Genomic DNA, 205,315 nt, shown 5'->3' with positions numbered 1-205,315 from the left:
GTGAGCACGGATGGTCGCACATCCGCTTCTATCGAGGGCTCCATGCTCTTGTCAGGCGATCGACGACACCTCCACATCCATGGTCATCCGATCGCTATCACCCGGTTTGCCTGCTGAGAAAACTTCATTGCAACGACAAGTGGCGTGAATTGCATTTACCGGCAATGCCGTTGCAACGATCCGCTGCTACCTGGCCATATCCATGCACTTTTCGTTGACTACATAAGAAACGCAACGTAGCCTTTCCTGGCCTGGAAAGGACATGTCGATGTTAGATGTAACGCGAACCCGGGCGCGGGTCTCCGAACTCCTCGCCGAATACCAGATCCCAAGCGCCGCGATCGGGATCCTCCATGACGGGGAGATCACCGACTTCGCCGTCGGCGTCAAGAACGCGGCGACCCGCGAGCCCACGACGGCCGACACCATTTACCAGTGCGGTTCCATGACCAAGACCTGGACCGCCCTCGCCTTCATGCAACTTGTCGACGAGGGAAAAGCCGGCCTGGACGAGCCGGTACGGACCTATCTTCCCGGTTTCCAAGTCGCCGACCCCGAGGTCAGTGCGAACGTCACGCCTCGCCATCTCCTGAACCACACGAACGGCATAGAGGAGGCCTACGGCGATCCCGGCCAAGGCGACGACGTGTATGAGCGCATGGTCGCGAACATCGCCGGCGCGCCTCAAGCGCATCCCATGGGCCACACCCACGGTTACAGCGCGGCCCTGGGTTATGCCATTCTCGCCCGCGTCATGGAAGTGATCGACGGCGAACGGTGGGACGCCATCATGCGGGATCGCCTCTTCGACCCGCTGGGACTGACCGGTACGAGCACGTGGCACGCCCAGGTGGACCCGCACCGCGCCGCGACGGGACACCTGAACCGCTCCCTCGACGAGGGACCCGTCATCTCACCACTGACCCATTTGCCGCGGTCTTTCGGCCCTGGCGGCAACATCAGTTCGACGGCGCGGGATGTGCTCACGATGGCGCACGTCCTCCTCGATGGCGGCAAGGCGCCGAACGGCACCAGAATCGTCTCGGCCGAGGCCGTTCGCGAGATGATGGAATCGCGCGTTCCCGTGCCCGATCCGTATTCGTTCGGGCCGGAGTGGGGTCTCGGTCTCATCGTGTGCGACTGGCACGGCGAGACCGTCTACGCGCACGACGGCAGCACCGTCGGCCAGAGCGCCCGCCTGCGAATCCTGCCGGATTCGGGCCTCGCCCTCGTGCTGCTGACCAACGCCGGGCCGCGGGACGGCTTCTACAAGAAGGTGTTCAACGAGATCCTCTCCGGCCTCGGCGCGCCCACGATCCCGGACCTGCCGGAACCCGACCCGACCCTGTCCCTCGACCCGTCGAGGTACGAGGGCGTCTACGAGCGGCCAGGCTCCCGATACACGGTGTCGGCCGAGGACGGAGAACTCCGCCTCGCCTTCACCGTGAATCCCATGGAGGCACAGCTCACCGGTAAGCCGGAACGCATCACGTACGAGCTGCTTCCGATCAGTGAGACGCATTTCCTGATGCCTTCGGCAAGCCCGCTCGAAGACCCTCAGACCGTCGCCATCTACGACTTCCACGACGGGGTCGCGCAATACCTCCACACCAATTGCCGAGTAAATCCGAGAGCAAAAGAGGAGAGCACAGGAATGCAGGTCATGGCGGTTTCCACGATTTCCGACAACGGCGGGTTCTGGGGTGCGCTGAAGGCGGCCTACGGGCAACTGCCGAAGGGCGCCGAATGGACCCTGGCCGTGGCCAGCACCGACGGGGCCAAAGCGGTGAACGTCATCGTCCACGACTCGGTCGACAGCGTCAAAACCCTCTTCGAGGAGCACGCCGGCCCCTTCGCCACGACGGAATACTTCGAGGCCGACGCGGCCAACGCGGTCGGCCTCCCGAAGAAGTAGCCGCTCCTCGCGCTGCCGTCCGCCCAAGCCGCAACCGGCTGTCGCAGGGCTAGTGTCTGATCGCGAGGTGGGCGGCGAGGGCGCCGTAAACCGCGCGGGGCGGTTCGCCGGCTGTGGAGGTGCTCTTCCCCGAGCGGAAGCCGCTCAGCAGAAACGCACTCCGGCTGCATCCGCGTGCGGGAATGCCGACGTACGAGGACAGCTCTCTCGGGGGCCGCTGAGGTGGCCGGCCGAGAGCCCTGGCCGTTGTGCGCCGAAGAACACGACGATGGCCTGGTGGCCGCCATCCGCCACGAGTCCGTGGCCTCCATGGTGCCGGTCGTGTGGCGGCCGGGTGGGGCGGCCGGTGGCCCGGTTGGAGGACAAGGCGCCGGGCCGGGTGGTCAAGGTCAGGGCGGCGTACACGAGTCAGCGGTCTTCGGCGTGCGGGATCGTGGACCGGCAGGCGCGTGAACCCCAACACGCCCTCCTCCTGGTGGGGTGAGTGTGGTTGCCGCCCCGTCCTTCGGGCGGGGAGGATGTCAAAGTGCCTGGGTGAGCGCGTCGAGGTCGGCCAGGCGTTGGGCGGGGGACAGGTGGGCGGCCGTGGAGACGAGGAGGAGTTCGGTGACGGCGATCTCGTGGGCGAGCGGGGCGATCGGGCCGGCCGCCTCGCGGGGGAGGCGGATCAGGATCTCAGCCTGGTCGGCCAGCGGCGAGGTCCAGGCGTCGGTGACGAGCAGCAGCCGCGCGCCCCGGCCACGGGCAGCGTGTACGAAGCGGGCGGTGTCGTCGGCGTAGCGCCGGAAGTCGTAGGCCACGACCACGTCGGACACCCCCAGATCGAGCACGGTACGGGCGCGAGCCGGCGCGGAGTCCGGCACCCGGTGCGCACCCGGGCGCAGGCTGGCCAGTTGCCGGATCAGGTATTCGGCGGCCAGCTCGCTCAACGGCCCGCCCAGCGCCCACAGGGTCCTGGCCTCGGCCAGCAGCACCGCCCCGGCCTCCAGCAGCGGCTCGGCGACGGCCGCCAGGGTGCTGTCCAGCCCCGCCCGCAACTCATCGGCGGCCCGCCACAACACCGAACCGCCGCCCCCACCAGCGCCGGCCGCGCCGACGTCGCGTCCTGCCGATCCGGCCGCGCCAGCCTTGCGACCTGCCGATCCAGCCCCGTCGGCGCCGCCCTCTGGCAAGCGAGCCGCGACGCCGCCGGTTTCCGGCGGGGCGGAACCGGAGGTGGATGAGACCGAGGGGCGGGTGACGAACTCGTGCAGCCGTGACCGTGCCCGCGCCCCGTCCCTGACCGCCGCCTGGAACTCGGCGAACCCGTCGAACCCCAGCCGGTCGAACAGCCGCGAGGCCGTGGGCGGGCTCACCCCCGCACGTTCGGCCAGGGCACGCAGCGAGCCGAGCGCCGCGAACGGATAGTCGTCGAGCAGCACCCGCACGATCGCCCGCTCACCAGGCGGCAACTCGGGATAGACGGCCGCCAGCCGGGCCTCCATGGGCTCGTTCTCCATGATGACAAATGTTACACCAGTGCCAATGCACAGACTTAGACCGAACAGATGTTACGGTGCAGGATATGAACACCTGGCATGGTCTGATCAACAGCGACTACCGGCGCTGGCTCCCCGTCACCCCCGACACCCCCGCGATCTCCCTCAACGAGGGCAACACCCCGCTCCTGCGCTCGGACCATCTGTCCGCGACCACGGGATGCGACGTCTGGCTCAAGGTCGAGGGCGCCAACCCGACGGGCTCGTTCAAGGACCGCGGGATGACGGTGGCGCTCAGCCTGGCCGTCGAATCCGGCGCAGAGACGGTCATCTGCGCCTCCACCGGCAACACCAGCGCCTCGGCCGCCGCCTATGCCGCCCGCGCCGGGGTGAGCGCCGCCGTGCTGGTCCCCAAGGGCCGGATCGCGCTGGGCAAGCTGAGCCAGGCCGTACGCCACGGCGCCCGCATCGTCGAGATCGACGGCACCTTCGACGACTGCATGCGGGTGGCCCGCGAGCTGGCCGCCGACCACCCGGTCGCCCTGGTCAACTCCGTCGGCAACGAGCTGCGCCTGGCGGGCCAGCGGACCGTCGCCTACGAGATCGTGGACGCCCTGGGCGAGGCGCCCGACGTGCACTGCCTGCCGGTGGGCAACGGCGGCAACATCACCGCCACCTGGGGCGGCTACCGTACCTATCTGGAGGCGGGCCGGGCCACCCGGCTGCCGCGCATGTGGGGGTTCCAGGCCGCGGGGGCGGCTCCGCTCGTACATGGCAGGCCCGTCGCCGAGCCGTGCACGGCGGCCAGCGCGATCAACGTCGGCAACCCCGCCACCTGGGACGGCGCCGTCGCCGCCGGGGAGGAGTCCGGCGGGCTGATGGCGGCGGTGAGTGACGAGCAGATCTTCGCGGCGTACCGGATGCTGGCCGGTCGCGACGGCGTCTTCGCCGAGCCGGCGTCGGCGGCCGGGGTGGCGGGGTTGCTGGACCGGCACGCGCGGGGCGCGCTGGAGCCCGGCCTGCGGATCGTGATCACGCTCAGCGGCAACGGGCTGAAGGACCTGGACGCCTCCCTGCGCGACGGCTACACCTCGGCCGAGACCTCCGCGGCCACCGCCGACGTGGCCCGCGCCCTGGGCCTGGCCGCCTGACGTGGAGTGGCCCGCAAGAAGGCCGAGCGCAGGAATGAGCGGTTGAGAGCCGATCTTCCTTTCGGTTCGTCAGCGCGTAGGAGAGCGCCGAGAAGCGTCATGGGTTTCCCTTTTATACAAAAATTATTGTGCTACAACATTCATCACGGGCGGACCCTCCGCGTTGACGTACCGGCTCAGCGTCGACACCGTGCGCAGGGCTTCCTGCTTGGTTCGGATGTGCCAGTAGAGTGCGGGTGACTTGACACCGAGCCATCGGAGGAGATCACTTGGCGGGGTCCGGCGGGAGGATGCGGCACAGCACTTCCAGCGCGGGCCCGTCTTCACGGAACGGTTCGACGGCCCCGCCCGACTCGGGGCGCTCGCGGGTTCCGGCCGGGGCGGCGGTTGCATCACTTCGACAAAGAGCTGGTCGTGTCCCGTGAGGGGGTCCCGGCTTCGGAAGTGGCCGATCCCGCTCGCCTCGCTCGGCACGGCCATCCCCGCTGAACAGCGGAAATCCCGACGGAATAGGATCGCGGAGGGGTTCTTGGCGGCCCGTTGAGACAGCGGCGGCCGCCGGCGGCGGTATCCGTCGCCGCAGATGATCGCGCTGAATGTTGTGGAATCCCTACATGTCGGCGCACGGCGGTTCTGGTGTGAGATCAAGCCCATGAAGGATGAAGGCAAGCGACGCAGGTTCCCCACGGGTGACCTGGCAAGGGTGGCGGTGTTCGCCGCGCTCATCGCGGTGCTCGGACTGCCGGGCTCGCTGAACGTGCTCGGCAACGCGGTCCCGATCACGCTGCAGACGCTGGGCGTGATGCTGGCGGGCGCGATCCTCGGCACGTGGCGGGCCGCGCTGGCCGTCGCGGTGCTGCTCGTGCTGGTGGCCGCCGGCCTGCCGTTGCTGTCGGGTGGGCGCGGCGGGCTGGGGGTGCTGGTGGGGCCGTCGGCGGGGTTCCTGCTCGGCTGGGTTCCCGGCGCGGCGGTGACCGGCTGGCTGGTCGAGCGGGCGGGCCGCGATCCGGGGCTCGTCCGGCTCGTGGTGGCGTGCGTGGTGGGCGGCATCGGGGTGATCTATCTGGTCGGCATCCCCGTACAGGCCGCGGTGACCGGGGTGTCCCTGGGCAAGACGGCGCTGCTCAGCATGGTCTTCCTGCCCGGTGACGCGATCAAGGCGGTGCTGGCGTCCCTCGTGGCCCGGGGTACGCAGCGGGCCTACCCGGACGCGGTGCCCGCCGTGCACCAGGAGCGGTTGCGCGCCGGCGGGGAGCGTTGAGCGCGCGATGCCGATAGCGGAACACGTGATGCGGCACGCCGCCGAACGGCCCCGGCGGGTGGCGGTGCGCGGCCCGGCGGGCGATCTGACCTATGCCGGGCTCGCCGCGAACATCCACGGCGCCGCCCGCCACCTGCTCGGCCTGGGTGCCGGACCCGGCGCGCTGGTCGGGGCGGGCCTGGCGGACCCGGTCGCGCTGCTCACCGCCGTGCTCGCCGCCGATCTGGCCGGGGCGACGCCGCTGGTGGGCGAGCCCGCCTGGGACCGCGCCCGCTGGACCGCGGCGGCGGGCCCGGTGGACGTGCTCGTGAACACGCCCCTGCCCTCCGCGTCGGCGGGCCCGGCGGTGCGGTACGAGCCGCGGCCGGACGACCGGGCATGGGCCTGCTTCAGCTCCGGCAGCACCGGCAGACCCCGCGCCGTGGTCCGAAGCCGGGCCTCCTGGACGGCCTCCTTCCCGCACCTCAGCGGCCTGACCGGGATCGGCCCCGACGACACCGTCCTGATCCCGGGCCCGCTGGTCTCCTCCCTGTACGCCTTCGCCGCCGTACACACGCTGGCCGTCGGCGCGACCGCGCTGCTGCCCGGCCGCTGGCCCGCCGGCTCCCTGGCGGCCCACCTCGGCCAGGCCACCGTCGTGCACCTGGTCCCGCACCGGCTGCCCGACGTGCTCGACCGGCCGGGGAGGCTGCGCACGGCCGTCGTCGGCGGCGCGGCGCTGGCCCCGGACGCGCGGGCGACGGCGGCGCGGGCGGGGGTGGACGTCGTGGCGTACTACGGCGCCACCGAGCTGTCGTTCGTGGCCGTGGACGTGGACGGGAGCGGCCTGCGGCCGTTCCCCGGTGTGGAGGTCGAGGTCAGGGAGTGCGGCGGGCCGGCCGGCCTCGGCGAGGTGTGGGCGCGCTCGCCGTGGCTGTCCGAGGGCTACCTGGGGGAGGCGGCCGGGCCGCTGCGGCGGGACGACGCCGGCTGGATGACGGTGGGGGACGTGGCCGAGCCGTACCGGGCGGGGGAGGTGCTGCGGTTGCGCGGCCGGGGCGGCGGCGCGATCCAGACCGGCGGTTCCACCGTCGTGCCCGAGGACGTCGAGGAGGTGCTCAGGAAGGTGCCCGGCGTCGGGGACATCGTGGTCGTGGGCTCGCCGCATCCGCGGCTCGGCTCGGTGGTGACGGCGATCGTCGAGTCCACCTCGCCACCGCCGCGCTCCTTGCTGGAGGCGGTCGCCCGCGGCGGGCTGGACGTGGCACAGCGCCCGCGCCGCTGGTACGCGGTGCCGAACCTGCCGCGTACCCAGACGGGCAAACCCGCGCGCGCCCTGGTGGCGGCCCTGCTGGCGGACGGCGCCCCGGACATCCGGCGGCTGGCCTGACATGACAGGACTGGAACCGGTCGTCGTGGCGGCCCGGCGGACGCCCATCGGGACGGCCGGGCACGCGTTCAAGGACGTGAGCGTCGATCGGCTGGCCGCGCGGGTGATCCAGGCGGTGGCCCGCGACGTGGCCGGACGGCCGGTCGAGGACGTGGTGCTGGGCAACTGCATGGGCCCCGGCGGGAACGTGGCCAGGGTGTCCGCGCTGGCGGCGGGCCTGGGGCACGAGGTGCCGGGCCTCACCGTGGACCGGCAGTGCGGCAGCGGGCTGGCCGCGATCCTGCTGGCCGGGCAGGCGGTGCGCGCGGGGGAGATGGACCTGGTGATCGCCGGAGGGGCGGAGAGCGCCTCGACGGCGCCGCTGCGTACGCACCGGCGGGCGGCGGAGCCGTACGGGAGGGCGGCCTTCGCGCCGGACGGGCATCCCGACCCGGACATGGGGCCCGCCGCCGAGGCGCTGGCGGCGGCGCGCGGCATCAGCCGGGAGCGGCAGGACGCCTACGCCTGCCGCAGCCACGCCGGAGCGCTGGCGGCCCGTGACGGCGGCCGGTTCGCGGCGGAGATCGTGGCGGTCGGCGGGCGGGCCCAGGACCAGCGGCCGCGGCCGCTGCGGGCCGCGTCGCTGGCCCGGCTGCCCGCGGCGTTCGTGCCCGGCGGTACGGTGACGGCCGCCAACTCCTCCCCGGTGAGCGACGGCGCGGCGGCGGTGGCCCTCGTGCCGGAACGGCTGCGCGCCGGGCTCCCGGGAATGCGGCTGGTGGCCGGGGCGGTCGTCGGGTGCGACCCGGCGCTGCCCGGGTGGGGGCCGGTGCCGGCCGTGCGGCGGGTGCTCGCGCGGGCGGGGGTGGACCTGGGGCGGGTCGCGGCCGTGGAGATCGTGGAGGCGTTCGCGGCGCAGGTGCTGGCGGTGACCGACGCACTCGGGCTCGACCCGCTGGGCGCCGACGGGGAGCGGGTGTCCCCGGACGGCGGCGCGCTGGCGCTGGGCCATCCGTGGGGCGCCACCGGCGCGGTCGTGGTCACCAGGCTGTTCACCAGGCTGGTACGGGCGGGCGCGCCGCCGGGAACGCTCGGCCTGGCAGCGGCCGCGGTGGGCGGCGGCCTGGGTGTGGCGGCACTGTTCGAGGTGGTGAAGTGATCGAGTTCGCCGGCGTGCACGTGACGCTCGGGCAGCGTGACGTGCTGCGCGGCATCACCGTCTCGCTGCCCGAGCGCCGCATCGGCGTGGTCGGCGCCAACGGCTCGGGAAAGAGCACGCTCGCCCGCCTGGTCAACGGGCTGGCGTTGCCCACCGCGGGCAGCGTGACCGTGCTGGGCCTGGACACCCGCCGGCACGCGGCCAGGGTCAGGCGCGGGGTCGGTTTCCTGTTCACCGACCCGGACGCGCAGATCGTGATGCCGACGGTGGCCGAGGACGTGGCCTTCTCGCTGCGCCGCAGGGGGCTGGCGCGGGAGGAGGTCGAGCGGCGCGTGGGCGAGGTGCTGGACCGGTACGGCCTGGGCGGCCACGCCGACCACCCCGCCCACCACCTGTCGGGCGGCCAGAAGCAGTTGCTGGCCCTGTGCTCGGTGATGGTGCTGGAGCCGGACATCCTGGTCATGGACGAGCCGACCACGCTGCTGGACCTGCGCCATTCCCGCCAGGTCGCCGCCCTGCTGCGGGAGATGCCGCAGCAGGTCCTGGTGGTCACCCACGACCTGCCGCTGCTGGCGGACTTCGACCGGGTCCTGGTGCTGGACGAGGGCCGGATCGTGGCCGACGCGGCCCCGGCCGAGGCCATCGGGCACTACCGGAGGCTGATGGCGTGAACGGCCTCAACGGCGTCTACGTCCCCGGCACCTCGCCGCTGCACCGGCTGCCGGCCGGCGCCAAGCTGGCCGGGCTGGCCGTGGCGTGCACGGTGCTGGTGCTGGTGGGCTCGCCGGTGGCGCTGGCCGGGGCGGCGGTCGTGGTGGCCGCGCTGTACGCGCTGTCGCGGGTGGGGATGGCGGCGGCCTGGGCACAGGTCAGGCCGGTGCGCTGGCTGGCGGTGGCGCTGTTCGCGATGCAGTGGGCGTTCGTGGATCTGCCGGGGGCGGCGGCCACGACGTTGCGCGTGGTGCTGGCCGTGGCGCTGGCCGGGCTGGTGACGCTCACCACCCGTACCTCGGCCATGATGGCGACGCTGGAGCGTTGTCTTGGGCCGGCCAGGTTCGTCGGGCTGGACCCGTTCCGGCTGTCGCTGCTGCTGTCGCTGACCGTGCGCAGCGTGCCGGTGATGGCGGCGCTGGCCGGCCGGGTCAGGGAGGCGCAGCGGGCCAGGGGCGTCGAGCGCAGCCTGCGCGCCTTCGCGGTTCCGCTGGTGGTGGCCGCGCTCCGGCACGCTGACGCGCTGGGCGAGGCGCTCAGCGCCCGCGGCGTCGACGACTGACTATCCCAGGATTGACTTATATAAGCGTTACCTGAAAGAGTGTGATACGTGCACGCATTCGACGTTCTCGGCGACCCGGTCCGGCGGCGGATCCTGGAGCTGCTGGCCGGTGGCGAGCAGAGCTCCGGCGAGGTCACCGCCGTCATCCAGCGCGAGTTCGGGATCTCCCAACCGGCCGTCTCGCAACACCTGCGGGTGCTGCGAGACAACGGGTTCGCCAGCGTGCGGGCCCAGGGCACCCGCCGGCTCTACGCGGTGGAGGCGGCGCCGTTGCGGGAGGTCGACGAGTGGCTGGAGCGCTTCCGCGGCTTCTGGACCCAGCGGCTGGACGCGCTGGCCACCGAGCTGGCCCGGGGCAGGCGCGAGCGCCGTGCGCAGGACGACCCGACAGACGACCCGAAGGGCACTTGATGGACATACTCGACGAGATCGCGCGGGCGCGGCGTGAGCTGTCCGGCGACAGGCGCAAGCACCTGGTGCTGAGCCGCCGCTACGACGCCGAGATCGAGGACGTGTGGCAGGCCTGCACCGACGCCGAGCGGCTGGCCCGCTGGTTCCTGCCGGTCAGCGGCGACCTCAAGGTCGGCGGGAAATACCAGCTTGAGGGCAACGCCGGCGGCGAGATCCTGCAGTGCGAGCCGCCGGAGCTGCTCCGCGTCACGTGGCTGTTCGGCGCGGACCCCGGCTTCTCCGAGGTGGAGGTGCGCCTGTCCGCCGACGGCGATGGCACCCTGCTCGAGCTGAGCCACACCGCCGACGTCCCGGAGGAGATGTGGTCGCAGTTCGGCCCCGGCGCGACCGGGGTGGGCTGGGACCTGGCCCTGCTGGGCCTGGGCGTGCACCTGTCGGGCAGCGCGCCGATCGACGAGAACACCTTCCACGAGACCGAGGAGGGCCGGGCGTTCATCACGGCCAGCAGCCGCGCCTGGGGCGAGGCGCACCAGGCCGCGGGCGGCGCGCCGGACGAGGTCGCCGCCGCCGTCGCCCGGACCACCGCCTTCTACGCCCCCGAATAGGAGCCCGCCATGGCCCAGAAAGTCTCGACGTTCCTCATGTTCCAGAACGGCGACGCCGAGGAGGCGATGACGTTCTACGTGTCGCTGCTCGACGAGGCCAAGATCGTGAGCCTGACCCGCTTCGGCCCGGGGGAGGACGGAGTGGAGGGCAAGGTCAAGCAGGCCGTGTTCCTGCTGGCGGGCCAGGAGTACATGTGCTTCGACAGCGACCCCCGCCACTCCTTCACGTTCACCCCGTCGATGTCGCTGTTCGTCACGTGCGACACGGAGGCCGACATCGACCGCCTGTACGCGGCCCTGTCCGAGGGCGGCGGGGAGCTGATGCCGCTCGGCTCGTACGGGTTCAGCACGAAGTTCGGCTGGGTCACCGACCGGTTCGGCGTGTCCTGGCAGCTCAACCTGCCTTGAGCGGTGCGGCCCCGCAGAGCACAACGATGGGCGCCGGCCTGGCGTGGCCGGCGCCCATCACCGTATCCGGCCAAGACGCCGTCTTCGCCGGCAGACCCTAATGGTCCAAGCATCACGCCTTGGTGCTGCTGACCTTGGTCAGGCACTCGGAGGCGCCGGGCGACAGGATCGGGACGTTGGCCGAGACCACGTCCGTCAGAACGTTGGCGTTGCAGCCGGCCATGACAGCCGTCTGGGCGCTGGCGGCGGGGCCCGCCAGCACCAGCCCGGCGGAGGCGGCCAGGACGAGGGCCTTGAGGGTGTTGTTCATGGAGTCCTTTTTCCTTTCGGTGGATGGCTACCGGGCTCCATTATTACTTTGAGTAGTCATTCGATTACAGTGCGTACTTAACTGATGATCCAGACAGGGTATTGGACCCCTCCGGATCGGTTAGGGCCGCGGGGTCGCGTTCGGGCGGGCCGGCCGGCCACCAGCGACCGTCGCGCTTGGTGAAGGGATACCAGCGGCCGTCCCTGCCGTAGCGGAGCTGGAGGGCGCCGAGGGTCCAGCGGTTGCGCCAGGCTTCCACCGTGAGCGGCGCCTCGCCCTCCCAACCGGCTTCGAGCAGGGCGCGCGCCCTGGCCAGGTCCTGGCGGGGCGGGGTCCAGGCGGCCTCCAGGACGTCCAGACCGGCGGCGCCGCCGTACCGCCAGGCCTGGACGGCGGCGTCGAGGCCCGGCTCGCCGCCGGCATCGAGGTCGTGGTCGGCGGCCAGCCGCACCCGGTCCTGGTGCTCGGTCAGCTCCGGCAGCCGCCCGCGCAGCAGCAGCTCGCGGGCGCGCCAGGCGGCGGAGGCCGCCAGCACGCCCAGGGCGGCAACGTTCACCAGGCCCGCCTCGGGGTCCGGGCCCAGGGCCGGCGGGGTGAAGGGCACATCGAACGGCGGCGGCTGGGGCAGCGGCGGCACCCCGGCCGCGAACGCCTCCCTGGCGGGCACCCCCGCGGCGACGACGGTGGAGGCGGCGGTGGAGGCGGCGGGACCGTCGCGGAGCTGCAGCGCCTCGATCAGCTCCCGCTCGCCGCGCCCGCGCATCAGCAGCAGCACGAACGGGTCGGCGTCCAGCAGCCACGAGACCTGGTAGCACAGGGCGGCGGCGTGCTTGCAGGGGTGGCCCCAGTCGGGGCAGGAGCATTCCGGCTCCAGGTCGCCGACGGCGGGCAACAGCGGCACGGCCGCGTCCTCGGCGGCCTCGACCAGGTCGTGCGGCATGTCGCCCTCCAGCAGCGCGGCGATGTGCCCGGCCTTGGCGGCGACCTGGTCGAGGAAGCGTTCCCAGGCGTCGTCGGTGAGCTGCTCGACCCGGACGACGGTGTCGTACTCGCTCTCGGCGACGGCGGCGATCCGGCCGGGGCTGACGGTGATCGGCCCGACCTGGCCGGTCTTGGCGTACGCGCGGCCCTTGCGCAGCAGGCCGTGGTCCAGCGAGGTGTCCTCCATGGCCTTGACCCAGGCGCCACCCCACCAGGAGGTGGCGAAGCGGGCGCCGGCGCGTTGCGGGGGGAAGGCGGGGAAGCCGCGGGCGGCGGTCATCGGAGCTCCACGAGGGCGGCGAGTTCGGCGTCGGTCAGCTCGGTGAGTGCGGCCTCGCCGCCGGCGAGCACGGCGTCGGCGAGCGTGCGCTTGGCGGCCAGCATGCCGGCGATGCGGTCCTCGATCGTGCCCTCGGTGATCAGGCGGTGCACCTGGACGGGCCTGGTCTGGCCGATGCGGTAGGCGCGGTCGGTGGCCTGGTCCTCGACGGCGGGGTTCCACCAGCGGTCGTAGTGGATGACGTGGTCGGCCCGGGTGAGGTTCAGGCCGGTGCCGGCGGCCTTGAGCGAGAGCAGGAACACCGGCGCCCGCCCGTCCTGGAAGCGCCGGACCATCTCCTCGCGGCGGGCGACCGGCGTGCCTCCGTGCAACAACTGGGCGGCCACGCCCCGGGCGGACAGGTGGCGTTCCAGCAGCCGGGCCATGGCGACGTACTGGGTGAAGACCAGCACCGCGCCGTCCTCGGCGAGGATCGTGTCGACGAGCTCGTCGAGCAGCTCCAGCTTGCCCGAGCGGCCGGGCAGGCGGGGGATGCTCTCGTGCAGGTACTGGGCGGGGTGGTTGCAGATCTGCTTGAGCCCGGTGAGCAGCTTGACGATGAGGCCACGCCTGGCCATGCCGTGGGCGCCGGCGATCTGGGCCATGATCTCGCGCACGACGGCCTCGTACAGTCCGGCCTGCTCGGTGGTGAGCGCGACCGGCCGGTCGGTCTCGGTCTTGGGCGGCAGCTCGGGCGCGATGCCGGGGTCGCTCTTACGGCGGCGCAGCAGGAACGGCCCCACCAGCCGGGCCAGCCGCTCGGCCGCCTGGCTGTCGCCGGATTCGACGGGTTTGGCCCAGCGTGCCCTGAACCTGGGGAGCGGGCCCAGCAGACCGGGCGTGGTCCAGTCGAGGATGGCCCACAGCTCTGACAGGTTGTTCTCCACGGGGGTGCCGGTCAGGGCGACCCGGGCGGCGGCGGGGATGTCGCGCAGGGCCTTGGCGGTGCCGGAGGCGGGGTTCTTGACGTGCTGGGCCTCGTCGGCCACCAGCAGGCCCCACGGGTGGCCGGCCAGCCGGGCCGCGTCCAGCCGCATGGTGCCGTACGTGGTGAGCACGAACCCCTCCTCCCCGTCGGGCAGGGCGCGGCCGGTCCCGTGGTAGCGGCTCACGGGTACGCCGGGCGCGAACCGGGTGATCTCGCGCTCCCAGTTGCCCAGCAGCGAGGCCGGGCACACCACCAGCGTCGGGCCCGTGCCGGTGCGGTGCAGGTGCAGCGCGATGAGCGTGATCGTCTTGCCCAGGCCCATGTCGTCGGCCAGGCAGCCGCCGAGTCCGAGCGAGGTCATCCGGGCCAGCCAGCGCAGCCCGGCCAGCTGGTAGTCGCGCAGCGTGGCGGCCAGGCCCGGCGGCGGGGCGACGTCCTCGGGGTCGGTCAGGCGCTCGCGCAGGTCGCGCAGCCAGTCGGTGGGCTCGGCGGCGATCTGCTCGCCGTCGACCTCGACCGTGCCGGTCAGGGCGGCGCCCAGGGCTTCGAGCCCGGTCAGGGGCTTGAGGTCCCGCTGGCGGGCCTTGCGGGCCAGGTCGGGGTCGATGAGCACCCACTGGTCGCGCAGCCGGACGACGGGGCGGTGGGCCTCGGCGAGCCGGTCCATCTCGGCGGCGGTCAGGCGCTCGCCGCCGAGGGCGAGCTGCCAGTCGAAGCTGGTCAGGTGGTGGCCGCCGAGGAATCTGGGCAGGTCGGAGGGGGCGCTGTCGCGCTCGCCGATGACGGCCCGGGCAGTAAGGCCGCGGACCAGCGCCTTGGGCCAGTGCACCTCGACGCCGGCGGCCGCCAGACGCTCGGCGGCGCCGGCGAGGAGGTCTTCGACGTCGCCGTCGGTGAGGGCGAGCTCGTCCGGCACGGCACTGTCGAGCAGCCGCTCCAGGCCGGGCCAGGCGCGGGCGGCGCGGCGCACGGCCAGCGTCGCCTCGATCCTGGCGCGGGCGCCGAAACCGGGGTCGTGCCCGCGCCACAGATCGGCGGCGTCGACCACGAGGGAGGGGTCGGCCAGGCTGTGGAGCTGGACGATCGCCCGGAAGTCGGCGGCGGCCAGGTCGTCGGCCTCCAGGCGGAGCGACAGCCGTACGCCGGAGTCGAGGCCGGCCGACACCTCCTCGGCCCAGCGGCGCAGGTGCGGCACCTTGACGGGCCTGGCGGCGGCGTAGGCGGTGCTGCCGGTGGCGCGCACGGCGCCGGGGGAGCGCGGCATGGCGTCGGCGACGGCGTCGAGGAAGGCCCGCACGAGCGGCTCGGCGTCGGGCAGCCGCACCTGCCCGTCCGGCGCCGCCCCGGAGGGGTTGAGCGGGACGGCGCCGGCCGTGGCGGGGTCGAGCGGGACGGCACGGGCCGTGGCGGGCATGGCGTCGGCCAGGTCGCGTACGCGCTGGACGTCGGCGGCGTCCAGCGGCCCGGCCCGCCACGCGTCGTGCTCACCCGCCGTCACCCCGGGCAGCACCCGCCCCCGGGTGACGAGCTGCAGCGCCACGAGGGCCACCGCGCCCCAGAAACGCGCCGCCGGATGGGCGGCGGCGTCGGTGCGCGCCCGGGCCAGCGCCGCCACCGCCTCGCCCACCGGGACAAGGGTGGCCGCGGCCTCGCGGGTGCCCTCGTCCTCGGTGGCCACCGTCACGACGGCCTCGCCCTCGGGGTCGAGGAAGGCCACGCGCCCGGACCGGGGCGGGTCGCCGGGTTGGAAGACTGCCGGGTGCCGGGCCAGATCCGTGGTGAGCCTCACGGCCGTACAGTGTACGGTACGCGGAGGGTGTGGTTTACCTCAGCACCGATCGGGCAGCCGCCTCATTCACGCGTACTGCCGATCTTCCATAGCCTGGGACCCATGACTGACTGGCTCATCGGACTGATGGAGACCCTCGGGGCCCTCGGGGCGGGTCTCGCGATCGCGTTAGAAAACCTGTTCCCGCCCCTGCCGAGCGAGGTGATCCTGCCCCTGGCCGGCTTCACGGCCAGCCAGGGCGAGATGGACCTGCTGGATGTGCTGGTCTGCACGACGCTCGGCTCGGTCGTCGGCGCGCTGGCGCTGTACTGGGTGGGCGCGCTGCTCGGCCGGGAGCGCACCCTGGCCATCGCGGCCAAGCTCCCCCTGGTCAAGGTCGCCGACATCGAGAAGACCGAGGCCTGGTTCCAGCGCCACGGCCGTAAGACCGTCTTCTTCGGCCGGATGATCCCCATCTTCCGCAGCCTCATCTCCGTCCCGGCAGGCGTGGAACGCATGCCGCTGCTCTCGTTCACGCTCCTGACCACGGCCGGCAGTCTGGTCTGGAACACCCTTTTCGTGATGGCCGGGTACTTTCTCGGGGAGAACTACAAGCTGGTGGAGGGCTACGTCGGCATCGGCACCAACGTCGTGATCGGCCTGGTGGTGCTGGCGGTCCTGGTGTTCGTCGGCGTCCGGCTGGCGGAAAAGCGCAAGGGGAGGCATGCGGCTCGCCGCTGAGGGGTTGCGCCTGCTGGGCGCGGTGGCGTTCGGCGCGCTCACGGCGCTCGCCGAGCTGGCGTTCCTGCTGCTGACGCTGCCGTTCCTCGGCAATCCGAACGTCGGCGCGACCGCCCGGCGGCTGGCCCGGCTGGAGGCCCGCCGCCTGCGCCTGGACCGCGCCGCCCTCGATGCCCTGGACGGTGCGGGCAACCGGCCGCTCGGCTATCTGGCCGCACGCGCCGGCCTGGGCGTGCTCGGCGGGCTGGTGATCGTGCTGCTCGTGTTCGGAGTGGGCGCCGGGGTGCTGCTGGTCGCGGCGTGGGTGCGGGGCGAGCCGTTCGACGGGATGGTGCCGACGGTCCCCTTGGTGGCCTACGCCCTCCTCTCGGGAATCGTCCTGCTTTTTCTTGATTTGTCGGGCGTGGCGGGGGTGCATGCCCTGGAACGCCGCCTCGCCGCGCACATGCTCGGCCCCGACCCGACCGAGGCGCTGCGACGCCGGATCACCGAACTGGCCGAGAGCCGGGCCGGCGTCGTGACCGCGGTGGACGCCGAACGCCGCAGGATCGAACGCGACCTGCACGACGGGCTGCAGCAACGCCTGGTGGCGCTCTCGATGCTGGTCGGCCGGGCCAGGCGGGGCCGGCCCGAGCTGCTGGAGCAGGCCCACCAGGAGGCGCAGCAGGCGCTGGCCGAGCTGCGCGAGGTGGCCTGGCGCGTCTACCCGAGCGGGCTGGACTCCCTCGGTCTCGGCGAGGCCCTGGCCGGGGTGGCCGAGCGCGCCGGCGTGCCGGTCAAGGTGACCTGCGACCTGCCGCGCCGGCCGCCGATGGCGGTGGAGACGGCGGCGTACTTCGTGGTGTGCGAGGCGGTCACCAACGCCGCCAAGCACGCCGGCGCCGGCCTCGTCACCGTCGACGTGCGCGAGCGGGACGGCGCGGTGGCCGTCCGGGTGCGCGACGACGGCACCGGCGGCGCCGACGCCACCGGTGGCGGCCTGTCCGGGCTGGCCAGGAGGGTGGCCGCACTGGACGGCCGGTTCGAGATGGACAGCCCGGCGGGCGGGCCGACGACGATCACGGCGGTGCTGCCGTGCGGGTGATTCTGGCCGAGGACTCCACGCTGCTGCGCGAGGGCCTGGTGCGGCTGCTGCTGGAGGAGGGCCACGAGGTGCCGGCCGCGGTCGGCGACGCCGAGGCGCTGGTGTCGGCGGTGGCCGCGCACGAGCCGGACATCGTCGTGGTCGACGTACGCATGCCGCCGACCCACACCGACGAAGGGCTGCGCGCCGCGCTGGAGATCCGGCGGCACCGGCCCGCGGTCAAGGTGCTGGTGCTGTCGCAGTACGTGGAGAAGCGCTACGCCGCCGAGCTGATGAGCGCCGACATCGAAGGCGTCGGCTACCTGCTGAAGGACCGGGTGGCGCAGGTCGGCGACTTCCTGGACGCGCTGGAGCGGGTGGGCGCCGGGGGCGCGGCGTTCGACCCCGAGGTGGTGCGCCAGCTCCTGGACCGTACCAGCCAGGTGGACCCGCTGGCCCGGCTGACCGTACGCGAGCGGGAGGTGCTGGAGCGGATGGCGCAGGGCCTGACCAACGCCTCGATCGCGCAGGATCTGCACGTGTCGCAGAGCGCCGTGGAGAAACACGTCAACTCGCTGTTCGACAAACTGGGCCTGTCCCACGCCACCGGCTACAGCCGCCGCGTCCTGGCCGTCCTGCGCTTCCTGGAGACCTGACGTCCGGGGTATCACCAGTCCGTAGCCGGCAGATCGGAGGTCATCTGGTGAAACCCGTCTACGCGGCCGCGGCCGTGCACGTCCCGGCACCACCGGAGCAGGTGTTCGCGCTCATCACCGACTGGCCCCGGCACCGGGAGTGGATGTTCCTGACCACCGCCCGGCAGGTGGGGCCTGACGGCGTCGAGGCCTACACCGGCGTGGGGCCGCTCGGCTTCCTGGACACCATGAAGATCACCCGCTGGGAGCCGCCGGCCCTCGTGTGCGTCACCCACACCGGCCGCGTCGTGCGCGGCCGTGGCGCCATCCGGGTGAGCCCGCAGCACGGCGGCAGCCGGGTCGTGTGGGCGGAGGAGCTGTTCCTGCCGTTCGGGCCGCTGGGCCGGGCGGCGTGGACGCTCGCCCGCCCGGCGGGCCTGGCCCTGCTGCGCCACTCGCTGCGCAGGCTGGCCGCCCTCGCGCGCACGCCGGATCGCCCGGGAGGACGCACGCCAGGCGGCTGGGCGGGTCAGCCCGGTGCCTGCCGGCTGAGGCTCTCCCAAGGCCTGGTACTCCTGCGTGCGGACCTGGTCCATCTGCTGGACCAGGTCGTAGGCGGCGCTGGGCCCTGGCCGCCGCCGTGACGGGATTCGCGGCCCGCGGCGGCCGAGGCCCTGCGAGGCCCTACTGCAGCACGCCGGTCAGCCGGTCGTAGCGGTAGACGCGCGTGCTGGACTCGGCGCGGTCGCGCAGCCCCCTGGTCCGGACGACGAGCACACCATGGCGTACGCGGTCCTCGGTCGTGATCCGGAGCCACGGTTCGCCGTCACGCAGCGCCGTGACCTCCTCGACGAGATCGCCGTTCCGCCCGGCCGCGATCGCGTACCCGGGACCCTGCGGCGGCTGGATGTCGATGCCGCCGTCCTCGCGCAGGGTGAAGGTGACGACGAGGTTCCCGCGGCCGCCGTTCGCGTCGCCCACGAAGTCGTAGAGCGGTGCCGGGTCACCCACGTAGTACTTCAGGCGGTCCATGCCGGTGACGTCCATGCCGTTGTAGAAGTTGCGGCCCGCCGAGTCGAGCCAGAAGTGCGGGTTGTGGGTCTTCGCATTGAAGTCGGGACCCGAGTTGTAGGAAATGTGCCAGTGCGGCGGGTTGTCGGCGTGCAGGGTGTTGTTGGTCTCGAAGCCCATCAGCACGAACCGGTGGCCCTTCGCCGCGGCCACCTCGACCATGCCGGAGTCGCGCAGGATCGCGTGCGCGGCGACGAGCTGGTGGACCACCGACTTGACCGGCCCGGCCGGCCACGGCACCGTCGTCCACGGCCCGGCGACGCGGTCGGGGTCGTTGTGCTCGATCCGCCAGTTCATTCCCGGTGAGACGTCGGGGAAGCTCCAGACCTGGAGCGTCGGCTGGTTCGCGTCGGCCGTGGCCTGCGTCATCGGCAGCGTGAAGGTGAAGCCGTGCCGCTCGCGGGGGATGTCGCGCAGCGCCAGCCGCGTTTCCTGGTGGATGACGGTCTCTACGCGGGTGTCCGGCCAGCGGACGGTGATCTCGATGCCCTCGGGGTTCCGCGGGCCCCGGACGAAGGTGTAGTACTCCGCGCGGGAGGCCACGGAGTAGTTCGCGCCCGGCAGGATCTCATAGCCGGTGGGCAGCACGATCTCGGGCCGGCCCGGCTCGCCGGGCCGGCGGCGTACGACGCGGAACGCCGCGTGGACCGGAGTGTCGGCGCTTGCGACGCCGGGCAGCGCGGCCGCCAGGCCGAGTGCGGGCACGCCGGCGAGCAGGGCTCGCCGGGATAAGGATCCGGACATAGGCGTTTCCTCTCGAAAGTGCTTCTGCAGGGTTCCTGCCGGGTGAACAGGGGCTCGTGCGCCTTCCATGATCCGTCCCGGGTTTACCGCTGAACATCCCATCTCGAAACGCGGGGTAAAGACGAACCGTCCTTTCCACACTCCTGACGTCAGGTCGTCCACGCGGTGAGCGATCACCTGCGGGTCGGCCCCCATATGACCGGCGTTCTCCCGCGCAGGGGCCGGGGTCCGCTCTGCCGGGGCCTGCTGCTGCACGCCGACCATGAACCACAGAGCCCAACCGCGCTGCGCTCCTTCACCCTGGACGGCACCGACCACGCCAGCCATAAGCAGCAGGGCAGCATGATCCGCCGGTACATCAGCTGCCGGAACAGGCACGCCGCCGACGAACGGCTCCGCGAGATCGTGAACAGGGCGAACGTCGCCTGATGCGGCACAACTAGCGCCAAGGATCGAGGGCGTGCTTGCCGCAGGTCTGGCCCGCTTCAAGTTGCCGCAGCACCCTCGCCCCCGCGGCCAGGGGGTGAACCTGGGGGGTACCGGGCGTGTACACGCCGTGGGCGATGAGAGCCTCGATCTCGACGAACAACGACCGATAGATCGACGGAGCCGCGGTCGCCAGTGCACCGATGTGCAGGCCCTTGACTTGAACCTGGTGGCTGAAGACCAGGTCGTGCGTGGTCAGGGTGGCATCGCCGGAAGCGGCGCCGAACACGACGATGCGCCCGATGAAGGGTTTGGTGACCGACAGGCTGGTCTTGAACGTGGCCTGCCCCACTGATTCCAGGACCAGGTCGACCCCGCCGGTCAGGCGGATGATCGTCTCAGCCAGATCGGGACGTCGGCTGTCGAGGATCTCGTCGGCGCCGAGCGCTTCGACGGTGTTGTGCTTCGCAGGTGACGCCGTGGCGATCACGCGCGCACCATAGTGGCGGGCGAGACGAACGGCGGCCTGTCCCACGCCTCCGGCCGCGGCATGAACGAGCACCACGTCACCCGTCTTGATCTCTCCCAGCGGCTTCAGTGCCGCCAAGGCGGTAGCCCAGTTCAGCACCAGGCCGAGAGCTTCAGCATCGTTCCAGCCGGAAGGCACGGGAAGCACACCCGCAGCCGGCATCGTCATGTACTGCGAGAATGCGCCGGGGCCGGCTCCGACGACGTGGGTGCCGAGCTGCAGTGGCCTCTCGACGTTCGGGCCAACACCCACGATCTCCCCGGCGGCCTCGAAACCCGCCACATAGGGCGCCTGTGGACCTCCTCCGTAAGTTCCACGGGTCTGCATGACGTCGGCGAAGTTGACCCCGGCGGCGCCCACGCGGATCAGGTACTCGCCGGACCCTGGGGTGGGGCGGCGATGATCGGCCGTGAGGGTCAGATCCTTCGGTCCCCGGTGCGACCGCTGGACCAGCGCTCGTACCCACTGCTCAGCGGTGTGCTGCTCGTTGATCTCCATGCGCCGAACGTAGGAGCCTTACACTTACGTCAGGGTCAAGTAGCTGTCAGAGATCAGTGCGGCAGGCTTCTCGGAGGTAGGCGTCGAGTGCCGCCTGCTGATCGCTGAGAATCGCGATGCGTGCGGCGAGCCGATCGCGATAGCCCTGCACCTCGTGCAGGAACTCCGCGCACGCCACGTCGGCACCGGCATCGGATCCGTCGGTGAGGCGGGGCAGGACTTCCCTGATCAACCGCACGGGCAGCCCGGACTCCAGCAGCGAGCGGATGATGAGCACCCGGTCGATCGTGGACTGGCAGTAGTCGCGGAACCCATTGCTGAATCGGCCAGGGACGATCAAGCCCTCATCCTCGTAGTGCCGCAGCGATCTCACACTCACACCGCTGACCCTGGAAGCTTCGCCGATCTTCATACCCGGAGGCAACGCCTAGAAGCACCGCGATCTTCCGGCACTCATCACTACGACGCAGTGAACCACGCCGGGATCAGTGGACGTGCAGTAGTGGCGCCACCACGGCGGAATCCGCCGTGTCGCCCTCCATCATCCGCCGGGTTGCCAGATAACAAGTGTTATCCCGCAATCGGATCAGAGCCGGATCGTGGCGGGGTGGTGCGGCGTTTGCGGGGTGCGGCGGAGCGGGGCGGCAGGGTGCGCATGTGGTCGCGGACGCGGGTCATGATGTCGCCGAGGTGGTGGACGTCCTGGTCGGCGAGGGGGTCGAACAGGAGGGTGCGGGAGAGCTGGACGTGGCCGGGCAGGACGCGGTGGAATAGGTCGCTGCCGGCCTGAGTGAGGGTGACGAGGGTGGCGCGGTCGTCGTCGGGGCAGGGGCCGCGGGTGATGAGGCCGGCCTTCTCCAGCAGGCCGGCCTGGTAGGTGAGGCCGCTGCGGCTGTAGACGACGCCGTCGGCGAGCTGGGTCATGGTGAGCGGACCAGGGGCGTGGACGAGGCGTGCCAGGAGCTGGAACTGCACGTAGCTGATGTCGCCTTCGGCGCGTAGATGCTGTTCGACCTGGTGCTGGAGCAGGCTGACGGCTTCCAGGAGCGCGAAGTAGGCCTCCATCTGTTCGGGGTCGAGCGGCTGGACGTCGCCGGTGTCGGCGTTCACGGGCGGGGGGTGCGGTGGTCGTTCATTCCCCTATCGTACATGTTTCGAATTCAAATCACTGTGTCGATCGTCACAGACCTCAGGGGTATTGCTTCGAGCTCGAAGCAGGGTATGGTCTCCACGTGCTTCAACTTCGAAGCAAGTGAGTGGAGGAGAGAGCGATGAAGGCAGTGCGGTACCACGCCCACGGCGACAGCGACGTCCTGGCCTACGAGGACGCCGAGCGTCCCGTCGCGGGGCCGGGGCAGGTGGTGGTGAAGGTCGCCGGGACCTCGTTCAACCCGGTCGACGTGGCGATCCGGGCCGGTTACCTGCAGCAGGTGTTCCCCCTGTCCTTCCCGCACATCCCGGGAGTCGACGTGGCCGGGACGGTCACGGAGATCGGAGAGGGCGTCACCGGCCAGCGGACAGGTGAGCCGGTCGTGGCGTTCCTGCCGATGAACGCCCCCGGTGCGGCGGCGGAGTACGTGGCCGTTCCGGCCGGGGTGCTGGCCGCCGCACCCCGGGCGGTGGACCTGGCCGACGCCGCCGCTCTGCCGGCGGCGGGGTTGACGGCATGGCAGGCGCTGGTCGAGCACGCGGGCCTGCAGCCCGGGCAGAGCGTCCTGGTGAACGGGGCGGGCGGTGCGGTCGGCGGGTACGCCGTCCAGCTCGCCGCCCGGACGGGCGCCGCAGTGACCGCGACCGCGAGCCCCCGTAGCGTCGAACGGGTCCGTTCCTACGGCGCCCAGACGATCATCGATTACACGCTTACGCCGGTCACCGAGACCGGTGAGCGGTTCGACGTCGTCCTCAACCTGGTGACCACCTCTGCGGAGGAGACCGAGGCGCTGGTCGGCCTCGCCGCCGACGGCGGGGTGTTCGTCAGCACCACCACACCCGGCCGCGACGACGCCGCCCGGGGCGTGCGGGCGGTGCGGATGTTCGCCCGCAGCGACGCCGCCCAGCTCGCCGAGCTCGTCAACCGGATGGACGCCGGCGCGCTGGCGATCGACGTCGCCGCCCGCCGCCCCCTGGCCGATCTGGCCGCCGTCCACGACGAGGCCGTCACCGGACGCCTGCCCGGCAAGACCGTCCTCATCCCCTGACCGGCCCGCCTCGCCGCCTCCGCACCCCCCTTTTATTGATCACGAACGTCTTCAGGAGCACGCCATGTCCCTCACGCTCGACCCCGAAGTCGCCCAGGCCCTCGCGCCGATGGTCGCCGCCCTCGCCGACTCCACCCCGCCGCCGGTCGGCGACGTGGCCACCCGCCGCGCCGTCCTGGAGGGCGTCATCGCCCACGCCGGCGCCGCCCAGCCGATGCCCGCCGACGTCACCGTCACCGACCACCACGCCACCGCCGCCGACGGCACGCAGATCCTGCTGCGCTGGTACGCCAAGGACGGCTCGGCTCCCGGCTCGGCCGCAGTGTTCCTGCACGGCGGCGGCATGATCCTCGGCACCATCGACCTGTTCGACGGACCCGTCGCCCGGTACGTGTCGGCCAGCGGCACGCCGATCCTGTCGGTCGGCTACCGGCGCGCCCCCGAACACCCCCACCCCATCCCGGTCGAGGACGCCTACACCGGCCTGGCCTGGCTACACGAGCACGCCGCCGAGCTGGACGTCGACCCCGCCCGGATCGCGGTCATGGGCGACAGCGCCGGCGGCGGCCTGGCCGCAGCCCTGGCGATCCTGTCCCGCGACCGCGGCGGCCCCGCCATCGCCCGGCAGATCCTCATCATGCCGATGCTCGACGACCGCACCACCACCCCCGACCCGCACATCACCCCGTACGCGCTGTGGACCTACGACGACAACGCCACCGGCTGGGGCGCGCTCCTGGGCGATGCAGCCGGCGGACCGGGCGTGCCCGCCACCGCCGCGCCCGCCCGCGTCACCGACCCGGCAGGACTGCCGCCCGCCTACATCGAGGTCGGCCAGCTCGACATCTTCCGCGACGAGGACCTCACCTACGCGCTGCGGCTCGCCCGAGCGGGAGTCGAGGTCGAGTTCCACCTGCACCCGGGCGTCCCGCACGAGTTCGAGTCCATCGCCCACACCTCCGGCATCGCCCGCCGCGCCACCGCCGACCGCATCCGCGTCCTGGCCTCACTGTGACCAGGCCGGCCGCCACCAGACCACCTTCAACAGACCCAAGAGCCGCTGACATGACCACCGCCTTCGACATCACCGACCTGGCCGGCACCCCGCTGGACAACCGGATCGCCATGCCCCCGATGACCCGCAGCCGCGCCTGCGCTCCCGCGGCCACCCGCCCCGGGAGCGGGCTTCGGCTTTTCCGCCTCACTGTCTCGGGCGGCCGACCAGCAGCTGCACGCCGTCGAGGATGCAGCGCAGGCCGAAGTCGAACGCGTTGTCCTCGCCGCCCTTGTCGGCCATGGCGGCGGTCAGGGTGGGGAACCGGTCCTCGCGGCCGGCCAGCAGTCCGCCGACGGTCTCGCCCAGCACCTGCTCGGGGGCGCCGCTCGGGGCGGCCGCCACCTGCTGCGCGATCAACCGGACGTGCCCGGTGAGGGTGGCGGCCGTGTCGAGGATCTCTGGTCCGGCCAGCCCGGTGCCGGTCAGTGCGGCGGTGGCCGCTTCCATCCAGCCGAGCTCGTTGGGCCCGATCGCGCGGTGGCCGACGGTGGTCTCCAGCGCCCACGGATGCGCCAGGAACCGGTCGAACATCTGCCGCGCCCAGGCGTCGAGTTTCGGCCGCCAGCCGGTGGTGGTCGCGTCCGGGCGCGGCGGTTCGCCGATGGCGAGGTCGGTCATCAGCGCGACCAGCTCGACCTTGCCCGGCACGTAGCGGTAGAGGGCCATCTTCGTGACGTCGAGCCGCTCGGCGACCTGCTGCATCGTCACGGCCGCGAGCCCGCCGGCGTCGGCGATCTCGACGCCGGCGGCCGCGATCGCGTCCAGGCTCAGCGTCGGTTTGGGCCCGCGCTTCGGTGCGGTGCGCTGCTCCCACAGCAGTGTGATCGCCGTCTTCGCCGCCATCGGCGCTCCCTTGTGTTCATCCAAATCTGTGTCTATCGTACACTGTGTCCTACGGAAACAGTTTTGGAACAGGGGAGTGACATGGACCATTCCGAGCCGAGCGGCCCGCGGGTGCTGATCTCAGGGGCGAGCATCGCGGGCCCGTCGCTGGCCTACTGGCTGGACCGGCACGGGTTCGACGTGACCGTCGTCGAGCGGGCGCCGGGGATCAGGCCCGGCGGGCACGCGATCGACGTGCGCGGCCCGGCCCTGGAGGTGGCCGAGCGGATGGGCATCCTGCACGAGCTGCGGGCCCAGACCGTCGGGATGCGTGGCATGTCCGTGGTGGACGGTGACGGCGCCGAGCTCTACCGCAGCACCGAACGCACGGTGAGCGGCGGCGACCTGGCCAGCGCCGATGTCGAGATCCTCCGCGACGACCTGGCGCGGATCATCGTCGCGGCCGGCGGCAAGGCGATCGAATATCTCTTCGACGACTCCATCGCCGCGCTGGAGCAGGACGAGGACGAGGTCAGGGTCACCTTCGAGAGCGGCCTGCGCCGCTCCTTCGACCTCGTGGTCGGGGCGGACGGGCTGCACTCCCACACCCGGCGTCTGGTCTTCGGCCCGCCCGAGGCGTTCATCCGGCGCCTGGGGACCTGCATGGCGGTCTACACGGTCCCCAACTTCCTGGGCCTGGACCGCTGGCAGGTCATGTACGGGATACCGGGCGACGGGATGCGCGGCGGCATGGTCATGAGCGCGCGTGACAACACCGAGGCCCGCGCCTACCTGATGTTCGACCCCGCCGAGCCGATCGCCGGCGACTACCGCGACATCGACGGGCAGAAGGAGCTCGTGGCCCGGGAGCTGGCGGGAGGCGGCTGGCACATGCCGCGCCTGCTGGAGCTGATGCGCGCGGCCGCCGACTTCCACTTCGACTCGGCCTCCCAGATCCACCTGGACTCCTGGTCCAAGGGCCGGGTGGCGCTGCTGGGCGACGCCGGTTACTGCGGCTCGCCACTGTCGGGCCAGGGCACCACCATGGCCATGGTCGGCGCGTACGTGCTGGCCGGCGAGCTCAAGGCGGCCGGCGGCGACCACGCCGCGGCCTTCACCGCCTACGAGCGGGAGCTGCGCACCTACGTCCGCGCCAACCAGGAGGTCGCGATCACCAATCTGCGGCAGCGCCGCGCCCAGGTCGAGCGGGAGATGAGCGGTTCCGGCCCCGAGGCCGCCGACGCCCTGGCCGAGGCGGACGCCGCGTCGTTCGCCGAGGTCGTCGGCTCCTACGCGGTCAAGGACTACTGATCACCGGCCCGTCGCGCGGGAAGGCGGGAGATCGCCCAGGTGACCGCCAGCGCGGCGGCGCACATGCCGGACAGGGCCCACAGGCCGGCGTCGAAGGAACCGGTGGCGTCCTTCACGGCGCCCAGCCCGTAGGAGAAGGTCACGCCTCCCAGGTTGGCGCAGAAGTTGCCGAATCCCGTGACCAGGCCGGTGTTGGCGGTGCCGACGTACCGCAGGGGAACCGCGAACAGCGGGCCGAAGTAGAGCTGCAGGAAGATCGAGTTGACCGCGATCACCGCGATCAGCGCCGGCAGCGCGTCCATGAACGGGATGAGGAAGATCGTGACGGCCAGCACGGCCAGCGAGGTCCCGACGACGACCAGCGGCCGTCCGAGGCGGTCGGACACCCAGCCGCCCAGGAAGTTCGACGGGGCGGTGACCGCCGCGCCGATGGCCACGACCGCCCCCGCCACGCCGAGTGGGAACCCCTTGTCCTCGACGATGAGGCTGGGCAGCCAGAACGCCATCCCGGTCACCACGGCGAGCCGGACGAACTGGACGAACCCGGCCAGCCACACGGCCCGGTGGGACAGGATCTCGCGGGCGTCGGCCCAGGTCGGCGGCCTGGTGTCGGCCGCACGCGGGGCCGGGTCGCCCAGCCGGGCGAAGGCCAGCAGGACGATCACCCCGCTGGCGGCGAACAGGATCATCAGCCAGCGCCAGCCCAGGGGGCCGACCAGCAGCGGGCCGATCGCGTTCAGCAGGATGTTGGAGGAGAAGCCGCCGGCCACGTACAGGCCCATGGCGGTGGCCCGGCGGTCCGCCCGGAACTGCCGGCTGATCAGCAGCAGGCCCGGCGCGAACACCAGCGCCCGGAAGACGCCGGAGACCGCCTGGTTGGCGACGAGCCAGCCGTAGGAGTCCAGCACGGCGAAGCTGAGCGAGAGCGCGTTGGTGCCGAGCAGCCCGATCACGAACAGGCGCTTGGGGTCGAAGCGGTCCGACAGGTAGCCCGAGGGGATCTGCATGAGCGCGTAGGTGAACGTGCCGCCGGCCGCCAGCAGGCCGGCCTGTGACGGGCTGATCCCGAGGTCCTGCCGGATGAGCGGTAGGAACAACGCGATGCCGCCGAAGGCCAGCGCCTGCATGCTCTGGCACACGACGATCAGCGTGGTGTTGAGCGCCCGCCGGCGGCCGCGTACGGGTGAGGGGAGGGTCTCGGCGGCCATCAGGCGCGCATCGAATGAGAACGCATGATCGACATCGTACGACCGCCGCCTCCGGACGAACCTCGGGGGTGTGACCCGTCCGGCGGCTCACGTCCCGGTGGTGCGGCCCGGAATGACGATCTGGTCGGGGTGACCGCGGTCCGGACCGCGGGCCGCGGCGAGGTCGGCGGCGAGGTCGGCGGCCACCGCGCGCAGATGGTCGATCATGACCGGTACGGCCGGCAGCCGGTACGGGGCGGCCGGTGTCGCGGTCATGACGGTCCTGGTGAGCGAGGGCTCGGCGAGCGGCCGGACGACCAGGCCGGAGGGGGTGGCGGGCAGGGTGAGCCAGGGGGCGAGCGCGACTCCCAGCCCGGCGGCCACCAGGCCGCGCACGGTCATCTGGTCGTCGGTGCGGAAGGCGATGCGCGGCTCGAAGCCCGCCTGGCGGCAGGCCCGGGGCAGCACGTCCAGCGTGGAGCCATGGTGCACCCCCTGGGCCGTGCGCGATCGCCGCCACGGCGGCCTCGGCCGCGCGCAGCTCGGACATGATGGCGGCGGTGTGCCGGACCAGCGCCCGGCCGGCCTCGGTGAGCCGCACGCCGCGGGCATGCCGTTCGAGCAGCCGGGTGCCCGCCTCCCGCTCCAGCACGGTGATCTGCTGCGAGACGGCGGAGGTGGTGTAGGAGAGGGCTTCGGCGGCGCGGGTGAGCGACCCCTGCCGGGCGACCTCGTCGAGCACGCGGAGCCGCGCGATGTCAAGCATACGGAAATGCTAAACGGTGACTTAAGAAGCTTCCGATTGTGCTTAAACGAAGGGCTTGCTTACCGTCTCCGTGCGGGCGAAATCGGAGAAGGTCGAGGTCGACTCATGAGCCAACAGGTGGCGACCGCCACACCCGGTGACCTGTCGTTCGGCGAGCCGTACCGATGGGTCTTCGTCGACGGTGACTTCGTGCCGTCGGAGGAGGCGCGGCTGAGCGTCCTGGCGAACGTGGTCTCATACGGGACCGGGACATTCGAGGGCATCAGGGCCACCTGGCACGAGGCCCGGCAGCAGCTCTACCTGCTCGAAGCCGAGGCGCACTACGAGCGGCTGGGGCGTTCGGCCCGGATCCTGGGGCTGGACCTGCCTCATTCCACCGCGGACCTGGTGGCCCTGACCGGCGAGCTGCTGCGCAGGAACCAGGTGCGCGCCAACGCCTACGTCCGCCCGCTGCTGCTGCTCGCCGGCGAGCAGCTCGCGGTGCGCATGCACGACTCGGGGAGCCGGTTGTGCGTCGCGGCGACGCCGATGCCCGGTGACTACATCAACCCGGACGGCGTCCGCTGCATGGTGAGCGCCTGGCGGCGCAGCCGTGACACCGCCGTGCCCAACCGGGCCAAGGTGATCGGGAGTTACGTCGGCCCCGCCCTGGCCAAGACGGAGGCGGTCAGGAACGGGTTCGACGAGGCGTTGCTGCTGACCGACGACGGTTACGTGGCCGAGGCCACCACGTCGAACATCCTCGTACGCGCCGGTGCGCAGTGGGCCACGCCGCCGGCCACCGAGGACATCCTTGAGGGCATCACCCGCCGCCAGATCATGGGCCTGCTGGCCGAGGACTTCGGCGTCACCGTCACGCAGCGCCGCATCCACCGCTCCGAGCTGTACGCCTGCGACGAGGCGCTGCTGTGCGGCACGGCCGCGATCGCCGCCCCGGTCACCGAGGTGGACTTCCGCCCGGTCGGGGACGGCCGCCCCGGCGGGACGACCCTCGCCGTGCGACGCGCCCTGAAGGCCATCGCCCGGCGCGACGACGGACGACATCACGAATGGACCACACCCGTCTACGACGAGAAGGAGATGCCATGAGCGAGCCAGGGCGGCGTCTGGAGAGCACGGCGAGCGCGTTCGGCGACCTGGGTTCCCTCCGGCCGCTGCGGATCTGGAAGGACGTGACCGCCAGGGTCGTCCAGAGCGAGTTGATCACGATGTCGGTGGTGGAGCTGCCGCCCGGCGGCCACGTGCCGGAGCACCGGCACGTGAACGAGCAGCTCGGGCTCTGCCTCATGGGCTCGCTGACCTTCCGGGTGGGGGCCGAGACGGGCGAGGTCGGTCCCGGCGGCACGTGGCGGATCCTCGCCGACGTCCCGCACGAGGTCCGCGCGGGAGCCGGGGGAGCGGTCGTCGTGGAGGTCTTCTCACCCGTCCGCGACGACTGGGCCGGCCTTGAGGAGGCGCCGGACGTGCCGCCGCGCTGGCCGGCCGCCACATGAGAGCTCTGGCGGGTCAGTCGTGCCAGCCGGTCACCCCGCCCGGGACGGGGGTGCCCGGCTCGTACGGCTCGCGGGTGAAGATGAACGTGTTGAGGTCCAGATGGTCGGCGGCCGGCTTCAGCGTCTCCCCGGCGTAGTAGCCGTCGAGCCCCAGCCACGTCCCATCCTCCTGGGGCACGAACCGGGAGGACCGCCCGGGGCCGCCGACCGGCTCCAGCGACAACTGCCGCCCGGGCAGCAGCCGCAGCGCGTACGGCTTGGGCCCCCAGTGCCACAACCCGGTCAGCGCCAGCAGGTCGGGGTCGGCCGGGGCGGGCTGCCACTCCTCGGGCAGGCGCGGCTCGTGCTCCTCCAGGATGTCGAGCAGGTCGGTCAGCAGGGCGCCGCCGAGCCCGGTCGTGGTGTTGGCCATGAACAGCACCCCGACGCCCTCGCCGGGATCGGTCCACACGGTGGCCAGGAAGCCGGGCATCGATCCGGTGTGCCCGGCCAGGCGGCGCCCGCCGGTCCGCGCCAGTTGCAGGCCGAGCCCGAACCCGCTGGTCCAGGCGTCGCCGTCGTCGACCCCCGCCGGTTCGCGCATCTCGGCCAGCGTGTCGGGGCTCAGCACGCCGCCGGTGTCGCCGCCGAGGAAGGCGGCCCAGCGGGCCAGGTCGGCCGGCGAGGACCAGAGCTGGCCGGCGGGGCCCATGGCGTCGGCGTCGTGTTCTGGCTCTTCGAGCACGACGTCGGCCCACGGGTGCACGGCGTAGCCGGTGGCGTGCGGCGGGCGGGGGCGTGGGGTGGTGGCGTTCATGCCGAGCGGGTCGAGCACCTCGGCGGTGAGCGCTTTGAGCCAGGTGGTGCCGCGCAACCGGCCGACGAGCTCGCCGAGCAGCGCGAACCCGACGTTGGAGTAGTGGAAGCGCCGGCCCGGCCGGTGTTTCAGCTCGGCCGGGCCGAGCCGCTCCAGCAGGTCGGCGGCGGGAATGCCGGCAGTGCGCTCCCACCAGGCGGTGGGCGGCTCCGCGGTCAGCCCGGCCGTGTGCGAGAGCAACTGGGCGATGGTGAGGTGCCCGAGCGGCGCTTCGGGCAGGTGTTCGCGCAGCGGGTCGGCCAGGTCGAGCGCGCCCTCGTCGCGCAGCCGCATGACGACGACGGCGACCATGCTCTTGGTGATCGACCCGATGCGATACTGGGTGGCGGCGGTCGGCGGCGCGCCGTCCACGCGGCCGCGGCCGCCGAACCACGCCATGCGCCCGTCGCGCACGATCGCCGCCGTCAGCGACGGCACCCTGCATTCGGCTTGTTCGACGGCCAGCCGGCGCAGCAGTGCGCGGGCCGTCGCGTGTCCCACCTGGCTCATGAGCGACAAGACTAGCCGCTGGATCGGTGCGAGCCGTGGCCCGATCAGCCCTGCCCGGGGTGGCTGCGGATGGGCCGGGGCGTGGCCGTGGTGGCCGGCCGCCGGTTCCCCTCCTCGAAGACGTGCCCGGGGGCGCGGGGCGGTGAAAGCCCAAGCTGTCCCTGCGGGTGCGTACGTTCGCCCGCCCCTCGTGCGGGCCGGTCATGGATCGCCAGCGTCAACTCCGGGACGCCGGGCAAGACGGGGACCTTCGTCCAGTGGTGGGCCCATCACTGGGAACACGTGAACCTCAGGGAACGGTGTGGTCGAAGGCGTCGAGGATGAGGTCGGTGGCGTCCAGGTCGCGGACGGTGGTGCCGAGCCGGGGCACCTCGATGGGGCCCGGCCAGGTGTGGCCGCCGCCGGTGATCGTGTACAGGCGCAGTGTGATCCCGCCGGCGCAGGATTTCCAGCCGCGCACTCGTACCTGCTGGGTGGGGCGGGTGGTGGCCGGGCCGGTGCAGCCGAGCACGCGGGCCCAGCCGTCGGCGATGCCCGGCACGGCCGGCAGCACCACCAGGTCGGCGAGCTTGCGCAGGTCGCCGGTGGCGTCGCGGAAGGGGTGGCCGCCGCCGTAGGGGACGATCCGGTCGGCGGTGCCGTGGAAGGCGACGATCGTGGTGGGGGCGGGGTCGGCGCAGGGGCGGGTGATGTTGAGCCCGGCCACGGCCGCGACGCCGGCCAGGCGGCCGTGCATGGCGCACACGAGCGCGGCGGCCATGCCGGCGCCGTAGGACAGGCCGGCGGCGAACTCGCGGTGGGTGTCGAGGCACAGGCCGCGTTCGAGGTGGTCGAGCAGCGCGGTCAGGAAGGCGGTGTCGTCGGGGCCGGCGGTGTGCGGCAGCGTCCACCCTATGCGTCCGTCGGCGGCCTGCGGGGTGGCCACGACGTAGCCGCGGCGGGTGCCGAGCTCGGGCAGGCGGCTGTAGGCGGCCTGCTCGGTGGCGTTGGAGCCGAGGCCGTGCAGGTTGAGCACGACGGGGTGGGGGCCGCGCCCGCGGGGGAGCGCCAGCAGGAACTGGCGGCGCAGTCCGCCGGACTCCAGTGTGTGCCGGCCGGGCTGGAGTTGCCGCGGGGTCGCGCAGCCGCTGGTGGGGGTGGCCTGGGCGGGCGGCTTCGGCGGGGACGGAGGCGCGGCACCGCAGCGGACGGCCAGCAGCGCCGCCGCCATCAAGGTGATCACGACTCTGGTCATGGTGCCTCCCCGCAGGACGCCGGTACATCACAGTCTGCTGGATGCGGGCGCGCCGGGCGGCCGGCGGCGGCAGCCCGGCCGGCTCCCGGCTGCGGGCGGGCCTGCCGTAGGCGAGCAGTGACGGCGGGGATCTCGGGGCGGCGCGGCCGCCGTGCCGGCCGCGCTGAGCGACCCCGTACGGCCGGCCATCGTCACCCGCCGCGCCGAAGTCGAGGCCAGGGCCAGGGCCACCGCCTCGGGCGGCGAGCCGGCGTGCGCGAGGCGGGGCTCAGCCCAGCATGCGCTCGATGAGGTCGGCGGCCCGCCCGGTGCCGCCTTCGGCCCGGGCCTCGGTCTGGAGCCGCGCCGAGCGGCGGGCCACCTCCGGGTCGGCGACCAGTTCGTTCAGGGCGGTCCGCAGGGCCGCGGCGGTGGCGTCGGCGGTGTCGATGCGGCGGGCGACGCCCAGCTCCACGAGGCGGTCGGCGTTGACGAACTGCTCGGCCGCCTGCGGAACGGCGATCATCGGGACTCCGGCCTGCAGCCCCTCGCCGCAGCCGCCCATCCCGGCATGGGTGACGAAGGCGTCGGCCTGTTCCAGGATCGCCCGCTGGGGGACCCAGGAATGCACTTCGACGTTGGCCGGGATGTCGCCCAGCTCCCGCGCGTCGGTGTACTTGCCGATCTGCAGGACGACGTGCCAGCCGGGCAGGTCGCCGAAGGCCGCCAGGCACTGGCGGTAGAACTCCGGCCGGCGGGTGTAGGCCGAGCCCAGGGAGATCAGCAGCACGTTCTCGGCTCCGGCGGGACGGGTCCAGCGGTCCTGGATCGCGGGCGGGCCGTAGCAGGGGCCGACGAAGGTGACGGTGCCGGTGTCGACCTCGTCGGCGTGTGGTTGCATCGCGCGCGGGATCAGGGCCAGGGCGCGTGGCGGCAGGCCGGAGAAGGTGTCCACGTCGGTGGTGGTGGCCCCGGAGTCGGTGAGCCACCGCGCGAACTTCGCCCGGTAGGCCTCGGCGCCCGGCAGTTGCCACAGGTGGGCCGCCACGTCGTGCTCGTAGCTCTTCCAGGCCACGTACGTGGGGGACAACTGCAGGAGGGGGCGGTCCTGCGTCTCGGCGAGGGCGCGGGCGGCGTAGGCGCCGATGTCGTACAGGTAGAGGTCGGCGCGGTCGTGGTCGTAGGCGGCGCGCAACTTTGGGAGGGCCTGGACGGCGTTGTCGAGGAAGAGGCCCATGGCGGCGATGGGGTCGTCGGGCCAGTTGTTGTCGGCGACCGGCAGCACGGAGGCGCAGGGGACGAGCTCGGCGCCGGTGGCGGTGATCAGGTCGGTGACCGCCGGGTCGTTGGCGTAGGTCACCCGGTGGCCGCGCGTCACCAGCTCGCGGATGACCTCAAGGCTGGGCAGGACGTGGCTGACGGCGGGGATGCCGACCATGGCGATGTGGGCACGGCGCTGGGACAAGAAGGATCACTCATTTCGGGTTCCATGGTGAAAGGGACGCGTCACATGCGGCGGGCGTGCTTGGCGGCGGCCTCCAGGCCGGCGACGCTGCCCGGCATGATCGTCCGTCGGACGCTCCGCTCGTTGGCCGCCACTAACGCGACAGTTTTCTACATTAAGATGCTGTCATGACGCTGCCCCCTGAGCAAACGGATTCGGTGCCGCGGCCGGAGGGCATGCCGCCGACCCGGCGCCGCCCGGGTGGGCGTACCAGCCGCATCCGTACGCAGGTGCTCGACGCGATCCGCGCAGAGCTGGGGGAGCGCGGCTACGACGAGCTCACGCTGGATGGTGTCGCGGCCCGTGCGGGCGTCCATCGCGCAACGGTGTACCGGCGCTGGCGGAATGTCGGTGGCCTGCTCGCCGACCTCTTCGAGGCGACCAGCGACGATGACTGGCAGCCCCAGGACACCGGCTCCCTGCAGGGCGACCTGGCGGCGCTGAACCACGAGAACCAGGCGGTCCTGACCGCGCGGCCGTCGATCGCCGCGGCCCTGATCGCCGCCTCCTTCCGCTCCGAGGAGGCCGCCCGCGGGCTGCGGCGGCTCTGGGAGGACCGTTACGCCCGCTGCGAGGTCATCGTCGGCCGGGCCGTGCGGCGCGGCGAGCTCCCGCCGCACACCGACGCGCGGCGGCTGCTCATCGCCGCCACCGCGCCGCTGTACCACCAGTTGATGATCCTCCGCCTGCCACCCGACCCGGACCTGCCCGGCGAGGCGGCCAGAACCACCGTCCTCGCCGCATCCGCGGGCGCCTTCCTCCGGCCCCCACCGGCCGGCGCCACCTGAACCGGCGCCGAGCCGGTCGGCCTGCGGGCCGCCGGGGCGGGAGCGCCCGCGGGCGAGTGCGGCGGCTGGCTCGATTCGGCCGGCGTCACCGGCGGCGGTCGATCGCCGGGGTCGCGAGCCGCGGGCTGACGTCGGGGAAGGAGCCGTCGCCGAACAGGACGCGTGCCGCCAGGGCTCGACCGGCGCCGCTCCGGAGGAGGGTCACGGCCGCCTCCGCGGCGGCGGGGGATCGCAGGCCGGCGAACACGCGGCGCAGCAGCAGCCGGCCCCGGAACCGGGTCCGCAGCGCGCTCCCGTCATAGCGGCTCAGGACCCGCTGGTCGCCGGTACGCAGGTAGTCGGCGGTGACCGCGGCGGCCAGTTCGGACATGCGCAGGCAGGGGTCCAGCCCGCCGGCCGTCAGTGGTGACACCGCGCCCGCCGCGTCCCCGACGAGCAGCCCGCCGGGGCAGGCCAGCCGTCGCAGGACGCCGCCCACCGGGATCGGGCCGCCCCGGCGCTCGACCGGACCGGCGGGCACCGCGCGGCCGGGCGCGTCGGCGGCGAAGGCGTCCAGCAGGTGGCGGATGCCGGTGCGCATCGCGTGCGGATATCCGGCGACGCCGATGTGCGCATGCCGGCCGTCGTCGATGACCCACCCCAGGTAGCCCGGCGCGACCCGGGGGTCCAGCACGCAGTGGAACGCCGGGCTGGCCGTGCCCGGCGCGATCGGATGAACGATCTCGGCACCGACCAGCAGGTGCCGGTTGACGTCCAGGCCGAGGTCACGGGCCACCCGGGACCGGGCACCGTCGGCACCGACGACGAACCGGGCGATCACCGGTCCCGCCCCCGCGAACCGGGCGATCACCGGTCCCGCCCCCGGGAGCCGGCCGGTCGCCGGTTCCGCGCCCACGGAGCGGCTGGTGTTCTTCGACGTCCCGAGATACCGCGCGCCGAGCAGGACCCGCGCCCCGGCGGACTCCGCCGCGCGGTGCGCGTCCTGGTAGAGGGCCGCCATGTCGGCCACGCGATACTCGTCCCGGTCGCTGGTGAGCCGGATCGGTGCCCGCCGCGACGGCGGGTACAGCAGCACGTCCCGGATGCCGGGCCCGAGCAGGTGGTCGGGCAGGTCGAAGTCGTCCAGCGTGCGCCGTACGAAGATCCCGGTGGTGCGGATGCCCGCCGACAGCGACCTGCGGCGGTCGGCCACCATCACGTTCAGTCCCCGCCGCGCGAGCAGGCGGGCGGTGTGCAGGCCGGCCAGCCCCGCGCCCACGACCAGTACGTCCACGGTCCGCATATCCCACGACGGTAGGTTGGGTTTCGCCGCAATACGCCCGTCTGCACGTTACCCATCCCATATCTCTACACGGCCGCCACACCTGGCCCCTCGTCGGGGCGCACCGGTCATTCCTCGGCCAGGGGGCCCTCCCCGACCAGCGCGCGGAGGGTGTCGTTGGCCTGTTCGAGGGCGTCCAGCACGATCGCCCGCCGCTCCTCGCCCACCTGGCCCATCGCCTGGCCGGCGAGCTCCGCCCAGGCCTGCTCGATCCGCGGGACCAGCCGGTGGCCGGCGTCGGTGACCACGATGCGCACCTGGCGGCGGTCGGTGGGGACCGGCTCGCGCCGGAACCAGCCGCCGTCCCCCAGCCGGGCCAGGCTGCGGGTGGCGGTCGGCTGCTCGACGCCGAGCCGGGCGGCGAGCTGGGAGACCGTCATGCCGTCACGCTCCTGGGCCAGCACCCACAGCAGCACGTCCTGGCCGGGATGCAGGCCGAGCGCCGCGAGCTTGCGCGCCTTGGCGGCGCGGTAGAGCTTGCTCATCTTGTTCAGCGCCCGGTTGACGCGCATCGCCTCACTTGCATCCACGGCCTCAGCCTACTATATCTATAGTCGGCTATTAGATAGTCGGCTATAGATAGGAGAGACGATGGACCTCGGACTGAGCGGACGAGCCGCCCTGGTCACCGGCGCCTCCGGCGACATCGGCGGCGCGATCGCCACGGCACTGGCGCACGAGGGAGCGCTGGTCGCCGCGGCCTGGCACAGCAACGAAGGGCAGGCCCGCGACCTCGTCGACACGATCACCCGGACGGGCGGGAAGGCCATCGCGGTCCGGATCGACCAGCGTGAGGAGGAGTCGATCCGGTCGGCCGTCCGCCAGGTGGAGAGCGAACTCGGCGACATCGCGGTCCTGGTCGCCAACGCGGTGTCCTGGCCGGCCCGGACGCCCGAGACGCGGGAGACCCTGACCGACACCTTCACCGCCAACGTGATCGGGACACTGGCCGTGATCGACGCCGCCCTGCCCGGCATGAGAACGGCGGGATGGGGGCGGGTGGTCGTGATCTCGTCGGGCGTGGTCAGCCAGCCGATGCCGGCGGGGGTGGCCTACCCCGCCGCCAAGGGCGCGCTGGAGACGGCCGTCAACGTGCTGGCATCCCGGGAGGCCCGGCACGGCATCCTCACGAACGTCGTCAGGCCGGGCTTCACCCTGACGGAACGGGCCCTGACCTACCCGGGGTTCGGACAGGAGGTCGTCGACGCCGAGGCCGCCAGGACGCCCACGCGCCGCATCTGCACTCCCGAGGACGTGGCCTCCGCCGTCGCCTACCTCGGCTCGGCGGCCAACGGGCACGTCAACGGAGAGATCGTCTCCGTCACGGGTGGACGCCACCTCACTCTTTGAGGCCCGGGCGGGCGGGACCCGATCGCGACGCCAGGGATATCCCCAGGCAAATCCCTGCGGCTCCCCAAGGTGGCGGCGTCGACGTTGAAGAGCGGGAATCCCTCCTTGCGCCGGTCGGAGGAGAAGCGGCCGTCGGCGAGAACGGCACGACCCTCCTCATGCCCGGACACCCACCACACCTGGGGACCATGATGAGGCCGTGGTCACCAGGCAACGGGACCAAGCCGATCGGTGAAGGTCCCGGTCGGTCCGCCGGCGTCGCTCAGCGCGAGTTCGACGATCGGATCGGTGCCCTCGGTGACCGTCAGCTGGCCGGTGTGGTTGTTCATGTCGGTGGCGGTGAATTTGTGGTTGGCGACTTCTCCGGGAGTGATGCAGTTGAACCTGACCTGCGGGATCGCCTGGGCGTACCGGATGGTGATCATGTTCAGCGCCGCTTTGGACGAGGTGTAGGCGAGCTCGTGCATCTTCGAGACGGCCTGCCGTGGATCGGTCACGACCGCGAAGGAACCGGCCGCGCTGGACACCATCACCACCCGCGGATGGTCCGCCGCCTGCAGCAGGGGAAGGAACGCGTGCGTGACCCTGACCGGTCCGTACACGTTGGTGTCGTAGACGGAATGAATTTCGTCAACCGTCGTGTCAACGGGCGCGGTGACCTTTCCCGGCGCACCGGCGTTGTTGATCAACACATCCAGCCGATCGGTGTGCTCCCGGACGAGCCGGACGGCGTCGGTCACGGACTCGTCCGAGGTCACGTCCAGCGGGACCATGACCACGTTCGCGCCGCCGTCGGCCAGCTTGTCGGCAGCCGCCCGTCCTCGCCCTTCGTCGCGCGAGCCGAGAAAGATCGTCCAGCCCTGTTCGCCGAGCCGCCGGGCCGTTTCCAGGCCGAGTCCTTTGTTGCCGCCGGTGATCAACACCGAGGTCTGTTCCGAGTTCGTCATGCCCTCTAAGACGAGATGCCCCGATCGGCTGTGACACGGTGTGAGCGGCCTCACAGCCGAGAGCGGCAGCTGCTGGCCCTGCTGAACGTGATCTCCCTCGCGGTTGCGGCGTTCATCGCGTGGGACCGCGATGTCCGGTATCAACAAGACAGGCGCATGCCGGTCCCCGACCATCGACTCATGGCGCCCCATCCGGAGGGCGCCGTCGTGAGCACGAGAAGGGATCTCGCACGTGGCCTCCGAACATCGCACCCCGGACACCGGCTCGGACCTGACCGAGCTGGTCAACGTCGGCGCCGCCGTCGCGCGCTACTTCGCCCGCGTCGGCATCACCCACGTCAGCCGGCTCGCCGGGAAGGACCCTGTCGACCTCTACGACGAGATGTGCGCGGTCGACGGCCGGCGCCATGACCCGTGCCTGCTCGACACCGTGATGTCCGCCGTGGACCAGGCGGAGGGGCATCCCGCCCGCCCCTGGTGGCACTACACCGCCCAACGCAAGCGGCTCCTTCGGAGGCCGGCCCCGCCGTCACAGGCCCGGTGAAAGACCGGGATCGCCCCCCAGGCGCCGTACAGTGGCCGGAGGCTCTCGCTGTTGGGTGAGCATTCGGCGTACAGTGGCGAGCTTGTCCGGGTCGCGGAAAACCAGCTTCACGGACCACACCACCCAGATCCCCTGAAGCCGCACCCGACCGCCCTGGAGAACCCTCCGATGACCATGGCCGAGAGCCTCACGACCTGGCGCGACGCCCGCTTCGACATGCCCGTCGGCCGGCAACTGCAGCGATACGACGAGCTGGCCGCCAAGCAGGCGTCGGCTCGCGCTCGGACCGAGCTGGTGGAGCGGGGCCTCTACGACCCCGCCCGGCATGGGACCGACGACCGCCCGGCGCTCACCCGGGCCGAGCACATCGAGCTGCTGGCGCTGGCGGAGTGCATCGCGCGCACCGTACGGCATCCGTCCAACATCCACCACGCGCTGCAGGCCGGGGTCACCTGGGCCGAGATCGCCCACGTCATCGACTCCGACGAGCGCACCGTCCGGCGGGAATACCAGCAGTGGGCCGACGACCAGTACGACCTCCACCGGCGCTATCGCGACCGCGGCATGACCGCCGACGAGCACGCCGCCGCGACCGCCGAGGCCGCCGAGGCCGCCGAGGCCGCGCCGCCCGCGCAGGCAGCCGATCGCGGGTAGCGCCCTCGGGCGGGTCCGTGGCTTGCGGTTCCAGCGGGTGGAAGGTGCAGATTTCGTGTCATGAGCCATCAAGGGACAACCAGGCCGACTCTGCTCCACATCGATTGCAGCATCCGCCAGAACGGTTCGGTGACCAGGGAGATCACCGCGATCTTCGCCGCGGAATGGCGCCGGGCCCATCCCGGGGGCACCTATGTCTACCGGGATCTGGGCAGCTCGCCGATCCCGCACGTCGACGAGGCGGCGGTGGCCGCGGGGCTGCACGCTCGGGAGGCGCTGGAGGAGAATCAGCGCGCGGCCTGGGCCGTGTCCGAGCCGCTGATCAACGAAGTACGCCAGGCGGGCACGATCCTGCTCGGGGTCCCCATGTACAACTATTCGATCCCCTCGGCGTTGAAGGCGTGGTTCGACCGCGTCACCGTCAAGGAGCACATGGTCGGGGATCCCGGGGGTGAGGGCCTGCTGACCGGCAAGCGGACGATCGTCGTGACCGCCCAGGGCGGCTCCTACGGTCCCGGCACTCCTCGCGAGCGTTACGACTTCCAGCAGCCCTACCTGCGGGCGCTGCTGGAGCAGATCGGGCTGGGCCGCGACGTGGAGTTCGTGCGCTCGGAGATGACGCTCGCCCACTCCGTCCCCGCGCTGGAGCCGTTCAGGCCGATGGCCGAGGCCTCCCGCGAGGAGGCCGTCCAGGCTGTGCGCAGGCTGGCCGTCACCTCGTGAATCCCGCGGCGTGACGATCGCGGACGCCCGTGGCGGCCGGTGTCCGGCGCGGCCGGGTGCCGGCCCGCCCGCCACGGGTGGGAGCATCCGGCTCATGGCCGGGACCTCCAAGGCGTCCTTGGTCGCGGGATCGGAATCCCTGAGCCGGCGGCAGCCCCCGAAGAGGCGAGGATCCTCGCGCGGCCCGCCGTGGTCACAGGTGCTTGCCGAGGTCGTCCACATCGAGCAGCGGCAGGCCCCAGCGCAGCGCGGCCACCTCCAGGTCGGCGGCCTTGGCCATGGTCCCGCACGCTGCGACGGCACCATCGAGGTCCCCCTCCATTGGGCGGACCCCTCCTCCGAACGCTCGGCCGCGGCCGCCGGCTGTTCGACGTCCTGCCGGCCGAGGTCGAGCTGGACATCGTCCGGGTGATCGACACGCCGATGGCGACCCACCTCCGCTACCGCGTCCGCCGTTGAGGGTCCGCCGTTGAGGGTGCCGGGGCCGCCCGTGGCCCCGGCCGTCAGGCGGAAGCCGGCGGCGGAGCGGACCGCCTGTCATCCGCGATCCGCTGGTACCGCTGCAGGAGTTGCTCCGTGGTCCGCCCGATCTGGCCGAGGTCGGCTTCGAGCTTGACCAGCGCCTGGGCGGCCACACTCTCGTGATCGCGAAGGAGCCCGAACAGGATGTGCTCGGTGCCGACGTAGGTGAGGCCGCGCTGCGAGGACTCCTGGTTCGCCGCCTGGAGGACCTGGGCGCCCGACGGGGTGAACGGAAGGTGTCCCGACGTGGCCGTCCGGCCCTGGCCGACGAGTTCCGTCACCTGCCGGCGCAGGTCCTCAAGGCTCAGGCCCACGCTCCTGAGAGCCGTGGCGGCCACGGCCTCACCCTCACGGATCAACGCGAGGAGAATGTGCTCAGGGCCGATGTGGTCGTGATTGAGCATTCTGGCCTCCTCCTGGGACAGGATGACAACACGCCGCGCTCGGTCGGTGAACTTCTCATACATCTCGCCGCTCCTCACCACACGTCAACCGGGTTCGGCCATGCTAGTGGGCCGGGGCCCGCACCCTTGATCCGCGCGTCACAGGGCGCCCGCCGGGCTGCAACAAGGGAAAACACGCACATGCTGATTCGCCAGGCGCTCGCCGCTGTGACCATCGCCGGGGCCGCGTCCCTGGCCGTGCTCGTGCCGCCGGCGGCGCAGGCGGCCGCGCCGCCGCACGTCCTGTGGACCAAACCGTGGGGCTATTACCCCTATTCGCCGCTTTGCGAGCAGGCGGGTGCCACCTTGATGCGCCAGGGACGCGTCAACGACTGGTCCTGCATCGACGAGGGCAGCAAGGGCTGGGGTCTGCACGACACCTGACCTCGGCCCGTCCCTCCTACGCCCGATGGCCACGACGTCCCGTCACCTGGCGGGACGTCGTGGCCCAGGTGGCTGGGCACCCCCTCCCACAGCCGCAACCACCCGGCACATTTATATGGGTAAACAATTGATTACTGAGCGTTAATCATCATCGGTGGTTCCAACCTGTGCGGCAAGCGCCCTACCCGCCGCCGGCCGGCGTGACCCCATGAGGAGGAACGGGTGGCGATCGACGTCCCCGCAGGCGTACGCCCCGACCTCCCGCCTGTCGGGATCGCCGGCCCGCGGGGGAAGGTGGCGCCCGAGTGTGGAAGGCCGGCTGCAGGGCGGCCGAGGTCAACGGCCGGGCGTTGACCGGACATTCCACGCTTGGCGGCCCGTCCTCCGGTCACGGCCGGGTGTCCTCACACCCAGGTGTAGTTCGCGTCGGTGACCGGGAGGAGCAGACGATCGCCGGGTGGCGCGCCCGGAGCCGGCAGCGCGCTGATGGCGGACCCGATGAGGGGGAACAGCGGCAGGTCCTCGGCGTCGCGGTAGTGCACCCACTCGATGACGCCCGGCTCGCTCGTGCCGTCCGGGTTGCCGCCGGGCGGCGTGTCGTGCGAGCCGGCCGGCCGGTCACGGCGGATCAGCGCGACGTCGGCGCCGCAGAACACCAGGGCCCCGGTGCGGATCTTCACCCGGGCGAAGGGCGTGGTGGGGTCCGTCATGCGGGTGGTGGTACCCCGCGCGGGCCCGGTCATCGGCGAACGGCCGGACCCGCGCCGGGGCGAGCGGTTCAGGCCACCGCGAGCAGGCCCGGCATGGCCAGGCCGGAGCGGCCCTCATCGAGGGTGAGGTGTTCCAGATCGACCCCGGTCACCGTGTACCGGCGCAGCCGGGTGCGGGTGCCGCGCACGATGGGGCGCAGGTGGCACGGGTCGAGTTCCTCGACGACGAGCGTGGGCCGGTCGGCGGTGCCGTTCTTGCCGCCCGCGACGGCCGGGGGCAGGTGCCCGCCCGGGGTGAACGGGACGGGGGCGATGCGCCAGATGGGCCCGCGCACGGTGGACAGGCCGGCCTGGCCGAACCCCCGCTCCTCCCGGGGCGTCATCGGTTCGTCGAGGGAGACCAGGCCGCGGAACAGGCTCATGGCCCGGCCCTGGTTGACGATCTGCCCGGTGTCGACGGTGAAGTCCCGGGAGAAGAACGCCGACGGCGGGTAGCCGGCGAGTTCCAGCGCCTCGGCGTAGCCGCGGACCAGCGGGATCACGGTGTCGGTCAGGTGGGCGGCGGCGCGCCGGTCGATACCCCGGCCCAGTTCGGCCGCGGTGGCGTCCATGCGCGCCAGGACGGCGGTGATGTTGGCGCGCCTGGCTTCGGGGAACGGGTCGCGGCGGCCGATCCCGCGGGCCGCCTTGTAGGCCAGCAGCGTGTTCAGGAAGTAACGGGTGGCGTCGTTGTAGCCGGAACTGCGGCGGGTCCCGGTGGCCGGGTAGAGGTGCAGCGCGGTGAAGGTGCCGTCGCCGCGGAAGGTCGGGCCGGCGGCGTAGTAGTCGCCGTCGGCGTTGGCGAACCGGTACAGCCGCACCGTGCGTGAGCGGTGCGGCGCCTTGACGTCGCCGGCCAGGATCGCGCGCACCGTGGCCTCGTCGGCGGTGAGCCGGTCGCTGGTCAGCTCCAGGTAGCGGCGGCCGGGGGTGGAGAAGACCGGCTGCGTGTGCTCGTCGAGCCGCTCGACCACCGTCAGCGGCAGGGCGTCGTCGTGCTCGTCCATGGAGATGAGCAGGTGCGGGCCGCAGGCGAGCACGTGGCGGCCGTCGACCACCGTGTCGGTCAGGTCGCTGATGCCGAGCAGCGGCGACAGGCGCATCTCGACCGCGGCGGTGGCCGGGCCGTGGCCGAGCCGGTCGAAGACGGGCCGGTAGGTGGCCAGGGCGTGGGCGAAGTCGCGGACGTACTGGGCGCGGCTGGTCGCCGGATCGGCTCCGGTCCAGCCGATCGTGTACGGGGTGAGCGACAGGCGGATGCCGTCGAACACCTCGCCGTGGCGGGCGGCGATGCGCTGGTGCATCGCGGCCAGACGCGGATTGAGGCTGGAGTAGCCGACGGTGGACACCCGCAGCCGCACGCCCAGAACATCGCGCGCCAGTTCGCACAGAATGTCCAGGTACGGGTAGGAGAACACGTCGTTGTCCAAGTACGGGAACAGCACGTGCGGCCGGTAAACGCGGCCACCGGCGATCCGCAGATCGCGTTCGGCGGCGACCCGCGCGAAGGCGCGGACGAACCCGTCGAGGCCGGCCGGGGTGAACTGCCATACGTCGAGGCCGGCCTGCTGGCTGCAGAAGGCGCACCGGTTGAAGCATCCGGTGGCGGGGCTGAGGTATTGCAGGCGGGTGAACGCCTCGTCCGGCAGAGCGCGGAGCTGGTCGAGCAGGGAGGCGGAGGTGGTCAGGACGGACATCAGTGATCCTCTTCGGCCGGAGAACAGGGGCGGAACAGGCGGTGCAGAGCGGTGTGGACCCGCACGGTGAAGCCCGAGGCGCTGCGGGGGCCGTCGAAGGGGGAGTGGCCGCCGCCGGTGAGGCCCTCGATGGTGGCGATCTCGGCGCCCGGGCGGCACACCACGTCCGGGCCGGGAAGGTCGGCGAGCAGGATCTCGCCGCGGTCGCTGTCGGCCTCGGCCGGATGCGCGCCGGGGCGGACATGGCGGAGACGGCCGTCACGGTCGAGCCGGTAGATGCCCGGCGGGTGGCCGGGGTCGATGCGGGAGGGAGCCCGGTGGGTGAGGCGGGCCTTGACGGAGAACGGGCCGCCCGTCCTGCCGGACCGGGCGATGGTGCCCTGGTTGAACTCGTCCGGATCGCCCAGCCAGGTCACCTGCCCGCCGAGCATCACGGCCAGGTGGGCCAGGATGAAGGGCGGCAGGCCGCGCAGCTGCTGGTTGACGGCGGACACTTCGGTCGTGTCCTGGGCGCGCCAGTTGATCGCGTTCAGGTAGACCCGCTCGTCGGGGGTCACGATGGCCTCCAGGCCGAACATCCCGGCGATGCGGTAGCGCCGCCAGGCCCAGTCGGCGATGCGCTCGGCGCACGCGATGATCAGCGCGGACACGCCGGCGGGCCATGGCCGCGACCAGTCCTCGCCCGCGCTCCTGGCCGGGCCGATGCCGAGCTCGGCGACGCCGGCCGACGTGTGGGAGGGCCGGTCCACGTACACGCGGACGCCGTTGTCGGCCGGGACGCTGAGCACGGTGACGCTGGAGGACCAGCCGTCGACGAACGCGGCCACCCGGTAGGGGCCGAGCAACCGGGCGGCGCGGGGGAGGTCGTCCTCGCCGGCGACGATCACGGTTCCGGGGCCGGGCGAGGTCACTCCGGCCTGGACGACCACCGTGGTGGTGCCGACGGCGCCGCGGAGTTCGGCCAGGCCGGGCAGGCGCTCGGCGTGCACGCAGGGGATGCGCACGGAGGCGGGGACGCCCGCGGCGCGCAGGAGGTCGTCGAAGACGTGCTTGGCCTCGATCGCGTCCCGCAGGCCGCCGTCGATGGCCGTGATGGTGCTGTGGGCGCCGGCGAGTTCCCGCAGGTGCGTGGTCGTGTGCCAGGCCGTGATGACGGGCGGCTGATCCAGCGCCAGAAGGTGGCGTGCCGCGTCGTGGCGTACCCTGGCCAGCCATCCGTGCCGCTCGGGCGTGGACCTCACGCGGGTGCGGTCCTCGGCGGCGAGGACGACGCCCGGCCTGGCCGGGGTCCAGGCCGGGTAGCAGCCGATGCTCAGCGCGGGGCGCAGCGACTCGAGGGCGGCCGGGCCGGTGTAGCAGGTCCGCAGCGCGGTGGTGAACCGCCCGGCGGTGACCAGTGGCCGGCCGGCCAGCACCTGTTGCAGCTCCTTGGCGGCCGCGTCCAGGCGTCCGGTGTCCAGGCAGGGGAAGGTCATCACGCGGCCCGCCGGAAAGGCACCCGGACGGCGGGCGCGGCCGGGCCGGCGACCCGCGGAGCGACCAGGTGGCGGTGCGCCCGTGTCCCCGGGTGGCATCGGGTGGGCAGGTCCCGCGCGTCGGGGACGCGGGTGAGCTCCCCGGCCGGCGTGGCCGTGCCGGTGAGGTCGAGTCCGCCGGCCAGGATGCGCATGGTTCCTCCCACATGCTTTGCGATCTGCTCCATATGGTTACGGTTTGCGCTATTGACGGTGCGCTGAGTGCGGCGCATCGTCGAGGGGAACGCGATGTGAAGCGATGTGAAGATGGCCCCCCGACGCACGCGCCCCATCGCCAACCGGGCCCTGGCCGCGGTGATCGAGCAGGCCGGTTGGACACACGCCGCTACCGCGGAGCACGTCAACGCGGTCGCCGCCGAGACGCCCCAACCCGTGCGCTACGACCGTTCGGCGATCGGGCATTGGCTGAACGGGACCATCCCGCGCGCGGAGGGTATGGATGCGGCTGTCGAGGCGTTTCGCCGTCGCTTCAACCGACCGGACCTGACTCCAGGAGACCTGGGATGGCCCGATACCTCCATCGCCTGTCCCGCCGATGACCCCTGGCAGGGCGATCCGGTCGCTCGGCTGGCCGCGCTGGGGGAGGATGACATGCTCAATCGCCGGGCAGTGCTGACCGCGAGCGCTTTCACACTCGCGGCACTGACCGGCCTGGCGGCCAGAGGCGACGAGCCGCCGCCGCGGACCCGGCGGGCGGGCGCCGCCGACGTCGACCGCATCCGCTGCACCACGCGCGCCTTCGCCGACCTGGACGATCAGTACGGCGGGGGACACGCGCGTCCCGCCGTCGCCGCCTACCTGGCCCGCGACGTCACCTCGCTGTTACACGGCACCAACGGCCGAGCCCGCCCCGACCTGTTCCGCGCCGCCGCCGAACTGTCCTACCTCGCCGCGTACATGGCGATGGACGCCGGCCAGAACGCGCTGGCCCAGCGCTACTACATCAGCTCCGTACGCCTGGCCGACGAGGCGGGCGACCTCGCGTTACGCGCCACCGGGCTGCGCAGCATGGCCGTGCAGGCGACAGAGCTCGGCCACGACAGCGAGGCGCTGGCGCTCGCCGAAGCCGCCGCCTCCTCGCTGCGCGGGCACGGCCCCCTCCGCACGCTGGCCTGGGTCACCGGGATGCAGGCCGAAGCGCAGGCGGCGAACGGCAGCCGGTGGGACGCCTTCACCCTGCTCCGCCGTACCGAGAAGCATCTCCAACGCGCCGACTCCCTCCCCGAATCGGAGTGGACCGGCAACTACCGGCAGGAAAGCTTCGAACACCAGACCGGGCTGGCCCTCACCCAGCTCGGCGACCATGCCACCGCCGCCCGTCACTATGCCGCCTCCATGGAGGCACGACGCCCCGTCGAGCGCCGTTCACGCGCGTTGATCGGCCTGCGCGCGGCCCACGCCTATGTCCTCGCCAAGGACATCGAGCAGGCCGCCGTCACCGTCTTGAACCTCGGCGCCGACATCGCCGCCATCTCCTCGGCGCGCGTGCGCAACCAGCTCCGTCAGCTGCGAGCCGACTGGCAGCCCTACCGCGCGAACAAGCTGATCGCCAAAGCCGATCGCCTGCTCGTCGCCGGCTGGTCCCGCCCCGGCCGGCGAGCCGGACCGCTCCGCGAGCCACGCACACGGGCGTGAACCGGGTCCGAGCCGCGTCCCGGATTCGGGGCCGGGCATGCCCGCAGACCGGGGGAGGGCGCGGGTCAGCGCGTGGACAGGCGGTGGGTGAGGCCGGTGTGCCGCCGTCCGGCGCCCTTGGTCCGTACGGCCTGGGCCAGCGCCCGCCGCGACCCGACGATCACCACGAGTCTCTTGGCCCGGGTGATGGCGGTGTAGAGGAGGTTGCGCTGCAGCATCATCCAGGCGCTGGTGGCCAGCGGGACGACGACGGCGGGATATTCGCTGCCCTGGGAGCGGTGAATGGACACGGCGTAGGCGTGGGCGAGCTCGTCGAGCTCGTCGAAGGCGTAGTCGACCGATTCGTCCTCGTCGGTCAGGACGGTGAGCTTGTGCTCGTCGGGCCGGATGTCGGTGACGATCCCGACGGTGCCGTTGAACACCCCGGCGGCGCCTTTGTCATAGTTATTGCGTAGTTGGGTGACTTTGTCGCCGACGCGGAAGACACGCCCGCCGTAGCGGCGTTCGGGCATGCCCTCGCGGGCGGGCGTGAGGGCCTCCTGCAGGGCGGTGTTGAGGGCGCCGGCACCGGCGGCGCCGCGGTGCATGGGGGCCAGCACCTGGATGTCGCGGCGCGGATCGAGCCGGAACCTGCCGGGGATGCGGCGGGCCACGACATCGACGGTCAGGGAGGCGATCTCCTCGGGCTCCTCGCAGGGGAACAGGAAGAAATCCTTCATGCCCTCCAGGACGGGATGGCGGCCGGTGTTGACGCGGTGGGCGTTGACGACGACACCGGACTCCTGCGCCTGGCGGAAGATCTGCGTCAGCCGGACCCGGGGGATGTCCTCGGCGGCCAGCAGGTCCTTGAGCACCTCGCCGGCGCCGACGGAGGGGAGCTGGTCGACGTCCCCGACGAACAGCAGGTGCGCGCCGGGGGCGACGGCCTTGACGAGCTTGTTGGCCAGCAGCAGGTCGAGCATGGAGGCCTCGTCGACCACGACCAGGTCGGCGTCCAGGGGGTTGTCGCGGTCGAAGGTGGCCTCCCCGCCGGGCCGCAGCTGCAGCAGCCGGTGGACGGTGGTGGCCTCGTGGCCGGTCAGCTCGGCCAGGCGTTTGGCGGCGCGGCCGGTGGGGGCCGCCAGGATGACACGGGCGCGTTTGGCGCGGGCCAGGGTCACGATCGACCGCACGGTGAAGCTCTTGCCGCAGCCGGGGCCGCCGGTGAGGACCGCGACCTTCTCCGTCAGCGCCAGCCGGACCGCCTGGCGCTGCTCGGCGGCGAGTTCGGCGCCGGTCTGGCCGCGCAGCCAGGTCTCGGCCCTGGCCCAGTCGACGTCGGCGAAGGTCTTCAGCCGGTCGTGCGGGGAACGCAGCAGCGACAGCAGGCCGGAGGCGAGCGACCGCTCGGCACGATGGAAGGGCGGCAGGTAGACCGCCGGCAGGAGGGTGTCGCCGGCGGGGACCTGCTCGCGTACGACGCCCTCCTCGGCGACGAGCTCCTCCAGGCAGGTGGTGACGAGCTCGGCCGGCACCTGAAGGATCTTGACGGCGTCGCCGGCCAGGTTGGGCGCGGGCAGGTAGCAGTGACCGTCGTCGGCGGCCTGGGACAGGGTGTAGCGCAGGCCGGCTTTGACGCGTTCGGGGCTGTCGTACGGGATGCCGACGGCCTGGGCGATGGTATCGGCCGTTTTGAACCCGATCCCCCACACGTCGTCGGCCAGCCGGTACGGGGTGGTCCGGACGACGTCGACGGAGGACTCGCCGTACTGCTTGAAGATGCGTACCGCGATGGAGGTGGACACCCCGACCCCCTGCAGGAAGATCATCACCTCTTTGATGATCTTCTGTTCCTCCCAGGCGGCGGCGATCATCTTGGTCCGCTTGGGGCCCAGCCCCGGCACCTCGACGAGCCGTTCGGGCCGCTGCTCGATCACGTCGAGGGTGTCGGTGCCGAAGTGGTCGACGATGCGCTCGGCCATCTTGGGCCCGATGCCCTTGATGAGGCCGGAGCCGAGGTAGCGGCGGATGCCCTGCACGGTGGCGGGCAGCACCGTGGTGTAGGACCACACCTCGAACTGGCGGCCGTAACGGGGGTGGGAGGTCCACCGGCCCCGCAGCCGCAGCGACTCGCCGACCTGCGCGCCGAGCAGCGGCCCGACGACGGTCAGCAGATCGGAGCCGGTACGTTCGGTGGCCACCCGGGCGATCGTGTAGCCGGTCTCCTCATTGGCATAGGTGACGCGTTCCAGCACACCGTCGATCTGCGCACCGGGTGCACCGTCCGGGCCAGGCTTCACGCATACCTCTTTTCCGACCGCCTCGGGCAAGAGTAAAGCAGCCGGGACCGGCCCCCGGGCGATCAGCCGCCCCCCGGCGCGCGCGGCGCCGGACGGACAGCCGTTCACCGGCGTGCGCGACCGGCGACGCACCCCCGGCCGCGACGCGCGAGGGCGGCGATCCGCCGGCCGTCGGAGGGCTGCCGCGCCCGTTGACGATGGGCACCGCCGGGCGGCGTCCGACCCGCACGGCAGGCAGGCTCCCGGACACCCGCCCGGGTGCTGGCGCGGTCCAGCCCCGGATCGGTGTTGTCCCTGGCCCGCTTGATCCGCGGGAACCGGCCGAATGCGGGCTCCCTTTCCCAGCCACAAGTGATTGAAATGTGACCGAACAAGCGCAAAGGATCCCTCGTCTTACATGCAGGAGCATTAAGGTTTTTGGGGTGTGTTCTGGTGCCCTGGGGGAAAGGACAGCTTTGAACGTTGTGCCCGCTTGGCGAAAGCCCGCCACCGCAGCCGCACTCCTCGCCGCTGCCTCCCTGACGGCCTCCTGCTCCAGCGGCCCCACCACCGATGAAGCGGGCGCGCCCACCACTACCACCAGCGCCACCCCGGCGGCCCCCACGGTCGACATCACCCCCGCCGAAGGCACCACCAAAGTCAGCCCCGAGAAAAAGGTCGTCGTCACGGCCGCCGGCGGCACCCTCGACGAGGTGAACGTCACCGCCGACGACGAACAACTCGACGGCACCTTCAACACCGACCGCACCCGCTGGGTGTCCAAAACCCCGCTCAAACCCTCCACCAGCTACGACGTCAGCGCCAAGGCCGGTGCCACCGCCGTCACGGCCACCTTCACCACCGCCAAACCGCAACGCGCCCTCCAGGTCGCCGACGTGACCCCCAACGCCAAAGGCGAAACGCTCGGCGTCGGCGCCCCCATCATCGTCACCTTCAACCAGCCGGTCACCAACAAGGCCACCATCGAACGCGCGTTAGACGTCGAAGCCGAAAAACCCGTCGACGGCGCCTGGCGCTGGATCAGCGACACCGTCGTCATCTACCGCACCGCCACATACTGGCCCGCCCACCAGAAGGTCACCTTCAACGCCAACATCACCGGCATCAAGGGCGGCAAAGGCCTGTACGGCGTCAAGGACTACACCGCCACCCTCGACATCGGCGCCAAACAGATCAGCAAGGTCAACGCCGCCAAACACATGATGTACGTCTACCGCGACGGCAAACGCGTCCAGACCATGCGCATCAGCGCCGGCATGGCCACCACCCGCGAATACACCACCACCTCCGGCGTCCACCTGACCATGGAACGCGGCAACCCGGTCCGCATGATCTCCCCCGGCCGGAAAAAAGGCGACCCCGGCTACTACGACGTCATGATCGACCACGCGGTCCGCATCTCCAGCAGCGGCGAATACGTCCACGCCAAGGACAACGTCTGGGCCCAAGGCGTCCGCAACGTCAGCCACGGCTGCATCAACGCCCGCCCCGACCAGGCCAAATGGTTCTACGACCACTTCCAGCGCGGCGACATCGTCGACGTCACCGGCACCGACCGCGAACTGGAATGGAACAACGGCTGGGGCTTTTGGCAATTGTCATTCTCCCAATGGAAGAAAGGCAGCGCCCTGAAGACGAAAGCCTGACCGCCACGGCGGCGGCCGCACCCACCACCGGCCGCACCCACCACCGGCCGCACCCACCACCGGCCGCCGCCCCACCGATCAGCGCGGAAACGACGGCACGGCCACGCCCAGCGCCGCCGCCACGTCCATCGTCCGGCGCGGGGTCGAACACCGCCGCGCCAGACCGGCCTCGCCGAGCCGGCCCTCACGCGCCTGGAACAACAGCCCCGCGGCCGGATGCGCCCGCAACCCGGCCGTGGTGAGCTCCCCGGCCAGCCGCTCCGCCGCCGCCGCCACGGCGGGCAGCAGCGCCCGCACCCGCGCGGCCCACGCGCCGACCTGCTCCAGCCACTCCCGCGTGCCGGCGCCGGACCTCGCCGACAGCCGCTCGACCGCCGCCTCGAGCTCCGGCCAGGTCAGGTCGGGCCAGGGCCTGGCCTTGGCGACCGGCAACTGCCATCGCCGCCTGGTGACCGACCAGTGGTCGGCGCGCGCCCGCACCGCGTGAACCGTGAAGCCCGGCACGCACAACGCGGTCAGGTTCCCGCCGTGGCAGGCACCGGTGTCCAGCCCGAACACCCGCCCGCCTCGGATCATCGGCTCCGGCCCGGTCACATGATGGCCGAACACCACCGGCTTGTCCTCGCTGTAGCGGTCATGCCAGAAACCATCCGGGAACAGCCTGGCGAGCTCCCGCTCACCGCTGGTCGAACCGCACAGGACGTCCTGCCGCTGCTCGGCCAGCGCCACCCCCGGCACCATCGCGGCGTGCACAACCCGGACCTGCTCGTTCTCGAAGAAGTACGGCAGCGTCCCCATCCACGCGACCGCCTCGGCATACCCCTCACCCAGCTGCAGGCGCGTGATCTCCTGGGCGTAGGAGAAGATCCCGCGTACGTGCTTGCGTTCGTGATTGCCCATCACCACGACCGAGTTCGGCCGCTCGCGGAAGAACCTGACCACCTCACCGGGCGCCGGACCGCGATCGACCAGATCACCGACGCTGACCAGCACGTCCCCGGGACACAGGCCGACGCGCTCCAGCAGATCGAGCAACTCCTCGAAACACCCGTGAACGTCCCCGACGATGATCGTACGCTGCACCCCGCAGAGCCTAGACACCCACCACCCCGGCGGACAAAGCAATTTCCCGGCCCTCCGCCAGAAGACCGGTCCGCGTCACCCGAACCGTCCCCAGCAGCCGCGGAAAGGGTCACACCCCTGGGGGCCTCACACCAGCGCGAGCTGCGCGGCAGCCGGTTCACGCCGCTCGACCGGCGCCGGCCCGAACCCCATCCCGTACACCTCGCACAACTGGGCGATCTGCCCGGTGATGCGCTGCTCGTAACCGGCCGAGGGCAGCCCCGCCCGGTCATACAGCTCCTCATAACGCTCCACCAGATGCGGATGCGCCTGCGCCAGCCACTCCTCATACCACTGCCGGGTCCCCGGCGGCAGCCGCAACACCACCGGCTCGACCGCCTGCGCCCCCGCCGCCGCCACCCGCCGCACGGTCGCGGCCAACTGGTCGGCGGCGTCGCTGAGCAGCGGCAGCACCGGCGCCATCAGCACCCGGCACTCCACACCCGCCTCCACCAGCGCCGACACCAGCTCCAGCCGCGCCTGCGCGCCCGGCGCCCCGGGCTCCACAGCGCGCCGGATCCGCTCGTCCACGAACGCGATCGACACCGCCACCCGCGCCCCCGCCCGCGCCAGCACCCCGGCATCACGCAGCACCAGCGCGCTCTTGGTATAGACCGTGAACGGCACCGCCGCCTCACCCAGCGCCGCGATCACCCCCGGCATCAGCCGGTAGGTCCCCTCCGCCGCCTGATAACAGTCGCCGCCGACCCCCACGGCCAGCTCCCGGCCGTCCCAGCGCGCCAGCTCCGCCCGCAACCGCTCCACCACGTTGGGCCTGACCACGATCCGCGTGTCGAAATCACGCCCCGCGTCCAGCCCCAGCCGCCGATGACCCGCACGGGCGCCACACCCACGGCAGGCATGAGCACAGCCACGGTAGGGGGACACCGCCCACTGCTGGGCGATGCCCGCGACCTGCGGCACCCGCTCGATCACCGTGCGGGCCTGCAGCTCGTAGAAACCGTCACGCACCACCGCACGCCGCTCGATCAGCGGTCGATCGTCGGCGGCGTCGACGAGCGAAAGCGCGTCCCAACCCACACCACCCAATGGAACACGCATTCGACACCCTTTTCAAGCCGTTCCCACCACCCCGGCCAAACATCACCCACCGTACGGGATCGGCACCCGGCACGAGGCCCCCACTCGGCGTCCGGATCACCTCCGCACGGCTGAACGCTCCAGAAACCACAGCAGACGGCCCCCAGGGAAGAACACCCGTGGGGGAGCGGCCCCCCAGCTAAAATGGCACGACCGTACCACTTTGCCCTGGGGGACCCATGCCCTGGCTCCTGCTCACCCTCGCCATCACCACCGAAATCCTCGCCACCTCCGCCCTCAAACTCAGCAACGGCCTCACCCACCCCGGCTGGACCATCGCCGTCGCCACCGGCTACCTCACCAGCTTCGCCCTCCTCGCCCAAGCCCTCAAACTCCACCTCGACATGGGCACCGCCTACGCCATCTGGTCCGGCGCCGGCACCGCCGCCATCGCCCTCATCGGCGCCGCCTTCATGGGGGAGACCCTCACCCCCCTCAAGATCGGCGGTATCCTGCTCATCATCGGCGGCGTCGTCGTCCTCAACCTCGCAGGTGGCCATTGAACCCGCACCCGGACCCCACCCACCCAGCCCCCGAACGACAACACCCCACCCTCACCCCGCCACCCGCCCAAGCACGCGGCCGCCGCCGCCGCGCCACCCTCCTCAACGCCGCCGTCGACCTGCTCACCGACGGCGGATTCGCCGCCGTCACCCACCGCGCCGTCGCCCAGCGAGCCCACCTGCCCCTGGCCGCCACCACCTACTACTTCACCTCACGCGACCAGCTCCTCGCCGAAGCCTTCGCCCAGCTCGTCGAAACCGAACTCGCCACCACCCGCACCTGGATCACCCAGCACGGCCTCGCCGCCCTGCCCGACCAGCTCGCCACCACCGACCGCACCCGCCAACTCGGCCTGTGGGAGCTCTACGTCCACGCCGGCCGCGACCCCGTCCTCCAGCACATCGCCCGCCGCTGGACCGACGGCTGCACCCGCATCATCGCCGACACCCTCCACCTGCCCGAAACCGACACCCGCACCCGCCTCCTCTACACCACCATCTCCACCCTCTGGCTCGAACAGATCGTCGAACAACGCCCCACCAGCGAAGCCCGCACCCTCCTCACCACCGCCATCGACCACACACTCAACCCCCCCCATGACCACCCCCAACACCGCCCCCGCGCCCAAACCCCGCCACCCGGCCACCCGGCCACCCGGCCAGCGCCCCCACCCGCACCACCGGCCACCTCGACGACACCGAACGGACACCATGACCGTCCACCACCTCGCCCTACGCACCGACTGGGAAGCCGCCCAGCCCACCGGCGAATACCGCATCTCCACCCTCGGCCGCACCCTCGACGAGGAAGGCTTCATCCACCTCAGCCGCGACCTCACCCAACTCCACCGCGTCCACACCGCCTACTACCAGGCCGTCACCCAACCCCTGCTCATCCTCGACATCGACCCCACCGGCCTGGACATCCGCCTCGAAAACGACTACCCCCACCTGTACGGGCCCCTGCCCACCAACGCCGTCACCGCCGTACACCCCTACACCCGATAACCGACGCACAACCCTCACGAACAGGGGAGCGGGGGAGCGGGGGAGAACCCACCACCAGCCACCCACCCGGCCGACACCCAACAGCGCGAACCCCGCGCAACCCCCACCCGCACACCACCACAATGGTCCCCATGGACACCCGAACAGCCGCCCAACGCTTCGCCGACACCTGGCAACACGGCTGGACCCACCACGACACCGCCGCCATCACCGCCCTCTACCGCGACGACGCCGTCCACACCAGCATGCCGTTCCGCCCCCCGCACCACGGCAAACAAGCCATCACCGACTACATCACCTGGTCATTCGCCGGCGAAACCCAGCCCCGCGTCACCTTCGCCACCCCGATCGTCGACGGCGACCAGGCCGCCATCGAATTCCGGGTCCACGCCCTCGACAACGGCCGGCCCATCACCCTCGCAGGCTGCGTCTTCGCCCGCTTCGACACCGACGGCCTCGCCGTACAAACCCGCGACTACTGGCACACCGCCGACGGCCACCAATAACCCACCCGAACACCCAACCCCGAACCCCACCCGCCGGACCCCGGCGGACAGATCAGCGCACCACCCGCAACGGCGCCGGCCCACGACCAGGAGGCCCCACCGGTACCGGAGCCGGCTGCGGCACCGACCCGGGACGCGCCGTCTGCTGCGTCACCTGCTGCTGCGCCGGCCGCTGCACCTGCTGAGTCCGCTCAGCCTGATCCACAACCTCCGCACCCCGCTCGGCGCACCCACCCGCGCAGTAACCGTTCGTCACGATCAGCCGCCCACGCGACTGCGTGTACGCCTCCCTACCGGAAGCGGGCAGAACACCCTGACACACCGGGCATAACACCGACTGGGTCCCCACGTGCTGCTCCTCTCGCGGCGCGAATGGCAGGAGCTCCACCCTAAAACCACAGATCCCGCCAAGGACAGCGAATCAACATAACGTCAAGCAGCCCGTCAAGCCCGCCGGGGGAGCCGCCCGCCATCACGCTCAGCGACGAAACCCCCGCTCAACACCCCCGAACCGGCCCCGCCGGACCCGCGATCAAAGCCACCCGGCCCGCCAAAAAATCTTCCCGCACACCCCAGCGGCCACACCCGCGCAGGGGAGCCCCGCCCCGCTCCGGAAGCGGTCTACTTGACATAATGTTCATTATCAAGCAAACAAGGATGTACCGCATAAGGCACCCGCTCCAGGGCAGACGCGAACGCATGCCCACCCTGGAGATCGCCAATCCCAGCATCATCGCGCTCACCGCCGTCGTCACCGCCGCCGCCATCTGGACGATCATCCTGGCCGCCAGGCTGACCCGGCGCCCACGCAACCGGCTCGCCCCGAGCGTCGACCTCGTGGACCAGGCCCGGGAGCTCAAAGCCCACGGGCAGATCCAGGAAGCCGTCTTCCTCGTACGCGGCGAGACCGGCATGAGTCAGCGCGCGGCCGCCCGCTTCGTCAACCGGCTCTGACCCCCTCTCGACCCAAAACCGACATTCCATCTCATACCAGACAGAATGTGGGTTCTGTTGGGTATGAGATCTCGCCGGCACGCCGGACCGCTCCGCGCAGGCGTGCCGCCCGGTCCCACCCGGGCTCGTTCGACGGTTCGCGCCGATCGGAGTCGCGGCGGCGGACGAGGCGGCGCTCGCCGGTACTCCCCCGGCCGTGCCGCTCCCTTATTCGTACAGTCGCCCGAGAAACGGCATAAAGCGGGCGTAACGGGCAGTTATGAGGACCCGCGCCAGGTGAGGCGTGGCGCGAGGGGCCTTTCCCTTTCGGGGCCGCCTCTCCCCTGCCCCGGGTGGTGGGTTTCGGTTCGACGTGCGCAGTGGGATGTTTTCGGGCAAATCGGGTCAATTTGGGCTGGTCAGAGTGGGTTTTTGCTCGAAATCGTCAGCATGGGTGGAAGATTCATGTCAGCATCAACGGCATGTTTAGGTCATATGGGACCGCCTTAAATGCCGGTGGCCGGTGGGATCGCCCGTCCGCCTGAGCTGTCCCGTTCCTGACCACCCGTTCCCCCTGCCCGGAAAGAAGTGTCCGCGTGCGTATCTTGCTGCTCTGTTCCGCGTTCAACGGCCTGACCCAGCGTTGCTGGCTGGAGTTGCGGCGGGCCGGTCATGACGTGACGGTCGAGCTGGCCGTGTCGGAGCAGGTGATGGTGGAGGCGGCCGAGCTGGCCAAGCCGGATCTGGTGATCTGCCCGTTCCTGAAGGATCGGGTGCCGGAGGGGTTGTGGCGGGCGCACCGTACGGTGATCATCCATCCGGGTCCGCCCGGGGACCGGGGGCCGTCGTCGCTGGACTGGGCGATCGTGGAGGCGGAGCCGGAGTGGGGGGTGACGGCGTTGCAGGCGGTGGAGGAGATGGACGCGGGCCCGATCTGGGGGTTCCGGAGGTTCGTGATGCCGGCGGAGGCGCCGCGTAAGTCGGCGTTGTACAACGGGCCGGTGGCCGATGCGGCGGTGGAGCTGGTGGCGGAGGTGGTGGCCAGGGCGGGTGACGCGTCGTTCGTGCCGGAGCCGCTGGATTACCGTTCGCCGGAGGTGCGGGGGCGGTTGCGGCGGGCGATGCGGCACGCTGACCGGGAGTTCTCCTGGGAGGAGCCGACGGAGGACATCGTGCGGCGGGTCCGGGCGGCTGATGGGTCGCCGGGTGGGCGGGCGCGGTTGTGTGAGGTGCCGGTGCGGGTGTTCGACGTGTATCGGGGGCCGCAGGCGTCGGGGGCGCCGGGGCAGGTGGTGGCGCGGCGTGAGGGTGCGGTGCTGGTGGGCACGGGGGACGGCTCGGTGTGGGTGGGGCATCTGCGGGTGGAGCAGGAGGGTGCGGTCAAGTTGCCGGCGGCGCTGGCGCTGGGTGAGCGGGTGGCGGGCGTGGCGCAGCGGAGCGGGTACAGCGAGATCACCTATGACCGTAGTGACGCGGTGGGGGTGGTGAGTTTCGATTTCTACAACGGGGCGATGTCGACGGAGCAGTGCCGGCGGCTGGCGGCGGCGTTGAAGTACGCGGTGGCGCAGGATACGCGGGTGCTGGTGCTGCGGGGCGGTGAGGTGTTCTCCAACGGGATTCATCTGAACGTGATCGAGGCTTCGCGTCATGCGGAGCTGGAGGCGTGGATGAACATCAATGCGATCAACGCGGTGTGCCGTGAGGTGATCGGGTGTGGGTCGCAGCTGGTGGTGACGTCGATGGGCGGGAACGCCGGTGCGGGCGGGGTGATGATGGGGCTGGGTGCGGATCAGGTGATCGTGCGGGATGGGGTGGTGCTGAATCCGCATTACCGGACGATGGGGTTGTTCGGGAGTGAGTATTGGACGTATGTGCTGCCGCGGCGGGTGGGGGCCGAGCAGGCGCGCCGGTTGACGCAGGAGGCGTTGCCGATCGGTGCGGTGCAGGCGGTGGAGTTGGGGCTGGCCGACAAGGTGCTGGGCGGGGTGCGGCTGGATTTCGAGCGGCGGGTGCTGGAGTATGCGGAGCGGCTGGCGGTGGATCCCGGTTATGATCGGATGTTGTCGGGCCGTCGGCAGGTGCGTGAGGTGGATGAGCGGCGTAAGCCGTTGGACGCTTTTCGTGCTGAGGAGCTGGCGGAGATGAGCCGGGACATGTTCGAGGATCGTCATGAGTTCCGGGCGGCGCGGCGGGCGTTCGTGCGGAAGGCGAAGGCGGGGGCGACTCCGGAGCATCTGGCGCGTCATCGGGAGTTGTCCGGCGCGTCGGCCCCTGCTGGCGCGGGAGCATCTCATATGTGAGATATGGTCTCGTGTTGTGGCAGACGATTACCTAGTGCGGATCGGTCGGCTGATCCGGGACGCGCGACAGCATCGTGGTTGGACGCAGCTGCAACTGGCGGATGCGTTGGCGACGAGTCAGAGCGCGGTCAACCGGATCGAGCGCGGCAACCAGAACATCAGTCTTGAGATGATCGCCCGGATCGGTGAGGCGCTCGACAGTGAGATCGTGTCGCTGGGGTATGCCGGGCCGATGCATCTGCGGGTGGTCGGCGGGCGGCGGTTGTCGGGCAGCATCGATGTGAAGACCTCGAAGAACGCGTGCGTGGCGCTGCTGTGCGCGGCGTTGCTGAATTCGGGCCGCACGATCTTGCGCAAGGTGGCGCGGATCGAGGAGGTGTACCGGATCCTGGAGGTGCTCGCGTCGATCGGGGTGCGGGCGCGGTGGATCAACGAGGGCAGCGATCTGGAGATCGTGCCTCCGGCTCGGCTGGAGCTGGAGGCGATGGACACCGAGGCGGCCCGCCGTACCAGGAGTGTGATCATGTTCCTGGGGCCGTTGATGCATCGGACGGAGCAGTTTCAGATTCCGTACGCGGGCGGGTGTGACCTGGGGACGCGTACGGTGCAGCCGCACATGTCGGCGCTGAAGCACTTCGGGCTGGACATCACCGCGACGGGTGGTTTCTATCACGCGCGGGTGGATCGGGGGGTGGCGCCGTCCCGGCCGATCGTGCTGACCGAGCGGGGCGACACCGTCACGGAGAACGCGTTGCTGGCGGCGGCGCGGCATGACGGGGTGTCGGTGATCCGCAACGCGTCGTCGAACTACATGGTGCAGGACCTGTGCTTCTTCCTGGAGCAGCTCGGGGTGCGGGTGGAGGGGGTGGGGACGACGACGCTGACGGTGCATGGGGTGCCGTTCATCGAGCGGGATGTGGACTACTCCCCCTCCGAGGATCCGGTGGAGGCGATGAGCCTGCTGGCGGCGGCGGTGGTGACGTCGTCGGAGCTGACGATCTGCCGGGTGCCGGTGGAGTTCCTGGAGATCGAGCTGGCGGTGCTGGAGGAGATGGGCCTCGATCATGATCGGGGGCGGGAGTACGCGGCGGCGAACGGGCGTACGCGGCTGGTGGATCTGACGGTCCGGCCTTCGAAGCTGGTCTCCCCCATCGACAAGATCCATCCGATGCCGTTCCCGGGGCTGAACATCGACAATGTGCCGTTCTTCGCGGCGATCGCGGCCTCGGCGCAGGGGTCGACGCTGATCCACGACTGGGTGTACGACAACCGGGCGATCTATCTGACGGAGCTGACGCGGCTGGGGGCGTCGGTGAAGCTGCTGGACCCGCATCGGGTGCTGGTGGAGGGGCCGACGCGGTGGCGCAGTGCGGAGATGATGTGCCCGCCGGCGTTGCGGCCGGCGGTGGTGGTGTTGCTGGCGATGATGGCGGCCGAGGGTACGTCGGTGCTGCGGAACGTGTATGTGATCAACCGGGGGTATGAGGATCTGGCCGAGCGGCTGAACGCGCTGGGAGCGCGCATCGAGACCTTCCGCGACATCTGACTTTCTGTCGGTGCGGGCCGCTACCGTCGTGCTTGCCGGTGATCGTATGCGTGGCGGAGGAGGTGGCGCGGGTGCGGCCTGCGGAGCTCGAGCGGTTGACGGTGGCCGAGGCGGCTGACCGTTATGTGGAGCTGGTGCGGGCCAGGACGTCGACGGGGGCGTTGTCGTCCTCGACGGCGGAGGTCTATGCGCGGGATGTGGCGACGCTGGTGGCGCTGGCGGGTGAGCGGGCGGTGCTGGACGATCTGACGGGTGAGGACGTCGATGCGATCCTGCTGGCGTTCGCCCGCAAGCCGGATGGCCGCCGGGCGGGGGGTGCGGACGGGGGCGGGCAGTCGGCGTCGTCGCAGGCGCGGTTCCGCCGGTCGATCTCGGCGTTGTTCAAGCATGCGACGCTGGCGGGGTGGGTGCAGGTCAACCCGATGACGGCTTCGACGGTGACGGCCAAGCAGCGGGGTGGGCTGCGGCCGGAGCGGCGGGCGTTGACGCGGGAGCAGGCGCAGGGGCTGATCGGGGCGGCGCGGGCGTTGCAGGAGGTGCCGGAGGAGGGCAAGCGGCGTGATCAGCGTATGGAGTTGCGTGACGCGGTGATCGTGTTGCTGCTGGCGACGGTGGGGCCGCGGGTGTCGGAGCTGGTGCGCGCCAATGTGGAGGATTTCTTCACCAACGACGGGGTGCGTTACTGGCGGATCTTCGGTAAGGGCGGGCGGACGCGGGATGTGCCGTTGCCGGATGACGTGGCGGCGGTGTTGCAGGCGTATCTGGCGCGGGGGCGGGCGGCAGTGCAGGACAAGGCGTTGCTGTTGTCATGGCGGGGGCGCCGGTTGGCGCGGGGTGATGTGCAGGGGGTGATCGACCGGGTGTTGCGGCGGGTGGATCCGGAGCGGCGGCGGTCGGTGACGCCGCATGGGTTGCGGCACACGACGGCGACGCATCTGCTGGCGGACGCGGTGGACATGGATGCGGTGCGGCGGGTGCTGGGGCACAGTGATCTGTCGACGCTGGGGCGTTACCGGGATGATCTGCCGGGTGAGCTGGAGGTGGCGATGCGGGCGCATCCGTTGTTGCGGGGCAAGCCGGATGCGTGAGCGGTTGGTGCTCCGGCGGGCCTGGGGTGTGCGGGGTTGGCCCTGACGCGGGGTCGATGCGGCAGCATGGGGGCATGGCCACGAGGAGCACGGCGGTCGAGGTCGCGGCGCTGTGCGGCGCGTATGGCGGCCCAGGGGGTCTGTGTCCGGCGCCTGGAGGAGGTCGGTCAGCCGGGGCCGTGCCGGGTGCCAGGAGACTGGGTCGATGTTGACCATCGGTGAGCTGGCGTCGTACGCCGGGGTGACGGTACGTGCGGTGCGGCACTATCACGCCAAGGGGCTGCTGCCGGAGCCGGAGCGGGACCGCTCCGGTTACCGCCGGTATGGCGCCGGTGCCGTGGTGGAGCTGATCAGGATCCGGACCCTCGCCGAGGCCGGGGTGCCGCTGGCGCGGGTGCGGGAGCTGCTGCAGGCCGGGGAGGAGGCGTTCGCCGCGGCGGTCGCGGACATCGACCGGCGGCTGCGGGCGGAGATCCGGGAGCGGCGGCGGCACCGGGCGCGGATCGCCCGGCTGGTCTCCGGGGACGGCGTGGCGTTGCCTCCGGAGGTGGCCGGGTTTCTCGACCGGTTGCGGGCGCTGGGGGTGGAGGACCGGGTCGTCCAGGCTGAACGCGACGGCTGGATCCTGCTGGCCGCGCATTCGCCCGAGCGGGTTCCGGAGTGGATGGCGCGTAAGTGGGAGCAGCTCGCCGATCCGCGGTTCGTCGACTTCTATCTCGTTCTGGGCCAGGCCCTGGATCGGGCCGGTGGGGATCGGCGGCTGGTGGGGCTGGCCGATGAGCTGGCCGCCTACATCACGCAGATGGCCGAGGAGCGGGGCGAGGACTACATCGACGATGCCGGCATCGAGCCGTCGCTGGTCGCGCTGATGGACGCGCTGGCGTTCGACACGGCGCCGCCGGCTCGTCGCCTGGTCGAGTTGCTGAAGCAGCGGGGCTGGACCGGCTGGACCAAGCTTGAGCGTGTGGGGCGGTCAGCAGGCGCTGGTGTTGCGGGGTTGGGGCGTCCAGGGGGTCAGGCCGATATCGCCGCCTCGTGGAGGCGGTGATTGCCGTACCTGGGGCCCGTGGGTGTTGTCCTGCGGCCCCCCGGAGGTGTTGGGGCCGGGTAAGGCCCGGGTGCGGGGCGGTCGGTGGGGTCAGGTGGGGGCGGGGGTGGAGCGGACGGCGAGGTGGTCCAGGGAGATGTCCAGGACGTCGGCCAGGGCGGCGATGGTGAAGAACGCCGGGGTGGCGATGCGGCCTGTCTCGATCTTGCGGAGTGTTTCGGCGGACATGCCGGCGGCTGCGGCGACCTCGACGATGCTGCGCTCGCCGCGGGCTTGGCGCAGGGTGTGGCCGAGTTGTTCGCCGCGGAGGCGTTCTTCGGGGGTCAGTGGAGGTCGCACCATGGCCACAACTCTATACCCGGATACAAATACCGTTATAGTTATGCGGGCCGCCCGTCCGGGAGACAGGCTGTCTTGGCGGGAGCGGCTGCGGGCCGCCCTGCTGGCCCGCTGCCTGCTGCGGTTCACTCCTGGCCCGTGCCGGTGGCGGGTGGATCGGCCCGGATCTGCGGTGCGGGGTGCGGGGCCGGTGGGGTGAAGCGGCGCAGCCGGTTGGCGTTGCCGACGACCGACAGCGAGGAGGCGGCCATCGCGGCGGCCGCGATGATGGGTGACAGCCGTAGTCCCAGGAGCGGATACAGGACGCCGGCCGCGATGGGAATGCCGATCATGTTGTAGACGAAGGCCAGGAACAGGTTCTGCCGGATGTTGCGCATGGTGGCCCGTGACAGCTGTACCGCGGTCACCACCCCGGACAGCGCTCCGGAGATGAGCGTGATGTCGGAGGCCTCGATGGCCACGTCGGTGCCGGTGCCGATGGCGAAGCCGATGTCGGCCTGCGCCAGCGCCGGGGCGTCGTTGACGCCGTCGCCGACCATGCCCACCTTCCCGCCCTGGTCCTGGAGGCGGGCGATCTCGGCGGCCTTTCGGTCGGGTAGCACCTCGGCGAGCACGGTGGTGATGCCGACCTGGCGGGCGATGGCCTCGGCGGTGCGCCGGTTGTCACCGGTGATCATCACGAGGTTCAGGCCGAGCTGCTGGAGCGCGGCGACGGCGGCGGCCGAGTCGTCCTTGACGGTGTCGGCCACGCCCAGCACGCCGGCGGGCCGGCCGTCCACGGCGATCAGGATCGGCGTGCGGCCGGTGCGGGCCAGCCGGTCGGCCGCGGGTGCGAGCACGCTTGCGTCGACGCCCTGGCCGGTCAGCAGGCGGGCGCCGCCTACCAGCACGCGATGGCCGTTCACGGTGGCCTGGATGCCCTGTCCGGTGACCGATTGGAAGTCGGCGGGGTCACCGAGTGGCAGGCCGTGTCCGGTGGCCCCGTCCACAATCGCGCGTGCGAGGGGATGTTCCGAGACGCGCTCGGCCGTTGCGGTCAGGTGCAGTATCTCCTGCGCCGTCCAAGCACCGTCCAAGCACCGTGCGGGCCGGCGTGCGGCTCGACGTCGGTGAGGGCGGGCCGGCCGCGGGTGATGGTGCCGGTCTTGTCCAGCACGATCGTGTCCAGCTTGCAGGCGGTCTCCAGGGCTTGCGCGTCACGGATGAGGATGCCGGCCTGGGCGCCCTTGCCGGTGCCCACCATGATGGACAGCGGGGTGGCCAGGCCGAGCGCGCACGGGCAGGCGATGATCAGCACGGCGACCGCCGCCACCAGCGCCAGCGTCAGCGCAGGCTGGGGTCCGGCCACGAACCATGCGGCGAACGTCACGACGGCGATGGCGATGACCGCCGGGACGAAGTATCCCGACACCAGATCGGCCAGGCGCTGGATGGGCGCGCGGGAGGCTTGGGCGGCCTGGACCAGCCGGATGATCTGCGCCAGCATCGTGGCGGCGCCGACCTTGTCGGCGCGGAAGGTGAAGGCGCCGGTCTGGTTGACGGTGGCGCCCACCACTTCGTCCCCGGGCCCCTTGTCGATGGGGATGGACTCGCCGGTGACCATGGACTCGTCCAGTGTCGAGCGGCCGGTCAGGATCACCCCGTCGGCTGGGACCTTCTCACCCGGCCGTACGATGACCACGTCGCCGGGCAGCACCTGGTCGAGGCCGATCTCGGCTTCGCCGCCGTCGCGGCGGACCCGGGCGGTGCGTGCCTGCAGGCCGATCAGCTTGCGGATGGCTTCGCCGGTGCCCGCCTTGGCCCGTGTTTCCAGCAGCCGGCCGAGCAGGATCAGCGTGAGGATGACGCCGACCGCCTCGAAGTAGACCTCGCGTGCCTGCTCGGGCAGCGCGTCCGGGACGAGGGTGACCAGCAGGCTGTAGCCGTAGGCGGCGCTCGTGCCGAGCGTGATCAGGCTGTTCATCTCCGCCGAGCGATGGCGCAGGGCCAGCCAGCCGACCGTGTGGATCGGCCGGCCGGTGAAGAACATCACCGGGGTGATCAGGGCGAGTTGCGCCCACCGGTTCAGCAGCAGGCCCGGCAGCCAGGTCGCGGCGAAAAGCTCGTGCGCCATGACCGCGAAGGCCACCGGCACGGTGAGCACCGCACCGACCAGCACGCGCCTGGACAGGTCACGGATCTCGGCACGCCGCTGGGCCGCCTCGGTGTCCTGTGGCGCGTGCCCGGACGGGGAAGCCGCCTGGGCAGGCGGGGCCGGCGGTGGCGCGGGCTCAGCCGTCCAGGACGGCTCCTGGGGAGACCGGGGCGGCTGGGGCGAGGTGGGCGGGCGATGGTGGTCGTCCGGTTCGACGATCAACCGGCCGTGCACCATGTTCTCGCCGCAGGCGAAGCGGTACTCCCCGGCCTGCCGCGGGTCCAGTTCCACGACGCTCCGGGCGAAGGCCGGCAGCGAGCGGCTGACGCCGAAGTCGGGGAAGACCACCTGGGAGGTGCACTCGCCGCTCTCACGCCGGTCGAAGGCCAGCCGCAGCGGGATGCCCTGCCGCACCCGGAGCACATCCGGGCAGTAGCCGCCCCGCACCACGATCTCGGCTTCTTGCACCCCCTCGCGCAGTTCCGCCAGGCGGCTGGCGCGCGGCCCGAAGAAGTACCAGGCCAGGAATGCCAGCAGCGCGCCGGACAGCAGCACCACGGCCCAGTCGATGCCGCTCATGAGACACCTCTGCGGTCGCCGGGGTTCCGATCTTCACGGTCCGGCCTGCGCCGATCGGTGGTGTCGTGGCCGCCCATGCCGCGCATCATCATGAGCGTCATCACCGGGCAGGCCGGCAGTCTGAGCACGATCAGGACCGTGTTCGCGGGAGCTCCGGCCGCGATCGCCCCCGGCGCCACCACGGCGGCGATTCCCGCCGGCACCAGATGTTGCTTCATCACGGCTCCTCCTTGAGGCTGAGCGCCGCGTGCGGAGGCGACCCGGCCGTGCCCCGCCCGGAGCGCCGTCGCCCGCACCGGGTGTACTACCCGTGACCAGCGCAATCACCAGCATCCCTGGGCCCACCTGGCCGGCGCTCTGCCGCGGACGCTCGATGCCCTGCCCGCCGGCGGCCTCTCTGCGAGTGCCGGGTGTCCGCTGAGTTCAGGTGCCCGTGGGCGTCGGCCGGTCGGGTGCTCCCGGGATGCGCGGCCCCGGCGCCATGCCTGGCATACCAGGCATATCAGGCATGCCGGGAACGTGCGGGGTGCAGGGCATCCTCTGCTCCCCGAACCACTGGAGCAGGTATCGCCGCATCGTGCGGACCTCCGCCCACTGGTCGTCGCGTACCGTGCGGGCGAAGTCGGCGACCTCGGAATGCTGGACCTGGTCTCCCCTGAGGAGCTGCTGCGACATCATGATCGCCATCATGTGGTGCGGGATCATGTGCTGCAGGAACGTCTTGCCGAGCTGATCCCCGGAAAGCCCCGACAGGCCGGGCATCGTGCTCTGGCTCGCGCTCGGCGCAGGGCTCTGCCGGTACCACTGCTCCAGCCAGCCCCGCATCTTGCCGACCTCGGCCGTCTGCGTCGTGACGATCGCCTGCCCGAGCCGCCGCATCTCGGCCCGCTCGGAGCGCTGTAGCTGCCGTGCCGCGGTGATGGCCTCCTGGTGGTGCGGCACCATCTGCGACAGGTAGGCGTACTCACTGGTGATGGGATGCATCCGCCCCATGCCCGGGCACGCCGGCTGCGTACCCGCCGGAGAAGGACTCGGGGACGGCGTCGCCGGAGATCCCATGGCTCCCGTGGCGACCGCCGCGGAGACCTCCGAGCCTGCGGTGATAGCGGCCAGGAAAACCCCAGCGGCGATTGCGGTCCTCAGAGAGTGTCGCTTCATGTGTCCCCCCAGCACCGAGCCGACACCTACCTCCACGTTAACCTCATCGCTCTGACCAGCGGACGGGAGGCCACGGCGGGCGCACCGACGACCTGCTCACGCGCGGATCCGAGCGGGGCCGTGCGGAGGGGCGGCGGCGTGGTCTTCTCCGCCGCCTGTTCAGGCGGCTACCTAAACCTGGCGAACCAATAAATAGGTACCTATACGGGGATAAATCCCGTCCTTCTATCGGAGGGCCTCTCGCATCCTGGACACGTGGACAGGTCACCGAGGGAGACGATCGACGTGTACGCCATATGCGAGCCCCGAGCCACACACGGGGACCTCCCGCGACGGCCCACCATCCTGGGGCTCCCCATCTGGAACGCCGTCTCCGCCGCCCGCGAAAGATCCCCCCTGCCGCCACAGCTCAAACACCCAGCGCCATCATCGCGTACGCCCGATGCCAGCCCTCCCCCACCGCATCGCTCACCGCCAGCGCTTCCTCCCCCGCGGCCACCGCCCGCCCGGACTCCCCCGCGAACGAGTGCGCCGGCGACAACCGCACCAACGCCAGGGGCAACCCCGCGGGATCCCCCGTACCGCGATGCCTGGCCAGCGCCTCCTCGTAGCACTCCACCGCCTCCCCGACCCGCCCGCCGAACATGGCGATCATGCCGGAGCACAACGCCCCGTACCCCAGCACCGACGCATCCCCCAGCCGCTCCCCCCACCGGCACGCCTCCCGCGTCATGCCGGTCGCAGCCGTCACATCCCCCTGAATGATCGTCAGCCACCCGCCCGCCCACAACGCGCGGGCGCGCGCCTCCCGCGGACCGGCCCCGCCGGCCAGCCCGCGCTCCACCCAGTTACGCCCCTCCCCCAGGTAATAACTGGTGATCCAGTGATAGAGCAGGTCCGTGGCCAGGCTCAGCCCGGCGCCCGGCTCGCTCCGCACGGCAAAGCACGTGTCCAGCGCCGCCCGCAGGTTGGCGTGCTCCACCTGCAACCGGGTGAACCACCCGACCTGCGCGGCCCCGAACACCTGCGCACGCGCCCGCTCCGCCAGCTCGCGGTAATAACCGGCGTGCCGCCGCCGCAACACCTCCTCCCGGCCGGAGGCGACCAGCCGCTCGCGGCCGTACTCGCGCAGCGTCTCCAGCATCCGGTAGCGCACCCCGCCCCGGTGGTCCTCCCGAACCAGGACGGACTTTTCCACCAGGCCGATCACCAGCTCGACCACGTCCTGCCGGGCGATCCCGTCCCCGGAGCAGACGGCCTCGGCCGCCTCCAGGTCCAGCCCCCCGGCGAACACCGACACCCGCTCCCACAGCAACCACTCCTTGTCCGAACACAGCGCATAACTCCAGTCGATCAATGCCCGCAGCGTCTGATGCCGGGGCAACACCGTCTTCGATCCACACCTCAGCAGGCGGAACCGATCCTCCAGCCGATCCAGCACCTGCCGAGCCGACAACGCCCGCAGCCGCACCGCCTCGCCCTGCGCCAGCGCCTCCAGCGACGGGCCCGGCGCCCGCAGCTCCGGCAGCGTCAGCGGCGGCACCGGGACCACGTGCTCGCCCCCGATCCCCATCGGCTCCCGGCTGGTGGCCAGGATGCGCAGCTCACCGGAGGCCCGCAGCAACGTCTCGGCCAGCACCGCGCAGTCCCCGACCAGGTGCTCACAGTTGTCCAGGATCACCAGCGGCTGCTTGCCCCGCAGCTGCTCCGTCAACGCCGCCAGCGGCGCCGCGCTCCTCAGATCCCGGATCTCCAGCACCTCGGCCACCACCTCGGCCAGCAGCTCCGGGCACTGCAACGCGGCCAGCTCCACCAGCCACACCCCGTCACGGAACGCCCGCCGAACCTCCAGCCCCACCCGCAGCGCCAGCCGGGTCTTGCCGACCCCGCCCACCCCCGTCAACGTCACCGCCCTGGACGCGGACAGCAGCTGCTTGACCTCGGCAATCTCGTGCCGACGCCCCACGAAACTCGTCACCTCGGCAGGGAGCCGGCACAGCTGCCGGCTCCGGGAGGTGCTGGTCATCACCGCTGTCATGGCGCCTCAACCGACGGGCGCGGCCGGCGGGGCCACCACCGCGCCGCAACCTCCTCATCGGCACCAGATTATGCGCAGCCCGCAATCTGGGGGAGCGTGTCCGAAAAGCCACGCCAACTCTTGGCCAACGCATGGGACGACCGCGCCCCGCCCTTGACCGCACCAAGCCCGCCGCGCTCACCCTCAAACCGATACATGCACTTGCGGGAATATACTCGTGTCGGTATATTCACCGCATGCGCTTCGACGTGCTCGCGGAACCCGCACGACGCGACATCCTCGACCTCCTCCTCCAACGCCCCCACCTCGTCGGCGAACTCAGCCACCACCTCGGCCTCACCCAACCCGGCACCAGCAAACACCTGCGCGCCCTCCGCGAAGCCGGGCTCGTCACCGTCCGCAAAGACGCCCAACGCCGCTGGTACGAACTCCGCCCCCAACCCCTGGCCGACATCGACGCCTGGCTCACCCCCTACCGCAAACTCTGGAACCAGACCCTCGACCGCCTCGAACACCACCTCGACACCATGGAAGACGACACCCCATGAACGACAACCTCACCCTCCACCCCGACGGCCGCACCACCCTCACCATGCAACGCCGCCTCCCCCACCCACCCGCCAAAGTCTGGCGCGCCATCACCCAATCCCAGCACCTCGCCCACTGGTTCCCCGCCCAGGTCACCATCGACGGCGACCGCATCACCTACGGCTTCGGCCCCGACGGCCGCATCACCGAGAACAACCCACCCCACGCCTTCGCCCACACCTGGGGCGAGGACGAACTGCGCTGGGAACTCCACCCCGACGGCCCCGGCACCCTCCTCACCTTCACCCACACCTTCACCGACCGCCACGGCGCCGCCAGCTTCGCCTCCGGCTGGCACACCTGCATCATGGCCCTGCTCGCCACCCTCGACGAACGCCCCTTCCACGCACCCGCCGGCACCGCCCGCCTGCACGAGGACTACATCGCCATCCTCGGCCTCGACCCCGTCACCGCCGACGACCACACCACCCGCGCCGAACGCCAGCTCACCCGCCCCGCCGAGCACGTCTGGCAGACCCTGGGCGGCCCCGACGCCACCGTCGGCGCCCCGCCACCGGCCCCGTTCACCGCCGCCGGCCTGCAGGCCGGCCCCGTCACCCGGGCCGAGACGGACAAACTCCTGGAGTACGACACCGCGGGCGGCAGCGTGCGCTGGGAGCTGACCGCGGGGACCGGCCACGGCGCCCGCCTCATCATCACCCACACCGGCGATCCCGCCGCCGCGGCGTGGCGCAGGCGTATCGAAGAACTGGCCGCCGACCTCGCCGGCTAGGGGTTGATTGGGATGTGGGTATGATTTTCTCAGCCCACACCCTTTACAATGTAGATCATTATGCGCCGAGTCCCAGCACCGCCGCCGTCACCGCCCGCGCCCGCCCCGGCGCCATCAGCAGATCCGTCGAATCCGCCAGCTGATCCACACACCCCACCACCGGCAACCCCCTGATCACCGGATCCGACACCGCCGCCAGCAACGCCTGCGCGAACCGGTCCCCGCCGATCACCTCGAACGGCCGGTCGTGGAACCCCCGCACCCGCTCATCCAGCCGCTCGGCCAGCGCCACCCGGTTCTGCAGCGCCGCCACCCGCCCGTACGCCGCCGACAACCCCTCCTGCCGCTCCCGCCAGGACCGGGCCGCCACCACGACCCCCAGCGACTCTCCCAGCTCCGTGGAGCCCGGCATCCGCGCCAGCGCACTGCCCAGCCATTTCGCGTACGGCGGGTAACGCCGCCGCAGCAGCAACGCCAGCCGCATCACCTCCCGCGCCAGCCGCGCCCCCACGACCGCCGACCCCAGCTCGTCACCGACCTCCCCGCACCGGCCGGGGAACGGCTCCTCCTGCGCGATCCGCCGCCACTGACACGCCAGTACATACCGCCACACATCCTCGGGATACCAGCGCAACGCCGCCCTGACCGCCGCCAAACCGCCGCCCGCCAGCCCGTCGTGGAACACCTCCCCGCACGTCACCTCCGCCAGCCGCTGCCACGGCACCGACAACCAGTCCAGCAGCGACACCCCCGCCCGCGGATCGAACCCGAGCCGCCCCACCAGCCACCCGCTCAAATCCGTCACCGTCACCCCGGGCCGCACCTGCCCGTGATAGGCGAACACGGTCGGATAGCCCCGGAAACGCTCCGGCAGCCCCGCCGCCACCTTCGCCCGCACCTCGGCCACCGACCCCGCCGGCACGAACACCAGCACCCGCGGACCCCAGTCATGATCGGCCGAGCGGGCCGTGTCGAAAGCCAGCACCTCGGAACCGGGCCCGACCAGCGCGGCACTGTGCGCCACACCGGGCACCAGCGGCGCCACCACCTCGTGGTAGAAGGCTCGTGACAACTCGATACCAGGTACAAAATCGGACATCACTCCGTCAACTCTGCCCCAGCGCCGCCCGAACCTCACCCGATTTTCCCCGCACCCCGACCGCGCCGGCCGGGCTGGCCGCTCCCCATGCCGCCGAGGGCCCCGGACGGCTCGGCCCACGGCCGGACCGCCGCGAGCCCAGCCGCCAACATGCCGCGCCCTCAGGGTCCCGTGCCGTCAGGACACCACACCTCAGCCGCCCGCCACCACCGCCTCACCCAGCGCCCACGCCCGCGCCCCGCCCGCCAGGCCCTGCGCCGCCCACATGAGCAGATCGTCGTCCCCGCACGCCGACCGCACCTCATCCGCGGTACGCAGCTCGCGAATCACAGAATCGCACCCGGACGGTAGGCGGCCGCCGCCGGATGGGCCGCCACGATCTCTCCCACCTGCCGCGAGACCGCCGCCACCTGATCGGCCGCGGCCCCGGTGAACGACACCCGGTCGGCCAGCAGCTCCTGCAACCCCGCCCGGTCCAGCGGGAACCGCTCATCGGCGGCCAGCCGGTCGAGCAGCTCGTTGGCGGCCCCCCGCGAGCGCATCGCCAGCGCCGCCGCCACCGCGTGCTCCTTGATCAGCTCGTGTGCCTGCTCCCGGCCCAGCCCCGCCCGTACGGCCGCCATCAGCATCTTCGTCGTGGCCAGGAAGGGCAGGTAGCGGTCCAGCTCGGCCGAGATCACCGCCGGGAACGCGCCGAACTCGTCCAGCACCGTCAGCATCGTCTCCACCAGGCCGTCGAAGGCGAAGAACGCGTCCGGCAGCGCCACCCGGCGCACCACCGAGCAGGACACGTCACCCTCGTTCCACTGGTCGCCGGCCAGCTCCCCCACCATCGAGGCGTAACCGCGCAGCACCACGGCCAGGCCGTTGACCCTCTCGCATGAGCGGGTGTTCATCTTGTGCGGCATCGCCGACGAGCCGACCTGCCCCTCCTTGAACCCCTCGGTGACCAGCTCGTGCCCGGCCATCAGCCGGATCGTCTTGGCCAGCGACGACGGTGCCGCCGCCAGCTGCACCAGCGCCGTCACCACCTCGAAGTCGAGCGACCGCGGATAGACCTGCCCCACGCTCGTGAACCGGTGCGCGAACCCCAGATGGGCCGCCACCCGCCCCTCCAGCTCGGCCAGCTTGCCCCGATCACCGCCCAGCAGGTCCAGCATGTCCTGGGCGGTGCCGACCGGGCCCTTGATCCCGCGCAGCGGGTAACGGGCGATCAGCTCCTCCAGCCGCCGATGGGCCACCAGCAGCTCGTCGGCGGCCGTCGCGAAACGCTTGCCCAGCGTCGTGGCCTGCGCCGCCACGTTGTGCGAGCGACCGGCCACCACCGTCGCCCGATGCTCCTCGGCCAGGCTCGCCAGCCGCGCCAGCAACGCCACCACCCGGTCGCGCACCAGCAGCAGACTGTCGCGCACCTGCAACTGCTCGACGTTCTCCGTCAGGTCGCGCGAGGTCATGCCCTTGTGCACCTGCTCGTGCCCGGCCAGCGCGTTGAACTCCTCGATGCGGGCCTTCACGTCGTGGCGGGTGACCCGCTCGCGTGCCGCGATCGAGTCCAGATCGACCTGCTCGATCACCTTGTCGTAGTCGTCGATCGCACCATCCGGCACCGCCACCCCCAGCCCGGCCTGGGCCCGCAGCACCGCCAGCCACAACCGCCGCTCCGCGACGATCTTGTACTCGGGAGACCACAGGCGGGCCAGCTCCGGCGAGGCGTAACGAGCGGCCAGGACATCGGGGATACGCGGCTTGGAAGTCACGTTCGACTAGTGTATTCACCCCGCCGCACCCGCACGGACCCCACCGCGCCCCGGCGGAGTGGCCGGTCAGGGGGCATGGACGGCCCGGCACTCGCGCGGCCTGGTGGTTCCCGCGGAAATGATCGCCCGTCGTCGTGGGGGTCGGGGTGTCGCCTGGCTGGAATTGTCCCGACGCTCTCGGCCCTGGAGGCCCGGGGCCGCTCCCGGACCGCCGTGACCCGCGCCCGCGAGGCGAGCTTGCGGCCGGCGGCGGGCGTCCCTCCGAGCACCTCCGCGATCCGGTCGAACGGGAAGCCGAAGACGTCGTGCAGCACCAGCGCGACCCGCTCGGCGGGCGAGAGCGTCTCCATGACCACCAGCATCGCGGTGCTCACCGACTCGTCCATGAGCACCCGGACGGCGGCGTCGGGCCCGGTCAGCAGGGGTTCGGGCAGCCAGGGGCCGACATAGGACTCCCGCCGGACGCGCGCCGACTTCAGCACGTTGTACGACGTCCGGACGGCCAAGGTCACCAGCCAGGCCCGCAGGTCCCGCACCCCGGACAGGTCGGCGGCGGCGGCACGCAACCAGACCTCCTGGGTCACGTCCTCGGCCTCGGCCACGGCGCCGAGGATCCGGTAGGCCGCCCCGAACACCGCGGGACGATGCGCTTCCCAGCCGGCCTCCCCCAACGCACCGGTCAGCTCCACCCCTCGGCCCCCTCCGGCTCAGCGATCGCCCACCGATCCCAGGCCGACCCCCGGTGGGCGCTTGTGGTGGGTTCGGCATCGGCCGTGCGGCACCACCGACCGAGCGCCTTTACAATGTAGATCACTATATGCTCACGGTTGCCGGTCCGCGGCGGGCGGGCCTGCCCGGTGTTCGGCGAGTTCGAGGGCGATGAAGGCGCCGATCATGGCGCGCCACACGGCCTCGGCCACCTCCGGGGACAGCCCGGCGTGGGCGGCGCGCTCGCGGGCGGCGGCCACGACACGCTCGGCGCGGCCGGGAGCGCGTACGGCCTGTTCGTCGGTCTTGAACGCGGCCGCGCGCCGGACCAGGGCCTGCCGGTCGGCCAGCAGCCGGACCAGTTCGCCGTCGATGTCGTCGATCCGGGCGCGGACCTCGGCCAGGGAAGAGGGCTGAGTCGTCACGTGCGGAGAACCTAGCATCGCCGGGCCCCGCCGCGCGCTCATCGGACCGGATGGACCCGCGCCGCGAACGTGCCGTACGGTCCCGGCGGCGGCCAGCGTGCGCGGCCGCGTCCCCGATGCCGGCTGAACGGGCCGGGAAGGCCGGCCGGCCTCACTCCCGGGGCTCGGCCGGGGAGGCGAGCCTGCGGGCGACGTCGATCACGGTCTCGCGGCGGCGGGCGAAGGCGGCCTGCTCGGTCTCCTCGTCCAGGATGGCGCGGCACGTCCTGGGCACCGCGAAGTTCCAGGCGACCAGGCTCATGATGGTGAACACCAGGTCCTGAGCGGCGCGGAGGCGTGCGCCCTCGGGAAGGTGCCGGGCCACGCCCCCGTCCACGAGCACGCCGGCCTTCGCCCGGAAACCGTCACGGAGCCCCCGCTCGTACGCGTCGGGTTGACCGCCCCCCTCCAGCGCCTCCCACAGCACCAGCCGGATCAGCTCCGGATGCTCCCGGTACCAGTCGAAGATCTGCCCGACCGACTCGGCCACCGCGTCGGGATCGATGGTGACGCAGCGGCCGACCTCCTCCAGCTTGGCCCCCAGGATGGCGGCGAAGAGCTTTTCCTTGCTCCCGTAATAGAGGTAGAGGGCCTGCTTGTTGGCCTTGGCGGCGGCCGCGATCCGGTCGACCCTGGCCCCCGCCAGCCCGTGCTCGGCGAACTCGATGGCGGCGGCGTCGAAGATCCGCCGCTTGGTGTCCTCCGCGTCATAGGCCATGGACAAATTAAACCATCCAGTTGACTCCGCGCCGTTCACACTGCAGGATCAGCGGGGACAGCTAAACAAACCAGTTGGTTTATTTCCTGGAAGGCTCTTCCCATGAGCACTGCGACTCCCATCCCCGTGCGTTCGCCGCTGCCCGGCGCCCTTTCCGGCGCGACCGCCGTCCTCGTCGGCGGCAGCTCGGGCATCGGGCTGGCGGCGGGCGTCCTGCTGCGTTCGGTCGGCGCCCGCGTCGTGCTGATCGGCCGCGACCCCGACCGGCTGAAGGCCGCCGCCGCCCGGGTACGCGCCGCGGGCCCGGCCGGGGACCCCGGCGACGCCGTCCTGGAGGTTCCCGGCGACGGCGGGGACGAGCAGACCCTCGCCGCGGCCTTCGACCGGGCCGGGCACGCCGATCACGTGCTCGTCACCGCGGGCGGCATCACCGGCGCCGGCCCGCTGACCGCGCTGTCGGCCGACGACATCCGCGCGGCCCTGGACTCGCGCCTCTGGGGGGCCTTCGCCGCCGCCCGCGCCGCGGCGGCCCGGCTTCCCGCCGGAGGCTCGCTCACGTTCAGCTCGGGGATCCTCGTGGCCCGCCCCGCTCCCGGGATGTCGGCCCCGCTGTCGGCCGTCGGCGCCGTGGAGACCCTCACCAGGGCCCTGGCCGTGGAGCTCGCCCCCGCCCGGCTACGGGTCAACGCCATCCGCTTCGGCCGGATCGACACCCCGCTCCTGCGCTCGGCGGCGGGGACGGACTCCGACGACGCGATCGCCGCCGCCGGATCGGCCGTCCCCCTCGGCCGTTTCGGCACCGCCGAGGAGGCCGCCGCCTCGGCTCTCTTCCTCATGGCCAACAACTACGTCACCGGTCAGGTCATCACCGTCGACGGCGGCGAGACCCTCACCTGACGCGGCCCTCGCGGCCCTTCGCGGGCTGAGGCCGCTAGTCCATGTCGATGTCGTCGAGGTGGCGCAGCAGGCGTGAGAGCACGCGGAGGCAGGCGGTGATCTCGGCGTCGGTCAGGTCACCGCCGATCCGGCGCAGCACCGCGCGCTCGCGGTCGATCACGGCGTCGATGGCGGCCCGGCCCTCCTCGGTGAGCCGGATGAGCGAGGAGCGTTTGTGCGCCGGGTTGGGGACGGACTCGACCAGGTGGCGCGCGGCCGCGTCATTGATCATGCGCTGGACGAACTGGCGGCTCAGCGCCTGGGCACGGCCCATCTGGGGGACGGTCATGGGCCCGTGCTCGCGGAGCATGTTCAGCACGGCCCGGACGCCCACCGGCAGTCCCTCGATGGGCGCGTCCTGCTCCACCTTGCGGTAGGCCCGCCGATACAGCGGTCCCACCAGGTCGAACACCTCGCCGAGCCGGTCGGTCGGCGCTCCGGGCGCCGGGTCGCGGCCTGTCTCGCTCACCCCACCATCATGACACCTGTGTTGTCATTTCGCGCCAATAATGACACCTTGGTTGTCATGACTGACCTGTTCTGGCTCGACGCCGGCGCCGGCCGGCCCCTCGTCCTGCTGCACGGCGGCTTCCTGGACCACGGCATGTGGGAGGACCAGATACCGGGCCTCGCCGCCCGGCACCGTGTCATCGCCCCCGACGCCCGCGGCCACGGCCGCTCCCCCAACGCCACCGGCCCGTACCGGCTGACCGACGACCTCGCCGCGCTGCTGCGCCACCTGGACACCGGGCCGGCGGTGCTGGTGGGCCTCTCCATGGGGGCGAGCCTGGCGGTCGACACCGCCCTGGAGCACCCCGACCTCGTCAGCGCCGTGGTCGTCAGCGGCGCCGGGACCAGCGAGCCGTACTTCACCGATCCCTGGACCACCCGGAGCATGGCCACCTGGCACGCGGCGATGGCCGCCGGGGACCTGGACGCCTCGGTCGAGGGGTTCATGGCCTTCGCCGCGGGACCGTACCGCACCCTCGACGACCTCGACCCCCGGGTCGTGCACCGGTTGCGGCGGACGGCCCGGGCCACCATGGCCAAGCACACCCGCGACGAGCCCCACCACCTCGTCGGCGTGCGCGAGACCTGGGAGCGCGTGCCCACGATCGGCGTGCCCGTGCTGGCCGTCCACGGCGCCCTCGACTCCCCCGACCACATCGGCATGGCCGAACGCCTCGCCGGCGCCGTCGCCGACGGCCGCGCGACCTCGATCGACGGGACCGCGCACTACCCCAACGTGGAACGCCCGGACGTGTACAACAAGATCCTCGAAGAGTTCCTCCGCGGCCTGTGACCGGGACCGCCGGTGGCCGTACCGCTCAGTGACGCCGTTCCCCCCGGTCCTTGAGCGCCTGGTGGAGCGCGGCGCAGCAGCCCCACGGCCGCCTGCGCGCGGCCTTCCTGCACCAAGCTCAGGCCGGCGTTGAACGCCAGCACCACGGCGACTACGGCGGCCTCCAGCCACTTGCCCAACGCCACTTCCAGCGCGATCGTGATCTCCAGCATCCACGGCACCGGCGCCCACAGCTTCGCGGCAATACGGGCGGCCAGTCGAGGCCGCTGCTCCGGCACCATGTTCGGACCGACCTGCGCGAGCAGGTCCCGGGCTCTGGCCGAGGACAGGCCCCTGGGCGAGGCTGCGTCGCTCACGATCCCCCCCTTGCTCTGCCCCGTCGGCGGCCGGGGCGGCTGTTCACTGGATGAGCAGGCTGGCTCCCGTCAGGATGGCCACGGTGAGGGCGAGCACCGCGGTCAGCAGGAAGAAGCGTGGGTCGGGTGCGGCCAGGTGGCGGGGTGGTGATCCCCCGTGCGCCTGGTAGCGGTGGCGGTAGGCGTACGCGCCGAGCAGCACGGCGATGGCCAGGCTGAGCGCCCCCGCCGCCAGCAGGACGTCATTGCGGCCGACCGTCAGCATCACCAGTCCGGCCACCAGCGCGGTGGCGGCCGCCAGGCACCGGTTCTGGGTCGCCTGGCGTGCTCGGTTCTGAGGGTCATCGGCCGGCAGCCATGGTGTTGTCATCATCAGCCTCCCTGATGAAGGGCGGAGCGTCCGCGAGCGTGTCGATGGCGCGGGTCAGCGCGTCCAGCGCGGGTATCGCCTCGGCCAGTACGCGCTGGTGGTTCTCCTCGAGCCCGGTCAGTGCGGTGTGGACGAGGACGGCATTGGTACGCCTCCAGCGCGCCAGCACGCTCTGTCCGTCGGCGGTGAGAGACAGCGCGAACGCGCGTGCGTCAACCGCCGCCCGCGACCGCGTGACCAGGCCACGTGCGTGCAAGGCGTTCACCAGCGTGGTGACCGAGTTCGGGGAGAGCCTCAGATGGCGAGCCAGTTGGCTGGGACGGGCACCCGGTGCTGCTGCCAGGCAGGACAGCACCTCAAGCTGCGCGACCGTCAACGGGCAGTCGGGATCGGCGGCGCGGGCGGCGCGGCGCATCGCCCGCCGTAGCCGGGCGACGGTGTCGGCCAGCACCAGCCCGGCTGAAGCCGCCGACCCGGCGAGACTGTGCGGTGTCAAGCTCGTCGCCATCGTGTTCCTCCCCTCGCAGTCGTCAAAGCTCAGGGGCTGTGCCGTGGTGATCGTGGCCGGGCGGCGCGCCGAACGCGGTGAACGCGGCCAGTACGGCGACCGCCGCGAGCACGACCAGCGCGGCCCGTGCCCCCACCAGGTAGGAGGCGCCGGCCAGATGCAGCGCCAAGGTCACCGCCGCGATGCCGAACGCCGTCCCGATGCCGCGGGCCATGTTCACCATGCCTCCGGCCGTGCCCGACACCTGTTCCGGAGCCGCGACCATGACGACGCTGTTGTTGGCAGGAATGAACGTGCCCAGTCCAGTACCCATCACCAGCAGACAAGCCACCAGGAGTCCTACCTGGCCCGGCGACAGGGCCAGCAGCCCAGCCCCTACCGCGGCCAGCACGGCACCCGTCGCGCACCGCAGCCGATTGCTCCATCGCGCGGGCAGCACCTGCTCCGCGCCCAACGCGGCCAGCGCGAATCCGGTGGGCAACGCCGTCAGGATCAGGCCGGCGCTCAGCTCACCCATGCCGCCGGCCACCAGCACCTGGGGGACCAGCACCAGCGGGCCGAACAGCACCAGATAGCCGCCCAACGCACCCGCCAGCCCAGCCGCCACCGCCCGGCTGCGCAACAATCCAACGTCGATCAGCGCGGACGGCGCCCGCCGCTCCCACAGCCAGAAGGCGACCCCGCACGCGGCGGCAACAGTCAGCAGGACGGGCAACGACCACAGCGGCAAAGCCAGGCCGGAGATCACCGAGGCCGCCAGCAGCAGACAGGTGGTCGCGATGGCGAGCAGAGCCAGCCCAGCCAGGTCGAACCGGCGTACCCGCCGGCGCCGGCGGGTACGCGGCAGCAGGTAATGACCCGCGACGATGGCGGCCAGGCCGACCGGCACGTTGATCCAGAACACCCATCGCCAGCCGAGCGTCCCCACCACCAGCCCGCCCAGCGCCGGCCCCAAGGCCAGGCCGAGCGCCTGAGCCGCCGCCTGCAACCCCAGCCCCGCCCGCGCCCGCGCCCGTGGCAGGCTGGAGACCACCAGCGCCACGCTGTTGGCCTGAAGCATCGCGGCCCCGACCGCCTGCACCAGGCGGAAACCCACCAGCGCCGCCAGCGATGGCGCCAGCCCGCAGGCAGCGGACGCCGCCGTGAACACCACAAAGCCGTACAGATAGATCAGCTTGCGGCCCGCCGTATCGGCTACCCTGCCCGCCCCGGCCAGCAAGGCCACAAGCGTGAGCAGGTATCCCAGCGACACCCACTGCACCGCCGCCAGCGAGGCAGCGAACTCTCGTTGCAGCGCAGGGAACGCCAGCGTGACGATGCTGGCGTCCAACTGGCCCATGAACGCGCCGATGCACACCGCTCCCACAGCGAACCACGCCGCGTTGGGGTGCTCACGCACCCGCAGCGGCCGGCGGGACTCCCCGAGCAGATCAGGCAGCCCGCGACGGCTCCGCGCGTTCATCACTCAACCCGCAACTGGCGAACCAACCAGCCGAAACAACCAAGCCGATGCCGTACTCTCCTACGGTCGGCCCGCGAAAGCCTCGTCCCCAACCGCCAGAGCGCAGCCCCCGACCGCTTCCGAACAGCACATCCCCGTCGGTGGCACATTCATGATCCCCCCGGACTCCTTCTGTGCCAGAACCACTTTTTAGCCTACTCCCGACCATTCCGGCCGCCCGTGGCCACCCCTACACAGCAGGTCAACCACCAGCCGGGCACGCCCGACGACCGCGGGCACGTAGGCGTCCCTGCCGAGCCCGCCGGCGTTCCACGGCACCGGCAGCAGGACGACGGCCAGGAGGAGGTGCGGGGCGGTGAGCGAGTCCAGCCACACCGCGCCCGCGAACGGGGCCAGCGTCACGGCGCTCATCAGGGCCGCGACCGTCAGCGCCGGACCGCGCCGCGCCCGGTCGAGCAGGACGCCGACCGGCAGGGCCAGCAGCCACGCCAGCAGCAGGGAGATCAGGGAGGCCAGTCCGTTCTCGCCGTACGACCGCTGGGCGTGCATATGAAGGACGAAGACGATCGTGGCCGGAGCGGCGAGCATGCCGGCCTGCTGGCTGATCCCGCCGGAGAGGAACCATGAGCATCGACGAAGCGGGCTGGGGGTGATCATGCCGGCATCCTGCCCGGAAGTCGCTCAGCTCCTCGAATCCTTCGAGCCGCAGGCCGGCCGGGCGGGTCAGAAGGTGAAACCGCCGGGGCGGGCGTTGCGGTCGGCGATCAGGCCGGCCAGGGTGGCGACGGCGATCTCCGGAGGGGTCTGCGAGCCGATGTTGAGCCCGATCGGCCGGTGCACCCGGGCGATCTCCTCCGCCGGGACGCCGAGGTCGGCCAGCGCCCGCACGTGTGGCCCGGTGTGGCGGGGGCTGCCCATGATGCCGATCCACCGGGCAGGCGACTTGAGCAGGTCGCGCAGGATCGGGCCGATCTCCTCCCGGTGATGGTCGGTGAGCACCACGTCGGCCGTCGCGTCCAGGTAGTCGCCGAGCTCGTTCACCGCCGTGAACCCGGGCAGGTGACGCTCCGGGTCGGGCTCCAGGAGGATCGGGCGGAAGCCGAGCTCGGTGCCGAACCTCAGCAGGCAGCCGGCCACCGGGGACGCGAAGACCGCCACCAGCGTCCGCCCGGTCCCCTCGGCGGGCGTCCTGCCGTGGGCCGCCTCACACGCCGGGTCTTCACCATGGGTGTGGGTCATACTCGCAGTCTGTCACGAGGGACCGGATTCCCGCCCGAACCGCCCGCCGGCGTCTCCGGCCGTCCCCACCTGCCGGCCCGCGACGCCGGCGCCGCCGTCACCCGAGGCCCCGCGCTGCAGCGCGGCTCGCACAGCCTCGTCGGAGCAGCCTGCATGACTCCCAGGACGGCCGGACCTGGACCATCCTGGAGCCTCCCCCAGCCGCTGGCCTCCGACGTCATTCCCGCGGCGCCAGACCGACGTCGAACCGCACCTCCACCTCGTCGTTGAGTTTGAGCGCGCCCAGCAGCGCCGAGTAGGGCCGGATCCCCCACCGGCTCTGCACGATGACCGCCGAACCGCGCACCCGGCCCTCCGCCAGCGTGCCCTGCACGGTGAGGGGCCGGGTGGCCCCGGCGAGGGTGAGCTCGCCCTCGACGCGGAACGACTCCGCGGTCCCCTCGACCCGGGTGGACCGGAACGTGATCTCCCGGTGGCGCTCGGTGTGCAGGACCTTGCGGCGGATGTTCTGCTCGATCTCCCGGCGGTCGCCGTCCGTGAGCGGCTTGACGCCGCCGGTCCCCTCCAGGACCTCGAACGCGTCGGCGTCGACCGTGACGGTCACCGAGGAGCCGGCCGGGGCGGCGGGGTCCACCATGGCCACGCCGCTCCAGCGGGTGGCCTCGATGGTCAGGTCGTGGCCGGCCTTCGCGCCCAGCCCGGTGCGGGTCGTGTGGACCAGGAGCCGGCCGGACTCCGGGCCCAGCGGGAAGCTGCCAGCGATCATGCTCACCTCGCCAGGCTAACCTCGGCCGGAGAGCCCGGGACGGCACGACACGACCTGGATTCCGCCGGTGGCATGCGGCACCGTCTCCTGCGACGAAACGACGATCACGGCCGACCGATGGAGCAGAGGTCGTTCCCGCCCCCGGCGGCGACCCTCAGGCCGCGGATCTCGTAGCCGCCGATGTCGTTGACGAAGGTCACCCGGGGTGCCGCCGCCATCCGCACGCCGTCCATGGCGAACAACCGGCTGAGGAAGACGTCGGTCTCCAGCATGGCGATGCCCGCTCCAGGGCAGCGGTGCGGGCCGTCGCCGAAGGACAGCGCCGCGGCGCCGACGCCTCCGTCGATGGCGCGGCCCGGGCACATCGACAGCGGCTCGGCGCCCACGGCTCGGGCGTCGGTGTTGGCCGCGTCGACGTACACCTCGATCAGCGCGCCCGGGGGCACCGTGACCGGCCCGCCGGCGCCGTCCAGTTCGAGGGCCGCTGTGGTGCGCCGGCGCAGCCTGGCCACCACCGGTTCCAGCCGCAGGATCTCGTGCAGGACGGCGAGGCGGGCGGGCTCGTCGGCCGCGCGATAGCGCTCCAGCAGCGCCTCGTCGGTGAACAGGTGCCAGGCGGCGGCACAGATGAACTCCCGGGTGGTCACCATGCCGGCCGCGGCGAAGGTCAGGCACTCGCCGAGGATCTCGGCATCGGAGCACCCCTGGTCGATCAGGTGCGTGATGAGGTCGTCGCGCGGCTCGCGGCGGTGGTCGCGGATCGCCGGGCGGACGTCGGCCAGGTAGACGCGCAGCCAGTTGACGTTCTGCCTGACCATCCAGTAGATCCCGTGCGGGCTGGTCAGGCCGGGCCTGCCGAACTTCTCCGGGAAGAAGCGTTCCAGCCTGCCGCGGATCCCCGGCCGGCTGGAGGTGAGGCCGATGATCGCGCTCGCCACCTGGATCGCCATGCCGAAGCTCAGCTCCGGCAGCGCCGCCTCGCCCGCCGCTCGCAGCTCGGCCAGCCGGTCCTCGGCGACCCGTGCCATCAGGTCGCGGTACTGCTCGTCCACGCGGCGGGGCGTGAAGTACTTCGCCGTCTGCCGGCGGTCCTCACGGTGCTCGGGCCCGTCCCGGTAGAGAACGGGGCGGCGGACCCCGGCGGGCAGCTTCTCCACGGTCTCGATGCCCAGCCCGGCCTGGACGGTGACGTCGCTGCGGAGCACGGTGCGGGCCTGCGCGTGGCCGCGAACCTGCCACGTGCCGTCGCCGGCGCGCCGGACCGGGCCGGCCCCGGGTTCGGTGGGGCGCCGGATCTTGCGCGCGTCCTCGCTGTGGTCGTTCACGCCGAACGTCTCCCTGTCGTCGCCCCGGCTTTCCGACCATGCTTGCCCCCGCGAGGCGGCAGATCAAGAACCTGTAGCCTGTCTACTGGTCGGGGTGTGCCCCCGCCGGGAAGGGGCCTTGTGCCATGAGCGACAACCACGCCGAGGGAGCGGACCACACCCAAGTGCCGGGCTGGCAGGAGGGCCGGCTCGTGCTGCTCATCGTCCTGGGCATGATCGTCGCCAATGTGCTCGTCACCCTGCTGACCAGCCGGAGTCAGGGCATGGGCCTCGGCGAGCTGCTCGCCTTCGGCGGGGGCGCGGTGCTGGGGCTTCTGGTCGAGTTCGGGATCTTCCGCAGAGCCGGGCGCTGACGCGGGGCCGGACCCTGAAGGCAGGGCCGGGCTCGCCCTGGGCGTCAGCGGACCAGCCGCGTACGATCACCCGGCTGGGGTGGTCCAGGACATCCGGGTGGCGGCGCGGGCCGGCATCGACGGCGAAGTCCACGGGCGCGCCCTCATCTATCCGGGCAGCCCGGGCCAGGAGCGGGTCCGTCAGCCAATGGACGACGCCGAGACCTCGCCCTGGTCGCTAACAACCGTTACCCGCACAACCCGCTTGTTGGGGGCGCGCCAGAGCCGGCACTCGAACTGGTTGCCTACCTCGACCACGATGGAAGCAGGGCAGGTCAGCTGGCTACCGGGCTCTCCGACCTGGTCAATCACCTGCCGCTCCAATGCCTCTTGGTCCAGCACCCTTTGCACCGGGACGACGTCCGTGTTCATCGCCTTGATCGTCACCGCCACCGCGCAAGCGGCGACCACGACCGAGGAGACCGCCACGACGATACGCGCAAAGTTCCGTTGATCAGCCACACGGACAGTCCTATCGGTCAGGTCCGCGGACTGACAAGACCGCTCCTGGCGGGGGCAAGCGGTCGAATGAAGCACGGTCAGCATGACCCCGTGAGGCGGTGGGACACGGAGCCGGACATGGTGGGGCGCGACCGCGGATCGGTGGGAGGCACCCGTTGACGAAATCACGAAATGTCGTTATTCGATCTCTATACTCCCGCCTATGTCAGGATCACCCACGTCAGTCGACATCGCCTTCGGCCTGCTGCAGGAGGGCCGGCTGATCGACGCCGAACAGCTCCTGTCGCGGGAGCTGCGGGCCGTCGAGCAGAGACACGGCCACGGAAGCGCGGAATGGGCCTCCGCCCAGTGCGACCTCGGCAACCTCCTGTTCAGCTCAGGGCAGCTCGACCGGGCCGTGGGCCACTTCCGCAGCGCGTGCTCCAACCCGCCCATGGGCGATCAGGAGAGGTACCGGGACCACCTGACGTACCGCCTTAATCTGGGCACCGCGCTGGCCGCCGCCGGCCGGTTCGACGAGGCCGAGGCCGAGCTGCGCCACAACCTGCGGGAGCGGCAGGACTTCTACGGCCGCGAGCATCCCGGCTACGCCTTCGGCCTGGAGCCGCTGGCCGATGTCCTGCTCCGGCGCGGCCACGCCGCCCAGGCCCGCCAGGTCATCGAGGAGACGATCGGCATCTTCTGGCGCGCCGGCCACGAGCGGGTCGCCACCGCGCTGGCGGCGAAGGCGGAGATCGTCATGGCCGCGGGCGGCGGCGAACCGGCCTTCTCCGACCTGGAGCGGCTTCCGGACGGGGTCGTCGAGCAGATCGCGCTCGCCGTGACGGGCCGGACCGGTCACGATCCCGTGGCCGGCAAGGCGCTTCTCACCCACCTGGTCACGGCCATGGAGACGCGGTTCGGCCCCGACCACCACGCGACGCTCAACGCCCTGTCCCACCTGGCCAACATCAGTCACGACGCCGGGGACGAGACGGGGCGGGTGGCGGCGATCGGCAAGGTGCTCGGCTCCTACGACCGGCAGGGCCGGGCGGAGGACGCCCTCATGGCGACACTCGGACTGGCCCTGGCCCAGGAGAACGCCGGTGATCTGGAGGGGGCGCTGCGGACGTACGAGCAGGCGCGGGCCCGGGCGGGGCGCATCGGCCGCCCCGAGCTCAGCGCCCAGGTGCTGCGCAACTGGGGGCTGGCGCTGTCGGCCGCCGGCCGGCCGGCCGAGGCGGAGCCGCAGCTGCGCGAGGCCGTGGCCGCGGCCGAGCTCGGCAGCGACCCCGAGATGCTCGGCCGCTCCCGCGTCGCGCTCGGGCTGTTCCTGCAGCACGAGGAACGGCTGTCCGAGGCGCGGCACGTGGTGGCGGCGGGGCTGTCGATGCTGGACGTCGCGCACCCCGACGCGATCACGGGGCGCAGCCATCTCGGCGCCATCGTGGAGGGCCGCTCGTGCGGGTGCGGCAACGTCCAGGACGCGGTCGCGGCGGCGTTCCGGGAGTTCGTGCTCGACCGGCTGCCGCGCGATCTCCTCGAGGCACTCGACGTGACCATCGAGAACGACGACTTCGCGATCCAGGTCAAGCTGCGCCGCGAGCCGACCGAGGACGAGCTGGAGCACCTGAACCGGCTGGTCCAGAGCGCGACCGCCGAGTTCCGCGGCCGCCTGACCGCCCGGTAGCGGCCGCACCCGGGAGATCCGTGGTTGTCGCCGCGTGAGAAGCCGCCGCGGTAGAAGAAGGACACGGCCGCGCCGCTGTCCAGCGTCCCCGTGACGGACAACTGGTCGGCCGTCGTCACCGGGATCGTGGTCCCCTCATCCACCACCCGAACCTCCTTGCGGCCGTTGACGAGGTTGGCCGAGACTCCGGTGAAGTCCCCCAACGCGAAGTTCACCGCCTCGAGGGCGTGCATGCCCGCTGCGGTCAGGAGCGTCGCTCCGTTGGCCGCGTCGAAGATGTAGGCGTGGGCGCTGCCGGTCTCCGCTCCCCAAGAGAGACCCGACCCGATCAGCGTGGTGCCGAGCACCTGGCCGACGTAGCCGTTCGCGACCAGATCGCGGACGTGACGGACCACCGGGTGCTCAAATACGCAGAAACGTGCAGAAAGGGCGGGACGCGGGGGTCCGCCTGTACGGCCGGCGGGCGGTCTCAGAACTCGATGACCAGGCGTCCCCGGACGCCGCCGGCTTCAAGGAGGCGGTGGGCCTCGTGCGCCCGGTCGGGCGGGAAGACGCCCGCCACCCGCAAGGTCACCGCGCGGGTATCCGCCAGGTGTCGCAATTGATCAAGCTTGTCCGCATGGCCGCGGTAGTCAGGGACGTACTCGGTGTGAAAGGCGATGCCGCGCTCAGGTGTGCCGAAAGCTCCGGTGCCGCGCAGCGTGGCGACGCCTCCGCCGTCACGCACCGCTGCCACCACGGACCTCTCGATGAGAGCGCCGTCGGCCAGTCCGTCCACACCCTCGGGTACGGCCTGGCGGATGCGGGCTCCGACGTCGTCGCCCCTCGCGACGACGAGGTCCGCGCCCAGAGACCGGACGAGGTCCTCGTCGGCCGGCGAGGCGTCGGCGACGACGCGCAACCCTTCCGCCTTGGCCACCTGGACCGCGAAGCCGCCGAACGCTCACACATCGGGAATGCCTCCTTCGAAGGGGTCGATCCGCAGACGGGTCAATCTCGTGGTGTGGATGCGCCAGCGGCCGTCCACCCGCACGTATCGCTCGTGGTAGCGCCCGTAGCCGTGCATGCCCCTCGGGGCGCCGCCGTCGTCGGGGAAGGCGACGTAGTCGTGCATGCTCCAGATCCCGGTGGCCTCTTCAGGGCCGGTGATCTCGATGACGGCCCTTGGCGCCGCCACCCAAAAATCTTGAATGATCATTACAGAATTTGGGCGTGAAAAATCAATCGAGGCAGCCCAGGGCCACCTCCGCGATGTTCGTCAGGGAGCTCCGGTCGGGATTGATCGCGCCCATGATGCGCAGCCCGTGGACGCTCGTCAGAAGGAATCGCGCCAGGTCTGTCGCCTCGCGAGCACTGGTGACCTGACCGCTCGCCTGGGCCTTGCGGATCAGCTCGGTCAGCGCGTCCTCCAGCGACGAGGTCGTCGCCCGTACGCGCTTGGCGACATCGGGGTCATGAGGCAGCCGCTCCGTCGTGGCGCTGACGATGAGACAGGACAACCGCTCTCCGTCGCCGACGATCTCGTCCACCACGCCGACCAGCACGGCCCGGATCAGATCCCGTGCGGGTGCGCCGCTGTCGAGGAGTTCGACCAGCGGAACCGCGTACTGCTCGCGGTAGCGGTCCATGACCGCCAGGTACAGGCCCTCCTTGCTGCCGAACGCCGCGTACAACGATCCGCGCCCGATTCCCGTGGCATCGACCAGGTCCTGCACCGAGGTCCCCTCGTATCCCCTCCGGCGGAAGGCGGACATGGCCGCCTCCAGTGCGGCCTCGGTGTCGAACTCCCTGACACGAGCCATGAGAACACGCTATGGCTATCTGGAATGATCGGTCAAGTATCCGTGATGACGGTCACGGAGGAGAACGTCGGCACCGCGCCGTTTCTCGCGACGACGGCGAGGCGGGGCGCCCTGGAGACTCCGCCCGGCTGGAACAACAACTGCTCGCCGATCCCGAGAAGGCCCCGCCGCCGTCGCCCTGCTCGCCGTCACAGACCCCGACGTCGCCGACCTCGGCCGGCTCGCCGAGGCCGTCCTTCACTCCGCTGAAACCGGAGGGGCGGACGAACAGTGGATCGCCGCCCCGGTCCCCCGGATGGCGTGATGCCGGATGAATCCGATCGAAGCCGTTGCCGCTGGGGACGCAGGTCGTGCCGGAGCCCGGCGGCATGGCGGTCGTGATGACAGGTCACCATGCCGCCGGGTCCGGCAGGACTTTGACGCCCTGGGGCGCACCTACCGATCGGTGATCTCCTGATCGTCGCCGGGGGCGACCTGCTTGTCGCCTTCTTGAAGCCGCTTGAGGTGCTTCAGAGCGATGATCGAGCCGGGGAGGCTGAGAAGCACTCCGAACACACCGGCAATGTCTCCAGCTACCTCGATGAACGCGTGCACGAAGCGAGGGTCCTTTCCCGCCGGCCTGCCTAAGCCAGTGGGCTCCTGCCATCTCCAAGGAGGACCTCCGGCCTTGGCACGCATGCCAAATAAGCCGGAGGTCTCGGTCGCCCTGCACCTGAGCCAGGCTCAGGAGATCAGGACCGGCAGCCCCGGGGGCCCCTTGGAGCGGGGCTGCACCGTGATGACGAGGCTGTCGCGAAGGCCTACTCCCCTCACTGCGACCCATGCTAATGCCCGGGCCTCTGTCCCGCCGGTCAGCTTGGGGGATCGGGCCGGTGAGGAGGTTCTCACTCCGGAGGCGACACGAGGATCCAGCGAAGAGCCGGTTGACGGAGAGGCTGTAGTCGGTGACCCCGACGACACAGGCAGCCTGCCGGATCGAGCCCATACCAGCGCGCCGAGTGGGCCGGCGCGGAACCGGTCCTTCCTATCGGAAGCGGCAAGATCGCCATGAGGGCGCGCGAATGGGAGCTGCGACCTCCGGCACGCCTGGCAGCAGAGCGGCAAACCTCGCGGCAGGTGGCGAGATGAGCTCTCGCCGGGGTCCTCGCCCCCGGACGCAGGTCACGCCAGTGGCACTGGGGCGTCGAGTTCGACGTCCAATCATGATCGCATTCAGAGGCCGAGCCGGCCATTCCCGTCACGTGCATGCTCGTGACGGGAAGCCGGCTGCCGAGATCGGCGGCGGGCTGGTGCGGCGTTCCGGCGCATGTCAGGAGGCCAAGAAGGTGATGACGCGGCCCCCCGGGTGGCGCCGGTGGTCAACAAGGGCTTTCCGCGCCGGAGCCGGGGCTACTCGGGGGCTGCGCTTCCGGGCGCAGGTCTTGGGCGAAGATTCGCCCGGCGCGGCCCGGGCACCCCGCGGGGGACCGGTCCCGGGCCGCCCGTGGTCCGATGTGGCTCCCCGAGACGCGCGCTCGCCCGGGCCGGCGGCGCGCCCAGCCACGGACTGCGGAGAACCGAATGAGATGTCCCGTACGTGCAGGTGTCGTCGTTCTGGCCGCAACGGTCCTGGTGGCATGCGCGGGCACCGGCGGCGATCCCGAACCTTCGGCCACCCCCCGGGCCGAACGCCCTGCGGAGGTCCTCGACCTCGTCGGCGATCCGAACGCTCCGGCGCCCCTGGCGTTCGAGCCCGAGGCGGCGCACGTCATCCCGACCGGTCGCGTGGACTTCCCCACCATCACCCTGAACGGGCGCGCCGCCTGGTTCTCGCACGCGTCCGGGGTGACGGTGTACGACCTGGCCACGGGCAGACCGGTCACCGAGATCAGGGTCCAGAACACCCCCACCTACGAGGTGCCGGCGCCGGGCGAGCTGACCCGCAAGCAGGCCGGGCTGCTGCGCGATCGCGTCACGGAGCCGGAGCCGGTGCGGGTCGGCGGCGTGCCTGCCATGTTCACCGTCGTGCCGGTCCAGATCGGTCAGGACGGCGGAGCGGCGCAGGCGGGGTTCGAGGTGATCGTGGCGCGGGCGGACAACGGCAAGGTGATCTGGCGGCTGCCGGTCGACATCTACGGTGACCCGGCGGGTGAGCTCGGCGCGCTCCTGGTGTCGGCCGACGCCGACAAGGTGGCCGTCACCTGGACGGAGGACGGCGCTCCGAGGGGCGCCTTCGCGGTCGCGCTGGACGAGCCGCGCGTGTTGTGGCAGCGGCCGGGCTTCTGGCTGGTCGACGGGCACGACGAGGCGCTGCTCGGCTTCCGGGTGGAGCCGGATCAGACGTATTCGCTGGCCGGGGTCGGCATCGCCGACGGACGCGACCTGTGGCACAAGAAGGTGCCGGCCGGCGTCACCTGGGCGACCAAGGAGACCGGCGGGCCGCTGGCCGAGCTGGAGGACGACAGCAAGCAGGCGCGGCTGATCGAGATCGCGACCGGTGACTTCGCGCTGTCCAAGGACGACGGCCTCACCAAGCGGATGTACTGCGGTCACGGCGCGGGCGGAAGCGTCGTGCTGTGCGCCTCGAAGCAGGACGGGATGATCGCGGTGAGCGACACCGGCGAGATCCTGTGGCGCCGGGCGGCCGGTGACGGCCCGGACTGGAAGGCGGAGGTCGAGGCTGTTTTCCGGGACGTGGCCTACGCGGTCGGCGAGGGCGGGACGTTCGTGCTCGACGCCCGTACCGGGCGGAAGCTCGGCGGCGACCCGGGGGTCGTCCCCGATCGGGTCGGTGCCCACGCCGCGCTGGTCTTCACCGGCGCCGGGACCGAGGTGCACCTGCCCCGGCGCTGACGGCTCGCCGGGCGAGGCTTGCAAACATCGTCTCTATACGAGACTATGTTTATGCGCTCGCGGGAGCGCGCCGTCGGAAGTGGTAGGACTGGAGATCCGCGAAGGAGGCCCGGACAGACAGGCAGGTGCGCCCATGCCCGAAAGCTATCTCGGTGTGCTTGGCATAGCCGAGGCGCTGGGCGTGAGCAGACACGCGGTGCACAAGTGGCGCACCCGCTATCCCGACGGCTCCGACCACCCGTTCCCCGAGCCGGACGTCGAGGTCGACGGCGCTCCCGGCTGGCGGCCCGACCGGCTCGGCGACATCGTGCGCTGGCGCGACAGCCTGCCCGGCCGGGGCGCAGGCGGTGGCCGGCCCTCGCTGGCGCGCCAGGAATACCTCAAGGAAGCGATGGCCCGCGGCCTCGACCGCGACGAGGCGATGCGGGCGCTCGCCACGTTCGCCATCGAATTTCCTGAGATGACCGAGCAGGAGCTCTGCGCCTGGCTCGTGGGGAAATGGCGCCGCTGAGCGCCGCCCTCCCCGTTCACCGACCCACCTCACGAACCAGAAGGCGATGACGCATGCCCGAAATCGGCGGGACCACCGCACCGGGATTCGAAGCAGTACGCGAGGCGTTCGCGGCCAACCTGGCCGGCGGCCAGGAGACAGGCGCGGCGGTCAGCGTCTATGTGCACGGCCACCAGGTCGTCGACCTGTGGGGCGGCATCGCCGACCCCGACACCGGCCGCGCGTGGGAACGCGACACTTTACAGGTCGTCTACTCCACCACCAAGGCCGTCACGGCGGCCTGCGCCCACCTGCTGGCCCAGCGGGGCGAGCTGGACCTGGACGCGCCCGTGGCCCATTACTGGCCCGAGTTCGCGGCGGGCGGCAAGGAGGGCATCCCGGTCCGGTGGCTGCTCACCCACCAGGCCGGGCTGCCCGTCATCGACCATCCGATCACCCCGGCCGAGGCCATCGCCTGGGAACCCATGGTGACCGCCCTGGCCGCCCAGCGCCCGAGCTGGGAGCCGGGCACGGCGCACGGCTACCACGGGATCACCTACGGCTGGCTCGTCGGCGAGGTCGTCCGCCGGGTGAGCGGCCGCAGCATCGGCACGTACCTCGCCGAGGAGATCGCCGCGCCGCTCGGCCTGGACCTGTGGATCGGGCTGCCCAAGGCCGAGCGGCACCGGGTCAGCCGGATCATCGCCACCCCGCCCGACTTCGCCGCGCTGGCCGAGATCGACCTGGACGGCCTGCCGGCGCCCGCCCGCGAGGTCATGGCCGCCTACGCCGACCCGACGTCGCTGACCGTACGCGCATTCACCGTCGTCACTCCCCCGCTGGACCACAACGACCCCGACGAGCAGGCCGCCGAAATGCCCTCCACCAACGGCATCTGCACGGCCCGTGCGCTGGCCCGCTTCTACGCCGCGCTCATCGGCGACGTCGACGGGCACCGCATCCTCACGCCCGCCACCCTGGCCGCCGCCGTCGCGGAGCAGGTCGCCGGCCTCGACCGGGTCCTGCGCGTGCCGGTACGGGTGGGCACCGGCTTCGGCCTTCCGACACCGGACGCGTTCTGGTACTCCCCCACCGCCTTCGGGTTCCCCGGCTACGGCGGTTCGATCGGGTTCGCCGACCCGGAGACCGGCCTCGCCTTCGGCTATGTCATGAACCGCATCCAGTCGAACGCGCCGGACCCGAGGGCCGCGACCCTGGTGGCCGCCGTCCGGAACGCGCTCGGCAGCCTGCCTGCCCGCTAGCCTCCAGGGCCGGCGGGGCCGGGCACCTCGCGGCTGTGTGGCACCCTGGTGGCAGCCGCGTCCCTGCTCAACGCATCGCCCTCTCCCCGGTCTTGGAGGGTGGCCTGGTGCCCGAGCGGATGGAACATTCCCCCGCCTGCCCGTCTGATGAAAGTGAAGGGACACGCTCCAGCCGGGGATGCCCCGCGTGCCGGTCTTCTCCCGGGGGAACGATCGCCTCGACGAACCATCCGCGCAGCCCTCCGGTGGGGGTCACGCCCCGGCTCCGCGCCGGGGAGCCGGTGGGCTCCGTACCCCGGGAGGTCCCCGAGGCGGCGGAGCGCATTCCCGGCGGGACTGTGGCATGACAGGAGTGGTCGCCTCGGGCGTGGTCATCGAGGTTCTGGGCTGGGGCACATGACGCGGCTGGTGCACGTGCCCCGCCGGTCGCACGTGGCCTGGCTGTCGCACCTGGCCTCGTCATGGGTTGGTGGTGACCGCCGGTCGCCGTCGGAGGCGTCGGCCATGGGTGTCCTGGTGAGTGACAGCCCCACGTCAGCCCAGGCGAGCGACGGCCCCGAGTCGCCGGTGAGGGGGCGGCTGGTTGACTCGCCTGCGGGTGCCCGAGAGTGCGGCTCACTCGCGAGTGCCCGGGCGGACGACTTGCCCTGGGGCCTCAGGGTCAACGACTTGCCTGCGGGCACCTGGGCGGGCGAGCTGCGTGCGAGTGCGGGGGTGGACGACTCGTGCGCGGGGGGCCGGGCCGGCGAGTCGCTCGTGTTCGGCGGATCGCCCATGGGGCGGTCGTTGCCCGCGAACGTACGTTCTGCTCCCGTGATCCAACTCGCGTCCGCCGTCCAGCCCGCCTCGGCGGTCCAAGTCGCCTCCGTCGTCCACGTCACCTCCGGGATCCGGTCGGCCTTCTGCTCGGCCGAGGTCGGATGCGGGACCGCGAGCGACCGCTCCACCACCAGATCGGCCCGTCGGGCCCGCCCAGCCGGAGCCGTGCGATCAAGGAACGTGGCGGCCTCATCGGCGGGCGTCGTCGAGGGCACCCGCCGAGCCCGTGCGGGCGCTCCGTCCGTGGTCCGGCTCCGCCCTCCATGCTGGCCCCGCCCGCCGCGCTGGCCCGGCCCTCCGCGCTGACTTCGCCCTCCGCGCCCACCCGACCAGGGGTCCGATGGTCGTGGCTCCTCTCCGTGCGAAAGCGCTACACCGGCGGGGAACCATGGCGAAAGGCCGCCCTGGGTTGATGCCGGCGCCTGCGGGGCCTGTGCGGGGTCACGCCCCGGGGTGGACCCGGACCGATGTGGGGTGGCAGGGGGTGGCATCGGCTCAGGACGCTCGACGAAGCCCCAGCGTAACGGCGGGCGGAAGGATCTGGCGGCCACCCTGGAGAGGGCGTCCTGCGGCAGGTCCTGGCCATGGTCATGACGGATACGATCATGCTCGTGGTCGCCGTGGCCACGGTCGTGGTCGCCGTGACGATCATGGTCGCGGTCACGGTGGTGGTCGCGGGTGTGGTCGTGGGTGCGGTCGTGGGTGCGGTCGTGGGTGGCCATGTGTCTGCGCTCCCTTCAGCAGCCGTACGCGTCCGTTCAAAGAGCTTTCAGCGCCGGTCGTCGGCGGCCAGGGCCGCGAGGCGGCGGCGGCGGGCGCGTGGGAGCGCCTCGATCGTGGCGAGGTCCCAGCGGTAGGCGGAGGCCAGCAGGTGGACCTCCAGGTCGAACTCGTCCAGCAGCCGCACCAGCGCCCGCAACACCACGGTCTGCACGTCGATCCCCTGCTCCACCTCGGCCCCGCACTCCGGGCAGCCGAACAGCAACGGACCGGTCAGCGAGTCGTCCACCAGCTCGAAATCCGCGTCCGTGGGGGCCCGGGACGGGCTGCCGACCACGCAGCGGCGCAGCAGCTCCGCGGGCCCCTCGCCCCCGGCGGGCAGCCCCAGCAGGTCGCCGTAGGTGGGCTGGCGCAGCCCGCCTCCCTGGCCGAGCAGCGCGGTGCGCGGCCGGATGGGAGGCACGGTGTCCGGCGCCAGCCGGACCGAGCTCACCTCGGCGCAGGCGTGGCATCGCAGGGCCAGTTCGAGGTCCTGGCCGGTGAGCGCCTGGTGTGCCCGCAGCAGCACGCGGTCGCCGTCGGCCACGTCCACCGACGGCGGATCCAGGCCGCACGCGGCCAGCACCGCCATGCACTGCTCCAGCTCGCCGGCCTCCTCACGCAGCCCGCTCAGCGCGGCCTCCCGCAGCGCGGCCAGCGAGTCCTGTCCCGCGAGCGTGACCTGCCCCGGCATGCGCTACATCCCCGCGTGAACCACGTGCGGCGTGTCCCGTTCCCAGCCTTCCAGCTCCACCTTCAGCATCTCGATGGCCACCGCCGCGCCGGCCGCGTCAAGCTGGGGCAGCGTCTGGAACTCCGACACCCAGCACCGGTTCAGCCGGTACGAGAGCACCTGCTGCCCGCCCTCGTTGAACACGTCCACGATGAGGTCCTTGCGGAGCCTGCTGAGCGCGATCGGGCTGCCCGGCGCATGCACCAGACTCGCCCACTCCTCGAACCGCGTGTCCAGCGTGATCCCCCGTTGCAGCGTCACCGCCTCGTACCTGGTGACCCCGGGACTCTTGCGGTCCCGCGACGGGTCGGCGCCGTTCCGGTGCCGCACCGCCGTGGTGGTACGCCGCAGGGCACTCATCTTGGACACCCCGGCGACGTAGGTCAGGTCCCACCGCACCCGGAACATGAAGCTCTTGTACGGGTCGTACCGGCCCACGCCGCCGACCTTGAACACCGCCACGTCACGCCTCCAGCCCGGAAACCGGGGCCCGGCTGCCCGCTTTGCGCCAGCTTCCCCCTGCTCCGTCACGGCCTCGTCACCCTCGTGTCACGCCGGGCCATGGGGTGACGGCGGCGGTCAGCGGGGGGGCCGGAGGGCCGGGGGCGAGTGATCCGTCCGGAGCGACGGGGTCGAAGATCTGCTGGATGAGGGTCAGGACGTGCGGGTCGTCAAGAGCTGGTGTCCGGGTCGCCCGAGTTCATCATCGCCATCCTGTTCGCGGTACGCGGCCGGGGCGACGACGCGATCGGCGCCCTGATCTCCAGCGAGGTCGACCAGTGGACCCTGCTCGTCGGCAGCCTGCCCATCGCCTACCTGATCGGCGGGGGCGGCGCCGGCGGCCTGACGCTGGACGCCCGGCAGGTCGAGGAGCTCCTCCTCACCGCCACCCCGACGCTGCTCGGCGTCGCGGCCCTGCTCGCCCCTTCCGTCCCGCTCCGGAGGCCGAACGCGCGCGACCGAGGGCTCACGCGGTCAGTGCCGGGTGGGGCTGGACGGACGACAGCAGGTCGCGGATCGCCGTGGCGGGCTCCAGGCCCAGCTCCTCCCGGAGCAGCCGCCGATAGCGCTCGTACTGGCGGATGGCCTCACACCGGTTGTCGGCGGCCAGGTGGGCATGGATGACGACCCGGTGAGCGCTCTCCCGCAGCGGCTCGGCCTGGACGGCGGCCAGGCCGGCCACCACGGCCTCGCCGTGCCTGCCCGCCACCGTGAGCCGTTCGCAGAGGGCCTCCAGGGCGTGCAGCCTCAGCTGGTGGTGGTGGTCGCGCTCGACGAGGACCCAGTCGTCGTCGTACCAGTCGGGTAGCAGGTCGGCCGACAGCTCGTCGCGCGTCCCGCCGTTCAGGAGGTCCTCGCAGCCGTTGCGCCGGTCCAGCAGCCGCTGCGCGTTGACCCGCACGGCTCTCAGGTCCACCGCCACGACGGGGGCGAGGGCCACCTGCTGGGACGAGGTGGTGATCACCTGTTTGCAGGCGCGCTGCGTGCGCCAGAGCGAGGTCCGCAGATTGGCCCTGGCCTTCTCCGTGGTGCTCTCCGGCCACAGCACGCAGGCCACGTAGGTCCGCGTGAGCGGCCGGGCCTTCAACGCCAGGAATGCCAGCAGCCGCTGCGCTCCCCAGGCGATCGCCACGGGCCTCTCATCGACGGTGAGTTCGAATCCCCGTAACAGGCTCAGCGTGAGGCTTCGGCTCATCAGGTAACCCCCCTGGGGACAAACCCCTCACCTGAACATAAAGTCCCGGGCGTCTCCGCGCAGTCACGCGCGCGTCACACTAGCCGCACTCCAGGATCAGCTCTTCCAACCAGTGCCGCACGGTCTCGCAGGCCTCATCGACGGTCGCGACGGCGGTGACCGGCCGCTCGGTACGGCCGATCACCTGGGTGACCGGCCGCTCGGTACGGCCGATCACCTGGGTGATCCGCACGCGCAGGACCTCGCCTTCCACCCAGGACCGCAGGATCAGGATCCCGCCGGAACTCTCGGACGTGTCGCCGCTCACACCCCTCAGCATCGCCCTGCGCCATCACCCGTCTGTCACCGCGGCTCCCGCGGGATGCCGATCATGAGCGGAATGCCGATCAAGAACAGGAATCCGCTCCTTCCCCATGGGTAGCCGGACAGGAATGCGTATCAGAGGAGGACGGCGGTGGCTGAGGGGCCGCGTCGATCGTGACCACGGCCTGGGGTTGCGGCTGACGCTCGCCTGCCTGGCCGCGGCGCTCGTCATGATCCCGTTCAGTCTGCTGCTCGTCGTGGCCAAGATGCCGCTCAACTGGCTGGACGCGCGCGTCGCCGGGGAACTGCACGCGTACGCGCTGGCCCATCCCCTCGTGACCAGGGCGCTCATCGTGTGGACGGACGTGTTCGGACCGTGGCCGTGGCGGATCGCGGTCATCGTCTACGCCGCCTGGCTGTTCTGCCGGGGCACGCGGCGGGCGGCCGTCTGGGCGGTCACCACCGTGACGGTGGGCGGGCTGCTGGGCCTGGCACTCAAGATCATCGTGGCCCGGGCCAGGCCGCGCCTCCCGGACCCCGTGGCGCTCGCGCCGGGCGACTCCTTCCCGTCGGGTCACGCGGTCAACGCGACGCTGGGCGCGGGAGTGCTCGTCCTGCTCCTCCTGCCCGTGCTCCCCCGGTGGGGGCGGCGGGTGGCCTGGGCCGTCGCCTGCTTCCTGGCGCTGTCGGTCGGTTACACCAGGATCGCGCTCGGCGTGCACTGGGTGAGCGACGTGGTGGCCGGCATCGTACTGGGCGCGGCCGTGGTCGCCGCCACCACGGCGGCGTTCGAGACGTGGCGGCGCGAGCATGGCCGCAGGCCCGCATCGCCGGTGGAGGAGGGCGTGGAGCCGGAGTCGGCGCGGGTGGTCCGTGACCGGGAGTGAGCGCGGGGACGGCGTTTCCGGCGGAAAGGGGACCTGTGCGGCCGGTGAGCACGACGTGGCGGGCGAGGTAGCAGGTGGTCGCCCGCGGGTCATGCCGATCATCCGGCGGCGGGCGGCGACGCGCTGGTCAAGCGCGTGACGGGGCCCTGGCGGCGTCCGATGACACAAGTCATCGGACGACAGGAGTCTTCAAGGCCCGGATCTGACCCCACTACCATCGGACCTGTGCCCGCCTCGGGCGCGCGCTGACATGACGAGAGGTAAACGGTGCAGCACGTCGAACCGGCCACGGACGGACCCGTCAAGCTGACCTCGGCCTTCTTCCAGGACCCGCACCCGGCCTACCACCGCCTTCGCGCGTCCGGCCCGGTGCAGCCCGTGATCCTTTATCGGCAGCTACGGGTCTGGCTGGTCACCGGATACGCCGAGGCCAGGGAGTTGCTCAACGACCCGCGGCTGGGGAAGGACAGCGCCCGGGCGGTCTCGCTGTTCCCGCCGGGCACCGCCGGCCCGTACGCGTTGTCGCTTTCTGCCCACATGCTCAACTCCGACCCACCCGATCACACGCGGCTGCGCAAGCTCGTGAACAAGGCGTTCACCGCCCGGACGGTGGCGCGGCTGCGCCCGCGCATCGAGCAGATCACCGACGAACTGCTCGACGACATGGCGGCGGCCGGAAAGGTCGACCTGGTGGAGGCGTTCGCGTTCCCGCTGCCGATCGCCGTCATCTGCGAATTGCTCGGCGTGCCGGCCTCCGACCGCGAGGAGTTCCGGACCTGGACGGCGCCGTTCGTCGCGGCCGCGTCGGGGGAGGAGATGCGCGAGGCGCACGAGTGGATGCTGACCTACCTGACCGGGCTCGTCGCCGCGAAGCGGACGGCGCCCGGCGAGGACCTGCTCTCCCAGCTCGTGCACATCTCCGACGAGGGAGACCGGCTGTCGCAGGACGAAGTGGTGTCGATGGCCTTCCTGCTGCTCGTGGCGGGCCATGAGACCACGGTCAACCTGATCACCAACAGCGTGCTGGCCCTGATCGACAACCCCGACCAGCTGGCCGCGCTGCGGGCCGACCCCGCCCTGCTGCCGGACGCGGTGGAGGAGTTCCTGCGCTTCGACGGCCCGATCAACATCGCGACGCTGCGCTTCACCGCCGAGCCGATCCGGGTCGGCGACGTCGAGATCCCCGCCGACGAGTTCGTCTTCGTATCGCCGCTGGCAGCCAACCGGGACGGTGAACGCTACCCGGATCCGGACAAGCTGGACTTCACCCGTTCCGGTGGCGGCCACCTGGCCTTCGGCCACGGCATCCACTACTGCGTGGGCGCGCCGCTGGCCAGGCTGGAGGCGGAGATCGCCCTCGGCAGGCTGCTCGACCGGTTCCCCATCCTGGAGCTCGACTCGCCCGTGCTGCGGTGGCGGACCAGCACCCTCATCCGCGGGCTGCACACCCTGCCCGTCCGGCTGCGCTGAGCCGAGTGGGCGACGTCCGCGACGCGTGATGGGGCTGTCAGCGTGGTTCGGCGCAGAACGTCCGGCGGTAGGCGCCGGGGGTTGTGCCCAGGGCGTTGTGGAAGCGCCTGCGCAGGTTGGTGGCCGAGGAGAGCCCGACGCGGTGAGCGATGGCGTCCAACGGCAGGTCGGTGGCCTCCAGCAGGTCCTGGGCCGTGGCGATCCGCTGGGCGAGCAGCCACTGCCCTGGGCTGGTGCCGAGTTGGTCGGCGAACTGCCGGGCGAGGGTACGCGTTGAGACGCCCGCGTGCGCGGCCATGTTGTCGACGGTGACCGGTTCGCCGAGTCTCCCGATGATCCACTCCAGCAGTGGCGCGAGCGTGCCGTCCATCTGTGCGGGATGCGGCGGCGCCGCGTACTGCAACTGCCCGCCCTCGCGGTGCGGCGGCATCACCATGGTTCGTGCGACATGCGCGGCGTATCCGGCGCCCTGGTCCTTGCGGATCAGGTGCATGCACAGGTCGAAGCCGGCCCCGGCGCCGGCGCTGGTGGCCACGTCACCGTGGTCCACGTACAGCACGTCCGAGTCGATGCGAAGGTGCGGGAAGCGCGCTGAGAGCTCGTCCGTCAGCGCCCAGTGGGTGGTCGCCCTCCGTCCGTCCAGCAGCCCGGCGTGCGCCAGCGCGAAGGCGCCGGAACAGATGCTGACCACCCGCGCTCCGCGGGCGTGCGCACCGCGCAGCGCCCGGACGACCGCGGTGGAGGGCGGCTCCCCGGCCGGCAACCAGCCGGGGACGACCACGGTGTCCGTCCGGTCGAGTGCGTCCAGCCCGTCGGTCACGAGCATGTCGTACCCGGCGTACGTCGCGACCGGCCCGGGCTGCTCCGTGCACACGCTGAAGGCGTACCGCGTCGGAAGCCCCGGCCGCTCGATCCCGAACACCTGGGCCGCGCAGGCGAGTTCGAAGGTCGATTGCGGGGGACGGATGAGGGCCACTACGCGATGCATGTCAGAAAAGTACCGTTTGATGTCTTTCCTGTCACTCGGCTTGGTAGGCGGTCAGCCGCCAGGCTGGCCCCATGACGCTGTTCGCCTCCATGTGGCCTGCCGTCCTGAACGGCGCTGAGAAGACCGCCAACCGGTTCGGGGGTCGCGGCTAGATGTCCAAAGATGAAAAGGCGCCGGGCGAGCCCGCATGGCGTGTCCAGGCTGCGGTTCTGACCTTGGGAACATTCGTCGTCGGAACCGACGGGTTCATCATCGTGGGCCTCCTTCCCCAGATTCAGAAAACGCTGCACGTCGGCCCTGCCGCAGCGGGTCAGATGGTGAGTGTGTTCGCCATCGCCTACGCGCTGCTGGGCCCCATCTTCGCCGCGTTCACGGGCAGGTGGCCCAGGCGCCGGGTCCTCGTGACCGGGATCGCGCTGCTCGCGCTGGGAAACGCCGTGACGGCGTCGGCTCACGGTCACGGGCTGGTCCTCGCGTCCCGCGTCCTGGCCGGGTCCGGCGCGGCGCTGTTCGTCGCGAGCGCTGTGGCCACGGCCGCACACCTCGCCGGCGATCAGCGGCGGGGGAAGGCCATCGCCATGGTGACCGCCGGGGCGACGCTCTCGCTGGTGCTGGGTGCTCCGCTGGGCACTCTCATCGGCGGTGCATGGGGCTGGCAGATGGCCATGTGGTTCGTCGCCGCGGTCGCCGCTGTCGTTGCGGCCGTCATCGCCGTGCTGCTGCCGCCCATCAGACTCGATCAAGGCGCGACCATGCGGCAGCGCATCGCGCCGCTGACCGACCAACGGGTCCTGCGGGTCCTGATCGTCACACTGCCGGCGTTCATCGGCATCTTTCTTCCCTTCACGTATATGAGTGCGGTCTTCGCGCCGGCGATCGGTGGCGAGCAAGCCAGACTCGCGCTCCTGCTGCTGGTGTTCGGAGTGGCGGCCACGGCGGGCAATCTGACGGCCGGCTCGTTGGCCGATCGGTACGGCTCACGGCGCGTCGTCATCGGCGCCACTGTGGGCGTCGCCGCGGTGTGCATGGTCATGCTCCCGGTTCGGGAGGTCGTCATTCTCGCGGCGATCGCCCAAGCTCTCAGCGGCGTCGTGTCGTACTCGGTCATGGGACCTCAGCAGCATCGGATCATCGCCCACGCGACTGCTGAGAGCGCGTCGCTCGTGACCTCGCTGAACACCTCTGCCGCCTACCTCGGCAACTTCATGGCCGGCGGCATCGGAGCGGTCATCCTCACCACCACCGGCTCCGCGGCCCTTCTCCTGCCCATCGCTGCGGCCTTCGCCGCGTTCGCGGCGTTCCTCGCCTGGCGGCTACCGAGCGGGGGGAAGCCGTCGACGGGACCGGCAAGGCGACCACCACACCGCCGCGACAGGCACCTTCGACACGATGAGCCGGAAGAAGCCTACGTTGAGCACGTTGCGTAGCGAGCACGAGCGGACGCCGGCCGCCCGGTCTCCCGACCCGCGCTCATGCTCCCGAGTGCAGGAACGCCGCCCAGGCCGAGGGCCGTCCCGGCATGGCCGCACGCATGCGGCGGGTGGCCGTGTGCAGGGCGAGCGCGCCGGGGATCCGGGCCGGGTCACCGAGCGCCCCGCCCAGCTCGCGGTGGAAGTCCGCGGCCATCGTCGCCGCGGTGTGGTCGCCGATCTCCCACAGCGTGGCGACGGCCTGGGCGTACCCGGCCAACTGGAAGGCGGAGGCCAGGTGCATCGCCTCGTCGGCGAGCCTGGCGCCGCCGCGGGCGGTCGCGCAGGCCGACAGGTAGGCGAGTTCGGCGTCGTCGAGGTGGAGCCGGCTGATCTCGGTGACGCTCAGGGTTCCGTCGTGGAGCAGCAAGTGGCTCGCCGACGGGTCGTACGGGTCGCTGCCGGCGTGGCAGGCGAAGTGCGCGACGCTCGCACCGGGCAACGCGGCCAGTACGGCGGCGCGGGACGCCCGCGGCCCGACCAGCACCTGACCCTGGATCCGGGCGGTGACCTCGACCGCCTCGCGCGCGGTCTCCGGCAGCGCGGCGTGGCCGGGGGTGGCCGGCATGGCGACGGTCAGGCCGGCGCGGCGCGCCGGCACGGGGCGGGCCCGGCTGTGCAGCAGCGCGCGCACGGTGGGTGTGTACGAGGAGACCGCACGATCGAGCACGGATGCGCCCGCGACCGTGTGATGCCCGGCGGCGTGCAGCGGCAGGGAGTTGAGCGGCCCGGTCGGTGACCACCACAGCCGCGGCCACACCCCGTCCTGCGGCGGCCCGGTGATGCCCAGTGCTGTCCGCCCGCCGCCGTCTCCTTCCAGCGCGGTCACCGTCACCCCGCAGCGCAGGTCCGCGCCGTGCTCGCGCTGGAGGTCCCCGGCGATCGAGCCGATCACCTCGCCCAGCGCCCCGACCAGCGCGCCGGGCCCCGTTCCGCGACGGTCACGTCCCAGGCCGAGCTCCCGGCAGGCCGAGGCGATCTCCGAGCCGGTGAAGCCGGCGCCGATCACCAGCACCCGCCCGGCGCCGTCCCGCAGCCGTTTCCGCAGCAGGGCCGCGTCGGCGCGGCCGCGCAGCACGAACACCCCGTCCCGGGCGGCCTCCGCCGGGTCCGGCCACGGCCGGGCGCGTACTCCGGTGGCGATGAGCAGGCGGCCGAACCCGACGTCCCGGCCGCCGGCCGGCAGCACCCGCTTGCCGCGAGGTCCAGCCCGGCCGCGGCGGTGCCCAGCAGCCAGTCGGCGTCGAGTTCGGCCCGCTTGGGCAGGATGGTGGCCTCCGCGGGGTCTCACCGCTCAGGACCTGCTCGGACAGCGGCGGCCGGTCGTAGGGCTCGCACGACTCGTCGCCGATCACGGTCAGCGACCCCCGGTAACCCTCGGTACGCAGTGTCGCCGCCGCCCGCAGCCCGGCCAGCGAGGCGCCGACGATGACGATGCGCCCGATCCCGTCGGGCGTGCTCACCGTGCCGGGCGCGGTCCTGGCGGCCTTTCTGGGCCGGCCGAGGGTGCCCAGCTCATCGATCACCATGGCCTGGACCGGGCAGGCGGCGGCGGCTCGCAGGACCTGCTCGCGTTTGGCGTCATCCGGGTTCAGCTCGTACATCAGCGCTTCGGCCCGGCTCATCCGGAACACGTCCGGCGCGGCGAAGGCGCACTGCCCGTATCCCTGGCAGCGGGTGAGATCGACGACGACTCGCACGGTGACCGTCCCCCTCCGAACAGGACGATCGCGATGCGATCCGGGGAAGCCCCCCGGCTCCCGGATCTCGAGCCCTTTCGGACGCAATCGCCCTGGTGAGCCTCATTTCAGCCTAGCGACCTTCGCCAGATCGCCAGGAACTCACGGGTTACCGCGGCTCGTTCACGTCAATGAAGGGAAGAGGAGGCACAACGTTCACCCCGCGCATCCCTTCAGGCAACCCTCAGGTAAGGCAGGTAACGTCCCCCGGATGAAATGGCAGCGCACAATCAATGGAGCGCTGGCCAGGTACGCAGGATTCCAAATCAACCGAGTAGGAAAAACCGAAAAAGCGGCGCCAGTTCCCGTGAAGCGGGACGACACGCCCATCAGACCACCCGCGGATCCGGGCACCGATCGGCTGCTGACAGCCCCGGTGTTCATCATCTCGCCGGTCAGGTCGGGGTCGACGCTGCTGCGGGCGATGCTCAACGCCCATCCGGACCTTCATGCTCCGCACGAGCTCCATGTGCGCCGGTTGCGTGTGGAATTCGATACCTCGCTGGCTGAGAAAGCGATGGCGGCACTGGGACACAACCGGGCCGACCTGGAACATCTGCTGTGGGACCGGGTGCTGCACCGCGAGCTGGTGCGCAGCGGAAAGCGCTTCATCGTGGAGAAGACCCCGGCGAACGCTTTCGTCTTCGACCGCCTGGCCACCTGCTGGCCGGATGCCCGGTTCGTGTTCCTGCTGCGCCACCCGGCCTCGATCGCGTCCTCCTGGCACGAGGCCAGCCCGGACAAGCGCACAGCCGAGGAGGCCGCCAAGGACGCGCTGCGGTACATGAAGGCGGTGCAGCGGGCCCGCGCCGCGCTGCCCGGACTCACCGTGCGCTACGAGGAGCTGACCGCCGAACCGGAGAAGATCGGCCACGCCATCTGCGACTTTCTCGGCGTGCCATGGTCACCCGCGCTGCTCTCGTACGGCACACCGGACGTGGTGAGCAAGGGGCTCGGCGACTGGAAGGACAAGATCCGCTCCGGCAGCGTGCAGCCGGGGCGTTCCCTGCCCCGGCCCGAGGAGATTCCCGACGTGCTGCAGGACATGTGCCGGACCTGGGAGTACCTGCCGTGAAGATCCGCTACATGCTGCTGCACGCCTACGGCATGGGCGGCACCATCCGCACGGTGATCAACCAGGCCAACGCGATGGCGGAGGCGGGGCACGACGTCGAGATCGTCAGCACGGTGCGGCGGCGCAAGAGCCCCCAGTTCGACATCGACCCGCGGGTCCGCGTGTCCGCGCTGGTGGACCAGCGCGACGGGGTCGCCGCCGACTCGCTGGCCCGCAAGGTGTGGCGCCGCGCCCGTGGCAAGATCGTCCCGTACGGGGAGTTCGCCGCCGAATACTTCACCGAGCGGGTGGAGGCGGCGGTCATCGACTACGTCTCCTCCCTCGACGACGGCATCCTCGTCACCACCCGCCCGGCCCTGAACCTCATCTCCGCCCGCCGCGGATCCGGCAAGATCATCCGCGTCGCCCAGGAGCACATGAACCTGGCCTCCTACCACGAGGCCGTACGGGAGCAGATCGCCCGCCACTACGGCCGCTTCGACACGGTGGCGGTGCTCACCGAGACCAGCCGCGCCGAATACCGCGGCCTGCTGCCGGACACGCCCGTGGTGGTCATCCCCAACGCGGTCCACATGGACAACCGCGAGCACTCCGACCAGACCAACCCGGTGGTGATCGCCGCCGGGCGGCTGGTGCCGCAAAAGGGCTTCGACATGCTCATCACCGCCTTCGCTCTGGTCGCGGGCGACCACCCCGAGTGGCGGCTGCGCATCTTCGGCACCGGCCCGTCGCAGGAGCGGCTGCAGGCCCGCATCGACGAGGCCGGACTGGGCGACCGGATCCGGCTGATGGGGCGCAGCAACCGCATCCACGACGAGCTCGCCCAGGCGTCGATCTACGCGCTGAGCTCCCGGATGGAGGGGCTGCCCATGGCGATGATCGAGGCCATGGGCCACGCGCTGCCGGTCGCCGCCTTCGACTGCCCGACGGGTCCGGCCGACGTGCTGACCCCAGGGGTGGACGGGGTGCTGGTGCCGGCGCGTGACGTGGAGGCGCTGGGAAGGGCGCTGGGGCAACTGATGGGCGACCGCGAGTCGCGCCTGCGCATCGGCGCCGCCGCCGCGCGAAAGGCTCAGAGCTACACCCCGGGGGTGGTGATGCCGCAATGGGAGAAGCTGTTCTCCAGCCTGTCCAGCGGCAGGCCGGTGGCCACCAACCCAGGGACGACCGGCTGAGTACGCCCGCCGCGACCTGCCGGCGGGCCCTCGGTTGACGGGGCCCTCGGCCGGGGTGGGCCCCGTTTGATGGGGCCCACTCAGCCGGTGGGCCCCGATGCCGCCGTCAGCAGCAGGTGTGCGCGGGTGCGAGGGTCATGGCCGCGGGACGGGTGGTGGGCTTGTTCGCCTCCAGGTCCGTGGCTATGCGGCCGCGCATCATGAGCTCCATGACCTGCATGAAGCGCTGCGCCCGGGCGCTGCCGATGACGAACGGGTTCGCGCCTTTCGCAGGCCCGTTCCGCAGCTCCTCCATGCGTACCAGGCCCTGGTCACAGGCCCCGTGGTTGTTGAGCTCGACGTCCACACCGGCCCGCTTCATCTGGGCGGCGAAGGAGAGCACGGAAGCGAGGTAGGTCCGCTTGTCCGCGGTCGCGGCGGGCGGCTGGGTGCCACCCCACAGCATCGCGGTGTGCCGCCGGCCCTTCCACCGCACCGGGAAGATCGGTGAGACGTTGCCCGGCGTGTGCCCGGGCGTGCGGTGAAGCGTGACCGTCATGTCGCCGAGGGTCAGCCGCTGCCCGTCGGTGATCACCAGGTCTCGTTTGGGCGCGTCGGGCTGGGGGTCGGCGGCGAGGAGGTCCCAGTCGGCCGCGGTCATCATGACGCGGGCCTTGTACCGGTCGGCGAGATACTGGGCGCCGCCGAAGTGGTCGCTGTGGCCGTGGGCGACCACCACGTACTTGATCTGCGCCGGGTCGACCCCGACGGCGCGCAGGTCGGGAACGATGACCTCCTCGGCCTCGGCCGGCGAGCCCAGCGCGTCGATGAGAATCACGCCCTTGGACGTGAGGAGCGCCGTGGCCGAGACGAAGCCGGTGCTCACCACCGCCACGTTGTCGAAGATCCGCAGCGGCTTCGGGGCCTTGGGCGACGGCACCGAGACGCCCGGGGTGAGCGCCTTGACGATGTTCTGCAGGATCGGGTCGCGGCCCGCGACCTTGGCCGCGCGGTCATAGTACGCCTGCGCGGTCGTGGGCGCCCCGGCTCTTCCAGCCGATGCCTCGGCCCTCCCCGCCACCGCCGACAGCGGGAGAACGGCTGCGGCTGCCAGCAGGGCACGGCGGGACATGCCGGACTGCTCAAAGGACATTCAGGAGTACCTGCTTTCATGGGCCCCGGGGCGTCACGCGATCGCGGCCCCCGGGGTGGAGACGTCGATGCCGCCCTAGCAGACCAAAGCCGATCATCTGATGTCCAATATTGACAGCGCCCGCGCGTCGATCATGAAACGGATATCGAAGCAAGTCAGGGCATGAGGGCTCGGGGCGCGGCCGGCGTCCCGGACCCTGGTGGGAAACGTCCCGGGCCGTCCTGGCCGCCCGGAAGGCCGGGGCGGTCCAGACCGGCGGCGGGAGGCCGACGCGTTCGGCGATCGCCTCGGCGAGGGCCTTCTCCTGGGCGGCGAGCACGGCGAGCTGCTGCGGCACCAGCGAGGGCCGAGCTCGCCCTGCACCTGAGCGACCGGTAGCCCGGCCCCGGTCACCGCAACGCTTCGGGCACGGTGCTGCCCCGCTGCCGGTGCCAGGAGTCGTCGGCGTCGTCGTGGTCGGTGGACCTGCTGAGCTCCTCCCAGCGCTTGTCGACCTCCAGCCGCCCGCCCCAGAACTCGCGCCCGAGCTCGAATGCGTCGCTGCCGGCCAGCAGCCGCAGCGGCGGCTCCGACAGCGACGCCACGGTGAGCACGAGCCGGGCGACCTTGGCCGGGTCGCTCTTCGCGACGTGCTCGAACCCGGCCATGGCGCGGGCCGCCGCGCCGACCGTCGCCTCGTAGGGCGGGCTCACCGGCGGAATCGTCATGGACGCGCCCGCCCAGCCGGTACGCATGCCGCCCGGTTCGAGGACCGTGACCTTGATGTTCAGGGGTGCCACCTCGACCGACAGCGCCTCGCTGAAACCGCCGACGGCCCACTTCGCCGACTGGTACGCCGTCATGCCGGGACTGCCCATGCGCCCCCCGATCGAGGAGACCTGGATGATCCGCCCGCCGCCCTGCTCGCGCATGATCGGCACGACCGCCTTGGTGACGTGGACCGTACCGAGGAAGTTGGTCTCGACCTGGCGGCGGAACACCTCGAGGGTGGTGTCCTCCAGGGACACCATGTCGCCCTGGCCGGCGTTGTTGACCACGACGTCGATACGCCCGAACGCCTCGTGCGCGGCCGCGACCGCCGCCTGGGCCGCCGCCGGATCGGTGACGTCGAGGCGGAGGGCGCGCACGCGGTCGGCGCCGTACCGCGACACTAGGTCGTCCAGGGCCTTGGGATCGCGCGCGGTGGCGGCCACCCGGTGACCGGCGTCGAGCGCCGCCTGGACGATGGCCCGCCCCAGCCCTCGCGAGGCACCGGTGACGAAGAACACTGAAGACACGTGCGGATTCCTCTCCAGAGGGGAGTTAACACAAGTTGATTGCGTTATCTCACGCTACACCTGTCCGCGAGTTAAAGCAAAAGCGTTGCGTTATCTCGCCGTCCGGGCCCGCGGCGGGGCCGGACGGCACGCGCGGGAATGTTAATTTGATGTTTGCCCGCGACTGGCCGGCCACGTTGCGGCCGACCGCGACGAGAGAGACCCCTGGACACGATGACCACCCGGCCCATCCGCGCCCGCTCGGCCCGGGACAAGCTGCAGCGCAGCCGCGACCTGCTCGATGCCGCCCGCAGGCTGGCCCTGGCGCACGGAGTCAAGGCGGTGACGCTGACCAAGGTCACGCAGGAGGCCGGGCTGCACCCGTCGGCACTGCGCCGCTACTTCGACTCGACCGAGGAGCTCCTCCTGGAGCTGGCCGAGGAGGCCTGGCAGGGCTGGGAGGACGACGTGGCCGGGGCGCTCAGCGGCCGGCACGACCTGCCCGCGGGCGAGGTGGCGGCCGTCCTGGCCGAGTCACTGCAGCGCAACCCGCTGTTCTCCGACCTGCTCACGCACGTCGCGCTGAGCCTGGAGGACAGCGTCGACCTCGAACGCGCGCGCCGGTACAAGAGCAGGTCCTTCCAGGCCTACGACCGGCTGGCCGCCGCGCTGGTGGCCGCCTCGGCGGACCTCGACCTTCCGGCCGCCCGTGACGTGCTGACCACGACGCTGGCCGCCGCCGCCTACCTCTGGCAGGTGTCGCACCCCTCGAAGACGCTCGCGACCCTGTACGAGCAGGAGCCCCGCTGGGGGCACGCCGCCATGAGCTTCGTGCCCACCATGACCCGGCTGGTGGAAGCGCAGATCCGCGGCGCCCGGCACCCCTGAGGGACGCCCCGGGGGTTCACTTCTCCTCCTCGCCCGCCAGTTCCCGTCTGCGGCGCAGCAGGGCGGCGCGGCGGACGTGAGCCCGTACGACCAGCACGAGCGCCGCCCCCACGCACACCACCGCGACCGCCAGGGCTGGCAGCAGGCCGCCGCCCCGCTGCACGGCCACGGCCGTCACGAGCACGGCTGTCACGGCCGAGGCGGCCACGGAGAGCCACCCGGCGACCACCCGGTCGGTCGCGAACAGCGGCACCCGGCGCGTCAGCGACCACCCTCCATAGGCCGCCCAGGCCAGGCAGAACGCGGTGAACAGCGCGAACGCCGCGTGCGTCCGGCCCGGCAGCGGCCCCGGCTCGCTCCACCACAGGGCGCTGACGAACACCGTGCCGGTCAGCCCGGCCAGCAGGGCCGCCACCGCCCGCGCCCGCGCCCACGGCGAGAGCACAGGCCCGAGCCGTTCGATCAGATGCCGCGCCGGCAGGCGCGGCTCCTCCTCCGTCATGGCTGCCATCCCTTCTCCGTCAGATGCTCGCGCAGCAGGCGGCGGGCCCGGCTGAGCCGGGACTTGACCGTGCCCACCGGAACCCGGCAGACCTGCGCGCACTCCTCCACCGACAGGTCCTCCAGGTAGAACAGGACGAGGACCTCCCGCTCCAGCACCGGCAGCCCGGACAGCACGGCCGCCAGTTCGGCCCGCTCCACCGTCGCCTCGGCCGGGTCGTCGGCGACCGCCTCCACCTCCGCGAACGCCTCAGCCCTGGCATACTCGGCGCGCAGCCGGTCGGTGACCGACCGGCGCGCGATGGTGAACAGCCAGGGCGCCCACCGTTCCGGCTCCCTGAGCCGCGGCAGGCCGCGGACCACGGCCAGCCAGATCTCCTGCGCCACGTCGTCGGCCCGCTCGGCGTCCAGCATGCGCCGCACGTACGTCCACACCGGCATCCGCCACCGGAGCACCAGCTCGGCCAGCGCCGCCCGCTCGCCCAGCTGCGCCCGCACCACGAGCAGCTCATCGGTCATCTCGTCCTCCTGTCACCCTGCACAGTCGGAGGAGACGGCCGCCGGGTTCACGCCACCGGCGGATTTCTCACCCGGCCGCGTCCCGGCCAAGCAGGTGACGACGGTGCCGGGCCGGTCGGCGACTCCCGCAGCCCGCGCCCGGCCGGCCGGATCGAGGTCCTGCCCGCGCGAGTGAGCGTCAGGCGTCCGCCGCCCCGCCGCGCAGGTAGGCGACCACCATCTCGCCGACCATCCGCCGCAACCGGTGGTGGCACGCCACCCCTTGGGGCGGGCGACCCCGAGGCCCGGTGTCACCCGGGGTAGACAGGCGGCCTCGGGGGTCATCCGAGGACGAACGGGAGCCTCTCGGCCAGTTCGCCCAGTTCGGTCTTCTCCGCGCCGGTCGGGGCCCGCCGTCCGGTGCCGACCAGCAGCGCGTCCCTGTCGGAGAACGACGCGGGGAACTCGGTCCCGGCGATCTTCTCCAGCATCTCGCGGGACCGGGCGAGCCCCTCCGCGGGCGGTTCCGCCGCGTCCGGGAGGTGGGCGATCAGGTCGAGGTGGTGCAGCGTCCACTCCATGACGTACGCGGAGAGGTAGTCGGCCACGGTGAGGACCTCGCCGCGGGTGCCGACCCGCAGGCCCGGGTCGGCGAGCTCGGCGGCCCGACCGGCGGCGGAGCCGACGTCGTCGAGGTGGAACTTGAGCAGCCGCGGCTCCTGGTAGGCGGCGGCCAGCCGCACGACCAGCGCGTCCAGCGGGTCGTCACCGGTCGGCGGCGCTTGCGAGACCTCCCAGTAGGTCACCGCGTCCCGGGTCGCTTCCGTCTCGGCGGGGGTCACAAGAGTGATCAGTACGTCCTGGGCGTCGATGACCAGGTGGCTCACCAGGTCCCGAACGAGCCAGCCGGCACAACCGGACGGCCGTGCGAAGTCCTCCTCGGGAAGGTCGGCAACGGCCGCCCGCAGCGCCGCCCAGGAGAGTGAGAAGAGATCCACATCGGCACGGTAGTGCGGCACCGCGACGGCGGACAAGCGCATTCCCCACGGCCGGCTCGCGCACCCTCAGGTCCTTGACGGTCGCGGCGGGCGGTGAGTCGCCGGTGCGGGCCAGTGCCGAGCCTCCCGCTCCCCGTCAGGTCAGCGCGGGAACGCGGAGGGCAGGAACGTGGTCAGGGGGCGGCGAGGGCGGCCTCGGTCGCGTACGCACCGCCCATCGAGCTGCCGGCCAGGGCCGCCCGCTCGACCTTCAGCGCGTCCATGACGGCGAGGAGATCCTGGTGGTGGCACATCTCGCCGGCCGCGTCACCCGAACGGCCGCTGCCGCGTACCTCGTGGTGCAGGGTGGCGCCGTCCACGGGTAGGCGGCCGATGGCTGGGCTGGTCATGCGGGTTCTCCTTCGGGTTGTGCGGGCCAGCGCTCCAGGAGGGTGTGCAGGGCGTCGAGGCAGCGGACCCAGGTGTCCTGTGCCGGGCGCGCGTGCGCGAACCCGCCCGCGGCCTCCAGGCTGACGAAGCCGTGGAGCGTGCTGCGCATCAGCCGGACCGCATCGGTCAGGTCGGGCTCGTCGAGCGCGTAGGCGCGCAGCATGCTGTAGGTCAGCTCGATCGCCCGTCGCGGACCGGGTGCCCGGGCCGCGAGCTCGGCATCGATCTCCATCGGGAGCTGCGTCGCGGTGTACCGGCCGGGGTGGTCGTGGGCGTAGCTCCGCCAGGCGTTCGCGTACGCGACCAGCGCGTCCTTCCCGGCCCGGCCGGCGGTGGCCTCCGCGATGCGGATGGTCTTCTCGTCCGCTCCCAGCAGGGCGATCCGCCCGCGCAGGTCCTCCAGGTTGCGGACGTGCGCGTAGAGGCTGGCGTCCTTCACCCCGAGCCGCCGCGCCACCGCGGACATGGTCACGTGCTCGAGCCCCACCTCGTCGGCCAGTTCGGCACCGACGAGCGTCACCCGCTCAGCCGTCAGTCCGGCCCGTACCATGCAGACACCTCCCTAGGAATGCTCGCCACAATCTAACTCTATTAACTTACACCTAGGATTCCTAGGCTAGGTACATCCAGCGGTCTGCCATGCCGTCGTCGTGAGCGATGTGGATCTCGCCGTACGAGTTCGCGCCTGTTGCCGGCTGAGTGGCCGGTTCGTACTGCGTTCGGGGTCGGGATCAGTGATGGGCCGGCCGAGCTGCCGGTGAGTGGCCAGAGGCGATTGCCGAGTTCACGAGCCTGCTCGCGCCTGGCGGCGGCAATCGCCGAGCCGCGTTCCTTGATCCTTCTCGGCGGCGACGGCGGAGGCGGACAGGAGCGTCGCGCCGGCGAGGCTGCCCCAGAGGGCTACCGAGCCGTGGGAGGCGAGAGCGGTGATGACCGCCGGGGAGAGGGCGAGGCCGAAGCCCGTGGAGAGCTGGAAGCGGGCGAGGGCGCGTCCCAGGAGATGGGCCGGGGCGAGCGCGGTGACGAGCGCGGTGGCGCTGCCGGCATAGACGATCTCGCCGATGGTGCAGACCACGGACACCATGGCGACGGCCGGGGCACCCCAGCCGTGACCCAGTGAGGTGGTCGCGAGGAAGCCGAGGTAGGACGCGGCGAGCACCACGCCGGCGAGAGCCAGCACGGTCCGCCGGGAGAAGCGGGACATCAGCACCGTGACCGGAACCTGCAGGGTGACCACCAGCACCGTGTTGACCACGAAGATGGCTGCCGACCACACCGGGGAGGCGTGCATCTGTGTCACCAGGACCAGAGGGAGCGCGATTTCGGGAACGTTGAGGCAGAAGACGTAGATCACGTTGGCGGCCAGCAGCGCACGCATCCGGGGTGCGGGCTCGTCGTCCCTGTCCTTGGCCGCGGCAGCAGCCGGATGAGCGTGCACGTGGACCGACCACGCCAAGGCCGCCGCGGCGAGATAGGCGAGCCCGGTGACAGCTGCCAGCGCCTGCAATGCGGTGGTGCCGCCCGCCAGGCATGCGGTGGCGAGCAGCGCGCCCGCGCCCAGGCCGGCGTTGCGCAGGGCGCGGCCTCCCGCGAGGGCGGCGTCGCGTTCCCGGCCGTGGGAGACCGTGGCCACGAGGGCAGCGTGGGCGGCCGGCCATGCCTGGTTGCCGATGCCGAGGAAGAGTGCCGCTGCCGCGAACAGCCAGCCGTTCCCCGCCGGGGTGGCCAGCAGCAGCGCCACGCCCAGCACCCGCACCAGCATCGACGCTGCCACGACCGTGCTGCGTGCGCCCCGGTCCAGCCATCGGCCGACCGCGGGCATGCACACCAGACCCATGACGACGCCGACCGTCATGGCGGTGCCGGTGGCCGGCGCGGACAGCCTCAGCACCATCACGCCGTAGAGCAGCAGGAAGGGCCGCAACAGGCCGGTGCCGAGCGCGTCCACGGCCAGGGCGACGGCATAACGTGGGCCTCCGGAGGCACGGACGAGGGCGCGGGGCCGGATCTTGGTGGTGGTTGCCATGGCCTCAACAGTGCGTTCGGCTGCCGGGCCGGCTGTCTCGATTGACGGACACCGTCAATCGACGCGATCGTCGGCCATCCGACCAGCGAGGATGAGGGGATGACGTTGAGGATCGACATCGGTGGCCTGCCGCCGGGGCGAGTACGGTTCGCCGCCTCCCCGCTGGCCGAGTTGACCGCGATGCTGCACGTGCTGGCCGAACCCGGGCATCACCCGCAGCTCGCCGGCTGGGCCGGGGACGTCTGGGCCGGGCTGCGGCCGGAGCTGGCAGAGCGGCTGCGGGAGGCGGAGTTCCTCTGGCGGTCCTCACGAGCCGATTTCCTGGTCCCCGCTCGTCCTCGGCTGACCCTCGCCGAGGAGCTGGACGATGTAGACCGGATCGACGATGAAACCTATGTGACCGCCGCGCTCATCACCACGTGCGGCAGCAACCGGGTCCACTTCTCCGCGCCGTCGCCACTCACCGACGCTACGGCGCGCGAGCGGGCCCTGGACCTGGCCCAGGCCCGCGGCGCGCTTCAGGAGACCTTCGCGGAACGGCTGCTCGCGGACCCGGCCGCTGTGCGGGCGCGGGTGCGTCACACCCTCGAGCAGTGCGCCGAGGCGTTCTTCGACGCCGCCTGGGCGGGCGTCGCCGTGCGGCTCGCCACCGACCTGCGCCTGAAGAACGACCTGCTGAAGCGCCAGGGCATCGGGGCGGCACTCGCGTCGGTCTCCGGCGCGATCACCCTGGCGCCGGACGGCAACAGCATCATCGTGGACAAGCTGCAGGACAAGGCGACCGCCGCCCACAGCACCGGGGTCACCTTCCTTCCCAGCGTCTTCGGCCGCCCGCACCTCGTGGTGGTCCACGCGCCCGGGTGGCAGCCGGTGGTGCAGTACCCCGTGACCGAGGCAAGTCCATCGGAGCCGGTATCGCTGGAAACGGTCACGCTACGGCTGGAGGCACTCGCGCATCCGGTACGGCTGCGGCTGCTGCGCACCCTTGCCCGCGGCCCGCACACCACCGGTGAGCTGGCCCATGCGTGGGAACTTTCACCCCCGGAGGTTTCCCGCCACCTCGCCGTCTTGCGCCGCGCGGGCCTGCTCACGGCCCGGCGGCACGGTCGTTACGTCCGTTACACCGTCAATCTGCCCGATCTGACGGCGCTGGGCGCCGACCTGCTGACAGCCGTACTGCGCTGAGTGGCTTCGGTCCGTCGGGTGGCCGCCGCCTTCGCAGCATCGTCTCCAGCCGGGAAGGCTTCTTGGCCCGGAGCACGGCGAGGGAGCCGACGAACGGCTCGACGTAGTGCATGTGCTCGGGCAGCAGCATCGTGGCGCTCTGCTCCGCGAGCCGGACTTGCCGCCGTAATGGCCGAGGGCTGACTCGCAGCGCGGGGACGACCCTGCCGAAGCCCGCAACCAAGTTGCAGGTATTCTTCGACCACGCCGACGACCAGATCCACCAGGTTCGCGGCGCCGGCCGCAAGGGCTGGACCCCGGCCTTCCGCGACGCGACCCTGTTCAAAACCGTTTACACCTACGGGCTGCGTCGCCGCGAGGCCCGGATGCTCGACCTGGTCGGCTTCGGGCGCAACCCACACGCCCGGCAGTTCGGCGAGTTCGGCGTCTGCTATGTGCGCTGGGGCGAGGCGATGAAAGGCTCACCGCCCAAACGCCGCAGGCGTGCGTGCATGATCAGCGAATACCACCACGCCGCTTAACCGAGCCCCAAATCATAGACTGATCTTCGAGTGGTACACGGCATTTCTGCACGTTACGCTCTGGATCCATGGGTGTTCGTGGAATATGGCTGCGCTGGTTCGGGGCCGGTTTGTCGCTGTCAGGAGCGTTAGTGGCCGGTCTAGGCTATTTCTCCTGGTTGTCATTGCCTGGCGGCGCGGCGGGCCCGTCAGTCCTCGTGACTGCCGCGCTTGTCGTGCTGGTGACGCTGGCCGGGCTTGTGGTCGTCGCCCACACTCAAGCGTTACGACGGGCCTCGGCGCTCGCCCGCGAGGACGGCCGGATGGCGGAACTCTGGGAGAATTGGCTGAAGGAGGCCGTTACGGCTGCGCGGCGGAGGGCGTGGGCGTGCGCGGCGGTGTCCGGCGGGCTGGCCGTCCATGGCTGGATGGGGGTACGACAAGCCTTCGCCGAGGGGGTCCCCGACTTCGGCGAGGCCGTCTTCGGCCCTGGTTCGACTGTCATGGCGATCGGTTTCGTGTTGCTCGGCGCGGCGATGCCCGATCTGCGCGCAGGGCCGTGGGCCGGCCGGGTCGCAGGCGTGGCCAGCGGTGTCGGCGTCGCCGGGGTGGTGGCGCTGGCGACGTTCCTCGCCGTCACCATACTTCCCGTTGAGGCCATCACCACGGCGAGGAAGGATCGGCAGGCGCCGGTTCCCGGATCGGTTGACAGGATCAAGTGGCGGTGGAAGACGCCGGACGGCGAGGCCGTACGCGATGTCGCCCTGGCCGGTGGCGGAGCGGTGGTGCGGATCCGTGACGGTGTCATGGCACTAGACACCGAGACCGGTGACGAACGCTGGCACTACCGCAGGCCCGGGGCAGAGACCCTCAGCCTGGTCGCCTCCCCGGACGGTAGCACGGTGATGGCTGTCTACGCCGGGGGCAGAAGGGTCGTGCTGGACGCACACACGGGCAGGGTCCGCTCCGATCAGGTCTGGAGGGATTCCGAGCAGGACCCGGCCAGAAAGTGGCGTCGGAAGCAGACCGCGTTGAGCTCGGACGGTTACGTGGCGCGAAGCCTCGCCTTCAGCGCAGGAGTGGGCGACCGGACAAGCGAGCAGGAGGTCAGGGGGTACGATCTGGAAACGTCACAGACCCGATGGACGTACTCCGCGCCCGACGGCTGCCTCATGCTCAAGGAGTCGTACGGAGCGCTACGCGACGTGTTCCCGGTGGTGCTCTACTGCGCGGAGGGCATAGAGGAAAAGGCCGGTGATCCTCATTGGGACCGGGAGGTGACCACGGTCACGATCGTGGTGCTCGGTCTGAATCCTCAGAACGGTTCCCACGTGTGGCGGCACAAGCGGACGGTGACCACGGCCCTGAGCTACGTCGGGGCGTACGCCTCCGCCGATGGCGGCGTTCTGGCGGTGACCCTCAATGAAGGCCGGGGGGAAACGACGGAGGGTGTGGTTCTGGCCCAGGACGACGGACGCGTCATAGCGGATCGCCTGGAGGGATTCGACGACGGCGTGGCGAGTGTCTGGCCAAGGCATTACTTCAACGGCCTCAGCGCCGGCGGATACCTGATCCCGCAGGAATATCCCAGGGATGCCAACGCCACGGCGGAGGGTTTTCGTTGGGTCTCGTTCACGGGCGACACGAAGCAGGCTTCGGTGTCATGGCCGAGGTCCGACTTCAGGCCGCGCGGTGCCCTTCCGCTGAGCCGCGCGCTGGTCACGGCGAGCCATTCGTACAGCGACGACGACAAACAAAAGCTCATGACGGTACTCGTGACGCCTTGGGACACTGGTAAGACGGTGAGGATCCCAGTGACGCTGGAGTTCTTCAAGTCTTCCGACACCTTGCCGTTCGACGTGGTGCCAGTCCTTCCTGCACCGGGGTCGGTCATGCTCGTCTCCAGTGGCACGCCGTTGATCATCGGTCTGGTCTGACGCGCGCGTCCCCGATGAGGGTGGCGGGAGCAATGCTTGAAACCTGTGGATCTTCTGGAAAGTGGCAGACGGTCACCGCCAGCCCGGTCTCAGCGGCGAAGTCGGCCAGCTCGACCTTCACACCACTGGACATGCGGGCCCGCATCCGGCGCTTCGTCAAGCCGTTGTTCTGAGCCGTTGCCAGGTCTGGTGCAGAACCTTCAAGGTTGTCCCAGTGAGCGTTGCGCAGGGCCCGGGAAAGGACGGCCGACCCGGCGATCGGCCAGTACCCCTTGCTGCCGGCGGCCCACTCCCCAGGCCCACTCCCGAGCTTTATCATCGGGGATGCCCAACCGGCGCAGGTTCTGATGTCTGGCCGAGAAGCGTTTCCATTCCTTCCAGCGGATCTGCCGCATCCGGCGGCGGAACCACTTATCAAGGTCGCGGAACACCCGGGGAACTGCTCGACCACGGTCGTGACCGAGGCGAGCACCCGTTGGACGGCCCGCTTGCTGCGCACGAACACCCGAACATCTTCGGCGGAGCGCACGAACCGATGACCGCGCCGCCACAACTCCCGGTCCAGATCGCACGCCACCCAGCGCATGGCGTCCCCACCGGGGACATGCGGGCTGTACCCGTCGACCACCGGCTTGTGGCCGCGCAGGCGGCACCACAGCATGAGCCGGGGCACGTCATGCAGCCAGAATCTGCGGTGGACGAGCATCCCGCGCTGGCTACCGTCCCGCTTCCGGTACTCGATCGAATTCCACCACATCAGGCATCACCGCTGGCCGGAGCGACAGCGGTACGCGGCGGCCAGTGCCACGTTCCGAGCTGGTCGCCCTCGACCCGGCCGGTGGACCCAGTGGGTGTCGTTGCCGTCCAGCTGGACCTGGAGGTTGACGTGACCGGCGCCGGACATGCACACGACCATGGCCGGGAACGTGTCGCCTGCCATCGCGCGGTTTCCGACGTGAGCGACGTGACCGTCCCAGCCGAGCTGACCGGGACGCGCAGGGTTGCGGCCACGCTGAAATGCCTCGTAGTCGTCACGCCGCCGGTTGATGGCGTCGGCGTCTTCGTCGGTGAGCCGGTAGTGGACGATACGGCCGATGGACGGCTGGCTCATGAGGGGGCCTCCGGTGCTGGTGAGGGCATGCGAAAGGCCAGGCTCCAGGGGCCTAGTTCGTGATCAAGAATCTGAGACGTGATCGTTTCAGGGGGTACCCTGTCCGGCGAAAAGTGCGGCCCCACTTGCTAAGATACAAGCACAGACGAGGCGGCCCCGCTCTCACTGTCGAAGCTGGAGAACGAGGCCGTTCGCCTAGCATCCTCTTCGGATCAAGGGGATGAGGTTGCCGGCCCCGGGCGCACATACCCAAAGTATTCACCGCCGATGGGTGGCAGCCCGCGCGCCAGCCGGTTCTGATAGGCCTCTGCCCACTGCTCGCCCGCCCTGTCGCTCTCGAAAGCAGCAAGTCCCATCAACATGCCTCGGGTGAACTTGCCGACCGCGGTGGTGGAGTCGACCTCTTCCGTAGCCGACACCAGCTCGCCGCCCGCCGCCTCTAACCTGGCGAGATTGAGCTGGTTGCCCATCCGGTTACGCCCGAACCGGGAGTACTTCCACACGAGAATCGCTTTGGCCGCGCCCTTTTCCACCTGGGCGATGGCCGCCGTGATCGTCCGCTGGAAGTCCCTCCCGGACACATCGAGATCTTCTGTCCAGCCGCCCTGCGGCCACCTGCCCGGCGGGATGTCATAACCCCGCCGGGCGGCCGACGCCCCAATGGCATCACGCTGGATGGCCGGCGAGATCTTCTCTTCCAGCGTCATCGGCACTCTCACGTACGCGATGGCTGGGATGAGGGGAGCGCGGTCCTCGATCACGCTTCCGGGTCACAGCGACGACAAGGGTGGGCACGAGCACCAGCGTGAGCAGCGTCGAGGAGATCAGGCCGCCGATCACCACGATCGCCAGCGGCTGCGCGATGAACCCGCCCGACCCCGTCACCCCGAGCGCCATCGGCGTCAGGGCGCAGATCGTGGCCACCGCCGTCATCAGGATCGGCCGCAACCGCCGCCGGCCGCCCTCGATCACCGCCTCCACCACACCCATGCCCTGGTCGCGGTACTGGTTGATGAGGTCGATCAGCACGATCGCGTTCGTCACCACGATCCCGATCAGCATCAGCATGCCGATCAGCGCCGGCACCCCCAGCGCCGTGTCGGTCGCCACCAGCAGCCCCACCGCGCCCGTGGCCGCGAACGGGATCGACACCAGCAGGATCACCGGCTGGATGAAGCTGCGGAACGTCGCCACCATGATCATGAACACGATCGCGATCGCCGCCAGCATCGCCATCCCCAGATCGGCGAACGCCTCGTCCTGCTGGGCCGACACGCCGCCGATCTCATAGGAGGCACCGGCGCCCAGCGACAGGGAGTCCAGCTTCGTCGTCAGCGCCTGCGTCACGCTGCCCAGGTCGCTGGCCGTCGCCTTGGCCGACACCGTGGCCGAGCGCTCGCCGTCGATCCGCGACACCTGCGTCGGCCCGGCCACCTGCCGCACGTCCGCCACCGTCGACAGCTTCACCGTGCCCGCCGCCGTCGGCAGCTTCAGGTCCTCGATCGCCTTGACATCGTCCGGCGCGTCCGCGCCGCGCAGCACCAGGTCACTCGTACGGCCGTCCAGCGTGATCTGCCCCAGCGGCGCGCCCCGGAACGCCTGCGCCACCGCCTGCCCGACCTGTGCCTCCGTCAGCCCGCGCTCGGCGGCCTCCTCCCGGTCGACCACGACGTCGACCCGCGGCGCGCTCGCCTCCAGGTTGGAGGACACGTCACGCAGCCCCGACACCTCACCCATCGCGGTCTTGACCGTGGCGGCCGCCGACCGCAGCGCGTCGGTGTCAGGCGCCTGCACGATCACGTCGATGGAGTCGGAGTTGAACCCGGCGCCGCCGGTGCCGCCCACCGTCACCTCGCCGACCCCCGACAGGCCCGAGACCTTGTCACGCAGGTCCTGCTCGATCTTCGCCGTGTCGGCGTCGTCGGCCAGCGTCACCGAGTACGACGCCTGGTCCGCGCTCCCCCCGCGGCCGCCGCCCTGCAGGCCACCGCCGCCGCCACCCACGTTCACCTGGTACGACTCCACCCCGTCCAGGTCGGCCAGCACGGCCTCGACCTTCTTGGCGGCCTCGTCGGTGGTGGCCAGGCCGGTGCCCACCGGCATGCGCTGCGACACCGACAGCGTGTTCTGCCCCGAGGAGTCCAGGAAGTTCGTCTGCAACCGGCCGGCCAGACCCATCGTGCCGATGAACACCGCCACCCCGATCAGCACCGTCACCAGCTTGTACCGCGTCGCGAACCGCAATACCGGCAGGTAGGCCCGCTGCAACGGCGAGCGCAGCTCCTTGGCCTCGGCCTCCTCACGCTGCTTGCGGGCCTGCTCCGGCGTCAGCTCCGGCGCCTTCAGGAACCAGTACGCCAGCACCGGCACCACCGTCAGCGACACCACCAGCGACGCCAGCAGCGCCACCGCCACCGTGACCGCGAACGGGCTGAACAGCTCGCCCACCATGCCGCCCACGACCGCGATCGGCGCGAACACCGCCACCGTGGTCAGCGTCGAGGCCGTCACCGCGCCCGACACCTCGCGCACCGCCGTCAGGATCGCCTGCAGCTTCGCCTCGCCGTAGCCGAGATGCCGCTTGATGTTCTCCAGCACCACGATCGAGTCGTCCACGACCCGGCCCACCGCGATCGTCAGCGCGCCCAGCGTCAGCATGTTCAGCGAGTAGTCGCCCACGTACAGCACGATCAGCGCGATCACCACCGACAGCGGGATCGACACCGCCGTCACCAGCGTCGAACGCACCGACAGCAGGAACACCAGGATGACCAGCACCGCGAACGCCAGCCCCAGCAGGCCCTCCGTGGTGAGGTTCTCGATCGACTCCTCCACGTACGGCGCCTGGTCGAACACCACCGACACCGCCGTCTCCGAGGAGTCGCCCAGCGCCTTGGTCAGGTCCGGCAGCTTCTCCGCGACGTCGTGCGAGATCGCCACCGCGTTGCCGTCGGGCACCATCGTGATCGACATGCCCAGGCTCGACTTGCCGTTCGTCCTGGTGATCGTCGTCGCGTCGGCCAGCCCGCGCGTCACCTTCGCCACGTCGCCCAGCTTCACCGGCTTCAGCGGCTTGACCTGCGGCGGACCCCCCTGCGGCTGGCCCGCCTGCGGCCGCCCCGGCATCTGCGCCTGACCCTGCGGCCGCCCCTGGACAGGGGCCTGAGCCTGCGGCTGGGCCGGCGTCAGGTACAGGTCCTTCAGCTTCTCCACCGAGTCGACCCGCGACCCCACCTGCACCGTCAGCGACTTGCCGTCGGAGGTCAGCGTGCCCGCCGGGATCGGCGTGCCGTTCGCCCGCAGCACGTCCGGGATCTGCGCCGCCGACACCCCCGCCCGCGTCATCTTCTCGGTGTCCGGCTCGATCGTCACGACCTCGTCGCGGGTGCCGGTGACCGCCGCCTCCCGTACGCCCTCAATGCCCTGCAACTCCGGCACCGCGATCCGGCGCAGCTTGTCGGCCATCGCCCGCTCGTCGCCACCGTCTCCCACCGCCAGCACCATCACCGGGATGTCGTCGGTGTTGCCCGCGACCACCTGCGGCTCCACGCCGTCCGGCAGCGTCACCTGGTCGATCGCCTGCTGCATCTTGTTCAGCGACGACTCGATGTCGGTGCCGAACTCGAAGGCCACCTGGATCTGCGCCATCCCCTCCCGCGAGGTCGAGGTCATCTGCTCCATCCCGGCCAGCCCCTGGAAGGAGTCCTCGATCGGCTTGGTGACCTGCTCCTCGACGATCTCCGGCGCCGCGCCGGGGAAGGGCGCCACCACGAATGCGCCGGGAAACTCCAAAGACGGCAGCAACTGCTGTTTCAACTGCGGGATCGTGAAGGCGCCGAACGCGCTGAGCACGACCGCCACCAAGATCACTAGGCTGCGGTTGACCAGGCTCAACCGGGCGAAAGCGGTCATAGGGTCCCCTCCAAGAGTTCGCCCCAGACTAACACTTCGCCCTATGCGAATATTTAGACCGATTCAGCTTTCCTGATAACCTTCTCAGGAAGCGAGAGGTGAGCGTGAAAGACGAACGCGAGGACCTGATCCGCCGGATCACCGAAACCCAGCGTGGCCTCGGGCGGCTGTTCGCCCAGCACCACTCCCCCCTGTTCACCTCCAACCTCACCATGAGGCAGCTCAAGGTCGTCATGCTGGTGGCCGTCAACGGCTCCGCCTCCGGCCAGGACCTCGCCCAGGACCTCGGGGTCGGCCTCGGCACCGTCACCGGCATCGTCGACCGCCTCGTGGCCCACGGCCTGGTCAGCCGCCACGAAGACCCCCACGACCGGCGCGTACGCCGGGTCGAGCTCACCCCCGCCGGCGCCGCCCTGATCGAGGAGATCAACAACGCCGGCCTGCGGCACTACCGCCGCATCATGGACCACCTCGACACCGACACCCTGCGCGCCCTCGACCACGTCACCCGGGCCATCAGGGACGTCGCCGACAAGCTCATCCACGACGGCAACGCCTGAAAGACCCGCCTGGTTTCGCCGAAAGGGGGTTGGAGGCGGTGAGCTCGGTCACACCGGTCCGCCGCCTTTACAATGTAGATTTCTAGGCCAGGCGGGACAGCGACTCCGGCAGGTCGCCCTCGTACACCACCGTCAGCCGCCGCGTCGCCCGCGTCACCGCCACGTACAGGTCCTGGCCGCCCATCGGCGACTGGGCCACGATGCCGGCCGGATCCACCACCACGACCGCGTCGAACTCCAGCCCTTTGGCCTGCCCCACCGTCAGCACCACCACCGGCGCGTCCAGATCACCGCCCGGGAACCGCGCCGCGGTCTCCGCGTGCCGGGCGTCCGGCGTCACCACCCCCACCCGGCCCTCGCCGATCGCCGCCAGCTCGTCCGCCACCAGCGCGGGCAGCCCCGCCACCGGCAGCCGCACGGCCCGCGGCTCGGCCTCGCCGTCACGCACCGACTCCGGCGCCTTCTGCCCCGGCGCGAAGGCGTGCAGCACATCCGCGGCGACCCGCATGATCTCTACCGGCGTACGGTAGTTGACGAGCAGCCGCTCCTCCCGCCACCGCCCCTCCAGGTACGGGTCCAGCACCTCGCCCCACGAGCGCGCGCCCGCCGCCGAGCCCGTCTGCGCCAGATCGCCCACCACGGTCAGCGACTTGGCCGGCACCCGCCGCATGATCATCCGCCAGGCCATCGCGGACAGCTCCTGGGCCTCGTCCACGATCACGTGCCCGTAGGCCCAGGTGCGGTCGGCCGCCGCCCGGTCGGCCGTCGTCAGCCCCAGCCCGTCGTCGGCGTGCCGCTCGGCCAGCACGTCGGCCCGCGCGAAGACGCCCTGCTCCGCCACGCCCGTCGACTGCAGCACCTCCCACGCGTACAGCTCCTGCTCGGCCTGCTCCTCCCCCGCCTGCCGGGCCTCCGCCCGGCGGGCCGAGTCGTCCTCGCCCAGCAGCTCGGCCGCCTCGTCCAGCAGCGGCACGTCCCCGATCGTCCACTCCGCGTCCACCGGGCGCACCAGCTCGCGCCAGTCCAGCCCGGGCGGCGCCACCGACCACAGCGTCTCCGGCGAGGACAGCAGCTCGGCGATCAGCCGCTGCGGCGTCAGCTCGGGCCACAGCCCGTCGACCGCGCGCCGCACCTGCGGCTCGCCCCACAACCGCTGCGAGGCCAGCCGCAGGTCCACCTCGTCCAGGTCGCCCTCCAGGTCCAGCGGCTGCGACAGCTCCGGCTCGCCCTCCACCACCAGCTCCTCGATGTGCAGCGACTCCTCCAGCGCCCGCGCCTCGGCCTTGGCCAGCTCTTTCAGCAGCTCGGTGACGTACAGTTTGCGCGCCATGTTGTGCGACAGCCGTCCCGCGCCGGACCCGGCCAGGGTCGAGACGGCGCGGGCCCGGTCGCGCAGGCGCAGGCACACCTCGCGCGGCACCCGCAGCACCAAGCCGTCCAGCTCCACCTCCAGGTCCTCGTCCGGCACCGTCTGGCGCAGCTCCAGCGCGCGGGCCACCACCTCGGCCATCCGCGGGTCGCCCTTGACCACCGCCGCCGCCGGCGCGTCCGCCCCGGTCGCCCGCACCCCGGGGAACATCTCCCCCACCGTGGACATCACCACCTGCGTCTCCCCCAGCGCGGGCAGCACCTGGCTGATGTAGCGCAGGAACATCGGGTTGGGCCCCACCACCAGCACGCCGCGCCGCTCCAGCGTGTCGCGGTGGGTGTAGAGCAGGTACGCGGCCCGGTGCAGCGCCGCCACCGTCTTGCCGGTGCCCGGTCCGCCCTGCACCACCAGCGCTCCCTGCAGCCCGGCACGGATCACCCGGTCCTGCTCGGTCTGGATGGTGGCCACCACGTCGCTCATCCGGCCGGTCCGGCCCCGCCGCAGGGCCGCCAGCAGCGCCGCCTCGCCGACCAGCGTGCGCCGGTCCCCCTCGGCCATCCCCTCCAGGTCGAACACCTCGTCGTCGATGCCGACCACCGTACGGTCCCGTAGATGCAGATGCCTGCGCCGCACCAGCCCGCCCGGGTCGGTGGCCGTGGCCACGTAGAACGGCCGCGCCGCCGGTGCCCGCCAGTCGATCAGCACCGACTCGTGGTTCTCGTCCCGCAGCCCGATCCGGCCGACATAGGTGCGCTCCCCCGAGCGCTCGTCGATGCGGCCGAAGCACAGTCCCCGTTCCACCGCGTTGAGCTGCGCCAACCGGCGGGCCTGCTCCGAGGCCAGCACCTCGCGCTCGACCATCGCCTGGCGCGTGCCCAGGGCGCCGCCCCTGCCGTACTCCTCGAGCAGCGCCGCCTGCGCCCGCTCCCTGGTGGCGTCGAGCCGGTCGTACAACCGCGACACGGTGCGCTGCTCGGTGTCAAGGGCTTCCGCAAGACCATCTTGACGACTAGTCATCGCGTGGTATACTCCTAACGGGAAGTCTGTGAAGCTCGTATATTAATGCGCAGTGTTCGAGCTTAACCTCCGCGTTGCCGCGCACGCAACCGCCCGCGGGGTCATCCGTGTTCGCGCAGCGTATCCGCCGGAGCCGGGATCGCCGGGAACAGATTGTCCGGCAGTAAGATCACCCTCCGCGCCCGCCCCTCACGTGACGCCGCCTCCAGGTGCAGCAGCGCCGCGCCGATGCCCGCCGCGCCCGCCAGATAGCCGGTGTCCGCGCTCACCTCGCCCAGCCGCTGATAGGCCTGATACCAGCGCAGCCCCCCGCCGCCGCGCGCCCGCGCCACCAGATGCCGCCCCAGCCGCCCGGCGAAGTCCAGGTAGGTCCGGCGGGGCGCCCGGTCACCGCCCACAACCCGGTGAACAGCTCCACCAGCCCCGCCACACCGCAGCACTGGCAGGCCGTGTCCCACAGCCCCGGCACCCGCCGGTCCGGCACCCCGCTGCCCGCGATCCCGGCCGCCAGCCGCTCGGCCCAGTCGAGGTCGGCCGGGTCGCCCGCCACCCGGTAGAGCTCGTAGAACATCCGCGCCACCCCGGCCGAGCCCGAGCAGAACCCCAGGTAGTGCAGGCCCCGCCCCTGCGGCAGGTGGTGCGGCACCAGCGCGCGCGGGCCGTCCACGACGCTGACCGCGCGGACGAACCCCGCGCCCCGGCGCGCCGCCGCCAGGAACCGGGTCTCGCCCGTGACCCCGTACAGGCGGGACAGCAGGAACGCCGTCCCCGATGTGCCGGCCAGGAATCCCGGCGTGACGGCGTCGCGAGGCAGGCCCGGGCAGTCGCCGAAGCGGTGCCCCGGCACCGCCAGCCGCGCCACCCGCTCACCCGCCTCCGCCGCCAGCTCCCCGTATCTCGGCAGGCCCAGCATCGAGGCGGCGTGCAGCAGCGCCAGCACCACGCCGCCGTCGCCGCGCTGCGCCGGATCACCCGACCAGCCGGGACCGGACTCCATCGGGCGCGCCGCCCGGACCACCCGGTCCAGCGCGCCCACCGCCGCCTCCTCCGGGCCGCCGTCGCCCAGCACCCACCCGGCCTCGCAGAGCGCCACCGCGATGCCGCTCAGCCCGTGGTGCAGGCTCACGTCGCCGGCCTCGGGCCACGCCCGCGCCAGGTAGGCGGTGCCGGCCCGGGCGTCCTCCAGGTATCCGTCGTCACCCGTCGCCGCGGCCAGCTCCAGGAAGAACAGCACGATCCCCGCGGCCCCGGCGGCGAGCGAGGCGGGCTCGGGCGCCAGCGCCGACCTGCCGCTCGGGTCGGGGTTGGCCCGCCAGTGCCGCACCGGGCCGTCGCCGCTGGCCGCGGCCCTGATCCAGCGTGCCGCCCCGATCGCGGCGCTCAGCGGCGTGTCCGCATGCGCGCCGGGCGGGCGGGTCGCATCCAGGCTCATGGCGCACCCGGGCTCCTCCTGGTCGCCGGTCGGGACCTCACATTCTCCCCCACGCGCCCGCCGTCGGGCACGCCGGCCGCTGACCGGGTGTCTCCTGCGGCAGGCGGGTTCAGAGTCGCCAATGGACGACTTGTACACTCATCACCGTTTGTTCGGGGATACGGGGGATTGCGTGCCGCTGGATCAGGTCCTGGTGTTGCTGGCCGCGGCGGCGGGCGCCGGCTGGGTGGACGCCGTCGTGGGCGGCGGCGGGTTGCTGCAGCTTCCCGCCACCCTGATGACCGGGATGCCCACCGTGGAGGCGATGGCGACCAACAAGGTGTCCTCGATGTTCGGCACCGCCTCCGCGGCCGTGGCGTACGCGCGCTCCACCAAGATCGATCGCCAGGTGGCGCTGCCCGCGACGGGCCTGGCCGTGATGTGCGCCGGGCTGGGGGCGTGGGCGGCGGCCTCGATCTCGGCCGAGGTGCTGCGGCCGGCCGTCATGGTGGTGCTGCTGGCGGTGGCGGCGTTCGTGACGCTGCGGCCGGGGTTCGGGGCCGTACCGGAGCCTCGCCTGCGCGCCCGGGGGCGGGTGCTGGCCGCCGTGGCGACGGCCGGGATGGTGATCGCGTTCTACGACGGGATCATGGGGCCGGGCACCGGAACGTTCCTGATCATCGCGTTCACCACCATCCTCGGGCTGGACTTCGTGTCGGCGTCCGCCTCGGCGAAGATCATCAACATCGGGACGAACCTCGGAGCGCTGGCGGTGTTCGCGGTGCAGGGGCACGTGCACTGGGGGCTGGGGCTGGGCATGGCGGTGTGCAACGTGGCCGGCGCCCAGATCGGGGCCCGCATGGCGCTGCGCCGGGGCGCCGCCTTCGTCCGGATCGTACTGTTGTGCGTGGTGGTGGCGATGGTGATCAGGCTGGGCTGGCAGCAGTTCGCCTGACCGCCTCCTTCGGCACTCCGCCGTGCCGAAGGTGCCGCGCCGTGCCGAAGGTGCCGCCACCGGGCTCCAGGCGTTCGTGCGGGCGCTTCCCGCCGGCTCCCTACAATGGGCGCCATGCGTGCCAGCCGCCTGCTCTCGCTGCTCCTGCTCCTGCAGACGCGCGGCCGCATGACCGCGCCCGAGCTGGCCGGGGAGCTGGAGGTGTCGGTCCGTACGGTCTACCGCGACGTGGAGGCGCTGTCGGCGGCCGGTGTGCCGGTCTACGCCGACCGCGGCCCTGCGGGCGGCTACCAGCTCCTCGACGGCTACCGCACCAGGCTCAACGGGCTGACGGCCGAGGAGGCCTCGTCGCTGTTCCTGGCGGGGCTGCCGGGTCCGGCGGCGGAGCTGGGGCTGGCCGAGGTGGCGGCGGCCGCCGAGCTGAAGCTGCTGGCCGCGCTGCCGCCCGAGCCGCGCTCGCACGCAGCGCGCATGCGTGAGCGGTTCCTGCTGGACGTGCCGGGGTGGTATCGCGCGAGCGACGACGTGCCGCACCTCAGCGCGGTGGCCGCGGCGGTGTGGGATCAGCGGCCGCTGCACATGACCTACCGGCGCTGGGGCCGTAAGGAGGTGGACCGGGTGATCCATCCGTACGGGCTGGTGCTGAAGGGCGGGTCGTGGTACATGGTGGCCGCGCCGCCCGGTGGCACCCCGCGCACCTACCGGGTGGCGCGCGTGCTGACGCTTGAGACGCTGCCCGGGCGGTTCACCTGGCCGGAGGGGTTCGAGCTGGCGGAGTTCTGGCACGGCTACACCGAGGAGTTCCGCGAGCGGATGTACACCGGGCATGCCGTCATCAAGCTCGCCCCCGGGCGTGGCGACCTGCTGGCGTACACGATGGGCGCGGACGTCGTCACCGCCGCCCTGGCCGCGGCCGGCGAGCCCGACCCCGAGGGGTGGCTGACCCTGACCGTGCCCGTGGAGTCGCTGACGCACGCGCGCTGGCTGCTGCTGCGTATGGGGACCGACGTCGAGGTGCTGGGGCCGCCGGAGCTGCGGGCCATGATGGCCGAGACGGTCGCGGCACTGGGCAAGGTCTACCCGTGAAGGCGCTGAGGACCTCCCACAAGACCTCCGGCGAAACGGACCTCCGGTAAATCAGGCGAGATTCCGGCGCGGTTCTGTCACGATGCCGCGCATGTATCTCTTTGCGTTCATGGGCGCGTGCGTGCTGGTGGCCATGGTGCCCGGCGTCAGCACCGCCATCATCCTGCGCCAGACCCTGCGCGCCGGCCGGGGTTCGGGCCTGGCCGCCACGCTGGGCAACGAGACCGGGATCCTGGCGTGGGGGCTGGCGGCGGCGTTCGGCCTGTCGGCGTTGCTGGTGGCCTCGGAGCTGGCCTACGACGTCATGCGCGTCGCGGGCGCCGTCGTGCTGGTGGTGATGGGGGCACAGTCGTTGTGGCAGGCGCGCAAGGGGGCGCCGCAGCCGCCCGAGGGCGAGGCGGTGGCGGGCTGGCGCGGGCCGTACCTGGCGGGTGTCGGGACGTGCCTGGCCAACCCGAAGGCGGGGGTGTTCGCGATGTCGTTCCTGCCGCAGTTCGTCCCGCCGGGGCAGAGCGTGCCGCTGACGCTGGTGACGCTGGCCCTGGTGTGGGTGCTGGTGGACCTGCTCTGGTACGGGCTGCTCATCTGGGCGGTCGCCAGGGCCAAGGCGTGGCTCGGCCGGCCGGCGGTCCGGCGGCGGCTGGAGCAGATCTCGGGCGTGGTGCTGATCGGGCTGGGCGTACGGCTGGTGGTGGATTCGAAATGACGATCTGGCACGCCGAGCGGGGCACGGGTGAGCCGGTGGTGCTGCTGCACTCGTCGGCGGCCGACTCCGGCATGTGGGACGCGCAGTGGGACGCCCTGGCCGGGCGCTTCCGGGTGATCAAAGTGGATTTCCGCGGATACGGGCGCACGCCGTTCCAGGCGGACGGCCCGTACAGCGACGCGGGTGACGTGGCCGAGGTGCTGGCCGGGCTGGGCGTGAGCCGGGCGGCCGTGGTGGCGTCGTCGGGCGCCGGCCAGGCCGCGCTGGAGCTGGCCGCCGACGGGCTCGCCGACCGCCTGGTGCTGCTCAACCCGGTCTCCGCGCTGGAGCCGACGGCGGATGTGCGGGCGTACTGGAAGGAGGAGGCGCGGCTGCTCGAACTGGGCGACATCCAGGGGGCCGCCGAGCTGAACGCGCGCACCCTGCTCGGCCCCGAGGCGTCCCGGGCGGCCTGGGAGCGGCTGGTGGCCATGCAGCGGCACGCGTTCGAGGTGCAGCTCGCCGCGGATCCGGAGCCCGAGCGGGTCGAGCGGGAGCCGCCGGCGATCGACGTGCCCGCGCTGGTGGTGGCCGGGGCGCACGACCTGTTCTCCTTCGTGGCCAGTGCCCGGCATCTGGCCGGCACGCTGCCGCGCGCCCGGCTGGTGGAGCTGGACTGGGCCGGGCACCTGCCCGCCCTCGAACGCCCGGAGGAGGTCAACGCCCTGCTGCTGGACTACCTTTAGGGCATGACGAACGACCTGGCGACCCTGATGAGGCAGGCGCAGGACGACGATCCGCTGCTGGCACTGCACGCCACCACCGCGTTGCGCCACGAGATCGAGCGCCTGGAGGCGGTCCAGGTGCGGCGGGCCCGGGTGGCCGGGCTCGCCTGGGCGCAGATCGCCAACGCGATCGGGGTGAGCAAGCAGGCCGTGCACAAGAAATACGGCCGCCGCTAGACCCGTTCCCGCCACTGGTCCGCGAACCAGCCGAGGACGATGTTCCAGGAGTAGCCGCGCCGGATCCGCGCGGCCACGTCCGGCGGCAGCGTGTCCAGGCCGCGATGCTCCAGCAGCACCTCGGTGCCGCCCTCGACCGGGCTGAAGGCGACCTCGATCTCCATCCGGCCGGTGCGGTTGAGCAGGTCGGCCCAGACGAGGCGGTGCGGGGGCTCCCAGACGACGACCCTGCCGGTGTCGACGTGGCCGCCGTCGGACCACACCTCGCGCAGGTAGCCGTCCTCGAACCGGATGCCCACGGCGCGGTCCGGGTCAACCCAGCTGTGACGGCCGCGGACGTACCAGTGGTCGATCTCGTCGGTGAAGATCCGGAACGCGGTCGCGGGATCGACCGGCACGGTGACGCTGGCCTGCACGGAGCTCATTGCCGGGCTCATGGCCGGGCTCATGGCCGGCGCTCCACGTGCTCCTTGAACGAGCCGAGCTGCTCGGCCCAGAACGCCTGCACCTGGTCCAGCCACGCCTGCAGGGCGGTGAACGGCTCCTGGCGCAGCGTGTACAGGCGCAGGCGGGCGTCGGCCCCGCCGGCCTCGGCCTGCACGAGGCCGCCCGCCCGCAGCACCCGCAGGTGCCTGCTGAGGGCGGGCGCGCTCATCTGCACCGCCTGCGCCAGCTCCCCGGCCGGGCGGGGTCCTTCGCGCAGCAGGTCGATCACCTTGCGCCGGGTCGGATCGGCGAGCGCGGCCAGCGTCGCGTCCAGGTCATTAACGCTATTGTTAATATTTGCCTGCTTCCGTTAGGGTGTTAATCCTTAACGATAGCGTCAATTATTGCGGAGGTACGCTCATGCCGGTCGAGCTGCACTACTTCACCCTGTCCGTGGCGGACCTGGACCGGGCAGCCGCCTTCTATGGAGGGCTGTTCGGCTGGGAGTTCGACCGGAAGCACGCGACCTACCTGCATGTCACCAACACGTCCGTGCCCATGGGCTTCACCTCCGACGGCCCCTCCTCCCAGCCGAACCTGTATTTCGGCGTCCCCGACGTCGACACCGCGGCCGAGCGGGTGCGCGAGCTCGGCGGCAGCGCCGGCGACATGTACGAGAGCGCCTCGGGCCGCGGCTGCGCCTGCACCGACGACCAGGGCACCCGCATCAGCCTCTGGCAGCCCACCACCGCCCGGTGACCGGCTCCCCAGGGCCTGAGTTGCCCGCCGGAACCGCCGTCGAGCCGCAAGGCTAATCGGGGGCCTTGACGGTGGCGATGCCGAGGGTGCTCGTCATCGGCAGCATCCCGGCCTCGAAGATCGCACCGAGCAGGGGGGACCCGAGCCGGGCCAGCCGCTCCTCCCCGAGGCTGGGTCCTGGAACGCGCTCACCACCGCCGACGCCGACCGGCTCGCAGACGTGGCCGCCGCGTTGCGCCCCGCCTTCACCGGGGCCCAGGACGCGACCGCCACGCTCAACCGGGCCCTGGCATGTCACCAAGCCGTCCCCAACCTGCGGGGCGACCCGCCCATCCTGGCCTTCCACCGGCCGGGCTCGGACCTCCTGGACGCCTGGGCCGCCGACGCCGCCACGGCGCTGGCCATGGTGATCGGCGTCGGGCAGGGACAACGGCTGCGGGCGTGCGAGGCGGGCGCGTGCGACCTCGTCTTCTTCGACGTCACCCGCAACGCCTCCCGCCGCTTCTGCGGCCTGTCCTGCCAAAACCGCGCCAAAGCCAGCGCCTACCGCGCCCGCCGCCGCCCATGACCTCGACCCCACCCGCCGCCGCACGCGACCCTGGGCCGCACCCGCCGCCGCACACGGCCCCAATCCACACCCCGGCGGGCCGGGGCGACGCGGCAGGGCCGGAGGGCCGGGTCAGCGGGTCGGGGTGAGGGTGCGTTTTCTGGAGGCGTAGACGTCGTCGATCAGGTGGTAGGTCCGCGCCTGCTCGGCCGTGAAAACGCGATCCCGCTCGATGTCCTTCCTGATCTCCAGCACCCCCCGCCCCGTGTGCCGGGACAGGATCTCCTCCTGCTGGTCCCGCATCCGCAGGATCTCCCGCGCGTGGATCTCCAGGTCGCTCGACTGCCCGCGCCCGCCCTCCGTGTGCGGCTGGTGGAGCAGGACCCGGGCGCGCGGGAGGGCGGCCCGCTTGCCGGGGGAGCCCGCGGCCAGCAGGACGGCCGCCGCCGAGGCCGCCTCACCGATGCAGACCGTGTGGATCTCCGGCCGGACGAACTGCATCGTGTCGTAGATGGCGGTCATCGAGGTGAACGACCCGCCGGGCGAGTTGATGTAGAGGTGGATGTCCTGGTCGGGGTCGAGCGACTCCAGCGTGAGCAACTGCGCCATCACGTCGCTGGCCACGGTGTCGTCGATCGGCGTGCCCAGGAAGACCACCCGGTCCTCGAACAATTTGTTGTACGGGGTCGTCTCCTTCATCCCGTACGAGGTCCGCTCGGTGAAGGACGGCAGCACGTAACGTCCGGGCATGTCAGTTGACCCTCTCGGAGATGTGGTCGACGATCCCGTATTCCTTGGCCTCCAGGGCGGTGAACCAGCGGTCGCGATCGGAGTCCTCCTGGATGCGCTCCAGCGGCTGGCCCGTGTTGTGGGCGATGATCTCGGCGATCCTGCGCTTGGTGTAGAGCATGTTCTCGGCCTGGATCGCGATGTCGCTGGCCGAGCCGCCGATGCCGCCGAGCGGCTGGTGCATCACGATGCGCGCGTTGGGCAGGGCGTGGCGCTTGCCCTTGGCACCCGCCGACAGCAGCACCTGCCCCATGGAGGCGGCGAACCCCATCGCCACCGTCGCCACGTCACACGGAATGAAGTTCATCATGTCGTAGAGCGCCATCCCCGCGTGCACGCTGCCGCCCGGGGAATTGATGTAGAGCGTTATGTCGCGCTTGGAATCCTCGGCCGCCAGCAATAGGAGCTCTCCGCAGAGCCGGTTGCAAATCTCGTCGTCGACCTCCTGTCCGAGGACGACGATGCGCTCCCTGAGCAGGCGCTGGCTGAGCTGGTCTGGCCAGGCAGCGTGCTTGTTGTCCGCCATGACGGCCGCCTTTCTGTACCGGGTATATCCGCGAAAAACGCTAGACCCGCAAGGCGCGAATTACTGAACCTTTTCGCTGGCGGCGCATTTCTCTAAGGGCGCATTCCACCGAGAGCGAATGGCCCTCGACAGGCGATCGCGAATATGAGAGTGGACCCCCGGCCTCCGACACGCCGGTGGGCGGGAACGGCCCCCGTTCCCGCCCATGCCCCCGCGCCTCCCTAAGCGCCGGGCCAGGTCTCCCCCTGCCTGGCCTCGTCCGCACGCCGCATCAGCTCCGCCGCCGGCAGCAGCGTCGCCTCCTCCACCGACAGCCCGGTGGCGGCCAGCACGCGATCCACGAGCCGCAGCCCCACTCCGTATCCCGCCATGTCGGGAATGCCGCGCGGCTCCTGCCCGAAGTTGCGCATCGCGGTGTCCCCCAGCACGTACGCCGACGTGTGCTGCATCCCTACCAGGCCGAAGGCGTCCATGATCAGCCGGTGGGCCTCCTCCAGGGCCTCCCCCGTCACCATCGACGACCACGGCCCCATCGCCTCAGGTCCCGACAGCTCCCGCACGAACGCCTCGGCCAGCCCCTCGGACACCACGTGCTCCCCCACGGACCAGGTCGCCGGGTTCCACTCCACGTTGGTGTAGCGCACGTTGTGGTGGAACTCGTGCACCGCGCAGTGCGCGATCCGGCCGATCACCTCGTCGGACGGCCACGCCAGCACGTAGAGCCAGCCCGGCGAGGTGCCCATCCCGTAGTAGCCGCCGCCCACCTTCATCAGGTGCTCGCTGTCCGGGTTGCCGAGCACGAACATGACCCGCAGCGAGTCCTGCTGCTTGGCCCCGCTCAGCGCCTCGGAGGCGCGGGTCAGCTCCCGCCGCACCTGCCCCAGCACGTCGGCGTCGATCATGCGCTGGACGGCGGGCAGGTAACGCGGGTCCTCGGCGTCGACCCGGAAGCCGCCACCGCCGTGGTGCATGTCGATGAGGTCGCCGGGCATCGGGATCGCCGGCCGCATCGGCTCCAGCATCTCCCGCAGCGCGCCGGGCCGCCGGTCGAGCGGTTGGGCGAGCAGCCCGGCCATCGCCGTGAGCGTGTCGTGAACGATGAACTCCATGCCGCGAAGGCTAAAGTCTCCAGCAAGGGGAGACTCAAATCGAACAACCTCGTCAGAGCTGAGGCTCCTGGCCCGGGTCGTCCCCCGGCGACCGGCCCGGCGATCCCGGCCCGGACTCGCTGGGCGACGGCGAGTCCGACGGCGACGGCACCGGAGTCTGCGGCGTCGGCGGCGGCGTCGGCACGAACACCGTCGGCGGCAGTTGCACGGGCTGCGGCTGGCTGTCGCTCCGGCCCAGCAACAGCAGCAGCAGGATCGCCGTCACCAGGGCCAGCAGCAGCGCCAGCGCCAGCGCGGCCAGCAGCACCCGCCGGCGCGTCTCGGTGAGCGGCGGGCGCCGGCGCGCCGGTCTGGGCAGGGCCGGCGCGCGGTCGGTCAGCCAGTACGGCACGAAGTCCGGCCCGTGCACCTCCCCGATCAGCGTCCCGCCCACCATCACCTGCTCCAGGAACCACTCGGCTCCCGGCCGGCCCGGCACGTACGGGACCGCCACCCACGGCGCGTGCCCGGCGTCGTGCCCCAGCACCTCGGGCGTGCCGTCCAGCACCGCGCCCCGGGGCCGGCCGCCGCGGCCCAGCCAGCCGCGCATCCTGGACCGCTCGTCCGGGGCGGCCTCCTTGATCGCGGCGACGAAACGCTCGCGCGCCGCGGCGTCGAAGGCGGCCCCGCGCGTCAGCAGGCCCAGGGACACCGCGCGCCCGTCGGGCCCCTGGCCCAGGTACACGAACCCGGCCGGCGCCGACCGCAGGCGCGCTTGCACCACGTAGGGCCCCAACCGGGGCGGATCGCCGAACTGCAGGGGACTTGCCACGTTTGCCATGAAAGCACAGACGTGGCGTCGTGCACGTTTGCGGCACGTTTGGTGGAATGGCGTCATGAGCGTCGCCGAAGAGTTGCCAGGGGGGAACGACGCAGCCCTGCTGCGTCAGAGTCTCGACGAGGTCCGGCGGGTCATCGTCGGCCAGGACCACATGGTCGAACGGCTGGTCGTGGCCTTGCTGGCGCGCGGGCACTGCCTGCTCGAAGGAGTCCCGGGCGTCGCCAAGACCCTCGCCGCCGCCACCCTGGCCACCGTCGTGGGCGGTACGTTCGCCCGCATCCAGTTCACCCCCGACCTCGTGCCGAGTGACATCGTCGGCACCCGGGTCTTCCACCCCTCCAACGAGAAGTTCGATGTCGAGCTCGGCCCCGTGTTCGTCAACTTCCTGCTGGCCGACGAGATCAACCGCGCCCCCGCCAAGGTCCAGTCCGCCCTGCTGGAGGTGATGGCCGAGCGCCAGGTCACCCTCGCCGGGGTCACCCATCCGCTGCCCAAGCCGTTCATCGTGCTCGCCACGCAGAACCCGATCGAGTCGGAAGGCGTCTACCCGCTGCCCGAGGTGCAACGCGACCGCTTCCTGTTCCGGGTCCGCGTGCCGCACCCCACCGCGCACGAGGAACTGGAGATCCTGCACCGGATGAGCGTCACCCCGCCGGTGCCCGACCGGGTGCTCGACCCCGGCAAGCTGCTGGCGCTGCAGCAGGCGGCCGAGCAGGTCTCGGTGCACCAGCTCGTCGCCGACTACGTGGTACGGCTGGTCATGGCCACCCGCGCCCCCGCCGAGTACGGCATCCCCGACCTCGTCGAAACCGTCGAGATCGGCGTCAGCCCGCGGGCCACGCTCGGCCTGGTGGCCGCCGGCCGGGCGCTGGCCCTGCTGCGCGGACGCGACTACCTGCTGCCCGACGACGTACGCGACGTGGCCGTGGACGTCATGTCGCACCGGCTGATGCTCACCTTCGACGCCCTGGCCGACGGCGTCGACCCCGAGCAGGTCGTCCGCCAGATCCTGCACGCCGTACCCCCGCCCCTCGTCGTCTGGAACCAGAACCGTTGACCACACTGAACGAACCCGGCGTCGCGAGCGGAATGCCAGCGCCGGGGCCGAGCACCACCACATGGCCGGGGAAGGGCGGTGACCAGCAGATGAGCACAGCCGAACAGGCTCTGCGCCGGTTGGAGCTGACCGTCACCCGGCGGCTGGACGGGCTGCTGCACGGCGTGCACCAGGGGCTCCTGCCCGGCCCCGGGAGCGAGACCGGCGACAGCCGCGTCTACGTGCCCGGGGAGGACGACGTGCGCCGCATGGACTGGGCCGTCACCGCGCGCACCACCGTCCCCCACGTCCGCGACCTGATCGCCGACCGCGAACTGGAGACCTGGGCGCTGGCCGACCTGTCGCCCAGCATGGACTTCGGCACCGCCGACACCGACAAGCGCGACCTGGTGGTGGCCGCCGTGGGCGCGATCGGGTTCCTGTCGAGCCGGATGGGCGACAAGTTCGGCGCGCTGGTGCTGCACGACGAGTTCATCCACCGCATGCCCGCCCGTACCGGCCGCCCCGCCCTCTTCGGCCTGCTGCACTCCCTCATGGACGCCCCGCGCGGCCGGATCGTCCCCGACGCCCCCGACCTGGCCGAGGGCATCGAGGTCCTGTCGGCCAGCCGGCGGCGGCGCGGCATGCGGCTGGTCGTCTCCGACTTCCTCGACGCCCACCCCGATCTCGACCCCGAGGCCGAACGCCCCTGGGAACGCCCCATCAGGCGGCTGGCCGCCCGCCACCAGGTGCTGGCGGTCGAGGTGATCGACCCCCGCGAGCTCGAACTGCCGGACGTCGGCCGGGTCGCGTTCGCCGATCCCGAGACCGGGAAAGTACGCGAAGTGCATCTTTCACCCAAAGTCCGGCACGCATACGCGGAGGCGGCCGCGGCACAACGCGAGGGCACCCGCCGGGCCCTGCGCCGCGCCGGGATCGCCCACCTGGTGCTGCGCACCGACCGGGACTGGGTGTTCGACGTGGCGCAGTTCGTGCTGCGCATGCGCCGCATGAGCCACCTCGCCCAGCGGAGAGCCACATGACGTTCCTTTCCCCCGGCTGGTTGTGGCTGTTCGTGCTCATGCTGCTGCTCGTGGCGGGCTACATCGTGGCCATGTTCGCGCGCCGCCGCTACACCGTGCGCTTCACCAACCTGGCGCTGCTCGACCTGGTCGCCCCCGCCGGCCCCGGCTGGCGCCGGCACGTCGCGCCGGGCCTGTTCCTCCTCATGATGTCGCTGCTGGTCGTCGGCGCCGCCAAGCCCGCCAGCGAGGTACGCGTCCCCCGCGACCGCGCCACCATCATGATCGCCCTGGACGTGTCCCTGTCCATGGACGCCGACGACGTGCAGCCCGACCGCATCAGCGCCGCCAAGGCCGCCGCGCAGGCGTTCGCCAAGGAGCTGCCCGACCGCTTCAACGTCGGCGTGGTCTCCTTCGCCCGCTCCGCCAACGTGGTCATCTCCCCCACCACCGACCACCAGGCCGTGGTGACCGCCATCGGCAACCTCACCACCCGCCCCGGCACGGCGATCGGCGAGGCCGTCTTCAACTCGCTCGACTCGCTGCGCTCGTTCGACCAGCAGGCCGCCACCGACCCGCCGCCGGCCGCCATCGTGCTGCTGTCCGACGGCGACAACACCTCCGGCAGGTCGGTGAACGAGGCCATCGAGGCCGCCCAGCAGGCCCGCGTACCGGTCTCCACCATCGCGTACGGCACCCAGGAGGGCACTGTCAGCATCGACGGCAGGCCGGTGAACGTGCCGGTCAACAAGCAGACCCTGCAGTCGCTGTCCGACGGCACCAGCGGCCGGGCCTACTCCGCCGAATCCGGCAGCGAGTTGCGCGAGGTCTACGAGCAGATCGGCACGTCGCTCGGCTACAAGCTGGTCAACCAGGAGATCACCCAGTGGTTCATCGTGGCCGCGATCCTGGCGGGGCTGCTGGTGGCGGGCGCCGCGGTCATGTTCGGTTCCCGCATCCCGTAACGTTTGGCGACGTGGCCCACTACTTCTCCGAGCAGCCGAAGACCGCGAGCAGGCCGGGTTCGGTCGACCTGGTCCTGCCCGACCTGCACCTGCGGCTGGAGACCGACAGCGGGGTGTTCTCGCCGGAGCGGGTCGACGTGGGCACGCGCGTCCTGCTGGAGAGCGTCCCGCCGCCGCCGCAGGAGGGCGACCTGCTCGACCTCGGCTGCGGCTACGGGCCGATCGCGCTGACCATGGCCACCCGGGCGCCCGGGGCGACGGTGTGGGCCGTCGACGTCAACCGGCGCAGCCTGGAGCTGACCGCGCGGAACGCCCAGGCCGCCCGCCTTGACAAAGTAAGGTCAGTGCATGTCGATGAAGTGCCAGATGAAGTGAAATTTCGGGCCATCTGGTCTAATCCTGCGATCCGCATTGGGAAGCAGGCTCTGCACGAGATGCTCACCAGGTGGCTCACGCGGCTGGCCCCCGACGGCGTCGCCTACCTGGTCGTCCAGAAACACCTCGGCTCGGACTCCCTGCAGCGCTGGCTCGGCGAGCAGGGCTGGCAGGCCTCCCGCGAGGCCAGCCGGGCCGCCTACCGCATCCTGAAGGTGACCCGATGAGAAGGCAGCTTCGCCCCACCGACGTCAAGCGGCTCAACCGCACCTGGCGCAGGAACACCGGAAACCGCCTCGGCCTGATCATCGAGTCGGTCACCGGCCCGTTCAACATCGGCTCGATCTTCCGCAGCGCGGCCGCGTTCGGCGTGGACGAGATCTGGCTGGCCGGCAACGCCACCCCGCCGACCAATCCCAAGGCGGGCAAGACCGCGCTGGGCACCGAGCGGCTGGTCACCTGGCACGAGCCGGTGCCGGCCGTCGAGGCGGTCAAGGCCGCCAGGGAGGGCGGCTACACGGTCCTGGCCATCGAGCTGACCGCCGGGTCCGTGCCGCTGCACCGGGCCGGCCTGGGCCGCGACGTGTGCCTGGTGGTGGGCAGCGAGGACCACGGCTGCTCCCCCGCGCTGCTCGACGCCGTGGACGGGGCCTGTTACATCCCGCAGGTCGGGCGGGTCGGCTCGTTCAACGTGGCGGTGGCCGCGGCCATCGCGCTGGCCGAGACGCGCCGCCAGGAGTGGCAGAATCTCCCCGATTCGTAACCGCAGCGTTCACCCACGAAGGGCATACTTCAGGACGTGCTGAGCCGCCGATTCGCCTTTCTCGATCACCCGGGCCCGCTGGCCTTCGCCCACCGGGGAGGCGCCGCCGAGGGCGCGGAGAATTCCGCGGCGGCGTTCGAGCGCGCGGTCCGGCTCGGCTACACCTATCTGGAGACCGACGCGCACGCCACCGCCGACGGCGTGCTGCTCGCCTTCCACGACCACACCCTCGACCGCGTCACCGACCGGCGGGGCCGCATCTCCGAGCTGCCCTACCGGGCGGTGCGGGATGCCCGGATCGGCGGCGTGCACGAGATTCCGCTGCTGGAGGACCTGCTCGGCACCTGGCCGGAGATCCGCTTCAACATCGACGTCAAGGAGGCGGCGGCCATCGCCCCGCTGGCCGAGGTGATCAGGCGTACCGGCGCCTACGACCGCGTCTGCCTGACCTCCTTCTCCGACGAGCGGCTCGTGCTGGCCAGGGCGGCGCTGGGCCGGGAGGTGTGCTCGGCGCTCGGGCCGCGCGGCGTGGCCGCCCTGCGCGCCGCCGCGACCACCTCCGGCTACGGCCGCCTGCTGGCCCGCCTGTCGCGCTCGGGCGTCCCGTGCGCGCAGGTGCCGGTGGGCTTCCGCGGCCTGCGCGTGGCCACCGGCCGCCTCATCCGTACGGCGCACGCCATCGGCATGCAGGTGCACGTGTGGACCATCAACGACCCCGTCCGCATGGAGCGCCTGCTCGACCTGGGCGTGGACGGTGTCATGACCGACAACGTCACCGGCCTGCGCGAGGTGCTGACGCGCCGCGACCAGTGGCACCCCGGCCGGATGGCCGCGTAGCAGCGACCCCCCAGGACACGGCCGCAGGGCCGTACCGAGATCACGGCCGCACGGCCGTACAGGAGCGACACGACATCATGCCGGTAACCGCACCCCCCGCGGCCCTCGACGACTCGCCCTCGGCCCGCCGGCGCGAGCAGCGCGGCTGGTACTTCTACGACTGGGCCAACTCCGCCTTCTACACCACGATCATCTCGGTCTTCCTGGGCCCGTACCTCATCCCGGTCGCCAAGACCGCCTCCTGCGCCCAGGACTTCCCGGGGATGGCCGCCGACCGGTGCGTGGCCGACTTCGACCGGCTGGTCGCCGACAACCCCGGGCTCGGGTACGTGGACGTGCTGGGCGCCGACATCAGGCCGGTCGCGTACTTCGGGCTGATCACGACGGTCGCGGTGCTGCTGCAGATCGTGATCCTGCCGATCGTGGGGGCGCTGGCCGACCACACCGGCCGCAAGCGGGAGCTGCTCGGCGGCTTCGCCTATGTCGGCGCGCTGGCCGCGATGGCGCTGTTCTTCGTCGAGGGCGACCGCTACCTGCTGGGCGGCGTCCTGTTCGTCGTGGCCAACCTGGCCTACGGCTCCTCGATCGTGGTCTACGATTCGTTCCTGCCGCAGATCTCCACCCCGCGGGAGCGCGATGACGTGTCCTCGCGCGGCTGGGCCATCGGCTATCTCGGCGGCGGCCTGCTGCTGGCCCTCAACCTCGTGCTCTTCCTGCAGCACGAGAGCCTGGGGCTGACCGAGAGCATGGCGGTGCGGATCTGCATGATGTCGGCGGGTCTGTGGTGGGCGACGTTCACGATCGTCCCGCTGCTGCGGCTCCGCAACCGGCCCGTGCCGGCGCACGAGACGACGGCGTTGCGGTCGGTCGGAGGCAGTTTCCGCCAGCTCGGCCGTACGCTGGCCGAGTTGCGGCGCTATCCGCTGACGTTGCTGTTCCTGGTGGCGTACCTGGTCTACAACGACGGGGTGCAGACGGTCATCGGCAACAGCGCGGCCTTCGCCTCCGAGGCGCTCAAGCTCGACCAGACCGTGCAGATCGGCGCGATCCTGATGGTGCAGTTCGTGGCGTTCTTCGGGGCGCTGGCGCTCGGGCGGCTGGCGCGTAGCTTCGGGACGAAGCGTACGGTGCTGGCGAGCCTGGTGCTGTGGACGGGGATCGTGACGACGGCCCTGTTCGTCGCCGAGGGGCAGGCGCTGCAGTTCTACCTGATGGCGTTCGCGATCGCGATCGTGCTGGGCGGCACGCAGGCGCTGTCACGGTCGCTGTTCTCGCAGGTGATCCCGAAGGGGCGGGAGGCCGAGTACTTCAGCCTGCTCCAGATCAGCGACAAGGGGTCGGCGTTCATCGGCTCGCTGACGGTCACGATCGCGCTGCAGCTCACCAACAGCTACCGGCTGGCCATCGTCTCCATGGTCATCTTCTTCGTCATCGGCTTCGTCCTGCTGGCCCTGACGAACCTGCCGCGGGCCATCCGGGCGGCCGGCAACGAGGTGCCGGAACGGATCTGACCGATCCGGCGGATCCGGCCGCGGGTTTGATCACCCCGCCGGGGGCTCCGCCGCCGCGGCGAGGACCATCGTGCCGGGGCCCTGGGCCGCGCCGGGGCCCCGGACGGCCGTCACCGTGTCCGCGGTGGCCTCCCCGCCGCAGTGCGGGCAGGTCACGACCGGGGTGAAGAGCTCACCGCAGGAGTGCACCAGGAGCGCGGGCGGGCCGCCCGGCGGCGTGGACCAGCGGTCGCCCCAGGCCATCAGGGTGATCAGTGCGGGCACGACGTCGCGGCCCGCCTCGGAGAGCACGTATGCGTGGCGGACCGGGCGCTCCTGGTAGGGCCGCTTTTCCACCACCCCGGCCGCGACCAGGTGCTCCAGGCGGCGGGCCAGCAGGTTGCGCGAGATCCCGAGGTCCTGCGCCAGGTCGTCGAACCTGCGCACGCCCAGGAACAGGTCGCGCAGGATCAGCGGGGTCCACGGCTCGGCGAGGATGCCGACGGCCTGGGCGATGGAGCAGTGCATCTCACCGAACCTGTTCATGGACCCAGGATAGTGGGTTGCTAAAGTGAACTCATGACGGTTCACATTCAGGACTCACCTACCCTGGCGTACCGGCAGGCGGGCGAGGCCCATGACCTCGACGCCCTCATCGCCACGCTCTCCGACGACGTGACCTTCCACTCCCCCCTCAGCGGCACGGCCTCCTTCCAAGGCAAGGAGCAGGTCCGGGAACTGTTCGCGAGCGTGTTCCGCGTCCTGTCCCGGATGCGCTACCAGACCGATGTCGGCGACGACCGCACGCGGGCGCTGACGGCCACCGCGCTGCTGGGCCGGATGGAGCTCCACGAGGCGGCGCTCGTTCACCTGGACGACGACGGGCTGATCAGGGACATCACCATGTGGATCCGGCCGCTGCCCGCGCTGACCGCGATGATGGCCGCACTCGGCCCCGACCTCGCCCGGGCGACCGGCAAGCCGGGCCTCCCCCTGCTGGTCGGCGCCGCCGTCAAGCCACTGGCGGCGATGACCAGGCTCGGCGACAGGACCCTGGTCCCCCTCCTGTCCCTCCGCCGCCCTCACTAGCGCCTGCAACACCTCCCACGCCACCCACGACCGGGCAAGCCGGCCTCGGCTGTGGGTGGCGGCACGCGCGGCCACCAGCGCGCGACTGAGGCGCATCCCGGACCGGCCCGGACGCGTTCGCCCGGACACCCGGGCGAGGCCGGCTACGAGAGGAGGCGCCGGAGCGGGAACGGGCCACGCGGCGGCCCACCGGCGTCGAACGGGCCGCCGCCGAGGCTGGGCGCGATCGTCGTTCCAAAGCGAGAGCGGCGCTCTTGACATGAGGCACACCATGGCGAGAGCATTGCTCACATAACGGAGCGACGCCCTCTCCAAGGAGCACCGATGCCTAAACTACCAGCCCCCACGGCCCCCTCACGGCCGGCAGCCGCGGCCTTCGCCGCGAGCGGGGTCCTCTTCCTCGCCTACCCCGCCATCCGCCCCTCCGGTGACGACGCCGTCGCCATGGCCTCCCCCGGCTGGGTCGCCGGGCACGCCGCCGCGATGCTCGGCTTCGTCCTGCTCGGCCTGGCGGTGCTCGGCCTGCACCAGGTGCTCGGCGACCGCCTGTCGCTGCGCGCCGCCGTCGTGACCTGGGCCGGGACGGGTCTGATCCTGCCGTTCTACGGCGCCGAGGACTTCGGCCTGAACGTGATCGCCCGGCGTTCCCTGAGCGACCAGGCTCCCGCGCTGATGGAGATGGTCCAGGACGTCAGGTACGGTCCCGTCGCGATCACCATGTTCGGCGTCGGCCTCGTCCTGCTCGCCGCCGGACCGGTCATGGCCGCGATCTCCATCTGGCGCACCGGCATCCTGCCCAGGAGCAGCGGGACGATCGCGGCCCTGGGATTCCTGCTCTACATCCCGCAGTTCTTCGGCCCGTACCCGCTCCGGATCGTCCACGGCGGCCTCGTACTGATCGGCTGCCTCTGGCTGGCGGTGGTTCTGCCGGCGGCGAAACGCCGCGGAAATCCGGCCATGGCGAATCTCTGAGGAGTGTCGGCGCCGGCCGCGCGGATCTCTTGGACCGCGTTACCGCAGGACCGTGCGCCATTCGGAGGGCGCCCGAAGAACCGACGGCCCAAGCGCGATTGGATCACCCCGCGGGTGGGAATCCCATCACGGTACCAAGCGTTAGACACCGTGGGAGACAGACCCCCCACGCAAGGGGGCCCTGTAGGAGGCATTTAGACATGGGCGAGCGCGCGCTTCGTGGCACCCGGCTCGGGGCAACCAGCTACGAGAATGACCGTAACACGGATCTGGCCCCGCGCCAGGAGGTGTCCTACACCTGTCCCAAGGGCCATCACTTCGAGGTTCCGCTTGCCGCCGAGGCTGAGATCCCCGCCACCTGGGAGTGCCGCATGTGCGGCGCGACAGCGGTGCGCGTGGACGGCGAGCAGCCGGAGTCCAAGAAGACGAAACCGCCGCGGACACACTGGGACATGCTCCTGGAGCGGCGGTCGATCGAAGACCTTGAGGAGGTGCTCAACGAGCGGCTCGCGGTGTTGCGGGCTCAGCGTCGTAAGAGCGCCTGACATCTCGCACGGTGAAAACCCCCGGGCTCGCGCCCGGGGGTTTTGCTCTGCCCGCGAGGCCCGCCCTCCATGGGCGCGCCGGACTGATCAGGCACCCACAACGTGGGTCAGGGCTCGCGGTCCTCGCGGATGACCTCGCCGTGCACCACACGACCGCCCTGACCAGGATGACCGGCGTGAGCGTCGACGGTGTCGTCCGGCCGCGGCGGGAACAGGTTCGCGTACGGTGAGGCCGCCGCCATCTTCTTGACCCTGCGGTCGAAGAACCACGCCCCCAGCCGCCGCATCAACGGCCGGGTGAACGGCAGCACGCACAGGAACCCGAACACGTCGGTGAAGAACCCCGGTGTCAGCAGCAGCGCGCCGCCCACCAGCACCAGACCGCCGTCGGCCAGCTCGCGGTCGGGCATCCGGCCGGACTGCAAGGCCTCCTGGAGCGCCCGCCACGCCCGGCGTCCCTCCCGGCGGACCAACCAGGCGCCCAGCACGCTGTCGGCGATGAGCAGGGCCACGGTCAGAGGCCCGCCGATCACCGAGCCGATCTGGATCAGCAGCCAGATCTCCAGGACGGGCACGACCAGAAAGGCCAGGAAGAGCAGGAGCCGCATCGTTTCCCTCGATTCCGCACACGCGCGTTACAGCAGGAACAACGCCCGGCGACCGTCAAGCGTTCCGCCGGACACCGAACCCCCGGGGCCACTCCCCGGGCCGGCGGAGATCATCGCGCCCGGAGCTGATCCACCGCGGCGCTCCCACGCGACAGGAGCCGGCGCCCGAGGCTGGTCGCAACCGCCGCCGCGCAGGCGCAGCCGGGCGGGCTCGGCCGCCATCGCGTCGGCGCCGGCGCCCGAGGCTCCTCGCGGCCCCCACCGCGCAGACCCGGGCGGGGGCGGGTCAGTCGCGGCCGCCGCCGCGCAGGCGCTTGGGCAGGCCCGTAACGCCCCACATGCCGATCCGCCACAGCGCCTCGGACATGACCTTGCCGCTCATCTTGCTCTTGCCCACCGTACGTTCGACGAACGTGATCGGCACCTCCACCACCCGCAACCCGTGTCTGGACGTGCGCAGGGTGAGGTCGACCTGGAAGCAGTAGCCCTGCGACTCCACCCCCGACAGCCCCACCTTCTCCAGCGTGGCGGCCCGGTAGGCACGGAACCCGGCGGTCGCGTCGCGCACCGGGAGCCCGAGCATGACCCGGGTGTAGATGTTGGCGCCCTTGGACAGCAGCTCGCGCCGGTGCGGCCAGTTGACGACCTTGCCGCCGGGCACGTAGCGGGAGCCGATCGCCAGGTCGGCGCCGTCGGCCAGCGCCTCCAGCAGCTTGGGCAGCTCCTCGGGCTGGTGGGAGCCGTCGGCGTCCATCTCGACCAGCACGTCGTAGCCCTCCTCCAGCCCCCACCGGAACCCCGCGATGTAGGCGGCCCCGAGCCCCTGCTTGCCCGGCCGGTGCAGGACGTGGACGTGGTCGTCGGCGGCGAGCTCGTCGGCGACCTGGCCGGTGCCGTCGGGGCTGTCGTCGTCGGCCACGAGGATGTGGGCCTCGGGCACGGCGGCGCGGATCCGCTCGACGATCATGGGCAGATTGTCCCGCTCGTTGTAGGTGGGCACGACGACGAGCACCCGGCCGAGAGTCTCCATCATCAGTCGTTCCTCATCCGGTCGCCTCGCCGCCTGCCACGCCACACGGCGACTCCTACCGCCGCCGCTCCCATCATCATCAATGCCCACTCAGGAAGCGCGCCCACCCTCGTGGCGATCGTTTCCTGAGTGCGTACGGGCACCTTGACCACGTTCATGTCGGCCACGAGTTCGCGGGTCTGCCAGGAGACCTTACCGTCAGGTGTGACATATGCGGAGATTCCCGTGGTGGCGGCGGTGACGACGGCCCTGTTGTGCTCGACGGCGCGGATCTGGGACATGGCCAGTTGCTGCGGCGGCAGATTGGACTCGGCGTAGGTGGCGTTGTTGGTCTGCACCACCAGCGGCGTGCCCCCGGCCCGCACGGTGTCGCGCACCGTGTCGTCGTAGGCCACCTCATAGCAGTTGACCGCGCCGATCGTGACGGGCCCCATCTTCAGGTCGCCCGGCTTGTCGCCGGGCACCGACTGCCTGCCGACCAGGCCGGCCCGCTCCCACAGCGCCAGCACGATGTCCTTGAACGGCGTGTACTCCCCGAACGGCACCAGGCGCTGCTTGTCGTAATAGGCGCCCGGCCCGCTCACCGGGTCCCACACGAGGCTGCGGGTGGCGCGCCGGTCGGTGCCGATCGCCACCACGGCCCCGACGAGCGTCGGCACGCCCACGTCCCGGACGGAGTCGGAGATGACCTGGCTGGCGTACTCGTCGCGGTAGGGGTCGATGTCGGTCGAGTTCTCCGGCAGGACGACGATGTCGGGCTTGGGGAGCTTGCCCTCGCGTACGGCCTGGGCCAGCCGTTTCGTCTCGTTGGCATGGTTTCGCAGGACGACGGCGGGCTCGTCGCCCAGGACGTACATGCCCCGGCCGGGGACGTTCCCCTGCACGATGCCGACGTTGATCGTCCGCCCCTCGTCGCCCGGCCTGGGGACCGTCAGGCCCAGCACCGGGATGGCCAGGGCCAGCGCCACGGGGACCGCCCTGCGCACCACGGCGGAGGCGACACCGGCCGGCCCGGCCTCGCTCTCCGATGCGGTGGCACGTGATGCGGTCCGGCGGCGCAGGACGGCACAGGCCATCAGGGCGCCGCACAGGACGACGGCGAACGACACCAGCGGCGCGCCGCCGAGCGCCGCATATGAGGTGAACAGCGTCTCGCCCTGGCTGAAGGCCACCCTCGCCCAGGGGAACCCGCCGATGGGCACCAGGCCCCGGGCCCACTCCATGGCCACCCACAGCCCGCCGAACCACACCGGCCAGGCGGGCAGCCTGAACACCAGGGCCGCCAGCGCGGCCATGGCGGCGTAGAAGAGACTTTCCACGCCGACCAACATGAGCCAGACGTCGTCGCCGATCGTCCGCACCCAGGCGACGGTCGGCAGCAGGAACGCCACGGCGCTCAGGTAGCCGAGCCAGGCGGCCCGCCTGGGGCGGGTGCCGTACAGGGACGCGACGATCAGGGCGATGCCGAGCGGCGCGCACGACCACCAGCCGAGCGGCGGGAACGCGGTGTAAAGGACCACCCCGCCGGCGACCCCCGCCACCATCCGGGCCGGCAGCACCCACCGTGACTCCTGCGGCGCCCCGGACCCGGAAGCGCCCGCCGTTCCCCTCCCTTTCGGGGTCCCCGGCGTCGCCGACCCGTCCGCGTCCGGCTCGACCCCGGTCGCATCGGGCGTGGACCCTGCCGCGGTTCCGGTCAGGGCGGCGGCGAGATCGCCGGGTGATGTGCCGTTCGCGGGCGTTTCCCCGCCGGACGTGCCATTCACCGCCGGATCGGGCGAGTCCGCGCCGGACGGGGTGTCCGTGGACGGAGTGGGCGATTCGCCGTGAGAGGTGCCGTTCGCCGGTGCGGAAGGAGGCCCGTCGTGCTCGGCAGGCGGGACAGCCGGCCCGCCGGAGAGGTCCGATGCGCCGGCGGCCGGAGACGAGGGCGTGACGTCGCCGCCCGGAAGGGGGGTGGGGGATATGGCGGTGCCCGAGTCGCGCCCGGGCGTGGGCGGTAGGCTCGTTCGGTCCTGAACCACTCCGGGGTCTCCTCGCCGATCTCGCAGGCTGCTTGCGAAAACGCTACCGCCCCGCAGCCGCGCTCAAGCCAGCACGACGCCCCGGACCCCGGCGTGGCGGCCGCGAGATCCGAAGCGGCGGCGCCCGGGAAGAACGGGGCGCGAGGGTGATCCCGCGACGGACGGGACCACCCGGCGCAATGGCGGTCCTGCGCACGAGAGCGGGAAGAGGGCCCGGAAACCCTTCGGACCGGACCCGTCTCGTCGGCGGCGAGCGCGGAATTCCGTTGTCTACTGGGCTCCCGGGCCCGTCCCGGGTCCAACCCCCCGCCCGGCTGGGGTGCCCCGACTCGACGGACCGACGGCCCTGCACCTGGCTGTGTGGACGAAGTCACGCTCCGTCACGGACGCAGGATCCGGCGATGTCAGAGACGGCCAACCGGCCAAGTCCCGTGCTGGACTGCGCAGCAAACTACCGACTCCACCTCAGATGTCAACCGTGTCCCGATCAGCAGAAACATCAAGTTTTCGCAGGTAGGACATGCTTGACCGGCCGCAGTAAAGCGGTTCAAAGCCCATTAGCCGGTGCGGACGAACGGCTTGGCAAGTCCCGCAGAGCCGCCGACAACGGCCGCTCGTGCACGACCCCGAGCCGTTGCGTGGCCCGGGTGAGAGCAACATACAGGTCGCTCGGCCCCCGTGGCGACTGGGCGGCGATGAGGTCGGGTTCGGCCACGATCACCGAGTCGAACTCCAGCCCCTTCGCGTCGGTCACCCCCAGCACCGCCACCGGCGCGTCCAGCGCCTGGGCGCCCCGCGCCCGACCGGCGCCGGGCGTCACCACCACCGCGCCGGGCACGGCCTCGGCCACGGCGGCCCCCAGCGTGGCCAGCAGGGCGTCCGGCACCACGACGGCGACCTTGCCGCCCTCCCCGACCTCGGCCTTGACCAGCTCGGGCAGCACCGGCAGGGGCGCCGACCACGGCCGCGCGCCGGCCTCGCGCACCGAGGCGGGAGCCTCCAGGGAAGGGTCGATGGTGGCCAGCACACGGGCGGCCACCACCATCAGCTCCACCGGCGTACGGTAGTTGACGGTGAGCCGCTCCTGCCGCCACCGCCCGGCCACATACGGGTCGAGCACCTCCGCCCACGAGCGCGCCCCGGCGGCCGAGCCGGTCTGCGCGATGTCCCCGACGATCGTCATGGAACGCGTCGGGCAGCGCCGCATCACGGCCCGCCACGCCATCGGCGACAGCTCCTGCGCCTCGTCCACGATCACGTGCCCGTAGGCCCAGGTGCGATCGGCGGCCGCGCGCTCGGCGGTGGTGAGGTAGGGGCCCTCGCCGCGCTGGCGTTCGGCCAGGCGTTCGGCCTCCATGACGTCGGACAGGCCCGTCAGCTCCAGCACCTCCCGGGCGTAGGCGAGCTCGGCCTCGCGTTCGCGCTCCTCCGCCTGCCGGGCGGCGGCCAGCTCCTCCTCCGCCTGCAGCGCGCTGGCCCGCAGCACCTGCTCGTCGATCTCGCCGAGCAGGTCGGCCGCCTCGTCGAGCAGCGGGACGTCCGACTCCGTCCACTCCCCGCCGTCCCGGCGCAGCAGCGCGCGCTCCTCGGGGGTCAGCGAGGCGGCCGCGTAGCCGAGGCGCTCGGCGGAGCCGTACAGGCCGAGCAGCAGCCGCTGCGGCGTCAGGTACGGCCACAGCCGGTTGAGCGCGGACTTCACCACCGGCTCGGTACGCAGCTCCTCCCGCAGGTCGGCCAGCTCCTCCTCCTCGATGAGCCCCTTGCCGATCTTGCGGGCCTGCTGCCTGGCCAGGGCGTTGAGCAGCGACCTGACGAACACCGCGCGGGCCTGGTTGTGCGGGCGGCGCGAGCGGGTGGCCTTGTTCCTGGCCCCCTCCAGCATGGCGCGGTCGATGGTCAGCGTGATGCGGCCGATGGTGAGATCGACGGGCTTGCGCGGCACCCGCTGCCGGTCGCGTACCGCCTTGGCGATCACCTCGGCCATCCGCGCGTCACCCTTGAGCGCGGCCACCTCGGGGCGTTCCCTGGCGGTGGCGGTCAGGCCCGGGTAGAGCTCGCCGACCGTGGACAGCAGCACGTCGGTCTCGCCGAGCGAGGGCAGGACCTGCTCGATGTAGCGCAGGAAGGTCAGGTTGGGGCCGAGGATGAGCACGCCACGGCGTTCGAGGCGCTCGCGGTGGGTGTAGAGAAGGTAGGCGGCGCGGTGCAGGGCCACCACGGTCTTGCCGGTCCCGGGGCCGCCCTGCACGACCAGGACACCGTTGAGGTCGCTGCGGATGACGCGGTCCTGCTCGGACTGGATGGTGGCGACGATGTCGCGCATGCGGCCGGTGCGCCGCTCGTCGAGCGCGGCCAGCAGCGCCGCCTCGCCGTTGAGCGTGGCGCGGTCGTCGTCGCTGAGGGAGTCCAGGTCGAGCAGGTCGTCGTCGACGCCGATCACGTTGCGGCCCTTGGTCTGCAGGTGGCGGCGCCTGGTCACGCCCATCGGCGCGGCCGAGGTGGCGCGGTAGAACGGCTGAGCCACCGGCGCGCGCCAGTCGATCAGCAGGCGATGCTGGTCGTCGTCGGTGAGACCGAGCTTGCCGATGTAGAGCCTGCCCTCGTCGACGTGGTCGAGCCGGCCGAACACCAGTCCGCGCTCGACCGCCCAGAGCCGCGCCAGCCTGGAGGCGTACATGTCGGCGAACGTGTCGCGCTCCGACCGGTTCTGCATCGTGCCGACCGCTCCGGTCGCCAGCACCTCCTTGAGCTGCCGCTGGGTACGCTCGCGCAGCGTGTCGAGGCGGTCATAGAGGCGGGTGACGTACGTTTGCTCTCGTGTGAGCTCAGTTTGACGAGTTGCCGCCTGACCATTAATGTGGTTAATGGGACGCTCCGGGCCATTCTGCTTATTGTTACGACAAACGACGACATTAGCATGCCCGTCGTAGCACTCTCCCCGGCTTTCCGTCTTGATCTCCCTCTCGTTACGTCCTCGTTCCACCCCTTGACCGCTCGCGGAACGATGCCTATTTTCGGGTTAGGAAAGTTTCCTAACTTTATCCCAAGGAGCCTCACCCGTGAGCGGTCCGGTGCCGGGGACACCCAGTCTGCTACGCGCCATCAACGATCGCGCGGCGTTGCGGGCCCTGCTCCAGCACGGGCCGCTGACCCGTCCCGAGCTCGGCGCGCTCACCGGCCTGTCCAAGCCGACGGCGTCCCAGCTCCTGGCCCGGTTGCGGGAGGCCGGGCTGGTCGTGCTGGACGGCGTCAGGGAGGGCCTGCCGGGCCGCACGGCGGAGGTCTACCGGATCAACCCCGCCGCCGCGTACGTGGGCGCGCTCGACGTCACCCCCGGCCGGATCGAGGCCAGGATCGCCGACCTCACCGGCACGGTCGTGGGCGAGCACACGCTGCCCACCCGGCGGCGGCCCGCCGGCGAGCTGGTCGACCGGCTCGACGCGGCCCTGCGGGGCGCGAACCCGCCGGGCCGGCTGCGCCGGGTCGTCATCGGGGTGCAGGCCGCGATCGACCCCACCACCGGCCGGCTCGGCCACGCCGCCGCCGAGGACGTGCCCGGCTGGCAGATCCCCGACCTGGTCCCCACGCTCGGGGCCGGGCTCGGCGTGCCGGTGGACGTGGAGAACGACGTCAACCTGGCCGCCCTGGCCGAGCAGGCGCACGGGGCGGCCACGGACAGCCGGGACTTCGTGCTGCTCTGGGCCGACCAGGGCATCGGCTCGGCCATCGTGCTGGGCGGGCGGGTGCACAGGGGCGCGACCGGCGGGGCGGGCGAGGTGGGTTACATGCCGGCCCCGGGCGCGCCGACGGCCCGCGAGTCCGGCCGCTACGCCGGTCACGGCTACCAGGCGCTCACCGGCGGCCCGGCCGTGCTGGAGCTGCTGCGCTCGTACGGGGTGCGCGGCGCCGGCTTCCGCCAGGCCGTCGCCGCTGCCGTACGGGCGGCCGGCGGCCGGGGCGCACGGGCCGGCCAGGCCCGGGCCGGGCTGCGCGAGGTGGCCGCCCGGCTGGCCGTGGGCCTGGCCGCCATCACCTCCGTCGTCGACCCCGGTCTGATCGTGCTGACCGGCGGCGTCGTGCTGCCGGGCGGCGAGACGCTGCGCGAACTGGTCGAGGAGGAGTTGCACGCGCTGACCATTCCCCGGCCCCGGGTCCGCCTGTCGAGCGTCGCGGGCAACCCCGTCCTGGCCGGGGCCCTCGAACTCGCCCTCGGCGCGGTGCGCGACGAGGTCTTCGGCTCCACGGCTCGCGGCTGACTCGCCTAAATCGCCCGAAGGCGCAAATTACAAGACATTTCTGGATATATTTTCCTTACCTCACATCCATCACGGAACAGCGCCTTCGCCCGGAACGCCTTTCGCTTTATCCGGGAAATCGGAGAATGTTCCGACGGGTCAAGAGGGCGGGCCGGCGCGGCCTGGGACGCCTCGGCGCCACCGGTAGGGCCATGTCCCGGCCGCCTGCCCGCCACGAGCCCTCAGGCGCGCCGTGAGCCCCGCCACGACGCCCGCGGCGGCCAGGGCGTAGGCGGGGGTGCCCAGGGTGGTGAGGTAGGCGGCCGTGCCCGCCAGCGGCACGCCGAGCCACTCCCAGCGGCCGTCGAGGGCGACCAGGGCCACGACCAGCAGGGCGTACCAGGGGTAGCCGGGGGTGAGCAGGAGGAACGCGGTGCCGGTGAGCGTCAGCGCGCCCTGCCACGGGCGGTCCGGGTCACCGCGCCGCAGGACGTGGAACAGCACGGCCGCGAGGATCGCCACGGTGGCGGGCAGCGCCCACGCGTCGGGCAGGAACAGCCGCGGCAGCCCGTAGCGGTCGCGGGCCCCGGCCTCGTCGTATCCCTCCTCGGCCACGTAGCCGGACAGGTAGCCGAGCACGGACGCGCGGGAGAGGAGGACGTAGGGCAGGTAGGCGGCGGCCACGACCAGCACGGCGGGCAGCAGCGTGCGCAGGGCGCGGCGGACCCCCCGCCGGCTCGACAGCGCGCCCGCGAGCGCGCCGGGCACCACCACGGCGGGCACCAGCTTGACCGCGACCGCCGCGCCGAGCAGCGCCCCCCGCCCGAGCGGCCGGCGGGCCACACCGAGGGCGAGCACGACGGCGGCCACGGCGAGCATGTCCACGTGGGCGTTGTTGACCGCCTCCATGGGCACGGCCGGGCACCACCCCCAGCAGGCGGCCCACCGGGGGTCGCCCCGGCGCCGCAGGATCAGCAGGACGGCCGCCGCCAGCAGCGCGCCGGCGGCCTGCAGCGGCACCAGCCCCGCCCCGCCGGGTGAGAGCCGGTCCACCAGCAGGAAGTACGCCTCCGCCAGCGGCGGGTAGATCGTGTGCACGGTGGACCGGTTGATCCTGGTGCAGGCGCCGTCGCCGATCGGGTAGAAGTGCCCCTGCGCGCAGCCGGGGAAGAGCCAGGGATCGCGCAGGGAGGTGAGCCGCGGGTCGGCCGGGGGGTGGTCGTAGGGGGAGATACCGGCCGCCTGGACGCGGCCGTCCCAGACGTACCGGTAGGGGTCGGTGCTGGTGCCGGGCGGGCCGGACAGCCCGGTGGCGATCACGGCCAGGCCGCCTGCCAGGACCAGCCGGCCGGCCGGGCGGCCCGGCACGCCGCGCAGCGCCCACACGGCGGCGGCGAACAGGCCCCAGGTGGCCGCGTACCACCAGAACAGCCCCGCCGGCGGGCGGTGGAAGAGCACGGCGAGGACGGTCACCTGGGCGGCGACGAGCGCGGCGGCGCCGGCGGTGCGGGCGGTGCGGGCGTTCATGGTGTGCAGCGTCGCACCACCGCGCGGCCCCTGGGCGATCACCCACCCGGGCGTCCGCGTTTCGTAAGGGAACGCTGGGGTCGGCCCTCCTCGGGCTTGGCATGTGCGTGACGCCGGGGACGGACCGGGGGCGCTACGGGGCCTGGTCGCGGTCGGGGCTCAGGCTCGGGTCCGGCTCGGTGCCGTCGTTGATCACCTCAGGGGCGCGGTGCTCGTAGGGGGTGCTCAGCACGACCGTGGTGCGGGTGGAGACGTTGGCCGAGGCGCGGATCTGCTGCAGCAGGTCCTCCAGTGCCACCGGCGAGGCCACCCGCACCTTGAGGATGTAGCTCTCGTCCCCCGCCACGCTGTGGCACGCCTCGATGGCCGCCAGGTGCGCCAGCCGCTCGGGCGCGTCGTCAGGCGCCGCCGGGTCGATCGGCTTGATCGACACGAACGCGGTCAGCGACAGCCCCACCGCGTCAAGATCGATGATCGCCGCGTAACCGCGCACGACCCCCCGCTTTTCCAGGCGGCGTACGCGCTGGTGCACTGCCGAGACCGAGAGCCCGGTCTCCCTGGCCAGGTCGGTGAAACTCATGCGGCCGTCGCGAGCCAGCAGCGTGACGATCCGGCGGTCGATCTCCTCCATCGGTCAAAGGTAGCCGTTGCCGCTCACGACATGGTCCCGACCGGGGTGGCACCCCTGCGCATCGCGTGCTCGACCAGCGTGATGAGCACCTCCCGGCCGGAGTCGCGCCTGCGGGCGTCGCAGCGCACGATGGGGATATCCGGTTCCAGCCCGATCGCGGAGCGCACCTCGCCCACGGTGAACGGCCTGGTGCCGTCGAAGCAGTTGAGCGCCACGATGAACGGCTGCTCGCGCTTCTCGAAGTAGTCCACGGCCGGGAAGCAGTCCTCCAGGCGGCGGGTGTCGGCCAGCACCACCGCGCCCAGCGCCCCCATGGCCAGCTCGTCCCACACGAACCAGAACCGCTCCTGGCCCGGGGTGCCGAACAGGTACAGCATGTAGTCGTTGCGGATCGTGATGCGGCCGAAGTCCATCGCCACGGTGGTGGTGAGCTTCCGCTCGACGCCCGACAGGTCGTCGATGTGCGTGCCGACGTGGGTGAGTGCCTCTTCCGTGCGAAGCGGCCGGGTCTCGGAGACGGCGCCCACCATGGTGGTCTTGCCCGCGCCGAACCCCCCGGCGATCAAGATCTTGATCGCCGTCGGCAGCCGCCAATGGTCAGTGCGACCGAATTCCATCCAGCACCGCCTGTACATTCCCGCGCATGCCCAACCCCGCCCCTGAGGTGCCGTGGTCAGTGGTACCTGTCAAGGCGTGTTGAGAAGGTTGATCCACATGCCTGGCATCGAGACACCCTAGCAACGCCACATTTTCCACTCAAGCCGCAATCTTTTACAAGAAACAAAGTGTCACGGTTTGTTACTCGAAGCCACCTATTCGCCGAACTTACCGCGGGTCAGTCAAGCCACCCTGTCATGGAATCCGACAGGACCCTTAAGGTGATGGGTTGTGGGCCGAAATACCGTTGAAACCCGCGTTGAAACCGATCTGTCTTCGCAGGTAGACGGCCGTGCGGGGGCTCGGCTCCCGTACCGTCTCGATCAGCGCGGCCGCCTCGCGCGCCAGCTCGGCCATCGCCTCGGTCACCTCGGCGCGCGTGACGCCGAGCGCCAGCACGTTCAGATCGCCCCAGCTCAGATCCTTGCGATACGACGCGACGTCGCCGAGCAGGTGCAGGTAGCGCTGGACCTGCCTGCTGACGACCCGCAGATCCTCCAGGTGCGTTCTGGACCAGTCGTCGGCCGTGTAGATCCAGTGTGAGACGTCCACGAAGCACGAGCCGCGGCAGTCGGCGTTGTCGAGGTAGCGGGCCAGCGTCGGCACGGCGTTCGTGTCCCGCCAGACCCAGGCCCTGGCCATCCCCGCCAGCGTCCTGGCGAGCTGGTCGCGCCACAGCCCCTGCAGGCCGTCGAACGCCCTGGTGGTGGCCAGCTCGTCGCGCAAATCGGCCAGGAACCGGGTGACCGCCGAGCGGGGCACCGCGCCGGCGGCGACCGACAGGCACTCCCGGGTCAGGCGGCTGACCTGCTCACGGGTGGTCGCGGTGTGGTCCACGAGGCGATCCACGGCCAGGACCCACAGGGCGGTCCGGTTGAGGACCTTGAGGCGATCGGCGGTGGCCCAGGGGGCGCTGAAGGCCGTGGCGAGGGTCAGGGAGTGGTAGAAGTCGCCGTCGAAGGCCGCCTCGGGGAACAGCCCCTGGTACATCTGCGCGCAGCGGCCCAGATCCCTGCGGCACTCGGCGGCCAGCGCGCACGTCCTGCCGAGCTCGAACGCCTCGTCCAGCTCGCCGTGCCGCATCCTAGGGCCGGCCCAACGACTCGCGGATCATGGGCGACGACCCCCCATACCCCGGGACATACACCAGTGGGGGAATTGTTTCATGATCGTGTACTACCGATCAAGGTATCAGCTTCGTGGCTGATCAGCCCGCTCCGATGGCTATGAACGACACGTCGTCACCCCTGGCCCGGCACAGTGCCTCGGGCAGGCTGAGGCCGCGGCGCAGGCCGTCGTGCAGGCCGACCATGACGTTCGAGGTCGTAGCCGGTCAGGGGGCCGTCGTCGAGGTGGAGCGAGGAGAACAGCGGGCTGTCGGCCCTGAACGTGCCGTGCGTGGCCAGGTGGGCCAGCTGTGGCGCACGTTCGAGGAGCCGGGGCCGGCTGCTGACGTTCGAGGCGGGCGAGGTGGTGGTGGAGCTGGAGGTGCTGGACCGGCGGCTGGTGGGCCGGCTGTCCGGCGGGGCCGCCGACATCGAGGTGCAGCGGCCCGACGGCGGCACGTGGCTGCGCTCGGACGAAGCTGGGCCGGTTCACCGTCGGCGCGCTGGCACCGGGGCCGCTGCGGCTGTGGGTCCGCCGGGAGCCCGGCGGCCCGGTGGTGACCTCCTGGATCCGGATCTGACTAGGCGGGCCGGCCGGCGAGCTTGGCGGCCAGCGCGACCCGGGAGCCGATTCCGAGCTTGGTGTAGATCTTACCGATGTGGTATTCGACGGTCTTGACGCTGATGAGCAGCTCCCTGGCGATCTGCCGGTTGGTCAGCCCGTCGGCGACCAGCATGGCGGTGCTCAGCTCCTGAGGGGTGAGCCCGAGCCGTACCGTGGCCGGGGGTTCCAGGCCGCAGGCCTCCAGCTCCTGGGCGCTGCGGTCCACGAGCGGGCGCGCGCCCAGCCGTTCGAAGATGGCGCGGGCGGCGCCCAGCCGCTCGGCGGCGGCCCGGCGCCGGCCGGTGCGGCGCAGCAGCCTGCCGAGGTCCAGCAGCACGCGCGCCTCCTCCAGCGGGCACTCACCGGACTCCACCAGCGCCAGCGCGCGGGCGAAGCTCTCCTCGGCCTCGCCTGGAACGTTCCTCGCGGCCAGCAGGAGCCCGCCGAGCCGCAGGAGTTCGGCCTGTGCGCGCGGCCCCGTCCGGCGCGCTGCCGAAGCCGCCCCGAACTCCGCCAGCGTGTGCCCGGCCTCCTCCGGCCGCCCGTCGGCGACCAGCGCCTCCACCCTGGCCGGCCGCGGGTCGGGAACGAACACGTCACCGTCCGCCGGTGGCTCCTGTCCGGCGCCGAGCAGCGCCAGGGCCAGGGCGGCCTGGGTCTCCCCCAGCGGGTGGCGCAGGCGGACGGCGGCGGCGCGGGCGGCGGTGGCGTGGGCCAGCGCCCGCTCGTGCTCGCCGCGGGCCGCCAGCGGCGCCACGCACACCACGTCCAGGCACGGCAGCAGCCACCGCTGGCCGAGCGCGGCCGCCTCGGCGAGCGCCCGCTCGGCGTGGGCGGCGGCCTCGTCCCAGCGGGCGGCGCCGTGCTCGGCGACGGCCAGCAGCGCGGTGGCCAGCAGCCGGTGGTGCGGCAGTCCCGCCTTCGCGGCGGCGGCCACGACCCGCCTGAGCACCGTACCCGCCTCCTCGGCCGCGTCGCGCTCCAGGAGCGCGACCGCCGCCGCCAGGCTGTCGGGCGGCGCGCCGGCGCCGGGTGCCCCTCCCAGCGCCAGCACGTCGTACGGCCTGGCGACCGCGCCCTGGATGGGCTGTTCGATCGCCAGGCGGGCCCAGTCCACCGCCGCTGCCCGCTCCCGCGTGACCAGATGTAGCCATGCGAGCTGCTCGGCCACGTCGGCGGCGAATCCGGGTTCTCTGTGCCGCCATGCCTCGGCCAGCAGCTCGGACGCCTCGTCGAAGCGTCCGCGGGCCAGCGCGAGGCGTCCCAGCACGTACCGGCGCACCGGGCGGGGGTCGGCGTTGCGCGCGCCGGCGAGCTCGGCCGCCCGGATCACGTCGCCCCCGACGAGGACGTGTTCCAGCACGGAAGTGCGCAGCTCGTCGCGGCGCGCCGCCGACTCCGTGAGCCCGGCGGCCAGGTCCAGGTGGGCGGCGGACTCCTGCCACAGCCCGTGTTGCGCCGCCTTGGCGGCGAAGCTGGCCAGCTCCTCGGCCAGCGCCTCGTCGGGCCCGCCCGCGGCGGCCGCCCGGTGCCGCAGCGCCGTGCCCGCGTCGTCCACCGCCCGGGAGGCGGCCAGGTGCAGGCGCGCCCGGGTGCCCGCGCCGAGCCCCTCGTAGGCCGCGGCCCTGGCCAGCGGCTCGGGGAAGTCGACCAGGCGGCCGGGCAGCTCACGCAGCAGGCCGGCGGTGACGGCCGCCTCAAGGGCGTCCAGCGGTTCGCCGAGCCCGTCGGCGACGACGGCGGCCAGGTGCAGCGGGCACCGCCCGCCGAGGACGGCACACGCCGCGACGAGCCGCCGGGCGGCCGGGCCGCAGCCGTGCAGCCGCCGGGCGAAGCGCCGCAGGTAGGTGTCCGGCACGGGCAGCCGCACCCCCGGGTCGGCGAGGACCGGCACGGGCACGCTCGCCAGCAGGGCGCGGGCGTGCAGCGGGTTCCCCCCGGTGTGCTCCCGCAACCGTCGGGCCGCCGCCAGGTCGGGCCCGGGCGCCGGCGCGGCGGGGCCCGCGGCGAGTTCGGCCAGCTCGCCCGCGCTCAGCCCGCCGAGCGTGACGCGCCGGGTGTCCTCGCCGGTCAGCAGCCGCCGCAGCCCTTCCGGCAGCCAGGGGTCGGCCAGGTCACGGCAGCCGACCACCATCAGCACCCGCCCGGCCCTGACCCGGCGCAGCACGTACGACAGGGCGCGCAGCGACGGCCGGTCCGCCCACTGCGCGTCGTCGACCACCAGGGCCAGCGGCCCCTCGGCCTGCAACCGGTCGACGACCTCGCAGAGCGCCTGCCCCACCGCGCACGAGTCCTGCCCCGTCAGGCCGATCCGCCGGCCGCCGGGCACCCCGTCGCACCCGGTGACCTCGTCCGTGAGCTGCCGTACGACGCCGAGCCTGAGCTGGCGCTCGCTCTCCTCCCCGCTGGCGGCCAGCACCCGCACACCCGCCTCCCCGCCGAGCGTGTGGTGGATGAGCGCGGTCTTGCCGATGCCCTCCGGCCCCTCGACCACGACCCTCCGGGAGGAGCCCCCGGCCGCCGCGCGCAGCTCCGCCCGCAACAGGGCGAGCTCCGCAGTCCTGCCGACGAACATGCGCCCTCCCTTCGGGGCCCCTCGCCTTCCCAGAGCACCGGCGGCGGCACCTGATACACGACACCGCGGAAGGGATGAAATCCGCTCAGGGCGCGGGCGGTTCCAGGCGCAACCAGGCGGCGCTGGCGTCGTCGTGCCGCTTCCCGCGCACGGGTCCACGCGCGATCTCGAGCTCCCGTACGGCCCCGAGCACCGCCCCCGGGCCCTCCGACTCGACGGCGGCGAGCACGTCGCCCCAGCTCCACCCGTACCAGTCGACGAGCCGCCCGACCCCGTCGGTGAACACCCCGACCCCCCGCACCCCCCGGGCGGCCACGCTCCCGCAGACCGCCTGGCGCGCCGCCGCCGGCAGCGCCCCCGCCACCCAGAACCCCCCGGGCGCGTTACGCAGCCGCCGCACCAGCTCCACCGAGTACGGCCGCCCGCCCGGCAGCCGCTCCAGCCGCTCGTCGCAGGCGACCTCGACCCGCCCGTCCGCCCGGAGGAAGGCCACCGGCGAGTCCCCCAGCACGAGATATTCCACCCGCCCGCGCGCCCCGCGCACCATCGCCACCGTCGAGGACGGCGAGTCCGGGTTGCGCAGGTCGCAGGTGCCGCGGTGCGCGGCGCAGACCTCCTCGATGGCCTGTTCCAGCAGCCCGGCCAGCGTCCCGGCGTGACCGGCGGCCAGCCGCGCCGCCAGCGCGCCGCCCAGCCGCCCCACCAGCCACGCGACCTCGTGCGCGCATCCGCTGTCCACCCCGGGCGCCGCCGTGGCCCCGTCCAGCACCACGGCCCATGACGGCCCGGCGATCACCAGGTCCTCGTTGGGGCGCTCGGACCCGGCCCGGCTGGCATGTGCGACCTCGGCGAACATGACAGCGACTGTGCCACACCCCCGCTCGCCCGGGGGCGTGGCGCCTCGCCCGCGGGCTAGACGATCACCAGCTCGCGCGAGGTGTTGTTCAGCCGCTCGCCGCCGGTCTCGGTGCACACCAGGATGTCCTCGATCCGGGCCCCGTGCCGCCCCGGCAGGTAGATGCCCGGCTCGACCGAGAACGCGAACCCGGGCTCCATCGGCTCGCCGTTGCCGGACACGATGTAGGGCTCCTCGTGGGTCTCCATCCCGATCCCGTGCCCGGTCCGGTGCACGAAGTAGCCGCCGTAGCCGGCCCCGGCGATCAGGTCGCGGGCGGCCGCGTCGACCGACTCGCACGACACGCCGGGCCGCACCGCCGCGCAGGCCGCGTCCTGGGCCTGCCGCAGCACCTCGTAGTAGGCGGCGAACTCGGCGGGCGGCTCCCCGACGCAGTAGGTGCGGGTGGAGTCGGAGCAGTAGCCGCTGGGGAAGGTGCCCCCGATGTCCACCACGACCGGGTCGCCGGCCTGGATCACCCGGTCGGACACGTCGTGGTGCGGGCTGGCGCCGCTCGGCCCGGAGGCGACGATCACGAAGTCGACGGTCTTGTGACCGGCCGCCCGGATCGCCTCGGCCAGGTCCGCGGCCACCTCGCGCTCCGTGCGCCCGGCGCGCAGGAGCTCCGGCACCCGCCGGTGCACGGAGTCGATCGCCTCCCCCGCCTCCCGCAGCGCCGCCACCTCCGCGGGCGACTTGCGCATCCGCAGCTCCCGCAGCACGCTCCCGGCCAGCACCTGCTCGGCCCCGGGCAGCGCCGCGCGGAAGCTCAGCGAGGCCATCGCCCACATGCGGTCGGCCAGGCCGACCTTGGCCGGCTTCCCGAGCCGGGCCGCCGCCAGCGCGTACGGGTCGTCGGTCTCGTCCCAGGCCACGAACTCCAGCCCGAGCCGGGCGGCCGGCGAGGCCTGCGCGGACGGCAACTCCAGGCGGGGCACCATGAGGTAGGCCGCGCCGGCGGCGGGCACCACGAGACACGTCAGCCGCTCCGACGGCTTGGCCTCATAGCCGCTCACATAGCGCAGATCGGGACCTGGGGTGAGCAACAGGGCGTCGAGACCGGCCTTGGCGGCGGCTTCCTGGACGGCGGAGACACGGGACACGGGATACAGGTCTGAAGACGTCACAGCCCACAATCTACTCGGAGCCCGCCTCCTAAAATCCGCGAAAAGCTCTCACAAGGCGGCTGGCCATGGCTACACTCCGTTCGGAGTCGATCACGTATTGTGGGACCAATTGTCCAGTTCCACTGCGCTTGAGAGTGAGACCATGGTCGACGTCATCGGCGCGGCCGAGCTGCTCGGGCACGAAAGTGACGCCGAGCTGCTGGCCATACGGCTGGCACACGCCCAGCGGCTCGGCAACATGGGCTGGGCGGAATGGCACCTGCACAGCGGCGAGACCATCTGGTCCGACCAGGTGTACGTGATCTTCGGCCGCGCCCCGGACCAGGGCCCCATCCCCCTGCCCGAGCTGGCCGCGCACATCGAGCCCGCGGACGTGGGCGCGCTCGACCGGCTGCTGTGGTCGGCCGTGCGGGGCGTCGAGCCGGTCCAGGCCGAGTTCCGCATCCGCCGCGGCGGGTGCTCCGGCGACCTGCGCGACATCCGGGTGGTGCTGGAACCGCTGATGACCCCCGGCGGCGCGGCCGGCATGCACGGCGTCATCCAGGACATCACCGGCCGCCGCCGCGCCGAGCGCATGATGTCGGAGTCGCGCCGCCAGTTGCTGGAGGCCCGGGAGCAGGCCGCCGAGGAGCGCCACGTCATGCTGGCCCTGCGCGAGGCCATCCTGCCCGAGCCCCCGTGCCACCTCGACCTGCCGCACACCAGGGTCGCCGTGCGCTACGTGCCCGCCGAGACGACCGCGAACCTCGGCGGCGACTGGTTCGAGGCCGCCCCCACCCCCGACGGCCGCCTGCTGCTGGCCATCGGCGACGTCTCCGGCCACGGCCTGCCCGCCATCGCGCGCATGGCCCAGCTCCGCCACGCCCTGGTCGGCCTCAGCATGACCGCCACGCCCGCCAACCGGCTGCTGGCCTGGCTGAACGAGCTGGTCATGCACCAGCTCAAGGACACCACCGCCACCATGATCATCGGCCACCTGGACCCGGACACCCGGGTGTTCGCCTGGGGTCAGGCCGGTCACCTGGCGCCCATCCTGGTGCGCGACGGCGTCGCGAGCCGGCTCGACCAGCCCAGGGGCGTGCTGCTCGGCGCCGTCTCGGGCCGCCCGTACGAGCTGGCGACCACCCGGCTGCAACCCGGGGACCTGCTGCTGATGTTCACCGACGGGCTGGTGGAGCGGCGCACCCGCGACATCGACGTCGGCCTGGACCTGGCCCTGGCCGCCGCGCGCGACGTGCCGGGGTACGACAACCTGGACGCCGGGCTCGATCGCCTGCTGGCCGGCATCGGCGGGCCCAACCCGGAAGACGACGCGTGCGTGCTGGCGGTGGGCATACTGGGCTAGTGCTCATGCTCCTGGACACACCGTCCCTCTACTTCCGGGCCTTCTTCGGCGTCCCCGACTCGATCAAGGGGCCCGACGGCTCGCCCGTCAACGCCGTACGCGGCCTGATCGACATGATCGCCACCCTCGTGCGCTCGCACTCCCCCACCGCCCTGGCGGCCACCATGGACGCCGACTGGCGGCCGGCGTTCCGGGTGGCGGCGATCCCGACGTACAAGGCGCACCGCGTCGCCCACGGCGACACCGAGGAGGTGCCGGAGGCGCTCGTCCCGCAGATCGCGGTCATCGAGCAGGTGCTCGACGCCCTCGGCATCGCCCGCCTGGAGTCGCCCGGCTACGAGGCCGACGACGTGATCGGCACGCTCACCCACCAGGCCACGGGCGCGGTGGACATCGTGACCGGCGACCGCGACCTGTTCCAGCTCGTCGACGACGCCCGCCCGGTCCGGGTCCTCTACACCGCGCGCGGCATCCGCAACCTGCAGATCGTGGACGAGGAGTTCGTCACCGCGAAATACGGCATCCCGGGCCGCGCCTACGCCGACTTCGCCACGCTGCGCGGCGACCCCAGCGACGGCCTGCCCGGCGTGCCCGGCGTCGGCGAGAAGACCGCGGCGGCCCTGATCACCAGGTTCGGCTCCCTCGCCGCCCTGCTGGAGGCGCTCGACGCGGGTGCCACCGACGGCTTCCCCGCGGGCGCCCGCAACCGGCTGACCGCCGCCCGCGACTACCTGCGCGCCGCGCCCGCCGTCGTCGAGGTGGCCTCCGGCGCCCCGCTGCCCGCCGCCGACCTGACCCTGCCCGCCAAGCCGCGCGACCCGGAGGCCCTGGTCCGGCTGGCCGACCGGTACGGCCTCGACGGCCCCCTCAACCGCCTCCTGGAGATCCTGGGCGGCTGAGCCGGGAGTCGCCAGGGGCTGGTCCTGGCTCGGCCAGGCAGGACCGGCCGAGCCGGGAGTCGCTAGGGCTGGTCCTGCGCGGCCAGGTAGGACCGCACGGCCTCCTGCGCGGCCTCCCGCAGGCGGTCGTGCACGGCGACGTTCTCCTCGCGGTCGGTGCGCACCTCCACCACCCGCGGCCCCTCGCCGCGCAGCGCCTTGGGCAGCTCGCTGATGTCCCCCAGCAGCGTGTACGGGGTCCCCGTCGCGGCCGCCACATACCCCAGATCCACCCCGTGCGGCGTGCCGAAGACCCGCTCGAACGGATCACGCACCGCCGCCTGGGGCAGCAGTGAGAAGATGCCGCCGCCGTCGTTGTTGACCACCACGAAGCACAGGTCGGGCCGGGGCTCGCGGGGCCCGAGGATCAGCCCGTTCTGGTCGTGCAGGAACGACAGGTCGCCGATGAGCGCGTAGGAGGGGCCGTTGTGGGCCAGGGCCGCGCCCATCGCGCTGGAGACCACCCCGTCGATCCCGGAGGCGCCCCGGTTGGCCATGAGCCTGATGCCGCGCCGGGGCCGCATGGACTGGTCGAGGTCGCGGATCGGCATCGAGGACCCGCAGAACAGCAGCGCCCCGTTGGGCAGGGAGTCGACCAGGTCCCTGGCCAGCCGCGGCTCGCTCGTGCCCGACAGGTCGAGCACCGCGTCCGTCGCCGCCCTGACCTCCTGGTCGGCCTGCCGCCAGGCGTGCAGCCACGTGTCGTCGCCCGAGGCGACCGGGATCTCCACCGCCTGCGCCACCTGCGTGGCCGAGCGGGTCGGGTCGGGCCAGCGGTCCAGGTCGGGCGCCACCACGATGTGCTCGTCCGCCCGCCGCAGCCACGACAGCAGCGGCCGTGACAGGCCGGGGCGGCCGAGTGTGACGACCACGTCGGGCCGGTGCGCGCCGGCGAACTCCGGCGTGCCCAGCAGGTGGTGGTAGGTGGAGATGGCGTGGTCGCCGTAGCGGCCGCCGCCGTTCGGCTCCGACAGCACCGGCCAGCCCGCCATGCCCGCGGCCGCCACGTAGCGGCGCACGTTGGCCGCGCCGTCACCGACCACGAGCACGCCCCGCCGGGTGGGCGGGATGTGCAGGGCGACCGGCGGGGGCGCGACCCTGGCCCGCACCCAGGGGCCGTTCGCGGCACCGTCGAGCGGCTCGGACCAGGTGTCGTCCCCGTCGGGGATCAGCGGCTCGCGGAAGGCCAGGTTGAGGTGCACCGGGCCGGGGTTGGCCGGGCCCGCGGCGCGCTGGTAGGCGCGGCAGGCCAGCGAACGCCAGTAGGCCACCTGGCCCGGGCGGTCCTCCGGCACGCCGACCTCGGTGAACCAGCGGGTCGCGGTGCCGTACAGGCCGAGCTGGTCGATGGTCTGGTTGGCGCCGGTGCCGCGCAGCTCGGGCGGGCGGTCGGCGGTGAGCACCAGCAGTGGCACCCCGGACTCGCCGGCCTCGATCACGGCGGGGTGGAAGTTGGCGGTGGCCGTGCCGGACGAGCAGATCAGCGCGACCGGGCGCTCGGAGCGCCGGGCCAGCCCCAGCGCCAGGTAGGAGGCCGAGCGCTCGTCGATGCGCACGTGCAGGCGCACCCGCGACTCGGCGTGCAGGGCCAGCGCCAGGGGGGCGGAACGCGAGCCGGGGGCCAGCACCACGTCGCTCAGGCCGCAGCGCACCAGCTCGTCGACCAGCACCGTGGCCAGCGCGGTGGCGGGATTCAAAGTGACGCCTCCTGCATCCGGCGAAGCCACTGGGGAGATTCAATCTCAAATGCTGACAAATGCTGATAATTCACCGAAGGGCGTCGTACCGCCAGCCGGCCGTCCACCGGGGTCAGCGAGTCCTCCACCACGTCGCCCGACAGCAGCGACATCGTGCCGAGCCCGCACGCGTACGGCAGCGACGGTAAAGCGGCGGCCAGCGCCAGCCCCGCCGCCAGCCCCACGGACGTCTCCACGGCGCTGGACACCACGGCCGGCAGCCCGCACGCCTCCACCACGCGCAGCGCCGCGCGCACCCCGCCCAGCGGCTGCACCTTGACCACCGCGATGTCGGCGGCCTCGGCCGCCCGCACCCGCAGCGGATCCTCCGCCCGGCGGATCGACTCGTCGGCGGCGATCGGCACGTCGCACTGCCGGCGCACGGCCGCCAGCTCCTCCAGCGTGGCGCACGGCTGCTCGGCGTATTCCAGGTCGAAGCGGTCGAGCCGCTTGAGCCGCCGCACGGCCTCGCCGACCTCCCACGCGCCGTTGACGTCGACCCGCAGCCGCCCGGACGGCCCGAGCGCGGCGCGCACGGCCTCCACCCGGGCCACGTCGTCGTCGAACGTCTCCCCGCGCTCGGCCACCTTGACCTTGGCGGTGCCGCACCCGGACGCCCGGACCAGATCGTGGGCCTGCTCCGGGGGCACCGCGGGCACGGTCACGTTGACCGGGACGCTGTCACGCACCGGCTCCGGCCAGCCCTCGAACGCGGCCTCGCGCGCACACGCCAGCCACCGGGCGCACTCGCGCGGCCCGTAGTCCGGGAACGGGGAGAACTCTCCCCATCCGGCGGGACCGTGCAGCAGCACCCCTTCTCTGACGGTCTGCCCCCTGAACCGCGTGCGCATGGGAATCCTGAACACCACGGGGGCCACGGGGGAACGCGTCACGACCCTCCCTGCGCATCTGTCCGACCTGTCGCCATTAACCTTACGAGCATGTGGAGGAACCCGTCGCATCCGGACCGTCCGCTGCATGCCATTGTGCAGCCTCCGGGACCTGAGCTGTTCACCGCGGTCCGGGAGGCGCTCTCGGGCGACGGGCCCGCCGTCCTGCCGCTGTCCCCGGGCCACGCCGAGGCCGCCGTCACCGCGCTGCGCCCGACCCACGTCGACGGCGTGCCCCTGGGCGGCGGCGTGGGCGTGCCCGCCGACGTGGCGGTGGTGATCGCCACCAGCGGCAGCACCGGTGCCCCCAAGGGCGTGCTGCTCTCGGCCACCGCGCTGCGCGCCTCCGCGGCCGCGTCCCTGCGCCGCGTCGAGGCCGCCAAGGGGGACCGCTGGCTGTGCTGCCTGCCGGTCGCCCACGTCTCGGGCCTGCAGGTCCTGACACGCGCCCTGCTCTGCGGGAGCGAGCCGATCATCCACCCCGGCTTCGACCCGCGGGCGGTCCTGGCCTCCGGGGCGGACCACGTCTCCCTCGTGCCCACCCAGCTCCACCGGCTGGTCGAGCTGGGGGCGGACCTGTCGGTGTTCCGCACGATCGTGCTCGGCGGCGCCGCCCCCCGGCCCGGCCTGCTCGACCAGGCGCGCGATCTCGGCGCCCGGATCGTGACCACGTACGGGATGAGCGAGACGTGCGGCGGCTGCGTGTACGACGGCCAGCCCCTTTACAACGTAGATCTCAAGATCGGCGCGGACGGCCTGATCAGGATCGCCGGGCCCGTGCTGTTCTCCGGCTACCGCTTCGGCGAGCCGCCCGGCCCGTTCGACGGCGACTGGTTCGTCACCTCCGACCTCGGCGAGCTGACCGGCGGCCGGCTCCGGGTGCTCGGCCGGGCCGACGACGTCATCAACACCGGCGGCGAGAAGGTCGTGGCCGCCGCCGTGACCGCGGTGCTCGGCACCCACCCCGAGGTGGCCGAGGCGGCCGTGATCGGCGTCCCGGATCCCGAATGGGGCGAGCTGGTCACGGCCGTGGTGGTCCCCGCCCACCCCGATACGCCACCGACTCTTGAACATTTGCGGGCATATTGCCGCGATAGGCTTCCGCCCCACGCCGCCCCGCGCGACCTGCGTGTGGTTCCCCGCCTGCCGCTGCTTCCCAACGGCAAGACCGATCTGATGCGGCTAAGGGCAGGAACCTGACGAGTTGCGGCTGCGTCATAGTGGGGAGAGGGAGGAACCTGCATGGATCACACCCGCAAGATGTGGGCATCCGCGGCCGTCGTCGGCGTGATCGTCGTCGGTGGCGCCTCGATCGCGGCAGCCGCCTCGGCGGGCAAGCTCGAGGAGGTCCGCGCCGTGATGGAGAAGGCGCCGCCGACCCCCCGGCCATCGGACTCCAGGAGCGTCGAGGACGACGACGAGATCGTGGTGTCCACCGAGGTCAACCCCGATCCCGGCAAGGTGTTCGAATACTGGACCGACAGCCGCATGGAGGACGCTCAGCCCATGCCCATGCCCTCGGTTGATCGACTCCAGCTACCGGAATAAGACACACACCGGGGGCGGTTCCGTCTATGGGGCGGTCCGCCCCCTTTTCGTACTTCACGGCCCACTCGGGAACAAATGGCGGCGAATGACGTTATTGATACGGGTGCGCCGCGTGGACAGGAAGCCGCCCCGACCACAATCTGCTTGATCCCTTCGACTCCGTACGGAGGAGGTGTCCTCATGCCCAGAACCGCCGTGGCGACCCCGCCCACGTCTCTCGACCAGCTGATTGAACGAGGGCGAGCCCAGGGTCACCTATCTCTGGCGGAGCTGCGTGACGCGTTCGCCAGAGCCGGCATCAGCCCCTCTGAAGGCCGCACGATCCTGCGTGAGCTGTCAGAGGCCGGCGTGAGTCTGGCTGCCGAGAACGAGCCGTCTCTCAGCAAGACCGCCCCCAAGAATCCGCAGCGCCAGAAGACGTCCGCCCCGAAGAGGTCTTCGCGTGCGAAGACTACCGGCCGCAAGGCCGCCGAGGCAAAAACCTCCGCCCCCGCGCCCGAGGCCGCGCCCGAAACCAAGCCGGAGGAGGACGCGCCCGACGACCTCGTGCTCGCCGCCGAGGACGCCGACCTCGAGAACGAGGCGATCGACCTGGACGACACCCAGTCGGCCATGGGCGACTCGGTGCACACCTACCTCAAGTCCATCGGCCGCCGTACCCTGCTCACCGCCGCCCAGGAGGTGGAGCTGGCCCGCCGGATCGAGGCCGGCCTGTACGCCGAGTACAAGCTGGAGACCGAGTCCGGCCTGTCCGCCGCCGCCCAGGAGGACCTGCGCCTGGTCGTCGAGGACGGCAAGCAGGCCAAGGACCACATGCTGGAGGCCAACCTCCGGCTGGTGGTGTCGGTCGCCAAGAAGTACACCGACCGGGGCATGTCCCTGCTGGACGTCGTCCAGGAGGGCAACCTGGGACTGATCCGGGCGGTGGAGAAGTTCGACTACACCAAGGGCTTCAAGTTCTCCACGTACGCCATGTGGTGGATCCGGCAGGCCATCCAGCGTGGCTTCGCCGACTCGGCCCGGACGATCCGGCTGCCCGTGCACGTGCTGGAGATGCTCTCGAAGCTGTCGCGGGTGGAGCGCGACATGCACCAGCGCCTGGGCCGCGAGCCCACGCCCGAGGAGCTGGCCGTGGAGCTCGACAGGACGCCGGACCAGATCGAGGAGCTGCTGCGGACGAGCCGCCAGCCGATCTCGCTCAACGCGACGATCGGTGAGGACGGGGAGACCACGATCGGCGACCTCATCGAGGACGTCGACTCACCGGAGGCGTCCGAGATCGTCGACCGCCAGCTCCTGGGCGACCAGCTCCGGGGCGTGCTGGACAACCTCTCGCCGCGCGAGTCCAAGATCATGGCGCTGCGTTTCGGCCTGGTGGACGGCAAGCCGCACACCCTGGACGAGATCGGCAAATATCTGGGGCTCACCCGGGAGCGGATCCGCCAGTTGGAGAAGGAGTCGCTCTCCAAGCTCCGCCACCCCAGCAACACGCGCCCGCTGCTCGACTGGGCCAGCTAGCCCGCAAAGCCCCGGCACACCACGGCCGGGGCTTCACCTTTCACCGGCCCCGCAGATCACGGCGGGGTCTTCCTTCACCCGGGCATACCCGCGGAAGGACCCGCGGGGCCCGCCGCATGCCGGGTCAGTGACCGGTGGTCAGCGGGATGGAGGTCACCGGCCGGGGCACGCGCGGGATCCCCCACATCCGGTTGTCCTCGCGCAGCGTGCGCAGCCGCTCCACCTCGGCCGTCCACATCGCCCCCGCGGGCGTGGCCTTGGCCTTGCGCCGCGCGATCCGGTCGTCGTAGGACTTGACCCCGAACGTGGCCCGCTGCCCGCTCTCAGCGGCCCGCAGCGCGTCCGTGAGCGTCCGGTCGAGCTCCTGCCCGGCGGCCCGCAACTCCAGCTCGTCGGCCGCGCCGGCGCGCAGGTCGCGCAGCGTCCGCTCGGCTTGCCTGGCCTTCTCGAGCAACTCGGGGAAGCTCCTGGAGATCTCCTGGTCCGCGTGGTATCGGACCTCGGCCTCCCGGCTCACCCGCGGACGGAAAAACGCCATCGACTGTAGGCCCCTTCACACGCGGTCGGTATTCGTTCAACCGCCAAGCGTACGCCGTCGCGCGACACGGCGGGAAATCGCCCCGGAGCCAGGCCCTTTACATAGTAAGATGATCACCATGCCCGCCAAGCGACCGCCCGTGCCCCTGTCCCGCGAGCGCATCCTCGAGGCCGCGCTCCACATCGCCGACAGCCAGGGGCTGCGCAGGCTCACCATGCGCCGCCTGGGCGACGCGCTGGAGGTGGAGGCCATGGCCATCTACCACCACCTGCCCAGGGGCAAGGAGGCGCTGATGGACGCGCTGGCCGAGCACGTCACCGCGGTCCACGTCGAGCGGGCGGCGACCTGGCAGGAGACGGCCAGGGCCTGGTGCCGGGCCGGCAGGGAGCTGCTGCGCGAGCACCCCGGGGTGCTCGCGCTGGCCCTCACCAAACCGCCCAAGGGCGCGACCGCCGTGGCCATCAAGGAGCAGACCGAACAGCTCGCCGACCAGGGCCTGGCCACCGCGGCGGAAGCCGTACGCGCGCTGCGGGCCTTCATGTTCGGCAGCGTGGCCGTCGAGGTCCAGCAATCCGGATGGGCCGATCCAGAGGTGGACGAGTGGGTCAGGCGTGATGAAAGAGCCGACCTGGACTTCGAACGCGGTCTAGATGCTCTCCTCAAGGGATTGCAAACGTAGTGCGCGTGTCGCGCTTGGCCCGTTATCCTGCATAAGGCACGCTGTGTCGAAGGTCACACGACCTGGGGATCCCCCTGTAACAGTCCTAACGGGCTATGTCGGAACATGTGACATACATCGCACACTTGCCAAAAGAACAACCCGAGCCGGCTCCCGCCCCTCTAAATACGGGAGCACCCACGAGATATCGGAGGCACGCCGATGTGCCCGCACGACCCGGCCTGTCCGGATGCCGAGGCGCCCGACCGCGAAGCGGCGCGGACCCTCGCCTGCCACCCCGAGCAGGGGTGGAGCCTGCTCTGCAACGGCGTCGTCCTGTTCGATGACACCGGGGAGCTCCTTCCCAGTGGCACCGTGATCGCCCCGCACCGGCCCGTGGTCGGCGCGGCCTAGCAGAGCCCGGTCCGGTGGGCCACCCCGGTGGCCGCCGGTCTCACGCGTAGCGGGTGATCCACTCCGCCACGATCCCGCCCACCCGGGCGGGGTCCCGCTTCAGGTCGTGGCCCTCACCCGGCAGCACCACCAGACGCGCCGCGTCAGCGGCGTCGGGGATCCCGAACGGATCGCGGTCCCCGTTGACGACCAGGACGTCCACCCCGGCGCCGCGCAGCTCGTCGGCCCTGGAACGTTCCGGTTTGCCCGGCGGGTGCAGAGGGAAGGCCAGCGCCACCACCGCCGCCGCGCCGACCGCCCGGGCCGTACGGCAGGAGACCCGCGCCCCGTTGCTCCGCCCGCCCTGCACCAGGGGCAGCTCCGGCCGGCGGGCGCGCAGCTCCTTCAGGACGACCTCCCACGCCTCGTCCTGCCTGGCCGCCGAGCCCGGCGCCCGGGCCCCGGCCACCCTGAACGCCTGCGTCACCCTGGCCACGACGGCTCCCACACCCAGCGCGGCGTCGCGCACCGCCAGCAGATCGGGCGCGTCCACTCCCCCGGCCGAGCCGTGGGTGAGCACCAGCAGCAGCCGGGGATCGCCGGGCTCGTCGATCTCGACCTGCGCGGGCCCTCGCGGCGTCATGACCTCCATGCCAGCACCGTACCTGGGGAGGAGCGCGCCCTAGCTCTCAGGGCGGATGACGGCGGGCCAGGTGGCGGGGATGATATCGATATGCCAGACAAGCGCATCCGCGATGACCTGCAGGCCACCATCGACGCCCGCCGTGACCTCGGTCCCGACTACGAAACCGCGCTCGTCGAGTCGTTCGTCGAACGTCTCGACACCACGATCGCCGCCCGCGTGCGGGCCGAGCTGGACCAGCACGGGGCAGGCCCGCACAAACGTCCCGCCCCGGGCGCGCCGATGATCCCGATCGCCCTGGGCTCGATGGGCCTCGGCATCCCGCTCACCGCCATCGCGGCCGGCAACGCCGGTCTGGTGGGACTGACGATCACCTGGCTCTCGATCGTGATCATCAACGTGGCCGCCGCCGTGGCCATCGCCATGCGCCGCCTCTGACGGCTCCCGTCAGGCGTCGCGGTGGAAGCGCAGGCGGACCTCCGCCGCCAGCGTCTCGTCCTCGTGCTCCAGCCCGTACGACCACACCTGGTCGGCGTCCTCCGCCCGCCCCCGCAGCGGCAGCGTGCGGGCCAGCAGCTCGATGGCCAGCGCGCTCGTCCGCGGATCGGCACCGCCCTCCACCGTCTCGGCGAACTCCGCGCAGGCCAGCTCCAGATGCGCGATGCCGAGCCGCACCCGCAGCCCCGGCACCTCCTCGGCCGGAGCGAACTCCAGCGCGTCCACGAGCACCCCGGCCGCCTCCGCGGGCTCTCCGAGCTCCATCAGCAGCTCGGCCAGCTCCTGGGCCGCGTGCGCGCCCAGGCGGTCGTCCCCGGCCGCCATGGCGGCGCGCAGCTCCCTCTCCGCCTCCGCGGGCTGCTCAGCCCGCACGGCCAGCCGGGCCAGCGCGAGGTGCGCCAGCGGCACGTACGCGGGCGTGCCGACCCCCAGCACCGCCTGCCAGGCGGCCCTGGCCTGCTCGGCCCGCCCCTCCCGCTCGAACCCCTGCGCCAGGTGGCAGGCCCCCTGGGCGGCGTATTCGGGGTGTGCGGTGGCCAGCGCGATCCGCGCGGCGGCCCTGGCGCCCTCCACGTCACCGCGCTCGTCCAGCACCACGGCGAGCCCGACGGCCGCCTGGGCGCGGTCGGGGCCGTCGGGGTCGGCGGCCAGCTCGCCGAGGATGGCGGCGGCGCCGTCGAGGTCGCCGCTTTCGGCCAGGCGGCGGGCGGTGTCCAGGGGCGGGGTCTCCAGCTCTGAGAACGTCAAGGGATCTCCTTGGGGCGGCGGTCGCACCGAGCCTAACGACTAAACGCGATCATGTCTGCTCAGTTGACACCGATGGACTGGCCGGCGCCGCATTCCGGACAACCGGCGCACACCGCCGCGCCCCCGCCCCAGGCCCCTCAGTCCTCGTAGGCCTCCAGCGGCGGGCAGGAGCACACCAGGTTGCGGTCCCCGTAGGCCTGGTCGATGCGCCGCACCGGCACCCAGTATTTCCCGTCGCGCAGGGACGGCAGCGGGTAGGCGGCCTCCGACCGCGAGTACGGGTGCCGCCACTCGTCCGCGCTGACCGCCTCGGCCGTGTGCGGCGCGTTGCGCAGCGGGTTGTCCGTCCGGTCGTAGTCCCCGGAGGCCACCTTGGAGATCTCCCCCCGGATGGCGATCATCGCGTCCACGAACCGGTCGAGCTCGCCCAGGTCCTCGCTCTCGGTCGGCTCGATCATCAGGGTCCCCGCCACCGGGAAGGACATGGTCGGGGCGTGGAAGCCGTAGTCGATGAGGCGCTTGGCCACGTCCTCCACGGTGACGCCGGTCTCCTTGGTGATCTGCCGCAGGTCCACGATGCACTCGTGGGCGACCAGCCCGCCGCGCCCGGTGTAGAGCACGGGGTAGTGCGGGGCGAGCCGCCGGGCCAGGTAGTTGGCCGACAGGATGGCCTGCTCGGTCGCCGCCGTGAGCCCCTCCGCGCCCATCATCCTGATGTAGGCCCAGGAGATCGGCAGGATGCCCGCCGAGCCGTGCGGCGCCGCCGAGACGGGCCCGACCGCCGTGCCGTCGCGCAGCGGGTGGCCGGGCAGGAACGCCGCCAGGTGGCCGCGCACCGCCACCGGGCCCACGCCGGGACCGCCGCCGCCGTGCGGGATGCAGAACGTCTTGTGCAGGTTGAGGTGGGACACGTCGGCCCCGAACTCGCCCGGCTTGGCCAGCCCGACCAGGGCGTTGAGGTTGGCCCCGTCCACGTAGACCTGGCCGCCGGCGTCGTGCACCTTGGCGCACACCTCGGTGATCGTCTCCTCGTAGACGCCGTGCGTCGACGGATACGTCACCATGATCGCGGCAAGCTGGTCACGGTGCTTGTCGATCTTGGCGTCCAGATCGGCCAGATCCACGTTGCCATCGGTGTCGCAGGCCACCACCACGACCCGCATGCCCGCCATGACAGCGCTGGCGGCGTTGGTGCCGTGCGCGGAGGAGGGGATGAGGCAGACGTCGCGCCCGCTCTCCCCGTTGGCCCGATGGTAGGCGCGGATGGCCAGCAGCCCGGCGAACTCGCCCTGCGAGCCCGCGTTCGGCTGCACCGAGACGGCGTCGTAGCCGGTCACCTCGGCCAGCCAGCCCTCCAGCGTGCCGATCAGCTCCTCGTAGCCCTCGGCCTGGCCGGCCGGCGCGTACGGGTGGATCGCGGCGAACTCGGGCCAGGTGATCGGCTCCATCTCGGTGCTGGCGTTGAGCTTCATCGTGCACGAGCCCAGCGGGATCATCGACCGGTCGAGCGCGATGTCCTTGTCCTGGAGCTTGCGCAGGTAACGCAGCATCGCGGTCTCGGAGCGGTGGCTGTGGAAGACGGGATGCGGCAGATAGTCGGTCTCGCGCAGCAGCCCGGCGGGCAGCGCGTCGCCCTCCAGCCGCACACCGGTACGGCCGGCGCCGAAGGCGGCCCACACCCCGGCCACCTCGGCGGCCCCGGTCTTCTCGTCGCAGGAGACCGACACGTGGTCGTCGTCCACCTGCCACAGGTTGATGCCCCGTTCGGCGGCGGCGGCGAGCACGGCGGCGGCCCGGCCGGGCACGCGGACGAGCACGGTGTCGAAGAACTCGCGGTGCACGACCTCCAGGCCCGCCTCGCGCAGCCCGTCGGCCAGGGCCACGGCGTGCCGGTGCACCCGCTGGGCGATGCCACGCAGCCCCTCGGGGCCGTGGTAGACGGCGTACATGCCGGCGATGACGGCCAGCAGGACCTGCGCGGTGCAGATGTTGCTGGTGGCCTTCTCGCGGCGGATGTGCTGCTCGCGGGTCTGCAGGGCCAGGCGGTAGGCGGGGTCGCCGTCGGTGTCCACCGACACGCCCACGAGGCGGCCTGGCAGCTGCCGCTGCAGGCCCTCGCGTACGGACATGTACGCGGCGTGCGGCCCGCCGAACCCGAACGGCACCCCGAACCGCTGCGAGGACCCGACCGCGATGTCGGCCCCCAGCTCGCCGGGCGCGGCCACCAGGGTCAGGGCCAGCAGGTCGGCGGCGGCCACGACCTGGGCGCCGGCCTCGTGCGCGGCGGCGGCCACGGCGCGGAAGTCGCGCAGCCGTCCCGAGGCGCCCGGATACTGCACCAGCACGCCGAAGCACTCGGGCAGCTCGCCGTCCAGTGTGTGCTCCACCAGCGTGATCCCGAGCGGCTCGGCCCGGGTGGCCAGCACGGCCTTGGTCTGCGGCAGCGCGTCGGCGTCGATCACGAACACGTCGCTCTTGGACCTGCCCGCGCGCCGGGCCAGCGTCATGGCCTCGGCCGCGGCGGTGGCCTCGTCGAGCAGGGACGCGCCGGCGACGGGCAGGCCCGTCAGGTCGGAGACGACCGTCTGGAAGTTCAGCAGCGCCTCCAGCCGGCCCTGCGAGATCTCCGGCTGGTACGGGGTGTAGGCGGTGTACCAGCCCGGGTTCTCCAGCAGGCTGCGGCGGATGACGGCGGGGGTGACGGTGTCGTGGTAGCCCAGGCCGATCATCGAGGTCAGCACCCGGTTGCGCCCGGCCAGGGCGCGCAGCTCGGCGATGGCCTCGGCCTCGCTCGCCGCGGCGGGCAGCCTGAGCCGGTCCTTGGCCCGGATGGCCTCGGGAACGGCCACCGCCACCAGATCCGCCACGGACTCGAAGCCCACGGCTTCGAGCATGCGTTGCTGCTCGGAGGCCGACGGCCCGATATGCCTGGACGAGAACGGCGGAGCGGACAGTTCGGTCATGAAGGTGCCTCCCGAGGCTGTGGAGACCGGCGCCAGAGCGCGGCGGAATGCCGGATCTCCCCCTCTGTCAGCGCGACACCGTCGCGACCTGAGAGCTTCACCCCGGGTAGGGCTTGCACCGTCGGTGAGGCACGCCTGGCGGGCGCGCCTGCTTTCCAGAGTTGCCTCGCCCGAGCGGTACAGGATGCCTGAGAGATTCCGGGGAGGGTTGCTCCTTCGGCGCTCCGGGCCCTGGGACCTCGGAGACTCTCCCGCACGGGGTCGTCAGCCTTACCTGTCTAGATTACTACGCTCTGCCCTTTATCTGAACGACGCTCACGCCGCCGCCGCGCAGGTAGCAAGCCTGGAGAAGGTCAGCCGGTCCGGCGTACACGTCGCCGCCGGGCAGGTGGCAAGGCCCGGAGAAGGTGGTCAGCCGGTCCGGCGCGCGCGTCGCCGCCGGGCCAGCTCGTCAGCGGGGTGGTCGGCCGGGACGGTGTCCTCGACCGCCGCTCTTTCCCCCGGCAGCTCCGCGAGTGAGCCCTCGACCTCGCGCCAGACCCGGCCGAGCGCGATGCCGAACACGCCCTGGCCGCCCTGGAGCAGGTCGATCACCTCGTCGGCCGAGGTGCACTCGTAGACGCTGACGCCGTCGCTCATGAGCGTGATCTGCGCGAGGTCGGCGACCCCGCGATCCCGCAGGTGCTGCACGGCCGTGCGGATCTGCTGGAGCGACACCCCGGTGTCGAGCAGCCGCTTGACGACCTTGAGCACCAGGATGTCGCGGAAGCTGTAGAGCCGCTGGGAGCCGGAGCCGTGCGCGGCTCTTATCGTGGGCTCCACGAGGCCCGTGCGCGCCCAGTAGTCGAGCTGCCTGTAGGTGATGCCGGCCGCCGAGCAGGCCGTCGGCCCGCGGTATCCGATGTCGTCCGGCAGCGCGGCCGGCTGCTCGTCGAAGAGCAGACCCTGCTCCCCGGCACGCTGCCGCGCGCTCTCGCGCCGCACCGGATCTTCCTGGCCGGCCGTCTTTCCCTCGCCGCTGCTGACCGCCACGCGGACCTCCGGCTTTCTCTCATCCCGCGGCCTGATCTGGGGGTTCATAAAGGGCGACCGCGGGTTTCACTTGCACCGTAGGACCGTGACCATGCGCAGTCAACGATCCGGCTCGGCGCGTCGTGAAGCGTAAATGCACTGAAATACCTACCCCGCCCTGCCGAAGTCCTCGGGCGTGATCGTGTCAAGGAACTCCCTGAACTTCTCCACCTCGTCCTCCTGGTCGTCCGGGATGAGCACCCCGGCCTCCTGGACGACCTCCTCGCTGGCGAAGATGCGCGCTCCGGTGCGCAGGGCGAGCGCGATGGAGTCGGACGGGCGCGCGCTGACCTCCACGCCGTTGGAGAAGACCAGATCGGCGAAGAAGATGCCGTCGCGCAGGGCGACGATGTTGACCGCCCGCAGGCCCACGCCCAGGGCGCTCAGCACGTCTCGGAAGAGGTCGTGGGTGAGCGGCCTTGGCGGTGGCTCCTCCGCCTGGGCCAGGGCGATGGCGGTCGCCTCGGTCATGCCAATCCATATAGGAAGGAACCGCTCCCCGTGTGCCTCCTTGAGCAAGACGATCGGCTGATTTGTGGGCATTTCAACTCGAACGCCCACGACCTCCATCTGCAACACGGGCTGCTCCGTATTCCTGACCGGTCACCCGGCACAGCTCTTTGCTCGACGCTTCTGCTGACTGGCTTCTGCATTTCAACGTAACACCGCGCGGGCCTGGATGTGCCCTCGCCTCCCAGCTCGCCACGGCCTTCAGCGCCCCAGGACGGACCGGACGCCCGTGCGCACAAGGGCTGCGTGCAGGTCGAGCAGGAGTGTGGAAATCTCCCTGGCGACCTCGTCGGCCTCTCCGATGGCGCCCGGGGCTCGCCGTTTGAGTATCGGGGCGACGGTCTGCTCGACCAGGCCGCACTCCCGCTCGGCGGCCGCCTTGACCGCGCGCAGGTGGCGGGCGTGCAGGCCGAAGCGGGCCAGGGCGCCGACGCTGCGCGCCACCTTGAGCGCCTCCTCGTCATAGCGCCTGGCCACCGGGGCGAGCAGCCCGTAGTCCTCCAGCTCGGCGAGCGTCTCCTCGTCGATGCCGGCGGCCTCCAGCAGCTCGGCGCGGCTGAACCTGACGTCCTGCTTCTGCTGCAGGGCCCGCGGGCGGCCGAAGCTCTCGGCCATCCTGTCCTTGATCACCCGCAGCGGCAGGTAGTGGTCGCGCTGCTCGGTGAGGATGAAGCGGAGTTGCTCCACGTGCAGGTGCGTGAACTTGCGGTAGCCGGAGGGGCTGCGCTCGGGCTCGATCAGCCCCTCGCCCTCCAAGAACCGGATCTTGGAGATGGTGACGTCCGGGAACTCGCCCTGCAGCAGCGAGAGCACCTCTCCGATGCTCATGTGCGAGCGCGCCGCCTGAGAGCTCACGCGACCTCCTCCGTCAGCCCCACGAGCTCCTGGGGAGCCACCTGTCCCGCCCCTTCGCTCATGTGCCGGCGTGGGCTCGCATCAGGAAGACCAGACGGAACTTGCCGATCTGCACCTCGTCCCCGGAGTGCAGCGGGACCTCCTCGATGCGCTCCCTGTTGACATAGGTGCCGTTGAGGCTGCCGACGTCACGCACGGAGAACTGGCCGCCGCGGTGGCGGTAGAACTCCACATGGCGGCGGGAGACCGTGATGTCGTCGAGGAAGATGTCGCTCTCCGGGTGGCGCCCGGTCGTGGTCAGCTCCTTGTCGAGCCGGAAGCGACTCCCCTGGTTGGGGCCCCTGGTCACCGTGAGCAGCGCCGAGCCGGGCGGCAGCTGCTCCACGAGCGCCCGCTCGGCCAGGAGCATGTCGCCTGTCTCAGCCTCGTACGCCTCGATTCCCGCCACGGAGATCGTCGATGTGGTGTCCCCGGAGACCTCGGGTCTGGTCAGCGGTGACCCACAGCGGGAACAGAAACGGGCATCCTCGGGGTTGGCGTGCCCGCACTGCGTGCAGTAGACGCTCGGCATCGATCGGCTCGGCCTCCTACCGCGAAGACGCGGCGACGGTGCTCAGGGTCGCGCCTCGCTTCGCTTTTTCAAGTTTGCGAATGCCGCAACTTACGCTGATCAGCGGCAAAGGTCAAGGCGAGGCGCTGCACTTTGGTTTGGACGCAGACAAAGTTACCGTCGCCCCGCCCCGTGGTCCATGCCGCCGCGCGTTTCTACATTACGATCTTGCCGCATTCCGCGCGCGCTGTGTACGAACTCTTTTCCGGTCACGCTGTGTGACGGGTCAGGTGGCGGCCTGCTCCACGATGCGGGCCCAGTGCTCGATCAGGGCCTGGGCCGCGTCCACGTCGGAGGCCTCGGCCCACAGGTCGGTGACGGGCTCGGCGGCGGCGGGCAGCACCAGCACCCAGCTCCCGTCGTCGTGGGCCACGCGCACCCCGTCGGTGGGGTCGATGCGGTGACCCGCGAGCTCGGCCGCCTCGATGACCGAGCGCATGACGGCGCCCTTGGCCGCCCAGGGCGTGGGCACGGTGCGCCTGAGCAGTTTCGCCTCGGGGATCCTGGCGTCGATCTGGCTGAGCGACAGGCGGGTGCGGGCCACCAGCCCGAGCAGGCGTATGAACGCGGCCAGCCCGTCGATGGCGGGGCCGAACTCCGGGGACGAAGCCGCCGCGCCCGTCCGCCGCGAAGATCATGTCGGGGCCGGCGGCGGCCGAGGTGAGGGCGTCGAGCGAGGTGGAGGTCCACTGCACCTGCACGCCGTGGAAGCGGCAGACCTGCTCGGCGACACGGGTGGTGGTGACGGGCAGGGCCACCTGGCCGCCCCGGCGCTCGGCGGCGACCAGGTCGAGCACGACGAGCAGGGCGCGCTCCTCGCTGATGAGCTGGCCCTTCTCGTCCACCAGGGCGATGCGCTCCCCGACCGGGTCGAACCGCACGCCGAACGCCGCCCGCGACGAGCTGACCAGCTCCGACAGGCGTTGCAGGTCGCGGCGGCGCTCGGCCAGCGTCTCGGTGGGCGAGGTGTCGTCGAGGCGGGCGTTGACGGTGAGCACCTCGACGCCGACGCGGCCGAGCAGGGTGGGCAGGACCAGCGAGGAGGTGCCCCCGGCGCAGTCCACGACGACCTTCATGTCCCGGACGTCGTCCACGCCGACGTGGCGCAGCAGCTCGTGGGTGTAGTCCTCGACGGCCCTGGCCGGGTAGGTCAGCTCGGCGATCTCACCGGGGAAGGCGCGGCGGAACTCCTGGCGGGAGAAGACCCGCTCCAGCTTGCGCTGGGCCGCCGGGGTCAGGTCGGCGCCGCGGCCGTCCATGAGGACGATGTCCACGCTCTGCGGGTCTCCCGGGGTGGTGCGCAGCGCGATGCCGCCCCCGGCCGACTCTCTGGCGGTGTGGAAGCGGGCCACCGGCAGCGGGGCGGCCTCCAGGTCGAGCACGTTGATGGCGCCGGCCGTCAGGGCGCCGATGACGGCCCGCTTGAGCGCTCTGGCGGCCAGGGAGCAGTCGCGGGAGGTGACGACGTACTCGCCCTTCTTCAGGGTGGTGGCGTACGCGCTGGCCAGGCGGACGCACAGCTCGGCGGTGATCTCGACGTTGACCAGGCCGCTGATGCCCCGGGGGCCGAACAGGTTGCGCTGGCCGCGCGACTCCCAGATGACGCTGGTGTTGACGACCGCGCCGGCCTCGATGGTCTTGAAGGGGTAGACCTTGACGCCGCTGGAGACGTACGCCTCGGACTCGATGACGCATTCGTCGCCGATGACGGCGTTCTCCTCGATGCGGGCGCCGGCCATGATGTCGGTGCTCTTGCCGATGACGCAGCCGCGCAGGTGGGTGCCGGGGCCGAGGTAGACGTTGTCGTGCACGACGGCGCGGTGCAGGAAGGCGCCCTCGCGGACGACGGCGTTGTTGCCCAGCACGGTGTACTCGCGCAGCGCGGCGCCCGCCTCGACCTTGGCGTAGTCGCCGACCAGCAGGGGGCCCTTGAGCACGGCGTCGGGGTCCACCGCGGCCGAGTCGGCGACCCAGACGCCGGGTGAGACCTCGAAACCGCCGATGTCCAGGGCGACCTTGCCGGACAGGGCGTCGGCCTGGGCCTTGAGGTAGCTGGCGTGAGTGCCGACGTCCTCCCAGTAGCCGTCGGCCACGTAGCCGCAGATGGCGGCGCCGCGGCGGAGCAGGGCGGGGAAGACGTCGGAGGCCCAGTCGACGGGCTCGCCGGTGGCCACGGCGTCGAGGACCTCGGGCTCCATGACGTAGATGCCGGTGTTGACGGTGTCGGAGAAGACCTGGCCCCAGGTGGGCTTCTCCAGGAAGCGCTGAACTCGGTTCTCGTCGTCGAGGATGATGATCCCGAACTCGAGCGGGTTCGGCACGCGTTTCAGACCTATCGTCACAAGGGCCGAATTTTCGCGATGGAAACGGATCATGTCGGATAAGTCGATATCCGTCAGGGCGTCGCCGGAGATCACCAGAAATCGATCATCTTTTAGGCGGTCGGCCGCGTTCTTGACGCTGCCCGCGGTGCCGAGCGGGACCTCCTCCGTGGCGTACTGGAGGCCCATGCCGAGCTCGTCGCCGTCACCGAAGTAGTTGCGTACGAGCGCGGCCAGGAACTGCAGCGTGACCACCGTCTCGGTGACGCCGTGCCGCTTGAGCAGGCGCAGCACGTGTTCCATGATCGGGCGATTGACTACGGGGAGTAGCGGTTTGGGCTGGTTGGCGGTCATGGGACGAAGCCGAGTGCCCTCCCCGCCTGCCATGACGACCGCCTTCACCGATCACTCCTTTTTGGCCGCGGTTACAAGTTGGCGAACCTGTAGCACATACAGGAGTCCCGCCCACCAGTACAGGCCGGTTCCCCAGAGAGCAAACGCCCACCCGACAATTCGTGCTATTTCGGCATACCATCCAGTGTGGGAGGCAAGGAAGAGGAGAGGGAAGGCGTACATGAGATTAAACATGGCCGCCTTGCCCAGGAAATGAACCTGGAGTGCCTTATATCCGTGTTTGCGGAGTACGGGGATGAAACATGCCACGAAGAGTTCACGTCCGAGGATGACCACGACCAGCCACCACGGGATCACGTCGCGCAGCAGCAGCGCCAGGATCGTGGCGAACACGTAGAGCTTGTCGGCCGCGGGGTCGATCACCCGGCCGAGCCTGCTCGTCTGGTTGAAGGCCCGAGCGATCTTCCCGTCCAGCCAGTCGGTGAAACCGGCCACCGCCAGCACCCCGATGGCCCATCCGTCCGCCTTGGGCCCGAGAACCAACCAGAGGAACACTGGGACGCCCAGGAGGCGCAGGAAGCTCAGCAGGTTAGGAACCGTCCAGATCCGGTCCTCGGCGGAAGTTTCGCTCACGGAGCAGACCCTACTGCGTGAAACTCCGCCACAGCGTGCCCGCCGAAACCTCTCCCCACCGACCCCTCCTCCGCCCTGCCCGGCGGCCGAGCCAACTCCGTCTCCCGCCCCGAAGACGGGCCCCCGGCACCCCTCCGCCCCGCCTGTCCCACGCGGCCAGGGCCACGAACCCACCGCGGTCCCACGACGAACCGAAGGTACGAGGCCGCGGCCCCCTCCGCACTCCCACGCATCGCAGGCCCGAGGCGGCGACCGGCAGCATCGGCTCGCGCGATCTCACGCCGCCAGGGCCGGGGACGCGGTGACCGTCCCCGCGCAACCGAAGCCCGCGGACATGTGCCTGCCCGTGCCGGCTGATTCGCGCGCCGGAGCGGGCTGATCGTCGGCGCCGGCCGGCTTGCCCGGGGCGTGGGGTGGGGAGTGCGGCGCCCGTCCGGTGCCGCGTGATGGGGCTCAGCCGTCCCGGGTCGTCCGTCCCGGGTCATCCATCCCGGCGTCACCCGAGCCGGCGTCACCCGAGCCGGCGGACCGTCTTCAGGAAGGCTCTGATGAGGGTCGGGTCCTTTACGCCGGGAGAGGTTTCCACGCCGCTGGAGACGTCGACGCCCCACGGGCCGGCGGCTGCGATCGCCTCCGTCACGTTGGTGGGGGTGAGACCGCCTGCCAGCAGCCAGCGGCCCGATGGCCGGCCGCGGATGGCGGCCCAGTCCCACGGCCGGCCCGAGCCCGCGTGCGGGGCGTCCACGAGGAGCAGATCCTCGTCGTAGGCGCCGCAGCGCAGGTCGGCCTCGGCGTCGACGGCCCTGATCAGGGTCAGGCCGAGGTCCTTGAGCGCGGTGAAGTCGCCGTGCGGGTGCCTGCCGTGCAGCTGCACCGCCCGCACTCCCGACGTCAGCGCCGCCGCCCGCACCGTGTCAGGGTCCTCGCCGCGGAACACGCCCACGGTGAGCACGTGGGCGGGGACCGGCGCGGCCAGCTCCGCCGCCCGCTCGGGGGTCACCCTGCGCGAGCTCCGGGTCATGACGAACCCGATGGCGTCGGCACCCGCCTCGACGGCGGCGGCCACGTGCTCGGGCTCGCTCAACCCGCAGATCTTCACATACACCCTTCAGACCTTAGCGGGCAACAAGCGTGTTTCTCTCCCCCCTGCCGGCAGGCGTGAGCGGCCCCGGGCTCGGGGCGGCGGCTGGGCTCAGGGCGGTGGTCCAGGATCAGGGCGGTGCTGGGGTCAGGGGTGGATTCTGGGTGGGTGGATGGGGCGGAAGGCGGCGTCGACGAGGCCGGCGCGGTGGGCGACGACCGCGGCCTGGATGCGGTTGCGCAGGCCCGGCTTCTCCATGGCGGCCGCGATGTGGGTCTTGACCGTCGTGACGCCCACCTGCAGCTCCTCGGCGATGGTGCTGACCACGTTCGCCGACGACGCCGACGTCTACGCCTCCCTGCGTGCCGGGGCGGTCGGCTTCCTGGTCAAGGACGACGAGCCGGAGCGGATGGTGGAGGCCGTACGCAAGGCGGCGGCGGGGGAGCAACTGCTGGCGCCGTCGGTGTTGCGCCGGGTCGTGGAACGCTTCCTGGCGGCCGAGGAGCAGGCCGCCGTGCCCGCCTCGCCCGCCGGGCTGACCGAGCGCGAGCGGGAGGTGCTCGCCCTGGTCGGCACCGGCCTGTCCAACGCGGAGATTGAGCCGCCAGCCGCCCTCGCCGTCGGGGCCGGCGGTGAGGGTGCCGCCGAGGGCGCGGACCCGCTCGCGCATGCCGGCCAGGCCGTTGCCGGAGGAGGGCAGGCGTTCGATGACGGTGGGCGGCCGGCCGTTGCGGATCTCCACCGACAGCCCGTCGCCGGCGCGGGTGACGTCGACGCTGACCCGGGTGCCGGGGCCGGCGTGTTTGAGCACGTTGGTGAGCCCTTCCTGGACGATGCGGGCGGCCGAGGCCCGGGCGATCAGCGGGGCCTGGTCGGTGGCGGGGTCGAGGGCGAGCTCCACCTCCAGGCCGGCGGCGGTCATGCGCTCGGCGGCCTCGCGTACGACGTCGGCGGGGTTGGCCAGCAGGCCGGGCCGGCGGTCGGGGTCGCGTACCAGGTCGAGCAGGCCGCGCAGGTCCTCCAGGACCTGGTGGCCGGTGCGGCGGATGTCGTCGAGCGCCTCGGCCACGGGCCCGTCGGGGGCGGCGTAGCGGGCGGCGCCGGCCCGCAGCACCATGGCGCCGACGTGGTGGGCCACGATGTCGTGCACGTCGCGGGCGATGCGCTCGCGCTCGGCGAGCTGGTCGGCCCGCACCTGCGCGACCGCCGCCCGGGCGGACTCCTCGGGGCGGGCCCGCTCGGCGGCCGCGGCGGCCTGCCGCATGCCGAGGTAGCGGCCGATCGCGATGGGCGTGGCCACCAGCGTCATCAGCACGCCCACCCGGAACGGGGTGACGTCGGTGGCGGGCCCGACCACGGCGATCGAGGTCAGCAGGCAGCCGGTGAGGTAGGCGGCCAGCGTCCACGGCCAGGAGCCCACCCGCATGGCGAACACGCCGACCGCGATCAGGGTCAGGATCACGCAGGTGTTGACGACCTCGTTCAGATAGGTGTCGGCGGCCACCAGCAGCACGCCCTGCAGCAGGAACACCAGCCCGGGCAGCCGCCTGGCGACGCCCAGTGACAGGCCGCCCACGACGGCCAGCAGCCCGATCAGCCAGACCGGCTGGGAGCTGTCGTGCCAGGAGGTCCAGGTGCTGAGCACGGTGATCGCCACGCCGCCGGCCGCGAGCAGCGCGTCCGGGGTGGCGTCGCGCTCGTCCAGCCGCGCCGCCGAACTGCGCAGGTATGCGCCGATCACGGCGGGAAAGACCGCCGGCAAAGCGGAGTACGCCCAGGCGTTCTTGGTGAGCGCGACGCCGGGGTCGGCTATGTTGAGCGCGGTGGCGGCGACGGTGACGGCCACGGCGGCGGCACTGGCCCGCAGGCGGGAGCGGTAGCCGGTCACGGCGAGCGCCACGCAGACGAGGATCTGCGCGGTGTTGGAGGTGAACGACCCGAGCTGGTCGCTGAGGACGAGGAAGGCGGCCAGGTAAAGGGTGACGGGCACCGGCCAGCGCCGTACGAACCCCATGGGCAGGCCCACGAGCAGCGCCATCGGGATGTTCATCGCGGCGGGCAGATATTCGGTGTCGCCCGCGTGCGCCGTCGTCAGCAGGTCCATGCCCACGCCCGAGGCCGCGAACAGGACATCCAGCGGAATACCGCGCCATGAACCCACGGTATCCATCCGGCGTGACGGCCCGATCCTCCGCGCGGAGGACCCCGCCTCCTCCAAGTGGCCGGAGGTCCGGCTCATTGGCGGAGCGAGTTGGACTTATATCCCCCTATGTTTGTTCCATGCCGAACGACACCGGTTTGCTTCTTGGCCAGTTCCTGCGGGCTCCCGCCACCATCGGCGCGGTCGCGCCCAGCTCGCGCCGGCTCGCCTCCGCGGTCTGCGCGCCGATCCCCGAGCGGGGCGAGCCCACCGTGGTCGAACTGGGCCCCGGCACGGGCGCGTTCACCGCGGAGATCCAGCAGCGGCTGGCCGGGCGGGGCCACCACCTGGCCGTGGAGCTCAACGAGCCGATGGCGGCCCTGCTGGCCGAGCGTTTCCCCGAGGTGGACGTGGTGAACGCCGACGCGAAGCAACTCGGCGAGTTGCTCGGCCAGCGCGGGCTTCCCCAGGCGGACGTGGTGGTGAGCGGCCTGCCGTGGGCGGCCTTCCCCCTGGAGGCGCAGCGCGACCTGCTGGCGGCGGTGACGTCGGCGATGACCCACGGGGCCGCGTTCACGACGTTCTCGTACGTGCACGCCATCCCGCTCAACTCGGCCCGGCGGTTCCGGGCGATGCTGGCCGAGCGGTTCGAGGAAGTGGTCGCGGGGCGTACGGTGTGGCGCAACACGCCGCCGGCCTTCGTCTTCCACGCGCGTAGACCTCGACCCTGATCAGAACGCGATTCTACGATGGCGTGATGGACTTCTCCCTTCCCGAGAGCGCCCTGGCCGTCCAGCGCGGCATCAGTGACGTCTGTTCCCGTTACGACCTGGCCTACTGGCAGCGGTGCGAGACCGGGAAGCGCTGGCCGGAGGAGGTCTGGGAGGAACTGGCCGAGGGCGGCTGGCTGGGCCTCGCGGTGCCCGAGGAGCACGGCGGGGGCGGTCAGGGGCTGCTGGAGCTGGCGGTCGCGACCGAGACCCTGGCGGCCTCGGGCGCGGCGGGCGGCTCGGCGTTCACGTACGTGCTGACGCCCGGCTTCGGCGCTCTCACCCTCGCCCGGCACGGCACCGCCGAGCAGCGGGCCGCGCTGCTGCCCCCGCTGGCCGCGGGCGAGGTGGAGACCTGCTTCGCGCTGACCGAGCCGGACGCCGGCTCCAACTCGCTGGCGATCACCACGTCGGCCCGGCGCGACGGGGACGACTACGTGATCAGGGGGCAGAAGATCTGGATCACCGGCGTGCAGCGGGCCACCTGGATGCTGCTGGTGACCAGGACCGTGCCGGCCGCCGAGGCGAGCCCGCGCACGCACGGGCTGACGGTGTTCCTGGTGAACGTGCCCGCGGCGGTCTCCGCCGGCACGCTGTCCTACCGGCCGATCCCCAAGCTGGGCGCCAACACCACGCCGTCGAACATGGTCTTCCTCGACGACGTACGGGTGCCCGCCTCGGACGTCGTCGGCGAGGTGGACGGCGGCGCGGCCGTGCTGTGGGACATCCTGAACCCCGAGCGGATCCTGCTGGCCGCCTCCGCGCTGGGCGGGGCCGAGGTGGCGCTGCGGGTGGCCGTCGACTACGCCAGGTCACGCGAGGTGTTCGGCCGCCCGATCGGCGCCAACCAGGCCATCGCCTTCCCCCTGGCGCAGGTCAAGGCCAAGATCGAGCTCACCCGCCTGATGATCTACAAGGCCGCCTGGTCCTTCGACCAGCGCCTGCCGTGTGGCACCGAGGCCAACATCGCCAAGCTGACCGCCTCGCAGGCCGCCTGGGAAGCGGCCGACGCCGCGTTCCAGACGTACGGCGGGATGGCGTACTCGCTCGAATATCCGGTGGCCAGGCTGCTGGCGGACGCCCGGATCGGCAAGGTCGCACCTGTGACCGAGGAGCTTCTGCTCAACTACCTCGCGACGCAGGTGCTGAGGCTGCCACGCAGCTTCTGACCGCGTCGGGGGGATTGAAATGATCTCCTCCTTCGCTGCCGGGTGGACGGCCGCCGGGCGCGCCGGAGGAGCCTCTGCTTCGTCCCCCGGAGCAACGTTCTCGGCCTCGGCGAACAGGCCCCCGACGGCGCGGCCGGGAGGCCGGCCACTGCGTCTGTGCCTCTGCACGCCGCCTACCCACGCCGGGGCGCCGCACACCACCCGTCACTCGCGCCCAGCCTTACGGCCGTTCTCTGGTCGGGGGCTCAGGCGCCGTCGAACGACGGCGGGCGTTTCTCCCGCAGGGCGCGTACGCCCTCGGCCACGTCGGGGCCGGTGAACCCGAGGAACTCCATGGCCAGGGACGCGTCGAAGGCCGGCCCGGCCAGGCGCAACCAGTTGTTGAGCGAGTATTTGGTGAGCCTGATCGCCTCCTGGGCGCCCGCGGCGAGCCGGACGGCGATCTCCATGGCCTTGTCGTGCACCTGGTCGTCGTCCACGCACAGGCTGACCAGGCCCATCCGCTCGGCCTGCTCGCCGGTGACGGGCTCGCACAGCAGCAGGTGGTATTTGGCCTTGGCCAGCCCGCACAGCAGCGGCCACACGATCGCGGCGTGGTCGCCGGCCGCGACGCCGAGCCTGGTGTGGCCGTCGATGATCCGCGCGGTGCGCCCGGCGACGGAGATGTCGGCGAGCAGCGCCACGGCCAGTCCGGCGCCGACGGCGGGGCCCTGGATGGCCGAGACGATGGGCTTGGAGCAGTTGAGCACGTTGTAGACGATGTCGCGGGCCTCGGCGAACACGCGCAGCCTGGTGGCGTGGTCGCGCATCATCTCCTCGATCATGGACAGGTCGCCGCCGGCCGAGAACGCCCGGCCCTCGCCCCGCACGAGGACGGCCCTGACGGCCTCGTCGCGGTCGGCGTCGCGCCAGATCTCGCCCAGCTCGCGGTGGGCCGTGGTGTCCACGGCGTTGAGCCTGGCCGGCTCGCTGATCGTGACCCGCAGCACCCCTTCGGCCGGGGTGTCGAGCTTGAGCTTGTCGTAGGTCACCACGACTCCCGCAGCCGTCCCGCCACGTAGTCGCGGGCCTGCCCGGCCTGGTCGAACAGGCCGGGCAGGCCGAAGAAGCCGTGCAGGGCGCCGTCGTATCGGCGGCTGTCCACCGGCACGCCCGCCTCCGCCAGCCGCCGGGCGTAGTGCTCGCCCTCGTCTCTCAGCACGTCGTATTCGGCCGTCACGACGGTCGCGGGCGCCAGGCCCGTCACGTCCGGCAGCCGCAGCGGGGACAGCCGCGGGTCGGCCCGGTCGGCGGTCCGCGCGTATTGCGCGGCGAACCACGCCATCTCCTCGCCGCCGAGCACGAACCCGCGGCCGAACTCCTCGTAGCTGGGCGTGTCCAGGGCCAGGTCGAGCACCGGGCAGACGAGCGCCTGGTGGGTCAGCCGCAGTCCGGCGTCGCGCGCCTGCCAGGCCGCCACGGCGGCCAGGTTGCCGCCCGCGCTCTCGCCGATCACCGCCACGCCGCCGTCGCTCTGGTAGAAGGCGGGCCGGGCGAAGAGGTCGCGCACGACCGTCCACGCGTCGTCGGCGGCGGCCGGGAACGGGTCCTCGGGGGCGAGCCGGTAGCCGACGGACACGACCACCGCCCCGGTGCGGATCGCCAGGTCCCGGGCGAGCGCGTCGGCGCGCTTGACGCTGCCGTAGACCCAGCCGCCCCCGTGGAAGTAGACCACGACCGGCAGCCGGCCGTCGCCGGGATCGGCCCGGTAGATCCGGATGGGCACGCCCTCGGCCAGCTCGTCCCGGACGAAGGGCAGCTTGGTCAGCGGGCCGCGGTGGATCGCGACGGGATCGGCCTGCGCGCGCGTCTCCCGGATCGCGTCCAGGCCGATCGCGTCGAAATCGGTCTCCTCGTCCGGCAGGTAGCGGGCGAGGTAGTCCCGCGCCTGAGGATGCAGCGGCATGATCGCAGCCTATCGGGCCGCCTCGATGAACGCATCGAAGAGCCGATGGTCGTCCCGCTCCGGATGCCACTGCACGCCCACACCGAAGCGGTGGCCCTGCAGCTCGACGCCCTCCACGATCTGGTCCTCGGCCCAGGCCACGGCCAGCAGGCCGCTGCCGAGGCGGCGTACGGACTGGTGGTGCGGGGCGGTGACCTCGACCCGGTCGCCGACGGCCTTGCCGAGCTTGCTGGACACGCTGACCTGGATCGTGTGCGGCGTGCCCGACTCGGCGTGCCGGCCGCTGTCGAGCACCTCGGGCAGCCAGGGGATCAGCGTGCCGCCCTGGGCGACGTTGAGCACGTGCATGCCCCGGGCGATGGCCAGGATCGGCACGTCGGCCCGGACGGCAGCCCTGGCCAGGGCCAGCTCGAACCGGTCGCGGTGCACCTGCGGCTCGGAGACCCTGGCGTCCCGCTCACCGTTGTACGCGGCGGCGGCCACCTCCACGCCGCCGGCCAGGACGATGCCCCGCAGGCCGCGGACGTAGTCCTCGATCGCGTTGAGGCTGAGCGGCGGCAGCACCACGGGCGCGCCCCCGGCCCGCCCGACCGCCCTGGCGTAGGCGGGTGGCGACAAGACGGCCTCGCGTACCCAGTCGCTCCAGCGGGCGGCCTCGAAGTAGGCGGTGATTCCGATCAGTGGTCGGGACATTCGATCTCCAGGGGCATGGCGGAGTTCTTGCCGCCATCAGCCGGTCCCGGTGACGGCCACATGCCCCATCATGGCGCACTCCCTTTCCGATATGTCACCCGTCCCCAAGATCCCCGGCTTTCGGCCGGTATCTCACCCTCGGATGCGAGGGCACTGGGATCGGTCCAGGTGGGATGGCCACACGCGCCCGGACACCGGGCCACCAGGCGCTCCGGGGCGGCCCGCCGGGAAGCCCTTTCAGAGACTCCGGCGGGGGTGTCCAGCGCTCCGGGACGACCCGCCGGGAAGCCCTATCAGAGACTCCGGCGGGGGTGTCCAGCGCGTCGCGGGGGTCAGGGAAGGCGGGCGGTGGTTTCGGTGATGAGCTGGGTGAGGATCGAGGCCGCGCCGGGGTGGGTGTCGAGGAGGACGTCCAGGCGGGCGCGCCACGCCCCCACCTCCTCGTACGCCACCTCGGCATCCGCCTCCGCCCGCAGGCGCAGCCGCGTCTCGCAGAGCTGGAGCTGGTACATGATCCCGAGGTAGTGGCCCACGCTGTCGCTGAGCCACCAGTAGGCGTCCGTGCTCGCGGCGCCGACGAAGATCCGGGCGCCTTCCCAGGCCACGCGCCTGGGGTGAAGGACGGCCATGGCCGGATCGTACGCCCACCGGCCGATCACGGAAATGAGCCGGACCGGAAGGGAGCCGTTCGGCGGCCGTATCCAGGGCCCCGGTGCGGGTGCCCGGTGCGGGTGCCCGCGGGGGCGGCCGGTCTCCTGCGGGACGGCGGGTCGCCGAGATCACGGGGTTTCCGACCCGGGAGCCTCTTCCGTTTCAGGTTGCCCTCAAAAAGCGAATATGACTTATCTTCGTATTTTTCAGTTGAAAATGCATTCACTTTGGACGCGGAGAATCACGAAACCATTACTGATAGTTCGGCTTCGCGCCGTATTGCGGTAAATCGGTTGTGGCACCTCAGAGGTGGTGTAACACTCACTTTCGAACGCGGAAGCCGAGCCGGGGCCTGGCCCGCGTTCACGACCCGGAACCGTCAGGGAGGTGAACGGCACGACCGGAGTCGCACTTCCGGTCCTAGGGGTGGGGTTGGTATATGTCGTTGAATCCGCGCCTGGTAAAAGAGAGTTTCTCTCTCGTCGAGCCGGTGGCCGAGCAGGCTACTGCCTATTTCTACGGCCGGCTCTTCGCTGAGAATCCGTATCTGCGAGGCATGTTCCCGCCCGCCATGAACGTCCAGCGCGACCGCCTCTTCAAGGCGCTGACCCGGATCGTGTGGAGCCTGGACAGCCCCGGCAGCCTGGCGGCCTTCCTGGGCCAGCTCGGCAGGGACCACCGCAAGTACGGCGTACTGGCCGAGCACTACACGGCCGTCGGCAACGCCCTGCTGGCCACCATCCGCCGCTTCGCGGCCGACGTGTGGGACCACGAGATCGAGGCGGCCTGGGTGTCCGCGTACACGGCCGCCGCCAATCTCATGATCGAGTCGGCCGAGTCGGACGCCGGGGTCTCCCCCGCCTGGTGGCTGGCCGAGGTCATCGACCACGAGCGGCGCCACCGCGACATCGCGGTCATCACGCTGCGGCCGACGCAGCGGCTGCCGTACACGGCGGGACAGTACGTCAGCGTGCAGAGCTCGCGCTGGCCGAGGGTCTGGCGGACGTACTCGATCGCGAACGCCCCGCGCCGGGACAACACGATCCGGCTGCACGTGCGCTCGGTCCCCGGCGGCTGGGTGTCGACCGCGCTGATCGGCCACACCCGCGTCGGCGACACGATCATGCTGGGGCCGCCGATGGGCACGATGACGCCGGACGAGCACAGCGTGCGCGACGTGCTGTGCGTCGCGGGCGGCACGGGCCTGGCACCGCTGAAGGCGATCATCGAGTCCATCGTCGCCTCCGGCCGCCGCCCGACCATCCACCTGCTGGTCGGCGCGCGCACGGCCGACGAGCTGTACGACCTGCCCGACCTGATCAGGATGGAGTCGTCGTTCCCCTGGCTGAGGGTGTTGCCGGTGGTGTCGGACCAGCCGTCGTACGACGGGATGCGCGGCAGCCTGCCCGAGGTCGCGCAGCGCTTCCACTCCTGGGCCGAGCACGACGTCTACGTGTGCGGCCCGACCGCCATGGTCAACGAGACGGTACGCCGCCTGCAGATGGACGGCGTGCCCCTGTCGCGCATCCACCGGGACATCGTCCAGGGCGAACGGTGACCATTTGACCGGGATGTACGCATCAGGTCGCGCCGGACGACCGGTCAGGCGCGGCCCGGCGCGCACTGACCGGTGCCCGGCCCGCCAGTCCACCGGAGACGGACGAGGCCGGGCGGGGACGGCGGGGCCTTGGTGCCGCCCAGGGAACGTGGTGCGGCGCTGTCGCGGAACGGATCGGGCGACGACCTGGGGATCTTCTCCGGGCGGAGGTCCGTCTTCTGATCAGGTGGTTGACAGCGGGGGATGGAGGGTGCCTTGTTGAAGGTGACACGCCCTGTGGAGGTTGCCCGTGCCATCCCCCGCCAGGCGCCGAGGAATCGGCGGCTTACTGATCGTATCGGCCGTCGTCACCGCGGCATCGTTGCTCGTCTCCACCCCCGCAGCGGCCACCGTCACCGTCGATGACGCCGCGCCCGTGCCGCTGACCGAGCTCGGGGCGGACGCCTACGCCAACGCCACCAGCCAGCACGGCACGCAGGCCGGCCCGGACACCTTCCAGTCGGGCACGACCATCGTGGTCGCGCAGCAGGCCGGCCGGTTCTTCGACGGAGGGGCGTCCGGCGTCGCGTTCGCCGCCTCCCCCGACAACGGGGCCACCTGGACGAGGGGGGTGCTGCCGGGGATCACCGGGTTCAGCGGAGGGCCGTACCAGCGGGTGAGCGGCCCGTCGGTGGCCTACGACGCCCGGCACGGCGTCTGGCTGATCTCATCCCTGGCGATGACCGGCACCGGCGGGTCCGCCGTACTCACCAGCCGGTCCGCCGACGGCGGCCTGACCTGGGGCGCGCCGGTCACGACCGCCGTCGCGGGGACGGGCGACCTGGACAAGAGCTGGATCGCCTGCGACAACACCCCGGCCAGCCCGTTCTACGGCCGCTGCCACGTGACCTTCGACGACAACGGCGCGGGCAACGCGATCAGGATGGCCCGCTCGTCCGACGGCGGCCTCACCTGGACCGTGACCGGCACCTCGGCCTCCGGGCTCGGCGGGCAGCCGGTGGTGCGGCCCGACGGCACGGTCGTGGTGCCGTACCTGAGCAACGCCCGCGAGATCCGCTCCTTCCGCTCCCGTGACGGCGGCGCCACCTGGAGCGCCTCCGTGCTGGTCGCGGAGGTGCAGCGGCACACCGTCGCGGGCGGGCTGCGGGCCACGCCGCTGCCGTCGGCGGAGACGGACGCGGCCGGGAACGTCTACCTCGCCTGGCACGACTGCCGCTTCCAGTACGGCTGTACCGGCAACGACATCGTGCTGAGCAAGTCCGCCACCGGGGCCGCCTGGGACGACGTGCTGCGGGTCACGGACGACGGCGGCGACCACTTCATCCCCGGCCTCGGCGTCGACCGCGCCAGCTCCGGCGCCACGGCCCGGCTCGCCCTGACCTACTACCGCTACCCGGAGGCCGCCTGCACCGCCTCGACCTGCCGCCTGACCGTCGGCTTCCGGTCCTCCACCAACGCCGGCGCGAGCTGGTCGGCGCCCCGCGAGTTACACGGCCCGATGGCGCCGGACTGGCTCGCGAACACCACGCAGGGCCGCATGGTCGGCGACTACATCTCCACCTCGGTCGTGCCCGGCGGCAACGCGTTCCCGGCGTTCACGGCCGCGGCGGCACCCACCGGCGGGGCGTTCGACATGCGCACCTACACCGTCACGGGCGGCCTGCCGATCACGGACGGCGGCATCGCCACGCTGTCCGTCGAGGCGCCCATCGCGAGCGGCGAGCCCGGCCACGACCTGCCCCTGACCGCCCGATAGAACCCTGACCGCCCGTCAGAACCCCAGGCCCCGCCAGCACCCCAGCCCGCCCTTCACCCCACCGCCAGCACCGCAGCCCGCCCGGTAGAGCGCCGGAGAGCACCGGTCAGAGCCCCGGTCGCCGGTCAGGGCTTCGTGAACGCGGCGGCGGTCTCCTCGTCGCTGGGCCAGAACGTCTCGATGGCCAGCTCGGACACCGTCACGTCCACCGGCGTGCCGAACGTCGCGATCGTCGTGAACATCGACAGCACCCGGTCGCCGGCCGCGATCCGCAACGGCACCAGGATGTCGGCGGGCCCCGGCACGTGCGCCACGTTCAGATCCACCCCCGGATACGTGTACGACGCCAACTCGTCGTACAGCTCCGCCAGCCGCCCGTCGCCCGACATCTCGGACTGCCTGCGCAACTGGTACAGCAGGTGGGCCCGGACCTCCGCCAGGTTGAGCAGCCGCCCGCCCATCGCCGCCGGATGCAGCGACAGCCGCATCACGTTGATCGGCTCCTCCAGCAGCTCGGCCGGCACCCCCTCCATGAACATGGCGGCCGCCGCGTTGGCCGCCACCAGATTCCACACCGCGTCCACCACGACCGCCGGATACGGCTCGTGCCCGGCCAGGATCTTGTCCAGTGCCTGCCTGACAACCTGCATCTCGGGGGCGCGCACCTCACGCTCGGGATAGAGCGGCGCGAAGCCGGCCGACACCAGCAGCCTGTTGCGGTGCCGCAGCGGCACCCCCAGCTCCTCGGCCAGCTTCATCACCATCTCGCGGCTCGGCCGGGCGCGCCCGGTCTCCAGGAAACTGATATGACGGGCCGAAACGTCGGCCTCGATGCCCAGGTCCAGTTGGCTCACCCGGCGGCGCTGCCGCCACCCGCGCAACAACTCGCCGAAGGACTCATCTCGTGCCGCTATCGCTGCCGCTCCCATGCCCGGCAACCTACCGGCTGCGGGGAAGGGTCACGATTACCCCTCGGGTAATGCGGGCCGGAGGGCGGAGCATGGGGCGAATCTCCCAGTCTTCGGCGACTGTCGGTGCCGCGTGGCACGATGGCGGCAAGCGAACATGGGAGCGATGCTATGAGTGAGGCAATGCTCGCGATCGGCACGCGCAAGGGCCTGTTCCTGGGCCGCTCGGCGGACGGCGGACCGTTCGAGATCGAGCCGATCCAGTTCTCCACGGTCGCGGTGCCTTCGGTCGCGATCGACACGCGCGGCACCACACCCCGGCTGCTGGCGGGCATCGAATACGGCCATTTCGGGCCGTCCGTGATGTATTCGGACGACCTCGGCAAGTCCTGGGAGGAGGCGCCGCAGCCGCCCATCGCCTTCCCGGAGAAGACGGGGGCGACGCTGGCCAAGGTCTGGCAGCTCACCCCGTCGCCGTCGGAGCCCGGCGTGGTGTGGGCGGGCGTCGAGCCCGGCGCGCTGTTCCGCTCCGAGGACGGGGGGATCACCTACCGGCTCGTCGAGAGCCTGTGGGAGCACCCGCACCGCGAGCAGTGGCAGCCGGGCGGCGGCGGCCTGTGCCTGCACACGATCGTCAACCACCCCACCGACCCCGCGATCATGGGAGTCGCGATCTCCGCCGGCGGCTTCTACCGCACCACCGACGGCGGCCGATCCTGGACCGCCGCCAACCACAACATCCGCGCCCCCTTCCTGCCTGAGGGTCAGCAATACCCGGAGTTCGGGCATTGCGTGCACAAGGTCGGCATGGACCCGGCCCGGCCCGAGCGGCTCTATCTCCAGCACCACTTCGGCGTCTACCGCAGTGACGACTTCGGCGGGAGCTGGCAGGACATCGGCTCCAGCCTGCCGTCGGACTTCGGCTTCCCGATCGTGGCGCACCCGTCGCGGCCCGGCACGATCTATGTGCTGCCGCTGCGGGCCGACATCGACCGCACCCCGGTCGACCACCTCTACCGGATCTACCGCAGCGACGACGCGGGCGACACGTGGCAGCCGTTCTCGTCGGGGCTGGCCACCGGGCCCGTGCACGCCTCCGTGCTGCGCGATGCGATGACCGCCTCGGCGGCGGGGGTGTTCTTCGGCACGCGCGACGGGGAGGTCTACGGCTCGCGCGACGACGGTGAGACCTGGTCCCTGGTCGGCCGGCACCTGCCTGACGTGCTCACCGTGCGCGCGGCGGTGCTCTAGTCGATGACGAAGCCGGTGATGATGGTCGTGTTCGTGCTGCCCAACTCGCTGCGGCGGTGGGTCAGCGGGCGGACGGAGGTCAAGGTCTTCGCCGTGGGCGCCGACCGCGACTCCCCGCCCACGCTGGGCTCGGCCCTGGACATGCTCCGGCGTACGCATCCGCTGCTGGAGGAGCGGCTGCGGGACGAGTACGGGCGCATCCGCCGCCACATCAGCATGATCGTGTGCGGCGAGAACGCCCGCGGCCTCGGCGGCCTGGACTGCGCCCTGCCGCCGGGGGCCGAGGTCTACGTGCTCCCGGCACTCGCCTGAGCACCTCTCACCAGTCGGCCGGGGGCCGCGGGCACGCCGCGGCGACCGGCCTGATACGCCAGACTCATTCTAGTTCTCCGGTCCCCCTCGCTGGTCACCTCATCCTGAAACCAGGCGGCACTGACAGTCCAGGGCACTGAATGCTCAAGGGCAAACGCGCCCATTCGCCTCGAAAGCCTCATGAGTCAGCGGCATGAGCTCGGCCCACAACGCCTCCATCTTCTCGGCTACCATCTCGATCTCCCGCTGGGGGAACGACGGGAACGTGGAGTCCTCGCGCTTGGTCCGGAGCGACAGGAAATTCATCAAGGCGCGAGCGTTGCACGTGGCATACATCGAGGAGTAGAGGGCGACTGGAAGCACGGTGCGGGCCACTTCGCGAGCGACTCCGGCTTCGAGCATTTCCAGGTAGGCACGATAGGACTGCCGGCAACTCTCCCGAGTCGCCTCGGCGACCAGTTTGTGCTGCTCGGCGGTGCCGTCCTTGAACACGTATTTTCCGGGCTTGCCCTCTTGTACGAGTTTGCGGTCAGGCCCTGGCACATAGAAAACCGGAACAAGCTTCCGGTACCTTCCTGATTCCTCGTTGTAGGAGAAGGTGCGGTGCCGCATGAACTCCCGGAAAACGAAGATCGGCGCGCTGACGTAGAAGGTCATGGACGAATGCTCGAACGGCGTCCCATGCCTGTCCCTCATCAGGAAGTTGATGAGACCCTTGGAGCGCTGAGGGTCGGCCTCGATCTCGGCCAGAGAGCTTTCGCCCTTGGTGGAGACTCGCGCGGCCCACAGCACGTCGGCATCCGATGCGGCCGACTTGACCAGCTCCACGTCCATGTCGCTACGAAACTTGACATCGATCTCGGGATCGACAGTGCCCACGGAGAGCCCCCGCTCGGGTTGGGTATGTTGTGACGGCTCAAGCAAACCAGCTCGCCCAGCTCGGCGCGAGTCGGCACCCGGCGCAGCGTCGCCCCTGCTCATCTGGATCGGCCGCCGCCGGCTCGGGAGCCTAACGGTCCCCACGGCCGCCGGATCGGGCGACACCCAGGCCGACGCCCTGCGAACGGCCGAGCGAGTCGGCGCTCGCCGTGCCCTCGCGAGAAGGCACGGCGAGCGCCTCGCCAGGTCGTGCACGACGGGCGTGGTGTGCACCTGGCCGTCCGCGACGGTCCGCAACGGCACCAGGTCGGCCGGGTCGAGGTGGAAGCGCGGGTCGGCCAGGTGCGCCTTGGCCGCCGCGACCGGATCCCCGGCCGGTGCGGGCTCGGCCAGGCCGCTCACCTCGGCAGGCGCCCGTGTGCCCGCGCGCGCCTGCACGTCGGGCTGCGCCGGGTCGTCGGCCGCCGCGGTTCCGGGAAGGGCCAGCGCCATGGATAACGCGATGGCCGCGAGAGTGATTGGGGCGCCAGGACACAACACCGCCAAGTGGGTCTACGGTGGGGGCCTGCCAGATACTTGAAAGGTCAAGCTATGAACGCGTTCCTGTGGGTGCTCCAGATCCTGCTCGCCGTCGCCTTCGTCGGGTCGGGCGGGGCGAAGCTCTCCCAGCCCAAGGACCGGCTGCGGCCACACATGCCGTTCGTCGAGGAGTACGGCCAGGCTCAGGTCAGGGCCATCGGCGCGGTGGAGGTGCTGGGCGGGGTGGGCGTGGTGCTGCCCTGGCTCACCGGCATCGCCCCCGTGCTCACCCCGCTCGCCGCCGCCGGTCTCGGCATCACCATGATCCTCGCGGCGGCCGTGCACCGGAGGCGGAAGGAGAGCATCGCGGTTAATCTGGTCCTGCTGGCGGTGGCGGTCATCGTCGCGGTGGGACGCTTCTGACCCCTGGAGGGGTTCGTTGGTCGAAGGGCTCGGCGAGGACGAGCGGCGCGCGTGGCAGGGCCTGCTCGCGGTCATGCTCGTCGGCATCCCGCAGGTGGAGCGCACGTTCCGGGCGCACGGCCTCGTCCACGTCGAATACGGCCTGCTCACCGCGCTGGCCTCGAGCCCGCTGCGGCTGAGCGACCTGGCGACCGTGGGCAACGTCTCGATCAGCCGGCTCAGCCACCGGGTGAGCAAGCTCGTGGAGCGGGGCTACGTACGGCTGCGCCCGGACGCCAGCGACGGCCGGGCCAGCGTCGCCGAGATCACCCCGGCGGGGCGGGCGGTCATCGCCGCCATCGCCCCGGACCACACGCGCGCGCTGCGCGAGGTCCTGTTCGACCACCTGACCCCGGAGCAGACGGCCGCCCTGGCGGAGGCCATGCAGGTGGTCGGCACCCGGCTCGGCGCCTGCATGGACGGCCGTCCCCACTCCGCACGCGAGACCCCCACCTGCTGACCGGCCGTCCCCACTTCACACGCGAAGCCAGCCGCCTGCCGAGCAGCGCGTCCCCACTCCGCACGCGAAGCCCTCACCTGCTGAGCAGGCGTCCGGGGGCCGTCAGGTGATGTCGCGGCGGAGGGTGGTGGACCAGGCGAGGGCCGCGAAGAGCAGGGCGTAGGCGAGCAGGACGAGGGCGCCCGCCCAGGCCGGCAGCAGGTACGACAGGTCCACCCCGAGGCCGGCCCCCGAGTTCGTGACGGCCGCGGCGGCCCCCGCGGGCGTCCACCTGCCCACCGGCTGCAGCGCCGGAATCGCGTTGACCAGCGACTCCACCAGCAGCACCCAGACGATGACCGCGACGATCGCGCCCACCTGGTTCTTGATCAGCGCCCCGACGCCGAACCCGAACAGCGTGTAGAGCGCCAGCACGGCCAGCACGCCGATCGCGATCCGGGCGATCGTCGCGGTGAAGGTCACGTCTCCGCCCGCGATCAGCGCGGTCATCGCCGTCGCGCCCCGGTCAGCAGCAGCACCGCCAGCCCGAGCAGGATGCCCACCCGTTTGCCCGCCACGTCGGCCAGGCCGACCCGCTCCAGCGCCTCCCCGGCCCGCGCCAGAGGCAGGCGCGCGGCCGTGCACGGCACCCGCAGATGGTTGGACAAGGAGGAGTTCACAGGCGATATATCCGCCGGGCATTTCCCGAGCCGATCATGTGGGCCACCCGGGCCGCGTCGGCGGCGCTCCATTCCCCCGCGCCGAGCCGGGCGGCCAGCGCCCCACCGAGCGCGCGCCGGAAGGACAGCGCGCCCAGGTAGGCGGACTCCGCCACGCCGTGACCGCCGGAGCTGAACAGCTGCTTGTGGAACGGCGCCAGCGCGAGCAGCTCGTCCACGACCGTGGCCGTCACCCCGGCGGTGTGCGGGACCGCGAGGCCGACGTCGACGTAGACGTTCGGGTAGAGGCCGGCCAGGTGGGCGGCCTGGCGGTGGTAGGGGTAGCAGTGCAGCAGGATCACCGGCACGCCGACGGGTTGCAGCGCCTTGACGATCTCGTTCAGCCCCGCCGGGTCGGCGCGGCCCGGCCCGGCGCCGCCGAAGCCGGTGTGGAACTGCACGGGCAGCCCCCGCTCCCTGGCCACGTCGATCGCGCACCACAGCAGGTGGCGCAGCAGGATCTGGTCCGTGGGCGGTTCCCCGGGCTCGTCCAGCCGCCGGTTGACGGCCGCGATCACCGAGCCCCGGCTCGGCCGGGACGGGTCGAGGTCGAGGCCGCACAGGCGGCCCATGATGGTCTTGAGCCCGACCGCCCTGGCGGCCCGGACGGTCAGCTCCTCACCGAGGTCGTCCAGGTAGTCCACGGCGAGCTGGGCCGAGGTGGCCACGCCGCCTTCGATCTGCTCGATGCGTACCAGCTCGTCGGCCGCCGCGCCGCCGTGCCGGCCCATCTCCGCGGCGCTCAGCAGCACGGGCTCGGCCGGGGCGGCGGACGGCCCCGTGGCAGACGGCCCCGTGGCGGACCGCGCCGTGTCTGACTGCGCCGTGTCGACCAGGAAGGCCACCACGCCCGCGCCCGCCAGCATCCGCCGGTTGACCTCGGCCGCGCCCAGCTCGGCCCGGCGGGCGAGGTAGACGGCGGGCGGCGCGTGCGGCTCCAGGTCCAGCAGCGGCGCGCACCAGCGGCGCAGCGACACCCCGAACGGCGTGTCGAAGTGGGTGGTGCCGGGCGGGGCCGGGCTGCCGCCCCCGCTGATGAGCAGCTCGAACTGGGCCCTGGCCAGGTCGTCGCGCCGTACCCCGTGACAGTGGTGGTCGACGAGCGGGGCGAGCAGCGCGTCACGCACCGTGTCGGGAAGGTCTACGGGGAGCATGCGGAGACTCTAGGGGAGCCCCGCACGCCCCCGCGGCCCTTTTACCTACCTACGAGAGAGCCGCAGCACGTTCGCGATGATTTTCGCGCCCGCGCCGCCCTCCTGGGTCAGAATGGACTCCGGGTGGAACTGCACGGCGAACCGCCGCCGCTCGACGTCCTCGATGGCCATGACGTTGCCGTCGGGCGTGAGCGCGGTCGGGGTGAAGCCGACCACGCCGGGCCGCTTGGCGTGCAGCGAGTGATAGCGGGCGGCGGTGAACTCCTCGGGCAGCCCGTCGAGCAGCGCGCTGCCGCCCAGCCGGGAGACCCGGCCGCGCTTGCCGTGCTCGGGATGGTCGAGCAGCTCCAGCGTGCCGCCCGCCTGCTCGACCATCGCCTGCAGGCCCAGGCAGACGCCGAACACCGGCAGGTCGCGGGCGTAGATCTCGTCGATCAGCTTCGACATGCCGAAGTCGGTCGGCCAGCCGGGGCCCGGCGAGAGCACCACGAGGTCGGGCGCGATCTCGTCGATCAGGTGTGCCGGGAAGCCGTGGCGCAGCGTCACCACGTCAGCGCCCTCCTGCCGGAAATAGTCGGCCAGGGTGTTGACGAAGGAGTCCTCGTGGTCGACGAGCAGCACCTTCATGCCCAGGCCCGGCTGCGGCCGGCGCTCGGGGGCGGGCACCGAGCCCGGCTGGTTGACCGCGGACAGGGCGCCGAGCAGGGCGCTGGCCTTGAGCTCGGTCTCCCGTTCCTCCGACTCGGGGTCGGAGTCGAACAGCAGCGTGGCCCCGGCCCTGACGGTCGCCACGCCGTCCCTGATCTGGGCGGTACGCAGGGTCAGGCCGGTGTTCATGGACCCGTCGAAGCCGATGAAGCCGATGGCGCCGCCGTACCACCGGCGGGTGGTGGCCTCGTGGTCCTCGATGAACTGCATGGCCCACGTCTTGGGCGCGCCGGTCACGGTGACGGCCCACATGTGGGTGAGGAAGGCGTCGAGCGCGTCGAACTCGGGGCGCAGCCGGCCCTCGATGTGGTCGACGGTGTGGATCAGCCGGGAGTAGAGCTCGATCTGGCGGCGGCCGATGACCTTGACCGTGCCCGGCACGCAGATGCGCGACTTGTCGTTGCGGTCGACGTCGGTGCACATGGTCAGCTCCGACTCCTCCTTGACGCTGGACAGGAGGGTACGGATGGCCTCGGCGTCCTCGACCGGGTTGCTGCCGCGGGCGATGGTGCCGGAGATGGGGCAGGTCTCGACGCGGTCGCCGCTCACCCTGACGTACATCTCGGGCGAGGCGCCCACCAGGTGCTCGCCCTGGCCGAGGTTGATGATGAACTCGTACGGGGCCGGGTTGCTCTGGCGCAGGCCGCGGTAGAAGGCGGCCGGGTCGGTGCAGGTGGCGTGGAAGACCTGGCCGGGCACGACCTCGAACAGGTCGCCGCGCTTGAACCGCTCCTTGGCGGCGGCGACGACCTTGGCGTATTCGCCCTTCGGCGGGTTGGACGGCAGCTCGCCGGGGGTGATGGGCGGGGTGCTCTGGCCGGTCCGGTCCAGGCCGCGGGTGGTGGCGCGGTCGACGGTGAACTCGTAGCGGTATTCGACGCAGGTCTCGCGCTGCCGGTCGATCACGACCAGCCGGTCGGGCAGGTGCAGCACGAGGTCGCGCTGGTCGTCGGGGCGGGCCAATTCCTGCCTGATGGGTTCGAACTGGAAGGCCAGGTCGTAACCGAAGGCGCCGTAGAGCCCCAGGTGCGGGTCGTCGCCCTTGAACACCGCGATGACCTCCCGGATCGCGGTGAACACCGTGGGCCGGCGGCTGCGCATCTCCTCCGGCAGCAGGTCGCCCGCCTGGTTGCTCGACTCGGGGACGTGCACCTCCACCCGGTCGGGGGTGGGCTCGGCGACCGGCTTGCCCGCGGCCAGCAGGCAGGAGGCGACGGCGGGCAGCACGACCCGGCCGCGCTCGTTGAGCGCCGTCGCCGAGATGACGCGCCCCCTGGCGACCAGCTCCAGGCACGGATCGACGTAGCCGAAGGCCCATCGGCTGTAGCGGCCCGGGTAGTCCATGCCGGAGGAGAAGGCGCCCCCGCGCCGCTCGCCCAGGGCCGTCACGATCTCTTCGAGCGCCGCCTCGTCCACGTCGCGCGCCTCGCGCTCGACGCCGATGCCCCCGGCGGTGGTATATCCGCGCGTCTCCACTTGCTGCCCCTTACCTGCGTCAGATGCTCAGGCCCCGGGGCGAACAGAAGAATGGCCGCCATCCGGGGCGGCCGTCCGTTGAGGAATGCGAAACACGCGCCGCCTAGGAGCGGCGCCACCACTGGAGCTGAGCGTGATTTCGCATGCGCTCAGGCTATCCGCCCGTCCATGATCGCGCAACGCGAACCGCCGCCCACCACCCCCCCATATTTCAATACAGAGCTGCTCTGTATCATTTCTTGCCGCACCTCCGATCGGCAAGGAGACCCGAGATGACGGACACAGGGGCGATCCCGCTCCCCACACTGCGCCCCACCCCGTTCGACCCGCCCACCGAGCTCGCCGAGCTGCGCGAGAGCCGGCCCGTCACCCCGCTGGCCTACGCGGACGGCCACCAGGGGTGGCTGGTGACCAGCCACGCCCTGGCCCGCGACGTGCTCGCCGACCGGCGCTTCAGCACCCGGTCCGAGCTGCTGCACCACCCCGTCGCCATGCCGGGACAGGGACCCGCCCGGCCCGCGCCGCCCGGGATGTTCCTGTCGATGGACCCGCCCCGGCACACCCGCTACCGCCACCTGCTCACCGGCGAGTTCACCGTGCGCCGGATGCGCCGGCTCGGCGACCGCATCGAGGAGGTCACGGGCACGTTCCTGGACGCCATGGAGCGGCAGGGCCCGACCGCGGACCTGGTGGAGGCGTTCGCGGCGCCGATCCCGGCCGTGGTGATCTGCGAACTGCTCGGCGTGGCCGCCGAGGACCAGAAGCGCTTCCTGGACGAGTCCGCCGCGCTGCTGCGGCCGGGCAACTCCCACGAGGAGACGATGGCCGCCTTCGTCGCGATGCAAGGGCACATGATGGAGCTGATCCAGGCCCGGCGCGTGACGCCCACCAACGACGTGCTCGGCGGCCTGGCCAGGAGCGACCTGACCGACGAGGAGCTGGCCAACATCGGGTTCACGCTGCTGGGCGCCGGGCTCGACACCACGGCCAACATGCTGGCCCTGGGCACGTTCGCGCTGCTCACCCATCCGGACCAGCTCGCCGTGCTGCGCGCCGCGCCGGAGCGGATCGAGCAGGTGGTGGAGGAGCTGCTGCGCTTCCTCGGCATCATCCCCTTCCTCATCCGCACCGCGCTGGAGGACGTCGAGCTGGGCGGCGAGCTGGTCAGGGCGGGGCAGACGGTCACCGTCTCACTCCCGGCCGCCAACCGCGACCCCGGCCGCTTCCCCAGCCCGGACACCCTCGACCTGGGCCGGACGGGCGGCAGCCACCTGGGTTTCGGCCACGGCGTGCACCAGTGCCTCGGGCAGCAGCTCGCCAGGGTCGAGATGCGGGCGGCCTTCCCCGCGCTGTTCGCCAGGTTCCCGTCGCTGCGGCTGGCCGTGGCGCCCGACGAGGTGCCGCTGCGGACCGACATGGCCATCTACGGCGTCCACCGCCTCCCCGTCACCTGGGACGCGCGGTAGGGCCATCCGGACGAGGAGAGGGCCGTCCCGCGACTCCATAGAATCTGCGGGACGGCCCGAACGACCCGGGGAGTGACCCGACGCACATGGACAGGACCGACCCGGCGCCCGCGCCCCGCCCGGCCGGCCGGCCGCGCAGCCAGGAGGCGGACCTCGCCATCATGACGGCCGCGCTCGACCTGCTCATCGAGGTGGGCGCCGTGCAGCTCAGCATCGAGCAGGTCGCCAGGCGGGCGGGCGTGACGCGGGCGACGGTCTACCGCAGGTTCGCCGGCAAGACCGAGCTGCTGGCGCGGACGCTGGAGTGGGCCAACCACGACCACAACCCGGCCTTCGTCGGCTGGCGCGACGTGGAGCACATGGTCGGCGACATCGCGACCTACCTGACGGACCCGCGCCACCGCAGGCTGCTGCGCCGCCTCTACGGCTCCGTCGACGACTACCCGGAGCTGCTGGCCACCTACCGGAAGGTCAACGGCGGGCGCCGCGCCGCGTTGGTGCGCCAGACGTTGTGCCAGGCCCAGGAGCTCGGGCGACTGGCACCGGACGCCGATGTGGACGTGACCCAGGAGATCCTCTCCGCCGCGGTGCTCGCCCACATCGGCACCCGCCCGGACGGGGAGAGCACGGAGGAGATCAAGGCGTATCTTCTGCGGATCCTGGAGGCAGTCGGCTATCGCTAGAAAAGTCGGCATTTCCGCTGACCAGATTACATTTCCGTCGGCTGAGTAACGTTTCGCGCCACCTCTTGCAATCCCCACAAGATCTCTTCACCCTTCTCGACAGAGGCGTAAAGATCACCTCTTCACATGTCGTGGAGGAGAGCCCGTGCCGAACACCCCTCACTGGCGCGCGATCCTGGCCGGAATCGTCGCTTTAGCCGGCCTGCTGGTCCCGCGGGCCGCGAACGCGGAGCCAGACCCCGGCAAGATCGACGCGACCGTCCAGTCACAGCTCACGCGGGACGACAAGGCCACCTTCTGGGTCCGGATGAAGGGCGAGGCCGACCTGAGCGGCGTCCGCCGGGCCGTCACCAAGGACGCGAAGGCCGAGCGGGTCTTCGAGGCCAAGACACAGCGGGCCGACACCTCGCAGCGGTCCCTGCGCGAGCTGCTCGACGCCCGCAAGGCCGACTACACCTCGTACTGGATCGTCAACGCGGTGCGGGTGACCGCCGGCGAGAAGCTGGCGGGCGAGATCGCCAAGCTGCCCGAGGTGGACCGGATCGAGCCGGTCCGCACCCTCTCGCTGCCCAAGCCCGTCCCGGGGCGGGCCGAGCCCAGGGTGCGCGTCAACGACGAGGCGGTCGAATGGAACATCGACCGGGTCGGCGCCCCGCGCGTGTGGAACGAGCTGGGCAACCGCGGCGAGGGCATCGTGATCGGGCACATCGACAGCGGCGCCCAGTTCGACCATCCCGACCTGGTCATGAGCTACCGGGGCCGGAACCAGGACGGCACCTTCACCCACGACCACAACTGGTTCGACCCGGCCGGCGTCTGCCCGTCGCCCGCGCCGTGTGACAACAACGGGCACGGCACGCACACCATGGGCACCATGGTCGGCGCGAACGGCATCGGCGTCGCCCCGGCCGCCAGGTGGATCGCCGCCAAGGGCTGCGAGCTCAACACCTGCACCGACGCCTCCCTGCTGGCGGCCGGCCAGTGGATGCTCGCGCCCACCGACCTGAACGGCCAGAACCCGCGGCCCGACCTGGCGCCGGACATCGTCAACAACTCCTGGGGCGGCGACGGGTTCGACGACTGGTACATGCAGATCGTCCAGTCGTGGATCGCCGCCGGGATCTTCCCGGCGTTCGCCAACGGCAACGAGGGTCCCGCCTGCCGCACCAGCGGCTCCCCGGGCCAGTACCGGATCAGCTACAGCGCAGGCGGCTTCGACGTCAACAACGTGCTCTACAACCGCTCCAGCAAGGGCGAGGGCGAGGGCGGCGAGATCAAGCCGAACATCGCCGCCCCCGCGGTCAACGTGCGCTCCTCCGTCCCCACCGACTCCTACGACTCCTACACCGGCACGTCGATGGCCTCGCCGCACGTGGCGGCCACGGTCGCGCTGATCTGGTCGGGCTCG

Annotated in this window: 207 protein-coding genes, 7 pseudogenes and 1 riboswitch (1 of these 215 only partly in view); of the genes and pseudogenes, 93 read left to right on the top strand and 121 right to left on the bottom strand. The window is 71.8% G+C overall.

The window, feature by feature from the left end:
- Positions 1 to 268: 268 nt before the first annotated feature.
- On the top strand, positions 269 to 1,915 hold the full coding sequence (locus ABGB18_RS05790) for a serine hydrolase domain-containing protein (RefSeq protein ID WP_347694273.1): 1,647 nt from the start codon (positions 269 to 271) through the stop codon (positions 1,913 to 1,915).
- A 521-nt stretch (positions 1,916 to 2,436) separates the two neighbouring features.
- Here the strand turns inward: ABGB18_RS05790 and ABGB18_RS05785 are convergent.
- Positions 2,437 to 3,414: a MurR/RpiR family transcriptional regulator gene (locus tag ABGB18_RS05785; RefSeq protein WP_347694272.1), complete on the bottom strand. Its 978-nt coding sequence runs from the start codon at positions 3,412 to 3,414 to the stop codon at positions 2,437 to 2,439.
- A 65-nt stretch (positions 3,415 to 3,479) separates the two neighbouring features.
- Between ABGB18_RS05785 and thrC the strand changes: the two genes are divergently transcribed.
- The 9 genes from thrC (at position 3,480) to ABGB18_RS05740 (ending at position 11,009) form a co-directional block, all read left to right on the top strand.
- Complete coding sequence (gene thrC, locus ABGB18_RS05780) at positions 3,480 to 4,544, top strand: threonine synthase (protein ID WP_347694271.1); 1,065 nt, start codon at positions 3,480 to 3,482, stop codon at positions 4,542 to 4,544.
- Positions 4,545 to 5,196: 652 nt separating this feature from the next.
- A complete protein-coding gene (locus ABGB18_RS05775; RefSeq protein WP_347694270.1) occupies positions 5,197 to 5,805 on the top strand; it encodes a biotin transporter BioY in 609 nt (202 codons plus the stop codon).
- Positions 5,806 to 5,812: 7 nt separating this feature from the next.
- Complete coding sequence (locus ABGB18_RS05770; RefSeq protein ID WP_347694269.1) at positions 5,813 to 7,174, top strand: AMP-binding protein; 1,362 nt, start codon at positions 5,813 to 5,815, stop codon at positions 7,172 to 7,174.
- A gap of 1 nt (position 7,175) precedes the next feature.
- Complete coding sequence (locus tag ABGB18_RS05765) at positions 7,176 to 8,312, top strand: thiolase family protein (protein WP_347694268.1); 1,137 nt, start codon at positions 7,176 to 7,178, stop codon at positions 8,310 to 8,312.
- Complete coding sequence (locus tag ABGB18_RS05760) at positions 8,309 to 8,983, top strand: ABC transporter ATP-binding protein (RefSeq protein WP_347694267.1); 675 nt, start codon at positions 8,309 to 8,311, stop codon at positions 8,981 to 8,983. The genes ABGB18_RS05765 and ABGB18_RS05760 overlap by 4 nt, the downstream gene beginning before the upstream one ends.
- Positions 8,980 to 9,585 carry an energy-coupling factor transporter transmembrane protein EcfT gene (locus ABGB18_RS05755; protein ID WP_347694266.1) on the top strand — a complete coding sequence of 202 codons (606 nt, stop codon included), beginning with the start codon at positions 8,980 to 8,982 and terminating at the stop codon, positions 9,583 to 9,585. The genes ABGB18_RS05760 and ABGB18_RS05755 overlap by 4 nt, the downstream gene beginning before the upstream one ends.
- A 48-nt stretch (positions 9,586 to 9,633) precedes the next feature.
- The gene (locus tag ABGB18_RS05750) at positions 9,634 to 9,996 is read left to right on the top strand and encodes a metalloregulator ArsR/SmtB family transcription factor (protein WP_347694265.1); all 363 of its coding nucleotides are present in this window, start codon (positions 9,634 to 9,636) and stop codon (positions 9,994 to 9,996) included.
- The gene (locus ABGB18_RS05745) at positions 9,996 to 10,601 is read left to right on the top strand and encodes an SRPBCC family protein (protein WP_347694264.1); all 606 of its coding nucleotides are present in this window, start codon (positions 9,996 to 9,998) and stop codon (positions 10,599 to 10,601) included. The genes ABGB18_RS05750 and ABGB18_RS05745 overlap by 1 nt, the downstream gene beginning before the upstream one ends.
- Positions 10,602 to 10,610: 9 nt before the next feature.
- Complete coding sequence (locus ABGB18_RS05740) at positions 10,611 to 11,009, top strand: VOC family protein (RefSeq protein WP_347694263.1); 399 nt, start codon at positions 10,611 to 10,613, stop codon at positions 11,007 to 11,009.
- 112 nt (positions 11,010 to 11,121) lie between these two features.
- Here ABGB18_RS05740 and ABGB18_RS05735 read toward each other — a convergent pair whose 3' ends face one another.
- From ABGB18_RS05735 to ABGB18_RS05725, 3 genes are all read right to left on the bottom strand, one after another.
- Positions 11,122 to 11,319 (bottom strand): hypothetical protein, encoded by a 198-nt coding sequence (locus tag ABGB18_RS05735; protein WP_347694262.1) that lies wholly within the window; start codon positions 11,317 to 11,319, stop codon positions 11,122 to 11,124.
- A gap of 64 nt (positions 11,320 to 11,383) precedes the next feature.
- Positions 11,384 to 12,580, bottom strand: a complete 1,197-nt coding sequence (locus tag ABGB18_RS05730; RefSeq protein ID WP_347694261.1) for an SWIM zinc finger family protein — start codon at positions 12,578 to 12,580, stop codon at positions 11,384 to 11,386.
- Positions 12,577 to 15,336 (bottom strand): DEAD/DEAH box helicase, encoded by a 2,760-nt coding sequence (locus ABGB18_RS05725; protein ID WP_347694260.1) that lies wholly within the window; start codon positions 15,334 to 15,336, stop codon positions 12,577 to 12,579. The genes ABGB18_RS05730 and ABGB18_RS05725 overlap by 4 nt, the downstream gene beginning before the upstream one ends.
- 102 nt (positions 15,337 to 15,438) lie before the next feature.
- On the opposite strand from ABGB18_RS05725, the gene ABGB18_RS05720 reads away from it, so the two are divergent.
- The 4 genes from ABGB18_RS05720 to ABGB18_RS05705 are packed head-to-tail and all read left to right on the top strand — an operon-like array spanning position 15,439 to position 18,398.
- Positions 15,439 to 16,056, top strand: coding sequence for a DedA family protein (locus tag ABGB18_RS05720; RefSeq protein WP_347694259.1), 618 nt, complete (start codon positions 15,439 to 15,441; stop codon positions 16,054 to 16,056).
- Complete coding sequence (locus ABGB18_RS05715; protein WP_347694258.1) at positions 16,040 to 17,140, top strand: histidine kinase; 1,101 nt, start codon at positions 16,040 to 16,042, stop codon at positions 17,138 to 17,140. The genes ABGB18_RS05720 and ABGB18_RS05715 overlap by 17 nt, the downstream gene beginning before the upstream one ends.
- Positions 17,131 to 17,775 carry a response regulator transcription factor gene (locus ABGB18_RS05710; protein ID WP_347694257.1) on the top strand — a complete coding sequence of 215 codons (645 nt, stop codon included), beginning with the start codon at positions 17,131 to 17,133 and terminating at the stop codon, positions 17,773 to 17,775. Before ABGB18_RS05715 ends, ABGB18_RS05710 begins: the two co-directional genes overlap by 10 nt.
- A gap of 47 nt (positions 17,776 to 17,822) precedes the next feature.
- Entirely contained in the window at positions 17,823 to 18,398 is a 576-nt protein-coding gene (locus ABGB18_RS05705; RefSeq protein ID WP_347694256.1) for an SRPBCC family protein, read from the top strand.
- 40 nt (positions 18,399 to 18,438) lie between these two features.
- Here ABGB18_RS05705 and ABGB18_RS05700 read toward each other — a convergent pair whose 3' ends face one another.
- Positions 18,439 to 19,569, bottom strand: a complete 1,131-nt coding sequence (locus ABGB18_RS05700) for a hypothetical protein (protein ID WP_347694255.1) — start codon at positions 19,567 to 19,569, stop codon at positions 18,439 to 18,441.
- 165 nt (positions 19,570 to 19,734) lie between these two features.
- Between ABGB18_RS05700 and ABGB18_RS05695 the strand changes: the two genes are divergently transcribed.
- Positions 19,735 to 19,998: a hypothetical protein gene (locus ABGB18_RS05695; RefSeq protein ID WP_347694254.1), complete on the top strand. Its 264-nt coding sequence runs from the start codon at positions 19,735 to 19,737 to the stop codon at positions 19,996 to 19,998.
- A 10-nt stretch (positions 19,999 to 20,008) separates the two neighbouring features.
- Here ABGB18_RS05695 and ABGB18_RS05690 read toward each other — a convergent pair whose 3' ends face one another.
- The 3 genes from ABGB18_RS05690 to ABGB18_RS05680 form a co-directional block, all read right to left on the bottom strand.
- Positions 20,009 to 21,022, bottom strand: a complete 1,014-nt coding sequence (locus tag ABGB18_RS05690; RefSeq protein WP_347694253.1) for a zinc-binding dehydrogenase — start codon at positions 21,020 to 21,022, stop codon at positions 20,009 to 20,011.
- Positions 21,023 to 21,068: 46 nt separating this feature from the next.
- Positions 21,069 to 21,434 carry a MerR family transcriptional regulator gene (locus ABGB18_RS05685; RefSeq protein ID WP_347694252.1) on the bottom strand — a complete coding sequence of 122 codons (366 nt, stop codon included), beginning with the start codon at positions 21,432 to 21,434 and terminating at the stop codon, positions 21,069 to 21,071.
- Positions 21,435 to 21,592: 158 nt separating this feature from the next.
- On the bottom strand, positions 21,593 to 22,132 hold the full coding sequence (locus ABGB18_RS05680) for a MarR family transcriptional regulator (RefSeq protein WP_347694251.1): 540 nt from the start codon (positions 22,130 to 22,132) through the stop codon (positions 21,593 to 21,595).
- Positions 22,133 to 22,293: 161 nt separating this feature from the next.
- Between ABGB18_RS05680 and ABGB18_RS05675 the strand changes: the two genes are divergently transcribed.
- Positions 22,294 to 23,220 carry an NADP-dependent oxidoreductase gene (locus ABGB18_RS05675; protein ID WP_347694250.1) on the top strand — a complete coding sequence of 309 codons (927 nt, stop codon included), beginning with the start codon at positions 22,294 to 22,296 and terminating at the stop codon, positions 23,218 to 23,220.
- A 64-nt stretch (positions 23,221 to 23,284) separates the two neighbouring features.
- Complete coding sequence (locus tag ABGB18_RS05670; protein ID WP_347694249.1) at positions 23,285 to 24,235, top strand: alpha/beta hydrolase; 951 nt, start codon at positions 23,285 to 23,287, stop codon at positions 24,233 to 24,235.
- Between the two features lie 186 nt (positions 24,236 to 24,421).
- On the opposite strand, the gene ABGB18_RS05665 is transcribed toward ABGB18_RS05670, so the two are convergent.
- Positions 24,422 to 25,120: a TetR/AcrR family transcriptional regulator gene (locus ABGB18_RS05665; RefSeq protein WP_347694248.1), complete on the bottom strand. Its 699-nt coding sequence runs from the start codon at positions 25,118 to 25,120 to the stop codon at positions 24,422 to 24,424.
- An 81-nt stretch (positions 25,121 to 25,201) separates the two neighbouring features.
- Between ABGB18_RS05665 and ABGB18_RS05660 the strand changes: the two genes are divergently transcribed.
- The gene (locus tag ABGB18_RS05660) at positions 25,202 to 26,410 is read left to right on the top strand and encodes an FAD-dependent monooxygenase (RefSeq protein ID WP_347694247.1); all 1,209 of its coding nucleotides are present in this window, start codon (positions 25,202 to 25,204) and stop codon (positions 26,408 to 26,410) included.
- Here the strand turns inward: ABGB18_RS05660 and ABGB18_RS05655 are convergent.
- From ABGB18_RS05655 to ABGB18_RS05645, 3 genes and pseudogenes are all read right to left on the bottom strand, one after another.
- Positions 26,404 to 27,618 (bottom strand): MFS transporter, encoded by a 1,215-nt coding sequence (locus tag ABGB18_RS05655; RefSeq protein ID WP_347694246.1) that lies wholly within the window; start codon positions 27,616 to 27,618, stop codon positions 26,404 to 26,406. The genes ABGB18_RS05660 and ABGB18_RS05655 overlap by 7 nt on opposite strands.
- An 87-nt stretch (positions 27,619 to 27,705) precedes the next feature.
- Entirely contained in the window at positions 27,706 to 28,089 is a 384-nt protein-coding gene (locus ABGB18_RS05650; protein ID WP_347694245.1) for a LysR substrate-binding domain-containing protein, read from the bottom strand.
- A 145-nt stretch (positions 28,090 to 28,234) separates the two neighbouring features.
- Positions 28,235 to 28,363 (bottom strand): annotated as a pseudogene (locus tag ABGB18_RS05645) (LysR family transcriptional regulator); the annotation flags it as partial.
- A gap of 105 nt (positions 28,364 to 28,468) precedes the next feature.
- Here ABGB18_RS05645 and ABGB18_RS05640 point away from each other — a divergent pair.
- Both ABGB18_RS05640 and ABGB18_RS05635 read left to right on the top strand, forming a co-directional pair.
- Positions 28,469 to 29,452 (top strand): branched-chain amino acid transaminase, encoded by a 984-nt coding sequence (locus ABGB18_RS05640; RefSeq protein ID WP_347694244.1) that lies wholly within the window; start codon positions 28,469 to 28,471, stop codon positions 29,450 to 29,452.
- Positions 29,449 to 29,856, top strand: coding sequence for a cupin domain-containing protein (locus ABGB18_RS05635; protein ID WP_347694243.1), 408 nt, complete (start codon positions 29,449 to 29,451; stop codon positions 29,854 to 29,856). Before ABGB18_RS05640 ends, ABGB18_RS05635 begins: the two co-directional genes overlap by 4 nt.
- A 13-nt stretch (positions 29,857 to 29,869) precedes the next feature.
- Here the strand turns inward: ABGB18_RS05635 and ABGB18_RS05630 are convergent, their stop codons facing one another.
- The 3 genes from ABGB18_RS05630 to ABGB18_RS05620 all read right to left on the bottom strand — a co-directional run bounded on the left by ABGB18_RS05630 (position 29,870) and on the right by ABGB18_RS05620 (position 33,852).
- Positions 29,870 to 31,201: a serine hydrolase domain-containing protein gene (locus ABGB18_RS05630; RefSeq protein WP_347694242.1), complete on the bottom strand. Its 1,332-nt coding sequence runs from the start codon at positions 31,199 to 31,201 to the stop codon at positions 29,870 to 29,872.
- A gap of 289 nt (positions 31,202 to 31,490) precedes the next feature.
- Positions 31,491 to 32,435, bottom strand: coding sequence for a PHB depolymerase family esterase (locus ABGB18_RS05625; RefSeq protein WP_347694241.1), 945 nt, complete (start codon positions 32,433 to 32,435; stop codon positions 31,491 to 31,493).
- A 268-nt stretch (positions 32,436 to 32,703) separates the two neighbouring features.
- The gene (locus ABGB18_RS05620; RefSeq protein WP_347694306.1) at positions 32,704 to 33,852 is read right to left on the bottom strand and encodes a macrolide family glycosyltransferase; all 1,149 of its coding nucleotides are present in this window, start codon (positions 33,850 to 33,852) and stop codon (positions 32,704 to 32,706) included.
- Between the two features lie 194 nt (positions 33,853 to 34,046).
- Here ABGB18_RS05620 and ABGB18_RS05615 point away from each other — a divergent pair, with 194 nt between their 5' ends.
- On the top strand, positions 34,047 to 34,706 hold the full coding sequence (locus ABGB18_RS05615) for a TetR/AcrR family transcriptional regulator (protein WP_347694240.1): 660 nt from the start codon (positions 34,047 to 34,049) through the stop codon (positions 34,704 to 34,706).
- 85 nt (positions 34,707 to 34,791) lie between these two features.
- On the opposite strand, the gene ABGB18_RS05610 is transcribed toward ABGB18_RS05615, so the two are convergent.
- Positions 34,792 to 35,988, bottom strand: a complete 1,197-nt coding sequence (locus ABGB18_RS05610) for an NAD(P)/FAD-dependent oxidoreductase (protein WP_347694239.1) — start codon at positions 35,986 to 35,988, stop codon at positions 34,792 to 34,794.
- A gap of 107 nt (positions 35,989 to 36,095) precedes the next feature.
- The gene (locus tag ABGB18_RS05605; protein ID WP_347694238.1) at positions 36,096 to 36,557 is read right to left on the bottom strand and encodes a MarR family transcriptional regulator; all 462 of its coding nucleotides are present in this window, start codon (positions 36,555 to 36,557) and stop codon (positions 36,096 to 36,098) included.
- A 61-nt stretch (positions 36,558 to 36,618) separates the two neighbouring features.
- On the opposite strand from ABGB18_RS05605, the gene ABGB18_RS05600 reads away from it, so the two are divergent.
- Complete coding sequence (locus tag ABGB18_RS05600; protein WP_347694237.1) at positions 36,619 to 37,377, top strand: SDR family oxidoreductase; 759 nt, start codon at positions 36,619 to 36,621, stop codon at positions 37,375 to 37,377.
- A 203-nt stretch (positions 37,378 to 37,580) separates the two neighbouring features.
- Here the strand turns inward: ABGB18_RS05600 and ABGB18_RS05595 are convergent, their stop codons facing one another.
- Positions 37,581 to 38,498 (bottom strand): SDR family oxidoreductase, encoded by a 918-nt coding sequence (locus tag ABGB18_RS05595; RefSeq protein ID WP_347694236.1) that lies wholly within the window; start codon positions 38,496 to 38,498, stop codon positions 37,581 to 37,583.
- 58 nt (positions 38,499 to 38,556) lie between these two features.
- Between ABGB18_RS05595 and ABGB18_RS05590 the strand changes: the two genes are divergently transcribed.
- The 3 genes from ABGB18_RS05590 (at position 38,557) to ABGB18_RS05580 (ending at position 40,245) form a co-directional block, all read left to right on the top strand.
- Positions 38,557 to 38,868 carry a helix-hairpin-helix domain-containing protein gene (locus tag ABGB18_RS05590; protein WP_347694235.1) on the top strand — a complete coding sequence of 104 codons (312 nt, stop codon included), beginning with the start codon at positions 38,557 to 38,559 and terminating at the stop codon, positions 38,866 to 38,868.
- 168 nt (positions 38,869 to 39,036) lie between these two features.
- Positions 39,037 to 39,522: a hypothetical protein gene (locus ABGB18_RS05585; RefSeq protein WP_347694234.1), complete on the top strand. Its 486-nt coding sequence runs from the start codon at positions 39,037 to 39,039 to the stop codon at positions 39,520 to 39,522.
- Between the two features lie 60 nt (positions 39,523 to 39,582).
- Complete coding sequence (locus tag ABGB18_RS05580; protein WP_347694233.1) at positions 39,583 to 40,245, top strand: NAD(P)H-dependent oxidoreductase; 663 nt, start codon at positions 39,583 to 39,585, stop codon at positions 40,243 to 40,245.
- 193 nt (positions 40,246 to 40,438) lie between these two features.
- On the opposite strand, the gene ABGB18_RS05575 is transcribed toward ABGB18_RS05580, so the two are convergent.
- Entirely contained in the window at positions 40,439 to 40,567 is a 129-nt protein-coding gene (locus ABGB18_RS05575) for a hypothetical protein (protein WP_347694232.1), read from the bottom strand.
- Here ABGB18_RS05575 and ABGB18_RS05570 point away from each other — a divergent pair.
- Positions 40,567 to 40,704, top strand: a complete 138-nt coding sequence (locus tag ABGB18_RS05570) for a hypothetical protein (RefSeq protein WP_347694231.1) — start codon at positions 40,567 to 40,569, stop codon at positions 40,702 to 40,704. The two genes, ABGB18_RS05575 and ABGB18_RS05570, sit on opposite strands and share 1 nt — an antisense overlap.
- A 92-nt stretch (positions 40,705 to 40,796) precedes the next feature.
- Here the strand turns inward: ABGB18_RS05570 and ABGB18_RS05565 are convergent.
- Positions 40,797 to 41,234: pseudogene (locus tag ABGB18_RS05565) on the bottom strand (Clp protease N-terminal domain-containing protein); the annotation flags it as partial.
- Positions 41,235 to 41,351: 117 nt separating this feature from the next.
- Here ABGB18_RS05565 and ABGB18_RS05560 point away from each other — a divergent pair.
- The gene (locus ABGB18_RS05560) at positions 41,352 to 41,594 is read left to right on the top strand and encodes a hypothetical protein (RefSeq protein ID WP_347694230.1); all 243 of its coding nucleotides are present in this window, start codon (positions 41,352 to 41,354) and stop codon (positions 41,592 to 41,594) included.
- A gap of 404 nt (positions 41,595 to 41,998) precedes the next feature.
- Here ABGB18_RS05560 and ABGB18_RS05555 read toward each other — a convergent pair whose 3' ends face one another.
- From ABGB18_RS05555 to ABGB18_RS05540, 4 genes are all read right to left on the bottom strand, one after another.
- Positions 41,999 to 42,304, bottom strand: a complete 306-nt coding sequence (locus ABGB18_RS05555) for a hypothetical protein (protein ID WP_347694229.1) — start codon at positions 42,302 to 42,304, stop codon at positions 41,999 to 42,001.
- Between the two features lie 68 nt (positions 42,305 to 42,372).
- Entirely contained in the window at positions 42,373 to 44,040 is a 1,668-nt protein-coding gene (locus tag ABGB18_RS05550) for a hypothetical protein (protein ID WP_347694228.1), read from the bottom strand.
- Positions 44,040 to 45,518 (bottom strand): hypothetical protein, encoded by a 1,479-nt coding sequence (locus ABGB18_RS05545; protein WP_347694227.1) that lies wholly within the window; start codon positions 45,516 to 45,518, stop codon positions 44,040 to 44,042. The genes ABGB18_RS05550 and ABGB18_RS05545 overlap by 1 nt, the downstream gene beginning before the upstream one ends.
- A complete protein-coding gene (locus ABGB18_RS05540) occupies positions 45,515 to 45,709 on the bottom strand; it encodes a hypothetical protein (RefSeq protein ID WP_347694226.1) in 195 nt (64 codons plus the stop codon). The genes ABGB18_RS05545 and ABGB18_RS05540 overlap by 4 nt, the downstream gene beginning before the upstream one ends.
- A 112-nt stretch (positions 45,710 to 45,821) precedes the next feature.
- Between ABGB18_RS05540 and ABGB18_RS05535 the strand changes: the two genes are divergently transcribed.
- Positions 45,822 to 47,210 carry a hypothetical protein gene (locus ABGB18_RS05535; RefSeq protein ID WP_347694225.1) on the top strand — a complete coding sequence of 463 codons (1,389 nt, stop codon included), beginning with the start codon at positions 45,822 to 45,824 and terminating at the stop codon, positions 47,208 to 47,210.
- Positions 47,211 to 47,275: 65 nt separating this feature from the next.
- On the opposite strand, the gene ABGB18_RS05530 is transcribed toward ABGB18_RS05535, so the two are convergent.
- Entirely contained in the window at positions 47,276 to 49,489 is a 2,214-nt protein-coding gene (locus tag ABGB18_RS05530) for an ATP-dependent RecD-like DNA helicase (RefSeq protein WP_347694224.1), read from the bottom strand.
- Positions 49,490 to 49,953: 464 nt separating this feature from the next.
- Here ABGB18_RS05530 and ABGB18_RS05525 point away from each other — a divergent pair, with 464 nt between their 5' ends.
- Positions 49,954 to 51,135 (top strand): Ig-like domain-containing protein, encoded by a 1,182-nt coding sequence (locus tag ABGB18_RS05525; protein ID WP_347694305.1) that lies wholly within the window; start codon positions 49,954 to 49,956, stop codon positions 51,133 to 51,135.
- 78 nt (positions 51,136 to 51,213) lie between these two features.
- Here the strand turns inward: ABGB18_RS05525 and ABGB18_RS05520 are convergent, their stop codons facing one another.
- Positions 51,214 to 52,218: a metallophosphoesterase family protein gene (locus tag ABGB18_RS05520; RefSeq protein ID WP_347694223.1), complete on the bottom strand. Its 1,005-nt coding sequence runs from the start codon at positions 52,216 to 52,218 to the stop codon at positions 51,214 to 51,216.
- A 126-nt stretch (positions 52,219 to 52,344) separates the two neighbouring features.
- The gene (locus ABGB18_RS05515; protein WP_347694222.1) at positions 52,345 to 53,319 is read right to left on the bottom strand and encodes a radical SAM protein; all 975 of its coding nucleotides are present in this window, start codon (positions 53,317 to 53,319) and stop codon (positions 52,345 to 52,347) included.
- 218 nt (positions 53,320 to 53,537) lie between these two features.
- Between ABGB18_RS05515 and ABGB18_RS05510 the strand changes: the two genes are divergently transcribed.
- Entirely contained in the window at positions 53,538 to 53,861 is a 324-nt protein-coding gene (locus tag ABGB18_RS05510) for a multidrug efflux SMR transporter (RefSeq protein ID WP_347694221.1), read from the top strand.
- Between the two features lie 212 nt (positions 53,862 to 54,073).
- Here the strand turns inward: ABGB18_RS05510 and ABGB18_RS05505 are convergent, their stop codons facing one another.
- Entirely contained in the window at positions 54,074 to 54,394 is a 321-nt protein-coding gene (locus ABGB18_RS05505; RefSeq protein WP_347694220.1) for a hypothetical protein, read from the bottom strand.
- Between the two features lie 64 nt (positions 54,395 to 54,458).
- On the opposite strand from ABGB18_RS05505, the gene ABGB18_RS05500 reads away from it, so the two are divergent.
- The 7 genes from ABGB18_RS05500 to ABGB18_RS05470 all read left to right on the top strand — a co-directional run bounded on the left by ABGB18_RS05500 (position 54,459) and on the right by ABGB18_RS05470 (position 62,290).
- Positions 54,459 to 54,869, top strand: coding sequence for a DUF952 domain-containing protein (locus tag ABGB18_RS05500; protein ID WP_347694219.1), 411 nt, complete (start codon positions 54,459 to 54,461; stop codon positions 54,867 to 54,869).
- 131 nt (positions 54,870 to 55,000) lie between these two features.
- Positions 55,001 to 55,375, top strand: coding sequence for a nuclear transport factor 2 family protein (locus ABGB18_RS05495; protein ID WP_347694218.1), 375 nt, complete (start codon positions 55,001 to 55,003; stop codon positions 55,373 to 55,375).
- A gap of 699 nt (positions 55,376 to 56,074) precedes the next feature.
- Positions 56,075 to 56,329, top strand: a complete 255-nt coding sequence (locus ABGB18_RS05490; RefSeq protein WP_347694217.1) for a hypothetical protein — start codon at positions 56,075 to 56,077, stop codon at positions 56,327 to 56,329.
- A gap of 575 nt (positions 56,330 to 56,904) precedes the next feature.
- On the top strand, positions 56,905 to 58,608 hold the full coding sequence (locus tag ABGB18_RS05485) for an enoyl-CoA hydratase-related protein (protein ID WP_347694216.1): 1,704 nt from the start codon (positions 56,905 to 56,907) through the stop codon (positions 58,606 to 58,608).
- Between the two features lie 16 nt (positions 58,609 to 58,624).
- Entirely contained in the window at positions 58,625 to 60,154 is a 1,530-nt protein-coding gene (locus tag ABGB18_RS05480) for a UDP-N-acetylglucosamine 1-carboxyvinyltransferase (protein WP_347694215.1), read from the top strand.
- Between the two features lie 50 nt (positions 60,155 to 60,204).
- Positions 60,205 to 61,242, top strand: a complete 1,038-nt coding sequence (locus ABGB18_RS05475) for a tyrosine-type recombinase/integrase (RefSeq protein ID WP_347694214.1) — start codon at positions 60,205 to 60,207, stop codon at positions 61,240 to 61,242.
- 205 nt (positions 61,243 to 61,447) lie between these two features.
- On the top strand, positions 61,448 to 62,290 hold the full coding sequence (locus ABGB18_RS05470) for a MerR family transcriptional regulator (protein WP_347694213.1): 843 nt from the start codon (positions 61,448 to 61,450) through the stop codon (positions 62,288 to 62,290).
- 90 nt (positions 62,291 to 62,380) lie between these two features.
- Here ABGB18_RS05470 and ABGB18_RS05465 read toward each other — a convergent pair whose 3' ends face one another.
- The 6 genes from ABGB18_RS05465 to ABGB18_RS05440 form a co-directional block, all read right to left on the bottom strand.
- Positions 62,381 to 62,632, bottom strand: a complete 252-nt coding sequence (locus ABGB18_RS05465) for a helix-turn-helix transcriptional regulator (RefSeq protein WP_347694212.1) — start codon at positions 62,630 to 62,632, stop codon at positions 62,381 to 62,383.
- Positions 62,633 to 62,754: 122 nt separating this feature from the next.
- Positions 62,755 to 63,705 (bottom strand): HAD-IC family P-type ATPase, encoded by a 951-nt coding sequence (locus ABGB18_RS05460; protein WP_347694211.1) that lies wholly within the window; start codon positions 63,703 to 63,705, stop codon positions 62,755 to 62,757.
- Positions 63,666 to 65,342: an HAD-IC family P-type ATPase gene (locus tag ABGB18_RS05455; RefSeq protein WP_347694210.1), complete on the bottom strand. Its 1,677-nt coding sequence runs from the start codon at positions 65,340 to 65,342 to the stop codon at positions 63,666 to 63,668. The genes ABGB18_RS05460 and ABGB18_RS05455 overlap by 40 nt, the downstream gene beginning before the upstream one ends.
- The gene (locus ABGB18_RS05450) at positions 65,339 to 65,560 is read right to left on the bottom strand and encodes a DUF2933 domain-containing protein (protein WP_347694209.1); all 222 of its coding nucleotides are present in this window, start codon (positions 65,558 to 65,560) and stop codon (positions 65,339 to 65,341) included. The genes ABGB18_RS05455 and ABGB18_RS05450 overlap by 4 nt, the downstream gene beginning before the upstream one ends.
- Positions 65,561 to 65,765: 205 nt before the next feature.
- A complete protein-coding gene (locus ABGB18_RS05445; protein ID WP_347694208.1) occupies positions 65,766 to 66,326 on the bottom strand; it encodes a DUF305 domain-containing protein in 561 nt (186 codons plus the stop codon).
- A 583-nt stretch (positions 66,327 to 66,909) separates the two neighbouring features.
- Positions 66,910 to 68,466 (bottom strand): AAA family ATPase, encoded by a 1,557-nt coding sequence (locus ABGB18_RS05440; protein ID WP_347694207.1) that lies wholly within the window; start codon positions 68,464 to 68,466, stop codon positions 66,910 to 66,912.
- A 308-nt stretch (positions 68,467 to 68,774) separates the two neighbouring features.
- Between ABGB18_RS05440 and ABGB18_RS05435 the strand changes: the two genes are divergently transcribed.
- Both ABGB18_RS05435 and ABGB18_RS05430 read left to right on the top strand, forming a co-directional pair.
- On the top strand, positions 68,775 to 69,086 hold the full coding sequence (locus ABGB18_RS05435; protein WP_347694206.1) for a metalloregulator ArsR/SmtB family transcription factor: 312 nt from the start codon (positions 68,775 to 68,777) through the stop codon (positions 69,084 to 69,086).
- Positions 69,083 to 69,859 carry an SRPBCC domain-containing protein gene (locus ABGB18_RS05430; RefSeq protein ID WP_347694205.1) on the top strand — a complete coding sequence of 259 codons (777 nt, stop codon included), beginning with the start codon at positions 69,083 to 69,085 and terminating at the stop codon, positions 69,857 to 69,859. Before ABGB18_RS05435 ends, ABGB18_RS05430 begins: the two co-directional genes overlap by 4 nt.
- Before the next feature lie 58 nt (positions 69,860 to 69,917).
- Here the strand turns inward: ABGB18_RS05430 and ABGB18_RS05425 are convergent, their stop codons facing one another.
- From ABGB18_RS05425 to ABGB18_RS05400, 6 genes are all read right to left on the bottom strand, one after another.
- On the bottom strand, positions 69,918 to 70,958 hold the full coding sequence (locus ABGB18_RS05425) for a DUF4037 domain-containing protein (protein ID WP_347694204.1): 1,041 nt from the start codon (positions 70,956 to 70,958) through the stop codon (positions 69,918 to 69,920).
- Positions 70,959 to 71,150: 192 nt separating this feature from the next.
- The gene (locus tag ABGB18_RS05420; protein ID WP_347694203.1) at positions 71,151 to 71,288 is read right to left on the bottom strand and encodes a hypothetical protein; all 138 of its coding nucleotides are present in this window, start codon (positions 71,286 to 71,288) and stop codon (positions 71,151 to 71,153) included.
- The gene (gene purB / locus ABGB18_RS05415; protein ID WP_347694202.1) at positions 71,285 to 72,715 is read right to left on the bottom strand and encodes an adenylosuccinate lyase; all 1,431 of its coding nucleotides are present in this window, start codon (positions 72,713 to 72,715) and stop codon (positions 71,285 to 71,287) included. The genes ABGB18_RS05420 and purB overlap by 4 nt, the downstream gene beginning before the upstream one ends.
- Positions 72,712 to 73,404, bottom strand: a complete 693-nt coding sequence (locus tag ABGB18_RS05410) for a sigma-70 family RNA polymerase sigma factor (protein WP_347694201.1) — start codon at positions 73,402 to 73,404, stop codon at positions 72,712 to 72,714. Before ABGB18_RS05410 ends, purB begins: the two co-directional genes overlap by 4 nt.
- 132 nt (positions 73,405 to 73,536) lie before the next feature.
- Positions 73,537 to 73,848, bottom strand: coding sequence for a chorismate mutase (locus ABGB18_RS05405; protein ID WP_347694200.1), 312 nt, complete (start codon positions 73,846 to 73,848; stop codon positions 73,537 to 73,539).
- A 151-nt stretch (positions 73,849 to 73,999) separates the two neighbouring features.
- Entirely contained in the window at positions 74,000 to 74,605 is a 606-nt protein-coding gene (locus ABGB18_RS05400; RefSeq protein WP_347694199.1) for a TetR family transcriptional regulator, read from the bottom strand.
- A gap of 102 nt (positions 74,606 to 74,707) precedes the next feature.
- Between ABGB18_RS05400 and ABGB18_RS05395 the strand changes: the two genes are divergently transcribed.
- Complete coding sequence (locus ABGB18_RS05395; RefSeq protein WP_347694198.1) at positions 74,708 to 75,502, top strand: SDR family oxidoreductase; 795 nt, start codon at positions 74,708 to 74,710, stop codon at positions 75,500 to 75,502.
- A 34-nt stretch (positions 75,503 to 75,536) separates the two neighbouring features.
- Here ABGB18_RS05395 and ABGB18_RS05390 read toward each other — a convergent pair whose 3' ends face one another.
- Positions 75,537 to 76,010, bottom strand: coding sequence for a MarR family winged helix-turn-helix transcriptional regulator (locus ABGB18_RS05390; protein WP_347694197.1), 474 nt, complete (start codon positions 76,008 to 76,010; stop codon positions 75,537 to 75,539).
- 57 nt (positions 76,011 to 76,067) lie between these two features.
- Between ABGB18_RS05390 and ABGB18_RS05385 the strand changes: the two genes are divergently transcribed.
- Entirely contained in the window at positions 76,068 to 76,844 is a 777-nt protein-coding gene (locus ABGB18_RS05385; protein WP_347694196.1) for an alpha/beta hydrolase, read from the top strand.
- On the opposite strand, the gene ABGB18_RS05380 is transcribed toward ABGB18_RS05385, so the two are convergent.
- From ABGB18_RS05380 to ABGB18_RS05345, 8 genes are all read right to left on the bottom strand, one after another.
- The gene (locus ABGB18_RS05380; RefSeq protein WP_347694195.1) at positions 76,778 to 77,200 is read right to left on the bottom strand and encodes a cation-transporting P-type ATPase; all 423 of its coding nucleotides are present in this window, start codon (positions 77,198 to 77,200) and stop codon (positions 76,778 to 76,780) included. The two genes, ABGB18_RS05385 and ABGB18_RS05380, sit on opposite strands and share 67 nt — an antisense overlap.
- 43 nt (positions 77,201 to 77,243) lie before the next feature.
- Positions 77,244 to 77,573, bottom strand: a complete 330-nt coding sequence (locus ABGB18_RS05375; protein WP_347694194.1) for a hypothetical protein — start codon at positions 77,571 to 77,573, stop codon at positions 77,244 to 77,246.
- A complete protein-coding gene (locus tag ABGB18_RS05370; protein ID WP_347694193.1) occupies positions 77,542 to 78,078 on the bottom strand; it encodes a MarR family transcriptional regulator in 537 nt (178 codons plus the stop codon). Before ABGB18_RS05370 ends, ABGB18_RS05375 begins: the two co-directional genes overlap by 32 nt.
- A 22-nt stretch (positions 78,079 to 78,100) precedes the next feature.
- Entirely contained in the window at positions 78,101 to 79,540 is a 1,440-nt protein-coding gene (locus ABGB18_RS05365; protein WP_347694192.1) for an MFS transporter, read from the bottom strand.
- Between the two features lie 189 nt (positions 79,541 to 79,729).
- A complete protein-coding gene (locus ABGB18_RS05360; protein WP_347694191.1) occupies positions 79,730 to 80,197 on the bottom strand; it encodes a hypothetical protein in 468 nt (155 codons plus the stop codon).
- A 66-nt stretch (positions 80,198 to 80,263) separates the two neighbouring features.
- A complete protein-coding gene (locus ABGB18_RS05355; RefSeq protein WP_347694190.1) occupies positions 80,264 to 80,779 on the bottom strand; it encodes an XdhC family protein in 516 nt (171 codons plus the stop codon).
- A 217-nt stretch (positions 80,780 to 80,996) separates the two neighbouring features.
- Entirely contained in the window at positions 80,997 to 81,545 is a 549-nt protein-coding gene (locus tag ABGB18_RS05350) for a YceI family protein (protein WP_347694304.1), read from the bottom strand.
- Between the two features lie 104 nt (positions 81,546 to 81,649).
- Entirely contained in the window at positions 81,650 to 82,870 is a 1,221-nt protein-coding gene (locus ABGB18_RS05345; protein WP_347694189.1) for a cytochrome P450, read from the bottom strand.
- Between the two features lie 125 nt (positions 82,871 to 82,995).
- On the opposite strand from ABGB18_RS05345, the gene ABGB18_RS05340 reads away from it, so the two are divergent.
- On the top strand, positions 82,996 to 83,223 hold the full coding sequence (locus ABGB18_RS05340) for a hypothetical protein (RefSeq protein ID WP_347694188.1): 228 nt from the start codon (positions 82,996 to 82,998) through the stop codon (positions 83,221 to 83,223).
- A gap of 180 nt (positions 83,224 to 83,403) precedes the next feature.
- Here ABGB18_RS05340 and ABGB18_RS05335 read toward each other — a convergent pair whose 3' ends face one another.
- On the bottom strand, positions 83,404 to 83,724 hold the full coding sequence (locus ABGB18_RS05335) for a DUF4333 domain-containing protein (protein ID WP_347694187.1): 321 nt from the start codon (positions 83,722 to 83,724) through the stop codon (positions 83,404 to 83,406).
- Between the two features lie 202 nt (positions 83,725 to 83,926).
- Here ABGB18_RS05335 and ABGB18_RS05330 point away from each other — a divergent pair, with 202 nt between their 5' ends.
- Entirely contained in the window at positions 83,927 to 85,393 is a 1,467-nt protein-coding gene (locus tag ABGB18_RS05330) for a tetratricopeptide repeat protein (protein ID WP_347694186.1), read from the top strand.
- 469 nt (positions 85,394 to 85,862) lie between these two features.
- Here ABGB18_RS05330 and ABGB18_RS05325 read toward each other — a convergent pair.
- The 4 genes and pseudogenes from ABGB18_RS05325 to ABGB18_RS05310 form a co-directional block, all read right to left on the bottom strand.
- Positions 85,863 to 86,318, bottom strand: a pseudogene (locus ABGB18_RS05325) (zinc-binding dehydrogenase); the annotation flags it as partial.
- A gap of 18 nt (positions 86,319 to 86,336) precedes the next feature.
- Positions 86,337 to 86,570 carry a nuclear transport factor 2 family protein gene (locus tag ABGB18_RS05320; protein WP_347694185.1) on the bottom strand — a complete coding sequence of 78 codons (234 nt, stop codon included), beginning with the start codon at positions 86,568 to 86,570 and terminating at the stop codon, positions 86,337 to 86,339.
- Positions 86,571 to 86,613: 43 nt separating this feature from the next.
- A complete protein-coding gene (locus tag ABGB18_RS05315) occupies positions 86,614 to 87,195 on the bottom strand; it encodes a TetR/AcrR family transcriptional regulator (RefSeq protein ID WP_347694184.1) in 582 nt (193 codons plus the stop codon).
- Positions 87,196 to 87,630: 435 nt separating this feature from the next.
- On the bottom strand, positions 87,631 to 87,789 hold the full coding sequence (locus ABGB18_RS05310) for a hypothetical protein (protein ID WP_347694183.1): 159 nt from the start codon (positions 87,787 to 87,789) through the stop codon (positions 87,631 to 87,633).
- A 966-nt stretch (positions 87,790 to 88,755) separates the two neighbouring features.
- Here ABGB18_RS05310 and ABGB18_RS05305 point away from each other — a divergent pair.
- The 3 genes from ABGB18_RS05305 (at position 88,756) to ABGB18_RS05295 (ending at position 91,779) form a co-directional block, all read left to right on the top strand.
- On the top strand, positions 88,756 to 90,027 hold the full coding sequence (locus ABGB18_RS05305; RefSeq protein WP_347694182.1) for a hypothetical protein: 1,272 nt from the start codon (positions 88,756 to 88,758) through the stop codon (positions 90,025 to 90,027).
- Between the two features lie 133 nt (positions 90,028 to 90,160).
- Positions 90,161 to 90,538, top strand: coding sequence for a hypothetical protein (locus tag ABGB18_RS05300; RefSeq protein WP_347694181.1), 378 nt, complete (start codon positions 90,161 to 90,163; stop codon positions 90,536 to 90,538).
- A 53-nt stretch (positions 90,539 to 90,591) separates the two neighbouring features.
- The gene (locus tag ABGB18_RS05295; RefSeq protein WP_347694180.1) at positions 90,592 to 91,779 is read left to right on the top strand and encodes a serine hydrolase domain-containing protein; all 1,188 of its coding nucleotides are present in this window, start codon (positions 90,592 to 90,594) and stop codon (positions 91,777 to 91,779) included.
- Positions 91,780 to 92,150: 371 nt separating this feature from the next.
- Here ABGB18_RS05295 and ABGB18_RS05290 read toward each other — a convergent pair whose 3' ends face one another.
- From ABGB18_RS05290 to ABGB18_RS05265, 6 genes are all read right to left on the bottom strand, one after another.
- Positions 92,151 to 92,813, bottom strand: a complete 663-nt coding sequence (locus ABGB18_RS05290) for a hypothetical protein (protein WP_347694179.1) — start codon at positions 92,811 to 92,813, stop codon at positions 92,151 to 92,153.
- Positions 92,814 to 93,367: 554 nt separating this feature from the next.
- Complete coding sequence (locus ABGB18_RS05285) at positions 93,368 to 94,051, bottom strand: hypothetical protein (RefSeq protein ID WP_347694178.1); 684 nt, start codon at positions 94,049 to 94,051, stop codon at positions 93,368 to 93,370.
- 3 nt (positions 94,052 to 94,054) lie between these two features.
- Positions 94,055 to 94,552: a phage tail protein gene (locus tag ABGB18_RS05280; RefSeq protein WP_347694177.1), complete on the bottom strand. Its 498-nt coding sequence runs from the start codon at positions 94,550 to 94,552 to the stop codon at positions 94,055 to 94,057.
- A 209-nt stretch (positions 94,553 to 94,761) separates the two neighbouring features.
- Positions 94,762 to 94,899 (bottom strand): hypothetical protein, encoded by a 138-nt coding sequence (locus ABGB18_RS05275; protein WP_347694176.1) that lies wholly within the window; start codon positions 94,897 to 94,899, stop codon positions 94,762 to 94,764.
- 158 nt (positions 94,900 to 95,057) lie between these two features.
- Positions 95,058 to 95,786 (bottom strand): BTAD domain-containing putative transcriptional regulator, encoded by a 729-nt coding sequence (locus ABGB18_RS05270; protein ID WP_347694175.1) that lies wholly within the window; start codon positions 95,784 to 95,786, stop codon positions 95,058 to 95,060.
- A 79-nt stretch (positions 95,787 to 95,865) separates the two neighbouring features.
- Positions 95,866 to 96,093, bottom strand: a complete 228-nt coding sequence (locus tag ABGB18_RS05265; protein ID WP_347694174.1) for a hypothetical protein — start codon at positions 96,091 to 96,093, stop codon at positions 95,866 to 95,868.
- Between the two features lie 124 nt (positions 96,094 to 96,217).
- On the opposite strand from ABGB18_RS05265, the gene ABGB18_RS05260 reads away from it, so the two are divergent.
- Together ABGB18_RS05260 and ABGB18_RS05255 are read left to right on the top strand one after the other, a co-directional pair.
- Complete coding sequence (locus tag ABGB18_RS05260) at positions 96,218 to 96,976, top strand: phosphatase PAP2 family protein (protein WP_347694173.1); 759 nt, start codon at positions 96,218 to 96,220, stop codon at positions 96,974 to 96,976.
- 267 nt (positions 96,977 to 97,243) lie between these two features.
- On the top strand, positions 97,244 to 98,446 hold the full coding sequence (locus tag ABGB18_RS05255; protein WP_347694172.1) for a cytochrome P450: 1,203 nt from the start codon (positions 97,244 to 97,246) through the stop codon (positions 98,444 to 98,446).
- A gap of 37 nt (positions 98,447 to 98,483) precedes the next feature.
- On the opposite strand, the gene ABGB18_RS05250 is transcribed toward ABGB18_RS05255, so the two are convergent.
- On the bottom strand, positions 98,484 to 99,434 hold the full coding sequence (locus ABGB18_RS05250) for a helix-turn-helix domain-containing protein (protein ID WP_347694171.1): 951 nt from the start codon (positions 99,432 to 99,434) through the stop codon (positions 98,484 to 98,486).
- A gap of 152 nt (positions 99,435 to 99,586) precedes the next feature.
- Between ABGB18_RS05250 and ABGB18_RS05245 the strand changes: the two genes are divergently transcribed.
- A complete protein-coding gene (locus tag ABGB18_RS05245) occupies positions 99,587 to 100,861 on the top strand; it encodes an MFS transporter (protein WP_347694170.1) in 1,275 nt (424 codons plus the stop codon).
- Positions 100,862 to 100,904: 43 nt separating this feature from the next.
- On the opposite strand, the gene ABGB18_RS05240 is transcribed toward ABGB18_RS05245, so the two are convergent.
- Positions 100,905 to 102,092, bottom strand: a complete 1,188-nt coding sequence (locus tag ABGB18_RS05240) for a CHAT domain-containing protein (RefSeq protein ID WP_347694169.1) — start codon at positions 102,090 to 102,092, stop codon at positions 100,905 to 100,907.
- 145 nt (positions 102,093 to 102,237) lie between these two features.
- Positions 102,238 to 102,603, bottom strand: a pseudogene (locus ABGB18_RS05235) (ferredoxin); the annotation flags it as partial.
- 346 nt (positions 102,604 to 102,949) lie between these two features.
- Between ABGB18_RS05235 and ABGB18_RS05230 the strand changes: the two are divergent.
- Both ABGB18_RS05230 and ABGB18_RS05225 read left to right on the top strand, forming a co-directional pair.
- A complete protein-coding gene (locus ABGB18_RS05230) occupies positions 102,950 to 103,717 on the top strand; it encodes a sulfotransferase (RefSeq protein ID WP_347694168.1) in 768 nt (255 codons plus the stop codon).
- Positions 103,714 to 104,892, top strand: coding sequence for a glycosyltransferase family 4 protein (locus ABGB18_RS05225; RefSeq protein WP_347694167.1), 1,179 nt, complete (start codon positions 103,714 to 103,716; stop codon positions 104,890 to 104,892). The genes ABGB18_RS05230 and ABGB18_RS05225 overlap by 4 nt, the downstream gene beginning before the upstream one ends.
- 106 nt (positions 104,893 to 104,998) lie before the next feature.
- Here the strand turns inward: ABGB18_RS05225 and ABGB18_RS05220 are convergent, their stop codons facing one another.
- On the bottom strand, positions 104,999 to 106,024 hold the full coding sequence (locus ABGB18_RS05220) for an MBL fold metallo-hydrolase (protein ID WP_347694166.1): 1,026 nt from the start codon (positions 106,022 to 106,024) through the stop codon (positions 104,999 to 105,001).
- A 389-nt stretch (positions 106,025 to 106,413) separates the two neighbouring features.
- Positions 106,414 to 107,301: an SDR family NAD(P)-dependent oxidoreductase gene (locus tag ABGB18_RS05215; RefSeq protein ID WP_347694165.1), complete on the bottom strand. Its 888-nt coding sequence runs from the start codon at positions 107,299 to 107,301 to the stop codon at positions 106,414 to 106,416.
- A gap of 213 nt (positions 107,302 to 107,514) precedes the next feature.
- Here ABGB18_RS05215 and ABGB18_RS05210 point away from each other — a divergent pair, with 213 nt between their 5' ends.
- Complete coding sequence (locus ABGB18_RS05210) at positions 107,515 to 108,168, top strand: TetR family transcriptional regulator (RefSeq protein WP_347694164.1); 654 nt, start codon at positions 107,515 to 107,517, stop codon at positions 108,166 to 108,168.
- Between the two features lie 16 nt (positions 108,169 to 108,184).
- Here ABGB18_RS05210 and ABGB18_RS05205 read toward each other — a convergent pair whose 3' ends face one another.
- The 6 genes from ABGB18_RS05205 to ABGB18_RS05180 all read right to left on the bottom strand — a co-directional run bounded on the left by ABGB18_RS05205 (position 108,185) and on the right by ABGB18_RS05180 (position 112,620).
- The gene (locus ABGB18_RS05205; RefSeq protein ID WP_347694163.1) at positions 108,185 to 108,679 is read right to left on the bottom strand and encodes a hypothetical protein; all 495 of its coding nucleotides are present in this window, start codon (positions 108,677 to 108,679) and stop codon (positions 108,185 to 108,187) included.
- On the bottom strand, positions 108,667 to 109,188 hold the full coding sequence (locus ABGB18_RS05200) for a sigma-70 family RNA polymerase sigma factor (RefSeq protein WP_347694162.1): 522 nt from the start codon (positions 109,186 to 109,188) through the stop codon (positions 108,667 to 108,669). Before ABGB18_RS05200 ends, ABGB18_RS05205 begins: the two co-directional genes overlap by 13 nt.
- Before the next feature lie 320 nt (positions 109,189 to 109,508).
- The gene (locus ABGB18_RS05195) at positions 109,509 to 110,165 is read right to left on the bottom strand and encodes a maleylpyruvate isomerase N-terminal domain-containing protein (RefSeq protein WP_347694161.1); all 657 of its coding nucleotides are present in this window, start codon (positions 110,163 to 110,165) and stop codon (positions 109,509 to 109,511) included.
- A 173-nt stretch (positions 110,166 to 110,338) separates the two neighbouring features.
- Positions 110,339 to 110,554: a hypothetical protein gene (locus ABGB18_RS05190; RefSeq protein WP_347694160.1), complete on the bottom strand. Its 216-nt coding sequence runs from the start codon at positions 110,552 to 110,554 to the stop codon at positions 110,339 to 110,341.
- On the bottom strand, positions 110,551 to 111,144 hold the full coding sequence (locus tag ABGB18_RS05185) for a WHG domain-containing protein (protein WP_347694159.1): 594 nt from the start codon (positions 111,142 to 111,144) through the stop codon (positions 110,551 to 110,553). Before ABGB18_RS05185 ends, ABGB18_RS05190 begins: the two co-directional genes overlap by 4 nt.
- Before the next feature lie 234 nt (positions 111,145 to 111,378).
- Positions 111,379 to 112,620, bottom strand: coding sequence for an MFS transporter (locus tag ABGB18_RS05180; protein WP_347694158.1), 1,242 nt, complete (start codon positions 112,618 to 112,620; stop codon positions 111,379 to 111,381).
- 99 nt (positions 112,621 to 112,719) lie between these two features.
- On the opposite strand from ABGB18_RS05180, the gene ABGB18_RS05175 reads away from it, so the two are divergent.
- The 3 genes from ABGB18_RS05175 to ABGB18_RS05165 all read left to right on the top strand — a co-directional run bounded on the left by ABGB18_RS05175 (position 112,720) and on the right by ABGB18_RS05165 (position 116,242).
- The gene (locus ABGB18_RS05175; protein WP_347694157.1) at positions 112,720 to 113,805 is read left to right on the top strand and encodes a helix-turn-helix domain-containing protein; all 1,086 of its coding nucleotides are present in this window, start codon (positions 112,720 to 112,722) and stop codon (positions 113,803 to 113,805) included.
- Between the two features lie 224 nt (positions 113,806 to 114,029).
- A complete protein-coding gene (locus tag ABGB18_RS05170) occupies positions 114,030 to 114,326 on the top strand; it encodes a hypothetical protein (protein WP_347694156.1) in 297 nt (98 codons plus the stop codon).
- Positions 114,327 to 114,394: 68 nt separating this feature from the next.
- Entirely contained in the window at positions 114,395 to 116,242 is a 1,848-nt protein-coding gene (locus ABGB18_RS05165; protein ID WP_347694155.1) for a PQQ-binding-like beta-propeller repeat protein, read from the top strand.
- Here the strand turns inward: ABGB18_RS05165 and ABGB18_RS05160 are convergent.
- The 4 genes from ABGB18_RS05160 to ABGB18_RS05145 form a co-directional block, all read right to left on the bottom strand.
- A complete protein-coding gene (locus tag ABGB18_RS05160) occupies positions 116,226 to 116,948 on the bottom strand; it encodes a hypothetical protein (RefSeq protein ID WP_347694154.1) in 723 nt (240 codons plus the stop codon). The genes ABGB18_RS05165 and ABGB18_RS05160 overlap by 17 nt on opposite strands.
- Positions 116,949 to 117,005: 57 nt before the next feature.
- The gene (locus ABGB18_RS05155; protein ID WP_347694153.1) at positions 117,006 to 117,353 is read right to left on the bottom strand and encodes a hypothetical protein; all 348 of its coding nucleotides are present in this window, start codon (positions 117,351 to 117,353) and stop codon (positions 117,006 to 117,008) included.
- Positions 117,354 to 117,565: 212 nt separating this feature from the next.
- Complete coding sequence (locus ABGB18_RS05150) at positions 117,566 to 118,060, bottom strand: recombinase family protein (RefSeq protein WP_347694152.1); 495 nt, start codon at positions 118,058 to 118,060, stop codon at positions 117,566 to 117,568.
- The gene (locus ABGB18_RS05145) at positions 118,020 to 121,265 is read right to left on the bottom strand and encodes an efflux RND transporter permease subunit (protein ID WP_347694151.1); all 3,246 of its coding nucleotides are present in this window, start codon (positions 121,263 to 121,265) and stop codon (positions 118,020 to 118,022) included. Before ABGB18_RS05145 ends, ABGB18_RS05150 begins: the two co-directional genes overlap by 41 nt.
- Positions 121,266 to 121,363: 98 nt before the next feature.
- Between ABGB18_RS05145 and ABGB18_RS05140 the strand changes: the two genes are divergently transcribed.
- Positions 121,364 to 121,825, top strand: a complete 462-nt coding sequence (locus ABGB18_RS05140) for a MarR family transcriptional regulator (RefSeq protein ID WP_347694150.1) — start codon at positions 121,364 to 121,366, stop codon at positions 121,823 to 121,825.
- A gap of 82 nt (positions 121,826 to 121,907) precedes the next feature.
- Here the strand turns inward: ABGB18_RS05140 and ABGB18_RS05135 are convergent, their stop codons facing one another.
- The 3 genes from ABGB18_RS05135 to ABGB18_RS05125 form a co-directional block, all read right to left on the bottom strand.
- Positions 121,908 to 124,211 (bottom strand): ATP-binding domain-containing protein, encoded by a 2,304-nt coding sequence (locus tag ABGB18_RS05135; protein WP_347694149.1) that lies wholly within the window; start codon positions 124,209 to 124,211, stop codon positions 121,908 to 121,910.
- A gap of 101 nt (positions 124,212 to 124,312) precedes the next feature.
- Entirely contained in the window at positions 124,313 to 124,480 is a 168-nt protein-coding gene (locus ABGB18_RS05130; RefSeq protein WP_347694148.1) for a hypothetical protein, read from the bottom strand.
- Positions 124,477 to 125,643: a lanthionine synthetase LanC family protein gene (locus ABGB18_RS05125; protein WP_347694147.1), complete on the bottom strand. Its 1,167-nt coding sequence runs from the start codon at positions 125,641 to 125,643 to the stop codon at positions 124,477 to 124,479. The genes ABGB18_RS05130 and ABGB18_RS05125 overlap by 4 nt, the downstream gene beginning before the upstream one ends.
- 178 nt (positions 125,644 to 125,821) lie before the next feature.
- Here ABGB18_RS05125 and ABGB18_RS05120 point away from each other — a divergent pair, with 178 nt between their 5' ends.
- The 5 genes from ABGB18_RS05120 (at position 125,822) to ABGB18_RS05100 (ending at position 129,310) form a co-directional block, all read left to right on the top strand.
- Positions 125,822 to 126,577 (top strand): TSUP family transporter, encoded by a 756-nt coding sequence (locus ABGB18_RS05120; RefSeq protein WP_347694303.1) that lies wholly within the window; start codon positions 125,822 to 125,824, stop codon positions 126,575 to 126,577.
- Between the two features lie 114 nt (positions 126,578 to 126,691).
- Positions 126,692 to 127,663 (top strand): transcriptional regulator, encoded by a 972-nt coding sequence (locus ABGB18_RS05115; protein WP_347694146.1) that lies wholly within the window; start codon positions 126,692 to 126,694, stop codon positions 127,661 to 127,663.
- Positions 127,664 to 127,754: 91 nt separating this feature from the next.
- Positions 127,755 to 128,369 (top strand): LysE family translocator, encoded by a 615-nt coding sequence (locus ABGB18_RS05110; RefSeq protein ID WP_347694145.1) that lies wholly within the window; start codon positions 127,755 to 127,757, stop codon positions 128,367 to 128,369.
- The gene (locus ABGB18_RS05105; RefSeq protein ID WP_347694144.1) at positions 128,366 to 129,094 is read left to right on the top strand and encodes an alpha/beta hydrolase; all 729 of its coding nucleotides are present in this window, start codon (positions 128,366 to 128,368) and stop codon (positions 129,092 to 129,094) included. The genes ABGB18_RS05110 and ABGB18_RS05105 overlap by 4 nt, the downstream gene beginning before the upstream one ends.
- Positions 129,095 to 129,097: 3 nt before the next feature.
- On the top strand, positions 129,098 to 129,310 hold the full coding sequence (locus ABGB18_RS05100) for a hypothetical protein (protein ID WP_347694143.1): 213 nt from the start codon (positions 129,098 to 129,100) through the stop codon (positions 129,308 to 129,310).
- Here ABGB18_RS05100 and ABGB18_RS05095 read toward each other — a convergent pair.
- Both ABGB18_RS05095 and ABGB18_RS05090 read right to left on the bottom strand, forming a co-directional pair.
- Positions 129,307 to 129,735, bottom strand: coding sequence for an SRPBCC domain-containing protein (locus ABGB18_RS05095; protein WP_347694142.1), 429 nt, complete (start codon positions 129,733 to 129,735; stop codon positions 129,307 to 129,309). The genes ABGB18_RS05100 and ABGB18_RS05095 overlap by 4 nt on opposite strands.
- Before the next feature lie 20 nt (positions 129,736 to 129,755).
- Complete coding sequence (locus tag ABGB18_RS05090) at positions 129,756 to 130,058, bottom strand: metalloregulator ArsR/SmtB family transcription factor (protein ID WP_347694302.1); 303 nt, start codon at positions 130,056 to 130,058, stop codon at positions 129,756 to 129,758.
- A 98-nt stretch (positions 130,059 to 130,156) separates the two neighbouring features.
- Between ABGB18_RS05090 and ABGB18_RS05085 the strand changes: the two genes are divergently transcribed.
- A complete protein-coding gene (locus ABGB18_RS05085; protein ID WP_347694141.1) occupies positions 130,157 to 130,495 on the top strand; it encodes a VOC family protein in 339 nt (112 codons plus the stop codon).
- Positions 130,496 to 130,715: 220 nt separating this feature from the next.
- Positions 130,716 to 131,063, top strand: a complete 348-nt coding sequence (locus ABGB18_RS05080) for a CGNR zinc finger domain-containing protein (RefSeq protein WP_347694140.1) — start codon at positions 130,716 to 130,718, stop codon at positions 131,061 to 131,063.
- Between the two features lie 111 nt (positions 131,064 to 131,174).
- Here ABGB18_RS05080 and ABGB18_RS05075 read toward each other — a convergent pair whose 3' ends face one another.
- The 4 genes and pseudogenes from ABGB18_RS05075 to ABGB18_RS05060 form a co-directional block, all read right to left on the bottom strand.
- Positions 131,175 to 131,792 (bottom strand): ATP-dependent Clp protease proteolytic subunit, encoded by a 618-nt coding sequence (locus ABGB18_RS05075; protein WP_347694139.1) that lies wholly within the window; start codon positions 131,790 to 131,792, stop codon positions 131,175 to 131,177.
- A 1-nt stretch (position 131,793) separates the two neighbouring features.
- Positions 131,794 to 132,366 (bottom strand): annotated as a pseudogene (locus tag ABGB18_RS05070) (ATP-dependent Clp protease proteolytic subunit); the annotation flags it as partial.
- A 212-nt stretch (positions 132,367 to 132,578) separates the two neighbouring features.
- On the bottom strand, positions 132,579 to 133,466 hold the full coding sequence (locus tag ABGB18_RS05065; RefSeq protein WP_347694138.1) for a DUF2268 domain-containing putative Zn-dependent protease: 888 nt from the start codon (positions 133,464 to 133,466) through the stop codon (positions 132,579 to 132,581).
- A gap of 52 nt (positions 133,467 to 133,518) precedes the next feature.
- Positions 133,519 to 134,286, bottom strand: coding sequence for a hypothetical protein (locus tag ABGB18_RS05060; protein ID WP_347694137.1), 768 nt, complete (start codon positions 134,284 to 134,286; stop codon positions 133,519 to 133,521).
- A 55-nt stretch (positions 134,287 to 134,341) separates the two neighbouring features.
- Here ABGB18_RS05060 and ABGB18_RS05055 point away from each other — a divergent pair, with 55 nt between their 5' ends.
- The 7 genes from ABGB18_RS05055 to ABGB18_RS05025 all read left to right on the top strand — a co-directional run bounded on the left by ABGB18_RS05055 (position 134,342) and on the right by ABGB18_RS05025 (position 140,795).
- The gene (locus tag ABGB18_RS05055; RefSeq protein ID WP_347694136.1) at positions 134,342 to 135,343 is read left to right on the top strand and encodes an AAA family ATPase; all 1,002 of its coding nucleotides are present in this window, start codon (positions 134,342 to 134,344) and stop codon (positions 135,341 to 135,343) included.
- An 89-nt stretch (positions 135,344 to 135,432) separates the two neighbouring features.
- A complete protein-coding gene (locus ABGB18_RS05050; RefSeq protein WP_347694135.1) occupies positions 135,433 to 136,365 on the top strand; it encodes a DUF58 domain-containing protein in 933 nt (310 codons plus the stop codon).
- Positions 136,362 to 137,309, top strand: a complete 948-nt coding sequence (locus tag ABGB18_RS05045; protein ID WP_347694134.1) for a VWA domain-containing protein — start codon at positions 136,362 to 136,364, stop codon at positions 137,307 to 137,309. Before ABGB18_RS05050 ends, ABGB18_RS05045 begins: the two co-directional genes overlap by 4 nt.
- Before the next feature lie 11 nt (positions 137,310 to 137,320).
- Positions 137,321 to 137,911, top strand: coding sequence for a methyltransferase (locus ABGB18_RS05040; RefSeq protein ID WP_347694133.1), 591 nt, complete (start codon positions 137,321 to 137,323; stop codon positions 137,909 to 137,911).
- Complete coding sequence (locus ABGB18_RS05035; RefSeq protein WP_347694132.1) at positions 137,908 to 138,447, top strand: TrmH family RNA methyltransferase; 540 nt, start codon at positions 137,908 to 137,910, stop codon at positions 138,445 to 138,447. Before ABGB18_RS05040 ends, ABGB18_RS05035 begins: the two co-directional genes overlap by 4 nt.
- 36 nt (positions 138,448 to 138,483) lie before the next feature.
- Positions 138,484 to 139,284: a glycerophosphodiester phosphodiesterase gene (locus ABGB18_RS05030; protein WP_347694131.1), complete on the top strand. Its 801-nt coding sequence runs from the start codon at positions 138,484 to 138,486 to the stop codon at positions 139,282 to 139,284.
- A gap of 77 nt (positions 139,285 to 139,361) precedes the next feature.
- A complete protein-coding gene (locus ABGB18_RS05025) occupies positions 139,362 to 140,795 on the top strand; it encodes an MFS transporter (protein ID WP_347694130.1) in 1,434 nt (477 codons plus the stop codon).
- 30 nt (positions 140,796 to 140,825) lie between these two features.
- Here ABGB18_RS05025 and ABGB18_RS05020 read toward each other — a convergent pair whose 3' ends face one another.
- On the bottom strand, positions 140,826 to 141,320 hold the full coding sequence (locus ABGB18_RS05020) for a helix-turn-helix domain-containing protein (protein ID WP_347694129.1): 495 nt from the start codon (positions 141,318 to 141,320) through the stop codon (positions 140,826 to 140,828).
- A gap of 33 nt (positions 141,321 to 141,353) precedes the next feature.
- Between ABGB18_RS05020 and ABGB18_RS05015 the strand changes: the two genes are divergently transcribed.
- The 3 genes from ABGB18_RS05015 to ABGB18_RS05005 all read left to right on the top strand — a co-directional run bounded on the left by ABGB18_RS05015 (position 141,354) and on the right by ABGB18_RS05005 (position 143,380).
- Positions 141,354 to 141,863 (top strand): nuclear transport factor 2 family protein, encoded by a 510-nt coding sequence (locus ABGB18_RS05015; RefSeq protein ID WP_347694128.1) that lies wholly within the window; start codon positions 141,354 to 141,356, stop codon positions 141,861 to 141,863.
- Between the two features lie 324 nt (positions 141,864 to 142,187).
- A complete protein-coding gene (locus tag ABGB18_RS05010) occupies positions 142,188 to 142,835 on the top strand; it encodes a hypothetical protein (protein ID WP_347694127.1) in 648 nt (215 codons plus the stop codon).
- Positions 142,836 to 143,035: 200 nt separating this feature from the next.
- Positions 143,036 to 143,380 carry an RNA polymerase-binding protein RbpA gene (locus ABGB18_RS05005; protein ID WP_090931221.1) on the top strand — a complete coding sequence of 115 codons (345 nt, stop codon included), beginning with the start codon at positions 143,036 to 143,038 and terminating at the stop codon, positions 143,378 to 143,380.
- 107 nt (positions 143,381 to 143,487) lie between these two features.
- Here the strand turns inward: ABGB18_RS05005 and ABGB18_RS05000 are convergent, their stop codons facing one another.
- The 4 genes from ABGB18_RS05000 to ABGB18_RS04985 all read right to left on the bottom strand — a co-directional run bounded on the left by ABGB18_RS05000 (position 143,488) and on the right by ABGB18_RS04985 (position 149,782).
- Positions 143,488 to 143,988, bottom strand: a complete 501-nt coding sequence (locus tag ABGB18_RS05000; protein ID WP_347694126.1) for an FxsA family protein — start codon at positions 143,986 to 143,988, stop codon at positions 143,488 to 143,490.
- Between the two features lie 286 nt (positions 143,989 to 144,274).
- A complete protein-coding gene (locus ABGB18_RS04995; protein WP_347694125.1) occupies positions 144,275 to 145,021 on the bottom strand; it encodes a polyprenol monophosphomannose synthase in 747 nt (248 codons plus the stop codon).
- Complete coding sequence (gene lnt / locus ABGB18_RS04990) at positions 145,021 to 146,577, bottom strand: apolipoprotein N-acyltransferase (protein WP_347694124.1); 1,557 nt, start codon at positions 146,575 to 146,577, stop codon at positions 145,021 to 145,023. Before lnt ends, ABGB18_RS04995 begins: the two co-directional genes overlap by 1 nt.
- A 1,012-nt stretch (positions 146,578 to 147,589) precedes the next feature.
- On the bottom strand, positions 147,590 to 149,782 hold the full coding sequence (locus ABGB18_RS04985) for an ATP-binding domain-containing protein (protein ID WP_347694123.1): 2,193 nt from the start codon (positions 149,780 to 149,782) through the stop codon (positions 147,590 to 147,592).
- Between the two features lie 319 nt (positions 149,783 to 150,101).
- Between ABGB18_RS04985 and ABGB18_RS04980 the strand changes: the two genes are divergently transcribed.
- Positions 150,102 to 151,298, top strand: coding sequence for an ROK family transcriptional regulator (locus tag ABGB18_RS04980; RefSeq protein ID WP_347694122.1), 1,197 nt, complete (start codon positions 150,102 to 150,104; stop codon positions 151,296 to 151,298).
- 138 nt (positions 151,299 to 151,436) lie between these two features.
- Here ABGB18_RS04980 and ABGB18_RS04975 read toward each other — a convergent pair whose 3' ends face one another.
- The 7 genes from ABGB18_RS04975 to ABGB18_RS04945 all read right to left on the bottom strand — a co-directional run bounded on the left by ABGB18_RS04975 (position 151,437) and on the right by ABGB18_RS04945 (position 160,399).
- Positions 151,437 to 152,804 carry a glycosyltransferase 87 family protein gene (locus ABGB18_RS04975; RefSeq protein WP_347694121.1) on the bottom strand — a complete coding sequence of 456 codons (1,368 nt, stop codon included), beginning with the start codon at positions 152,802 to 152,804 and terminating at the stop codon, positions 151,437 to 151,439.
- Positions 152,805 to 152,937: 133 nt separating this feature from the next.
- Positions 152,938 to 153,435 carry an Lrp/AsnC family transcriptional regulator gene (locus ABGB18_RS04970; protein WP_347694120.1) on the bottom strand — a complete coding sequence of 166 codons (498 nt, stop codon included), beginning with the start codon at positions 153,433 to 153,435 and terminating at the stop codon, positions 152,938 to 152,940.
- 23 nt (positions 153,436 to 153,458) lie between these two features.
- Positions 153,459 to 154,052 (bottom strand): ATP/GTP-binding protein, encoded by a 594-nt coding sequence (locus ABGB18_RS04965; protein ID WP_347694119.1) that lies wholly within the window; start codon positions 154,050 to 154,052, stop codon positions 153,459 to 153,461.
- Between the two features lie 256 nt (positions 154,053 to 154,308).
- A complete protein-coding gene (locus tag ABGB18_RS04960) occupies positions 154,309 to 155,175 on the bottom strand; it encodes a terpene synthase family protein (protein WP_347694118.1) in 867 nt (288 codons plus the stop codon).
- Between the two features lie 604 nt (positions 155,176 to 155,779).
- A complete protein-coding gene (locus ABGB18_RS04955; RefSeq protein WP_347694117.1) occupies positions 155,780 to 158,377 on the bottom strand; it encodes an AAA family ATPase in 2,598 nt (865 codons plus the stop codon).
- 85 nt (positions 158,378 to 158,462) lie between these two features.
- Positions 158,463 to 159,233 carry a protein phosphatase 2C domain-containing protein gene (locus ABGB18_RS04950; RefSeq protein ID WP_347694116.1) on the bottom strand — a complete coding sequence of 257 codons (771 nt, stop codon included), beginning with the start codon at positions 159,231 to 159,233 and terminating at the stop codon, positions 158,463 to 158,465.
- A gap of 56 nt (positions 159,234 to 159,289) precedes the next feature.
- Positions 159,290 to 160,399: a Xaa-Pro peptidase family protein gene (locus ABGB18_RS04945; RefSeq protein WP_347694115.1), complete on the bottom strand. Its 1,110-nt coding sequence runs from the start codon at positions 160,397 to 160,399 to the stop codon at positions 159,290 to 159,292.
- Between the two features lie 142 nt (positions 160,400 to 160,541).
- On the opposite strand from ABGB18_RS04945, the gene ABGB18_RS04940 reads away from it, so the two are divergent.
- Positions 160,542 to 161,744: a SpoIIE family protein phosphatase gene (locus ABGB18_RS04940; protein ID WP_347694114.1), complete on the top strand. Its 1,203-nt coding sequence runs from the start codon at positions 160,542 to 160,544 to the stop codon at positions 161,742 to 161,744.
- A gap of 5 nt (positions 161,745 to 161,749) precedes the next feature.
- A complete protein-coding gene (locus tag ABGB18_RS04935; protein WP_347694301.1) occupies positions 161,750 to 162,643 on the top strand; it encodes a 5'-3' exonuclease in 894 nt (297 codons plus the stop codon).
- Positions 162,644 to 162,705: 62 nt separating this feature from the next.
- On the opposite strand, the gene menD is transcribed toward ABGB18_RS04935, so the two are convergent.
- On the bottom strand, positions 162,706 to 164,379 hold the full coding sequence (gene menD, locus ABGB18_RS04930) for a 2-succinyl-5-enolpyruvyl-6-hydroxy-3-cyclohexene-1-carboxylic-acid synthase (RefSeq protein ID WP_347694113.1): 1,674 nt from the start codon (positions 164,377 to 164,379) through the stop codon (positions 162,706 to 162,708).
- Complete coding sequence (locus ABGB18_RS04925) at positions 164,376 to 165,311, bottom strand: o-succinylbenzoate synthase (protein WP_347694112.1); 936 nt, start codon at positions 165,309 to 165,311, stop codon at positions 164,376 to 164,378. Before ABGB18_RS04925 ends, menD begins: the two co-directional genes overlap by 4 nt.
- A 48-nt stretch (positions 165,312 to 165,359) precedes the next feature.
- Between ABGB18_RS04925 and ABGB18_RS04920 the strand changes: the two genes are divergently transcribed.
- The 3 genes from ABGB18_RS04920 to ABGB18_RS04910 all read left to right on the top strand — a co-directional run bounded on the left by ABGB18_RS04920 (position 165,360) and on the right by ABGB18_RS04910 (position 168,374).
- On the top strand, positions 165,360 to 166,508 hold the full coding sequence (locus tag ABGB18_RS04920; RefSeq protein WP_347694111.1) for an AMP-binding protein: 1,149 nt from the start codon (positions 165,360 to 165,362) through the stop codon (positions 166,506 to 166,508).
- A 42-nt stretch (positions 166,509 to 166,550) separates the two neighbouring features.
- Positions 166,551 to 166,856, top strand: a complete 306-nt coding sequence (locus ABGB18_RS04915; RefSeq protein ID WP_347694110.1) for a hypothetical protein — start codon at positions 166,551 to 166,553, stop codon at positions 166,854 to 166,856.
- A gap of 180 nt (positions 166,857 to 167,036) precedes the next feature.
- On the top strand, positions 167,037 to 168,374 hold the full coding sequence (locus tag ABGB18_RS04910; RefSeq protein ID WP_347694109.1) for an RNA polymerase sigma factor: 1,338 nt from the start codon (positions 167,037 to 167,039) through the stop codon (positions 168,372 to 168,374).
- Between the two features lie 124 nt (positions 168,375 to 168,498).
- On the opposite strand, the gene ABGB18_RS04905 is transcribed toward ABGB18_RS04910, so the two are convergent.
- Positions 168,499 to 168,912, bottom strand: a complete 414-nt coding sequence (locus tag ABGB18_RS04905; RefSeq protein ID WP_347694108.1) for a hypothetical protein — start codon at positions 168,910 to 168,912, stop codon at positions 168,499 to 168,501.
- Between the two features lie 118 nt (positions 168,913 to 169,030).
- On the opposite strand from ABGB18_RS04905, the gene ABGB18_RS04900 reads away from it, so the two are divergent.
- Positions 169,031 to 169,591, top strand: coding sequence for a TetR family transcriptional regulator (locus ABGB18_RS04900; protein WP_347694107.1), 561 nt, complete (start codon positions 169,031 to 169,033; stop codon positions 169,589 to 169,591).
- A 201-nt stretch (positions 169,592 to 169,792) separates the two neighbouring features.
- Entirely contained in the window at positions 169,793 to 169,984 is a 192-nt protein-coding gene (locus tag ABGB18_RS04895; RefSeq protein WP_347694106.1) for a DUF5999 family protein, read from the top strand.
- A gap of 40 nt (positions 169,985 to 170,024) precedes the next feature.
- Here the strand turns inward: ABGB18_RS04895 and ABGB18_RS04890 are convergent, their stop codons facing one another.
- A complete protein-coding gene (locus ABGB18_RS04890; protein WP_347694105.1) occupies positions 170,025 to 170,615 on the bottom strand; it encodes an alpha/beta family hydrolase in 591 nt (196 codons plus the stop codon).
- Between the two features lie 81 nt (positions 170,616 to 170,696).
- Between ABGB18_RS04890 and ABGB18_RS04885 the strand changes: the two genes are divergently transcribed.
- Positions 170,697 to 171,044, top strand: coding sequence for a hypothetical protein (locus tag ABGB18_RS04885; protein WP_347694104.1), 348 nt, complete (start codon positions 170,697 to 170,699; stop codon positions 171,042 to 171,044).
- Between the two features lie 9 nt (positions 171,045 to 171,053).
- Here ABGB18_RS04885 and ABGB18_RS04880 read toward each other — a convergent pair whose 3' ends face one another.
- The 11 genes and pseudogenes from ABGB18_RS04880 to ABGB18_RS04830 form a co-directional block, all read right to left on the bottom strand.
- The gene (locus ABGB18_RS04880; protein ID WP_347694103.1) at positions 171,054 to 171,851 is read right to left on the bottom strand and encodes a tetratricopeptide repeat protein; all 798 of its coding nucleotides are present in this window, start codon (positions 171,849 to 171,851) and stop codon (positions 171,054 to 171,056) included.
- Between the two features lie 137 nt (positions 171,852 to 171,988).
- Positions 171,989 to 174,814 carry an aminomethyl-transferring glycine dehydrogenase gene (gene gcvP, locus ABGB18_RS04875; RefSeq protein ID WP_347694102.1) on the bottom strand — a complete coding sequence of 942 codons (2,826 nt, stop codon included), beginning with the start codon at positions 174,812 to 174,814 and terminating at the stop codon, positions 171,989 to 171,991.
- A gap of 165 nt (positions 174,815 to 174,979) precedes the next feature.
- Positions 174,980 to 175,078, bottom strand: a riboswitch (glycine riboswitch).
- Positions 175,079 to 175,225: 147 nt separating this feature from the next.
- Positions 175,226 to 175,846, bottom strand: a complete 621-nt coding sequence (locus tag ABGB18_RS04870) for a MerR family transcriptional regulator (RefSeq protein ID WP_347694101.1) — start codon at positions 175,844 to 175,846, stop codon at positions 175,226 to 175,228.
- A gap of 147 nt (positions 175,847 to 175,993) precedes the next feature.
- Entirely contained in the window at positions 175,994 to 176,464 is a 471-nt protein-coding gene (locus ABGB18_RS04865) for a bifunctional nuclease family protein (protein ID WP_347694100.1), read from the bottom strand.
- Positions 176,465 to 176,596: 132 nt separating this feature from the next.
- The gene (locus tag ABGB18_RS04860; protein WP_347694099.1) at positions 176,597 to 177,250 is read right to left on the bottom strand and encodes a MerR family transcriptional regulator; all 654 of its coding nucleotides are present in this window, start codon (positions 177,248 to 177,250) and stop codon (positions 176,597 to 176,599) included.
- 58 nt (positions 177,251 to 177,308) lie between these two features.
- Positions 177,309 to 177,821: an FHA domain-containing protein gene (locus ABGB18_RS04855; protein WP_347694098.1), complete on the bottom strand. Its 513-nt coding sequence runs from the start codon at positions 177,819 to 177,821 to the stop codon at positions 177,309 to 177,311.
- A 265-nt stretch (positions 177,822 to 178,086) separates the two neighbouring features.
- Positions 178,087 to 180,583, bottom strand: a pseudogene (locus ABGB18_RS04850) (mannose-1-phosphate guanyltransferase).
- Positions 180,584 to 180,586: 3 nt separating this feature from the next.
- The gene (locus tag ABGB18_RS04845; RefSeq protein ID WP_347694097.1) at positions 180,587 to 181,168 is read right to left on the bottom strand and encodes a CDP-alcohol phosphatidyltransferase family protein; all 582 of its coding nucleotides are present in this window, start codon (positions 181,166 to 181,168) and stop codon (positions 180,587 to 180,589) included.
- Between the two features lie 511 nt (positions 181,169 to 181,679).
- Complete coding sequence (locus ABGB18_RS04840; RefSeq protein ID WP_347694096.1) at positions 181,680 to 182,273, bottom strand: phosphoribosylanthranilate isomerase; 594 nt, start codon at positions 182,271 to 182,273, stop codon at positions 181,680 to 181,682.
- Between the two features lie 123 nt (positions 182,274 to 182,396).
- On the bottom strand, positions 182,397 to 182,546 hold the full coding sequence (locus ABGB18_RS04835) for a hypothetical protein (RefSeq protein ID WP_347694300.1): 150 nt from the start codon (positions 182,544 to 182,546) through the stop codon (positions 182,397 to 182,399).
- A 316-nt stretch (positions 182,547 to 182,862) separates the two neighbouring features.
- A pseudogene (locus ABGB18_RS04830) lies at positions 182,863 to 183,513 on the bottom strand (histidine kinase); the annotation flags it as partial.
- A gap of 1,016 nt (positions 183,514 to 184,529) precedes the next feature.
- On the opposite strand from ABGB18_RS04830, the gene ABGB18_RS04825 reads away from it, so the two are divergent.
- Positions 184,530 to 185,120: a methyltransferase domain-containing protein gene (locus ABGB18_RS04825; RefSeq protein WP_347694095.1), complete on the top strand. Its 591-nt coding sequence runs from the start codon at positions 184,530 to 184,532 to the stop codon at positions 185,118 to 185,120.
- A 26-nt stretch (positions 185,121 to 185,146) separates the two neighbouring features.
- Entirely contained in the window at positions 185,147 to 186,328 is a 1,182-nt protein-coding gene (locus ABGB18_RS04820) for an acyl-CoA dehydrogenase family protein (protein ID WP_347694094.1), read from the top strand.
- Between the two features lie 245 nt (positions 186,329 to 186,573).
- Here the strand turns inward: ABGB18_RS04820 and ABGB18_RS04815 are convergent, their stop codons facing one another.
- The 4 genes from ABGB18_RS04815 to ABGB18_RS04800 all read right to left on the bottom strand — a co-directional run bounded on the left by ABGB18_RS04815 (position 186,574) and on the right by ABGB18_RS04800 (position 189,595).
- Positions 186,574 to 187,359, bottom strand: a complete 786-nt coding sequence (locus tag ABGB18_RS04815) for an enoyl-CoA hydratase/isomerase family protein (RefSeq protein WP_347694093.1) — start codon at positions 187,357 to 187,359, stop codon at positions 186,574 to 186,576.
- Positions 187,356 to 188,273 (bottom strand): alpha/beta hydrolase, encoded by a 918-nt coding sequence (locus ABGB18_RS04810; RefSeq protein WP_347694092.1) that lies wholly within the window; start codon positions 188,271 to 188,273, stop codon positions 187,356 to 187,358. Before ABGB18_RS04810 ends, ABGB18_RS04815 begins: the two co-directional genes overlap by 4 nt.
- 9 nt (positions 188,274 to 188,282) lie before the next feature.
- Complete coding sequence (locus tag ABGB18_RS04805; RefSeq protein WP_347694091.1) at positions 188,283 to 188,966, bottom strand: gamma-glutamyl-gamma-aminobutyrate hydrolase family protein; 684 nt, start codon at positions 188,964 to 188,966, stop codon at positions 188,283 to 188,285.
- Between the two features lie 332 nt (positions 188,967 to 189,298).
- Positions 189,299 to 189,595 (bottom strand): hypothetical protein, encoded by a 297-nt coding sequence (locus ABGB18_RS04800; protein ID WP_347694090.1) that lies wholly within the window; start codon positions 189,593 to 189,595, stop codon positions 189,299 to 189,301.
- Positions 189,596 to 190,107: 512 nt separating this feature from the next.
- On the opposite strand from ABGB18_RS04800, the gene ABGB18_RS04795 reads away from it, so the two are divergent.
- Entirely contained in the window at positions 190,108 to 191,175 is a 1,068-nt protein-coding gene (locus ABGB18_RS04795) for a globin domain-containing protein (protein WP_347694089.1), read from the top strand.
- 361 nt (positions 191,176 to 191,536) lie between these two features.
- Positions 191,537 to 192,931 (top strand): sialidase family protein, encoded by a 1,395-nt coding sequence (locus ABGB18_RS04790; protein WP_347694088.1) that lies wholly within the window; start codon positions 191,537 to 191,539, stop codon positions 192,929 to 192,931.
- Positions 192,932 to 193,056: 125 nt separating this feature from the next.
- Here ABGB18_RS04790 and ABGB18_RS04785 read toward each other — a convergent pair whose 3' ends face one another.
- Positions 193,057 to 193,860: a helix-turn-helix transcriptional regulator gene (locus ABGB18_RS04785; RefSeq protein ID WP_347694087.1), complete on the bottom strand. Its 804-nt coding sequence runs from the start codon at positions 193,858 to 193,860 to the stop codon at positions 193,057 to 193,059.
- A gap of 150 nt (positions 193,861 to 194,010) precedes the next feature.
- Between ABGB18_RS04785 and ABGB18_RS04780 the strand changes: the two genes are divergently transcribed.
- Together ABGB18_RS04780 and ABGB18_RS04775 are read left to right on the top strand one after the other, a co-directional pair.
- Complete coding sequence (locus ABGB18_RS04780) at positions 194,011 to 195,090, top strand: exo-alpha-sialidase (RefSeq protein WP_347694086.1); 1,080 nt, start codon at positions 194,011 to 194,013, stop codon at positions 195,088 to 195,090.
- Between the two features lie 3 nt (positions 195,091 to 195,093).
- Complete coding sequence (locus ABGB18_RS04775; protein WP_347694085.1) at positions 195,094 to 195,402, top strand: molybdopterin synthase sulfur carrier subunit; 309 nt, start codon at positions 195,094 to 195,096, stop codon at positions 195,400 to 195,402.
- A 144-nt stretch (positions 195,403 to 195,546) separates the two neighbouring features.
- Here ABGB18_RS04775 and thyX read toward each other — a convergent pair whose 3' ends face one another.
- Positions 195,547 to 196,773 (bottom strand): FAD-dependent thymidylate synthase, encoded by a 1,227-nt coding sequence (thyX, locus tag ABGB18_RS04770; RefSeq protein ID WP_347694084.1) that lies wholly within the window; start codon positions 196,771 to 196,773, stop codon positions 195,547 to 195,549.
- 99 nt (positions 196,774 to 196,872) lie between these two features.
- Here thyX and ABGB18_RS04765 point away from each other — a divergent pair, with 99 nt between their 5' ends.
- Both ABGB18_RS04765 and ABGB18_RS04760 read left to right on the top strand, forming a co-directional pair.
- Positions 196,873 to 197,223 carry a DoxX family protein gene (locus ABGB18_RS04765; RefSeq protein WP_347694083.1) on the top strand — a complete coding sequence of 117 codons (351 nt, stop codon included), beginning with the start codon at positions 196,873 to 196,875 and terminating at the stop codon, positions 197,221 to 197,223.
- Positions 197,224 to 197,239: 16 nt separating this feature from the next.
- A complete protein-coding gene (locus ABGB18_RS04760; RefSeq protein WP_347694082.1) occupies positions 197,240 to 197,722 on the top strand; it encodes a MarR family transcriptional regulator in 483 nt (160 codons plus the stop codon).
- Positions 197,723 to 197,824: 102 nt separating this feature from the next.
- Here ABGB18_RS04760 and ABGB18_RS04755 read toward each other — a convergent pair whose 3' ends face one another.
- From ABGB18_RS04755 to ABGB18_RS04740, 4 genes are read right to left on the bottom strand one after another with little or no spacing between them, the layout of a single operon-like run.
- Positions 197,825 to 198,211, bottom strand: a complete 387-nt coding sequence (locus ABGB18_RS04755) for a hypothetical protein (RefSeq protein ID WP_347694081.1) — start codon at positions 198,209 to 198,211, stop codon at positions 197,825 to 197,827.
- Positions 198,208 to 198,381, bottom strand: coding sequence for a hypothetical protein (locus ABGB18_RS04750; RefSeq protein ID WP_347694080.1), 174 nt, complete (start codon positions 198,379 to 198,381; stop codon positions 198,208 to 198,210). Before ABGB18_RS04750 ends, ABGB18_RS04755 begins: the two co-directional genes overlap by 4 nt.
- Positions 198,378 to 199,574 (bottom strand): amidohydrolase family protein, encoded by a 1,197-nt coding sequence (locus ABGB18_RS04745; RefSeq protein WP_347694079.1) that lies wholly within the window; start codon positions 199,572 to 199,574, stop codon positions 198,378 to 198,380. Before ABGB18_RS04745 ends, ABGB18_RS04750 begins: the two co-directional genes overlap by 4 nt.
- Before the next feature lie 45 nt (positions 199,575 to 199,619).
- The gene (locus ABGB18_RS04740) at positions 199,620 to 201,758 is read right to left on the bottom strand and encodes an anthranilate synthase component I (protein WP_347694078.1); all 2,139 of its coding nucleotides are present in this window, start codon (positions 201,756 to 201,758) and stop codon (positions 199,620 to 199,622) included.
- A gap of 272 nt (positions 201,759 to 202,030) precedes the next feature.
- On the opposite strand from ABGB18_RS04740, the gene ABGB18_RS04735 reads away from it, so the two are divergent.
- The 3 genes from ABGB18_RS04735 to ABGB18_RS04725 all read left to right on the top strand — a co-directional run.
- Complete coding sequence (locus tag ABGB18_RS04735; protein WP_347694077.1) at positions 202,031 to 203,224, top strand: cytochrome P450; 1,194 nt, start codon at positions 202,031 to 202,033, stop codon at positions 203,222 to 203,224.
- 86 nt (positions 203,225 to 203,310) lie between these two features.
- A complete protein-coding gene (locus tag ABGB18_RS04730; RefSeq protein ID WP_347694076.1) occupies positions 203,311 to 203,907 on the top strand; it encodes a TetR/AcrR family transcriptional regulator in 597 nt (198 codons plus the stop codon).
- A 145-nt stretch (positions 203,908 to 204,052) separates the two neighbouring features.
- Positions 204,053 to 205,315, top strand: the beginning of a protein-coding gene (locus ABGB18_RS04725; RefSeq protein ID WP_347694075.1) for a S8 family serine peptidase. The gene runs 2,241 nt beyond the window's last position; only the first 1,263 of its 3,504 coding nucleotides appear in the window; the start codon lies at positions 204,053 to 204,055; the stop codon falls past the right edge of the window.

The organism is Nonomuraea sp. B12E4, assembly GCF_039871825.1.
In the GTDB taxonomy this organism is placed as follows: Bacteria; Actinomycetota; Actinomycetes; order Streptosporangiales; family Streptosporangiaceae; genus Nonomuraea.
Note: the sequence above shows the minus strand (reverse complement) of the source record. Positions and strands in the feature narration are given on the sequence as shown.

Bases quoted from the DNA above. Each gene is read 5' to 3' on its own strand.
- ABGB18_RS05790 (WP_347694273.1), top strand. From the start codon at position 269: ATGTTAGATGTAACGCGAACCCGGGCGCGGGTCTCCGAACTCCTCGCC.
- ABGB18_RS05785 (WP_347694272.1), bottom strand. From the start codon at position 3,414: ATGGAGAACGAGCCCATGGAGGCCCGGCTGGCGGCCGTCTATCCCGAG.
- thrC (WP_347694271.1), top strand. From the start codon at position 3,480: ATGAACACCTGGCATGGTCTGATCAACAGCGACTACCGGCGCTGGCTC.
- ABGB18_RS05775 (WP_347694270.1), top strand. From the start codon at position 5,197: ATGAAGGATGAAGGCAAGCGACGCAGGTTCCCCACGGGTGACCTGGCA.
- ABGB18_RS05770 (WP_347694269.1), top strand. From the start codon at position 5,813: ATGCCGATAGCGGAACACGTGATGCGGCACGCCGCCGAACGGCCCCGG.
- ABGB18_RS05765 (WP_347694268.1), top strand. From the start codon at position 7,176: ATGACAGGACTGGAACCGGTCGTCGTGGCGGCCCGGCGGACGCCCATC.
- ABGB18_RS05745 (WP_347694264.1), top strand. From the start codon at position 9,996: ATGGACATACTCGACGAGATCGCGCGGGCGCGGCGTGAGCTGTCCGGC.
- ABGB18_RS05740 (WP_347694263.1), top strand. From the start codon at position 10,611: ATGGCCCAGAAAGTCTCGACGTTCCTCATGTTCCAGAACGGCGACGCC.
- ABGB18_RS05735 (WP_347694262.1), bottom strand. From the start codon at position 11,319: ATGAACAACACCCTCAAGGCCCTCGTCCTGGCCGCCTCCGCCGGGCTG.
- ABGB18_RS05730 (WP_347694261.1), bottom strand. From the start codon at position 12,580: ATGACCGCCGCCCGCGGCTTCCCCGCCTTCCCCCCGCAACGCGCCGGC.
- ABGB18_RS05720 (WP_347694259.1), top strand. From the start codon at position 15,439: ATGACTGACTGGCTCATCGGACTGATGGAGACCCTCGGGGCCCTCGGG.
- ABGB18_RS05715 (WP_347694258.1), top strand. From the start codon at position 16,040: ATGCGGCTCGCCGCTGAGGGGTTGCGCCTGCTGGGCGCGGTGGCGTTC.
- ABGB18_RS05700 (WP_347694255.1), bottom strand. From the start codon at position 19,569: ATGTCCGGATCCTTATCCCGGCGAGCCCTGCTCGCCGGCGTGCCCGCA.
- ABGB18_RS05690 (WP_347694253.1), bottom strand. From the start codon at position 21,022: ATGGAGATCAACGAGCAGCACACCGCTGAGCAGTGGGTACGAGCGCTG.
- ABGB18_RS05685 (WP_347694252.1), bottom strand. From the start codon at position 21,434: ATGAAGATCGGCGAAGCTTCCAGGGTCAGCGGTGTGAGTGTGAGATCG.
- ABGB18_RS05675 (WP_347694250.1), top strand. From the start codon at position 22,294: ATGAAGGCAGTGCGGTACCACGCCCACGGCGACAGCGACGTCCTGGCC.
- ABGB18_RS05670 (WP_347694249.1), top strand. From the start codon at position 23,285: ATGTCCCTCACGCTCGACCCCGAAGTCGCCCAGGCCCTCGCGCCGATG.
- ABGB18_RS05665 (WP_347694248.1), bottom strand. From the start codon at position 25,120: ATGGCGGCGAAGACGGCGATCACACTGCTGTGGGAGCAGCGCACCGCA.
- ABGB18_RS05660 (WP_347694247.1), top strand. From the start codon at position 25,202: ATGGACCATTCCGAGCCGAGCGGCCCGCGGGTGCTGATCTCAGGGGCG.
- ABGB18_RS05655 (WP_347694246.1), bottom strand. From the start codon at position 27,618: ATGGCCGCCGAGACCCTCCCCTCACCCGTACGCGGCCGCCGGCGGGCG.
- ABGB18_RS05640 (WP_347694244.1), top strand. From the start codon at position 28,469: ATGAGCCAACAGGTGGCGACCGCCACACCCGGTGACCTGTCGTTCGGC.
- ABGB18_RS05635 (WP_347694243.1), top strand. From the start codon at position 29,449: ATGAGCGAGCCAGGGCGGCGTCTGGAGAGCACGGCGAGCGCGTTCGGC.
- ABGB18_RS05630 (WP_347694242.1), bottom strand. From the start codon at position 31,201: ATGAGCCAGGTGGGACACGCGACGGCCCGCGCACTGCTGCGCCGGCTG.
- ABGB18_RS05625 (WP_347694241.1), bottom strand. From the start codon at position 32,435: ATGACCAGAGTCGTGATCACCTTGATGGCGGCGGCGCTGCTGGCCGTC.
- ABGB18_RS05620 (WP_347694306.1), bottom strand. From the start codon at position 33,852: ATGGTCGGCATCCCCGCCGTCAGCCACGTCCTGCCCAGCCTTGAGGTC.
- ABGB18_RS05615 (WP_347694240.1), top strand. From the start codon at position 34,047: ATGACGCTGCCCCCTGAGCAAACGGATTCGGTGCCGCGGCCGGAGGGC.
- ABGB18_RS05610 (WP_347694239.1), bottom strand. From the start codon at position 35,988: ATGCGGACCGTGGACGTACTGGTCGTGGGCGCGGGGCTGGCCGGCCTG.
- ABGB18_RS05600 (WP_347694237.1), top strand. From the start codon at position 36,619: ATGGACCTCGGACTGAGCGGACGAGCCGCCCTGGTCACCGGCGCCTCC.
- ABGB18_RS05595 (WP_347694236.1), bottom strand. From the start codon at position 38,498: ATGGTCGGGGACCGGCATGCGCCTGTCTTGTTGATACCGGACATCGCG.
- ABGB18_RS05585 (WP_347694234.1), top strand. From the start codon at position 39,037: ATGACCATGGCCGAGAGCCTCACGACCTGGCGCGACGCCCGCTTCGAC.
- ABGB18_RS05580 (WP_347694233.1), top strand. From the start codon at position 39,583: ATGAGCCATCAAGGGACAACCAGGCCGACTCTGCTCCACATCGATTGC.
- ABGB18_RS05575 (WP_347694232.1), bottom strand. From the start codon at position 40,567: ATGGAGGGGGACCTCGATGGTGCCGTCGCAGCGTGCGGGACCATGGCC.
- ABGB18_RS05560 (WP_347694230.1), top strand. From the start codon at position 41,352: ATGCTGATTCGCCAGGCGCTCGCCGCTGTGACCATCGCCGGGGCCGCG.
- ABGB18_RS05555 (WP_347694229.1), bottom strand. From the start codon at position 42,304: ATGACGGACCCCACCACGCCCTTCGCCCGGGTGAAGATCCGCACCGGG.
- ABGB18_RS05550 (WP_347694228.1), bottom strand. From the start codon at position 44,040: ATGTCCGTCCTGACCACCTCCGCCTCCCTGCTCGACCAGCTCCGCGCT.
- ABGB18_RS05540 (WP_347694226.1), bottom strand. From the start codon at position 45,709: ATGCGCATCCTGGCCGGCGGACTCGACCTCACCGGCACGGCCACGCCG.
- ABGB18_RS05535 (WP_347694225.1), top strand. From the start codon at position 45,822: ATGGCCCCCCGACGCACGCGCCCCATCGCCAACCGGGCCCTGGCCGCG.
- ABGB18_RS05515 (WP_347694222.1), bottom strand. From the start codon at position 53,319: ATGCGTGTTCCATTGGGTGGTGTGGGTTGGGACGCGCTTTCGCTCGTC.
- ABGB18_RS05510 (WP_347694221.1), top strand. From the start codon at position 53,538: ATGCCCTGGCTCCTGCTCACCCTCGCCATCACCACCGAAATCCTCGCC.
- ABGB18_RS05500 (WP_347694219.1), top strand. From the start codon at position 54,459: ATGACCACCCCCAACACCGCCCCCGCGCCCAAACCCCGCCACCCGGCC.
- ABGB18_RS05495 (WP_347694218.1), top strand. From the start codon at position 55,001: ATGGACACCCGAACAGCCGCCCAACGCTTCGCCGACACCTGGCAACAC.
- ABGB18_RS05490 (WP_347694217.1), top strand. From the start codon at position 56,075: ATGCCCACCCTGGAGATCGCCAATCCCAGCATCATCGCGCTCACCGCC.
- ABGB18_RS05470 (WP_347694213.1), top strand. From the start codon at position 61,448: ATGTTGACCATCGGTGAGCTGGCGTCGTACGCCGGGGTGACGGTACGT.
- ABGB18_RS05465 (WP_347694212.1), bottom strand. From the start codon at position 62,632: ATGGTGCGACCTCCACTGACCCCCGAAGAACGCCTCCGCGGCGAACAA.
- ABGB18_RS05455 (WP_347694210.1), bottom strand. From the start codon at position 65,342: ATGAGCGGCATCGACTGGGCCGTGGTGCTGCTGTCCGGCGCGCTGCTG.
- ABGB18_RS05450 (WP_347694209.1), bottom strand. From the start codon at position 65,560: ATGAAGCAACATCTGGTGCCGGCGGGAATCGCCGCCGTGGTGGCGCCG.
- ABGB18_RS05445 (WP_347694208.1), bottom strand. From the start codon at position 66,326: ATGCATCCCATCACCAGTGAGTACGCCTACCTGTCGCAGATGGTGCCG.
- ABGB18_RS05435 (WP_347694206.1), top strand. From the start codon at position 68,775: ATGCGCTTCGACGTGCTCGCGGAACCCGCACGACGCGACATCCTCGAC.
- ABGB18_RS05430 (WP_347694205.1), top strand. From the start codon at position 69,083: ATGAACGACAACCTCACCCTCCACCCCGACGGCCGCACCACCCTCACC.
- ABGB18_RS05425 (WP_347694204.1), bottom strand. From the start codon at position 70,958: ATGTCCGATTTTGTACCTGGTATCGAGTTGTCACGAGCCTTCTACCAC.
- ABGB18_RS05400 (WP_347694199.1), bottom strand. From the start codon at position 74,605: ATGGCCTATGACGCGGAGGACACCAAGCGGCGGATCTTCGACGCCGCC.
- ABGB18_RS05395 (WP_347694198.1), top strand. From the start codon at position 74,708: ATGAGCACTGCGACTCCCATCCCCGTGCGTTCGCCGCTGCCCGGCGCC.
- ABGB18_RS05385 (WP_347694196.1), top strand. From the start codon at position 76,068: ATGACTGACCTGTTCTGGCTCGACGCCGGCGCCGGCCGGCCCCTCGTC.
- ABGB18_RS05375 (WP_347694194.1), bottom strand. From the start codon at position 77,573: ATGATGACAACACCATGGCTGCCGGCCGATGACCCTCAGAACCGAGCA.
- ABGB18_RS05370 (WP_347694193.1), bottom strand. From the start codon at position 78,078: ATGGCGACGAGCTTGACACCGCACAGTCTCGCCGGGTCGGCGGCTTCA.
- ABGB18_RS05365 (WP_347694192.1), bottom strand. From the start codon at position 79,540: ATGAACGCGCGGAGCCGTCGCGGGCTGCCTGATCTGCTCGGGGAGTCC.
- ABGB18_RS05360 (WP_347694191.1), bottom strand. From the start codon at position 80,197: ATGATCACCCCCAGCCCGCTTCGTCGATGCTCATGGTTCCTCTCCGGC.
- ABGB18_RS05355 (WP_347694190.1), bottom strand. From the start codon at position 80,779: ATGACCCACACCCATGGTGAAGACCCGGCGTGTGAGGCGGCCCACGGC.
- ABGB18_RS05350 (WP_347694304.1), bottom strand. From the start codon at position 81,545: ATGATCGCTGGCAGCTTCCCGCTGGGCCCGGAGTCCGGCCGGCTCCTG.
- ABGB18_RS05340 (WP_347694188.1), top strand. From the start codon at position 82,996: ATGAGCGACAACCACGCCGAGGGAGCGGACCACACCCAAGTGCCGGGC.
- ABGB18_RS05330 (WP_347694186.1), top strand. From the start codon at position 83,927: ATGTCAGGATCACCCACGTCAGTCGACATCGCCTTCGGCCTGCTGCAG.
- ABGB18_RS05315 (WP_347694184.1), bottom strand. From the start codon at position 87,195: ATGGCTCGTGTCAGGGAGTTCGACACCGAGGCCGCACTGGAGGCGGCC.
- ABGB18_RS05305 (WP_347694182.1), top strand. From the start codon at position 88,756: ATGAGATGTCCCGTACGTGCAGGTGTCGTCGTTCTGGCCGCAACGGTC.
- ABGB18_RS05300 (WP_347694181.1), top strand. From the start codon at position 90,161: ATGCCCGAAAGCTATCTCGGTGTGCTTGGCATAGCCGAGGCGCTGGGC.
- ABGB18_RS05295 (WP_347694180.1), top strand. From the start codon at position 90,592: ATGCCCGAAATCGGCGGGACCACCGCACCGGGATTCGAAGCAGTACGC.
- ABGB18_RS05285 (WP_347694178.1), bottom strand. From the start codon at position 94,051: ATGCCGGGGCAGGTCACGCTCGCGGGACAGGACTCGCTGGCCGCGCTG.
- ABGB18_RS05275 (WP_347694176.1), bottom strand. From the start codon at position 94,899: ATGGGCAGGCTGCCGACGAGCAGGGTCCACTGGTCGACCTCGCTGGAG.
- ABGB18_RS05270 (WP_347694175.1), bottom strand. From the start codon at position 95,786: ATGAGCCGAAGCCTCACGCTGAGCCTGTTACGGGGATTCGAACTCACC.
- ABGB18_RS05260 (WP_347694173.1), top strand. From the start codon at position 96,218: ATGCGTATCAGAGGAGGACGGCGGTGGCTGAGGGGCCGCGTCGATCGT.
- ABGB18_RS05250 (WP_347694171.1), bottom strand. From the start codon at position 99,434: ATGCATCGCGTAGTGGCCCTCATCCGTCCCCCGCAATCGACCTTCGAA.
- ABGB18_RS05245 (WP_347694170.1), top strand. From the start codon at position 99,587: ATGTCCAAAGATGAAAAGGCGCCGGGCGAGCCCGCATGGCGTGTCCAG.
- ABGB18_RS05220 (WP_347694166.1), bottom strand. From the start codon at position 106,024: ATGTCCTTTGAGCAGTCCGGCATGTCCCGCCGTGCCCTGCTGGCAGCC.
- ABGB18_RS05210 (WP_347694164.1), top strand. From the start codon at position 107,515: ATGACCACCCGGCCCATCCGCGCCCGCTCGGCCCGGGACAAGCTGCAG.
- ABGB18_RS05205 (WP_347694163.1), bottom strand. From the start codon at position 108,679: ATGGCAGCCATGACGGAGGAGGAGCCGCGCCTGCCGGCGCGGCATCTG.
- ABGB18_RS05200 (WP_347694162.1), bottom strand. From the start codon at position 109,188: ATGACCGATGAGCTGCTCGTGGTGCGGGCGCAGCTGGGCGAGCGGGCG.
- ABGB18_RS05190 (WP_347694160.1), bottom strand. From the start codon at position 110,554: ATGACCAGCCCAGCCATCGGCCGCCTACCCGTGGACGGCGCCACCCTG.
- ABGB18_RS05185 (WP_347694159.1), bottom strand. From the start codon at position 111,144: ATGGTACGGGCCGGACTGACGGCTGAGCGGGTGACGCTCGTCGGTGCC.
- ABGB18_RS05180 (WP_347694158.1), bottom strand. From the start codon at position 112,620: ATGGCAACCACCACCAAGATCCGGCCCCGCGCCCTCGTCCGTGCCTCC.
- ABGB18_RS05175 (WP_347694157.1), top strand. From the start codon at position 112,720: ATGACGTTGAGGATCGACATCGGTGGCCTGCCGCCGGGGCGAGTACGG.
- ABGB18_RS05165 (WP_347694155.1), top strand. From the start codon at position 114,395: ATGGGTGTTCGTGGAATATGGCTGCGCTGGTTCGGGGCCGGTTTGTCG.
- ABGB18_RS05160 (WP_347694154.1), bottom strand. From the start codon at position 116,948: ATGCTCGTCCACCGCAGATTCTGGCTGCATGACGTGCCCCGGCTCATG.
- ABGB18_RS05155 (WP_347694153.1), bottom strand. From the start codon at position 117,353: ATGAGCCAGCCGTCCATCGGCCGTATCGTCCACTACCGGCTCACCGAC.
- ABGB18_RS05150 (WP_347694152.1), bottom strand. From the start codon at position 118,060: ATGACGCTGGAAGAGAAGATCTCGCCGGCCATCCAGCGTGATGCCATT.
- ABGB18_RS05145 (WP_347694151.1), bottom strand. From the start codon at position 121,265: ATGACCGCTTTCGCCCGGTTGAGCCTGGTCAACCGCAGCCTAGTGATC.
- ABGB18_RS05135 (WP_347694149.1), bottom strand. From the start codon at position 124,211: ATGACTAGTCGTCAAGATGGTCTTGCGGAAGCCCTTGACACCGAGCAG.
- ABGB18_RS05125 (WP_347694147.1), bottom strand. From the start codon at position 125,643: ATGAGCCTGGATGCGACCCGCCCGCCCGGCGCGCATGCGGACACGCCG.
- ABGB18_RS05115 (WP_347694146.1), top strand. From the start codon at position 126,692: ATGCGTGCCAGCCGCCTGCTCTCGCTGCTCCTGCTCCTGCAGACGCGC.
- ABGB18_RS05110 (WP_347694145.1), top strand. From the start codon at position 127,755: ATGTATCTCTTTGCGTTCATGGGCGCGTGCGTGCTGGTGGCCATGGTG.
- ABGB18_RS05105 (WP_347694144.1), top strand. From the start codon at position 128,366: ATGACGATCTGGCACGCCGAGCGGGGCACGGGTGAGCCGGTGGTGCTG.
- ABGB18_RS05100 (WP_347694143.1), top strand. From the start codon at position 129,098: ATGACGAACGACCTGGCGACCCTGATGAGGCAGGCGCAGGACGACGAT.
- ABGB18_RS05095 (WP_347694142.1), bottom strand. From the start codon at position 129,735: ATGAGCTCCGTGCAGGCCAGCGTCACCGTGCCGGTCGATCCCGCGACC.
- ABGB18_RS05085 (WP_347694141.1), top strand. From the start codon at position 130,157: ATGCCGGTCGAGCTGCACTACTTCACCCTGTCCGTGGCGGACCTGGAC.
- ABGB18_RS05075 (WP_347694139.1), bottom strand. From the start codon at position 131,792: ATGCCCGGACGTTACGTGCTGCCGTCCTTCACCGAGCGGACCTCGTAC.
- ABGB18_RS05065 (WP_347694138.1), bottom strand. From the start codon at position 133,466: ATGGAGTTCATCGTTCACGACACGCTCACGGCGATGGCCGGGCTGCTC.
- ABGB18_RS05060 (WP_347694137.1), bottom strand. From the start codon at position 134,286: ATGGCAAACGTGGCAAGTCCCCTGCAGTTCGGCGATCCGCCCCGGTTG.
- ABGB18_RS05055 (WP_347694136.1), top strand. From the start codon at position 134,342: ATGAGCGTCGCCGAAGAGTTGCCAGGGGGGAACGACGCAGCCCTGCTG.
- ABGB18_RS05050 (WP_347694135.1), top strand. From the start codon at position 135,433: ATGAGCACAGCCGAACAGGCTCTGCGCCGGTTGGAGCTGACCGTCACC.
- ABGB18_RS05045 (WP_347694134.1), top strand. From the start codon at position 136,362: ATGACGTTCCTTTCCCCCGGCTGGTTGTGGCTGTTCGTGCTCATGCTG.
- ABGB18_RS05035 (WP_347694132.1), top strand. From the start codon at position 137,908: ATGAGAAGGCAGCTTCGCCCCACCGACGTCAAGCGGCTCAACCGCACC.
- ABGB18_RS05025 (WP_347694130.1), top strand. From the start codon at position 139,362: ATGCCGGTAACCGCACCCCCCGCGGCCCTCGACGACTCGCCCTCGGCC.
- ABGB18_RS05020 (WP_347694129.1), bottom strand. From the start codon at position 141,320: ATGAACAGGTTCGGTGAGATGCACTGCTCCATCGCCCAGGCCGTCGGC.
- ABGB18_RS05015 (WP_347694128.1), top strand. From the start codon at position 141,354: ATGACGGTTCACATTCAGGACTCACCTACCCTGGCGTACCGGCAGGCG.
- ABGB18_RS05010 (WP_347694127.1), top strand. From the start codon at position 142,188: ATGCCTAAACTACCAGCCCCCACGGCCCCCTCACGGCCGGCAGCCGCG.
- ABGB18_RS05005 (WP_090931221.1), top strand. From the start codon at position 143,036: ATGGGCGAGCGCGCGCTTCGTGGCACCCGGCTCGGGGCAACCAGCTAC.
- ABGB18_RS05000 (WP_347694126.1), bottom strand. From the start codon at position 143,988: ATGCGGCTCCTGCTCTTCCTGGCCTTTCTGGTCGTGCCCGTCCTGGAG.
- ABGB18_RS04995 (WP_347694125.1), bottom strand. From the start codon at position 145,021: ATGATGGAGACTCTCGGCCGGGTGCTCGTCGTCGTGCCCACCTACAAC.
- ABGB18_RS04975 (WP_347694121.1), bottom strand. From the start codon at position 152,804: ATGAACGCCCGCACCGCCCGCACCGCCGGCGCCGCCGCGCTCGTCGCC.
- ABGB18_RS04970 (WP_347694120.1), bottom strand. From the start codon at position 153,435: ATGGAGGAGATCGACCGCCGGATCGTCACGCTGCTGGCTCGCGACGGC.
- ABGB18_RS04965 (WP_347694119.1), bottom strand. From the start codon at position 154,052: ATGGAATTCGGTCGCACTGACCATTGGCGGCTGCCGACGGCGATCAAG.
- ABGB18_RS04960 (WP_347694118.1), bottom strand. From the start codon at position 155,175: ATGCGGCACGGCGAGCTGGACGAGGCGTTCGAGCTCGGCAGGACGTGC.
- ABGB18_RS04955 (WP_347694117.1), bottom strand. From the start codon at position 158,377: ATGTTCGTCGGCAGGACTGCGGAGCTCGCCCTGTTGCGGGCGGAGCTG.
- ABGB18_RS04950 (WP_347694116.1), bottom strand. From the start codon at position 159,233: ATGTTCGCCGAGGTCGCACATGCCAGCCGGGCCGGGTCCGAGCGCCCC.
- ABGB18_RS04940 (WP_347694114.1), top strand. From the start codon at position 160,542: ATGGTCGACGTCATCGGCGCGGCCGAGCTGCTCGGGCACGAAAGTGAC.
- ABGB18_RS04935 (WP_347694301.1), top strand. From the start codon at position 161,750: ATGCTCCTGGACACACCGTCCCTCTACTTCCGGGCCTTCTTCGGCGTC.
- ABGB18_RS04920 (WP_347694111.1), top strand. From the start codon at position 165,360: ATGTGGAGGAACCCGTCGCATCCGGACCGTCCGCTGCATGCCATTGTG.
- ABGB18_RS04915 (WP_347694110.1), top strand. From the start codon at position 166,551: ATGGATCACACCCGCAAGATGTGGGCATCCGCGGCCGTCGTCGGCGTG.
- ABGB18_RS04910 (WP_347694109.1), top strand. From the start codon at position 167,037: ATGCCCAGAACCGCCGTGGCGACCCCGCCCACGTCTCTCGACCAGCTG.
- ABGB18_RS04905 (WP_347694108.1), bottom strand. From the start codon at position 168,912: ATGGCGTTTTTCCGTCCGCGGGTGAGCCGGGAGGCCGAGGTCCGATAC.
- ABGB18_RS04900 (WP_347694107.1), top strand. From the start codon at position 169,031: ATGCCCGCCAAGCGACCGCCCGTGCCCCTGTCCCGCGAGCGCATCCTC.
- ABGB18_RS04895 (WP_347694106.1), top strand. From the start codon at position 169,793: ATGTGCCCGCACGACCCGGCCTGTCCGGATGCCGAGGCGCCCGACCGC.
- ABGB18_RS04890 (WP_347694105.1), bottom strand. From the start codon at position 170,615: ATGGAGGTCATGACGCCGCGAGGGCCCGCGCAGGTCGAGATCGACGAG.
- ABGB18_RS04885 (WP_347694104.1), top strand. From the start codon at position 170,697: ATGCCAGACAAGCGCATCCGCGATGACCTGCAGGCCACCATCGACGCC.
- gcvP (WP_347694102.1), bottom strand. From the start codon at position 174,814: ATGACCGAACTGTCCGCTCCGCCGTTCTCGTCCAGGCATATCGGGCCG.
- ABGB18_RS04855 (WP_347694098.1), bottom strand. From the start codon at position 177,821: ATGCCGAGCGTCTACTGCACGCAGTGCGGGCACGCCAACCCCGAGGAT.
- ABGB18_RS04825 (WP_347694095.1), top strand. From the start codon at position 184,530: ATGCCGAACGACACCGGTTTGCTTCTTGGCCAGTTCCTGCGGGCTCCC.
- ABGB18_RS04820 (WP_347694094.1), top strand. From the start codon at position 185,147: ATGGACTTCTCCCTTCCCGAGAGCGCCCTGGCCGTCCAGCGCGGCATC.
- ABGB18_RS04810 (WP_347694092.1), bottom strand. From the start codon at position 188,273: ATGCCGCTGCATCCTCAGGCGCGGGACTACCTCGCCCGCTACCTGCCG.
- ABGB18_RS04805 (WP_347694091.1), bottom strand. From the start codon at position 188,966: ATGTCCCGACCACTGATCGGAATCACCGCCTACTTCGAGGCCGCCCGC.
- ABGB18_RS04800 (WP_347694090.1), bottom strand. From the start codon at position 189,595: ATGGCCGTCCTTCACCCCAGGCGCGTGGCCTGGGAAGGCGCCCGGATC.
- ABGB18_RS04785 (WP_347694087.1), bottom strand. From the start codon at position 193,860: ATGGGAGCGGCAGCGATAGCGGCACGAGATGAGTCCTTCGGCGAGTTG.
- ABGB18_RS04780 (WP_347694086.1), top strand. From the start codon at position 194,011: ATGAGTGAGGCAATGCTCGCGATCGGCACGCGCAAGGGCCTGTTCCTG.
- ABGB18_RS04775 (WP_347694085.1), top strand. From the start codon at position 195,094: ATGACGAAGCCGGTGATGATGGTCGTGTTCGTGCTGCCCAACTCGCTG.
- thyX (WP_347694084.1), bottom strand. From the start codon at position 196,773: ATGGCGCTGGCCCTTCCCGGAACCGCGGCGGCCGACGACCCGGCGCAG.
- ABGB18_RS04765 (WP_347694083.1), top strand. From the start codon at position 196,873: ATGAACGCGTTCCTGTGGGTGCTCCAGATCCTGCTCGCCGTCGCCTTC.
- ABGB18_RS04755 (WP_347694081.1), bottom strand. From the start codon at position 198,211: ATGACCGCGCTGATCGCGGGCGGAGACGTGACCTTCACCGCGACGATC.
- ABGB18_RS04745 (WP_347694079.1), bottom strand. From the start codon at position 199,574: ATGCTCCCCGTAGACCTTCCCGACACGGTGCGTGACGCGCTGCTCGCC.
- ABGB18_RS04735 (WP_347694077.1), top strand. From the start codon at position 202,031: ATGACGGACACAGGGGCGATCCCGCTCCCCACACTGCGCCCCACCCCG.
- ABGB18_RS04730 (WP_347694076.1), top strand. From the start codon at position 203,311: ATGGACAGGACCGACCCGGCGCCCGCGCCCCGCCCGGCCGGCCGGCCG.